The sequence below is a fragment of the Lachnoclostridium sp. An138 genome (assembly GCF_002160765.1).
Lineage (GTDB): Bacteria > Bacillota > Clostridia > Lachnospirales > Lachnospiraceae > Laedolimicola > Laedolimicola faecalis.
Genome location: NZ_NFLF01000002.1, coordinates 57672 through 282995 on the forward strand (window position 1 = coordinate 57672; position 225324 = coordinate 282995).

General features: G+C 49.5%; 206 protein-coding genes, 13 tRNA genes, 1 pseudogene and 1 riboswitch (1 of these 221 cut by a window edge). Of the genes and pseudogenes, 41 read left to right on the plus strand and 179 right to left on the minus strand.

Annotated features, from left to right (window positions below; genetic code table 11):
* Together B5E82_RS02025 and B5E82_RS02030 are read left to right on the plus strand one after the other, a co-directional pair.
* Positions 1-620 carry the 3' portion of a hypothetical protein gene (locus tag B5E82_RS02025; protein WP_087305741.1) on the plus strand. It extends 493 nt beyond the left edge of the window, so the window shows 620 of its 1113 coding nt (coding positions 494-1113); the start codon falls outside the window, past its left edge; its stop codon occupies positions 618-620.
* A gap of 183 nt (positions 621-803) precedes the next feature.
* Positions 804-1178: a sporulation initiation factor Spo0A C-terminal domain-containing protein gene (locus B5E82_RS02030; RefSeq protein WP_087305742.1), complete on the plus strand. Its 375-nt coding sequence runs from the start codon at positions 804-806 to the stop codon at positions 1176-1178.
* A 134-nt stretch (positions 1179-1312) separates the two neighbouring features.
* Here the strand turns inward: B5E82_RS02030 and B5E82_RS02035 are convergent, their stop codons facing one another.
* From B5E82_RS02035 to B5E82_RS02175, 29 genes are all read right to left on the minus strand, one after another.
* Complete coding sequence (locus B5E82_RS02035) at positions 1313-2314, minus strand: PD-(D/E)XK nuclease family transposase (RefSeq protein ID WP_087305743.1); 1002 nt, start codon at positions 2312-2314, stop codon at positions 1313-1315.
* Positions 2315-2559: 245 nt separating this feature from the next.
* Positions 2560-3087 (minus strand): cob(I)yrinic acid a,c-diamide adenosyltransferase, encoded by a 528-nt coding sequence (locus tag B5E82_RS02040; protein WP_087305744.1) that lies wholly within the window; start codon positions 3085-3087, stop codon positions 2560-2562.
* Between the two features lie 63 nt (positions 3088-3150).
* Positions 3151-4119, minus strand: a complete 969-nt coding sequence (gene cbiB, locus B5E82_RS02045; RefSeq protein ID WP_087305745.1) for an adenosylcobinamide-phosphate synthase CbiB — start codon at positions 4117-4119, stop codon at positions 3151-3153.
* Entirely contained in the window at positions 4076-4720 is a 645-nt protein-coding gene (locus B5E82_RS02050; RefSeq protein ID WP_087305746.1) for a histidine phosphatase family protein, read from the minus strand. The genes cbiB and B5E82_RS02050 overlap by 44 nt, the downstream gene beginning before the upstream one ends.
* Complete coding sequence (locus B5E82_RS18255; RefSeq protein ID WP_087305747.1) at positions 4713-5099, minus strand: bifunctional adenosylcobinamide kinase/adenosylcobinamide-phosphate guanylyltransferase; 387 nt, start codon at positions 5097-5099, stop codon at positions 4713-4715. The genes B5E82_RS02050 and B5E82_RS18255 overlap by 8 nt, the downstream gene beginning before the upstream one ends.
* 9 nt (positions 5100-5108) lie before the next feature.
* Positions 5109-5870, minus strand: coding sequence for an adenosylcobinamide-GDP ribazoletransferase (gene cobS, locus B5E82_RS02060; RefSeq protein WP_087305748.1), 762 nt, complete (start codon positions 5868-5870; stop codon positions 5109-5111).
* Positions 5870-6406 (minus strand): bifunctional adenosylcobinamide kinase/adenosylcobinamide-phosphate guanylyltransferase, encoded by a 537-nt coding sequence (locus B5E82_RS02065; RefSeq protein ID WP_087305749.1) that lies wholly within the window; start codon positions 6404-6406, stop codon positions 5870-5872. Before B5E82_RS02065 ends, cobS begins: the two co-directional genes overlap by 1 nt.
* Positions 6400-7764: a cobyrinate a,c-diamide synthase gene (locus B5E82_RS02070; RefSeq protein WP_087305750.1), complete on the minus strand. Its 1365-nt coding sequence runs from the start codon at positions 7762-7764 to the stop codon at positions 6400-6402. The genes B5E82_RS02065 and B5E82_RS02070 overlap by 7 nt, the downstream gene beginning before the upstream one ends.
* Position 7765: 1 nt before the next feature.
* Positions 7766-9919, minus strand: a complete 2154-nt coding sequence (gene cbiE, locus B5E82_RS02075; RefSeq protein ID WP_087305751.1) for a precorrin-6y C5,15-methyltransferase (decarboxylating) subunit CbiE — start codon at positions 9917-9919, stop codon at positions 7766-7768.
* A gap of 16 nt (positions 9920-9935) precedes the next feature.
* Positions 9936-10982 (minus strand): cobalt-precorrin 5A hydrolase, encoded by a 1047-nt coding sequence (locus B5E82_RS02080; protein WP_087305752.1) that lies wholly within the window; start codon positions 10980-10982, stop codon positions 9936-9938.
* A 2-nt stretch (positions 10983-10984) separates the two neighbouring features.
* A complete protein-coding gene (cbiD, locus tag B5E82_RS02085) occupies positions 10985-12133 on the minus strand; it encodes a cobalt-precorrin-5B (C(1))-methyltransferase CbiD (RefSeq protein WP_087305753.1) in 1149 nt (382 codons plus the stop codon).
* A 505-nt stretch (positions 12134-12638) separates the two neighbouring features.
* The gene (cobT, locus tag B5E82_RS02090) at positions 12639-13697 is read right to left on the minus strand and encodes a nicotinate-nucleotide--dimethylbenzimidazole phosphoribosyltransferase (RefSeq protein ID WP_087305754.1); all 1059 of its coding nucleotides are present in this window, start codon (positions 13695-13697) and stop codon (positions 12639-12641) included.
* Between the two features lie 4 nt (positions 13698-13701).
* Entirely contained in the window at positions 13702-14334 is a 633-nt protein-coding gene (locus B5E82_RS02095) for a precorrin-8X methylmutase (protein ID WP_087305755.1), read from the minus strand.
* Entirely contained in the window at positions 14328-15845 is a 1518-nt protein-coding gene (locus B5E82_RS02100) for a cobyric acid synthase (protein ID WP_087305756.1), read from the minus strand. The genes B5E82_RS02095 and B5E82_RS02100 overlap by 7 nt, the downstream gene beginning before the upstream one ends.
* Positions 15842-16915: a threonine-phosphate decarboxylase CobD gene (gene cobD, locus B5E82_RS02105; protein WP_087305757.1), complete on the minus strand. Its 1074-nt coding sequence runs from the start codon at positions 16913-16915 to the stop codon at positions 15842-15844. The genes B5E82_RS02100 and cobD overlap by 4 nt, the downstream gene beginning before the upstream one ends.
* Positions 16902-19349: a hydroxymethylbilane synthase gene (gene hemC / locus B5E82_RS02110; RefSeq protein ID WP_087305758.1), complete on the minus strand. Its 2448-nt coding sequence runs from the start codon at positions 19347-19349 to the stop codon at positions 16902-16904. The genes cobD and hemC overlap by 14 nt, the downstream gene beginning before the upstream one ends.
* A gap of 13 nt (positions 19350-19362) precedes the next feature.
* Positions 19363-20100 carry a precorrin-3B C(17)-methyltransferase gene (gene cobJ, locus B5E82_RS02115; RefSeq protein ID WP_087305759.1) on the minus strand — a complete coding sequence of 246 codons (738 nt, stop codon included), beginning with the start codon at positions 20098-20100 and terminating at the stop codon, positions 19363-19365.
* A 67-nt stretch (positions 20101-20167) separates the two neighbouring features.
* Positions 20168-21355 (minus strand): glutamyl-tRNA reductase, encoded by a 1188-nt coding sequence (gene hemA, locus B5E82_RS02120; protein WP_087305760.1) that lies wholly within the window; start codon positions 21353-21355, stop codon positions 20168-20170.
* Entirely contained in the window at positions 21352-22110 is a 759-nt protein-coding gene (gene cobM / locus B5E82_RS02125) for a precorrin-4 C(11)-methyltransferase (protein ID WP_087305761.1), read from the minus strand. Before cobM ends, hemA begins: the two co-directional genes overlap by 4 nt.
* A gap of 21 nt (positions 22111-22131) precedes the next feature.
* Positions 22132-22821 carry a precorrin-2 C(20)-methyltransferase gene (gene cobI / locus B5E82_RS02130; RefSeq protein WP_087305762.1) on the minus strand — a complete coding sequence of 230 codons (690 nt, stop codon included), beginning with the start codon at positions 22819-22821 and terminating at the stop codon, positions 22132-22134.
* Positions 22822-22889: 68 nt separating this feature from the next.
* A complete protein-coding gene (locus B5E82_RS02135; RefSeq protein ID WP_087305763.1) occupies positions 22890-23603 on the minus strand; it encodes a tRNA threonylcarbamoyladenosine dehydratase in 714 nt (237 codons plus the stop codon).
* A 179-nt stretch (positions 23604-23782) separates the two neighbouring features.
* Positions 23783-24005: riboswitch (cobalamin riboswitch) on the minus strand.
* Positions 24006-24018: 13 nt separating this feature from the next.
* Positions 24019-24699 carry a sugar O-acetyltransferase gene (locus B5E82_RS02140; protein ID WP_087305764.1) on the minus strand — a complete coding sequence of 227 codons (681 nt, stop codon included), beginning with the start codon at positions 24697-24699 and terminating at the stop codon, positions 24019-24021.
* Between the two features lie 71 nt (positions 24700-24770).
* Positions 24771-25961 (minus strand): M24 family metallopeptidase, encoded by a 1191-nt coding sequence (locus B5E82_RS02145; protein ID WP_162610679.1) that lies wholly within the window; start codon positions 25959-25961, stop codon positions 24771-24773.
* A gap of 58 nt (positions 25962-26019) precedes the next feature.
* The gene (locus B5E82_RS02150; RefSeq protein WP_087305766.1) at positions 26020-27192 is read right to left on the minus strand and encodes a M24 family metallopeptidase; all 1173 of its coding nucleotides are present in this window, start codon (positions 27190-27192) and stop codon (positions 26020-26022) included.
* An 18-nt stretch (positions 27193-27210) separates the two neighbouring features.
* Entirely contained in the window at positions 27211-28197 is a 987-nt protein-coding gene (locus tag B5E82_RS02155) for an ABC transporter permease (protein ID WP_087305767.1), read from the minus strand.
* 12 nt (positions 28198-28209) lie between these two features.
* Entirely contained in the window at positions 28210-29703 is a 1494-nt protein-coding gene (locus B5E82_RS02160; RefSeq protein WP_087305768.1) for a sugar ABC transporter ATP-binding protein, read from the minus strand.
* Positions 29704-29707: 4 nt separating this feature from the next.
* Positions 29708-30712, minus strand: coding sequence for an ABC transporter permease (locus B5E82_RS02165; protein ID WP_162610680.1), 1005 nt, complete (start codon positions 30710-30712; stop codon positions 29708-29710).
* Positions 30713-30794: 82 nt separating this feature from the next.
* Positions 30795-31871, minus strand: coding sequence for a sugar ABC transporter substrate-binding protein (locus B5E82_RS02170; RefSeq protein ID WP_087305770.1), 1077 nt, complete (start codon positions 31869-31871; stop codon positions 30795-30797).
* A gap of 188 nt (positions 31872-32059) precedes the next feature.
* Entirely contained in the window at positions 32060-33079 is a 1020-nt protein-coding gene (locus tag B5E82_RS02175; protein ID WP_242966232.1) for a LacI family DNA-binding transcriptional regulator, read from the minus strand.
* 276 nt (positions 33080-33355) lie between these two features.
* On the opposite strand from B5E82_RS02175, the gene B5E82_RS02180 reads away from it, so the two are divergent.
* Entirely contained in the window at positions 33356-34270 is a 915-nt protein-coding gene (locus B5E82_RS02180) for a glucosamine-6-phosphate isomerase (protein ID WP_087305772.1), read from the plus strand.
* A 111-nt stretch (positions 34271-34381) separates the two neighbouring features.
* The gene (locus B5E82_RS02185; protein WP_162610682.1) at positions 34382-35314 is read left to right on the plus strand and encodes a PfkB family carbohydrate kinase; all 933 of its coding nucleotides are present in this window, start codon (positions 34382-34384) and stop codon (positions 35312-35314) included.
* 406 nt (positions 35315-35720) lie between these two features.
* Here B5E82_RS02185 and B5E82_RS18385 read toward each other — a convergent pair.
* From B5E82_RS18385 to scfA, 11 genes and pseudogenes are all read right to left on the minus strand, one after another.
* A pseudogene (locus B5E82_RS18385) lies at positions 35721-35954 on the minus strand (transposase); the annotation flags it as partial.
* A 697-nt stretch (positions 35955-36651) separates the two neighbouring features.
* A complete protein-coding gene (aspS, locus tag B5E82_RS02195) occupies positions 36652-38418 on the minus strand; it encodes an aspartate--tRNA ligase (protein WP_087305775.1) in 1767 nt (588 codons plus the stop codon).
* Between the two features lie 227 nt (positions 38419-38645).
* Positions 38646-39887, minus strand: coding sequence for a histidine--tRNA ligase (hisS, locus tag B5E82_RS02200; protein ID WP_087305776.1), 1242 nt, complete (start codon positions 39885-39887; stop codon positions 38646-38648).
* A complete protein-coding gene (locus tag B5E82_RS02205) occupies positions 39884-40492 on the minus strand; it encodes an HD-GYP domain-containing protein (protein ID WP_087305777.1) in 609 nt (202 codons plus the stop codon). Before B5E82_RS02205 ends, hisS begins: the two co-directional genes overlap by 4 nt.
* Before the next feature lie 31 nt (positions 40493-40523).
* On the minus strand, positions 40524-41981 hold the full coding sequence (gene hemZ, locus B5E82_RS02210) for a coproporphyrinogen dehydrogenase HemZ (protein ID WP_087305778.1): 1458 nt from the start codon (positions 41979-41981) through the stop codon (positions 40524-40526).
* Between the two features lie 4 nt (positions 41982-41985).
* Complete coding sequence (locus B5E82_RS02215) at positions 41986-42615, minus strand: MBL fold metallo-hydrolase (protein WP_087305779.1); 630 nt, start codon at positions 42613-42615, stop codon at positions 41986-41988.
* Positions 42616-42632: 17 nt separating this feature from the next.
* Complete coding sequence (locus B5E82_RS02220; RefSeq protein WP_242966233.1) at positions 42633-44930, minus strand: RelA/SpoT family protein; 2298 nt, start codon at positions 44928-44930, stop codon at positions 42633-42635.
* Between the two features lie 122 nt (positions 44931-45052).
* Positions 45053-45577 (minus strand): adenine phosphoribosyltransferase, encoded by a 525-nt coding sequence (locus B5E82_RS02225; protein WP_087305781.1) that lies wholly within the window; start codon positions 45575-45577, stop codon positions 45053-45055.
* A 212-nt stretch (positions 45578-45789) separates the two neighbouring features.
* Positions 45790-47508 carry a single-stranded-DNA-specific exonuclease RecJ gene (gene recJ, locus B5E82_RS02230; protein ID WP_087305782.1) on the minus strand — a complete coding sequence of 573 codons (1719 nt, stop codon included), beginning with the start codon at positions 47506-47508 and terminating at the stop codon, positions 45790-45792.
* 6 nt (positions 47509-47514) lie between these two features.
* Positions 47515-48969: a thioether cross-link-forming SCIFF peptide maturase gene (gene scfB / locus B5E82_RS02235; RefSeq protein WP_087305783.1), complete on the minus strand. Its 1455-nt coding sequence runs from the start codon at positions 48967-48969 to the stop codon at positions 47515-47517.
* 190 nt (positions 48970-49159) lie between these two features.
* Positions 49160-49306 (minus strand): six-cysteine ranthipeptide SCIFF, encoded by a 147-nt coding sequence (gene scfA / locus B5E82_RS02240; RefSeq protein WP_087305931.1) that lies wholly within the window; start codon positions 49304-49306, stop codon positions 49160-49162.
* Positions 49307-49565: 259 nt separating this feature from the next.
* Between scfA and B5E82_RS02245 the strand changes: the two genes are divergently transcribed.
* Positions 49566-49940 (plus strand): TIGR04086 family membrane protein, encoded by a 375-nt coding sequence (locus B5E82_RS02245; protein WP_087305784.1) that lies wholly within the window; start codon positions 49566-49568, stop codon positions 49938-49940.
* Positions 49941-49943: 3 nt separating this feature from the next.
* Here the strand turns inward: B5E82_RS02245 and B5E82_RS02250 are convergent, their stop codons facing one another.
* From B5E82_RS02250 to B5E82_RS02270, 5 genes are all read right to left on the minus strand, one after another.
* Complete coding sequence (locus tag B5E82_RS02250) at positions 49944-50264, minus strand: DUF1540 domain-containing protein (RefSeq protein WP_087305785.1); 321 nt, start codon at positions 50262-50264, stop codon at positions 49944-49946.
* Between the two features lie 56 nt (positions 50265-50320).
* On the minus strand, positions 50321-51862 hold the full coding sequence (locus tag B5E82_RS02255) for an ArnT family glycosyltransferase (protein ID WP_087305786.1): 1542 nt from the start codon (positions 51860-51862) through the stop codon (positions 50321-50323).
* Positions 51840-53405, minus strand: coding sequence for an ArnT family glycosyltransferase (locus tag B5E82_RS02260; RefSeq protein ID WP_087305787.1), 1566 nt, complete (start codon positions 53403-53405; stop codon positions 51840-51842). Before B5E82_RS02260 ends, B5E82_RS02255 begins: the two co-directional genes overlap by 23 nt.
* Positions 53402-54913 (minus strand): ArnT family glycosyltransferase, encoded by a 1512-nt coding sequence (locus tag B5E82_RS02265; RefSeq protein ID WP_087305788.1) that lies wholly within the window; start codon positions 54911-54913, stop codon positions 53402-53404. Before B5E82_RS02265 ends, B5E82_RS02260 begins: the two co-directional genes overlap by 4 nt.
* 126 nt (positions 54914-55039) lie before the next feature.
* Positions 55040-58789, minus strand: coding sequence for a phosphoribosylformylglycinamidine synthase (locus B5E82_RS02270; protein ID WP_087305789.1), 3750 nt, complete (start codon positions 58787-58789; stop codon positions 55040-55042).
* A 389-nt stretch (positions 58790-59178) separates the two neighbouring features.
* On the opposite strand from B5E82_RS02270, the gene B5E82_RS02275 reads away from it, so the two are divergent.
* Positions 59179-61434, plus strand: a complete 2256-nt coding sequence (locus B5E82_RS02275; protein ID WP_087305790.1) for a 6-pyruvoyl-tetrahydropterin synthase-related protein — start codon at positions 59179-59181, stop codon at positions 61432-61434.
* A gap of 3 nt (positions 61435-61437) precedes the next feature.
* Positions 61438-62316 (plus strand): LysR family transcriptional regulator, encoded by an 879-nt coding sequence (locus B5E82_RS02280; RefSeq protein ID WP_087305791.1) that lies wholly within the window; start codon positions 61438-61440, stop codon positions 62314-62316.
* Between the two features lie 33 nt (positions 62317-62349).
* Here B5E82_RS02280 and B5E82_RS02285 read toward each other — a convergent pair whose 3' ends face one another.
* From B5E82_RS02285 to B5E82_RS02370, 18 genes are all read right to left on the minus strand, one after another.
* Positions 62350-64707: an ATP-dependent DNA helicase gene (locus B5E82_RS02285; RefSeq protein ID WP_087305792.1), complete on the minus strand. Its 2358-nt coding sequence runs from the start codon at positions 64705-64707 to the stop codon at positions 62350-62352.
* A gap of 78 nt (positions 64708-64785) precedes the next feature.
* Positions 64786-65013, minus strand: coding sequence for an HPr family phosphocarrier protein (locus B5E82_RS02290; protein ID WP_087305932.1), 228 nt, complete (start codon positions 65011-65013; stop codon positions 64786-64788).
* Positions 65014-65322: 309 nt separating this feature from the next.
* Positions 65323-65976, minus strand: coding sequence for a thiamine diphosphokinase (locus B5E82_RS02295; protein ID WP_087305793.1), 654 nt, complete (start codon positions 65974-65976; stop codon positions 65323-65325).
* Positions 65973-66629, minus strand: coding sequence for a ribulose-phosphate 3-epimerase (gene rpe, locus B5E82_RS02300; protein ID WP_087305794.1), 657 nt, complete (start codon positions 66627-66629; stop codon positions 65973-65975). Before rpe ends, B5E82_RS02295 begins: the two co-directional genes overlap by 4 nt.
* Position 66630: 1 nt before the next feature.
* Positions 66631-67509, minus strand: a complete 879-nt coding sequence (gene rsgA, locus B5E82_RS02305; RefSeq protein WP_087305795.1) for a ribosome small subunit-dependent GTPase A — start codon at positions 67507-67509, stop codon at positions 66631-66633.
* 11 nt (positions 67510-67520) lie between these two features.
* A complete protein-coding gene (pknB, locus tag B5E82_RS02310) occupies positions 67521-69974 on the minus strand; it encodes a Stk1 family PASTA domain-containing Ser/Thr kinase (protein WP_087305796.1) in 2454 nt (817 codons plus the stop codon).
* Between the two features lie 75 nt (positions 69975-70049).
* Entirely contained in the window at positions 70050-70772 is a 723-nt protein-coding gene (locus tag B5E82_RS02315; protein ID WP_087305933.1) for a Stp1/IreP family PP2C-type Ser/Thr phosphatase, read from the minus strand.
* Positions 70769-71839: a 23S rRNA (adenine(2503)-C(2))-methyltransferase RlmN gene (rlmN, locus tag B5E82_RS02320; protein WP_087305934.1), complete on the minus strand. Its 1071-nt coding sequence runs from the start codon at positions 71837-71839 to the stop codon at positions 70769-70771. Before rlmN ends, B5E82_RS02315 begins: the two co-directional genes overlap by 4 nt.
* A 27-nt stretch (positions 71840-71866) precedes the next feature.
* Positions 71867-73264, minus strand: coding sequence for a 16S rRNA (cytosine(967)-C(5))-methyltransferase RsmB (gene rsmB, locus B5E82_RS02325; protein ID WP_087305797.1), 1398 nt, complete (start codon positions 73262-73264; stop codon positions 71867-71869).
* The gene (locus B5E82_RS02330) at positions 73257-73964 is read right to left on the minus strand and encodes a zinc metallopeptidase (RefSeq protein ID WP_087305798.1); all 708 of its coding nucleotides are present in this window, start codon (positions 73962-73964) and stop codon (positions 73257-73259) included. Before B5E82_RS02330 ends, rsmB begins: the two co-directional genes overlap by 8 nt.
* A gap of 166 nt (positions 73965-74130) precedes the next feature.
* Positions 74131-75063, minus strand: coding sequence for a methionyl-tRNA formyltransferase (gene fmt, locus B5E82_RS02335; protein ID WP_087305799.1), 933 nt, complete (start codon positions 75061-75063; stop codon positions 74131-74133).
* A gap of 4 nt (positions 75064-75067) precedes the next feature.
* The gene (def, locus tag B5E82_RS02340; RefSeq protein WP_087305800.1) at positions 75068-75550 is read right to left on the minus strand and encodes a peptide deformylase; all 483 of its coding nucleotides are present in this window, start codon (positions 75548-75550) and stop codon (positions 75068-75070) included.
* 19 nt (positions 75551-75569) lie between these two features.
* Positions 75570-77843: a replication restart helicase PriA gene (gene priA / locus B5E82_RS02345; protein WP_087305801.1), complete on the minus strand. Its 2274-nt coding sequence runs from the start codon at positions 77841-77843 to the stop codon at positions 75570-75572.
* On the minus strand, positions 77840-79309 hold the full coding sequence (locus tag B5E82_RS02350) for a UDP-N-acetylmuramoyl-L-alanyl-D-glutamate--2,6-diaminopimelate ligase (protein WP_087305802.1): 1470 nt from the start codon (positions 79307-79309) through the stop codon (positions 77840-77842). Before B5E82_RS02350 ends, priA begins: the two co-directional genes overlap by 4 nt.
* Positions 79310-79313: 4 nt before the next feature.
* On the minus strand, positions 79314-80192 hold the full coding sequence (locus B5E82_RS02355) for an aldose 1-epimerase family protein (protein WP_242966226.1): 879 nt from the start codon (positions 80190-80192) through the stop codon (positions 79314-79316).
* Positions 80193-80578: 386 nt separating this feature from the next.
* Positions 80579-82081, minus strand: coding sequence for a 4-alpha-glucanotransferase (malQ, locus tag B5E82_RS02360; RefSeq protein ID WP_087305803.1), 1503 nt, complete (start codon positions 82079-82081; stop codon positions 80579-80581).
* A gap of 27 nt (positions 82082-82108) precedes the next feature.
* The gene (locus tag B5E82_RS02365; RefSeq protein WP_087305804.1) at positions 82109-82999 is read right to left on the minus strand and encodes an endonuclease/exonuclease/phosphatase family protein; all 891 of its coding nucleotides are present in this window, start codon (positions 82997-82999) and stop codon (positions 82109-82111) included.
* Between the two features lie 14 nt (positions 83000-83013).
* A complete protein-coding gene (locus B5E82_RS02370; protein WP_087305805.1) occupies positions 83014-85242 on the minus strand; it encodes a PTS transporter subunit IIBC in 2229 nt (742 codons plus the stop codon).
* A gap of 332 nt (positions 85243-85574) precedes the next feature.
* Between B5E82_RS02370 and B5E82_RS02375 the strand changes: the two genes are divergently transcribed.
* Complete coding sequence (locus B5E82_RS02375) at positions 85575-86606, plus strand: LacI family DNA-binding transcriptional regulator (RefSeq protein WP_087305806.1); 1032 nt, start codon at positions 85575-85577, stop codon at positions 86604-86606.
* 235 nt (positions 86607-86841) lie between these two features.
* Positions 86842-86912: transfer RNA gene (locus tag B5E82_RS02385), tRNA-Gly, on the plus strand.
* Positions 86913-87001: 89 nt separating this feature from the next.
* On the opposite strand, the gene B5E82_RS02390 is transcribed toward B5E82_RS02385, so the two are convergent.
* The 6 genes from B5E82_RS02390 to B5E82_RS02410 all read right to left on the minus strand — a co-directional run bounded on the left by B5E82_RS02390 (position 87002) and on the right by B5E82_RS02410 (position 91044).
* Positions 87002-88213 (minus strand): tyrosine-type recombinase/integrase, encoded by a 1212-nt coding sequence (locus B5E82_RS02390; protein WP_242966227.1) that lies wholly within the window; start codon positions 88211-88213, stop codon positions 87002-87004.
* A 204-nt stretch (positions 88214-88417) separates the two neighbouring features.
* Positions 88418-88642, minus strand: a complete 225-nt coding sequence (locus B5E82_RS17825) for an antitoxin VbhA family protein (protein WP_140393065.1) — start codon at positions 88640-88642, stop codon at positions 88418-88420.
* Between the two features lie 42 nt (positions 88643-88684).
* Entirely contained in the window at positions 88685-88954 is a 270-nt protein-coding gene (locus B5E82_RS02395) for a hypothetical protein (protein ID WP_087305808.1), read from the minus strand.
* Entirely contained in the window at positions 88944-90500 is a 1557-nt protein-coding gene (locus B5E82_RS02400; RefSeq protein ID WP_087305809.1) for a hypothetical protein, read from the minus strand. The genes B5E82_RS02395 and B5E82_RS02400 overlap by 11 nt, the downstream gene beginning before the upstream one ends.
* Before the next feature lie 125 nt (positions 90501-90625).
* A complete protein-coding gene (locus B5E82_RS02405; RefSeq protein WP_162610683.1) occupies positions 90626-90844 on the minus strand; it encodes a helix-turn-helix domain-containing protein in 219 nt (72 codons plus the stop codon).
* Between the two features lie 17 nt (positions 90845-90861).
* Positions 90862-91044 carry a hypothetical protein gene (locus tag B5E82_RS02410; RefSeq protein ID WP_140393066.1) on the minus strand — a complete coding sequence of 61 codons (183 nt, stop codon included), beginning with the start codon at positions 91042-91044 and terminating at the stop codon, positions 90862-90864.
* Positions 91045-91266: 222 nt separating this feature from the next.
* Here B5E82_RS02410 and B5E82_RS02415 point away from each other — a divergent pair, with 222 nt between their 5' ends.
* Positions 91267-91830, plus strand: coding sequence for a helix-turn-helix domain-containing protein (locus B5E82_RS02415; RefSeq protein ID WP_087305812.1), 564 nt, complete (start codon positions 91267-91269; stop codon positions 91828-91830).
* A gap of 411 nt (positions 91831-92241) precedes the next feature.
* On the opposite strand, the gene B5E82_RS02425 is transcribed toward B5E82_RS02415, so the two are convergent.
* The 6 genes from B5E82_RS02425 to B5E82_RS02450 all read right to left on the minus strand — a co-directional run bounded on the left by B5E82_RS02425 (position 92242) and on the right by B5E82_RS02450 (position 97608).
* Entirely contained in the window at positions 92242-92952 is a 711-nt protein-coding gene (locus B5E82_RS02425; RefSeq protein WP_087305813.1) for a cupin domain-containing protein, read from the minus strand.
* 5 nt (positions 92953-92957) lie between these two features.
* Positions 92958-93800 carry a Rossmann-like domain-containing protein gene (locus B5E82_RS02430; RefSeq protein WP_087305814.1) on the minus strand — a complete coding sequence of 281 codons (843 nt, stop codon included), beginning with the start codon at positions 93798-93800 and terminating at the stop codon, positions 92958-92960.
* On the minus strand, positions 93797-94606 hold the full coding sequence (locus B5E82_RS02435) for an ABC transporter ATP-binding protein (RefSeq protein ID WP_087305815.1): 810 nt from the start codon (positions 94604-94606) through the stop codon (positions 93797-93799). Before B5E82_RS02435 ends, B5E82_RS02430 begins: the two co-directional genes overlap by 4 nt.
* Positions 94603-95631 (minus strand): FecCD family ABC transporter permease, encoded by a 1029-nt coding sequence (locus tag B5E82_RS02440; RefSeq protein ID WP_087305816.1) that lies wholly within the window; start codon positions 95629-95631, stop codon positions 94603-94605. Before B5E82_RS02440 ends, B5E82_RS02435 begins: the two co-directional genes overlap by 4 nt.
* Positions 95628-96812, minus strand: a complete 1185-nt coding sequence (locus B5E82_RS02445; protein WP_087305817.1) for an ABC transporter substrate-binding protein — start codon at positions 96810-96812, stop codon at positions 95628-95630. Before B5E82_RS02445 ends, B5E82_RS02440 begins: the two co-directional genes overlap by 4 nt.
* A gap of 133 nt (positions 96813-96945) precedes the next feature.
* Complete coding sequence (locus tag B5E82_RS02450) at positions 96946-97608, minus strand: Crp/Fnr family transcriptional regulator (RefSeq protein WP_162610684.1); 663 nt, start codon at positions 97606-97608, stop codon at positions 96946-96948.
* 212 nt (positions 97609-97820) lie between these two features.
* Here B5E82_RS02450 and B5E82_RS02455 point away from each other — a divergent pair, with 212 nt between their 5' ends.
* From B5E82_RS02455 to B5E82_RS02465, 3 genes are all read left to right on the plus strand, one after another.
* The gene (locus B5E82_RS02455; RefSeq protein WP_087305819.1) at positions 97821-98447 is read left to right on the plus strand and encodes a TetR/AcrR family transcriptional regulator; all 627 of its coding nucleotides are present in this window, start codon (positions 97821-97823) and stop codon (positions 98445-98447) included.
* Positions 98448-98552: 105 nt separating this feature from the next.
* On the plus strand, positions 98553-100295 hold the full coding sequence (locus tag B5E82_RS02460; RefSeq protein WP_087305820.1) for an ABC transporter ATP-binding protein: 1743 nt from the start codon (positions 98553-98555) through the stop codon (positions 100293-100295).
* A complete protein-coding gene (locus B5E82_RS02465; protein WP_087305821.1) occupies positions 100292-102025 on the plus strand; it encodes an ABC transporter ATP-binding protein in 1734 nt (577 codons plus the stop codon). Before B5E82_RS02460 ends, B5E82_RS02465 begins: the two co-directional genes overlap by 4 nt.
* Before the next feature lie 74 nt (positions 102026-102099).
* Here the strand turns inward: B5E82_RS02465 and B5E82_RS02470 are convergent, their stop codons facing one another.
* The 6 genes from B5E82_RS02470 to B5E82_RS18060 all read right to left on the minus strand — a co-directional run bounded on the left by B5E82_RS02470 (position 102100) and on the right by B5E82_RS18060 (position 108521).
* Entirely contained in the window at positions 102100-103836 is a 1737-nt protein-coding gene (locus B5E82_RS02470) for an ABC transporter ATP-binding protein (protein ID WP_087305822.1), read from the minus strand.
* A gap of 2 nt (positions 103837-103838) precedes the next feature.
* Positions 103839-105653, minus strand: coding sequence for an ABC transporter ATP-binding protein (locus B5E82_RS02475; protein WP_087305823.1), 1815 nt, complete (start codon positions 105651-105653; stop codon positions 103839-103841).
* A gap of 130 nt (positions 105654-105783) precedes the next feature.
* Entirely contained in the window at positions 105784-106734 is a 951-nt protein-coding gene (locus B5E82_RS02480) for a helix-turn-helix domain-containing protein (RefSeq protein ID WP_087305824.1), read from the minus strand.
* Positions 106735-106764: 30 nt separating this feature from the next.
* Positions 106765-107364, minus strand: coding sequence for a class I SAM-dependent methyltransferase (locus B5E82_RS02485; protein WP_162610685.1), 600 nt, complete (start codon positions 107362-107364; stop codon positions 106765-106767).
* 46 nt (positions 107365-107410) lie between these two features.
* Positions 107411-108091 carry an L-2-amino-thiazoline-4-carboxylic acid hydrolase gene (locus B5E82_RS02490; protein ID WP_087305826.1) on the minus strand — a complete coding sequence of 227 codons (681 nt, stop codon included), beginning with the start codon at positions 108089-108091 and terminating at the stop codon, positions 107411-107413.
* A gap of 217 nt (positions 108092-108308) precedes the next feature.
* The gene (locus B5E82_RS18060; protein ID WP_087305827.1) at positions 108309-108521 is read right to left on the minus strand and encodes a hypothetical protein; all 213 of its coding nucleotides are present in this window, start codon (positions 108519-108521) and stop codon (positions 108309-108311) included.
* A gap of 325 nt (positions 108522-108846) precedes the next feature.
* On the opposite strand from B5E82_RS18060, the gene B5E82_RS02500 reads away from it, so the two are divergent.
* Together B5E82_RS02500 and B5E82_RS02505 are read left to right on the plus strand one after the other, a co-directional pair.
* Complete coding sequence (locus B5E82_RS02500) at positions 108847-109104, plus strand: AbrB/MazE/SpoVT family DNA-binding domain-containing protein (RefSeq protein WP_087305828.1); 258 nt, start codon at positions 108847-108849, stop codon at positions 109102-109104.
* Position 109105: 1 nt separating this feature from the next.
* Entirely contained in the window at positions 109106-109504 is a 399-nt protein-coding gene (locus tag B5E82_RS02505; RefSeq protein WP_087305829.1) for a putative toxin-antitoxin system toxin component, PIN family, read from the plus strand.
* Positions 109505-109599: 95 nt separating this feature from the next.
* On the opposite strand, the gene B5E82_RS02510 is transcribed toward B5E82_RS02505, so the two are convergent.
* From B5E82_RS02510 to B5E82_RS02715, 41 genes are all read right to left on the minus strand, one after another.
* Positions 109600-109998, minus strand: coding sequence for an RrF2 family transcriptional regulator (locus B5E82_RS02510; protein WP_087305830.1), 399 nt, complete (start codon positions 109996-109998; stop codon positions 109600-109602).
* 24 nt (positions 109999-110022) lie between these two features.
* A complete protein-coding gene (locus B5E82_RS02515) occupies positions 110023-110406 on the minus strand; it encodes a metal-dependent transcriptional regulator (protein WP_087305831.1) in 384 nt (127 codons plus the stop codon).
* 22 nt (positions 110407-110428) lie between these two features.
* Complete coding sequence (locus B5E82_RS02520) at positions 110429-112177, minus strand: ABC transporter ATP-binding protein (protein ID WP_087305832.1); 1749 nt, start codon at positions 112175-112177, stop codon at positions 110429-110431.
* Positions 112131-113945: an ABC transporter ATP-binding protein gene (locus B5E82_RS02525; protein WP_087305833.1), complete on the minus strand. Its 1815-nt coding sequence runs from the start codon at positions 113943-113945 to the stop codon at positions 112131-112133. The genes B5E82_RS02520 and B5E82_RS02525 overlap by 47 nt, the downstream gene beginning before the upstream one ends.
* A 109-nt stretch (positions 113946-114054) precedes the next feature.
* Positions 114055-115008: an AraC family transcriptional regulator gene (locus B5E82_RS02530; protein WP_242966228.1), complete on the minus strand. Its 954-nt coding sequence runs from the start codon at positions 115006-115008 to the stop codon at positions 114055-114057.
* Between the two features lie 7 nt (positions 115009-115015).
* Positions 115016-116479, minus strand: coding sequence for an ABC transporter ATP-binding protein (locus B5E82_RS02535; RefSeq protein ID WP_087305834.1), 1464 nt, complete (start codon positions 116477-116479; stop codon positions 115016-115018).
* A 13-nt stretch (positions 116480-116492) separates the two neighbouring features.
* On the minus strand, positions 116493-117215 hold the full coding sequence (locus B5E82_RS02540; protein WP_087305835.1) for an energy-coupling factor transporter transmembrane component T: 723 nt from the start codon (positions 117213-117215) through the stop codon (positions 116493-116495).
* Complete coding sequence (locus tag B5E82_RS02545) at positions 117215-117805, minus strand: MptD family putative ECF transporter S component (protein ID WP_087305836.1); 591 nt, start codon at positions 117803-117805, stop codon at positions 117215-117217. The genes B5E82_RS02540 and B5E82_RS02545 overlap by 1 nt, the downstream gene beginning before the upstream one ends.
* A 230-nt stretch (positions 117806-118035) precedes the next feature.
* A complete protein-coding gene (locus B5E82_RS02550) occupies positions 118036-118443 on the minus strand; it encodes an RrF2 family transcriptional regulator (RefSeq protein ID WP_087305837.1) in 408 nt (135 codons plus the stop codon).
* Positions 118444-118467: 24 nt separating this feature from the next.
* Positions 118468-118851: a metal-dependent transcriptional regulator gene (locus B5E82_RS02555; protein ID WP_087305838.1), complete on the minus strand. Its 384-nt coding sequence runs from the start codon at positions 118849-118851 to the stop codon at positions 118468-118470.
* 11 nt (positions 118852-118862) lie between these two features.
* On the minus strand, positions 118863-120611 hold the full coding sequence (locus B5E82_RS02560; RefSeq protein WP_087305839.1) for an ABC transporter ATP-binding protein: 1749 nt from the start codon (positions 120609-120611) through the stop codon (positions 118863-118865).
* Positions 120604-122475, minus strand: coding sequence for an ABC transporter ATP-binding protein (locus B5E82_RS02565; RefSeq protein ID WP_087305840.1), 1872 nt, complete (start codon positions 122473-122475; stop codon positions 120604-120606). The genes B5E82_RS02560 and B5E82_RS02565 overlap by 8 nt, the downstream gene beginning before the upstream one ends.
* 125 nt (positions 122476-122600) lie before the next feature.
* Complete coding sequence (locus tag B5E82_RS02570) at positions 122601-123560, minus strand: helix-turn-helix domain-containing protein (protein ID WP_087305841.1); 960 nt, start codon at positions 123558-123560, stop codon at positions 122601-122603.
* Positions 123561-123595: 35 nt separating this feature from the next.
* Positions 123596-125020 (minus strand): ABC transporter ATP-binding protein, encoded by a 1425-nt coding sequence (locus B5E82_RS02575; RefSeq protein ID WP_330398216.1) that lies wholly within the window; start codon positions 125018-125020, stop codon positions 123596-123598.
* 13 nt (positions 125021-125033) lie between these two features.
* A complete protein-coding gene (locus B5E82_RS02580; protein ID WP_330398217.1) occupies positions 125034-125720 on the minus strand; it encodes an energy-coupling factor transporter transmembrane component T in 687 nt (228 codons plus the stop codon).
* The gene (locus tag B5E82_RS02585) at positions 125717-126322 is read right to left on the minus strand and encodes an MptD family putative ECF transporter S component (RefSeq protein ID WP_087305844.1); all 606 of its coding nucleotides are present in this window, start codon (positions 126320-126322) and stop codon (positions 125717-125719) included. Before B5E82_RS02585 ends, B5E82_RS02580 begins: the two co-directional genes overlap by 4 nt.
* A 15-nt stretch (positions 126323-126337) precedes the next feature.
* Positions 126338-126553 (minus strand): hypothetical protein, encoded by a 216-nt coding sequence (locus B5E82_RS18390; RefSeq protein ID WP_087305845.1) that lies wholly within the window; start codon positions 126551-126553, stop codon positions 126338-126340.
* Positions 126554-126562: 9 nt separating this feature from the next.
* A complete protein-coding gene (locus tag B5E82_RS02595) occupies positions 126563-127381 on the minus strand; it encodes a class I SAM-dependent methyltransferase (RefSeq protein WP_087305846.1) in 819 nt (272 codons plus the stop codon).
* 58 nt (positions 127382-127439) lie between these two features.
* Complete coding sequence (locus tag B5E82_RS02600; protein WP_087305939.1) at positions 127440-127955, minus strand: hypothetical protein; 516 nt, start codon at positions 127953-127955, stop codon at positions 127440-127442.
* A gap of 36 nt (positions 127956-127991) precedes the next feature.
* Positions 127992-128840 (minus strand): class I SAM-dependent methyltransferase, encoded by an 849-nt coding sequence (locus tag B5E82_RS02605; protein WP_087305847.1) that lies wholly within the window; start codon positions 128838-128840, stop codon positions 127992-127994.
* Positions 128841-129107: 267 nt separating this feature from the next.
* Positions 129108-130481 carry an ABC transporter ATP-binding protein gene (locus B5E82_RS02610; RefSeq protein WP_330398235.1) on the minus strand — a complete coding sequence of 458 codons (1374 nt, stop codon included), beginning with the start codon at positions 130479-130481 and terminating at the stop codon, positions 129108-129110.
* A gap of 5 nt (positions 130482-130486) precedes the next feature.
* Positions 130487-131182 carry an energy-coupling factor transporter transmembrane component T family protein gene (locus B5E82_RS02615; RefSeq protein ID WP_087305849.1) on the minus strand — a complete coding sequence of 232 codons (696 nt, stop codon included), beginning with the start codon at positions 131180-131182 and terminating at the stop codon, positions 130487-130489.
* Entirely contained in the window at positions 131182-131781 is a 600-nt protein-coding gene (locus tag B5E82_RS02620) for an MptD family putative ECF transporter S component (RefSeq protein ID WP_087305850.1), read from the minus strand. The genes B5E82_RS02615 and B5E82_RS02620 overlap by 1 nt, the downstream gene beginning before the upstream one ends.
* The gene (locus B5E82_RS02625) at positions 131771-132436 is read right to left on the minus strand and encodes an L-2-amino-thiazoline-4-carboxylic acid hydrolase (RefSeq protein ID WP_087305851.1); all 666 of its coding nucleotides are present in this window, start codon (positions 132434-132436) and stop codon (positions 131771-131773) included. Before B5E82_RS02625 ends, B5E82_RS02620 begins: the two co-directional genes overlap by 11 nt.
* A complete protein-coding gene (locus tag B5E82_RS02630; protein WP_087305852.1) occupies positions 132433-134184 on the minus strand; it encodes an ABC transporter ATP-binding protein in 1752 nt (583 codons plus the stop codon). Before B5E82_RS02630 ends, B5E82_RS02625 begins: the two co-directional genes overlap by 4 nt.
* Entirely contained in the window at positions 134181-135935 is a 1755-nt protein-coding gene (locus tag B5E82_RS02635; RefSeq protein ID WP_087305853.1) for an ABC transporter ATP-binding protein, read from the minus strand. The genes B5E82_RS02630 and B5E82_RS02635 overlap by 4 nt, the downstream gene beginning before the upstream one ends.
* A 156-nt stretch (positions 135936-136091) precedes the next feature.
* Positions 136092-136709 carry a TetR/AcrR family transcriptional regulator gene (locus tag B5E82_RS02640; RefSeq protein WP_087305854.1) on the minus strand — a complete coding sequence of 206 codons (618 nt, stop codon included), beginning with the start codon at positions 136707-136709 and terminating at the stop codon, positions 136092-136094.
* Positions 136710-136842: 133 nt separating this feature from the next.
* The gene (locus B5E82_RS02645) at positions 136843-138195 is read right to left on the minus strand and encodes an MATE family efflux transporter (protein WP_330398222.1); all 1353 of its coding nucleotides are present in this window, start codon (positions 138193-138195) and stop codon (positions 136843-136845) included.
* Between the two features lie 119 nt (positions 138196-138314).
* The gene (locus B5E82_RS02650; RefSeq protein ID WP_087305856.1) at positions 138315-138875 is read right to left on the minus strand and encodes a TetR/AcrR family transcriptional regulator; all 561 of its coding nucleotides are present in this window, start codon (positions 138873-138875) and stop codon (positions 138315-138317) included.
* A gap of 64 nt (positions 138876-138939) precedes the next feature.
* Positions 138940-139548, minus strand: a complete 609-nt coding sequence (locus B5E82_RS02655; protein WP_087305857.1) for a class I SAM-dependent methyltransferase — start codon at positions 139546-139548, stop codon at positions 138940-138942.
* Between the two features lie 398 nt (positions 139549-139946).
* Positions 139947-141695: an ABC transporter ATP-binding protein gene (locus tag B5E82_RS02665; protein ID WP_087305859.1), complete on the minus strand. Its 1749-nt coding sequence runs from the start codon at positions 141693-141695 to the stop codon at positions 139947-139949.
* Positions 141696-143480, minus strand: a complete 1785-nt coding sequence (locus tag B5E82_RS02670) for an ABC transporter ATP-binding protein (protein ID WP_087305860.1) — start codon at positions 143478-143480, stop codon at positions 141696-141698.
* A gap of 15 nt (positions 143481-143495) precedes the next feature.
* Positions 143496-144962, minus strand: a complete 1467-nt coding sequence (locus tag B5E82_RS02675) for an ABC transporter ATP-binding protein (RefSeq protein ID WP_330398223.1) — start codon at positions 144960-144962, stop codon at positions 143496-143498.
* A 2-nt stretch (positions 144963-144964) separates the two neighbouring features.
* Positions 144965-145738 carry an energy-coupling factor transporter transmembrane component T family protein gene (locus B5E82_RS02680; protein ID WP_087305862.1) on the minus strand — a complete coding sequence of 258 codons (774 nt, stop codon included), beginning with the start codon at positions 145736-145738 and terminating at the stop codon, positions 144965-144967.
* 114 nt (positions 145739-145852) lie between these two features.
* Positions 145853-146455, minus strand: coding sequence for an MptD family putative ECF transporter S component (locus B5E82_RS02685; RefSeq protein WP_087305863.1), 603 nt, complete (start codon positions 146453-146455; stop codon positions 145853-145855).
* 138 nt (positions 146456-146593) lie between these two features.
* On the minus strand, positions 146594-147574 hold the full coding sequence (locus B5E82_RS02690; RefSeq protein ID WP_087305940.1) for a helix-turn-helix domain-containing protein: 981 nt from the start codon (positions 147572-147574) through the stop codon (positions 146594-146596).
* A 249-nt stretch (positions 147575-147823) separates the two neighbouring features.
* Complete coding sequence (locus tag B5E82_RS02695) at positions 147824-149578, minus strand: ABC transporter ATP-binding protein (RefSeq protein ID WP_330398225.1); 1755 nt, start codon at positions 149576-149578, stop codon at positions 147824-147826.
* Positions 149571-151487, minus strand: a complete 1917-nt coding sequence (locus B5E82_RS02700) for an ABC transporter ATP-binding protein (protein ID WP_242966229.1) — start codon at positions 151485-151487, stop codon at positions 149571-149573. The genes B5E82_RS02695 and B5E82_RS02700 overlap by 8 nt, the downstream gene beginning before the upstream one ends.
* 3 nt (positions 151488-151490) lie before the next feature.
* Complete coding sequence (locus B5E82_RS02705; RefSeq protein WP_206415610.1) at positions 151491-153053, minus strand: ABC transporter ATP-binding protein; 1563 nt, start codon at positions 153051-153053, stop codon at positions 151491-151493.
* Positions 153050-153775: an energy-coupling factor transporter transmembrane component T gene (locus tag B5E82_RS02710; RefSeq protein ID WP_087305864.1), complete on the minus strand. Its 726-nt coding sequence runs from the start codon at positions 153773-153775 to the stop codon at positions 153050-153052. Before B5E82_RS02710 ends, B5E82_RS02705 begins: the two co-directional genes overlap by 4 nt.
* Complete coding sequence (locus B5E82_RS02715; protein WP_087305865.1) at positions 153772-154383, minus strand: MptD family putative ECF transporter S component; 612 nt, start codon at positions 154381-154383, stop codon at positions 153772-153774. Before B5E82_RS02715 ends, B5E82_RS02710 begins: the two co-directional genes overlap by 4 nt.
* Positions 154384-154571: 188 nt before the next feature.
* On the opposite strand from B5E82_RS02715, the gene B5E82_RS02720 reads away from it, so the two are divergent.
* Positions 154572-155552, plus strand: a complete 981-nt coding sequence (locus tag B5E82_RS02720) for an AraC family transcriptional regulator (protein WP_087305866.1) — start codon at positions 154572-154574, stop codon at positions 155550-155552.
* 185 nt (positions 155553-155737) lie between these two features.
* On the opposite strand, the gene B5E82_RS02725 is transcribed toward B5E82_RS02720, so the two are convergent.
* From B5E82_RS02725 to B5E82_RS02735, 3 genes are read right to left on the minus strand one after another with little or no spacing between them, the layout of a single operon-like run.
* Complete coding sequence (locus B5E82_RS02725; RefSeq protein WP_087305867.1) at positions 155738-157273, minus strand: ABC transporter ATP-binding protein; 1536 nt, start codon at positions 157271-157273, stop codon at positions 155738-155740.
* A gap of 4 nt (positions 157274-157277) precedes the next feature.
* Positions 157278-158015 carry an energy-coupling factor transporter transmembrane component T gene (locus B5E82_RS02730; RefSeq protein ID WP_087305868.1) on the minus strand — a complete coding sequence of 246 codons (738 nt, stop codon included), beginning with the start codon at positions 158013-158015 and terminating at the stop codon, positions 157278-157280.
* Positions 158015-158593 (minus strand): MptD family putative ECF transporter S component, encoded by a 579-nt coding sequence (locus tag B5E82_RS02735; RefSeq protein WP_087305869.1) that lies wholly within the window; start codon positions 158591-158593, stop codon positions 158015-158017. The genes B5E82_RS02730 and B5E82_RS02735 overlap by 1 nt, the downstream gene beginning before the upstream one ends.
* A gap of 196 nt (positions 158594-158789) precedes the next feature.
* Here B5E82_RS02735 and B5E82_RS02740 point away from each other — a divergent pair, with 196 nt between their 5' ends.
* The 4 genes from B5E82_RS02740 to B5E82_RS02750 all read left to right on the plus strand — a co-directional run bounded on the left by B5E82_RS02740 (position 158790) and on the right by B5E82_RS02750 (position 160877).
* On the plus strand, positions 158790-159785 hold the full coding sequence (locus B5E82_RS02740) for an AraC family transcriptional regulator (protein ID WP_242966230.1): 996 nt from the start codon (positions 158790-158792) through the stop codon (positions 159783-159785).
* A 326-nt stretch (positions 159786-160111) separates the two neighbouring features.
* A complete protein-coding gene (locus B5E82_RS18805; protein ID WP_087305870.1) occupies positions 160112-160336 on the plus strand; it encodes a DUF6718 family protein in 225 nt (74 codons plus the stop codon).
* 25 nt (positions 160337-160361) lie between these two features.
* A complete protein-coding gene (locus B5E82_RS18065; protein ID WP_162610686.1) occupies positions 160362-160532 on the plus strand; it encodes an AbrB/MazE/SpoVT family DNA-binding domain-containing protein in 171 nt (56 codons plus the stop codon).
* A 165-nt stretch (positions 160533-160697) separates the two neighbouring features.
* Positions 160698-160877 carry a hypothetical protein gene (locus tag B5E82_RS02750; RefSeq protein WP_087305871.1) on the plus strand — a complete coding sequence of 60 codons (180 nt, stop codon included), beginning with the start codon at positions 160698-160700 and terminating at the stop codon, positions 160875-160877.
* 1110 nt (positions 160878-161987) lie between these two features.
* Here the strand turns inward: B5E82_RS02750 and B5E82_RS02760 are convergent.
* The 3 genes from B5E82_RS02760 to B5E82_RS02770 form a co-directional block, all read right to left on the minus strand.
* The gene (locus B5E82_RS02760; protein WP_087305873.1) at positions 161988-163010 is read right to left on the minus strand and encodes a DnaB-like helicase C-terminal domain-containing protein; all 1023 of its coding nucleotides are present in this window, start codon (positions 163008-163010) and stop codon (positions 161988-161990) included.
* Between the two features lie 467 nt (positions 163011-163477).
* Positions 163478-164434, minus strand: a complete 957-nt coding sequence (locus B5E82_RS02765; RefSeq protein WP_087305874.1) for a hypothetical protein — start codon at positions 164432-164434, stop codon at positions 163478-163480.
* A gap of 149 nt (positions 164435-164583) precedes the next feature.
* The gene (locus B5E82_RS02770) at positions 164584-165996 is read right to left on the minus strand and encodes a hypothetical protein (RefSeq protein WP_140393068.1); all 1413 of its coding nucleotides are present in this window, start codon (positions 165994-165996) and stop codon (positions 164584-164586) included.
* A gap of 543 nt (positions 165997-166539) precedes the next feature.
* On the opposite strand from B5E82_RS02770, the gene B5E82_RS02775 reads away from it, so the two are divergent.
* Together B5E82_RS02775 and B5E82_RS02780 are read left to right on the plus strand one after the other, a co-directional pair.
* A complete protein-coding gene (locus tag B5E82_RS02775) occupies positions 166540-166734 on the plus strand; it encodes a hypothetical protein (protein WP_087305876.1) in 195 nt (64 codons plus the stop codon).
* A gap of 117 nt (positions 166735-166851) precedes the next feature.
* The gene (locus B5E82_RS02780; protein WP_087305877.1) at positions 166852-167139 is read left to right on the plus strand and encodes a DUF6809 family protein; all 288 of its coding nucleotides are present in this window, start codon (positions 166852-166854) and stop codon (positions 167137-167139) included.
* A gap of 153 nt (positions 167140-167292) precedes the next feature.
* On the opposite strand, the gene B5E82_RS02785 is transcribed toward B5E82_RS02780, so the two are convergent.
* Both B5E82_RS02785 and B5E82_RS18675 read right to left on the minus strand, forming a co-directional pair.
* Entirely contained in the window at positions 167293-167523 is a 231-nt protein-coding gene (locus B5E82_RS02785; RefSeq protein WP_140393069.1) for a type II toxin-antitoxin system HicB family antitoxin, read from the minus strand.
* Between the two features lie 413 nt (positions 167524-167936).
* The gene (locus B5E82_RS18675) at positions 167937-168119 is read right to left on the minus strand and encodes a hypothetical protein (RefSeq protein WP_330398228.1); all 183 of its coding nucleotides are present in this window, start codon (positions 168117-168119) and stop codon (positions 167937-167939) included.
* Positions 168120-168668: 549 nt separating this feature from the next.
* On the opposite strand from B5E82_RS18675, the gene B5E82_RS02795 reads away from it, so the two are divergent.
* Complete coding sequence (locus B5E82_RS02795; protein WP_087305879.1) at positions 168669-170129, plus strand: RNA-binding domain-containing protein; 1461 nt, start codon at positions 168669-168671, stop codon at positions 170127-170129.
* Positions 170130-170250: 121 nt separating this feature from the next.
* Here B5E82_RS02795 and B5E82_RS02800 read toward each other — a convergent pair whose 3' ends face one another.
* The 5 genes from B5E82_RS02800 to B5E82_RS02820 all read right to left on the minus strand — a co-directional run bounded on the left by B5E82_RS02800 (position 170251) and on the right by B5E82_RS02820 (position 176306).
* Positions 170251-172548: a transglycosylase domain-containing protein gene (locus B5E82_RS02800; RefSeq protein ID WP_087305880.1), complete on the minus strand. Its 2298-nt coding sequence runs from the start codon at positions 172546-172548 to the stop codon at positions 170251-170253.
* A 719-nt stretch (positions 172549-173267) separates the two neighbouring features.
* The gene (locus tag B5E82_RS02805; RefSeq protein WP_087305881.1) at positions 173268-173603 is read right to left on the minus strand and encodes a hypothetical protein; all 336 of its coding nucleotides are present in this window, start codon (positions 173601-173603) and stop codon (positions 173268-173270) included.
* Positions 173591-174205, minus strand: coding sequence for a hypothetical protein (locus B5E82_RS02810; protein ID WP_087305882.1), 615 nt, complete (start codon positions 174203-174205; stop codon positions 173591-173593). The genes B5E82_RS02805 and B5E82_RS02810 overlap by 13 nt, the downstream gene beginning before the upstream one ends.
* A gap of 133 nt (positions 174206-174338) precedes the next feature.
* A complete protein-coding gene (locus B5E82_RS02815; RefSeq protein ID WP_087305883.1) occupies positions 174339-175697 on the minus strand; it encodes a hypothetical protein in 1359 nt (452 codons plus the stop codon).
* Entirely contained in the window at positions 175698-176306 is a 609-nt protein-coding gene (locus tag B5E82_RS02820) for a hypothetical protein (RefSeq protein WP_087305884.1), read from the minus strand.
* A 1585-nt stretch (positions 176307-177891) separates the two neighbouring features.
* Between B5E82_RS02820 and B5E82_RS02825 the strand changes: the two genes are divergently transcribed.
* Complete coding sequence (locus B5E82_RS02825) at positions 177892-178113, plus strand: hypothetical protein (protein WP_140393070.1); 222 nt, start codon at positions 177892-177894, stop codon at positions 178111-178113.
* Positions 178114-179235: 1122 nt separating this feature from the next.
* On the opposite strand, the gene B5E82_RS02830 is transcribed toward B5E82_RS02825, so the two are convergent.
* From B5E82_RS02830 to B5E82_RS02840, 3 genes are read right to left on the minus strand one after another with little or no spacing between them, the layout of a single operon-like run.
* The gene (locus B5E82_RS02830; protein ID WP_087305886.1) at positions 179236-179970 is read right to left on the minus strand and encodes a hypothetical protein; all 735 of its coding nucleotides are present in this window, start codon (positions 179968-179970) and stop codon (positions 179236-179238) included.
* Positions 179971-179981: 11 nt separating this feature from the next.
* Positions 179982-180494 carry a hypothetical protein gene (locus B5E82_RS02835; RefSeq protein WP_087305887.1) on the minus strand — a complete coding sequence of 171 codons (513 nt, stop codon included), beginning with the start codon at positions 180492-180494 and terminating at the stop codon, positions 179982-179984.
* A complete protein-coding gene (locus B5E82_RS02840; RefSeq protein ID WP_087305888.1) occupies positions 180472-181407 on the minus strand; it encodes a hypothetical protein in 936 nt (311 codons plus the stop codon). The genes B5E82_RS02835 and B5E82_RS02840 overlap by 23 nt, the downstream gene beginning before the upstream one ends.
* A gap of 357 nt (positions 181408-181764) precedes the next feature.
* Between B5E82_RS02840 and B5E82_RS02845 the strand changes: the two genes are divergently transcribed.
* The gene (locus B5E82_RS02845) at positions 181765-182775 is read left to right on the plus strand and encodes a hypothetical protein (RefSeq protein ID WP_087305889.1); all 1011 of its coding nucleotides are present in this window, start codon (positions 181765-181767) and stop codon (positions 182773-182775) included.
* Between the two features lie 286 nt (positions 182776-183061).
* On the opposite strand, the gene B5E82_RS18615 is transcribed toward B5E82_RS02845, so the two are convergent.
* The 8 genes from B5E82_RS18615 to B5E82_RS02885 all read right to left on the minus strand — a co-directional run bounded on the left by B5E82_RS18615 (position 183062) and on the right by B5E82_RS02885 (position 190478).
* Positions 183062-183187 (minus strand): hypothetical protein, encoded by a 126-nt coding sequence (locus B5E82_RS18615; protein WP_275533154.1) that lies wholly within the window; start codon positions 183185-183187, stop codon positions 183062-183064.
* 341 nt (positions 183188-183528) lie between these two features.
* Positions 183529-184740 (minus strand): ATP-binding protein, encoded by a 1212-nt coding sequence (locus B5E82_RS02850; protein ID WP_087305890.1) that lies wholly within the window; start codon positions 184738-184740, stop codon positions 183529-183531.
* A gap of 296 nt (positions 184741-185036) precedes the next feature.
* Positions 185037-185576 carry a DUF3841 domain-containing protein gene (locus B5E82_RS02855; RefSeq protein WP_087305891.1) on the minus strand — a complete coding sequence of 180 codons (540 nt, stop codon included), beginning with the start codon at positions 185574-185576 and terminating at the stop codon, positions 185037-185039.
* 116 nt (positions 185577-185692) lie between these two features.
* Positions 185693-187198, minus strand: coding sequence for an RNA-binding domain-containing protein (locus B5E82_RS02860; RefSeq protein ID WP_087305892.1), 1506 nt, complete (start codon positions 187196-187198; stop codon positions 185693-185695).
* Between the two features lie 983 nt (positions 187199-188181).
* A complete protein-coding gene (locus B5E82_RS02870; RefSeq protein WP_087164550.1) occupies positions 188182-188937 on the minus strand; it encodes an ATP-binding protein in 756 nt (251 codons plus the stop codon).
* Positions 188934-189134: a hypothetical protein gene (locus B5E82_RS02875; protein ID WP_087164551.1), complete on the minus strand. Its 201-nt coding sequence runs from the start codon at positions 189132-189134 to the stop codon at positions 188934-188936. Before B5E82_RS02875 ends, B5E82_RS02870 begins: the two co-directional genes overlap by 4 nt.
* 37 nt (positions 189135-189171) lie before the next feature.
* Entirely contained in the window at positions 189172-189648 is a 477-nt protein-coding gene (locus B5E82_RS02880; RefSeq protein ID WP_140393071.1) for a DUF3786 domain-containing protein, read from the minus strand.
* Between the two features lie 59 nt (positions 189649-189707).
* Positions 189708-190478, minus strand: a complete 771-nt coding sequence (locus B5E82_RS02885; protein ID WP_087164552.1) for an ATP-binding protein — start codon at positions 190476-190478, stop codon at positions 189708-189710.
* A gap of 295 nt (positions 190479-190773) precedes the next feature.
* Between B5E82_RS02885 and B5E82_RS02890 the strand changes: the two genes are divergently transcribed.
* On the plus strand, positions 190774-191367 hold the full coding sequence (locus tag B5E82_RS02890; RefSeq protein ID WP_087305893.1) for a TetR/AcrR family transcriptional regulator: 594 nt from the start codon (positions 190774-190776) through the stop codon (positions 191365-191367).
* Here B5E82_RS02890 and B5E82_RS02895 read toward each other — a convergent pair.
* The 7 genes from B5E82_RS02895 to B5E82_RS02930 form a co-directional block, all read right to left on the minus strand.
* Complete coding sequence (locus B5E82_RS02895) at positions 191339-191989, minus strand: DUF3786 domain-containing protein (RefSeq protein WP_087164554.1); 651 nt, start codon at positions 191987-191989, stop codon at positions 191339-191341. The genes B5E82_RS02890 and B5E82_RS02895 overlap by 29 nt on opposite strands.
* A 331-nt stretch (positions 191990-192320) precedes the next feature.
* A complete protein-coding gene (locus B5E82_RS02905; RefSeq protein WP_087164555.1) occupies positions 192321-192986 on the minus strand; it encodes a DUF3786 domain-containing protein in 666 nt (221 codons plus the stop codon).
* A complete protein-coding gene (locus tag B5E82_RS02910) occupies positions 192952-193704 on the minus strand; it encodes a 2Fe-2S iron-sulfur cluster-binding protein (protein ID WP_087164556.1) in 753 nt (250 codons plus the stop codon). The genes B5E82_RS02905 and B5E82_RS02910 overlap by 35 nt, the downstream gene beginning before the upstream one ends.
* Positions 193701-194738, minus strand: coding sequence for an FAD-binding protein (locus tag B5E82_RS02915; RefSeq protein WP_087305894.1), 1038 nt, complete (start codon positions 194736-194738; stop codon positions 193701-193703). Before B5E82_RS02915 ends, B5E82_RS02910 begins: the two co-directional genes overlap by 4 nt.
* Entirely contained in the window at positions 194692-195168 is a 477-nt protein-coding gene (locus B5E82_RS02920) for an FAD-binding protein (RefSeq protein WP_087305895.1), read from the minus strand. The genes B5E82_RS02915 and B5E82_RS02920 overlap by 47 nt, the downstream gene beginning before the upstream one ends.
* A complete protein-coding gene (locus B5E82_RS02925) occupies positions 195165-196040 on the minus strand; it encodes an NAD-dependent protein deacetylase, SIR2 family (protein WP_242963642.1) in 876 nt (291 codons plus the stop codon). The genes B5E82_RS02920 and B5E82_RS02925 overlap by 4 nt, the downstream gene beginning before the upstream one ends.
* A 16-nt stretch (positions 196041-196056) precedes the next feature.
* A complete protein-coding gene (locus B5E82_RS02930; protein ID WP_087164559.1) occupies positions 196057-197046 on the minus strand; it encodes an NAD-dependent protein deacetylase in 990 nt (329 codons plus the stop codon).
* Between the two features lie 148 nt (positions 197047-197194).
* Here B5E82_RS02930 and B5E82_RS02935 point away from each other — a divergent pair, with 148 nt between their 5' ends.
* Together B5E82_RS02935 and B5E82_RS02940 are read left to right on the plus strand one after the other, a co-directional pair.
* Positions 197195-197638 (plus strand): Rrf2 family transcriptional regulator, encoded by a 444-nt coding sequence (locus B5E82_RS02935; RefSeq protein ID WP_087164560.1) that lies wholly within the window; start codon positions 197195-197197, stop codon positions 197636-197638.
* 45 nt (positions 197639-197683) lie between these two features.
* Positions 197684-198016 (plus strand): CGGC domain-containing protein, encoded by a 333-nt coding sequence (locus B5E82_RS02940; protein WP_087164561.1) that lies wholly within the window; start codon positions 197684-197686, stop codon positions 198014-198016.
* Between the two features lie 512 nt (positions 198017-198528).
* Here the strand turns inward: B5E82_RS02940 and B5E82_RS02945 are convergent.
* The gene (locus B5E82_RS02945; protein ID WP_087305896.1) at positions 198529-199914 is read right to left on the minus strand and encodes a radical SAM protein; all 1386 of its coding nucleotides are present in this window, start codon (positions 199912-199914) and stop codon (positions 198529-198531) included.
* 451 nt (positions 199915-200365) lie between these two features.
* Here B5E82_RS02945 and B5E82_RS02955 point away from each other — a divergent pair, with 451 nt between their 5' ends.
* The 5 genes from B5E82_RS02955 to B5E82_RS02980 all read left to right on the plus strand — a co-directional run bounded on the left by B5E82_RS02955 (position 200366) and on the right by B5E82_RS02980 (position 204901).
* Positions 200366-200986: a TetR/AcrR family transcriptional regulator gene (locus B5E82_RS02955; protein ID WP_087305898.1), complete on the plus strand. Its 621-nt coding sequence runs from the start codon at positions 200366-200368 to the stop codon at positions 200984-200986.
* A gap of 204 nt (positions 200987-201190) precedes the next feature.
* Positions 201191-201676 (plus strand): hypothetical protein, encoded by a 486-nt coding sequence (locus B5E82_RS02960; RefSeq protein ID WP_087305899.1) that lies wholly within the window; start codon positions 201191-201193, stop codon positions 201674-201676.
* Between the two features lie 256 nt (positions 201677-201932).
* A complete protein-coding gene (locus B5E82_RS02965) occupies positions 201933-203039 on the plus strand; it encodes a DUF1266 domain-containing protein (RefSeq protein WP_162610688.1) in 1107 nt (368 codons plus the stop codon).
* A gap of 312 nt (positions 203040-203351) precedes the next feature.
* Positions 203352-203849 carry an FtsX-like permease family protein gene (locus B5E82_RS02975; protein WP_140393072.1) on the plus strand — a complete coding sequence of 166 codons (498 nt, stop codon included), beginning with the start codon at positions 203352-203354 and terminating at the stop codon, positions 203847-203849.
* A gap of 305 nt (positions 203850-204154) precedes the next feature.
* Positions 204155-204901, plus strand: coding sequence for a DUF975 family protein (locus tag B5E82_RS02980; RefSeq protein ID WP_162610689.1), 747 nt, complete (start codon positions 204155-204157; stop codon positions 204899-204901).
* A 141-nt stretch (positions 204902-205042) separates the two neighbouring features.
* Here the strand turns inward: B5E82_RS02980 and B5E82_RS02985 are convergent.
* The 13 genes from B5E82_RS02985 to B5E82_RS03040 all read right to left on the minus strand — a co-directional run bounded on the left by B5E82_RS02985 (position 205043) and on the right by B5E82_RS03040 (position 210844).
* A tRNA-Lys gene (locus B5E82_RS02985) sits at positions 205043-205115 on the minus strand.
* A gap of 77 nt (positions 205116-205192) precedes the next feature.
* A tRNA-Gln gene (locus B5E82_RS02990) sits at positions 205193-205264 on the minus strand.
* A gap of 16 nt (positions 205265-205280) precedes the next feature.
* A tRNA-His gene (locus tag B5E82_RS02995) sits at positions 205281-205354 on the minus strand.
* 56 nt (positions 205355-205410) lie between these two features.
* A tRNA-Arg gene (locus tag B5E82_RS03000) sits at positions 205411-205484 on the minus strand.
* Between the two features lie 51 nt (positions 205485-205535).
* Positions 205536-205606 (minus strand) — tRNA-Gly (locus B5E82_RS03005).
* A gap of 38 nt (positions 205607-205644) precedes the next feature.
* Positions 205645-205719: transfer RNA gene (locus tag B5E82_RS03010), tRNA-Pro, on the minus strand.
* Positions 205720-205885: 166 nt separating this feature from the next.
* Positions 205886-206365, minus strand: coding sequence for a metallophosphoesterase family protein (locus B5E82_RS03015; protein ID WP_087305904.1), 480 nt, complete (start codon positions 206363-206365; stop codon positions 205886-205888).
* A 13-nt stretch (positions 206366-206378) separates the two neighbouring features.
* Entirely contained in the window at positions 206379-206981 is a 603-nt protein-coding gene (locus tag B5E82_RS03020; RefSeq protein ID WP_087305905.1) for an XTP/dITP diphosphatase, read from the minus strand.
* Positions 206978-208357, minus strand: a complete 1380-nt coding sequence (locus tag B5E82_RS03025) for a lectin like domain-containing protein (protein WP_087305906.1) — start codon at positions 208355-208357, stop codon at positions 206978-206980. Before B5E82_RS03025 ends, B5E82_RS03020 begins: the two co-directional genes overlap by 4 nt.
* The gene (locus B5E82_RS03030) at positions 208354-209514 is read right to left on the minus strand and encodes a THUMP domain-containing class I SAM-dependent RNA methyltransferase (RefSeq protein WP_087305907.1); all 1161 of its coding nucleotides are present in this window, start codon (positions 209512-209514) and stop codon (positions 208354-208356) included. The genes B5E82_RS03025 and B5E82_RS03030 overlap by 4 nt, the downstream gene beginning before the upstream one ends.
* Before the next feature lie 92 nt (positions 209515-209606).
* A complete protein-coding gene (locus tag B5E82_RS03035; RefSeq protein ID WP_087305908.1) occupies positions 209607-209924 on the minus strand; it encodes a rhodanese-like domain-containing protein in 318 nt (105 codons plus the stop codon).
* A gap of 190 nt (positions 209925-210114) precedes the next feature.
* Entirely contained in the window at positions 210115-210273 is a 159-nt protein-coding gene (locus B5E82_RS18180; protein ID WP_164488681.1) for a hypothetical protein, read from the minus strand.
* A gap of 91 nt (positions 210274-210364) precedes the next feature.
* The gene (locus B5E82_RS03040; RefSeq protein ID WP_087305909.1) at positions 210365-210844 is read right to left on the minus strand and encodes a DUF1700 domain-containing protein; all 480 of its coding nucleotides are present in this window, start codon (positions 210842-210844) and stop codon (positions 210365-210367) included.
* A 337-nt stretch (positions 210845-211181) separates the two neighbouring features.
* On the opposite strand from B5E82_RS03040, the gene B5E82_RS03045 reads away from it, so the two are divergent.
* Positions 211182-211634 carry an Rrf2 family transcriptional regulator gene (locus B5E82_RS03045; protein WP_087305910.1) on the plus strand — a complete coding sequence of 151 codons (453 nt, stop codon included), beginning with the start codon at positions 211182-211184 and terminating at the stop codon, positions 211632-211634.
* A 31-nt stretch (positions 211635-211665) separates the two neighbouring features.
* Positions 211666-212325, plus strand: a complete 660-nt coding sequence (locus tag B5E82_RS03050; RefSeq protein WP_087305911.1) for a Crp/Fnr family transcriptional regulator — start codon at positions 211666-211668, stop codon at positions 212323-212325.
* Between the two features lie 81 nt (positions 212326-212406).
* Here B5E82_RS03050 and trxA read toward each other — a convergent pair whose 3' ends face one another.
* The 9 genes from trxA to B5E82_RS03100 all read right to left on the minus strand — a co-directional run bounded on the left by trxA (position 212407) and on the right by B5E82_RS03100 (position 216960).
* Positions 212407-212712: a thioredoxin gene (gene trxA / locus B5E82_RS03055; protein ID WP_087305912.1), complete on the minus strand. Its 306-nt coding sequence runs from the start codon at positions 212710-212712 to the stop codon at positions 212407-212409.
* A 168-nt stretch (positions 212713-212880) separates the two neighbouring features.
* Positions 212881-212954, minus strand: a tRNA-Arg gene (locus B5E82_RS03060).
* 238 nt (positions 212955-213192) lie between these two features.
* The gene (locus B5E82_RS18620; protein ID WP_140393073.1) at positions 213193-213816 is read right to left on the minus strand and encodes a hypothetical protein; all 624 of its coding nucleotides are present in this window, start codon (positions 213814-213816) and stop codon (positions 213193-213195) included.
* A gap of 100 nt (positions 213817-213916) precedes the next feature.
* Entirely contained in the window at positions 213917-214993 is a 1077-nt protein-coding gene (locus B5E82_RS03075) for a glycosyltransferase (RefSeq protein ID WP_087305944.1), read from the minus strand.
* Positions 214994-215142: 149 nt separating this feature from the next.
* Positions 215143-215228: transfer RNA gene (locus B5E82_RS03080), tRNA-Leu, on the minus strand.
* Between the two features lie 20 nt (positions 215229-215248).
* Positions 215249-215322 (minus strand) — tRNA-Asp (locus B5E82_RS03085).
* Between the two features lie 41 nt (positions 215323-215363).
* Positions 215364-215437, minus strand: a tRNA-Ile gene (locus B5E82_RS03090).
* A gap of 4 nt (positions 215438-215441) precedes the next feature.
* Positions 215442-215513: transfer RNA gene (locus tag B5E82_RS03095), tRNA-Glu, on the minus strand.
* A gap of 202 nt (positions 215514-215715) precedes the next feature.
* Positions 215716-216960, minus strand: a complete 1245-nt coding sequence (locus B5E82_RS03100) for an MFS transporter (RefSeq protein WP_087305915.1) — start codon at positions 216958-216960, stop codon at positions 215716-215718.
* Positions 216961-217072: 112 nt separating this feature from the next.
* On the opposite strand from B5E82_RS03100, the gene B5E82_RS03105 reads away from it, so the two are divergent.
* The 6 genes from B5E82_RS03105 (at position 217073) to B5E82_RS03130 (ending at position 223649) form a co-directional block, all read left to right on the plus strand.
* Positions 217073-217966 (plus strand): helix-turn-helix domain-containing protein, encoded by an 894-nt coding sequence (locus B5E82_RS03105; RefSeq protein WP_087305916.1) that lies wholly within the window; start codon positions 217073-217075, stop codon positions 217964-217966.
* 261 nt (positions 217967-218227) lie between these two features.
* Complete coding sequence (locus B5E82_RS03110; RefSeq protein WP_087305917.1) at positions 218228-219712, plus strand: aspartate aminotransferase family protein; 1485 nt, start codon at positions 218228-218230, stop codon at positions 219710-219712.
* Between the two features lie 14 nt (positions 219713-219726).
* Positions 219727-220920 (plus strand): class II aldolase/adducin family protein, encoded by a 1194-nt coding sequence (locus B5E82_RS03115; RefSeq protein ID WP_087305918.1) that lies wholly within the window; start codon positions 219727-219729, stop codon positions 220918-220920.
* Positions 220914-221555, plus strand: coding sequence for a TetR/AcrR family transcriptional regulator (locus B5E82_RS03120; RefSeq protein WP_087305919.1), 642 nt, complete (start codon positions 220914-220916; stop codon positions 221553-221555). Before B5E82_RS03115 ends, B5E82_RS03120 begins: the two co-directional genes overlap by 7 nt.
* A gap of 67 nt (positions 221556-221622) precedes the next feature.
* Positions 221623-223227, plus strand: a complete 1605-nt coding sequence (locus B5E82_RS03125) for a xylulokinase (RefSeq protein WP_087305920.1) — start codon at positions 221623-221625, stop codon at positions 223225-223227.
* Entirely contained in the window at positions 223224-223649 is a 426-nt protein-coding gene (locus tag B5E82_RS03130) for a GtrA family protein (protein ID WP_087164612.1), read from the plus strand. Before B5E82_RS03125 ends, B5E82_RS03130 begins: the two co-directional genes overlap by 4 nt.
* Positions 223650-223781: 132 nt before the next feature.
* On the opposite strand, the gene B5E82_RS03135 is transcribed toward B5E82_RS03130, so the two are convergent.
* From B5E82_RS03135 to B5E82_RS03145, 3 genes are all read right to left on the minus strand, one after another.
* The gene (locus tag B5E82_RS03135; RefSeq protein ID WP_087305921.1) at positions 223782-224306 is read right to left on the minus strand and encodes a flavodoxin domain-containing protein; all 525 of its coding nucleotides are present in this window, start codon (positions 224304-224306) and stop codon (positions 223782-223784) included.
* Entirely contained in the window at positions 224307-224813 is a 507-nt protein-coding gene (locus tag B5E82_RS03140) for a MarR family winged helix-turn-helix transcriptional regulator (protein WP_087305922.1), read from the minus strand.
* Positions 224814-225066: 253 nt separating this feature from the next.
* Positions 225067-225138 (minus strand) — tRNA-Asn (locus B5E82_RS03145).
* Positions 225139-225324 lie beyond the last annotated feature (186 nt).

A 225324-nucleotide genomic window follows, 5' to 3' on the forward strand; every position in this document is an offset into this window, starting at 1 on the left:
TCGGAAGCTTTCTGCTCATCATCGGGCTGTCTCCTGTGTTTGCGGAAGAACACCAGACCGGGATGTCTGCCCTGCTTTTTACGAGCAAAAAGGGGAAAGGCGGAGATATTGCAGCCAAAACCGCCGCATCTTTTACATTAACCGCGCTGGTATATGCCGCCGTTGTACTGTTTGCCTTTTCAGCCACAGGGCTTGTCTATGGGCTGGACGGCCTGGAATGTATGAATGGATTTGTTTCATCGCCGTACGGCGTCGATGCCGCTTCCCGGCTCGCCATTAAACCGGTGTCCTATAGCGTGTTTCTTACTTTGCTGCTGGACTGGCTGGCGCTTACAACCCTCTGCTCCATCGTTCTGTGCATATCCGGGCATACCAGAACTTCTTTTCACGCCGCGCTCCTGTCGGGCATGGCATGGATGCTCCCCCTCCTGCTTCGGATTCTGTTCAGCGGAATCGGATATCTTCTGGCATCCGGAACGCCACTCTTCCTTATCATGACGGGAATTCTGTATGACTGGTATTCCTTTCTCTTTTTTCCGGCAGGAATTGCCGTCTGTATATTTACAGTCTGTATAACAAATAGCTGGCAGGCTTATAAAACCTCAGAAATTGACAGATAAAAAGCTTCAGCAGGCGGAAGCAGATTGTCAACCACATACAAAGCTCCATTTATTCCGCTTCTCTGCTGTTTATTTTTGTCGTTTTTTGTCTGATTCTAATTATTATATGTTAATTTTATCCTTTTGAGTATATAATTTTATATATAATTTTGTTATATTACTCAAGAAGGGGTCTTTTACACCATGAAACAGAAAATTCAGTTTCTGCTCCATACGGCAGGCGTTTTCAGTTACTACTATGGCTATCAGTATTTTATCCGGTCCGTAGAACTGGCCGTCCAGAATCCGGAGCGGCTCCAAAGTATCCAAAAGGAAATTTACATTATCGTCGCCTCAGAATTTCAGACCAGCATTGCAAGTGTGGAACGGGATATACGGACAATCCGGGATGTCATGATGAAAAACGGCGGTGAACAGCTGCTCATTGAAATGACCGGAAGCCCTGGGTGGGCACATAAGATTCCCTATCCCAGAGATCTAATCGCTATTTTTTCTCAATATCTGCTCCGGGAATATGGAATGAACAGTTCACAGAGCATCAGCTCCGCTCAGTCATAACCAGATCTTTACAGCGCTGAAAATGCCTTCTGCCAGCAGGACATCTGCCTCCGGCGAAAGGCATTTTTATCTTATGTACACAGTTCCGGCCCATGGAACGCAGTCCACGTGCCAGTCAAGGGTATCCTGTTCTCTTATTTGGTTTTAAGTTCATCCAGTTCCTTTTTCAGAGCTTCAATCTCGGCATCTTTTTCCTGCAGTTCAGCGTCTTTCTCTTCTTTTACCCTCTTTACCTCTTCCTTGAGTTCGTCCACATAATACTTGAGACTGTTCTCGTCAAGCATCCTCAGTGCCTCTGACCACATGCCCAACACCTCCTCCGGTTTCCGGCGCAGCATGGCAATCTCCTGATAAATCTCTTCCAGCCACGGATACTCCTGTATCCACTTCTCCGCATCTGCCAGATCCTCTGTGGTCAGGAGAGAAAGCCATGCTTTCTGTTCACTTTTTTCACCTTTAGCATACGGAATTTCCCGGAATACGTCAAGGGCAATCAGACAGAATTCCTGCAGAAGTTCCAGATCCAGGCCTGTTTCAAATTCCGTCTTTCCATAATGCCGGTACACTTCGGGATTCTGGTGAAATACAGCAGGACTTTCCTCAAAAAGCACAATGACGTAGACCTTTTTGATATCTCTGTAGGTGAATCTCTTTCCCGCGGTTCCCCTGAGTCTGGCATACTGACGCAGAAGCAGGTCTGCAGAATAACAGGAAATACGTTCGCCCGGAAAGGCATAGCCCTGTTTCTGAATCTCAATATTGACCAGAGAGCCTTCCTCTAATACAGCCAGCAGATCCATCACCAGATAGCCTTCTCCTCCTATCAGACTATCTTCATTCGGCAGTATACTGATCACGTTCACTTTCATTCCCAGAAGACTGGAAACAAACCGTGAAAGCCTGTCCCCATGAATATCCGGATGAAAAATGTACTTGAAAAAAGGATCGTAGGTTAATGGCAGAGATTTCTTCCCCCGGCAGAATTCCAGAAAGCTCTCCTTCCAGCTTTCTCCCAGTCTCCGGTAGCCTGCATAGAGCAGCGGAGACTGCTTTATGCGCTCCAGGGCTTCCTCTTTTGTCTGCGGCGGGTTTTCCCACGTCACAGCCCGTACAGAACCAGAAAAATCATGTTCCATAGGCAGTATTCCTTTCTCTGAAAATAAAATGAATGGGAAATACTTTCCAGCGAACTGCCAGAAAGCGTGTACCGAACGGTACAAAGCCATCGTATCACGGGAATCGAAAACCCGCAAGACATTTTTACAAATTTTTCAATTCTTTTTAGACTCATGGTTCAGAGCATCCGTCGAAAATCCAAAACATACACAAAAGGCCTGCCAAAACCAGCTGTTCCGGCTGTGGCAGACCACTTCTTCGCCCGTTACATTTCTATTCCTTTTCGGGCGCTCACCCCTTCGTCGAAGGGATGCTTCACTTTCCTTACCTCCGACACATAATCCGCCAGCTCCAGGAGCTCCGGCGCCGGGTCCCGTCCGGTCAGAGCCACCTCAAGTCCCTCAGGGCGCCCTTTTAAGAAAGCAAGAGCTTTTTCCCGGTCAATCATCCCGTGGTTATAGGCTGCCATGAATTCATCCATCACCAGAAGAAACGCATTTTCTTCTTTTGCCGTCTGCACAGCCTTGTCAAACAGTTCCTGGTATGCTGCCCGGGCTTCCGCCTTCTGGTCCTCTGTCATATTCCAGAAAAAACCGAACTGTTTTTCACAGGTGAGCACTGTCACCTGAGGCAGTTCTCTTAAAATGTTCAGTTCAGAAGATTTACCGTCTTTCAGAAACTGGGTAAGAACTACGTTCTTTCCGCATCCTGCCGCACGGACAGCCAGTCCCATGACCGCCGTGGACTTTCCCTTTCCGTCTCCACAGTAAATATGAACACATGATTTTTTCATTTTCCATTTCCTCCTGCCGCTTTTTCCATCACATTGCCTGCCAGGGTACGTGTCCCCTGACGCTTAAAAACAGAGCTCCAGAATTCCGGCTGCCGCTGCCGCAAGCGCCAGAGCCAGGCAGACCGCCGCATACATCAGCCGGTTGACTCTTCGAATATCTTCATACCCCACCGGACGAAGCGCGTCTCCGATGGTAGGCTTTTTATAAAGCTTTCCGAAATACCAGGCGTCCCCTGCAAGCTGTACGCCCAGGGATCCCGCTGCGGCAGCCTCTGTCTGGGCGGAATTGGGGCTTGCGTGATTCTTCCGGTCCCGTTTGAAAATCCGCCACGCTCCCTTTACGTCAAGGCCCGCAAGAGGGCTTGCCGCTACCAGAAGGAGTCCGCTGATACGGGCGGGAATAAAATTCAGCACATCATCCAGCTTTGCCGAAAAACGCCCGAAATATAAGTACCTGTCATTCTTATATCCCACCATGGAATCCAGGGTATTCACGGATTTATAGAAGAAACCCAGCACAGGACCTCCCACAGCCAGGAAGATAAGAGGAGCCACTACGCCGTCGGAGGAATTCTCCGCCACGGTTTCCACAGCGGCCTTGGCGACGCCCTCTTCCGTCAGCCTCTCCGTATCACGGCCCACAATCATGGATACCGCCTTTCTGGCTTTCTCCAGCTCGCCTTCTTTCAGGGCTTCATAAACTCTCATACTCTCTGTCTTCAGCGATTTCGCCGCCAGGATCTGAAAGCTCCAGAACACCTCCAGCGCGAAAGCCAGCCAGATGGAAATCTTTGCCACCAGAAAGAGAACCAGGGCCGGAACCGCTGTAGAAACAGCCACGACAAAAACCGCAAAAAAGACTCCGGCTGTCAGTTCTCCCTTTTCCGACTTCGGAAATACTGCCCGGAAGGGCTTCTCCGCCCAGGCAGTCAGATTTCCTATCAGGCGGATCGGATGATAAAGCCACCTGGGATCGCCAAAGGCCAGATCAAGCAGAAACCCCAGAATCAGGGCCAATATGTGAAATCTCATAAAGCCGAATTCCTCCTTTGTCTGTTTCCTGGATACGGACCCGAAAGCCTTCCCCGTTTTTCACCTGCCAGCGGTAAAAGTTTTCTCCGCCCCCGCTCTTCTCCGGTGAAAGATAGGCAGAAAGAATGCTCATGATTGTTCCTCCATGCACCACGAGGGCCGCACATGTCTGTCCGCCCCGTCCGCGGATATCCTCCAGCACTTCCATAAAGCCCTTCCGGCACCGCTCCTGAAAGGCTTCCCTGCTTTCCCCGCCGGGAAAAGGCAGAGTCCCTCCGCTGTCAATCCAGGCCTGATACGCCGTATTTCCGGAAAGCTCTTTATAATTCTTATTTTCAAACGCTCCGAAATCACATTCCCGCAAATCCGGGACAAGCTTCACCGGAATTTCCGGAAACAGAATCTCCGCTGTCTGCACGCAGCGCTTCAGCGGGCTTGCGTAGACCACATCCGGGCGCGCGGCCGCAAAATCTCTGCCGGCCTTCAGCCGTTTCAGAGCCTCGCGTCCTTCCTCGCAAAGTTCCTCATCCGTCGTACCGATATAACGGCCCAGCGTATTTCCGTAAGTCTTTCCGTGCCGGATCAGATACAGCTCAGCCATGCTTGATCACCATCCCGATCCCGCAGACCACCCGGTGCACTTCCTCTGCCTCCGCGGCCAGGCGGCAGCAGAGACGGCCTGTGGCCTCCCGCCATTCCCGGTCAAAGGCTTCCACAGGCACCACGCCGCTTCCCAGCTCATTGCACAGAAGGATGACCGACGGATTTTTCTGTAAGATCCGCTCTGCCATTCCCCCTATGTCCCGGCCTTCTTTCAGGTTTCTGCGCACAAATTCATGCAGGTGAAAGACGGCCTTCGCCTGACACAGTTCTTCCTCCCCGCAGCAGGCGCCGTCCACAAACTCTTCCTCTTTCAGGCCAAAGGTCTTTTTGGCATATTCCTTTTTCCCCTGAAACGCTCCTCCGATAATCAGTATCATGATTTTCTCCTATATTCTTCCCGCGATAAAGACGCAGGCCGCCATCACAAGCTCGCACATCTGCACAAAAAAGCCTGCCAGGTCTCCTGTAATGCCCCCAAACTGCTTCATGGACATGCGGAAATATCCGAAAAACACCAGCCAGCCGCCCACCACAGCCGCCGTCCCAAGCTTCGGGTCCAGAACGCACATCCAGCCCGCCGCCAGAAAGAGCAGCACATACAGGCAGAACATGACAATCCGCTCCTGAACCGCATCAGAAAACATGGCCAGCGTCCCTGTCTTCTTCGCGCAGGGAAAAGAGGCTACGCCCAGCCCGCTCATGGCCCGGGACAGCACAAAACCGCCCGCCAGCACAAGAACTTCTTTCCGATCCAGCTCGCTCCAGACCCCGAAAGCCGCCAGAAAATAGCAGCAGGCCGTGATCACCGCAAAGGCTCCCGCATGGGAATCTTTCAGGATCTCCAGCTTGCGCTCCCTGGGCTGATAGGAGGAAAGAGCGTCCGCCGTATCCAGAAGACCGTCCAGATGGATGCCTCCGGTGACCGCCACCGGAATCAGCACATAGACGGCGCTTTTCAGAATCTCTCCTGCCTGCAGGCGCTCCGAGAGCCACGCCCAGCCCACGGTCAGCGCTCCGATGACAATTCCGATCAGCGGAAAGAAGCACATCATATAGCGCATGTTTTCCTTTTCCCAGTCCGCCCCTGGCATGGGAATTTTCGAGTACATTGCAAATGCAATTTTAAAGCTGTTCCAAAGCCGTTTCATCATTTACTTCCTTTACTTTTCAGCTGCAGAGGAATCCCGCATACCACTTCCGCCACCTGGTCTGCCAGAAATGCCAGTTCCCGGTTGATATGTCCCAGCCGTTCCTGATACAGCGCTGTTACTTCATCATATGTAATTCCGTCAGAAAAGATATCGTTGGTGACGATGACCAGGTGGGCGCTTTTCTCCAGGAGCGCTTTCACACCGGAAAGAACTCTTTCTTCGGTCCCCTCCCCGGCCCCTTCTGTCTCAAACATCTCATTGGCCGTCAGATTGGACAGGCACTCCAGCAGGACCACGCCTCTTTCCGGAAGCTCCTGATTCTCCAGATTCACATAACATTCTATGGTCTCAAAGCCTTTGCCGGCTCTGAGCTTTCTGTGGCGCTCCACCCTTCGTTTTCCCTCTTCGCCAAAGGGACGCATGGTCGCAATATAATAAAGGGGAAGCCCCTCTTCTTTTGCAAGCCTGACGGCTGTGTTTTCCGCATATTCGGATTTGCCGCTTCCGCTTCCTCCCGTAACCACTGTCAGCATCGTCTTTCCCCGCATTTTTTCAGAAAATTCCAGGCCGCGTCCGGATTGGACCAGAAAAACAGGTGCGGGAAACCGGCGTACAGAGTTTCCGTGCCGTGTACACAGCTCCAGCTCCGTTTCCGCAGAGGTTTCTTCGCTTCCATGGCGTCCCCGCAGCTTTCACTCTCCCAGTAATGGAATTCATGGCCGCGAATCTGGCCGCCCCGGGGCAGCAGAAGCTGAGTCCTCTCAGCCGTCAGCGTAATATAACCAAACCGGGACAGCTTCCCGGTCCGGTAAGCCTCCGCGTCCAGCACGCCTGCCATCGGATACTTCTGTCCATCCTCTCCCTCCAGCGTTCTGTGAAGATAGAGAAAGCCGCCGCATTCCGCGATGCAGGGCAGGCCGCCCTCCACAGCCTCCCGGATCTCTTTCCTCATGGAACTGTTCGCGGCGAGAGCCGCCGCATGAAGCTCCGGATAGCCGCCGCTTAAGATCAGGCCCTGCAGACCCTCCGGCAGCCGGCTGTCTGAAAGAGGAGAAAAGGGAACCAGCTCTGCTCCCATCTCTTCCAGCATCCGCAGATTGTCCCGGTAAGTAAAGCAGAACGCCTCGTCCCGGGCCACGCCTACTTTAATCCTTTCTCCCTCCGGCAGCGCCGGAAGCTCCGGCTTTTCAAACGGAAGCTCCGGGGCCCCTTCTGCCATTTGAATGAGGGCATCCAGATCGATGGTCTTTTCCAGAAGAGCAGAAAGCTCATTCAGCTTTTCCTTCAGACGCTCGATTTCCCCAGGCAGCACCAGCCCCAGATGCCGGCTTTCCAGCACAAGATTGTCAGCTTTTGGCACATAACCCAGCACCCTGACCGGCAGTTTTTCTTCTATTTCCTTTTTCAAATCTCTGTAAAGGGCTTCCGGCATCTGATTCAGAATCACGCCCTGAATGTGCCTTTCCTTCTCATATTCCAGAAAGCCCTTCACCAGCGGAACTGCAGACATGCTCATTCCCCGGCAGTTTACAATCAGCACCACCGGCGCCTCCAGAGCCAGAGCCACATCAGAAGAACTGGCCTTTTCCGAGATTCCCCCCAGACCGTCATAATATCCCATGACACCCTCTATGACCGACAGGTCCGCTTCCGAAGCTGCCTCCCCGAACAGATAGCGGGTCGTGGCATAATCCGTAAAAAAAGTGTCCAGATTGCCGGAGCGGGTACCGATCACCCGGCTGTGAAACATGGGATCAATATAATCCGGACCGCATTTAAAGGAAGCCACCCTGTAACCCCGGTTCACAAGCGCCTGCAGAATTCCGCAGGTAATCAGCGTCTTACCGCTTCCGCTGGCAGGAGCCGCCAGCATGATTCTGGGAAGCTTCATGTCAGTCCTCCCCCTTTCCCTGGCAGGAGAAAATGTATACAGGATTCTGGCCCATCATCATCTGATACGGACCCACCTTCTTCGATTTCGAAACCTGAATCTGCGTAATTTCCACATTTTCAAAGGGAAGCTCTTTCAGGCAGGCGTTCGCTTCTCCCACCGTCTCCAGCGTAATTGCATTGAGCACCACCCGTACTTTCGGATTCTTCCCAAGCACAAACGCAAGTATTTCCTTCAGATTTCCTGACGAACCTCCGATAAATACATGGGTCGGAGCGGGCAGATCTTCCAGGGCTTCCGGCGCCGTTCCCTCCACCACATGGACATTCGGCGTGCCGAATGTCCGGCAGTTCTCCTCTATCAGCGCCGCTGCCTCCGGTTTTTTCTCGACAGCCCAGACCTGGCCCTCAAAGGCCCGCAGAGCCATCTCCACGGTCACAGAGCCTGTCCCGGCTCCCACATCCCAGGCAACCGAATCCTCCTGAAGCCGAAGCTTCTCCACCGAAAGCCCCCGGACCTCGCTCTTGGTCATAGGCGCGCTGCCCCTTAAAAATTCCTCGTCGGGAATACAGCCACGGATCTCTTTCTGAAAATCCGGATTCTCAATCAGGGCCACGCAGAGTCCGTCAAAGGTCTGGCCTTTCAGCTCCTCCGGCGTTCCTTCCGTAATGCGTTCATCCGGATAATGAAGCCGCTCGCCGATATACAGTTTTACGCCCGGCAGGCCGTATTTCAGAAGCTTATCACAAAGGGATTCCACCGTGTCCCGGCCGCCCAGCAGGGTAAACGTCCGAAAATGCATGCGGACCGCCGCGGTCAGGTTCTGCTCCCGTCCGTGGACGCTCATCAGCTTCACGTCCTCCCAGGCCATTTTCAGCCTGCTGCAGAAATAGGCCACGGAGGAAATGCCCGGCATCAGTTCTGTCTCAATCCCTTCCGCCTCAAAGACCGCGGTCAGCCTCTTCGCTCCGCTGTAAAAGCCCACATCTCCAGACAGGGCCACCGCAATACGGACATACTGGGGATGTTCCTTTATAAACCCAAGCATTTTCGCCGGATCATAGGCGTCAAACAGCGGTTTCCCCCAGTCCCGGAAGCTGTCCAGCATCCGTCCGGAACCGAGAATACAGTCCGCCTTCCGAAATGTCTCAAATGCTTCCCGGGTCATATTTTCCGGAACGCCCATCCCGATGCCAATTAAAAACGCTCTGCGGCCGCCTGCGGAATCCGTCCCTTCCTTTGGAAACTCCTCCTTTGAAGTTCCCGTCTCATACGCCGGGAACTCCGGCCCTCTCTCCAGGGCAAACTGCTCCTTCAGAAAGCGGACTCCTTCCTCCACAGAAAGACCTGCCTGCTCCGGGGGCCGTCCAATCAGGACCACCTTCACCCCGGCTCTCTCCGCCGCTTCCAGCTTTTCCGGGAAACCTCCTGCCCGGCCGGATTCCTTGGTCACCAGATACCTGGCCCCAGTCTGATGCAGCATAGCCAGATTCATTTCCATGGAAAAAGGGCCCTGCATACAGATCAGATGCTTTCCGGTAAGCCCCAGCTCCGTACACTGGCGCACCACCTCCGGCGTGGCCAGCACCCGCGCAAAGATTCGTTCCTGAAAATCCGGAAGAACCGTAAACTTCGAAAGCTCCTTACTGCCTGTGGTGACCAGAACCGGTCCTTCCGTACCGGAAAGCCATTCGACTGCTTCCTCCACACTGTCCACAAGAACTCTGTTTTTCTCCTGATTTATCCACCGGGTCTGCTCTTTTTCCACAGGCGCCCCGGAGATCTGCTCCGGCGTCCGCTCCAGATTCTCTTTCAAAGCCTGCCCTGCAGAGCTTTCATCTGAAACCGACGGACGAATCAGGCGCAGATATCTGCAGGAAGCCTCCTGGCATGCCCTGTGAATATTTGCCGAAACGGCCGAGGCATAAGGATGCGTCACATCCAGAACCAGAGGCCGCTCCTCTTTTTCAAACAGCTCTCTCATCTCTTCCGCTGTCAGCCGTCCCTGGCGCACCTCCAGTCCCGGCTCCGGCTTCATCAGCTCTTTTCCATATTCCGTGGCCACGCAGCAGAGCGTGTCCACGCCTTCTGCCGCCAGCCATTCTGCCAGTATCCTTCCCTCTGTCGTCCCTGCAAATACGATTACCTGCTTCATTGTCGTCCTTTCACTCTCACTCAAAATTCACCGAATACTTTTCCAGCGCCACTGCCAGCGTCACGCCATCCGACGCTGCCTTGCCCTGCAGAAGCCTCTTACGGCCGGAAGCTCTTAGCGCACTGCGCTCACATACGCTGCCCACTCCCGTTACCTGCTTCACAAACTCCGATTCCGAAAGTTCTTCCTCATGCTCTGTCTCTGAGAGCTCCTCCGCCGTGTAGGTCAAAAGAGGTATCTGATACTTCCTGCAGAACTCCAGAAGCCCCGGCTCTTCCTTTTTCAGATCAATGGAAGCTGCCTTCGCAATGCTGTGCATGGAAATCTGATCCTGCTCCAGGACGCGTTTTACAAGCGCTTCGATCTTCTCCGCCGGCGTTCCCTTTTTGCAGCCGATTCCAAGAACCGTGATCCGCGGAACCAGATGAAGCGTTTTGGGAAAGGGATCGTAGGTCTCGTCCAGAGAAATGCTGATCCCCAGCTCCCCCTTGCTCTGTACCGACAGCTCCGGTGGAACCGGACCGCAGAACTCAAAATCACTGTACAGACCAATGGTCCTCTGTTCCAGCACGTCCGCCGCTATTGCCTTTGCCAGCTTCAGATTGTCCAGATACAGGTTCTCCCGCCTTGCGAAATCATCGACAGAAAAACGTCCTCCCGCATCTGTAGCCGTCGTAATGACCGGCAGGGCTCCAAGCTCTGCCGCGATGGTACGGGCCAGTTCATTGGCTCCGCCCAGATGTCCCGACAGCAGAGAAATCACAAAATGCCCCTGCTCGTCCATACAGAGCACCGCCGGATCTGAGGCCTTGCTCTTTACAAAGGGAGCTACGGCCCGGACCGCAATTCCGGCAGCTCCTATAAAAATCAGCCCGTCACACTCCCCAAAGGCCCGTCCAGTCCAGTCACGCAGAGATTCCTCCACCGGGCAGACTCCCCACTGTGCCGCTTCTTTTCCTTTTCCATACGCCTCACAGCGGTCCCCGCGCTCTTCCATGACTTCTTTGATCCGGGCCGCATAGCGGCTTCCTGATCTGGTAAATGCAATGACTGCAAGCCTCATCCTTACGCACCGCTCCCTTCCAGTTCCTCTTTCAGACAGGCGATCAGCTTCCGCGCATCCTTCGATTCTCCCAGGGTCCCTTTTGTCTGGGAAAACACCAGGATTCCTTTTTCCAGGCTGTGCCCGCTTCTGTGATCCACATAGAACTCCATTTTTTCCAGAAGCCGTTCCATGACGCCCTCCAGCAGCCCGTTTTCTTCTAATATTTCCAGAGCTTCATCCGTAGTAATACAGTTCATCAGAGCCGCGGCCGTCTCCTGATCCGCACCCAGCACGGCTGCGTGCGCTGTCAGAATCTCCATACGGCTGTCCGCATTCCGGGAATGGGTGTTCATGATTCCTCCGGCCAGCTTCACCAGCTTGCCGATATGGCCTGCCAGCAGAATCCCCTTCGCACCGTATTCCACAGCAGCGTCAATGGCTTCTCCGAGAAAATTGCTGTATTTCACAGAATTCTTCAGAAGCTCCGGATGAAACTCATTCAGATAATCCAGACCGTAATTTCCCGGCACCAGCACCAGATACTTCCGCTCCTGCGCCAACTGCATCCTTACATCGATCCGAATCGTCTCAATCAGAGCTTCCTCACTCATGGGCTCCACAATGCCGCTGGTGCCCAGCACAGAGATGCCGCCCACAATCCCCAGGCGGGGATTGAAGGTCTTCATGGCCAGCGCTTCTCCTCCCGGAATCGAGATCGTCACAGACAGACCGCCCTCGTAACCAAGCTTCCGGCAGATCTCCTCCACGTTTTCCCGGATCATCTGCCTGGGAACCTTGTTGATTGCTGCCGCGCCCACGGGCTGTTCCAGCCCGGGCCTTGTCACGCGGCCCACGCCCTCGCCTCCATCGATCTGCACCCCCGGCTCTTCACTCTTCCGCACCACTGCATAGATCTCCAGTCCATCTGTCACATCCGGATCATCTCCCGCGTCCTTCCGAATTGCGCAGGAAGCCTCTTCCGCCGTCCACTTCGCCTCCAGCACTTCCAGATCAAGCCTGATTCCTTTCGGGGTCATCAGCTTCACCTCCGGCACCGCCTTTCCGGTCAGGAGCATGCAGGCCGCGGCCTTGGCGGCCGCGGCCGCGCAGGAACCGGTGGTGTAGCCCATACGCAGTTTTTTATTATTCTTAAAAACATATTTTTCCATACAACGCAATCCTTTCTCTCAGGACCTCGCTTGAGAGCCCCTCGGACGCAGCGGATGTATGCCGGTCCCTTCCCCTCAGGGACTCGCTCCCGCTCCCCTCGGACGCAGCGGATACATAAGACGCCCGGGGAAAACCGCCCCGGCCGTCTAAGTACCGGCGTCCTCAGAGGGTCCCTGAGGGGAAGGGACCGGCTCCGTGTCGTCTCCCCGGAAGGTATGACCACACCGTCTCCTGATACCATTCTCTCTGTTACCCCGATTGATAAAAGCACACTCGTTTCCGCCTGCTCTTGCCGGGGAGTTTCCTTTCCGCCCCTGTACTGTTTATGGTCTGAAACGGCAGGACGCTCTCCTCCGGCTTGCGGCAGGCCCAAGGTAACTGCGGTCTCTGGTAAAACCCTGTGAGAACGCCGGTGCTTAGGCGGCCGGGGCGGGTTTTCCCCGGGCGCCTTACGCATCCGCTGCGTTCGAGCGGAGCGCGAGCGTGTTTTGACAGAGACCGCAGTTACTGCAGGTGCTCATACTGTTCCACATTCCCTTCCGCAAAACTCGGAAGCCCATTATAGAGGGCCAGGGCGTATTTGTACAGGCTGTAAGCAGTGACCGCACCCGTGCCCTCTCCCAGGTGCATCCCTGCATGAAGAGGCGCCTCCATGCCGAGGGCATCCAGCATCATCTTCCCGGCAGGCTCTGCAGAGCAGTGAGTGGCAGCCATATATGCCCTGCACTCCGGCGCCAGCTTCGCGGCGCAGTAGGCAGAGATGGATGAGATAAAGCCGTCGATAAGTACGGGAACGCCGACGATCGCTCCTCCGATATAGCAGCCGATCATGCCTGCGATATCCAGGCTTCCGATTTTGGACAGAACGTCAAGGACGTCGTCCGGATCAGGTTTGTTTACGGCAATGGCCTGGCGGATCACCTCTATCTTATGCTCCAGCCCCGCGCTGGACAGGCCTGCGCCCCGGCCTGTCACCTCAGCCGGATCTTTGGAAAGAAGTACGGAAGCCATGGCGGAGCTGGGAGTGGTATTGCCGATTCCCATTTCCCCGGTGATAATCATGCGGTAGCCCTGTTCGTAAAGTTCCCGGACCACTTCGATTCCTGTGATAACCGCCTGGATGGCCTCCTCCCTGGTCATGGCCGGCTCCTTCGCAATATTTCCGGTTCCATGGCGCACCGCCCGGTTCCAGATCCGGGGATGCTTCCCGTCTGTCAGCACTCCGATATTCACAGGAATGACTTCGATTCCCTCCTGGCGGGAGAGAATGCAGACGGAGGAGATCCGTTCTCCCATGTTCTCCAGCACCTGAGCCGTCACCTCACTGCCGGTCTGGCTGACTCCCTCGGCTACCACGCCATTATCCGCTCCCATAATCACGACTACGGGATTGGGGTTTTCCACTTTTTCCGTTCCATAGATTCCCGCAAGCTGGACAACCATGTCCTCCAGCTTTCCCATGCCTCTTAAAGGCTTGCAGAGAGAATCCCAGTGCGCCCAGGCCGCGTCCGCAGCCTTCTGGTCAAAGGGTCTGATCTGCGCAAGATATTCTTCCAGTTTCATTGTTTTATCGTCCTCCCTGATACAGCATGGCATTGCAGATGGCAGCCGCGATGTTGCTGCCGCCCTTCCGGCCTCTGGGCACAATATAGGGCACGCCAGCCGTCATGATCAGTTCTTTTGCCTCTACCACATTGACAAAGCCCACAGGCGCTCCGATGATCAGCGCCGGAGCGATCTTACCTTCCTGTATCAGCTCATACAGGCGGATCAGGGCTGTGGGGGCGTTGCCCACCGCGATGATAAGCTCCCCGGAAAGGGACGCTGCCTTTTCCATGCAGACTGCCGCCCGGGTACAGCCCTTTTCCTTTGCGGTCTCCGCCACATCCGGATCGGACATAAAGCAGTAAACTTCCCCGCCGCATTCTGCCATCCGCTTTTTGCTGATGCCGGAAGCCGCCATTTTCGTATCTGTGACAATGGAGGCTCCTGCGTTCAGCGCGTCGATTCCTTTCTGCACCGCATGCTCGGAAAAGCAGAGGTTGTCTGCGTAATCGAAGTCCGCCGATGTATGAATGCAGCGCTTTACTACGGAAAATTCCGGCTCGGGCCAGGTGCGTCCCCCCAGCTCCTTCGTAATGATTTCCATGCTCCTCTTTTCAATTTCCATGGGTTTTACAATTTCTATCTTTTCTAACATGTTATCCCTGCCTCTAATATCTCATAGATTCGTTTCATATCCAGTGAGTTCCGTACCAGGTCCGCCAGCTTGTCGTATTCCCTGCGCTTGTGCTCTTCGGGATCGAAATGCCAGCTCCCTGGATCGATTCCCTTCCTGCGCATCAGGCGGCTGACAGTCATGGCCGCCAGGTCTCCGTAATCAAAGATACCGTGGAGATAGGTTCCGAATACGGTCCCCTCCGGATTGGCAAGTCCGTCCAGGCGGCCGTCCTCCAGATAAATGGTTTCCTGGCAGTCTCCGGTTTTCTCCGTGCGGCCCATATGGATTTCGTAGCCCTGGACCTCCCGTCCGGCAAATTCTCCGCAGACGGAAGCCGCACTCACGCGGCCCTGAATCCGGGTCCTCGTTTTTGCCCTGGAAAATACGGTCTTCGTATGCAGAAGCCCCATACCCCGCATGGTTCCTCCGTGTTCCACGCCGTCCGGGTCCTCCAGAAGCCCGCCCAGCATCTGGTAGCCTCCGCAGATTCCCACCACAGGCACCTTCTGTTCGGACAGGCGTAAAATGACTGCTTCCAGACCGGATTCCCGAAGCCAGGCCAGGTCGTCCATGGTGTTTTTCGTGCCCGGCAGAAAGATCAGATCCGGCGTTCCCAGCTCTCCTGTGCTTCCCACATACCGAAGTGACACGCCGTCCATGCGCTCAAACACATTGAAATCCGTGAAATTGGAAATGTGGGGCAGGCGGATAACCGCCAGATCGATGCCGCCTTTCTTTCCCGTATGGGTCAGCCGGTCCGAAAGACTGTCCTCATCGTCGATGTCCAGAGGCGTCAGCGGAACCACGCCCACCACCGGAATTCCGGTCTTTTCTTCGATCATCTGAAGGCCCGGTTTCAGGATTTCCACGTCCCCGCGGAATTTGTTGATGATGAGTCCTTTGATCATGGACTGCTCTTCTTCCTCCAGAAGCTTTACGGTTCCGTACAGGGAAGCGAACACACCGCCCCGGTCAATGTCGCCGCAGAGCAGTACGGGAGCCTTCGCAATCCGGGCCATTCCCATATTGACGATATCATTTTCCTTCAGATTGATTTCGGCCGGGCTTCCGGCTCCTTCGATTACGATAATGTCGTATTCCTCAGACAGCTTTTCAAACGCCTTTTCGATCTCGGGAATCAGCTGTTTTTTGTTTGCATAATAATCCATGGCCTTCATGTTGCCAAGGACTTCGCCGTTTACGATCACCTGGCTTCCCACATTGCTGGTGGGTTTTAAGAGAATCGGGTTCATCTCCACGGCAGGCTCGATTCCGGCCGCCTCTGCCTGCATGGCCTGGGCACGTCCGATCTCCAGTCCGTCCTTCGTGATATAGGAGTTCAGCGCCATGTTCTGGGATTTAAAAGGCGCTGTCCGGTAGCCGTCCTGCATAAATACCCTGCAGAGTCCCGCCACCAGAAAGCTTTTTCCCGCATTGGACATGGTTCCCTGCACCATAATGACCTTTGCCTTTTGTCTCTTTTCACTCATGTCTGCCCCACAACCTTTCCAAGCGCAGCCAGCAGCCGCTCATTCTCTTTCCGGCTGCGGACTGCCGTCCGGTAATAATCCTTTCCGAGTCCCCGGTAATTTGCACAGGAGCGCAGCAGAATTCCTTCTCTCAGAAGGCGCTCCGTCAGATTTTCATCTCCCTGCGCCCGAAAGCACAGGTAGTTGGCCTGACCGTCCAGCACATGAAAGCCCAGATCCTCCAGGGCCTTTTTCAGAAAGGCCCGTTCCTCTGTGACAAGACGGATGGTCTGCTCCTGAAAGCCCTCTGACCGCAGCGCCGCGATTCCCGCTGCCTGAGCCGGCTCCGATACTGCCCAGGGCTGGCCTGCTTTCTGCATCTGCGAAAGCAGTTCCGTATCGGAGCACAGCACATAGCCAAGCCGCAGTCCCGGAATCGCAAAAAGCTTTGTAAAGGACTTCAGAATCACCAGATTCGGATATTTCTCCAGAAGATCCGCGGCGGTGTACGCTGCTTCCTCCGGCACGAAATCGAGAAAGCATTCATCCAGCAGCAGCCGAGCGCCCAGTTCCCGGGTCCGGTCAAGCAGCTTCCGGATTAATGGTTTTTCTGTTAGAAGTCCCGTCGGGTTGTTGGGATTGCACAGAAATACCAGATCCAGATCCGGGGAGAGTCTTTCAAGAAAGGCTTCCGTCACCGGATTTTCTCCAAGCTCATGAAACAGGATCTCTGTCTCTGTCTGAACCAGAGCTTCCTCGTACTCTGCAAACGCCGGAGCCGTCACAAGGGCTTTCTTCGGACGAAGGGCGTATACCAGCCGGTATATTAAATCCGCCCCTCCGTTTCCACACAGGATATGCTCCGGCTTCTGCCCGGTATGTTCTGCCAGCTCTCTTCTCAAACGTCTGCAGAACGGGTCCGGATAACAGAGGGACTGCTCCAAGCTTTCCACTACTGCCTCCCGGACGCCGGGCGGCATGCCTAAAGGGTTGATATTGGCGGAAAAATCCAGAAGCTCTGAGGGCTCTTTCCCGCTTTTTTCCGCAGCTCCCTGCAGATCGCCTCCATGAAGAAATTTACACTCTGCCATATTTCCGGTCCTTCCTGAGTACGTCCCGCATTCCCTCTGCCGTATATGCCACCGCGCTGGCGTAGACGGGAATTCCCGCCTTCACCGCCGCCTTCTCTGTCACAGGCCCGATGCAGACCGCCTTTGCGGTGATTTTGTCCGGCTCCGGCACCATGGCCGCAAAGGCCTTGACCGCCGAAGCGCTGGCAAAAGTGATATAATCCATCTCCGGCAGCAGACGGTTCAGCTCCTCTGCCTTCCGGTAATCTCTTTCAGTCCGGTAGAGCGCCGCGTCTGTATAGGGTATTCCCGCCTCCGCCAGGGCCTTCGGAAGCTCGTCGGAAGCCTCCTCTGCCCGCAAAAGAAGCACCTTATCTTCCGCCTTCAGCTCCGGAATCCACTCGGCCGCCAGATGGGTGCTGGAATACCGGGATGGCACAAAATCCGCATAGATTCCTGCTTCCTCGAGAGCCGCCTTTGTTCCCTCTCCAATCACAGCAAAATGGAGAGAAGCAAGCTTCCGGATATCAATCTGCTGCTTTTTCAGCGCTTTCAGGAATATTTCCACTCCATTTCTGCTGGTAAATACCACCCAGGTATAAGACGCGTCTCCGGATGCCAGCTCCTCTGCCGCCTGAAGAAATTCCGGTCTCTCCAGCTCCTTCGTATCAATCAGGCTGAAGGGAATCACCTCTGCCCCGTCCTCAGCCAGAACTTTTTTCTGTTTTTCACACATGGAGGGCGTTCCTGTAAGCAGCACCCGGACGCCGGAAAGCGGCCCTCTGCCGTACCAGGACAGTTCTTCTGCCAGGCCTGCCACACCGCCCACCACAGTAATGGCCGGAGTCTGAATGCCCGCTTCTTTTGCCCTGTCCGCAATATTTTCCAGAAGCCCGGTTACAGTTCTCTGACGGCCAGTAGTCCCTTCCTGGATCACGGCCGCCGGAGTCTTCGGAGCTTTTCCATTTGCCATCAGCTCTGAAGCGATATGGGGAAGATTCTTAAGGCCCATCAGAAAGACAAGGGTTCCTTCTTCCTTTGCCAGTGTCGCGTAATCCAGCACTGTGCCTTCTTTGGAAGCGCTCTCGTGCCCCGTAATCACATGGAACGAAGACGCATAATCCCTGTGTGTCACCGGAATTCCCGCATAGGCCGGAGCCGCATAAGAGGAGGATACGCCCGGAACGATTTCATATTCCACGCCTGCCTTCAGAAGCTCCTGGGCTTCCTCGCCGCCGCGTCCGAAGATAAAGGGATCGCCCCCCTTGACGCGGGCCACGTTTTTTCCTTCCAGCGCCTTCTCCACAAGAAGAGCGTTCGTCTCCTCCTGGCGGAGGTGGTGCCTGTCGGCCCGCTTTCCCGCGTAAATCAGTTCCGCATCCTTTTTCGCCTCATTTAAGATGGCAGCCGAAGCCAGATTGTCATAGACCAGGACATCGGCGTTCCGGATACAGCTGAGAGCTTTTTCTGTCAGAAGTCCCATATCTCCGGGGCCTGCGCCAAGCAGCCAGACCTTTCCCTGCTTTACTTTCCGGGCCAGACCTCTGCCAAGTGAGCGGGCCGCATCCAGCGCAGCAGTATGTTCCTCCTGAGCGGCGGCCGCTCTTCCCTCCGCGGAAGATTCCAGCGCAAGACTTCCCTCTGCCCGGTGAATCTTTCCGCCTTCCGGTACGTACAGCACCTTCATGCAAAGCTTTCCATCTGTCAGCCGGCTTAAGGCCGCCGCGGGAGCATTGCAGCTTCCGCCGATGGCTTTCAGAAAGCTCCGTTCCGCCTCAAGCTCCAGGGCCGCTTCCGGACAGTGGATTGCCTGAAGAACCTCCGTCAGCCGGCCTTCTTTTGACTCTACGGCAAGGATGCCCTGGCCTGCCGCCGGCAGGAGCTCCTCCGGGCTCAGATATTCCAGATGGATTCCTTCTTCCTCTGTAATTCCCAGGCGCTCCATGCCTGCCGCCGCCAGAAGGATAGCGTCATACTGCCCTTCCTTCAGCTTCCGGATACGGGTCTGCACATTTCCGCGGAGAAGCTTGATCCTCACCAGAGGATTGATCTCTTTGATCTGCAGTTCCCGGCGCAGGGAACTGGTCCCCACAATGCTTCCGGGAGCCAGGTCCGCTGCACGGATGCCGCTTGTGGTCACAAGCACATCCCGCACGTCTGCCCGGGAAAGCACCGCGCCGATGCCAAGTCCTTCCGGAAATTCCATGGGCATATCCTTGGCGCTGTGCACCGCCAGATCGATCTCTTCCCGCAGAAGAGCATCCTCAAGCTCCTTTGTAAATACGCCCTTTCCCCCGAAGGAAGTCAGCGACCGGTCCAGAAGCTCGTCGCCCTTTGTAGACATTTCCACGATCTCAATCTCTGTCCCGGGAAATGCTTCTTCTATTTTCTGCCGCACCAGATCCGTCTGGACCAGGGCCAGCCTGCTTTTTCTCGTTCCTATCCGAATTTTCATACTTCTCCCTGCCTTACTTTTCCAGGTTATAGCCCCGGGGCGTAATCATCCGTCCCCTGCTCACATAAGTCTGGGAATTTCCGATCAGCACCACGCTGAACATATCGATCTCCGCGTTTTTCAGCTCTCCAAGAGTGGTAATCTGGCTCTGCTCTCCCTTTCGGCCTGCGTTCCGCACGATTCCCACAGGAGTCCCGGAACTTCTGTACTTCATCAGAATGTCCGCGGCCTGCTCCACATATCCCGTCCGCTTTTTGCTCTTGGGATTATAGAGGCATACAATGAGATCACTCTGGCCTGCGCAGTCTACCCGCTTCATAATCAAATCCAGGGGCGTCATCAGATCGCTTAAGCTGATCACCGCAAAATCGTGCATCAGCGGAGCGCCCAGAACGGAAGCTGCCGCGCTGGCTGCCGTCACGCCCGGCACTGTCTCAATCTCGATATCGGCTCCCATTTCCTCCGCCACCTGGTAAATGATGCCTGCCATGCCGTAGATCCCGCTGTCCCCGGAGCTTACCATGGCTACGGTCTGATCCTTCATGGCCTCCTCCACCGCCGTGCGGCAGCGCTTCACTTCCTGCATCATCGGCGTCGCCAGATACGTCTTATCCGGGAAAAATTCCTTCAGCATCTCCACATAGGTCGTATAGCCTGTGACGATGTCCGCCTTCTCAATTACATCAATACATTTGGCTGTCATGTGCTCATAGCCGCCCGGCCCAAAGCCCACCACATACAGTTTTCCCATATTCTTTCCTCCTGACAGGATTATGATCTCACACCTGCTGTTCCCTCTGTTCCCGGAACAGCAGCTTTTACGGTTCCATACAACGGAAAAATGCCCGCAGCTCCTCCGGAGCCGCATTCTCCCGAATCCGGTAAAAGAGCTTGTCAATAGCCCGGTCAAGCCCCTTTTTCTCTGCTTCCTCTTCCATCCAGGCTTTGACCTCCTGAATCTGCGGCACCGCCTGCTGGAAGATCATCCAGCGCATAAAGTCTTCCTGATATTCTTTTAAGATTTCCCCCGCCTGGCGGACCGCCTGCTTCTTTGCCTGGTTGTTGGCCTTTGCAAGCTCCTCAAAGTCATCCATATTGTAGAAAAAGGTCCGCGGCAGCCCCGCGATGCTCTCCTCAATATCCACGGGGACCGCAAGATCCACAAACACTCTCGGCTTCTCCGTCTTCAGCTTTTCCTTTACTCTGGCACAGGTCAGCGTGTAGTGGGGGCTGGCCGTGGCGCTGATCACCACATCCATCTGATCCAGATATTCATAACGATCCTTATAATCAATCAGCGTATTGGATTCGCTTTTCATATGCGCGTCATGAGTCAGGGTCACATTCCGAATCGTACTGTAGATATGAAGCCCCTTCATGCTGTAGAGATTCTTCAATACGATACCGCCGATCTGTCCCGTGCCGCCGATTACCATCACATGTTTCCCCGCAAGGCCCCCCAGCGCCTCATCCGCTGCCTTGACTGCCAGCGTAGCCGTGGAAACCGCTGTCTTGGAGAGATCTGTCTCCGTCTTGATTTTTTTGGAGCAGGTAATGGCATAGCGGAACAGAGTATTCAGATATTTTCCCGTAGTTCCGGCTTCCAGAGCCTGTTCCTGGGCCTTCTTCACCTGGCCAAGAATCTGGTCTTCTCCCACCACCATGGAATCCAGACCGGCCGCCACGGAAAACAGATGACAGACCGCCTTTTCATCCTGATAAAACCGCAGGTAATCCGCCACATTCGGGCTGTTCTCTGCGCCGGCGGCCCGTAAGATCAGCTGCTGCTGCAACGTAAACAGATTCTTTCTCTGTCCTTCCTGATCCTCATAATAGGTGTAGATCTCTGTCCGGTTGCAGGTGGAAATCACCACGCATTCCGCCGCCTGTCCTTTCGAAATCAGCGCCCGCATCAGCTCCTCCTGCTGCTCCTTTGTGAAGGCAAACAGCTCCCGGACCTCCAGCGGCGCCGTCTTATGGCTGATACTCACAAGCCGGATACTCATGACGCGTCTACTCCCTTTCTGAACTCATGTGTAAAGGTCTTATCGTAAAGCTTTGACAGCTCGTATTCATCTCCCAGGAAATCGCCCACTACTGTAAGCGCTGTCTTGCGGATGCCCGCCTCGCGCACCTTGTCCGCGATATCCTCCAGGGTGCCACGCACGATCTTCTGGTCCTCCCAGGTCGCCTTGTAAACCACTGCCACCGGCGTATCCGGACGGTATTCCTCCCGCAGTGTGGCCGCAAGCTCGTCCATCATTCCCACGCTCAGGAAAATAATCATGGTCGCATGATGCTTCGCCAGATCACGCAGCTTTTCCCCCTCCGGCATGGGCGTGCGTCCCTCCATTCTGGTGAGAATCACCGTCTGGCTCACACCCGGCAGCGTATATTCCTTTTTCAGCACGGCTGCCGTCGCAAGGAAGGAGCTGACGCCGGGAATGACTTCATACTCGATTCCCATGCGCTCCAGCGCGTCCATCTGCTCCCGGTGCGCTCCGAAAATCGCCGGGTCGCCTGTATGTACCCGGACTACCTTCAGCCCTTTCTCCTCGCCGTCCTTCATCACAGCCAGCACCTCTTCCAGCGTCATACCCGCGCTGTTGTAAATGGCTGCGTCCGGCTTTGCGTCCCGCAGCACCTCCGGATTCACCAGAGATCCTGCATAAATGATCACATCCGCACTGTCAATCAGTTTCTTTCCCTTAATAGTCAGAAGCTCCGGATCGCCCGGGCCTGCTCCGATAAATGATACCATCTGTCTTACCTCTCATTATTTCTATTTTATCATGACCGTCGTAAAATAACTGTATTCCCGGTCCGGATCAAGGGGCCCGATATACTCGTCCTCCATTCCCACACAGCTTAATACCGTCGCGCAGTCTCTGCTGCGTCCATATTTGTCAAGCAGTTCTCCGATCCGTTCTATGCTGTTTCCGGCCTTCATCACCACCACATTGTCAAAGCCCGCAATGGCCTCCTCCAGGGCCTTTCCCGCCCGCACGGAAGGTACGATCACCAGTGATTCATTTCCTTCCATCAGAGGCAGCCCCGCCGCAGCCGCTCCGCTGCAGAAGGACGGAATTCCCGGCACGATTTCGGTCTTATAGCCGCGCTCCGCCGCATACTGATTTACATACATGTAAGTGCTGTAAACCGCCACATCGCCCAGTGTAATCATGGCCACGGTCTTCCCCTGATCCAGAATATCTGTAAGCTGCTTTCCGGCTTCTGCCCGGCAGCGCTTCCGCTCTTCTTCGTCTTTTGCCATCCGGAATACCACTTCCAGAAGCTCCTTATCGTCCAGCGATACTACAGGACGGATAATCTCCAGCGCTGTGCTCTGTTCTCCCTTTTCTTTCACCGGCACCGCAACCACATCCGCCGCCTCCAGAATTCGTTTGGCTTTCAGCGTCAGAAGCTCCGGATCTCCGGGGCCCACACCGATTCCATACAGTTTCCCTCTCATTTTACGTTCTCCTTTTGTCCCTGCTATTTTCATATATAAACTTTTTCTCATTTTCGCTTTTACTCCTGTCATTCCCGGGCCCGTCTTACGGCGTTCTCTGTCAGATCCCGGATGACCTCCGAAGCAATCAGAAGTCCCGCCACCGAAGGCACAAAGGCCGTGGAACCCGGTCCGTCCGCTTCTTTCAGCGGGGGAAGCGGCGGTTCCTTCGAATACACCACCTTCAAATGATCGATGCCCCGCTTCCGAAGCTCCCGGCGCATCACCCGGGCCAGCGGGCACACGGAAGTCTCATAGATATCCGCCGTCTCAAACAGAAACGGATTCAGCTTGTTTCCTGCTCCCATACTGCTGATAATCGGAACTCCTGCTTTCTGCGCTTCTTCCGCCAGGGAGAGCTTCGCGGCCACAGTATCTACCGCATCCACCACATACGAATACGAAGAAAAATCAAACGCTTCCTTTGTCTCCGGCAGATAAAAGCAGTTATGCGCCTCTACCCGGATCTTTGGATTGATATCCAGAATCCGCTCCCGCATAACCTCTGTCTTATATCTCCCGATGCTGCTGTGCAGCGCGATGATCTGGCGGTTCAGATTAGACAGGCAGACCTTATCCCTGTCAATCAAATCCAGCGCGCCCACGCCGCTGCGCGCCAGAGCCTCCGCCACATAGCCTCCCACGCCTCCGATTCCGAAAACCGCGACTCTCGCATTTTTCAGGATCTCCATGGCTTCTTCTCCGAGAAGAAGCTCCGTTCTTGAAAACTGTTCTGCTGTCATTTCACTGTACCCTGTACCAAAAAAGATGAATTTCTGCTGTTCCGGTTCTTCACAAAGCGCAGGCCGGAACCGTCATTTTCCTGCAAAAGCAATTTTCTTACAGTTCAAAAAGGGGATCTGTGCGTGACAGATCCCCTTACTGATCGATTCTCTTCGGAACTGCTTTTCTCGGAAGCCTGTCCAGCTGCTGCAAAAGAGCAGGTTTCCTGGCTCGCAGCTTCCGGCACGGCAGTCTTTTGTAACTTACTTTAAGCCTGTGCCTTCGTCCGTCCGCCTTCTCGCGTATCTCACGCAATGGCCTTCTGGACAGACCTTTCTGCTTACAGTGACCGGATCGCTCAGGCATCTCACCTGATTCCCTTTTCCGCGCCCGGGGCGCGCACTCTCTCGCTTACCTTATCGTCCTGATTTCGCCCTATAGTTTAGCACACAGACTGGCATTCGTCAAATACTCCTTGCACTGATTTCCGGTTTCTCTGCCTTCCTGACTCTGGCCGGGTTTGATTTGCAATCCTTCCTCATCAATATAGCGCAGAATTCTGCAGGGATTCCCTGCAGCGACACAATTATCGGGTATGTCGTGGGTGACTACGCTGCCCGCTCCGATCACCACATTACTTCCTATCGTAATCCCTGGTAGCACTCTGCATCCGCCTCCAAACCAGACGTTATCTCCGACCGTTATAGGAAAAGCCCACTCGTAAAGCTGGTTTCTGAGCCTGCTGCCAATCGGATGATGCGCCGTATAGAAGCCGCAGTCCGGGCCGATGAATACATTGTCTCCAAAAGTAATCTTTGCCGGATCCATGAAATTGCAGTTATTGTTCGCATAGAAATTATCTCCGACCTCCACATTGAAACCAAAGCCACAGAATACATTCGGCTCCACATCCGGGTTCTTTCCCACCTTTCCGAACAGTTCCCGGATCAGTTCCTCCCGCCTCTCTTTGTCATCAGCCGGAGTCCTGTTATATTCCTGACACAAAAGCATCGCCTCCGCGATCAGAGCGTCGCGGCCCCGGAAGGCCGCATGGTATCTCTCGCCTCTCATGCATTTTTCAAATTCTTCTCTATCATAATCAATGTTTTTTCTCATAGTTTTCTCCATACATTCACAGGCCCCTCCAACACTGGTAAACCAAGGAATTGGCGGGGCCTGTAATTTATTTAAGCTTTGGAATTCAGCCATTTTTCGCAGTAAGCATCTACCAAGGGCGTCAGCGCCTCATAACCGTCTTCGGTCACTGCATAGACCGCTTCGATACGGTTGCTGTCACCAGGAGCCCCAAACAGAGAAATGTCCGTATTGAAACACATCCCCGGCTCAAAGACACGCTCGGTATTCTCATCGGGATAAGGATTCTCGGCTTCTGCCAGGCCGGAACCATGCATCGGCGGATACAGATCATAAGATTCCAGTCCTTCCGCGCGGAACTGATCCCGGACTGCTCTTACCAGATTTTTCATCGGATTGCCGGGGCGAAGCTGCGGCAGTGCCGTCTTCCATGCCCGGATCAGCGCGTCTATGATTTCCCAGGATTCCTTAGAGTAAGTTCCTACCGCAAAAGGTATCTGACAAGTCGCCGTATAACCCTGGTACATGGCCGCGATTCCGATTGCCACCATATCTCCGTCCTCGATTACTTTGTCTGTGGAGGCTCTTGGCACCACATAATTCGTGCGTTTGCCGGAGGAGCAAAGGGTAAATACAATTGCCTCCGCTCCGGCTTTACGCGCCGCAGCCTCAGCGATTCCCGAGGCTTCCGTCTCCGTCATCCCGATCAAATCTGTCTGCAGAAGGGCCTCCACTCCCGCCTGGGCGATTCTTCCCGCCTCCCGCATGCATGCGCACTCTGCCTTGCTCTTTACCTCGCGGAGTCTGTACAATACCTTATCCATTCCAACCAACTCACAACCAAAGCTTTTCTCCACATTTGCATACAGATCCTGGGGCATAGCGTCCATACCTACGATACCTACCCGTTCGATCTTCGTTTTCTGGCGAAGCTCCTCCATAATTCCTTTGAGGCTCTTGTAATCTGCAAAGGGATAATCAATCGTATCATCGATATAACCGGCGCACATGTCAGGTACATTTCGCAGATCCGGCCAGCAGGAAGTCTCCTCTGCCACCGCCCGGCTCTCCGGGGCTGTCAGAACGATCGGTTCCCCTTCCAGAGCAGCCAGAAAGGCCCCTCTGTCGAAAATCGGCCAATAGTTGCAGACATAACGAAGATTCTCCCTCCTGAACTCATCCCCATATACGAAAATCGCCTGTACGTCAAGCTTTTTCATCTCTTCCCGGATCCGTTCCAGTCTTTCCTTAAACTCCTGTTTTCCAATTCTTGGTTTCTCCATTTCTATTCTCCTTCTGCACTGATGTCCTGTTCCAAACCGATTGCGCGGCATCCTGCTGCTACATTCTTATGATTTCTCTTGGAAACGGCGTATAGATCTCCGCCTTGTCCTTTCCTACCCTGGCGCTCTCCTCTACGCGCAGTCCGTATCCGTTTTCATTTCCCAGAAATATATCGATACAGTAGCACATGTTCTCCTGAAGCACATAGTCGGAATCAATCTCGATCCAGGGCGGCTCTCCCTCCATCAGACCGCTGGCATGACAAGGGCCATATAAGGTATTTCTGTCGTGTCCTGTCTTTGCCAACTGTTCAAAATACTTTTGGGCCACCGTACCCGCCTGATTACCTTCGTAAAGCTCGGCGGCCACCACCTCCGCGGCCTCATATGCAGCCTTAATCGCATCGTAAGCCCAAGGATCCGGTTCCCCGAAAAACACCCCTCTTGCCAGAGAAGCAGCATAGCCTTCATAGCGGGCGCCTACATTCAGATGCACATAGTCCTGCTTCTGTATCACCTTGTTTCTTGGACGGCTGATCGCCTGATTGCTGCCTTTTCCGGCCAGAGTCCAGAACGGATAAGCCTCCATCTCGCCTCCGTTTGCATAGATAGCTTCCATCGCGTAGCCGCAGACCTGCTGCTCTGTCATCCCCGGCTTGATATGGGCCAGTTCATTTTCCAATGCTTTTACTGTGATCTCCCCGGCTTTTCGCAGACAGGCCAGCTCTGCCGGGGACTTTACTTTACGTAAGGTCATCAGCAGATCGTCACCTCTGACGATTTGCACATCCCCAAATCTCTCCAGAGCCTTTTTCAAATCTTCGTACACAATATAGGGCAGCAGATTGTATCCGGCTACCGCCAGCGTCTTGATCGTATCCGTACGGACAGCCTCCAGCGCTTCCTCCAGAGTATCCAGCTTCACTCCCGGATATTCCGGGTTTGAAGACTCCCGAAAACATTTGATCCGTCGAATATCCCTGATTTTGGAACGGTCCTCCGCATAGGTCAAACTCTCTGGTCCAATCAAAAGCAGCGGATCCCCCTTCCGCCCAAACAAAACCGCCGCAGTCTCAAAAGACGGCCAGTAATCACTCAAATACCGCACAAACTGAGGCTCCGCCTCGTTTGCAAACGCAAACATCACATCGATGCCCTGCTCTGCCATCAGCTTCTGGGCCTTTCTCACTCTCTCCCCGAACTCCTCCCTGGGGATACAGATTCTCTCCATAACTTTAAGCTCCTCCTTTTATCTAAGTTCTCCCTCAAATCCAATACAGTCAATCGCTACCGCCAGGAAGATAATCACGCCGCGTACCACATTATAAATGTAGACAGAGGCATTAAGCATTCCCAGACCGTTCAGCACGACCTGGATCAAAAGCACTCCCACAACCGCGCCTGGCAGAATCGATCCCTTTCCGCCGAACATGCTGGCTCCGCCGATTACTGCCGAAGAAATAATCTGAAACTCATTATTTTCTCCAAACGTAGTAAACACCTCACTGATCTGTCCGGCGGAGAGAAGCCCTCCTATGGCGGAAAACACGCCGCACATCATGTAAATGATAATCATATGCCGATCCACACGGATGCCGATTTGCGCCGCGGCCGCTTTATTATTCCCGATTGCCATGGTATGCTTTCCAAACGTCGTACAGCGCAGAACATAGTTCATCAGCACTGCAAGCACAACAAAAATGAGGAAGGCAACCGGAACACCAAAGATCCGGCTGTTCGATATGGTCCCGAGTATGCTGACGTCATACTTTGTATTTCCAGCTATCGTCAGCCCCAGGCCCCGGGCGATATACCCCATGAGCAGCGTGGCCATAAAGGGATAAATCTTCAGCTTCGTAATCAGAAGGCCGTTCATCATGCCAAAGGCCCCGCCCACCAGAATCGCCGCTCCAAAACAGATGACAAAAACAAATGGGGACTCCAGCACAGAAGCCGGGAGCTTCAAAAGGATCTCTCCTACCACCACACCCGAGATAAACATGACGCGTCCGGCTGAAATATCAATTCCCGCCGTAATCAGTACGAAGATCATGCCAATGGTTGCTACGCCAAAGGGAGCCATCTGCTGCAGGATCAGCATAAAATTGCTGTATGTCGCAAAGTTTTTATTCACAAAGCACAGAGCAACCACCATGATGGCAATTACAAGATAAAGTCCGTATCTCGAAAGAAAGCCTGCCGCCTTCCCTGTCTGTCCTTTTGCCATACTATTCATTCTGATTCCTCCTTACAACGCCATTCTTCCAAGAGTCTCCTGCGAAAACTCCGCCTTCTCAATGCTCCCGGCAAGACTTCCATCCTTCATCACAAGAATCCTGTCGCACATTCCCATCAATTCTTCCATTTCTGATGAGATGAACAAAATAGCGGCTCCCTCCGCAGCCAGCTTAAGCAGCAGCTTATAGATCTCGTATTTTGCCCCCACATCGATTCCTCTGGTCGGCTCATCCACGATAAAAATCTTCGGATTTGTAGCCACCCACTTCCCGATTACTACCTTCTGCTGGTTTCCGCCTGACAGACTGTTCACAGGCTGGCTTTTAGGATCTGCTGTCTTTATGCCCATGGCTGCTATCACATTTCCTGTCAGCTCCTGCTCCTTCCGGCTGTCGATCACGCCGAATTTCCCCGTCAGATTCCGCTCCATAACCATTGCGATATTATCGTTTACGGATTTGGGCATCATCAGTCCCTCCTCACGCCTGTTCTCCGTGATAAAGGCCATACCCTCCTGAATACAGTCTGACGGCGTCGGCCTTGCATATTCCTTTCCGCCTATCGTCACACTGCCGCTCTCCATAGGATCGACGCCGAAAGCGGCCCTTACAAGCTCCGAACGTCCCGCGCCCATCAGCCCGAATACTCCCAGGATCTCTCCCTCATGCAGTTCGATGCTCACATCTTTTACCAGGCCTGCACAGGATACATGATTGATGCTGTAAAGGACTTTGCTGCCTGTCGTTTTCTCAATCGTAGGATAGACCTGCTTCAGGCTCCTTCCTACCATATCCCGGATCAGACTTTCCCTGGACCATTCTTGCGCTTTTTTTGTCTCTATGATGTGCCCGTCACGCAGAACGCTGATCCGATCGCTGAGCTTCAGCACATCCTCCAGAATATGAGAAATATAAATAATCGAAATCCCGTTTTTCTTCAATTCCCCGATCGTCTCAAACAAGATCTCCTTCTCTCTGTTTGACAGAGAAGTGGTCGGCTCATCGAAGATCAGGATTTTCGTCTCCTTTACGAGGGCTTTGATAATCTCTATCATCTGCCGGGAGCCCATGGGAAGCTCGCCTACCTGGACACCCGGATTTTTTACATCTACATGATATTTTTCCAGATATTTTCCGGCCTCCTGGTACATTTTCTTTTTGTCCACTCTGCCGAAAAGTCCTGTGGGATAGCCGTCGATATAAATATTCTCCGCTACGCTCATATTCGTAAAAAGGCTCAGCTCCTGGTGGATAAAAGAGATGCCCGCCTGTGTGGCCGTCTGAGGACTTTGAGGCTTATATTCCCTTCCGCCAAGCTTCATAGTCCCCGCATCGCTGGGGAGCACGCCCCCGACGATATTCATCAGTGTAGACTTCCCGGCTCCGTTTTCCCCTACCAGTCCCAGCACCTCTCCTTCAAAAAGATCCAGAGAAATGTCATAGAGAACCTGTACGCCGAAAAATCCTTTGCAGATCCCATTTAACTGCAAAACTGCATCCTTCACCTTGTCATTCCTCCTTCACAGCCTTCTTCACACGGTAACGTGAATTTTTTACCATGTAGTCCAGAATCGTCGCCAGCAGAATCAAAAGTCCCTGAACCAGCATAATCGTGTACCACTCCACGCCTATCAGATTCATGGCGTTGTTAATCAGCACGATAAACAGCGAGCCGAGAAAGGTCTGACGCACTCCGCCGAAACCGCCGCTGACCGAAGTCCCTCCAATCACGACGGCCGAAACAATATTTAAAAACATCGTGCTTCCCAGATTGGACATGCCCGCCTGATTGCGCGCAGTCAGAAGAATTGATTCCACTGCTGCGAACAGAGCGCACAGCATAAACATCCAGAAAACCGTCTTTTTCACCTTAATCCCTGAAATGTGGGCTGCTTTGGGATTCGTTCCCACGGAATAAACATCCCTTCCGAATTTTGTCCTCTTGAGTAGAAAATCTGCAAGTCCCCACATGCACAAGGCTATTATAATCGGCACGAAAAAGTAATTTCCTGAGCCACCCAGAACAATAAAGGACTGCGGCAGACCGCCAATGCTTGTTTTTCCCAGCGCAAAAGACGCAAACCAGGTCGCAAATGCCGCGCCTATCAGCATTGTAGCCATGCTGGCAATAAAGCTTGGCATCTTCAGCCGTACAACTGCAAGTCCGTTGATCGCCCCAAAGATCGCTCCTACAAACAAAATTGTGACAATGCCCGCGACAGTCCCAAGCAGGGGTGCCTCCGGGAACAGAAATACCATCACGTAGGCTCCCACCACACTTCCCACTGCCAAAATTGAAGTACAGGACAGATCCGTCCCCGCATTTAATTCCACAAAGGTATAGCCGCAGGCGATTACAAGCAAATCACAGAGCTGCAGACATATATTTTTCATATTGTAGACGGAAACAAAATGCGGAACAAACAGAACGCCAAATAAAACAGCCAGCAATACAAACAGGGCAATCGGATAATCCAGAATTACTTTTTTTACTGCTACTCCCGTCTTTTTCATTTCTCTCATTCCTCTCAGAGCGTTGTTTTGATGGAGCTGCGGCAGCTCCTGTCAATTACCTCTTGGATTTTCCTTGACTGCTTCAGGTCAAATCGCCATAACTGTAAGCTTTCGGCGCCATCTCCTCAAAATTCTGGTAAGTTACGATAAAGCCAGGCAGATCAATCGTCGCTCCGTCCTCCTGCTCCTCTCCGTTCAGAATCTTGTAAGCGTATTCCACGCCCCACTGTCCGCATACCTGTGCGTCAATGACAGCGTCCGCCTCTACATATCCGTCCTTAATCGCCTGCAGTCCGTTGGAATCTCCATCCATGGAGAGCACCATCACATGCCCTTCTTCACCGATTTGTTTCCAGGCTCCTATCTGATCCAGGGCACTTTGAATACAAGGCAGATACATATCCGAAGGCGTCAGTATCAGATCGATGTCATCGTTGGCAGAAAGAGCGTTCTGCAGCCCCTTCAGAGCCGTGTCCTGATTCCAGTCGCCAGGGATCTCAGCTACCAGCTCAAAAGTATCCGGGTACGCCGCGATCGCGTCGCGCATGGCATTCAGACAGTTCACTGCGTAGGAATCTGACATGCTTCCCACCATTACAAGTGTCTTCAGGGGCGCTTCCAGATTCGCACAATCCTCAGACTGAGAAAACTCCTCCACAAGCTGGTAGGCCAGATCATAGGAATTGTTGATGATCTGCTTAGAGGGTGTCGCTCCATCCACAATTCTGTCTACCATGACCACTGGGATTCCCGCATCCATGGCCTTCTGTACAGACGCTGCTATCGCGACGGAATCCTCCGGGTTGCAAATAATCGCATCTACCTGCTGGGCGATCAGGTTTTCCATCTGCTGCGCCTGTTTCGTAGAATCATTTTCCGCATTCAGCAGCACAATCTCTATTCCCATCTCCTCGGCCGTCTCATTGATTCCGTCAATCATCGCACTATAATATCCTGTAATGAAACTGACGGTCACGCCAAAGGTCAGATCCTCCGCAGCCACCGCCGTGCTGTCCGCAGGATCCGCCGTCTCCGAATCGGAGCCGCTTTCTTCTGTATCCGCCGTCTCTCCAGACGTTCCGCTTTCCTGTCCGCCGCAGGCTGCCATGTTCAGCATAAGAACCGCCGCAAGAATCACTGATAACATTTTCTTTTTCATGTCATTTCCTCCTTTTTGTTTTGAGCTGCCGCATGTCCGGTTGTTTTGAACGGGTTACTAAATCGCTTTAGTTAATTATAGATGATGCCCCTGCTTCATGTCAACAGAATTTTCTGAAAACGTAAAAAAACGGCAGATTTATCGAAAAAATCCGCCGTTTTTTATGCAATGTGTATAAACTTATTGGATCATGGATTTAGGCTGTGAACTGATTTTCTTACAATCAATTCTCCCGCGTCCATGCAGAAAACCTCCCCCTCCGACTTACCTTCTATGATATTGTGCAGTATTTCCACTGCCTTTTCCCCCATGTAAGCGGTATCCACACGCAGCGTCGTCAGCGGCGGAATATAGTATTTTGCCACAGAAATGTCATCGATTGAGATAATGGAAACATCCTCCGGTACGGAGGCCCCCATCTGCACTAATCCGCTGATGGCTCCGATCGCAGTCAGATCATTCACACAGAAGATCGCTGTGGGCAGATGCTCTCTGCTCAGCTTTTCCTTCAAGGTATTTTGGACGGCCTCCGGCACGTTGATACCGTCATCGGCCGCACTTAAGATCCACTCCGCACGGATCGGCAGGTTCTTTTCCGAAAGGGCTCTCTGGTAGCCCTTCAGGCAGCGCAGATAAAACTCTGGCAACGATTCAATGCCCAGAAACGCGATGTCCCTGTGTCCCTGCCCAATCAGATACATACATACCTGGTATGCAAGCTCCTCATACCGCATCATAATGCACGGATAAGGCGGATTCTGCATGTGGGAGTCAATTGCGACCATCGGAATCTTATTTTCCTTGAGCGTCGCATATATCACTGGATCAATATCATGCATCACCAATGCGCCGTCGATGTCTCCCTGGCCTATCACCGTCGTCAAGTAATCCCGGTTTTTCAGATTCATCTCCGGCAGCAGCATGATATTATAGCCCATGCTGTTCGCCTTACAGACAGCGGCCTTAACCGTCCCGTTGGCGAACGCATCCGTAAACATCGCATATGTCTCACTGTTGATAAACGCTATATTGAAGCTGCGCTTCATGCTGAGGCGCCTGGAATTGATATTCGGTATATACCCCTCCTGCTTGATGATCTCCTGCACCTTCCGGCGTGTCTCCTCGCTGACGCCCTCCCGGTTATTCAACACGAAGGAAACTGCCGTCGGAGACACACCCGCAAGCTGGGATATTTTCTTTATATTCACTGATTTCAAGCATCTGACTCCTTTCTCATCACCTTTGTCATCGTCTGTTAACCTCCCATCGTTCTTTGTCGCTCTCATGGAAATACATACGGTCCGGTTGGGAACAGCCAGGCCGGCGCGATACAAGATCTGATTTTTATTATATCATAAATTTACAAAAAAGAAAGGGAAAAATCGATAAAACGGTTTAGTAAAAACCATTGACACCTGATTTTTTGTCCGTTATACTAAAACGGTAAAGTCAAAATTTCAGCTTCTAAAAAGGAGGTATTTGTTATGGAATATGCCATTACGAAGGAACAGCTTCGCCGCTGGTGTTCCGTTCCCCGCAGCGCTCTTTTTTCTCATCCTGATCGCAAAATAGATCGGATTGACATGCTGCCCACAAAGGCAGAAACTATGGAGCATATCGGCAATCTGATGGCCGACGAGATAATCGCCAACAATCAGGCCGGTAAAATTACCCGCTGGATCCTGCCCGCGGGACCGCTCGACCAGTACAAAACCTTCTGCCGCCGTGTCAACGAGGAGCGCATCAGTCTGAAAAACCTCTATGTTTTTCACATGGACGAATGGCTTGACTGGCAAAGCCGCCCCTATCCGGTCCAATATGCCTACAACAGTCTGCGCGGCATCATGCTTCATGACTTCTACGGACAGATTGATGAAGCTTTGAATGTACCGGAGGACCAGCGGATATGGCCTGATATGCACAATCTGGATTATTTCGATGAAAAGGTAGAGGAGCTGGGCGGTATCGATACAGTCTGGGCAGGCATCGGCTGCAAAGGATTGATCGCCTTCTGTGAATCCCCCCGTGATCCCTATCACCGGATTACTATGGAAGAATTCGCCGCATCCAGGACACGAATCGTACATATCAATCCCGACACGATTGTTGCCCTCTCTGAGCGCGAGGCCGGCGGCTGCTATGACGCGATCCCTCCTATGGCCATCACTCTGGGCTTTTGCTCTATCCTGAAAGCCAGACGTATTGTATTCATGATTACGACAGGTTCCTGGAAACAGACCGTCATCCGGGTCCTTTTATTTGGACAGCCTACCTTGGAATATCCGGCTACCCTCCTTGTAGACCGCATTCCTGAAAAAATATTGTGCTGTGATGAGGCCACAGCCTCCCACCCCATGGAAACTGACAACGGCTTTTATTCCTCTGAATTACGGTACTAAAAAATGAACGAAATATCCAACGCCAACTTATCTGACGGCCACGGCTCTAAAACTCCTATTTCCAATGAGCCTGCACAGGTTCTTGTATTCCACTCCCACGGAGTCGGACAATTGATTAAGCTCTCTCATTTCCCGGAAAACGGAGAAACTCTGTGGAGTTCCTCCTGGGAAATCGGCGATGACGGAGCCAAAGGTTCCAATACAGCTGCCGCTTTGGAGCGCCTCGGCGTACGGACGGCCTTTGTCAGCAAAATCGGCACTGACATCTGGGGACATATCGGTGAGGAGCTTCTGAAAGAAAACGGGATTTCCTGCGAAGCTCTGATTCGCGAACCCTCCATGTCCACGCAAATCGGAGCGATCCTGGTGGACCGCTCCGGCAGCAATTCTATACTTCTCGGAGGAGAGGCAGCCTGCTTCTCTACATCAGAAATCCACCACGGCATCCGCCAGTATCCGGAAGCCAAATACCTGATTACAGGCTTTGAAATCCGAATTTCCGATGCCCTGGAAGCAGCCTCCTATGCCAAAAACATGGGGAAATATGTAATTCTGAATCCTTCCCCTGCTCCCGAAGGGGATATTGGAAGACTTGACTTTGTTGATCTGCTAGTGGTAAACCAGACGGAAAGAGATGCTCTGCTGGCGTTGAAGAGCTGTCACCCCGCCGCCTGCACAGGAAAAGGCCATTCCTCCCTGAACTCCTATGACGTCCAGAGCATTCGGCAGCTTCAAAAACTATATGGCTGTGCACGCATCATATTGACTTTGGGCGGAAACGGCTGCCTTCTGCTTGACAAGAATCAGGTTTTCTCCTTTCCCGCCCACCCTGTCCCTGTCACGGACACCTCCGGGGCCGGAGATTCCTTCCTGGCCGCTGTGACGGCTGCTCTTGTGCGCAGAATACCGCTTAACAAAGGGTGCGAGCTGGCAAGTCTGTATGCTGCCCAGACCGTACAGAAATGGGGAACCTTTCCAGCCTTTTCCACCTTAGAGGAGATGATTTCTTTATACCCTGAACTTTTTTCGCTACTGAAGGCATAGCACCAAAAACGCAGGCCAGCACACTGGCAGCTTCTGCACTCTCTGAAACCAGACAGCGAGGGGCCTGTCTAAAGTCAGATGCCTGCCAGTGTACGGAACTGTTCTATCGTTTTGGCCTTTGCCACAATCTTAAGCCATGCCCGCAGCTTCTCCATATCTGTCTCTTTCATAATGCTCTCCTGATGCTCCTTTGATCTGATCTGTAAACTGTTCCACCTCTCTATGAGGCATGTTCAAACGGACTTTTTTCACACAATCTGAATTCCTTCCCTCCTGCTTTCCATAAACTCCTCCTTTTCCTGAATTATAAAAAGCAGACTGCTGCTATTGACTTATAGTCATTATTGCGTCAGTGTACAAGAGACAACGTGCCTCAGTGAAGTGAACCCTAAAAGTTAGACAAGAGTTATGCGGCAAAGCCGTTTTTAATTCTGTATTGGACAGGGCTTAACCCATTCAGTTTTTCTTTGATTCGGTTGTGGTTATAGTATTCAAGATAGGCGTTTAGTTCCTGGCAAAACTCGTCTAATGATTGGAACGTCCATAGGTATAGCAATTCCTATTTGAACATTCTGAAGAAGTCTTCCATAACCGCATTGTCCAGACAGTTTCCCTTTCTGGACATACTTTGTCGAATGCCTTTTTGCGTGTATGCCCTTCCAGTACATACTGAACAACCGCTAATCTTAATTCCTCACTGAACAATTCTTTTCCCGTGGATTACTGCGCCCCTATCGTTGGCTTTCTTATCCTACTTTTGGGGTGCAGTTCATTCAGACAGGAGGTGTCGGGAAGAAATAGATAGTCTCTGGAATTCATTCTTGAGAAGTTTAGGACAAGCCATCATCTTATTTCAGAAACTTCCGGCGAAAAGTAAGTGAGTATTCAAGAACTATGGAATAGAATCATAAAAATAGCATATTTCATCCGTAGAACCCAACTATTCTCTACGGATGTAAATCAGGGAATCGACATTTATCACCCGCTTCCAGTATTAGTCGACAACCCAGTAAAAATATAATTCAATTGTGAATTGGTCTCATTCACAAAGCAAATTTACACGGATTTGTGAATTGGAGCGAACAGTAACAGAATTACACATCGAATCAGCATTAAACAAAGGATAATATGAAACCAAAGAAATACAGAAAAACACTAAATGACTCTGCTATAACTGTGACGAAAGATTGGATGAGAATGATGCAAATCCTCCGATTAAATGATAGAGCGATACTCTCTTTTTGTTTCTCAGCGCAAAAAAGAGCCCTTGCTCCATAGATGATTGTTCACCTACTTTGCAAAAGCTCTTTTGTTGTCATCTGTTTCCTGAACCGCCGTCAGGCATTCTTCTCCGGCATTACCACCTGGATATGCACATCCTTCAGCTGCTGCGGGTCTACCTCGGCCGGAGCTCCCATCATAACGTCCTGGGCCGTCTTGTTCATGGGGAACGGAATGATCTCGCGGATGCTTTCCTCTCCCGCAATCAGCATTACCATACGGTCCACGCCCGGAGCGATGCCTGCGTGGGGCGGAGCTCCGTAGCAGAATGCGTTGTACATGGCCGGGAACTTGGCCTTCACATCGTCTTCGCCGAGGCCGACCAGCTCGAAAGCCTTTACCATGATTTCCGGATCATGGTTCCGGACAGCGCCGGAGGACAGCTCCACGCCGTTGCAAACCAAATCATACTGGTAAGCATAGATGTCAAGCGGGTCTTTCTCTGTCAGATCCTTCATGCCGCCCTGGGGCATGGAGAACGGATTGTGGCAGAATTCCAGCTTTCCGGACTCCTCGCCAATCTCGTACATGGGGAAGTCTACGATCCAGCAGAATTCGTAGCATTCCTTGTTCATATGGCCTTCCACCGTGTTGCCCAGCACCTTGCGGAGCACGCCTGCAGTCTTCTGGGCCGCGAGCTTCTTTCCTGCCGCCAGGCCCACGAAATCGCCGGGCTTTAAGGACAGCGCCTCGATCACAGCCTCTTTTCTGTCTGCCAGGAACTTGGAGATACCGCCGACCAGCTCGCCGTTCTCATCCAGGCGGAACCAGTAAGCCTTATTTCCGGTCTGCACCTCCACATCGGCACAGATCTTGTCAATCACCTTACGGGTGCCCTTGAAATCGCTGAATACCACAGCCTTTACGTTCTGTCCCTCAAAGGGTCCGAAGCCGCAGTCTGCCATACATGCAGTTGCGTCCTGCAGGGTCAGATCGATGCGCAGATCCGGCTTGTCAGAGCCGTAGATTTCCATGGCGTCATGATAAGAAATCCGCTTAAAGGGCGCGCTGGAGGCTGTCTTGTATACGCCGTATTTTGCGAAGATGGGCGGAAGCACATCTTCAAGCACGGAAAATACGTCATCCTGGCTTGCGAAAGCCATCTCCATATCCAGCTGATAGAATTCTCCCGGAGACCGGTCTGCTCTTGCGTCCTCGTCACGGAAGCAGGGCGCAATCTGGAAATAACGGTCGAAACCGGAGGTCATCAGAAGCTGTTTGAACTGCTGGGGCGCCTGGGGCAGAGCGTAAAACTTGCCCGGATGATTTCTGGACGGCACCAGGTAATCTCTTGCGCCCTCCGGAGAGGAACAGGTCAAAATCGGCGTTGTAATCTCCAGGAATCCGTGCTCTGTCATGCTCTTGCGGAGCTCTGCCACCACATTGCAGCGCAGAACGATCCGATCTTTCACAGCCGGATTTCTCAGATCCAGATAGCGGTATTTCAACCTTGCATTCTCATCTGCTTCCTTGGAATGGTTAATCTCAAAGGGAAGCTCGTTGTAACGGCAGCGGCCCAGCACCTGAATATCGGTGGGCACTACTTCGATCTCTCCGGTGGGAAGATTCGGGTTCTTGCTGGAACGCTCACGTACCACGCCGGTAATGGACAGGGTGGATTCCGTATTGACACCGGACAGACGGGCCATCATCTCCTCCGTCTCAATGACCGCCTGGGTCGTGCCGTAAAAGTCCCGCAGAATCAAAAATCCCAGATTCTTGCTGACCTTCCGCATATTTTCATACCATCCCACAATGGTGACGGTCTTTCCTGCGTCAGAAAGCCGGAGCTCATTGCAGGTATGTGTTCTTGACTGAAACATCTCTTTTCTCCTCCTAAAATCTATTTAAAAGTTACTATTCACAGCCAATTCAGAAATGATAACAAATGTGTCGTGCTTGCACGTAAGCATTTGTTATCATTTCTGAATCAGGACTGTGAAGCAGTCACCCCACCCACATAAGCAGTCTTAGCTCCGTAAGGAGCGGGACTGAAGCCTCGAAGAGGCGACGAGTGCGCATGTGGGTGGAGTGGCTGTGAATAGTAACACTAAAACAACGCCGGAAGCTCGTTCAAGCTCACCTCAGTCTGCTCGCCGGTGGCCATATCCTTCACATTCGCCGTGCCCTTCTCAAGCTCGTCCGCTCCGATGATGACTACTTTCTTCGCGCCAATCTTATTGGCGTATTTCATCTGCGCCTTGACGCTGCGGTCCATGTAATCGGTCTCCACAATCAGGCCGTGGCTCCGGATTTCATTTACCAGCTTATAGGCCCTCGCCCTTGCGTCCGCTCCCAGAATTCCCACATAGAGATCCGGCGTCTCCATGGCCGGCAGCTCCACGCCTTCCTTCTCCAGGAAATAGAGAATCCGCTCGATTCCCATGCCGAAGCCCACAGAAGGAATGTCATGCTTCTCATCAATCTCATGAATCAGGCCGTCATAGCGTCCGCCTCCGCAGAGGGTGAAGCCTTCGGAATTCACAAACTCAAACACGGTCTTCGTATAATAGTCCAGACCGCGGACAATGCCCGTATCCACCTCAAACGGTATCTCCAGCTCGGTCAGGAGCTTCTGAAGCTCCGCGAAATGCGTCTGGCACTCCTCGTCCAGATAGTCGATGGTCCGGGGCGCATCCTTGATAATTTCCCTGCACTCGGGCACCTTGCAGTCGATGACGCGCATGGGATTTTTCTGCATTCTTTCCCGGCAGGTAGGACACAGAGCGTCCTCATGCTTTCTCAGATAGGAGAGCAGCGCTTTGTTGTAATCCTTCTTGCAGTTCGGGCAGCCGATGCTGTTGATATGAAGCTTTACATCCTTCAGCCCCAGCTTCCGGATGAGGGCAGCCGCCAGGGAAATCACTTCCACCTCAGCCAGAGGACTCTTGGAGCCCACAAACTCCACGCCGAACTGGTGATGCTGGCGGAGGCGCCCGCTCTGAGGTTTCTCATAACGGAAAGCCTGCGTCACATAGTACAGCTTTGTGGGGGCCGGGTTGGCATACATATTATGCTCCAGGTAAGCGCGCATGGTTCCCGCCGTGCCTTCCGGCTTCAGCGTAATGCTTCTGTCGCCCTTATCCTTAAAGGTATACATCTCTTTCTGCACCACGTCCGTGGTCTCGCCCACGCCGCGCTGAAACAGCACGGTGTGCTCAAACATCGGGGTAATAATCTCAGTCATATTGTAGGTGCGTGCCAGTTCTCTTGCCTGGCGCTCCACCCACGCGCGCCGGTGCATCCGCTCGCCGTACCAGTCTTCCACTCCTCTTGGAGCCTGTGTAATCATATGTTCTCCTCCTCTGTAATCCGGACCTCTATGCGGGGAAGCTCCCATTTCTCCTGAAGCTCCTCCTCGTGAATCACTCTCTGAAAGGCCAGAAATACTCTCATATCAAAATTTTTTACTTCCTCAATCATCAGTTCCACTGCCGTCTCCGAATCGAAGGCCTTCCGGTAGGGCCGGTCCGAAGTCAGCGCCGCGTATACGTCGCATACTCTTAGAATTCTGGCGCCCAGAGGAATCTGCGTGCCAGCCAGATTCTCCGGATATCCGGAACCGTCATAATTTTCATGATGATATAAAATACTTTCCACCACGAAATCCGAGTAATCATGACGCATCAGAAGCTCATAGCCAAGCCTCGGGTGCATCCGGACATATTTCATCTCCTCGATCTTCAGCGTATCCTCATGGCGTCCGTACAGATAGCCGGATACTCTCAGCTTTCCGATGTCATGTACCATGCCGGCCACTGCCAGCTCATGGCACTGAGTCTCGTACAGTCCCAGGCTTTTCGCCGTATAATAAGCCAGGTTGCTGACTCTGATCCCGTGATTGATTTCCTCTGTGATATCCTCTTCAAAAAAGGAAAGGGGCGTCACCTTGTTCATTCCTGTTTCTATTCCTGTTCCAAATCCTGTCTCAGAAAAGGCCGTGAGCCTCCATAAAGCTTCTCTTCCGTTCGATCATCTCATCAATGCGCCCGATATACTGGGCCACATCCTTGACATTTTCCACTCTCTCAATGTGATCGGCGGCAAACACGAACTTGGAAGACGCTCCTGCTCCTGCGGCCAGAATCGTCTGCTTCTCTTCCATAATCAGTATATTGTAAATTCCCGCTTTGTCAACCTTCGCGTAACCTACATTTTCAAAATTGCCTGCCATATTTTTCTGCCGGTAGAGATAATAGGGGTAAGCTCCCTGCTCCACGCAGTACCGATACGTCAGGTCCATAATCTCCTGGCTGTTCTGGAAACCCATCTCCTCATAGGTGTCCCGGAACAGCTTCAGCCGCGCGGCCCTCTTGACCGCCAGAGAATGGACCGTAATGCTGTCCGGATCAAGAGCGCGCAGTTCTTCCATGGTGTGGCGTACATCCTCAATGCCCTCTCCCGGAAGCCCTACAATCAGATCCATATTGATATTGTCAAAGCCGGCCTCCCTCGCCATATGGAAAGCCTGTACGGTCTCTTCCACTGTATGTTTTCTTCCAATCAAATCCAGCGTCTTCTGGTTCATGGTCTGGGGATTGACGGAGATTCTTGTCACCTTATGATCTTTCAAAGCGCGGAGCTTCTCCGGAGACACACTGTCCGGACGTCCCGCTTCTACAGTCAGCTCCTTCAGATACTGCAGATCAAAGTTTTCCTCTATACAGGACAAAAGTCTGTCCAGCTGCGAGGCATTCAGTGTGGTAGGAGTCCCGCCTCCCACATATACTGTATTCAGCTTTCTGCCCGCATAAGCCTTTCCCAGAAAAGAAAGCTCCTTAAACAGCGCCTCCAGATAATCCTCTACCCGCTTTTCCCACAGCTTCATGGGGGATGAGGAAAATGAACAGTACAGGCAGATGCTTGGGCAGAAGGGAATTCCCACATAAAGGCTGTAGCCGTTTTCGTAATCCAGCCCCTCCAGAACCTCCCGCTCCCGGTTGGCAATGGAGATGGCAAGGGCTGCCTTTTCTTTGCTGCAGTCATAAGTCTCCCACATATACCGGGCTATTTCCAGATTGGAATGACCTTCTTCCAGCATGGCCATGGGAATCTTCACCGGCCGGATTCCGGTCAGCGTCCCCCAGGGCAGTGTCTTCCCTGTAAAAGCACAAAGCTTCTGATACAGAAGCTTTTTCAACTGGTTCTTGACCGCCTTTCGATCCGGGTCTTCCACGGAAACCGTACCGCTCTCCCGGCAGATACCATTTTCATAAATTAAAAACCGTACTTCTGCTTCACCAATCTCCGCCTCCATCTTCAGGGGAGAATCTTCTGTAAATGTTTCCTTTTCCCGGACCTGGACCTCCTTACCCGGATAAAAGGCCTGAATCAGTGAGTGGATATCATAGGCAAAGCTCTCATCGTTAATCTTTACTTCTATCATTTTATCAGTTCCTTATAAAAGGATTCCACCGTCTCTCATCGCCGATGGCCGTCTCTTCCTGATGACCCGGATACACTTTCGTCTCGTCGGGAAGGGGCATCAGCTTCTCTGAAATGGAGCGGACCAGGGTTCCCATGCTTCCGCCCGGAAAATCGGTCCGGCCCACGGAGCCGCAGAACAGAGTGTCTCCCGAAAACAGTACGCCTTCCTCTTCGCTGTAATAACAGCAGCCGCCCGGCGTGTGACCGGGAGTGGACAGCACCCGGAATTTCATGCCTGCCGCTGTAAGCTCCTGGCCGTCCTCTGTCAGGACATCTGCTTTCAGAGACAGCGGCTTCCCGAAAAGCCCTGTGGACAGATTCTGTCCGGGATCTGCAAGCAGTTCTTCCTCTGCCCTGCAGGCATAGACCGGAATTCCCGTCTTCTCCCGAAGCTCCGGCACCGCCATGATGTGATCCCCATGCCCGTGGGTCAGAAATACCGCTTTCAGTGTCAGGCCTTCCTCTGCGGCCTTTTTCAGAATCACATCCGCCCGGTCAGCCGGATCGATCACAATCGTCTCTTTCGTCTCTTCATTTATGACAAAATAGCAGTTGGTCGCCACAGCGCCCAGCACCATACATTCTATCTTCATAGACCCTCCTGCCCTTATCAGCCGGTGGCTCGCTCCACATCCAGCACGCTTTCCACCTGATACAGCTTCTCTGCAATCCGCTGCAGTTCCTCTTTTCCTCCGATATCAAAGGTGACCGAGATTGTAGCGGTTCCCTGCTTGCTGGTCCGCACATTCATACTGGTCATATCGATGCCTCTTTCCGTAAAGATACGGGAGATATCTACCAGAAGCCCTGTCCGGTTGTTGGCATAGATCTTAATCTCCGTAGCGTATTTCTCACCGGACGAAGAGGCACCCACATCCTGCCACTCCGCGTCAATCAGCCGCTGGCGTTCCGACTCCTGCAGATTAATAATATTGACACAGTCGGTCCGGTGAATGGAGACGCCGCGTCCTCTTGTCACAAAGCCTACAATCTCGTCGCCAGGCACCGGGCTGCAGCATTTGGAGAAACGGACCGATACATCCGACAGCCCCTTCACTACAATTCCACTCTTGGACTTGGTCAGCTTCAGCTTGTTGTTCTTGTTTTCTGTGACCGCCTCCATTACCTTTTCATCGGTAATCTCTTTCCGGTGGAGCTTTTCATACTCCTCCACCATCTTATTGATAACCTGGCCTTCCTTCAGTCCTCCGTGTCCGATGGCTGCCAGGACAGAATCCCAGTCGCGGAAGCCATATTTGCGCATGACAGCGTTCTGGAACTCCGGCTTCATGATATTGGCGGTATTGATGGATTTCAGTTTACAGTACTGGGCAAGCATCTCCTTGCCCTTCAGAATATTTTCTTCCTTAAACTGATTCTTAAACCACTGATTGATCTTGTTCTTCGCCTGGGTGCTCTTGACCACATTCAGCCAGTCGCGGCTCGGTCCTCTGGAATTCTGAGAGGTGATAATCTCAATCCGGTCGCCGTTCTGAATCTTATAGTCGATGGTCACCAGCTTTCCGTTGACCCTGGCGCCAATCATCTTATTTCCCACAGCGCTGTGCACGCTGTAGGCAAAATCTATGGGCGTAGAACCGCTGGGCAGCGCCTTGACCTCTCCTGTGGGCGTAAAACAGTATACGCTCTCGGAAAACAGGTCCAGATCGCTTTTCAGCAGATTCATGAATTCTCTGTTGTCAGACATATCCCGCTGCCACTCCAGAATCTGGCGCAGCCAGGTCATCTTCTCTGCCTCCTGCTGATCCACCGGCTTCTTGCCGTCGCTGCTCTCCTTATATTTCCAGTGGGCCGCGATACCGTATTCCGCCGTCTTGTGCATCTCATAGGTACGGATCTGAATCTCAAAAGGCTGGCCGTTTGGTCCAATCAGGGTCGTATGCAGGGACTGATACATATTCGCCTTCGGCATGGCGATATAGTCTTTAAATCGGCCGGGAATCGGCTTATACATCTCATGGATCACGCCCAGGGCCGCATAGCAGTCCTTCACTGTCTCCACAATGATGCGGACCGCAAACAGATCGTAGATCTGATCGAGGGTCTTGTGCTGGTTCACCATTTTCTTGTAAATGCTGAAGAAATGCTTCACACGTCCGTCCACATGAGCCTCAATGCCTGCATTCTTCATGTGCTGCTGTACCTCTGACACAATTTTCTGCACAAAGGCTTCCCGGTCGCTCTTTTTCTCGGCAATCTGTTCCTTCAGATCATAATAAACTTCCGGCTCCAGATATTTCAGCGACAGGTCATCCAGCTCATTTTTCACCTTGGAGATACCAAGCCTCTGGGCGATGGGCGCATAGATGTCCATGGTCTCCCTGGCTTTTTCTTTCTGCTTCTCCGGCTTCATATACTGCAGAGTCCGCATATTGTGCAGACGGTCTGCCAGCTTGATCAGAATGACCCGGATATCCTTCGCCATGGCCAGGAACATCTTACGCAGATTCTCAGCCTGAACCTCAATCTTATCCGCGGAGTAAGACAGCTGGCCCAGTTTCGTGACGCCGTCCACCAGAAGGGCCACTTCATCCCCGAACTCCTGCGCAATCTCCTCCGTGGTCATCACGGTGTCTTCCACCGCGTCATGCAAAAGGCCGGCAACGATAGTCTCTTTATCCAGCTCCAGATCCGCCAGAATAATCGCCACGCAGAGCGGATGAATGATATAGGGCTCTCCGGATTTGCGCAGCTGGCCCTGATGAGCCTCCGACGCAATCTTATAAGCCTTTTCAATCATACTGATGTCGGTAGAAGGATGATATTTGAGCACACTGCTGATCAGCTCTCTGTAAAGCACGTCGGGACTCGTAAAATCCTGCATGGCCTTCACATTCTCATCATCGTGATTTACTTCCATATCCCGGTTTTTCACGCCAATCTTCATCTCTGCCATTCTCAACACCTGCCTTTTGCCGCATTTATAACTTTATCTTTTTCTGCAGTTTCCTTTCCCGGCTCCAGGAAACAGTTCTCCCAGACCGGGGATGCCTGCTGACTTCCTGGTGGCTACTTTCCCTCGTACCGAATCACGGAAGCTACTTCATACTTCTGCAGGCGCTCCCGTCCTTTCAGGCCCGCAAGCTCCATCAGGAAAATAATTTTTACCACTTCGCCTCCCAGAGACTCCACCAGCTCTGCGGCCGCCTGAATCGTTCCGCCTGTGGCAATCAGATCGTCCACCAGCACAACCTTCTGTCCCGGTTTGATGGAATCCCTGTGCATCTCAATCTCCGCGCTGCCGTATTCCAGGTCGTACTCCCTGGACACGGTCTCACAGGGCAGCTTTCCCTTCTTGCGAATCAGCACAAAGGGTTTATGCATGTTATAGGCAATCGGGGCTCCAAACACAAAGCCTCTGGATTCCGCACCCACAATCACATCAAAATCCACGTCCTTTACCAGCTCCTGCATGGAATCAATGGCCAGATGCAGGCCGTCCGCATCCTGCAGCACAGAGGTAATATCCCGGAAAATGATTCCCGGCTCCGGAAAATCCGGAATGCTTCTTACATAGTCTTCCAGTTTTTTCATATCTATAATCCTCTTTTCTTAAGGTTTGCTTTGCTCCCCATTTCCATACAGGCATGCAGCTCCTGCCGGCAGCCGTCATGCAGCTTTCCTGCCGCGCATACCTGTGCACACGTACTATAGTATAGCATGAACGGCCGTATTTGACAAGATTTTCGCTTATCTGCGGGCTTTCCGGCATATCCTGAGGGAAACCGCGCCTGGCAGAGAGCTGTTCACCGCCAGCTCTCTACCACCAGCTGCACGCTGCGCCGTCCCTGGTACTCATTGATTTCCGGATAATACAGAATACAGACATCCTGCTTCCCTTCAATATATGCCAGATTTTCCTGAACGTCTCCAAAGCTTATGGTATCGGCCCTGGTGCCGTCCGGACCTTCCAGCGCCGCTTTCAGCACATTCTGATTTTTCCCGATGATGCGCGCGCTTCTTACCTTCAGATTCGCTGCGGCAAACAGGGGCTTTTCATTGGCTTTCCCAAAGGGCTCCAGAAGCTCCAGCTCCCGGATAATCTGCTCCCCTGCGTAACAGATGGGAAGGACCGCGTCATAGGCAATCTGCGGCGTCAGCTCTTCCTCTGTCAGGGCGCAGTTCTCATTCAGGGCCCTTCGAAGAGGCTCCACGTTTTCCGGCTTCAGCGACAGCCCTGCCGCCATGGGATGGCCGCCGTATTTGGTGAAAAGCTCCCTCACTCTGGTCATCTCATCAAACATGTGGTAGCCCGGAATGGAACGGCCCGAGCCCTTGACTCCGTCTTCCGCGTCCGTCAATACAAAACAGGGCCTGAAATATTTTTCCCGGATGCGCCCCGCAATGATTCCCGCCAGACTCTCATGGCAGTCCGGAAGGTAGACCACCAGCACCCGGTCCTGTTTCAGAGCGGTCTCTTCAATCATCTGGACCGCCTGCTGCGTGCCCTTTACAGTCAGATCCTTGCGGCTGTCGTTGAGCGCCTTCAGATCTCCCGCAAGTTCTTCTGCCTCTGCTTTTGTCTCCGCCCCCAGAAGCTGCAGCGCTCTCCGGGCAGTGTCCAGTCTCCCGCTGGCATTGATGCAGGGCCCGATGACGAATCCGATGTGATAGGCCGTCAGCTTTTTTCCTTCCAGACCGTTCACAGCCAGAAGCGCCCGGTATCCGGGATTTTTTGTCTGCTCCAGCCGCTTCAGGCCATATTTCACCAGAATCCGGTTCTCCCCTGTCAGGTCCATGATATCTCCCACTGTGGCCACTGCCGCAAATTCCGCCAGATCCAGAAACTCCTCCCGGGGAACTCCTTCCTCCCGGTAGAGCGCTTCCGCCAGCCGCCAGGCCACAGCCGCGCCGCACAGCTTTTTAAAGGGATACCGGCAGTCCGGCTGCTTGGGATTTACGATCACATCCGCCGGCGGAAGAATCACCGTCCGGCTTCCATCCGCTTCCTCCTGATAGGGAATGTCATGGTGGTCGGTAACGATCACCGTCATGCCCAGCTCTTTTGCAAAGGCAATCTCCTTTGCCGCCGCGATTCCATTGTCGCAGGTGATGATCGTATCGACTCCCGCCTTCTTCGCATCCCCTATCAGGTGCTCGTTGATACCGTATCCGTCCTTCATGCGGTCGGGAATTACCGTGTCGGCCTGAGCACCGCAGCGCCGGAGAGCTGTAATTAAAATATGCGTGGCATTGACGCCGTCGATATCATAATCTCCAATGATGCGGATAGAGGCGCCTTCCCGGATCTTTTCCCGCAGAAGGGATACCGCCTCCCGCATTCCCTTCATCAGATACGGGTCCGCCAGCTCCTCGATGGTACCGCAGAGATATTCCCGGACCTCTGCCTCACTTTCTCCCGCCCGGCTGCGGATCAGACGCATGGCCATGGGGCTTACTGAAAATTTCCGCGCCAGTTCTTCGTTACCGGTGATTTTTGGCGCTTCCACCCATTTTTCTCTCATGGCGCTTTAACCCTGCGCGCATTCTGCGGCTCCGCACTCTGCGCAGGCTTCCCCTGCTCCTTCCTGCAGGCCTTCCGTCTCCGTCCGCATATCTTCCGCTTCTGTCTGCAGTCCTGCGGTGGCTGCCTTGATCATGATGGCGCACTCTACACGCTTTTTCTGCAGCTCGCAGCCGATATCGTAGGCATCGTTGATGGAGCCGTGGAAATTGTAGGAGTTGGCCGCGCAGCCGCCGCTGCAGTAGAACTTGGCAAAGCACTTCTGACATTTTTCCTTCGCGTACACATTGCAGCACTTAAATTCATCCCGCAGCTCTGTATTGGTCACGCCGTCAAAGACATTTCCCATCAGGAACTTCTCATTTCCCACAAACTGGTGGCAGGGATAGAGATCTCCCCAGGGCGTCACAGCCAGATACTCCGTGCCTGAACCACAGCCTGAAAGCCTCTTGTAGACGCAGGGGCCTCCGGTCAGGTCAATCATGAAATGGAAGAAATTAAAATCATTTTCCTTTCCATGTCGGCGCACCATCTCCGCCGCCAGCTTGTCGTACTGCTCGCAGAGCGCCGGAATGTCCTCTTCCCGGATGGCATAGGGCTCTTCCGGAGCCGCCACCACCGGCTCCACGGAGATCTGCTTGAAGCCCAGATCCGCCAGATGCAGCACGTCCTCGGAAAAATCCAGGTTGTTGCGGGTAAAGGTTCCGCGCACGTAGTAATTGTTCTGATTCCGGCTTTCAGCCAGCTTCTGGAACTTCGGCACGATCAGATCGTAGCTGCCGTGTCCGTTCCGGAAAGGACGCATCTTGTCGTTGACCTCTTTGCGTCCGTCAATGCTTAAGACCACGTTGCTCATTTCCCGGTTTACAAATTCCTGAACCTCATCATTCAGAAGAATGCCGTTGGTGGTCAGGGTAAAGCGGAATTTCTTGTCGTGAAGCTTCTCCTGCTCCCGGCCGTAGGCTACCAGATCTTTTACTACCTGCCAGTTCATCAGCGGCTCGCCGCCGAAGAAATCCACCTCCAGATTTCTTCGATTTCCGGAGTTTGCAATCAGAAAATCCAGAGCCTGTTTTCCCACCTCATAGCTCATCAGAGCCCTGCGGCCATGGTACTCTCCTTCCTCAGCAAAACAATAGCGGCAGGCCAGGTTGCAATCGTGGGCGATGTGCAGGCAGAGCGCCTTTACCACTGTAGAACGCTTTTTAAAATCAATCACCTGATCCTTATAGGTATCCTCTGTAAACAGGGTCCCCTGAGCCTTCAGCTCCTCCACGTCATCCAGCACTTCCCGGATCTCTTCCTCTGTCCAGCGGCCTTTCAGCTGTTCCACAATCTCTTCCCGGGCGCGGCTCTCATAAAGGCCGATCACCTCATAAGCCAGCTCATCCACCACATGGACCGCTCCGCTGTTCACATCCAGTACAATGTAATAACCGTTGTTATAATAACGATGTATCATTTTTTTACTCCTTATGTAAAATATTTCCAAAATATCTTTTTCTCTTCCGTTGTCTGAAACTTTTCTGCTTTCACTCTCCGGACACGCTCTGGGGCGCGGAAGCGCCACACCAGAACAAGGATGCCTCAAAAGCCCTGTAATCATGAGCTTTTGAGACATCCTTGTTCTTCACGCTTCTATCTTCGGATTCTTATTTGTTGTGCTGCTCACACGTCTGATTGCCTACGGTGCAGGATGTCTTGCAGGCAGACTGGCAGGACGTCTGGCACTCTCCGCAGCCGCCCTTCTTTACGGTATTCTGCAGAATCTGTGTATTCAGTGTCTGAATATGCTTCATAATAACTTCCCTCCTGTCTCTTATCTTACGGAACGTCTCATAAGGGACGTCCCTGACTTCAGCCTGGAAAAGGCGGAAACGCATACTTCTCCTGCGGCCGAACGTATCTTTTATCAAGTATATCATATCCCCGGAAGATTTAAAAGTATTTTTTTACATGCCTGTTCATATATTATACCAGTTTCAGCAAACGTTCAGCCCTGCCGGATATTTCCCCGCGGCTGAACTGTGAATCATTCAAATCCGGGGAGGAATCGTTATGGAAAAAGGGAAAGCCTGCCAGGACGCTGCAGTCCGGCTGATCAAATCTCTTCTTGCCGCTTATATCGTTACAGGGCTTCTGCTTCTTCTGCTTGCTCTTCTGCTGTATAAGCTGCAGCTGTCAGAATCCGTCGTAAACATTGGCATCATTGCCATCTACGTCGCCGCCTGCTTTCTCGGTGGTTTTCTGGAAGGGAAAATGATGAAAACCCGGAAATTTCTCTGGGGAGGCGCCTTTGGCCTTCTCTATTTCGCAGTTCTGGCCATCATCTCTCTGGCTGTAGGCCAGGGCTTTTCCGGCAGCTCCTCTCACTTTGTGACGACGCTGATCCTCTGTATGGCAGGGGGAACTCTGGGCGGGATGGTATCGTAGCTTCTATTCGCACTTGCAGCGGAATGTGGCGCACTCTGTCTCCCGGCAGTCACAGGCCGCTCCTCCTGCCACACTGATGTGCTTTGCCTGGCAGTGGCAGTTCTCATTAAAGGTGCATTCCACAGCCTGGCAGATCACATCTGTATTTTTTGTAGGAATATCTACAGAGCTTCTCACCCCATCTGCGGTGCGCTCCCGAAAGCTGATGCAGCAGGTATCTCTGGAGTGTCTGGCGTGGTCGCCTGTCACCTCGATATTATCCTTACAGCAGCAGCGCTCCTTATTGTACAGGCAGCTTGTTACGGTGCAGTCCAATCTTGTCATTTCAAATTTACCTCCAACTTATCATGTTGGATCTATTATGTGTAATTTGAAGTGACTTATGCACGCGCCACGCCTTTCTGAACAAGCCACGCACGTACCCGCGCGGAAAGCTCCGACAGTCCCACAGCCGCCATAGGCAGCATCATGACAAAATAAGGCAGAATATAGCGTCCTTTCGCCTCCCAGAGCATATGAAACAGGAAGCCGCCGATGATGGTGATCAGAAGCGCATGGTCTTCCAGTCCTTTCTTTTTCCAGAAGCCAAACAGGAGCCAGCAGAATACGCCGATAAAAATCAGACTCTGATACTGGTTCATAAACCAGGTCATGAGCGTATGGAGTTTTCCGTCAAACATGCTGTTCGCCACCGGCCCTCTGGCCGAACCGTTGATATGGGTCATGGCAAAGCACTCATAGGTGGGATCGTTCCACTGGCTGGTGAACTTTTCCACATAAAACCAGAACGCATATCCGGGATTTTCCACAAAACCATCTACGGAATCCCCAATGTCCCGGATAGCCATGGCCGTGGACGCCTCTGAATCAAAATCCGATTCTCCCCAGTAATTGTGCAGAATATAGCCGTTGGACCAGCCCGGTGCGCCTTCTCCCTTCTGCATTCCCATCGCCACATAGAGAATCATGGGGGCTCCGTCATTGATCTCCACGCCGGAACGCTGCTCGTACACCGTCCGCAGGCAGAAACGGCCTCCCAGGAACACTGCCACAAGAAGAACCGAAGCCAGCACCGGTCGAAGCTTCTTCTCTCCCAGAGCAGTCACAAGCAGGACCAGCACAAAGGCAATCAGAAGAATCAGGCTGTTATTGCGGACAAGGCAGGCCAGCGCACAGGCAATGCAGCAGCCGATCAGCCACCAGACGCCGCCCTTTTTCCGGTATTCCAGGAACATCCAGACTGCCGCCAGGCAAAAGGTAAGAGCCGGAATCTCTCCGTACACAAAGGTCACATAAAAGAACAGCGGAAAGCAGGCCGCCGCCAGAAACAGATAGTAGATCCAGGCACGCCTGTCCGCAGTCAGGAGCCTGGTAATCCGGTAGCCGCTGTACACACAGACTGCCGCACCCACGCAGTTCAACAGTTGAAATGCCATATGGTTTCCATTGCCGAAAATGGCAAAAACCAGTTCAATCAAAGCGGTAAGCCCCAGCTGATGGGGATGGATGTACAGATACCGCTCATAGGAATCCATCGTCAGCATGGAATAATCGCCCGTGCGAAAGCCCTCTGCCGCCGTACACACAGACGCCTGATCTCCCACCGGAATACATTTTGCCGCAAAGACCCACCAGACTGTAAATGCCAGAACATACACCAGCACTGCGCCAAGCAGAATCTGAATCCGCCTTTCCTGGCCTTCCTCCTTTTTCAGGATCCATCCGGATATCCCATACATGGCCCAGACGGCCAGCGCGCAGATCACAAGCACCAGAGGCAGAATGTCTCCCATCTGATAAGGAATCTCCTCATACGTGGTTTTAAAGTATACCGTAGTGAACAGGCTGAAGCCCGTCAGAGCTCCAAACAGTAACAGGCCAAGGACAGACACCGTCCTGTCAGCCGCTTTCAGAAGCTTCATCTTTCGTCCTCCGTTTCCCGAGACAGCCGGAAAGCAGGCCAAGCCCTTCCGCCGCCAAGGGGATCATCATGATAAAGTAGGGAAATACATATCTGGATTTTGCTTCCCAGAGCTCGTGAAACAGCACTCCGCCGATCACCGCGATCAGAAGCACGTACCATTCCAGATCCACTTTCTTCTTTTTCCTCTTTGTGTAAATCAGCAGGAACAGTACCAGTGAATAAATCAAAAGCTGGTAGGAATCCATCATTTTTTGCAGAATCCGGTTCGGCAGTCCTGTATACAGGCTCTCTCCAAAGGCGCTTCTCTCATTGTCCGTGGCATAGGTCATGATAAAGCAGCCGTATGTGGGTTCCGTCCACTGGCTTGTGAATTTCCGGAAATAGAAATCCAGCGCGTATGCCGGGTCTCCCAGAAATTCTTTCGCTCTGTTCTTTACCTCCGCAAGCCCCAGGTCACCTGCAGTCCTGGAATTGTAGCTGCACATATCCTGGTACACATAGATGGAGTAGCCGTTATACCATCCGGCTTCCTTATCTCCCTCCTGCATACCCATGGCAATCCAGAGAATCGACGGCATACCATCGTTGACAGGAATCCCGGATTTCCGCTCATAATACTGCTTCAATACCGTCCCGCTTCCCAGACAGCAGACCAGAAGAACTGCCGCGCAGCAGAAATACTGCCAGCGCCGGCAGGCAGTTCCTTTCACGGCAAGTACACAGAGAACAGCTATCATCACAATCAGACTGTTATTGCGCAGCACCACAGCCACAGACAAAGACAGTACCATCAGGACCGCCCCGCTTACCTTCTTCCTACGCATATAGCGCAGGAACTGCCAGAGCGCTGTCATGCACAGAGCAAGGGAAGGTATGTCATTGTAGACATAGACATTGTAAATAATAAGCGGAAAACAGCACGCCATGAAAAGCAGATAGGCAGCAGCTGCCTGCCGTTTTTCAGACAGAAGGCGGGTAATCCGGTATCCCGCATACACGCAGAGCACAGAGCACAACACATTGACAACCTGAAGAGCCTGATAATTTTCTGCTCCGAAGATGCCGAGCACGACAGATTCCCAGGCCGTAAGCCCCAGCTGAAACGGATAATAGTACAGATACTTTCCATATTCCAGACGCCCGTAGTTGCCTTCCAGAAATCTCTGGGCGCTGGTGTAGGTCATATACTGATCAGAAACCGGAGTGCTTTTGGACCACCAGATCCACAGAATCCCCGCCGCCAGAATCCAGAGCAGCACCACAGACAAAAGCAGTCTGAGGTTTCTTTCCGCCTTCTCTTCCTTTCGCGTCAGAAAACATCCGAGCCACAGCGCCAAAACCGCCAGAATCACCGCGCCCAGCAGCGTAACCAGGAAAAAATCTATCTGATTGTAAGGAATCTCCGGATCACAGCCTGCCGGAAAAAATCTTGTAAAAATCAGGCTTGTCACGCACAGCAGCGCAAAAATGATGATGCCAAGCACATGTACCATGCCGGCTGCCATGCCTTCCAGCCTCTGCATTTGAAATTCTTTTCTCATTGCGCCTTCTTACTCCTGTTCCACAGCCGTACCAGCCATGTAATTATTTCCTCAAGCCCGGCTGCTGCCGCAGGAAGCAGGAGCGCGAAATAGAACAGTCCGTACCTTCCCTTGACCTCCCAGGCCATGTGAAATAGAAATCCTCCCAGAAGAATCAGCAGAGGCAGACACTCCTCTACTCTTTTCTGCTTTTTGAAGCGGAGCAGGGCAAAGCCTGCCGCTCCCAGAAACACCAGGGAATGATAGCCGTTCATCCAGAATTCCAGCAGCGGAGTGTCCTGGCTTCCGGAAGAAACCTGGCAGCCATAGCCTGCGTCATTCCACTGGCTCACAAATTTACGGGCGAAGAAGACTGCCGCAGCCTTCGGACTTTCCGCAAAGCCCTGAATCGATACAGCAATGGCCGCATCTCCCAGTTCTTTCGCTGTCTCCGGATTATAGCCTGCCTGCTCCTTGTAAACCCGAACCGGAAATTCATTCCACCAGCCGGAGGTCATGCCTTCTCCCTGAAGTCCCATTGCCACCCAGAGGTTTTTCGGCATTCCCTGATCCAGGGGCCAGCCGCTCCGATATTCATAAAGCCGCGTCATCAATGGCTGTGCCGCCAGCAAAACCAGTACCAGCGGAATCACACAGGCTGCAAGCTTCTTTCTCCGCTCTGCCACTGCCTTGCAGAGCATCACTCCTCCGGCAGCCACCGCAGCAATGAGAGAATTATTCTTCATATACACGGCGAAAACCATCGCCAGCAGAAACAAAATAAACTGCCAGAGCTTCTTCTCCCGGAACCAGAGCAGGAGCATCCAGACGGCAAAGGATACCGCTGCCACCGCCAGCACTTCCCCATAGATCACATTTGTATAGATCAGTAAGGGAACACAGCCTGCGCTCAGCAGAAGAAAATTCACCTTTACCGTATCCTTCTCATAAAGCAGACCGGTAATCTGATACCCGCTGTACACAAACACCAGCACTCCCAGCGTATTCAGCAGCCGGAATGCCAGCAGATTCTCATAGCCGAATATCCGGTATACCAGTTCCAGAAGCAGGGCCTGACCCGCCTGGTGCGGGTAGGTATAGAGATAATCCATGCCGCTCTCAGAAATGTCCCCTGTGGCAAAGCCTCCTGCAATCACATGAACATACAGCGGATCTGCCCGGAGCGCGCTCTGGGCCAGAAGATTCCATGCAGTGCAGAACACAGCGCAATGCAGCAGCACGGCTCCCAGCAGCAGATTCAGGTTCCGCTTCCGGTTCTGCTCATATTTCAGAAGCAGTCTTCCCGCAAAGAAAAGAAACGCAAGTCCAACAGTCACAAACAACAGAATCAGCGGCACCGGGTCCGTTACCTGAGAGGGTGCCTCCAGATCGTTGCTTTCATAAACCGTCGTAAAAATCAGGCTGTACAGGAACAGAAACGCCGACGGCACACCCGCGCCAATCAAAATCAGCTTTCCGGCCAGCGGCTCCAGTTTCCTTGTCAGCTTATCCCATCCCGTAACTGCCATTGAAATCCTCTTCATCCTATCCAGACTTTTTCAGCCAAAACTGGCTTTCCCCGTTACGCACTCAGGGCGGAAGGCCTGTTGTCCAGACCCCGCCCTGCGGAATGTTCCGTCGCCGGAACTCATTTTTTATTTAAAGTACGCCACGCCGGACTCAAAAATCTTCATGTCCTGCTCGCCGTAGATATTGATGGCCACAGCCTCATCCCGGCGCTCGCTGTGCGCCATCTTTCCAAGCACTCTTCCATCCGGGCTTGTGATTCCCTCAATAGCTGCATAAGAACCGTTTACGTTCCAGTATTCGTCCATGCTGGCCTCGCCTTCCGGCGTCACGTACTGGGTCGCCACCTGTCCGTTCGCAAAGAGCTTATCAATCCACTCTTTGTCCGCTACGAAGCGGCCTTCTCCGTGGGAAGCCGGATTCACGTAAGTCTTGCCCACTTCCGCCAGGGCAAGCCACGGAGACTTGTCTGTCATCACCTTCGTGTAAACCATCTTAGATACATGGCGGTTGATGGTGTTAAAGGTCAGGGTCGGAGAATTCTCCGTCTGTCCCACAATCTCGCCGTAGGGCACCAGACCCAGCTTGATCAGCGCCTGGAAGCCGTTGCAGATTCCAAGAGCCAGACCGTCGCGCTCATTTAAGAGCTTCGTAACAGCTTCTTTAATGTGGGCGTTCTGGAAGGCTGTCGCAAAAAATTTCGCGGAGCCGTCCGGCTCGTCGCCTGCGGAGAAGCCCCCCGGGAACATAATGATCTGCGCCTGGCTGATGGCTTTTTCAAACACTTCCACAGATTCCCGGATATCCGAAGCCGTCAGGTTCCGGAACACCTTGGTCACCACGTCGGCGCCTGCCCTCTCGAAGGCCTTCGCACTGTCATACTCACAGTTTGTTCCCGGGAATACCGGGATAAATACGGTCGGTCTCGCTACCTTGTGCCGGCATACATAGACCTGATCCGCATGGTACAGCGGGCTTTCCACCTTTTCCGCTCCCGGAACCGCCACCGTGGGGAATACCTTCTCCAGCGGCTCTTCCCATGCAGTCAGAGCTTCCTCTGTATCAATGTACATATTGCTGTAGGAGATGCCGCACTCCGTCACCTCGCCTATCAGCGTATAGGTAATGGCCAGTTCGCCCACCTTTCCGTCGGGAACCTCAGCCACAATATTTCCGAAGCCTGCGGTAAAGAGATCCCGCGGATCTACATTGTGCTCAATCTTTACGCCAAGCCGATTTCCAAAGGACATCTTGCTGACAGCTGCCGCAAGTCCGGAGCCGTCCAGCGCGTAAGCGGAGATGATGCGTCCCGCCTTCACGTCCTCGAAGAACTTGCCGTACAGGTCCTTAATCTGCTCATAATCCGGCAGATCATAAGCGTCGCGGTCAATCCGGAGAAGCACCAGCTTATTGCCTGCCTTCTTAAGCTCCGGAGTAATGATATTCTGCCAGCTTCCGATATCCACGGCAAAGGACACCAGTGTGGGCGGCACGTCAATATCGTTGAAGGTTCCGGACATACTGTCCTTTCCTCCGATGGACGGCAGACCAAATCCCAGCTGCGCGCTGTAAGCGCCAAGGAGCGCCGCAAAGGGCTGGCTCCAGCGGTGCGGGTCTTCCGTCATGCGGCGGAAATACTCCTGGAAGGTAAAGCGGATCTTCCGGTAGTCTCCGCCGGAAGCCACGATTCTTGCCACCGACTCAATCACCGCATATACGGCTCCGTGGTACGGGCTCCAGCTGGACAGGTACGGATCAAAGCCGTAGCTCATCATGGTCACAGTATCCGTCTTTCCCTTCAGCATCGGCAGCTTCGCCACCATAGCCTGCGTCTCCGTCAGCTGATACTTTCCGCCGTAGGGCATCAGCACGCTGCCCGCGCCGATGGAGCTGTCGAACATCTCCACAAGCCCCTTCTGGGAGCATACATTCAAGTCTTTCAGGGTCTCCATCCACTTCGCGCGGACGTCGCCCACTTCGTTTCTCACAAAATATTTCCGGTTTTCATCAGGCAGGTCCACAGCCACGGCCGTCTCCTGATGAGCGCCGTTCGTATCCAGAAAAGCTCTGGAAATATTGACAATCTCTTTTCCTCTCCAGAGAAGCACAAGCCTCGGGCTCTCCGTCACCTCAGCTACCGTCGTTGCCTCCAGATTTTCCTCCGCCGCATAGGCAAGGAAGGCCGCTTCGTCCTTCTTGTCCACGACAACTGCCATACGCTCCTGAGACTCAGAAATCGCAATCTCTGTTCCGTCCAGGCCCGCGTATTTCTTCGGAACCAGATCCAGATTTACCCGCAGTCCTGCCGCCAGCTCGCCGATCGCTACCGATACACCGCCCGCGCCGAAGTCGTTGCACTTCTTGATAAGACGGGTTACCTCCGGACGGCGGAACAGTCTCTGAATCTTCCGCTCCGTGGGCGCGTTTCCTTTCTGCACCTCGGCGCCGCAGGTCTCGATAGACGCCTCCGTGTGCACCTTGGAAGAACCGGTGGCTCCGCCGCAGCCGTCACGGCCTGTCCGTCCGCCCAGCAGAATAATCAGATCGCCCGGATCGGAGGTCTCGCGGATCACATCACGGCGGGGAGCCGCTCCCATAACCGCGCCGATCTCCATACGCTTCGCCACATAATCCGGATGATAGATTTCCTTCACATACCCGGTAGCCAGACCGATCTGGTTTCCATAGGAGCTGTAGCCCTGGGCTGCTCCCCGCACCAGCTTCTTCTGGGGCAGCTTGCCCTTCAGGGTCTCCTTCACGGATACCGTCGGATCAGCAGCTCCTGTCACACGCATGGCCTGATATACATAAGTTCTTCCTGACAGCGGATCGCGGATGGCTCCGCCAAGGCAGGTGGCCGCGCCTCCGAAAGGCTCAATCTCTGTGGGATGATTGTGGGTTTCGTTTTTAAAGTTTACCAGCCACTCCTCGGTCTGGCCGTCCACTTCTACCGGCACTACGATGGAGCAGGCATTGATTTCCTCGGACTCTTCCTGATCGTTCAGTTTGCCTTCCGCCTTCAGCTTTCGCATGGCCATCAGCGCAAGATCCATCAGGCAGACGAACTTATCCTTCCGTTCCCCAAAAATCTCTTTCCGGTCAGACAGATACTGCCGGTAGGTCTCCTCGATGGGCTCCCGGTAATAGCCGTCCGCAAAGCTTACATCCGTAAGCTCTGTGGAAAAGGTCGTATGGCGGCAGTGATCGGACCAGTAGGTATCCAGCACCCGGATTTCCGTCATGGACGGATCTCTCTTTTCCTCATTCCGAAAATAATTCTGGATGTGCAGAAAATCCCGGAAGGTCATTGCCAGGTTCAGGGACGTGTAAAGTTCTTTCAGGGCCGCTTCCTCCATATCGCAGAAGCCATCAAAGATTTTTACATCCGCCGGCTCTTCAAACACGGTCACCAGAGTCTCCGGCTTTTCTTCCTCAGACTGGCGGGAATCCACCGGATTGATGCAGAAGCTCTTAATAGACGCAAGCTCTTCCTCAGATACCGTTCCCTCAATCACATACGTGGTGGCAGTGCGGATCACCGGCTCTTCGTCCTCCCGCAGAAATCTTACGCACTGTACCGCTGAGTCCGCTCTCTGATCAAACTGTCCCGGCAGATACTCCACACTGAATACCCGGTCTCCCGGCGCGCACGCAAAGCTTTCCCTGTAAAGCATGTCCACCGGCGGTTCGGAAAATACAGTCCGGCAGGCCTGCTCGAATACTTCGTCCGAAATATTCTCCACATCGTAGCGCATCAGCACACGCACGCCTGTTACGCCCTCGATGCCGAGATAACTTCTGATTTCCTCCTGCAGTTCCTTCGCCTTTACCGCAAAATCCTTCTTCTTTTCCACATAAACTCTTCTTACATCGCCCATAACCGACCTCCTGCATCTTTCCTGCATCTGCATTTTCTGATTTGCCGCAGCTTTATGCCGAACTTCCGCGGCATATATCCGGCTTTGCACGGTATGGCGGTATACAGCCATACAGCCTGATTTGCTCCGCTCATTGTTACCGAACATTATACCACATAATTCCTGCTGCAACAATTCCTGGCTTTATCATAGCATAAAAGTTTTGATAAGTATAATTAATAGATTTAAAGTTATTTATAAATGTATCTTATTACCTTTTTTCTTTCTCTCCGACTGTCTCTTTTTCATTTCCTCCGCTTACGGATGGTTTTTATTATTTCCATGTGATATAATATGATTAAATTTCGGTTTTTAAATGCAATCACTAAAAATAGAAGGAGTAACCATTTATGAATCTGATTCGATCCTGCAGGGGCCAGCTTCTCCTGACCCTGTTTCTATTTCTTGCTATCCTGGTCATGCCCTTTCAGAACTATATGGAACGGGATTTCACATCGGCAGACATGAATTATCCCGAAGAATCCATCGGCGTTGTAGGCACGGACGGAGGTCTTCTGTCAGTTCCCGACGGCGCCGGCAATCTGATGCTGAACAGCAATGATTTCTATTTTAAGGCAGGCACCTATCAGGTGGTTTTCTTTGTCAGCTCTCCGTCCGCCGGAAATACGGTAGAAGTTTACGATCCCCTCTATCTGAACGAGGACAATACCTCCGGACGCGTTCTGGCTGAAGCAGAGGTTATTCCCGGCGAAGAGTCCGTCTCCGTAACCTTTACTACAGAAGAATACCTCTCCTGCATCCAGTTCCGTGTCCAGACTGACAGCGCGCTGACCTTTACAGGAATCCATCTGCAGTCTGATCCGGGCCTTTACAATGATCCGTATATTTGTGCCGGTCTGGTTCTTCTGGGCTCCGCCCTGCTGTTCCTTTACCGCAGCAGACGGAAAATAAGACCTGAAATTCTTCTGCTGCTTTCCTTTGCGGCTGTCTGGTCTTCCCTGCCCTTATGTTTTCCCTGGCTTCTGAAAGGCCATGATATGTATTTCCACTATGGACGGCTGTTTAATCTTTCCCGGGATCTGTTTTCGGAATCCTTTCCTGTACGGATTCACCCTGGTATTTTTAAAGGTTTTGGCTATATGGGCCCCGTATTTTACGCGGAGACCTTTCTCTATCCCTTCGCTCTGCTGATCCGGATGGGAATGTCTCCTCTGGGCTGCTATAAGCTGCTGTTCCTCTGCGTCAACTTTGCCACCGCAGGGGTATCTTACTATGCGTTTTCACGGTTATGCCGTTCCAGAAGGCTGGGCGTCATCACTTCCTTCTTCTATATGCTGGCTTCCTACCGGCTGCTCAATCTATACACCAGAGCCGCCCTGGGAGAAGTGCTGGCCGCCATCTTCCTTCCGCTTCTGATTCTGGGCATGTATCAGCTCTTCTACGGAGATTCCAGACGCTGGATCACAGCTGTCATCGCCTTTACCGGCCTGTTCCAGTCTCATATGATTTCCACCGAGCTGTCCCTGGGCTTCTGCGCTCTTTTTGGCCTGATCAGCATACGGCGTCTGAAAGACAGAAAAAGACTGGTTCATCTTCTGATCGCGGCCGGCGCTACCATTCTTCTGAACCTGTGGGCCATCATTCCGATTCTGGATCTGATCCGCTATCCTCTTCAGGTGAACGGGGATACGCGGGCGCTTACCGGCTATGCTCTGTATGCCCTCCAGCTTTTTGACCCATCTTACAACTATACTGCCGCAGACGCTCTGGGGCCGAGCACTACCACCGGAGAGATGCCCTATTCCCTTGGCGTCCTTCTGCTGGCCGGAAGCCTGCTCTTCATCTCCCTCTGTTTCCGGAAAAACCAGAAGCTTCCCCGCTGGCACAGACAGCTTGGCGGCTGGTGTCTGGCCCTGGGCGGCCTGTCCGTCTACGCGTCCAGTGTCTATTTCCCCTGGGACATTATCCAGAGAGTTGAGATTCTGAACCGGCTTGCAGGCGCGATTCAGTTTGCGTTCCGTTTCCTGCCCTTTGCGACTGTGTTTCTCTGCGTCACTTCTGCCATCGCAGTCTATAACCTGTTCAAAGACCGCTCTCTCAGAAAACTTCTGTTCCTGGGCTGCGCTTTCTTCCTGGTCTGGTCCTCAGGCACCTATTTCGGAAACTTTTCCAACGAGGCGGAACACCTGATGGACTGGGACACCCAGATGGACCATGTAAACGATACAGACAATCTGTACCTTGTCACAGATGATGGAGCATACTACAGCTATCGGCGTCTTCTGGCGCAGGATGTAACCTTTAACGTCTCTGAAGGAGTCACTCTGAGCCAGGTATCCAAAAACGGCACAGAAGCTTCCTTTACCTACGAAAAGGCAGACGGAACCGGAGAGACCTATGTGGAAGCGCCGCTGAACTATTATCCTTACTACCATGTCACAGACGAAAACGGAAATGAGCTTGCCACCGATATCACGGAACTGCTCCGGCTGCGCATCACTCTGCCTGAAACTTCTTCCGGTACCGTCACCATTCATTTTGAGATTCCGGCCATCTGGCGTGTGGGAGATATCATCTCTCTTCTTACGCTTGCCGGCCTGGCTGCCCTTGCCGTACTGTCCTGCCGGAAAAGAAAGGAGGCTTAACGCATGGACATAAATTACGAGCTTTACAAAGTCTTCTATCATGTGGCCGTTTCCTTAAGCTTTTCAGAGGCGTCCAAGCAGCTTTTTATTTCACAGTCCGCAGTGAGCCAGTCCATAAAGGTACTGGAAAAAAAACTGAATCAGAATCTCTTTATCCGCAGTACAAAAAAAGTGCAGCTGACTCCCGAGGGGGAGATTCTGCTGCGCCATATCGAGCCTGCCATTCATCTGATTCAAAGAGGGGAAAACCAGCTCATGGAAGCCGGTTCTCTGGGCGGCGGACAGCTCCGCATCGGAGCCAGCGACACCATCTGCCGCTATTTTCTCGTTCCTTATTTAAGCCGGTTTCACAAGGAATTTCCAGGCATTCACATCAAAGTCACCAATCAGACCTCCATTGGCTGCGTGGACCTGCTGGAGAACGGCCAGGTGGATCTGATTTTCACCAACTACCCCAATTCCCGGCTGGGAAATTCCGGGCACCTGAAAAAAGTCCGCAGTTTCCAGGATGTCTTTATCGCCAACCGCCATTATTTTGATCTGGAAAACCAGAGGCTTACCTTCCGGGAGCTTCTGAACTATCCCATTCTCATGCTGACCCGCCAGAGTACCACCAGCGAGTACCTGCACAATCTTTTTCAGCAGCATCAGCTGGATCTAGTGCCTGAAATCGAGCTGAGCAGCAACGATCTCCTGCTGGATCTGGCCTCCATCGGTCTCGGAATCGCTTTTGTGCCGGATTACTGTCTGCCGGGGACTTCTCCGGACCTGTTTCAGATTATGCTGGCAGAAGAGCTTCCTCCCCGCCAGCTTATGATCGTACACAGCGAACAGCTCCCCTTGAGCCCGGCCGCAAAAAAGTTCATGGAATATTTTGAATAACCGCATGGCTGTATTCCTGCTCTGATAACAGCATCACGATTCCTCCCAGAACTCTTCAATCCTCTTCCCGGCGTCCTTCAGCCTGCAGACCTGACAGCTCTCCCACTCCAGCGGAAACAGCCGCCGGTACTCGCTTCCCAGAAAACGGTCGTCGAGAAGCAGAATCACGCCCCTGTCTTCATCTGTGCGGATCACGCGGCCTGCGGCCTGAAGCACCTTATTCATGCCGGGGTACCGGTAGGCGTAGGCAAAGCCGTCCATCTCTCTTTCTTCATAATACCCCCGCAGAATCTCCCTTTCATGGCAGACCAGGGGCAGGCCTGTACCGACCACGGCCGCGCCTATCAGCGCCTCCCGCTTCAGATCGATTCCTTCCGAAAAGATACCTCCCAGTACGCAGAATCCCAGAAGGCTTCTTTCCTGCTCTTTCTCCTCAAACCGTCCCAGAAAGGCTTCCCGTTCTTCTTCCTTCATTCCTGACTTCTGCAGCACGCAGTCCACACAGTCTCCATACTTTTCCTCAAAAATATCATACACATCCAGCATCATCCGGTAGGAAGGGAAGAACGCCAGGTAATTCCCCTTCTTTCCCCCCGCCATCACGGCAAGCCAGTCTGCCATCCGCTCATACTCTGTATGGTTTCTTCTGGTATAGCGGCTGCTCACATCCTGTCCCAGAAGCAGGAGCCGTTTATCCGGTGAAAAGGGAGAACGGGCATAGACCGCATAATCATCTTCTTCTCCAAGCAGATGCTTATAGTAAGGCATGGGCAGCAGCGTGGCGGAGAAGAAAATGGCAGCGTTTCCTTTATCCAAGCATTCTCTTAAGGCTTTTGCCGTCTCCACACAGTACAGCTTCAGCCGGAAACGCCCGTCACCTCCAAGCTCGCTGTAGATCACATAGTTTTCATCCAGCCTGTCCGCTGTATTCAGAAAATCCCGGATCTGAAACCAGAAATCCAGTATCTCCTGCTGAAGTTCCGGCTCCGTCCCTTCTTCCCGTATCCGGTCAAGCTCCGTAGAAAGGGACAGAAGCTGAAGCACAAAGGCTCCCACATCTTCATGAAGCTGCCAGGTGTCACATTCCTTTTTCAGACTCAGCAGATATTTGTTGCAGCGTTCCAGGCAGCGTTCCGCTTTTCTGTACCGCCCTTTCAGCTTACGCTTCAGTTCCAGAAAATCTTCTTTACAGAGAGAGGCGCTGAACATCTCTCTTCCTCTCTCCACCAGATTATGGGCCTCGTCAATCAAAAAGAGATACTCCCCCTTTATCCCCTCGGCAAAGAACCGTTTCAGGCGTACATTCGGATCAAAGACATAATTGTAATCGCAGATCACTCCATCGGTCCAGGAAGCTGTGTCCAGGCTCAGCTCAAAGGGACAGACCCTGTGTTTGTGCGCCTGCGCCAGCAGAACCTCTCTGCTCAGCTCATCCGGTCCTTTTGTAAGAAGTTCAAACACCGCGTCATTGATCCGGTCAAAATGTCCCCCGGCATAAGGACAGTTTTCCGGATTGCACAAAGTCTCCCCGCAGACGCACAGTTTTTCCTTTGCAGTCAGAGTCACTGTCTTCATCCGCAGTCCACTGCCGCGTAAAATGCGAAACGCCTCTTCTGCCACAGTACGCGTCACGGTCTTGGCCGTCAGATAGAAAATGCGGTCTCCCAGTTCTTCCCCCACCGCCTTTACAGCAGGAAACACGGTGGAGATCGTCTTTCCCACTCCGGTAGGCGCCTGGATAAACAGGCGCTTTTTTCTGGCAATCGTCCGGTATACGCCCGCCGCCAGCTCTTTCTGTCCTTCCCGGTAGGGGAAAGGAAATTCCAGAAGCCGGATGCTTTCTTTCCGGATCTTCTTCCATTCAAACTGAAACGCTGCCCATTTCTCATATTCCCGCATCAGTCTGTGAAACCATTCCTCCAGTTCCTCCCGGCTTCTGGTTTCACGAAACATTTTCAGTTCCTCTGTTTCCAGATTTCCATAGGTCAGCTGCACTCCCATCTGAGGGAGATCGTGCTGCGCCGCATAGATATACGCGTAGCAGAGAGCCTGGGCCAGATGCACTCCCACAGGCTGTTCGATAAGATTCAAATCCCGGTATACTCCTTTGATCTCATCAATCCACTCCGTTCCGTCCTCCGCGAAAATACCGTCAGCCCTTCCCTCGACCACACAGTCAAAGCCCTTCATGGGAACTGTGATCTTCAGCGGAACCTCTGCGGCGTAACCTGCTCCCATCCTTCTCTGTATTTTTCTGTGAAGACGTCCTCCGGCCTGCATGGCCTGAAGATCCGCCTTTCCTGTTCTTCGATTGTCCAGATCTCCTTCCCGCAGAATAAATTCCACCAACGCGCGGACAGAGATCCGGATTTCTGTTTTCACCTCGTCCATAGGCTCATTCTAGCACAAAAAGAGAGCCCGGTAAACCAGACTCTCTTTTCCCATTACTTCCATTCTTTATATGCCAGCTCAGGCAACCGCGAACTTGGCAAGTACACGGTCGAAATCTCCGCTTTCTCCATGGCATTTCACGGTCAGCTCCCGATTCAGATCCATGCTGAGAACGCCAAGCAAAGACTTTGCATCAATCATAATCCGGTTATAACAGATATCCACGTCAAAGTCACACTGGCTCGCACCACGTACAAACTCCTTCACGTCTTCAGCAGCATTCAGTTTAATCTTTCTTTCCTGCACTTTCATACACTCCTTAAAGGTTAAAAATTATACTGTTACAGTTACAGTGGATGATTCCGTAATGGCAGTCTCTTAACACTGTCAATGGAGGTATTATGCCAGCCCCATCCTTATTTGTCAACCCTTACGGACGCCTCCCTGCCGCTGCTGATATTCTTATCTTTTTTATGAAATCTATACAATTTTAATATGCAGACTGCCGAAATCCTTTCTGTGTTTTTCAAAAAATGGAAATTCCTGCATTTTTATTTTGCAAAAACCGTTGTAAAGATTTTGTAAAGGATTTGTCGTTTTCTATCAAATTTTATGCTAATCTCTGGCTTCTACCATGACAAAAACCCCCGATTTCATCCGGATTCTTCCCACATCCTCCAGGATCTCATTGCTGACGCCAAGGCTCCCGCTCCCGGTACTGGTAAAGGTATGGTTGCTGAGCGGATATTTAAACCCGATCAGATCTACCCCTGTCACCTCAGTCGTAAGCGGAATCAGCGAAACATAGTTTCCATACTGCTCCTCTTTTGTCAGAACAGTCTCCCCGTCAATCAGACGAATCCTGTTGTTTTCATCCAGAATCATGCAGGAGACTCCCGCCGTCTTAGCCAGCATCAGGCTCTGAATGTTCCCCAGCACATGATCGATGCGGCTTCCCGTTCCGCCCAGAATGACAATCTCCGTACTCTGAAGTTCCAGAGCCAATTCTATGGCAATCTGCGTATCCGTGGAATCCTTCACCGGATTGAAGGTCCGTATCTCAATCTCATCTCTGCTCCGGTAATAATCCACCAGCTCCGGGGCAGCCGTATCGAAATCTCCCACCACATGCGTGGGCATAATTCCATTCTCATAAAGAAAACGCAGTCCGTTATCCACTCCGATGATCCGGTCAAACCTCTCCGTTTCCAAAAAGGACAGGGCAAAACCGCGTCCGATTCTGCCCCCGCTTACAATCAGTGTTCTCATTTTCCCTCCAGAATCTGAAGGAAATCCGCCACGTTTTTCTCCGCGTCTCCGGAGAACACGGCGGAGCCTGCCACAATCACATTGGCTCCCGCATCGAGCACCGTCTTCACATTGTTCAGCTTGATGCCGCCGTCTACCTCGATATCCGTCTCCAGCTTCCGTTCCTCGATCATCTTTCGGAGCTCACGGATCTTGCGGGTGGAACTCTCAATATACTTCTGTCCTCCAAATCCGGGATTGACCGTCATCAGAAGGACCATATCCACATCCTCCAGAATGTAATCCAGGGCCGTCAGCGGCGTAGCCGGATTCAGGGCAACTCCCGCCTTCACCCCTGCTTCTTTGATAGCAGCCACCGTCCGGTTCAGATGCGTACATGCCTCCGCGTGGACCGTGATTATATCAGCTCCCGCATCTGCAAACGCGCGGATATAGCGGTCCGGATCGCAGATCATCAGATGTACGTCAAACACCATCACGGAATTTCTGCGGATCGACTCAATAACTGGAAATCCCAGTGAAAGGCTGGGCACAAAACTTCCATCCATCACGTCAATGTGAAGATACTGCGCTCCTGCGTTCTCCACTCTCTTTACATCCTCGCCAAGGGCCGCGAAATCTGCCGAAAGAATCGACGGTGCCAGTTTGTTCATGTCAATACCTCCTCTTGTCTTTCAGTTCGTCATATAAAAGTTTATAGTTCTCGTATCGTATGGGACTGATTCTGCCTTCCGAAAGCGCTTCCTTTACTGCGCAGTCCGGCTCATGAATATGCGCGCAGCCCTGAAAACGGCAGTGTCCCTCATACTCCCCAAACTCCGAAAAAAAGCTTCCCAGCTCTTCTTTTTCCATATCTGGCAGATAGATAGAACTGAATCCCGGCGTGTCACAGATATAGCTGTCCCCATCCAGGGCGAACAGCTCCGAATGCCGGGTCGTGTGGCGCCCTCTCTCAATCTTTCTGCTGATATCGCCTGTCTCCATTCCTGCTTCCGGCGCCAGAAGATTGATAAGGGAAGATTTCCCCACACCGGACGGACCGGCTACTGACGTAGTCTTTCCTTTCAGCAGTCTCCGGATCTCTTCTACTCCTGCCTGGGTCACCGCGCTGGTAAACCGCACTTCATATCCCGCGTTTATGTAGGTATCCCGAAGCAGCTTCAGTTCCTGCTCCTCCGCGATATCCTGCTTGTTGAAGCAGATCACAGCCGGAACATCCTGGTACTGCATCAGAATCAGGAACCTGTCAAGAAGATTAAAATTCGGCTTTGGCTTTGCCGCCGCAAAAATCACAAGCGCCTGGTCGATATTTGCCACCGCCGGACGGATCAGCTCGTTGGTCCGGGGAAGAATTTCTTCAATATTTCCCTCCCTGTCCCGATCGTCCAGTATGGTCATCCGCACATTATCGCCCACAAGGGGCTTTATTTTCTGATTGCGGAAGATTCCTTTTGCCTTACATTCATAGACGCCGGATTCTCCTGCGTGAACGTAGTAGAATCCGGCAATCCCTTTTATAATCTTTCCCTGCATCAATTTCACTCTCAGGTCCCGGTCTGGCCGCCGGTACCCGAACTGCTCTCTGAACCGTCAGAGGGCGTAGTCGGTTCCGATGGCGTGGTCGGGTTCGTGGGCGTCAGTCCTGTCTTTCCGCATTCTGTACACTTGCCGCTTGCATCCACATTGGGATGCAGGCAGACGCCCCGGCTGATGACCACATTGATAGTGGTTCCCACATTCTGCGTGCCGCTGGGACTGCAGGATATTATTTTGTCTTTCGCGATGCTGTCGCTGTATTCATAGGTTCTGTTTCCAACTACAAAGCCCCGGTTCGTGATCTCATTCACGTCTGCTCCGGCTCCGGGAACCTGTGCTGTCTTCACCGGCTCCGGTCCAAGGCTGACTACAATATTCACAGTGCTGCCCGGAGCTACCGTGCTGCCGTTTCCGGGGTTATAGGAAATCACATTTCCTTTCGGCACGGTATCACTGTAAGCTTCAGAACGGGAGACCTTCAGTCCCTTTCCGGTCAGGTAATTGGTGACCGCGCTCTCACTGCTTCCATCCTTCTCAGCGTTTCCGATATAGACATTCTCCTGTCCTCTGCTGACCACATAGCTGACATTTGTTCCCTTATCCACCATGCTTCCGGCCGAAGGATTCTGAGAAATGATATAACCTTCCGCTACTGTATCGCTGTACTCCTGACTTACAGAACCGGAGCCCAGTCCTGCTGCGCTCAGAAGAGACTTGGCTTCAGACTCTGTGCGGTTTGTCAGGGTCGGAACAGCCACCTGCGCGTCAGCCTCGCTGCCCTTGCTGATCACCACCTTCACCACGCTGCCTTTGGCTACCTTCTCTCCGGCTGAGGGAGATGTGGAGATCACTCTTCCGGAAGCCACATCGTCGCTGTAGGATTCCGATATATCCGCGCTGAGTCCCAGCGCTGTCAGCGAACTTTCCGCCTGTGTCTGTGATTTTCCTTCCAGATCCGGCACTTCAATTTCAGAGCCGTCTCCGCAGATATCCACAACAATCGTCGTATGGGCTTCTACCTCGGTCCCCGCGTCCACGCTCTGGCTGATAATCTGGCCTGCTTCATATTCGTCGGAAGAGCGCGTCTCACCCACGTCAATACCCAGTCCCAACTCATTCAGCGCTTCTTTTGCCTCCGCGTAGCTCTTGCCCAGAAGATTCGGAACCTCGACATTTTCCTCAAGGACATCCTCTATCTCTGTATTTTCACTGTTATTATCGCTGCTGCCGGAACCGCCTCTGCCTCCAAATACCTGCACGAGAATTACAATAATAATAATCACAATAATGACTCCGGCCGCAATGCCGCCGATCATCATGATCTTCTCCAGCTTCGGATCGAGAATTCCGCCTTCTTCATCGTCGTCCTCGTCATCGTCCTTATCGTCATCCTCGTCATCCGGATCATATTCGTCGTCATCGTAATCGTCGTCATCATATTCATCATCGTCATACTCATCATCATAATCGTCGTCGTCATCCTCGCCGTCATTCATATGATCCAGATAAGCATAACGGGATTCGGCATCATCCTCATCCTGAGGAATCCTGCCGGTCTCTCTTTTAATCCTGGAAATCTCATCCCTGGTGATGGCCACTGTCTTGGCTCCGTCAGGCACAACCTCTTTCACAAAGTTGACGTCCGGGGTCAGCAGAGACTGCTTCAGATCCGCAATCAGCTCCGTCACGTTGGCATACCGGCGGTCCGGACTCTTTTCCGTACATTTCAGAATGATATGCTCCAGGCTTACGGGAATATCAGACGCATAGACCCGGGGCGACACAATATCCTCCTGCAGATGCTTCACCGCCACGACCACTGTCGTCTCTCCGTCAAAAGGCACACGTCCGGTCACCATCTCATACATGACGATACCCAGAGAATAGATATCGCTCTTGGCATCACTGTAGCCGCCTCTGGCCTGCTCCGGAGACGTGTAGTGCACGGAACCCATGGCGTCCGCCGTGTTGGTATTGGAAGATACAGACTTTGCGATTCCAAAATCTGTCACTTTTACTTTCCCCTCACGGGAAATAATGATGTTCTGAGGCTTGATATCCCGGTGTACAATCTGATTGTTGTGCGCAACCTCCAGACCGGACGCCACCTGAATGGCAATGCTGGTAGCTTCTTTTACCGTCAGCCTGCCTTTTTTCTCAATATAAGTCTTCAGGGTGATGCCTTCCACCAGCTCCATCACAATATAATTGATGTTCTGCTCATCACCCACATCATACACATTTACAATATTCGGATGAGCCAGGGCGGCAGCCGCCTGGGCCTCCTCCTTAAACTTGCGGACAAAATTTCTGTCCTCTACAAACTCATCCTTCAAAACCTTCACCGCCACAAAACGGTTCAGCTTATGATCCTTTCCCTTAAAGACCTCTGCCATGCCGCCGGAGCCTATTTTCTCCAGAATTTCATAGCGATCTCCTAAAAACATTCCTATTCTAACCATTTCTTCACCTCATCATCCCTGATCCTGTTCTATATCCACGGGCTTCAAGCTTAAGACCATCTGTGCCTGCCTGGCTTATGCCGATTCAATCAGCACAACGGCGATATTGTCTTTTCCGCCGTTCCGGTTTGCCTCTCTCACCAGTTCCTCGGCGCCTGAACGGAGATCTGTTCTCCGATCCAGAATTTCCTTAATCTGTGCGTCTTCCAGCATATTGCTCAGCCCATCCGAGCACAGCAGCAGGCATTCGCCTTTTTCCAGCTTTGTATCGAAGTAATCCGGCTCTACAGTCTCGGATACCCCGATGGCCCTTGTAATAATGTTTTTCTCGGGATGATTCCGGGCTTCCTCTTTTGAAATCTCTCCCATGCGGACCATCTCTTCCACCAGAGAATGATCCTCTGTAATCTGCTCAATCGTTCCGCCGATTTTATAGAGACGGCTGTCTCCCACGTTGGCAACATACGCGGTGTCATCCTGCACCGTAACGGCCACCAGCGTCGTTCCCATGCCTGCGTAAGCCGGCGATTCCCCCGCCTTCTCTATCAGCTTCTGATTCGCATACTGAAATGCGCCTTTTAAAATCTGAAACGGAATCTTCTGCATACTTTTTGTGACCGCTTCGCAGACCCGCGAAACCGTATACTCGGAGGCCAGATCGCCTGCCCTGTGACCGCCCATACCATCTGCCACCAGAAACAGATTCGGCAGATTTCCCATGGGTTCTTCTGATAAAAAAATATAATCCTGATTGATGTCCCGGCATCGGCCGACATCTTTCATGCCCCAGGCTCTCAGCATTCGTCTCCTCCTTTCTTTGGTTTGGCGTGTTCTTCATCCAGATATCTCCGGCGCAGCTGCCCGCAGGCACCATCGATATCCCGGCCCATTTCTCTTCTAATAGTAACATTAATTCCGTATTTTTCAAGTTCCTTTTTGAAATTGCCGATAACTTTTTTGTCCGGCTGCACGTACTTTCGCTCCGTCACAGGGTTCACCGGAATCAGATTTATGTGGCTGTGAAGGGGCCTGGCAAGAGCCGCGAGACGCTCCGCGTCCTCTGGATGATCGTTGACTCTGCCCACCAGGCTGTACTCAAAAGTCAGCCGCCTTCCTGTCTTTTCAAAATAATACGCGCAGGCGTCCAGTACCTCGGGCAGGCTGTATTTCCGGGCAATGGGCATCAGCTCCTCCCGTTTTTCCTGCTCAGCCGCATGCAGAGACAGGGCCAGAGTAATGGAAAGATCCTCGTCTGCCAGCTCCCGAATCCGCGGAACGATTCCGCAGGTGGACACGGTAATGTTTCTCTGGCTGATGTGCAGGCCGTGCTCATCAGACAAAATTCGGATAAACCGCAGCAGATTCTCATAGTTATCCAGCGGTTCCCCGGTCCCCATAACCACCACATTGGATACCCGCTCGCCCGTGTCCTTCTGAATCTGATAAATCTGGTCCAGCATTTCCGATGCCTTCAGATTTCTTACCAGGCCGCCTATGGTAGAGGCGCAGAACCGGCAGCCCATCCGGCAGCCGGCCTGTGAGGAAATACAGACCGAGTTTCCATGATGATACCGCATCAGCACACTCTCGATTACATTTCCGTCCGCCAGGCGAAACAGATATTTGCAGGTTCCATCCAGCTTCGATCTCTGTACTTCTACGATCTCCAGATTTGTATAATCATATTCTGATCCCAGCGCTTCCCTCAGGCTCTTTGAAATATTTGTCATTTCCTCAAAGCCCCCGGCCAGCCGCTGATGCATCCAGCCGTAAATCTGATCGGCCCGGAATGCTTTTTCTCCTCTGTCAAGGAGTTCTTTTCGAAGCTCCTCTCTGGTGAGAGATTTGATATCTCTGTCTTCCATAACCATTGCTACCCATGTTTTCTTAATCTAGCAGTCTTCCCGCCGCGCCGGATGCTCCGCAAAAGGTTTCCTTCTGAATTTTGCGATAAAAAAACCGTCGCACCGGTGAATTCCCGGCAGAAGCTGCAGATATCCTTTATGTATGCTTCCGCCGGCCGCCTTTTCTGCCAGCTCCTCCGGCAGACAATCTTCCAGAGAAATCGCCTCATAGGGAAACCGCTCCAGAAACCAGCGGACATTTTCCTCATTCTCCGCCTGACTGATTGTACAGGTGCTGTAAAGAAGGATTCCGCCCGGCTTCACATAAGACTGAACTGTTCCGAGAATGTTTCTCTGCAAAGCTGCCAGCTCTTCCTGCTGCTCCCGGCTCACTCTGTATTTCAAATCCGTCTTTTTACCCAGAACTCCCAGCCCTGAGCATGGCAGATCCGCAATCAGCACATCCGCCTTATTTTCCGAATCTTCATCAGGCGCGCAGGCGTCCCGGACAGAAATCTGCACATTCTCCGCCCGCATACGTTCCACATTTTCCCGAATCAGCTCCGCCTTATAGTCCGTCAAATCCCGGGCGTCCACAAAACCGTCTTTTCCGGTCTTTTCCGAAAGAAACAGGCTCTTCCCCCCGGGAGCGGCGCATACATCCATGCAGTAATCTCCCGGTCTTACGCCTGCTGCTTCCACAGCCAGCATGGAACTGACATCCTGTACCTGAAACAGGCCTTCCCGGAATTCCGGCAGGGCTCCCAGATAATCATAACCTTCTATCTGAAGGGCACAGGAAAGATAAGGCGCGCTGCTCACGGAGACGCCCCTCTCCTCAAGCCGCCGCGTCAGTTCCTCCGGTGTAATCCGGTTTCTGTTTACGCGGATGACCGTAGGACGTTCCTCATAAAAAGCAGCCAGCATCTTTTCTGCCGTCTCTCTGCCATAAATCTTCAGCCAGTCTTCCACAATCCATTCCGGCATGGAATACCGGACCGAAAGATACCGGACAGGCTGCTCTTTGGAGGGATATTCTATCTCCTGCAGGTGCCTTGCGATATTCCGGAGAACCCCGTTTACAAAGCCTTTCAGCTGCCGGAACCCTTTCTTCTGGGCCAGCTTTACCGCCTCGTTGCAGACCGCCGCGTCCGGCACGCTGTCCATAAACCGCAGCTGATAAACAGACATCCGCAGAATCTCCCGAATCACCGGCTTCTGCTTTCGGACCTTGACGCTGGAAAACTGATCAATCACATAATCCAGCCAGATACGCCGCTCCAGCGTTCCTTCCACCAGTCTTGTCAGAAATGAGCGCTCCTGCTTTTCCAGATACTGATATTTTTCCAGTACATTCCGAAGGGCGACATGGCTGTACTCCACGCCGCCCGATACCTCCAGCAGTATGCCAAGGGCCAGTTCCCGGACGTCTGTTCCTTTAGTCACGATCCCTTCCTCCAAAAAGCAGAATCAGACGGAGCAGAGACAGAATGGACGCCGCCGCTGCCGCCACATAAGTCATGGCCGCCGCGTTCAGGACCTTTCTGGTCTGCCTGATTTCATCCCCGTAAAGAATTCCTGTATTACCAAGGATCTGGATCGCGCGGCTGGAGGCGTCAAACTCCACCGGCAGCGTCACCAGCTGAAACAGCACACCCAGAGAAAACAGCAGAATTCCCAGGTTTACCAGGAAATGACTGCTTCCGAAAATCAGTCCGATGATAATAATCGGCCAGGCCGCCATCGTTCCGAAATTTGCCACCGGAACCAGGGAATTACGGATGCGCAGAGGCGCGTAATCCTTCTGGTCCTGAACCGCATGGCCGCACTCGTGGGCCGCCACGCCCACGGCCGCCACCGACGCGGAACCGTAGACCGTATCCGATAGGCGCAGCACACGGTTTTTGGGATCGTAATGATCCGTCAAATCCCCGGAAATATGCTCAATTCTCACATCGTACAGTCCTGCGGAATGCAGAATTCTCTCTGCTGCCTGTGCTCCTGTAAGACCTGACATGCTGCGCACCCGGCTGTATTTTGAATAGGTCGTCTTTACCTTTGCCGAAGCCCACAGAGAAATAATTACACCGATAATCACCAGAATATAAGTCGGGTCCCAATACCGATAATAATAACCATATGGCATATACGTTCATCTCCTTGCTTTTTTCGCAGAACTGCCGTCCGGCGGTTCTGTCTCCCGTATGGCAGATGCTCTTTTTCCGCATCTGTGTTATTGTGTCCCAAAATCTATCATATCCGGATAGAAGAATGTACCGTTTTATATTCTTCCCTCCGGCAGCTTTCTTCTGTCAGCCCAGCCGCTGTCCCGGCTCAAGATGATACCCCCGCAGGAACGCGGCCGCATCCATCCTTTTTTTACCCTGAAGCTGAAGCTCTGTGATTTTCAGAGTTCCTTCCCCGCAGGCCACATAAAAGGCGTCTTTCGCCACCTCTGTAATCTCTCCGCAGACAGCTCCTTCGTCTTTCTTTCCGCATACATCTGCGGCCCAGATTTTCAAAGTTTTGTCTCCAAGCCGTGTGTAGGCGCTGGGCCAGGGATTCAGACCCCGAATCAGCCTCTCCAGCTCCGCAGCGCTTCTGCGGAAGTCCAGCTCTCCCATTTCCTTGGTCAGCATCTTTGCGTATTCCGTCGTGGACTCGCCCTGCTTTTCCGGCTTTAATTCACCCTTTTCCAGCTTCTCCAGCGCTTCCACGCACAGAGACGCTCCCAGGGCGCTGATTTTCTCAAACAGGCTGCCGCTGGTCTCTTTTTCTTCCAGCGCCACCGTTCCTTTCAGCAGCATATCGCCCGTATCCAGGCCCTCGTCCATCTGCATGATGGTCACGCCGCTCTCCTTTTCTCCATCGATAACAGCCCACTGGATGGGGGCCGCTCCCCGGTATTTCGGCAGAAGAGAGCCGTGCACATTGATGCAGCCGTATTTTTTCATATGAAGAACCGCCGGCGGCACAATCTGCCCATAGGCGATTACTACAATCACATCTGCCGGCGTATCCTCCAGCACCTTTACTGTCTCCGGGTCCCGGAGCTTTTTCGGCTGAAAAACCTTCAGACCATGCCGCAGAGCCGCCGTCTTCACTGCCGTGGGAGCCAGCTCATGCCCCCGCCCTTTGGGTTTATCCGGCTGAGAAACCACCAGTGTAATCTCGTGGCCGGCCCGGACCAGCGCGTCCAGCGTTCCCACAGAAAAATCCGGCGTTCCCATAAAAATAATCTTCATGCAATCACTCCTCGTCTTCGTCGTCAGCAGCCCCCACCTCATAGAGGTCGCCTTCCACCAGGTCCACATACATCACGCCGTCCAGATGATCCAGCTCATGGCAGATGGCCCGGGCCAGAAGCCCTTCTCCTTCCACCTCATACCGTTCCATCTTTTCATTCCACGCCTCAGCCTTCACATAATTCGGCCGTTTCACGATTCCGGCCTTGCCAGGCACGCTTAAGCAGCCTTCGCTTCCGCTCTGCTCATCCCGGGTCTCCAGAATCTTCGGATTTATCATGGTATATGGAGTTCCATCCACATCGATGACCACAATCCGCTTCAGGATGCCCACCTGCGGAGCCGCAAGTCCTACGCCCTGGGCTTCATACATGGTGTCATACATGTCGTGAATCAGCTCCTCAAGCCTCGGAGTCATCTCCTTTACCTCCCGGCATTTTTTACGGAGAATGTCGTCTCCCAGTTCTCTGATATTTCTGATAGCCATACTTTTCTTCCTCCCACAGTTAAAATGGATTCACAGGGTCCATATCAAATTGTATATTCAAAGCCCGGAGCCTCTCCTCCCGGCCAAGCTCCGTCTCCAGCTTTTCTTTCCAGGCAAGCAGCAGGGCCAGATTCCCGCATTTTACATACAGCACTCTGCGGTACACATCCTTCAGCTTTGCCAGTCCGGCCTCTGCCGGGCCAATCATATGAATCACGTTTCTCTCTGTCTGGCGCATCTCCCGCCGCGTCTCTTCCGCCGTCCGCGCAGCCAGTTCTCTCAGGATTCCGGCACCCGTATCCAGCTCCTCTTCCTTCTCTGACATCAGGTACAGCGCCAGCAGATGGGATGCCGGCGGATAGTGCATCAGCTGCCGGTAAGCCATCTCCTGCCGGAAGAAGCTCTCATAATCCTGGGCCGCGGCAGCCGTTACGCTGTAATGGTCCGGGCTGTACGTCTGTATCACGGCGACGCCCTTCTCCGTTCCCCGGCCGGCTCTTCCCGCCGCCTGGGTCAGCAGCTGGAAGGTTCTCTCCGAAGCCCGGTAGTCTCCCGCGTAGAGCGAAAGATCCGCCGCCAGAATCCCCACCAGCGTCACGCCCGGAAAATCATGTCCCTTCACAATCATCTGGGTGCCCACCAGAATATCCGCCTCGTGGCGGGAAAAGGCCTCAAGAATCTTCTCGTGGCCTCCCTTTTGCTTTGTGGTATCAAAATCCATGCGCAGAACCCGCGCGCCGGGAAATTCTTTCCCGGCCTGCTCTGCCACCTGCTGGGTCCCTGCCCGAAAAGCTCCGATGTAGGCAGACCCGCAGGAAGGACATTTTTTCACAGCCGCGCTCTGATATCCGCAGTAATGGCAGATCATGCGCCCGCCTGTGTGAAGGGACAAAGAGATATCGCAATGTGGACATTTTATCACATGTCCGCAGGCTCTGCAAGAAACAAAGCCCGCATAACCCCGGCGGTTCAGAAACAGCATTATCTGCTGTCCCTTTGAAAGCCTGTCTTCCATCAGTTCTCTCAGCCTTGCGCTGAAGATGGAACGGTTCCCTGCCTTAAGTTCTTCTCTTAAATCTATAATCTCCGTGTCGGGAAGCATTCTTCCCGGCACGCGCATGGAAAGCTGATAGAGCTGATACTCCCCGGTCCGCGCTCTTTCATACGAATCCACCGAAGGCGTCGCGGACCCCAGCACCACAAAGGCCCCGCTCATGCGGGCCCGCTCTATGGCTGTCTCTCTGGCATGATACCGCGGCACAGTCTCGCTCTTATAGCTTCCCTCATGCTCTTCGTCTATCACAACAATCCCCAGCCGGTCAAAGGGTGTGAACAGGGCCGAACGGGGTCCGATCATCACCCGGGCTTCTCCCTTTCTGGCCCGCTCAAACTGGTCATAGCGTTCTCCGGCTGAAAGCCGGGAATGCATAATCGAAACCAAATCGCCGAATCTTTTATAAAACCGAAGCACGGTCTGGAAGGTCAGCGCAATCTCCGGAATCAGGACAATGGCCTGTTTTCCTTCCTTCAGCACGGCGGCAATCAGTTCCATGTAGATCTCCGTCTTGCCGCTTCCCGTGACCCCGTGAATCAGCGACGGTCTTCTGTCTCCGGCCGCCGCCCGCGAAAGAATCCCATCCACAATTTCCTGCTGTCCGGGATACAGGGACACAGGATGGGGCTCCACCTCCGAAGGCTTTACCGGATTCCGGAAAACCGTATCCGTCTCCACCCTAACAAGCCCCATTTCCGTCAGAGGCTTTATGGTCTGCGCCGTGACTCCCAGATCCTTCAAAGCGTTTCCATAATCAAGGGATTCTCCCCTGTCTTCCGCCTGAAGCAGCGCTTCCATGATCCGAAGCCTTGCCTTCTGGTTCTTTTTCTCAAACAGCCGACAGGCTTCCTCTGCTTTTTCTTTCGGCACAGCCAGAACAAGATTTCTTTTCACCTTTTCCTGAACCGCCCTGCGCACCGGAAGCACCGTCTTCAGCGCCTGGTTCATGGTGGAACCGTACATACGGCGCATCCAGGCCGCCAGGGCAATCATCTGTCCCTCCAGCCGGATTCCCTTTTCTGCGATTCCGATGATATCCTTCACCCGCTCCGGGTCCCATTCACACTGGTCTGTCAGCTCCACCACATAGGCTGTAAGCCTGCGGCTGCCGTTTCCAAAGGGAACTACCACCTGCATTCCGACACTCAAGCCGTCTTCCAGCTCTGCCGGCACCCGGTACTGAAAGGTCCGGTCCAGCTTTTCCAGGGAAATATCCACGATCACATTGGCATATTTCACTTTCTTCCAAGCTCCTCCAGCACTTCCTGAATCAGCACACGCTCATCCATCGGGTACTTGACGCCCCGGATCTCCTGGTAATCCTCATGGCCCTTCCCGGCCAGCACAATCACATCTCCCGGCTGGCCATGCTCTATCACATAACGGATCGCTTCCTTGCGATCGATAATCTCAATATACTTTCCGTCTGTCTTCTCGATTCCGGTCCGGATATCGTCGATGATCGCCTGGGGCTCCTCAAAGCGGGGATTATCCGAGGTAATCACGGTCAGATCCGCCAGACGGCCCGATACCTCTCCCATCTCAAACCGGCGCATCCGGGAACGGTTTCCTCCGCAGCCGAACAGACATACCAGGCGCTTCGGGTGGTATTCCTTCAGGGTCGTCAGAAGGCTTTCCAGACTCATGGCATTGTGCGCATAGTCAATCATCAGCGTAAAATCATCCGATACCTTTATCTTCTCGATGCGCCCCTTGGTCTGCGCCGTCTCCAGGGCCTCCAGCACATCCTCTCTGGAAATATCGAAATGGCGGCAGACTGCGATGGCCACCAGGGAATTGTAGACGCTGAACCGTCCGGGCATATCGATCTCCACATCGAAATCCGCCAGCCCGGACACATGATAAGCCACACCCAGAAATCCCGGGCGGCTTACCAGCTTCACATCCGAAGCCCGCAGATCGGCTTTTTCTGAGAAGCCATAGGTCTCCACCTGGCAGGTGTGCCCCTCCAGAATCTGCCCACAGTGCTCATCGTCCGCATTCACGATACCCACCCGGCACTGGCGGAACAGACGGCTCTTGCACTCCAGATACTCCTCAAAGCTCTCATGCTCGTTGGGACCGATATGATCCGGCGCCAGGTTCGTAAAGATTCCGATGTCAAACAGAATTCCCGCCGTCCGGTGAAGCTTCAGTCCCTGGGAAGACACCTCCATAACCGCCACCTGGCAGCCCGCTTCCACCATGGCCGCGAAATACGCCTGAATCGTGTAGGATTCCGGCGTCGTATTGCTGGCCGGAATATGACGGTCCCCGATAATCGTCTCAATCGTTCCAATCAGGCCCGTGCGGATTCCCGCGTGCTCCAGAATGGAACGGATCATGAATGTCGTCGTGGTCTTTCCCTTCGTTCCGGTGATTCCGATCACCTTCAGCTTTCTTGCCGGATAATCAAAATACGCCGCTGAAATCAGCGCCAGCGCATAGCGGGTATCTTTTACCAAAACTACGCAGATTCCCTCCGGTACCTCCACCGGGCGCTCCGCCACGATCACGATGGCACCGCTTTTCGCGGCGTCCGCCGCCGCGTCATGGCTGTCAAAGGCTGCGCCTTTGATACAGACAAACATGCTCTCTTTCGTGACTTTCTTCGTATTATATACCAGTTCGTTTACATTTACGTCTATGCTGCCGCTTAAGACCTGATATTCCAGATCTTTCAGCAGTTCCCTTGCTGCTCTCATCTGTCTATTCTCCAATCAGAATTTTATAAGCTGTCCGGAAGCTCTCTCCCGGCTCCAGGCTCTGCTCGTCAAACTTATCCGGAAGCTCTCCCTCAAAGCCCATATTGTCGCACCTGCCGATCCAGGGCTCCAGGCAGATGAAAGGCGCATTTCCGCCTGCCGGCGCCCAGATTCCCACACTCAGGGCGTCCGGACAGAAAAGCGTCACCAGCTTTGTTCCGTCCGAGTCCACAAGGCCCACCTTCTTCACCTGGCCGTGATCAAAAATCAGGGCATCTTTATCAAAGGTATGAGCGTCCACGGGATACGTTCCATTTTCAAGCTTCAGAGTTTCCGGATGCTCCGCGTCCACAGCCGCCGCGTCCAGATTGATGGATACCCGTTCCAGACTCTCCTGCCCGTCAAAGACAAGGGTGCAGCCCTCCTGCTGCGTCACGCAGAAGCCCGGATGGCCTCCGATAGAAAAATACATCCGCTTTTCTCCAGGATTTTCTACCTTCCATTCTACTGTTACACAGTTTCCTTCTATTTTATGCGTAATCTCCAGCACAAAGTCAAACGGATAGACTTCCCGGCTTTCTTTATCGGAAACCAGGCGGTGCGTCACATGGGACTCTCCTGTCTCCACACACTCAAACCTTCTGTCCCTGGCAAAGCCATGCTGGCCCATCGGATATTTCTTTCCTTCATATGTATAGAAGCCGCCGTTTACCTTTCCCACAAACGGGAACAGTACCGGCGCGTGGCGCGCCCAGACTTTCGGATCTGCCGTCCACAGAGCTTCTCTGTCTTTTGCCTTGTCATAAATGCTGCAAAGCTCCGCTCCATCATCACTCACCTGAATTTTCAGTTCTTCATTTTCCAACACCCGCATCTGCGCCATACCTGTTCCTCCTCCTGCCGGTTTCCGCCCGGCTTCTTATAATACTATAATACCTGTCGGTATTATACCATGCCTGTCCTTTTTTTCCAATTCCCTGCGGGTGATTTTCGATTCTCTTAAGGTTTTTTTAAGTTTTGAGCTATTTTTTTATGGTTAATTTAGAAAATGGACATACTTTGAACACATTTGGACATTATAATAAAGCACAGATAGTTGATAAGACATCACTATCTCCCCCCTCATAAGAAAAGGAAAACCGTCCGGGCAGCCGGACGGTTTTTCTTTTCTCTTTTCCTTCTTCAGCGTCGGTATACAGGAGCAATACGCCCTTGGTACACCGACGCTGCTATAACTATATGCTGCCATCATTTACTGTGTCTCTTTCTCTATCTCCAGTTCCATCGTCCATAACGTTTCGTGACGGCTCCAATCAGTTCCACCACTTCATCAGACATCTGCCCCGGAAGAAGTCTCCACTTCCAGTTTTTCCCCACCGTAGAAGGAGTATTCATTCTGCACCGGTTGTCCAGCCCGAGATAATCCTGCATGGGAATAATGCAGATCCGCGCGGAACTGCGCATAATCAGGCTGATGAGGGGAAGATACAGATTCTTTCTGGCTGTACGCATGTCACAGAGATATTCTCTGACAAGCGTTCTCTCCTCCTCTGTGATGCTGTCATACCATCCGGTAATCGTCTCGTTGTCATGGGTTCCCGTATAGGCCACGCTGTTTTCCGGATAATTGTGGGGCAGATAGTCGCTGGCACATCCGGAATCGCGGGAATCAAACGCGAATTCCAGCACCTTCATGCCGGGATACCCGCTCTCCCATACAAGCCGGCGGACGGAATCTGTAATGTATCCCAGATCCTCCGCAATAATTTCTTTTTCGCCCAGCGCGGCTTTCACAGTGCGGAACAGTTCCATCCCAGGACCTTTCTCCCAGTGCCCTCTGGTGGCGTCCTCATCCCCAAAAGGGATCGAATAATACTCGTCAAATCCCCGGAAATGATCGATCCGTACCACGTCATAGAGCTGATAGCAGTAGGACAGCCTCTGAAGCCACCACTGATAGCCTGTCTGCCGGTGGTAATCCCAACGGTACAGCGGATTTCCCCACAGCTGTCCGGAAGCAGAAAATCCATCGGGCGGACAGCCTGCCACGGCCGTCGGCCTGTTGTTCTCATCCAGCTGAAACAGCTCCGGATGCGCCCAGGCGTCTGCGCTGTCCATGGCTACATAGATGGGGATATCCCCGATAATCCGGATTCCCTTTCCATTGGCATAAGCCTTCAGTTCTCTCCACTGCCGGATAAACTGGTACTGCAGATACTCCTGAAACTCTATGTCAAAATAATATTCCCGCTGGTAATAGTCCATGGCATTGTTCCAGCGCAGCCGGATATCCTCCGCCCATTTCGTCCATTCCTGTCCGCCGAACACTCCCTTGACTGCCATGAAAACCGCATAGTCCCGCAGCCACCAGCTGTTTTCATATTTGAATCTCTGAAATTCCGGGTCCTCCGCAATATGGCTGCGTTCATAAGCTTTCCGAAGCAGCCGGAAGCGGGCCCTGTATATCTTTTCATAGTCTACGGCCCCGGGCCTTTTTCCCCAATCCTCCGCGCCGCATTCTTCTTCTGTCAGCACGCCTTCTTCCACCAGTCTTTCCAGACTGATCAGGTACGGATTTCCCGCAAACGTAGAAAAAGACTGGTAAGGAGAATCTCCATAGCTGGTAGGGCCAAGAGGCAGAATCTGCCAGTAGCTCTGTCCGCAGGCCTCCAGCCGGTCTACAAAGTCATATGCTTCTTTTGAAAAACAGCCAATGCCATACCGCGACGGCAGACTGGTAACAGACAGCAGAATCCCGCTTTCCCGTCTCATCTTCCATTTCCTTTCTTCGCTGTTATTTTAAATTTCCGTCACAAGCCCGTAGTGATCCGATACCAGGGGGCCGTTTATCCCATTGCAGATCACCCGGGACACTGCTGCCGGGACTCTCTCGCTGCACCACACGTAATCAATGCGCATTCCCGGGGCCGAGCCTTCTTCCTTCCAGCCGTCGATGGGACCGCTGGCCGTATCGCCCTGATCCTTAATCCGGGCCATTTCATACATATCATACCAACCCGACGAGCAAATCAAGTCATACCCTTCCCCCCGGATATCCGCTCTGGAATTACAGTCTCCCATCAGCCATATGGGGCTCTTTACAGCCTCCTGTTCCTGCCCCGGCTCCGCCTTCATCCAGTTCTTCTCCAGCTCGGCGCACAGGCGGGCCCATTGTTCCCGGAAAGGCTCTTCCTCATCCTGCCACCAGCCCATATGGACACAGCCGAACCACCGGGGGCCGGAAGGCGTGAGGATATTCATCCCCAGTACCCTCCGTGTCTTCCAGTTCTGATAATCATGGCTTTCTGAGATAAAGAACTGATCCGTCTTCTCCACCGGCCAGACTGTAAAAAGAGCCAGGCCTTCGTCATACCGGCCGTATCCTACTTTGGCGGGAATCCATGTCCAGGCCATGGAATATCCGCCTTCCTTCAGGAGCCAGGCCAGACGAAAGGCATGATTATCCATACGCACTATCGCCGGCTCCATCCCTTCTCTTCTCCCGCAGGGGAGGTAGCCCGTCTCTTCCAGCCAGATCTCCGGCGCCGGTTCCGCGCTGACAGTCTGGTTTACCTCCTGGAGAGCCAGGATCTCAGGCCGCTCCTCCAGGACAACCCGGCTGAAGCTGTACAGTTTTTCTTTATAATCCGGTTCTACGATACTGTGAGTGTTCAACGTAATCAGTTTCATTCAGACCGCCTGCCTTATAAAATGTCGTTGATATCAGATTTCAGCACATCCGCCTTCGGTCCGTAGACTGCCTGGATGCCGCCGTCCTTCTTGATAAGTCCCATAGCTCCTTCTGCCTTCCATGCCGGAAGTTCGGCTACTTTTTCCAAATCCTTTACCGTCACCCGCAGCCGGGTCATGCATGCATCCACCAGCACGATATTCTCTCTTCCGCCCAGAAGGCCGATAATCCGCTCCGCCTGTCCGTTTCCACCTGCCGCGGTTTTCGCCGCGCTTCCTTCCTCTGTGTTCTCTGCGTTCTCGTCTGTGTAATTGCCCAGACGTCCAGGTGTGGCGAATTTGAATTTTCCGATCATGTAATAAGCCACAAAATATCCGATTATAAAGAATGCAACTACTGCAATCACAAAATTAATAATATCTCCGGTCAGTCCCGCGTTCACAGACATGGGAATTCTCGTCAGAAATTCCAGATTTCCGAAAGAATGCAGTCTGAGATGGAAGATTCCCGCCAGGGCAAAGGCGCAGCCCTGCAGCACTGCATAGATCAGATACAGCGGCAGCGCGCAGAACATAAACATGAACTCCAGCGGCTCTGTCACTCCGGTCAGGAATACCGCCAGCGCCGTAGAGACAAACATGGAACGGTAATTCTTTCTCTTATCCGCATCCACACAACGGTACATGGCCAGCGCGATTCCCAGAAGAAGGCCCGTAGCTCCAATCATCTGTCCCACTTTAAATCTTGCGGGGGTAACCGTTGTCAGAAGCTCCTGATATCCGGCCATATCTCCTGCGTTTTTCAGATTAATCAGGTCTGTTACCCATGCCAGCCACAGGGGGTCCTGTCCAAATACCTGTGTTCCGGCATTGGCTCCGGTAAGAATTGTATAGGTTCCTCCAAAGGAAGTGTAGTTCATGGGAATCGTCAGCATATGATGCAGTCCAAAGGGCAGCAGCAGACGTTCCAGTGTACCATAGATAAAAGGCGCCAGCACAGGCGAGGTGTCCGAGGAATTGGCAATCCACATACCGAAAGAGTTGATTCCCGTCTGTACCACCGGCCAGATTACCGCCAGAATCAGAGAAACTATCACGGACCACAGAATCACCACCAGCGGCACAAAACGTTTTCCGTTGAAGAACGCCAGCGCGTCAGGAAGCTTTCTGTAATTATAATATTTATTGTAAATCACGCCGCCTACGAAACCGGAAATGATGCCGACGAACACGCCCATATTCAGAGCAGGCGCCCCAAGCACCGATGTAAAGTAGCCATCTACCGGAATTTCCTGTCCAAACAGCGTATGGGTTACAGCCCCTTCTGTCGTCAGCATCTCTGCGGACACGCCAAAGATCGCTCCGGTAATCGTATTGATCAGAATAAACGCAATGACGGCCGCAAAGGCTCCGCCTGCCCGTTCCTTTGCCCAGGAGCCTCCGATCGCGGCAGCAAAAAGGATATGAAGATTGTTGATGATCGCCCAGCCGATATTCTCCATCGTGCTTCCGATCGTAACAATCATGTTCACATCCACGCCCGCCATCTGTACCAGCTTTCCGATACTGATCATCAGTCCGGCTGCCGGCATGACGGCAATGACAGTCATCAGCACCTTGCCCAGCTTCTGAAGGAAATCAAAATTAATCGGGAATTTCTTCTTTTCCTTTTTGGAAATGGAACCGGATGCTCCCGCCGCTTTTTCTGAAGCAGCCTCCGGGACAGCAGCTCCCGCATCCTCAGACGCGCCTGCCGCACAGCACTCATCCAGTACCAGAAGAAGCTCTGTCTCTCCGGCTTTCATCTCGCCCTCCGCCATATTCAGCGTCCGGTTCTGCAGTCCGTCGCAGACCAGCACCGGAGTCACGGGATTCAGCCCTTTTTCTTTCAGCGCATCCAAATCCACTTCCGCCAGCAGATCTCCCGCGCTGACCCTGTCTCCCTCTTTCACATGGACATGGAAGCACTCGCCTTTCAGCTGTACAGTATCCAGCCCCACATGGATCAGAAGCTCCAGTCCATCTTCTGTCCTAAGGCCATACGCATGGAGGGTTTCTGCCACAGAAACCACTTCACCGTTCACAGGGCTTAAGATCTTTCCCCCTGATGGAATCACCGCTGCTCCATCTCCCAGAATCTTCCCGGAAAACACCGGGTCCGGCACGTCATCCAGCTTTACAGCCTGCCCGGTCACCGGAGACAGAATCCGGATTCCCATGCATCCGTCCTCTTTCACGTTCATAACATATTACCTCCCAATGCTTGATTATCTTTTGCGCTCTTAATGCAACCGCTTGCATTAAATATATACAATCCTCCGAATTTTCTCAACACTTTTTTGCTGTTTTATTTGCATTTCTCCGTTTTGCATAAAATTTGCCGGGTATTTTTGTGCAATATTGCATGCTCATTACGCAATCGCTTGCGTTATTTTGCATTATTTTATTGACATCCGCCCTTTCAGTATATAAAATGAAGATGACGGCGGCGCGCGGATAAACATTTCTCCGCCATCTGCCGCTTCCAAAACTTTTTATATTGTTATATGAATATTCTTATACAAGGAGCGATTTTATGCCTGTAACGATTAAAGACGTGGCTGCACTGGCGGGCGTATCCCCTTCTACTGTATCGCGCACATGCAAAGATCATCCATCCATCAGCAGACAGACAAAAGAAAAAGTGCGCCGGGCTATGGCGCAGCTTGGCTATGAACCCAATTTTCAGGCAAGCAACCTGGCCTCACAAAATTCACGCACCATCGGTATCATCCTTCCGGTTTCCGAGCAGGAAGCTTACCAGAACTCATTTTATCTGGAAACAATCCGCGGCATCAGCCAGCTCTGCAATCAGAAGCAATATATCAATACGGTTATTACAGGAGAAAATGAAGAAGAAATTCTTGATGGAATCCGGGCCATGGCGCGAAGCGGCCAGGCAGAAGGTTTTATTGTCCTTTACTCCCGAAAACACGATCCGATCGTCGAATACCTCTGCGAAGAAGGACTTCTCTATGTCCTGATCGGGAAAGCATACCACAATGCTAATCAGACCATCTATGTGGATAACGATAATGTTCTGGCCGGACGGGAAGCCGCTTCCTATCTGATCGAAATGGGCCACCGGAGAATCGCCTATATTTCAGCAGATAATACCCTGCTCTTTGCCGAAGACCGGAAAACAGGCTACGCCGCTGCTCTTCTGGAGCATCAGCTTCCCATACGGCCGGAATACTGCATCGAAATGAACTGCCGGCCCGAGCAGAGAAGCGCTGTTCTGGAAAGCCTTCTTTCCTCACCTGACCGTCCCACCGCAATTCTGGTCAGCGATGACATCCTGGCCATGTTTGTGGCCGGCGCCTGCGGAAACTTAAGGCTTTCCATTCCGAAGGATCTCTCCATCCTTTCCTTCAACAATTCTCTGTTCGCCCAGCTCAGTTTTCCACAGCTGACCTCCGTGGATGTGAACGCCCGGCAGCTTGGAATCGAAGCAGCCGCCCAGATGATCAGCCACATCGAGAATCCCGGACTTCCGGCCACCAAGATCATCGTACCTCATGTACTGGTGGAGCGGAAAAGCTGCGCACCTCCATCTTCGGAGTGTTAAATACCAGAGAATCCGGGGCTCTTACCTGCCCCGTGATATACCATGATTCCATGAAACTTCAGCCGGAAATTTCCGTTCGGAATTTCCGGGGAGTTCCCGGCCTTTCACATTTCCGGGTTTTCGCATTTCCGGGTTTTCGCATTTCCGGGTTTTCGCATTTCCGGGTTTTCGCTCTTGATTTCTCCGGGGGGTATGCTATAATATTGTCATTGGCGCAGGAAACAAGGCCCTTTTCGCAGATATAGTTCATCGGTAGAACGCCAGCTTCCCAAGCTGGAGAGGCGGGTTCGATTCCCGTTATCTGCTCTCAGAAACCCAGTATTTATGCGGGTTCCAGGCCCTCACTAAATCTTAGGGAATCAAGCGCGGAATCAGAACGTACGTTCTGATTCCTTTTATTTTGCCATAAAATCAGGGATATTGCTCAATATCTCTGTCTTTTTTTCTATACTTTTACGATTTCTATGATAATGCTTTTCAGAGCAAGTGATATCTGTATGCCCCATCTGTTCAGTAATCAAGCGATTGTCAATGTGATTATCCATGAGGATAGTCCCGTATGTTTTCCGGTCTTTATGGGGTGATTTGGGGTAAATATTAAGTTTTTTGCAGATTCTCTTTTGCCTCATACGGATTGACTGTGTACTGATTCTATTCCCATCCTTAACAAATATGTAATCCTGAAACGGATTAAGCTTTTGAATTTCCTTTACAAGCCAGGAATAAGCATCCGGTATAATCGCCGTCCGAATCCCCGCAGCTGTCTTAGGATAATCCTTTACCTCCCGAACATACTTTCCATCCTCATTTTTATACCTGGTTTCCGTTCTCCGGATATTAAATGTATTATAGGTAAAATCTGTATGTTTTAAAGCAACCACTTCTCCTATCCTCGCACCCGTAAGAAACATCAAAAAAATTCCTATATTCATCATATCAAGATTATCTTTCAGATAATTTAACATGACTTCCGTTTCTTCTTCGTCAAAAACTTCTTCATAATCCTCTTTAATCGTTATATCAAAGTCTTTTTCTGACACATCCAGCTCTTCAAACACGGATTCAATACGAAAGTCAATCATTTTTTTTCTTTTTGCACTTTTTAAGATGCCACGGGTAACTGTCTTTAAATTAGCAAACGCTTTAACCTTTAAATTATGTTCCGGTATCTGCTCTTCTAAAAATTCTATAATCTCTTCCGGCTTAATGTCTTTGATCCTCTTTTTCCCAAACTCGCTGAAATGTCTTTTAAATGTCTGCGAATCTCTCAAATGGGTTGACGGAGCTTTTTTCTTCATTTTAAGCTTTCGATCGTTCCATTCCTCAAAAACCTCCTGAATTGTTGGATTTTCTGACTGTTCTTTCCAATAATCAATAACCGCCTGTTCTACATTATCTTTTTCTAAACTTCTTTTTGGAATCCTTCCCTTCTCTTTATCAGGCAAATATGTACGCCAGTACCCATCTGCTCCCTGCCATATTTTATATGGATGTTTTTCCAACAGTTCCTTCCTTTTACTCATCTCAATCTGTTCCTGAACATATAACATATCGATCATACCATTCTCAATGGCGTATTTCAATAATTCGGATTCTTCCATAGGCATACGTGTTTCCTCCTTGGTTTTTTTCCGAATTAACCTCAGACGAAAAAAGCCTATAAAAAAGGGGGATTTTTACAGTCCTCAATTCAAAAAATTTCTCCTATTGAACAACTGCCCAGCTATGTCTGTGGAGTTACTCCAATAAAACATATTTTAAAGGACCGCCTTACTCACGGCTGAAGCCGTACATATGCGGCGGCCCATTTGTCAATTAAGCTCATCCAGTATCTTTTCCCTTATCTGGTCTCCTGTCAGACGCCCGCTCTTATAAACCTTGAGCAATTCAATATCATCATCTGACAATGGCATACCTTCCATACGCATTGTCGCGTCTACCTCGTCTATTGCCTCCTGCATAGTATAATTTCCTGCATCTGATTTCACCGGGGAAGAAAGTACTTTCCTTGTTCTCATGTCTTCTAATCTGCTCATAATTCAACGTTTTCTTTATATTCTCTGGTCCAAGGCCGAAAATTACTGGTCTAAAAATCTTGTAAGTCCGCTCTTCTCACAAAATTCTTCTAACGAACTGCACTCCATTGCTATTTCAGCCCAGCTGTATAGCTCGTCCGGATCCTTTTCATACTGTATTCTTTTCCTTAAGACATATGGAATCTCTCCGCATTTTGACCTCAGGGATTCACACGTCAGCCTGGCAAACATGCTTAACTGAACCTCCAGTCTCCCCTCAAGGTAACCCTGCGCATAATTTCGCAACGCCTTAGCCGGCCATTTATCTGTCATTCAGTCCTCCTTTTGCGTCTGCCGGATACAATAACAGCCACTTTTCATTGTACTCACTAATGATATCATGCTGCTGCATTAAGATTTCCATCGCACGGGTCAGAGCCAGGCTGAATGCGTTAGACGCGTCACCGCCAAAGATGTGGCACATCTCATGTATATAAGTTGCCAACGCTTTATAAAAAGTATCTTTTTGAAAAAGATTCCGCTTCAAATAAAGCTTCGAGATATCATAACGCACAGGAACTCCTGCGTCCGTCACAAGCTGTCTCCTGGTCTTTTTCAGTTCTGCCATACCGCTGCAAGACGCCCTGTAATTTCTGATAATCTTACGTTCCGGAAACCCATTATCCAGCACAAAATAATCTGCGTATATCTGTTTTACTATATCTTCCAGCAGTTCAAACCCTTTATCCTCCAGCTCTGTCGGGCTGTCATTGACAGCAAAGCCTCCCGCCCGCTCGCAGACCTCTTCCAGGCTGGGATACCCCAGCCTGACAAATGCTTCCTGTACGAGAAGATAGGAATGGTCTTGTGAAGACAGCCATGCCCTCGCCTGGTTTCTCATATTTTTGGCAGCATTTGTAAAAACAGGGTCCAGATACAGCAAATCAGGATATCTTTCACGGAATAACCGGGTCACCTCCGAAGACCTTGATATCTGGGATATCAGCCGTTTGATGGTTACACTCCAGCTGTGTATGTCTACCCGCTTTGATGGAACAGAATTCCAGTAACGCCTCATTTTTACCAGCATTTCCATAGCGGCCTCCGGAGAAACGCAATGCGCAATCTTCTCGAATACCCGGATAATATGAAAGTCATACAGGGCCTTGCGTTCCCTGTCCTCCTGCTCATAATCATGAACACATACAACGAGCCCAAATGGATTTGAGCCCAAAAGCTGATACCCGCAAAAAACTGCCCCCTTTCTGCCATACCCGTATGTGTAAAGTAAAGACTCCTCATAACCTTCTTTGCTGTATAAATAGACGGCTCCTTCCTTTCCTTCCCAAAGCCGTCTGCCCAGGAGTGGATTCCCATAATAGTAGTAGCTGGTTATGGTATCCTTAAAAAGCTGAAACTCCTCATCACTTATTGGCGACAGTGTAAGCCGGCTTCTGTCCGTCTTAGGAGTCTGATGCATTTTATATGCCAGCATTTCCACCGTCTTTCCGTCAAGGCTCTGCTCCTGCGTAATTACAGATAATTCCCAGTCATCCGAGGACATGGTAACATTCCACCCAAAATCCCTGACTGCGCACAGAGATGCAATCTTAAAGCCCTCTCCGTAATTTCCCGCATATCTTACGTCTGCCGTTTTCGTTGATGAGCCGATGTAGAGCAGCCAGTCATACGAAAAGCTAATGCCATCCACCCACATAGACAGCGTATCATCGCTGTATTCATATTGGAAGCGCTCTCCAAACTCCTGATATCCGGCAGAATCATAAAAATTCTGTATGAAATCTCGAAGGATTTCATATTTTCCCCATTTAACAGGATAAGTCAATACTATATTCAAAGGTATAATTTTATATTCCATTCTGCATTACTCCAGTATTATTTTTCGTTTTCTGAGGCAGTGTCCGTGTCAGTTTTCCTGTTAATTTCCCTGGCAGAGCGGCAGGCTGCCAAATATATCAGCAGGCTGCCGCATACCCGGGACATTTACTGCAATAAGTCCGAAGGCTTTACCCCAAAATAGTCCGCCAGCTTAAACAGATTCGCGGGAGACGGCAATTTGGAACCAGACACCCAGCCATAATAGGTAATATGGTTCACGCCTAACCTAAATGCAATTTCCTGTCTGCTCGCCTCGGTCTTCTCTTCCAACTCTTCTATATGCCTTCGCAATGCACATTTCAACTGCTTTTCCGTCAAAATCATAATATATACCTCCATTCCTAGTATGGTAAATCTTCTAATTCGTCGGACTCTTCGTCTGCCTCCTGGCAGCAGTCTTCCGAATTTTCCAAAATCTCCATCATCAATAACGCTCCGAGCCGAAACCCGGCTGAAAACTGATTTTCATAATGACCTGTGTTAAACCGCTGTCCTTCTGCTATCGCATCAATCATTCTTCTCATATTCATATCCATCCTTTCATTATTTTGTTGTTTCTCAAATTAATCATTTTAAGATTATTTATTTGTTATTTATTGTTTATATTTATTTAAAAATAATCATTTTACGATTAATTCTTTATCCATATAATAATCCCTGCAGGATTACTTGTCAAGATCTTTTTCTTGATTTTTTTCAAAAAATAAGTACTATAGAATTATAGTGCAGAAAGGAGAACACAAACAATGCAGGAGCGCTATTCGGGGGATAAATTAGGAAATAATGTCCAGAAGATTCGAAAGCAGAAGAGAATGACGCAAAAAGAGCTGGCGGAGGCTATCGGCATCAATCTTCAAAATATGTCAAAGATCGAACGGGGTGTAAGCTCTCCTGCCTTTGACAATTTCAAAAAGATCATGGAAGTATTGAACGTAGCCCCAAATGAACTGCTGCGAGATACCTGGGAGCCGTCTGCCCACATCGAACAGTACATCATGGAGGTATTAAAAAAGGAAGAAACCTTTAACATGGAATTGGAGAAGCTTGCAGACGCTTTCCATACCCCGGAAGAGTATCAAGCTTATGTTAAGGCAAAGCTGGGCGAATACATTACCTGTCATATGGATGAGCCGCAGACAACTGTTGAAGAACTGCAGGAAATCAAAAAATTGATCCAGCGCCAGAAAGCAGACAGACTGATTCGCTGTTACACCGCCGCCCTGGCAGGAAATGTGAAACAGTCCTATGACGATACTGCCCTGATCCGTCTGGCAGAGAGCAGAATTCCGGATGTATCTCCGGAACAATAGAACCAGACAGAGATGCTGCCATGACAATCTCATTTGAAGGGAGTGGTTTTATGAGTTTAAATCAAGCCATTGTATCTGGCCAGGAACATCGCAGGCCTTATCACGGAGCAAAAGCTGTTGACTCAGCCTGCCGTAATCATGGTTCTTGCAGTTACTGCCGAAATAACCGTCTGCATCATATCTATAAAAAACAAAGTGCTATGGATTATAGGTTAAAAGAGAGGGTGCCGCAAAATCATCATCAAATTAGATGATGGTGCGACACCCTCCTTGCAAATTGCTGCTTTCACATTTTCGACAGTAAAAAGTATAGCCGCAATCAAAGAATCTATGTTCTTTTGCGGCTATACTTTTTAATGAATACTTTATGATACAAGAGTATATTTCTATTGTCCTGTGCAGGGCATCTGTCTACCCTTCCAGCATCAGAAGCAAAGCCATCTTAAAGCGGCCGTCCGCCTTTACGCTGTGAAGGCCGTTCTTTTCAAACCGGAAATTTTCCCCTTCCCGGATAGCATAGTCCCTGCCCTCATAACCGATCACTGCTTTGCCCTCCAATGCAAACAGCAAGGCGTCGCCGGGAGCTCTGTGCTCGGCGAGGGCGCAGCCCTCATCAAAGGACAGGATCATCAGCTTCGCGCTGCTTCCGGTCGCCAGATCCATGTTTGCAATGCTTCCCTTTTCGTAATCAATCAGATCCTTCAGGCAGAATACCTCTGCCGGTTTTAAAATTTCGTTCATTTTCGTCTCCTTTTCCATTAAAATTTCTGTATATACAAAGCCCGTTTCCCGGGCTTTCATTCCGCAGAGCATTCCGCCCGGAACGAACAATATCCCCCCCTTTTCCAGACAGGCCGGGCAAAAAGGCTCATTTCCCCGGGCGCAGCCTGTGGCTTTCTTCCGGACATCCTGCTCCCGGCCGCCTCCCAGCACAAAATCCGCCTGCCCTCCCGCGCCGATATAAAGAGCCGGACAATCGTACCGTTCCGGGCTTATGTCTGTATAAGACCCCAGTGAAAAGAAATGGACCTTTCCTGGCCCGCCCAGGCAGGCGTCTGTAGAGATAGTAAGCGCTGCTTTCGGCCTGTGCTCTTCTTCTATTTTAAATACTCTGGATTCCATTTACGTCACCCCCTTACCAGTTCATATGTATCCATATAATACAAATCATTGCCCTCGGGCAGAGGGGCAAAGACCTCTTTTAAATAATCCTCTTTATTATTTACGGAAGCGCTGAAAATATAATTATATCCGAGATCAAACAGGTACTCGGGGCAGAGTTCGCAGCTTGGCCCATAGATTCCCCGGATCCGGGCCTTTTTGCAGGCTTTCAGGATGTCGCGGTAAGTATCGTTCACGATTGTGCAGCCTGTCATGATCACAATATCAAGCTCGCCAAGCGTTTCTGAGGATTCCAGCGCGTTCGCCCCCAGATGCCAGCAGATTCCTTCCGGATATATCTTCGTCTCCCGCTCTCCGATCCGGGCGCTCAGGATTCCTTTCGGCCCCCGGAAATCAAAGGCGTGAAACTCCGCGCACTTTCCGTAGAAGAAATCGTTGTAAAGCCCATATCCGATAATTCCGGCTTTCTCCCCCTTCACGTTATAGGCAAAGCGCAGCCCCTCGCTCCTCTGTATTCCCCGGTCCGCCAGCCTCTCCGGCGTATTGAATGGCTTGCCAAGCAGATTGAGGAGGCTTACTGCAATTGTACGAAACTCCGGATCTCCCCAGGCAAACAGCTGCTCCAGGCAGCGTCCTGCCGTCTTCCCAATCAAGGAGCGCAGCGCACTCTCATACTGCTCCGGCGGCTTTTCCCGGCCAACCCGGAGCGCCTGTGAAAGCTGTCCCTTTGTGTCGGCCGCTGTAAGCCAGCGGTATCCCATGATAAATTCCTGCAATACCGGCATTTCCTCCTGATACCGCTGATAGTTTTCCATTGTCCTTCCGAAAACTTCTTCCAAATCCTTCATCTTAATTCTTCCTCATCCTCTGCCAGAGAAACGGGAACAATGCTTTTCACCGTTTTTCCCCTGTACTGAAATTCATTGACTGCCACACGAACCTCAAAGGAACGGGAAATATTTGTCTCATTCAAAACCTCCTCTGTAGGCCCATACATAAAGCTACCCTTATTGTCCAGCATAAACGCATAGTCCGACACGGAGAGCGCATTGGTCGGATAATGGGTGTTCATTACCGCGCAGATGCCCTCATCATGGGACAGCCTCTCTATCATGTTCAGAACCAGAATCTGATTGTGGAAGTCAAGCCCCGTCTCCGGCTCATCCAGAATCATAAGCTCCGGCTCATTAATGAGAGCCCGGGCAATCAGCACCATCTGCAGCTCCCCTCCGCTCATCTGATTGCAGTCCTTATATGCCAGCCGTGTAATCCCTGTCCGCTCCATTACAGCCTCCGCCATGCGAAGCTCCTTCGCTCCGGGCTGCTCAAAGACGCCCAGATGGGCGCTCCGCCCCAGCATCACCATTTCCAGCCCGGTAAATGAAAAGGCAAAGCCATGGGACTGGGGAATATAAGAAATCCGGGACCAGATCTGCCGGGAAGAAAGCTCTCCAATGTCCCTGCCATCCAGAAAGGAACGTCCGCTTTTCCATTTCAGAAGCCCCACCATACATTTTAAAAGCGTCGTCTTTCCAATTCCATTGGGTCCCAGAATCGCCAGAATCCTGCCCGGATTTAAAGTCAGGCTGATGTCTTTGAGAATCTCCGGCTGCTTTGGATAGCCGAAGCAGCCATTCTGTACTTCCAGTATCATCTCAGATTCCTCCCGTTCTTTTTCAGCAGCGATATAAATACGGGCGCTCCCAGAATGGCCGTGAGCACCGACAGCGGCAGCTCTATGACACTGATACTCCTGGAAAGCGTATCGATAACAATCATAAAGGCGGCTCCCAGGCTGATACTGGCCGGAATGACAAAGCGGTTGTTGCTGCCTGTCAGCATTCTCGCACAGTGTGGAATCAGAAGCCCTACCCAGCCAACCTGACCGCACATGGAAACGCAGGACGCCGTAATCATCGTCGCGGCCAGAATAAATACCAGCCTTGTCTTTTTCAGGTCGATGCCGCTTGCCCTCGCCTCATCCTCACTCAGAGACAGGATATTCAGCCGGTAGCGAAGCAGATAAATAATCAGAATGCCGATTAGAATCAACGGGGAACCGATCAGAATTTCCTTATAGGACGCACTTGTAAAGCTCCCCATCAGCCAATAGGTAATCTCCGGCAGCTCATTCATCGGATCCGCCGTATATTTCAGCAGAGAGCCCACCGCGTCAAAAAGAGAGGAAATAATGACGCCGGCCAGCACAAGAAACACGACAGACTGACTATCCTTATTCCGCGCAAGTCTGAGCGTAATCCACACGGAAGCCAGGCCGAAAATCAGGGCAATAAGCTGTGTTTCCAGAATGCTTCTGGAGATCAGGATCGCCAGAATCGCACCTACGCAGGTTCCGCTGGATACGCCCAGGATGTCCGGCGTCGCAAGGGGATTGGAAAACAGCGCCTGAAAGGTATCCCCGGCGCAGGTCAGGCCCGCGCCGATGATAACCGCCATCAGGATCCTGGGCAGACGCAGATTCACAATAATAGAATAGTTTTGGGTGCCTGTCTCTCCGCGAAAGAGAGCGCCCGCAAGCGTCCGTACCACTTCCGGCGCAGAAAGGCCCATTCTTCCGATGCACATACAGATCAGCGCCGCTGTTGCCGGCAGCAGGATCATGCAGATCACCGCCGCCGGGGTGAAATGATTGTTCCGAATCCAAAAACCATCTTTCATCGCAGCTGAAGCATCCCTTCTAATTCTTCGTCCGTTATTTCATATCCGTAGAACTCCTCATAATAGCTGCGGATCGTATCCTCAAGAGGATAATCCGCGAAGGCCTCTGGGTAAGCATTGCAGGCCAGCCAGGCCAATACCAGCGGTCCGTCTGGATTTGGTGTGAACCAGTTCCACATTCCAAGCGTCGTGTCATAGACGCGGCCGTTCTCCACAGCCTGAATGGTCGAGAAATCCGCTCCCTCTACCGTATTGTCCATAATATCCTGCACAGTCAGCTTCATAAGACCCGGGCCATTCAGAAATATGACTTCCGGATCCCAGGTATAGATCTGCTCAAAGCTTACCTGGGCAAAGCCCTGGGTTTCCTCCGCTACGTTTTGTACTCCCAGATGTTCCAGCCAGTAATATCCGAACACGCCCTGCCCGGCCACCTGAGGCACGCCATCTGAAACCTGATACAGGATCATGGAAGACGGCCTTTCCTCCTCCGGGATCTCTGCAATGCGGGCTTCCACATCCGCTACAATCTCATCTCCCCTCTCCAAAAAGCCATCCATCTTTCCGTCTTCTCCAAAAACGTCCTCCAGAAGCCGCAGCCACTCCTCATACCGCTCCAGCGGATCCGCCGGCGTTTCCGCGCCTATCGTGGCAAACCCCACCGCCGGAATGCCGCTTGCCTTCAGGACCTCTGCGTGCTCCGCATTATTGGCATTGTAAAGGATGATGTCCGGTTCCAGCTTCATGATCTCCTCGATATTCAGACCCGACTGCGCATACACAGTTTCCTCGGACTCCAAAAGCTCCGGCGCGATATTTTTCAATACGGTTTCATTAATCGTATCCTTGAATGAGCCGCAGTATCCGACGATATAAGGCGCCGAACCCTCAAAATACGCCATGTAAGTGGAAAGAATGGGGATCTGGTCAATCACGACACGGTCGATCTGATCCGGTACTTCCACCTGGTTTCCCGCATGATCCACCACGATATGTGTTCCGCTTTGCCCCTCCAGAGACGCCGTCTCCGCCATATCTGCAGTTTCTGCCGTATCTGTACTGTCCGCCGTATCCGCTGTATCCGTACTTCCTGCTGTATCCGTGCTTTCCGCCGTACTGCATGCGCCCAGAAGCAGGGCGGCAGACAGCAGAACTGCTGCACCTCTCCATCTCTTTTTCATAATATCTCCTTCCTTATAAATGATGATCTTCAGAAAAAATTCTGCAAAAAAAGTTCCATAAATTAGTTTTGTCTAACTCATGGAACAGTATAAAGCACATGCTGCAAAATTTCAGTTGCAGCCGCAACCAAAATCAGTTTTCACTGAGAATTTTTATCTCATTGCGGCAGTAATCAATCAGCCCCTCCTTCTTCATCCGCGCCATTTCCCGGGAAAGAGCGCTGCGCTCCGTCCCCAGATAATCCGCCAGTTCCTGCCGGTTCATAGCGGACAAAGTATCCGCTTCTTCCTGCCGGCTCTGTTCCAGAAAGAGCAGAAGCTTGTCCCGGATAGATTTCTGGCTCATCACATGGATTCTCCTGCCCTGAGCCAGATTTGCGGCCGCGGTCTGTTTCAGCAGGTTCGCCGTCACCAGAGACGCGTACCGGCAGCCCATCGCCTCCCGCCGCAGCAGCTTTGAGAGCTTCAGGAACAGGATCTTCGTCCTTTTTCGCGCCACCACTGTGACCTGAGATGGCTGATTCTGCAGACAGGAATGGGAGCAGCCAAAAGATTCCGGAGGAACCGCCAGACGGATGCTGGACTCCTCTCCATCGCTTCCGGGCGCGATCAGCGCCACCTTTCCCTCCAGGACAATGCCTGCCCAAACGATCCTGTCCCCGTAATGATTGATAATCTCTCCCTTTCCGCCCATGCTCACATAAGCCTCCAGGCAGTGCAGAATATGCCTCATACCCTCCGCATCCACAGATTCAAACAGAGGGGAGCGCTGCAGCAGCTCAAAGTATTCCTCCATGCCGTCTCCTCCTTCGCCGCAATAATTAGTTATAGCTAATCTATAGCATGTTTTCTGTGCTATGTCAACCAGAGGATTCATCGATTCTATGATCTGCAGGGAATCCCATATTTTCCGGAAAAGGGATTGACAGAATCTCAAAACAGGAATATAATCAAAACATCGTTATGAAACACTGTTATGAATAATATAATTATAAAGGAGTTATCAGATTGGCAAAGCAAATTGAGGGCGTCTATGAGGCGGTTCTGGAATGTGCAAAAAAGGAATTTCTGCAGAAGGGCTACAAGGATGCATCTCTGCGTACCATCGCCCAGGAGGCAGGCACCAGCACCGGATCTATCTATACAAGATTTCAGGATAAGGAAGGCCTCTTTTCCGCCGTTGTCTCTCCGGCCGCAGACGGACTTATGGAACTGTTTTTAAAGATACAGGAGAATTTTCATCAGTTTGATGAGGAAACGCAGCAAGCGGAAATGGGCCAGTATACCTCTCTCCACCAGATGGAAATGCTGGACTATATTTATGACCATTTTGAAGAATTTCAGATTCTTCTGGACGGCGCCGGCGGCACCCGCTTTTCTTCCTTTCTGGATCAACTGGTGAATATCGAGGTGGATTATACTTATAAATACATGGAAGTCATTGGCTGTGAAAGCGTCAAATCCGGCCTGGTGACGGAAGAATTTATTCATATCGTCGTGACCGCCTACTTTAACGGAATGTTCGAGGTAGTCCGCCATCATATGCCCAAAGCGGACGCCGTAAAATATCTCCAGCTTCTGAACCGGTATCATATGCAGGGCTTTACTACTATTTTTGACGCAGCCGAAGTCTGACAGAATCATAGCAGGATAATCTGGCTGTTCCTGTCCGGATCCGCGGGTACAGCCATTTTATATAAACGCAAGTTAGTTTTTTCTAACCAAGAAGGAGGAATCCATATGCAGAAACAAAGTCCCCTGCTCCGTCTTTGGGAGCTGGGAGAAAAGGAACATGGCGGCCTGATCCGGGCGATTCTCTCTGCTTCGGCAGGCGTGCTCTGCGGTATTCTGCCCTATGTGGCAGCCGCGCAGATTATCATCGGACTGCTTAGGGGGAACCCGGATACGTCATACTATCTGGGCTGGTGCCTGGCCGCGCTGATCGGTTTTACTTTAAGGGCCGTTCTCTACGCTCTCGCTCTTTCCATGTCTCATGAGGCCACTTTTTCTATCCTGAAAGAGATACGGGAGCAGATTCTGAACAAGCTGCCTAAACTGCCCCTGGGAACTGTCATGGATATGTCCAGCGGCCAGATGAAACAGATCATCGTAGACCAGGTGGAAAGCATGGAACGGCCCCTCGCCCATCTTCTGCCGGAGATGACAGCCAACCTGCTGGCTCCGGCAAGCATCCTGATCTACCTTTTTATCCTGGACTGGCGGATGGCCCTGCTTTCCCTGGTATCAATCCCCGTGGGCATGGCTTTTATGATGGCAGTGATGAAGAACTACGGAAAACAGTATGAGGGCTCTGTGAAAGTCACCCAGGCCATGAATTCTACCATTGTGGAATATATCGGAGGAATCGAAGTCATCAAGGCCTTCAACCAGGGAAAAAACTCGTATGCCAGATTTTCAGAACGTGTAAAGGCGAACGCCTCTTATTTTTACCACTGGATGAAAAGCTGCCAGCTTCCGGTTTCCATTTCCCGCGCTCTTGCTCCCACAACGCTGATTACGGTTCTCCCGGCCGGGTGGCTGATGTACCGGGCCGGAAGCCTGCCGGCAGAGACTTTCATTACGGCCACAATCCTTTCCCTGGGTATTGCAGGGCCGCTGCTGGCCGCCATGGATTTTGTGGACAGTCTGGCAAAGGTAGGCACCATTGTGGGGGAAGTCGATTCCATCTTAAGCAGCGAGGAGCAGCAGCACTCCACCAAGGCAGTCCGCCTGGATTCCATGGACATTCGTGTATCCAATGTTTCTTTTGGCTACCATGCGGAGCAGGAGATCCTGCATAACGTAAGCCTTGAGATTCCAGAGGGAAGCATGGCCGCATTTGTAGGCCCCTCCGGCAGCGGCAAATCGACAATCGCCAAGCTGATCGCAGGCTTCTGGGACGTCAGCCAGGGAACCATTACCCTCGGCGGACATAACCTGAAGGAAATTCCGCTTACTCAGCTCTACGATCAGGCAGCGTTCGTCTCCCAGGATAATTTTCTGTTTGATGAAACCGTGCGGGAAAATATCCGGATGGGCAGACCTTCCGCCACAGACGCCGAAGTGGAAGCAGCCGCAAAAGCAGCCGGCTGCGACGATTTTATCCGCGCTCTGGAGCAGGGATACGATACCCTGGCCGGCGGCGGAGGCGCGCATCTGTCCGGCGGAGAACGCCAGCGGATCGCCATTGCCCGCGCCATGCTGAAGGACGCTCCTATCGTCATCCTGGACGAGGCCACCGCATACATCGATCCTGAAAATGAAGCGGTCATCCAGCGGGCGGTCGCCAAGCTGGTAAAAGGGAAAACCGTCCTTGTGATTGCCCACCGCCTTTCCACGATCACGGATGCGGACCGGATTTTCGTCATTGAAAACGGCCGGGTAGCCGGAGAAGGCACACACAGGGAGCTTTTGGAAACCAATTCACTTTATCAGGAGATGTGGAAGGCCCACATCGGCGCAAAGGATGGTGATGCCACATGATCGAAGTATTGCGTAAAATCTGGCAGTTTGCTGGAGAAGAACGGAAAAATATCAATAAATCTATCTTCTGGGGCTTTTTCTATGCAGTTTTTCATATGCTTCAGGTTGGCGCCATCTATTACATACTGCTGGCGCTTACCGACGGGACGGATACAAGCCGGCCCGCCTGGACCGCGCTTGGACTGCTCCTCGCAAGCATTGCCGGCCGGGCTGTAATCAACCGGTTTACCCAGCTCCAGCAGACGCACGCCGGATATTTTATGGTAGCCAACCGCCGTATTGCCATCGGCGATAAATTAAAACGGATTCCCATGGGATATTTTAACGATACCAGTCTGGGCGAAATCACAGGCGTCGCCACCACCGTGCTGGATGTGGTCGAAACCATGGGGCCTGTGGTGCTGGTGAATATCTTAGGCGGCCTAATCAACTCCGCCGTGTTCGTACTGTGCGTCCTCTCCTTTGACTGGCGGATTGGGCTGCTGACGCTTGCCGGAATGTTCCTTTATCTCTGGATCACTTCCATTATGGAGAAAAGATCCGCCGGAGTAATCCCGCACCGCCAGGAATCCGAAGCCAGGCTGGTGGACGCAGTTCTGGAGCAGATTCAGGGGATGAGCGTCATCAAATCCTTTAATCTCACCGGAAAGGGGGATCGGAGGATACAGGAAGCGCTGGAATACAACCGGAAAAGCAATCTGGATATTGAAAGGACCTTTACGCCATATATGATTGCCCAGGAGCTGAGCCTGCATCTCTTTTCCGTCCTTATCATGGGAGCCGCCGTACTGTTTTCTCTGAGCGGAACGATGAGCCTGCCGGACGCCCTGATGACCGTCGTCATCTCCTTTATGGTATTCTCCCAGATTCAGTCCACCGGAAGCGCCATGTCAACGCTGCGGGTGGTAGGCAGCTCCATCGACCATGCGGAGCAGATCAATGAGCTTCCGGAAATGGACGAAAAGGGAAGGGAAATCCACCCGCAAAGCCATGATATTTCCTTCCGGCACGTGGATTTTTCCTATGAAAAGAAAGCTATTTTACAGGATGTTTCCCTTACCATTCCGGATAAGACCACCACAGCCATCGTCGGCCCCAGCGGTTCCGGCAAAACAACCCTGTGCAATCTGATCGCCCGGTTCTGGGATGTGGACGGCGGAGCCATTCAAATCGGCGGAGCCAACGTCCGGGATTATACTCTGGAATCCCTTATGGACCAGATCAGCATGGTATTTCAGCGGGTATACCTCTTTGCAGATACCATTGAGAATAATATTAAATTCGGCTGCCCGGGCGCATCACACGAAGAGGTGGTCGCCGCCGCCAAAAAGGCCTGCTGCCACGAATTTATATCCGCCCTTCCGGATGGCTATGATACTGTCGTCGGCGAAGGCGGCGCCAGCCTGTCCGGCGGAGAAAAGCAGCGGATTTCCATTGCCAGAGCGATCCTGAAGGACGCGCCCATCATCATTTTCGACGAGGCCACCGCCAATGTGGATCCCGAAAACGAAGATAAGCTGCAGAAGGCTATGGAAGCGCTGATGAAAGACAAGACGATTCTGATGATCGCCCACCGTCTCAAAACCGTGGAGAAGGCAGACCAGATCCTTGTACTGGACAAAGGAAAGATCGTGCAGAAGGGAACCCATCAGGAGCTGGCAGGAAAGCCGGGACTGTATGCGGATTTCCTGAACGCCCGCCGGGAAGCCGCCGGCTGGAAGCTGACGTAAACAAAAATGGCGAAAGCAAAGCTGCAATCGTTAAAGAATTGCAGCTTTGCTTTCTTTCTGGCTTTTTTGAGAATTTACACAGCCCAGCCAAGGCTCTCCTGCTGAATATGGAACAGCTTATGATACAGACCGTTCTTCTTCATCAGCTCATCGTGGGTTCCATGCTCTACCAGCCGGCCATTGTCAAGAACAAGGATCTGGTCCGCATCCACAACTGTACGGAGGCGGTGAGCGATCATAATAACCGTCTTACCTTCCACCAGTCTGGCAATCGCCTTTTGCACCAGGACTTCATTCTCCGGGTCGAGGGATGCTGTGGCCTCGTCAAGCAGAATGATGGGAGCGTTTTTCAGCAAGGCGCGGGCAATGGAAATACGCTGGCGCTCACCGCCGGAAAGAGTGCTGCCGTTTTCACCGAGGATCGTCTGATACCCGTCCGGCATTTCCCGGACAAATTCATCACAATAGGCTGCTTTGGCAGCAGCAATCACCTGATCGTCCGTTGCGTTTGGATTGCCAAGACGGATATTGTTCATAACCGTATCATTGAACAGCGTCACATCCTGGAACACGAAGGACATATAAGACATGAGGCTTTCCGGCTCCATACTCTTGATGTCTTTTCCGCCCACGGTGATCCTGCCCTTCTGGACATCCCAAAACCGGGCAATCAGTTTGGAAATCGTGCTTTTACCGGAACCGGACGGGCCAACGAGGGCAGTCACGCTCCCCTGGGGGATTTTGCAGGAAACATCTTTGATGACATCTTCCTGATTGTAGGCAAAGGTCACATGGGAAAGCTCAATATCACAGTTCGGGACCGTTTTCCCTTCACCGTCCATTGCAGGAGTTGTGAGCAGGGTACGCATACGGCTTGTGACCACATTCAAATTCAGCAACGAGGACAGATTTGCCAGGATTGACAGGATCGGGCCGTAAATCCGTGTTACCATCAACAGGAACATAAGCAGCGGAAGAAGCTCGATCTGCCCATTCGTCAAGAGGATAGCACCGACAAAGATTGTGATACCAACGCCTGCCTGCAAAATCATACTGGCACTGGACATGAACACACCGACAGCCATTTCTACCTTGATGGCGATTTTTTTCATGGCAAGCAGAGCCTTATCCAACGCACTGAAATGAGAGCCGGACAGCCCGCAGGACTTGATGATCTTCATGCCTTCCAGGTATTCCTGTACCTGGTCAGAGGCAGCCAGCTTTGCGTCAACCTGCTTTTCAAACAGTTTCTTTTGATGGTTTCGGCTAAGCCCAATAATGAGGAAGGCAATCGGAACCGTGATGAATACGCACAGAGCAAGCCGCCAGTCAAAGAATGCCAGCAGGATGCAGGTCAGGGTCACCGTGATGCCGTTTGCAATCAGCGGAGGAATCGTGCTGCTGAGCAGGGAATCCATGCTGCTGCAATCTGCCATCATATTCGTGGTCAGTTCGGAAAGGTCCTTGGTGTTAAAGAAATTCATAGGGAGTTTCCGAAGATGCTCCGCAATCCGCAGCCGGGTTGTGTTCGACTCCTTATACGAGGCAATGTAGGTTTTGCGGTAATCATTTTTGGCGGCCAGAAATACCAGGATGGCCGAAACAATACCTGCGCCCCACAGCATCCAGATATGGTTCCACTGGATGGAGCCGCCACTGACAAAGGGCGTCAGAATTTCACTGAAGATCATAACAGTTACACAGAACGGCAGAAGCATAGCGAGGTTCGTCAATGTGCAGGCGAAGATTGCTTTTTTCAGATCTGCGTAACCCTTGTCTGATAAAAAGAGAGCTTTTTGTAATCTGCTCATAGTTACACCGCCTTTCCGCTGATTTTCCAGCCAATCGCTTCTGTATAGTGGTTCCACATCTGTGCATAGCGTCCGCCTGCGGCCACCAGCTCGTCATGTTTTCCTTCTTCGACCAGGTGTCCTTTCTCCATGACGATGATCTTATCCGCATTGCGGATTGTAGAGAGGCGGTGTGCAATAATAATAACTGTCTTACCCCGCATCAGCTTTTCAAAGGCTTTCTGGATCAGATATTCATTCTCCGGGTCGCTGAACGCCGTTGCCTCATCCAGCACAATGATAGGCGAGTCTTTGATAATGGCCCGCGCAATGGCAATTCGCTGGCGCTCGCCGCCAGAGAGATGGATGCCTTTGGAGCCGACCACCGTATGATACCCGTCCGGCAGTTTGGAAATGAACTCGTGGCACTGCGCCGCTTTCGCCGCCGCAATCACCTGTTCCTCACTGGCCGAAGGGCTGCCCATACGGATATTATCCAAAATGTTCTGCTTGAACAGGAAAATATCCTGGAACACAAAGCTGACATGGTGCATCAGGTCATCCTCCGCCATATCGCGCACATCTACGCCGCCGATGGTAATGCTGCCGGAAGATACATCCCAAAACCGGGAAATCAGATTGGCAATCGTACTCTTGCCACCGCCGGACGGACCAACAATGGCCGTGATTTGACCCTTCTTTGCAACAAAAGAAACATCCTCCAGTGCCTTTTCGTGTGTATCTCCCGTGTAGGAAAAGCTGACATTCTTGAAAGCAACATCATCATTGGTGGGTTTCTTTGGATGGCTCGTTTCTGGCATTTCAGGAATATTTAGAATTTCATCCATACGCGCCACATTCCCATCAATCTGCATGAACGACTCGGAGATATACATGATCTTGTTCAGTACGCCGGAAATTGCGGGTACAAAGAGCAGATAGAAAATGAAGGTCATGGCAAACCCGGCAAAATCATCTGACCTGGAGCCGATGAAAATTCCGACAGGTACAAGGATCAGATAAACATTATTGATGATTGTGGTGAAGGCGGGCATACAGTTCTGCCAGCCCAGGGAAAATTTCAGGACCCACTCTGTATATCCGGTAATCGCTTCTTTGAGCTTTTTGAAAGAGGATGCCGTCTGGTTGAATGCCTTCACAACCGACATTCCACGAACATACTCCACAGAAGCGTTGTTCATTTCCTCCAGGGCTTTTTGATACCTGCCCATGTTCTCTTTCATCTCGCCGCTGCCAAAGCCAATAAACTCCGCAACAAACGCCAGAACGATACCGACCAGAGAGGCAAGCCCGAACCGCCAATCAACAACCAGTAAAATAATGACCATGACGATGGGGGCCGTGACAGACGCCACGAAATCCGGGAACTGATGGGCAATGAACCCTTCCACGCTCTCGATATTCTCATCCATGATTTTACGCAGGCGGCCGCTGCCAATCGTCAGATGATACCCCAGCGGGATTTTTGTAATATGATCTGCAAAAAGAACTTTTAACTCGTACAGTGTTCCGAAAGCTGCCATGTGAGAGCTGAAAATAGCCAGAAAATACAGCAGGATATTCGCCACAATTCCGGCCAGTGCCAGCCAGCCATAATTCATGACCATTCCCATATCTAGTTGGTCAAGGTTCGGAAAAACACCGATAATCGAGCGGATCATAAAATAGACCGCTATGTACGGGATGAACGAAGCAATGGCCGCCAGTGACGAAAGAGCCGCAGCTAAAAAGACAAGGCCCTTTCTGTCAGAAGCCAATTCCATGCATCGTGCCAAACCCGTTTTTGGTTTTGCCTGTTTCGACTTTGCGTTTGACATAGCATGAACCCTCCTTAAAAGATAAAATGGCGAGGTTAGTATTTTCTAACCTCGCCATGCATTTTATCAGTCTTTGAAGCAGTCTGCTACTCCATGCCTTTGTGACAGGAGCAAAAATAGCCCATTCTTCCTACCTGTTTTTCCTATAGTCCTTCGGGAGTATCCCATATACAGATTGAAAGGCTTTGGCAAACTTACTTGCATTGCTGTAGCCCAGTTCCAAAGCGATGTCTCCGATTTTCATCTGACCTTCTGACAGCCACTGAGCGGCCAGATTCATTTTATACTTTTTCAGGTGGGCATAGGGGGTGTCTCCATAGATATGAGAAAACACCATATGGAACGCAGAAAGATTCAAGTGCGCCTCTTTCGCTAATTGTTCCACAGATACTTTTTCATCCAAATGCGAAATCAGATACTCCCGGATCGCTTTTGCGGCTTGTATCTGCTTCTTGTCAAAATATTGGAAGCCGCACCCGCCAGGCTGCGCCAGCTGCTCAATATGGTACAGCAATTCCATTGCCTTTATCTTAAAATATCCCACAGGCTCTGTCTCGGAAGCTGTATACATCTCTGAAAAAAGCTGCTGCAGCTGGGGTGTGGCAGCACTGACATACCATTTTGTTTCAATGCCCAAAGCGGAGCCTATTTTATCCAGATCAATCGGAATTTCCCGCATTATTTGCCGCGTTATATCGGACAGCACCTGCCGGTCTATCACCAGGCTGACGCCATAATATTTTTTCAGCGGGAAGGAAAAAGAAACTGGTAAATGCTCTGTTCCTGCCACACCAAAGCAGCCCTCTGGCAGATAAGATACGGTATGATTTGAGAACTCACACTCATACCGCCCAGACCTGCAGTGTGTAATCTGGATTATATCGGAATTAAACTTCTTAGATTTCATCTCCTCATCCGTTTCAAAATCCAGAAAGCAGAGCTGTATCCCCTCAAACAGCTTGAAGTTTTTGACAATACCACGGCCTGTGCAGCCATAATCAATCACAACACACTCCGAATCTTGTGATAAAACCTTCGCCTGCGCACCATACCAATCCCGATTAAAAATCACATCCTGCATTACTTCCGCCTCCGAAAAGTTAGCTATAACTTACTTTATTTTCTTTCCAGATACACAGAACATAAATTTATTCTTTGCAACTCTGACATCCTGGAAGCCGACAGCCTCCATGACCTGTTTTATTTCATCCGGTGTATATGGTTTCATTCCCGGTATTATCTTTTCCCAATGCTTTTCGGGATCTCCAGGGTCATTGACCACCACGAATTTTCCGTCCGCTTTAAGTATCCTTTTTACTTCCGCAAAGCATTTCTCCAGGTCTTCCCAGAAATACACGGTTTCAAAAGCCGTAGCAAGCTGGATGGAATTGCCCTTTAATGGAAGGTTGTCTGCGCTCCCAAGAAGCACTTCACATCTTTTCCCGATATCCCTTTTATTCGTCTTTTTTGACTTCTCAACGCTGGTGCTGGAAATATCTATCCCGTAAACAAAACCATCCCTGGAGCGCTCTAATAATCTTCGAATATTAAATCCTCCGCCGCAGCCGATATCAACCAGCTTTCCGTCATCCGGAACCTCAAATTGTGTAAATGCCCATTTGGACAATGGACTGTGCCCCATATTCATACCGGAAAGCATGAGGCTTCCTATAAAACCCTGCGGATTGCCGAAATTGTCTTTGAATGCCATTTTATTTCTCCCTTCTTCACCAGATTTGCAGCCAATGCGCTTTTCACTACTGTTTTCGCAGCTTGGATTGCTGTTCGCATTTTCTTTCTTTCTCCCATTTAGAGCCCTTTTTGCATACATAAAAATCACACATTTCTGCGCCCTCTGCAAGTGTGCCTGTCCGGTACAATACGCCGCCCATGAGATCTACAGAAATAAAATCCATGGCACACATGCATGGTATCAGTTCTTCCAAATGCTCCTGTTTCCCAAGCGCACACAATCCGCACCTGTGATAGTTGGTAATGTATTCGTCTGCATCCCTTCCGGGAATCGTCTCCGTCATCCAGTTGAATTCGCTGTCGGATATAGCATTTGCAATCCTGTCCTTCTCCACTTTCTTTTTTTGATATTCCATATCAAATGGATTTTTATTCCCGAAAGCTTTTTTAATGAGCGGCGCCTGCATTGTGGCCGTCACCATTTCCCCGAACTGCTTATGGCTCATCGCTCCATCCATTGCCTTATAAACTGCCAGCCAGACAATCCCCCCGGAAAGACAGATTCGCAGAGGGTTTTTCGTAAAACCGCCTATATCGGGCGTCCTTGCCAGCATATCTTTAAAGTTTTTACGTGATTTCTTCTTCACCCTGGAAATTTCCGTATTTTTGCAATGAGCTGCGATATATTTGAAAACAGCAGGCGTCATCGCTGACCACATCAGCTTTTCACAGATGGTGCTTTTCATATCCATGCTCCTTTAAAAATTAGTAATAACTAACTAATATTATATCAAGAGACAGCCAGGACTGCAATTCATTTTTTATCTGCCAACACTTTTTCATCCTCTGATTATTGCAAGCTAAACACTTAACTTCCAATTTGCAGAAGCCGTCCCTCTGGAGAATAAGAATGGTTTCCAGATAGTTTTCTCCGGACACATAAAGTTTCACAGTACTTCCCCTTTATTCTGCAGACTCCAGAGACAGAATATCGAAGAAGCAAGGTGTACCTGTAAAGGTATAGCCTGTAATCTTATCTGTGTTGTAAACCAGCATATCCTTTTGGTATGTAAGCGGAATATCAAGCACATTACCTACATCATAGTCGTGCCCCAGGCGGCTCATGCCTTTGATAGCAATGACCTCCACTCGTCCGGCCTCGACTTCCTCCACCATCGCGGCTCAAACGCTCATACAGAGGGGTGATTTTCTCGTTTCTCATGGCTGTACCTGAAATGAAAATGCTCTAAGTGACTGCTTCACTAACCATGACAAAAACCATGATTAAGAAGTCACTTAGAGCATATATCTCCTTAATCACGGTGTCACATTCTATAAGCTCAATCAACCTTTTCCACTCAAGTCCTTAAGGATGTATTCTCATAACCATCAAGCAGAAACTTTTTTTGCCTGGACGAGTTTACTTTCCCCGGCGCATGAGATATAATATAAACAGAGATAAAGAAAACTTGAGTTCTAAAGAATAGAAAGGGTGACTTGTATGAATTTGGCGAAAATCTCTGCAAACGGTCAAATCACTGTGCCGGTGGAAATCAGGCGGCAGCTTGGTCTGAAATCCGGCGATAAAATCCTGTTCATTCAAAATCAGAATGGGGAGATCGTTGTCAGCAATGCCTCCGCTGCGGCCATCCGAAAAGCGCAGACGGCCTTTGCCGGAGCCGCCGAAGCAATGGGTGTATCCAGTGAAGATGATATTCAGGCACTCGTAGACGAAGTGCGTCACGGAAAGGGACGGTAAAATGCGGATATTGGTAGATACAAACATTCTGTTTTCCGCATTGGTTTTTCCCCGTTCCAAACCTGCGCAGGCTTTGCTCTACATCGCAGATAATCACGAAATCGTCTTGTGTGACCGCAATATTGCGGAGCTGCGGGATATTCTCGGACGGAAAGCGCCAAAGTATCTCCCAGATGCGGAAGTACTGCTGGCAGAGATGTCCTATGAGTTAATTCCTGCGGTAGACCATGCAGAAAAGCTGATACGCGATGCAAAAGATCAGCCGATTTTAAATGCAGCTATTGTGTCGGATGTGGATGTTATTCTCACAGGGGACAAAGATTTTTTAAGTCTGGATATGGAGCATCCAAAGTGCATGACTGTAGCAAAATTTCTTGAAAGTGAAGGCGTAGAGAATTAACCTCTGCGCCTTTTCTCTTGGCATGGATCGGATAGGTGGCTCTATATCCCCTTTATCAAGGTGCAAGTTCTATAATCTCAATCAACCTTTTCCATTTAGCATTTCTCAAGGATTTGTATCAATGTAATTCCTTTCAATGTCTTCTCCAGCATTTTCTCTATCTTCCGATATTCCTCTCCCAGAGCAAGCATCTCCTGCGCTATTTCAGCTGCTGGCCTTCCACAGATTTCTCCAGTCCGCACTGCTCCCTCCATACTCAAAATAATATCATACAGGCTGATCTCATCTGGAGCTTTATCCAATTTTAATCCTCCAGACGGACCATGGGCGGCCCGGATAAACCCGGCCGCCCTTAGCTTCGCGCTGATCTGGAGCAGATAACGATGCGACACCCCTATGGCTGCTGCCAGCTTCGAGGAGGATACGGTCTTTCCATCCTTAGCCAGATACAGCAACATCTGTATGGCATAGTCTGTAGAACGGTTCAACTGCATTGACACTCTCCTCCTCTGCTTTTCTTATAGTCCATTGCTTTCACTTTCACTTTGGTATTTTTCTTTCAGCCGGCGGAAGGTTTCATCACTGATCACATGCTCGATACGGCAGGCATCTGCCTCTGCAGTTTTGGGATCAACGCCGGCCTCTATCAAACGATCTGTGAAAAAGCGGTGTCGTTCATAAATCTTTCCGGCAATCTCTTTTCCTACTTCCGTCAGATGCAGAAAATGATTTTCATCCATAATAAGTAAGCCGCCCTCCTGCAGGACTGCTACAGCATGACACACGCTGGGCTTGGATACTCCAAGTTGCCGGGCCACGTCCACGGAGCGCACCATACCCATTTTCTTATGAAGAACCAGAATAGCCTCCAAATAGTCTTCTCCGGACGCATGAATCTTCATATCACAGCGCTCCTTCCACACATCAGGCAATGCTCCAGCCCTCTGCCTGCTCACGGATCATAATGAAACGGCGATAAAGTCCTTCCTGCTGAACAAGCTGCTGATGTGTTCCTTTCTGAATAACTTGGCCTTTATCCACCACTAAAATCTGGTCAGCGTGTTCAATCGTTGCCAGACGATGGGCGATAACGATCACCGTTTTTCCAATAGTCAATTCACTGATTGCCTGCTGGATCAGATGCTCATTTTCAGGATCAATACTTGCTGTTGCCTCATCAAGAATGACAATGTTGGCATTTTTCAAAATGGCACGGGCAATAGAAATGCGCTGTTTTTCTCCGCCAGACAGCGTAGATCCGCCCTCTCCGATCACCGTTTCATATCCATCGGGAAGATTTATAATGAAATCGTGGCACCGCGCCTTTTTCGCGGCCTCTATAATTTCTTCCCGCGTTGCACTTGGATTGCCGAAACGAATGTTGTTTTCAATGGTATCGTGGAACAGATAGACCTTTTGAAAGACCATGGAGATATTGCGGAGTAAACTGTCACAGGTCATGTTCCGCACATCCTCACCGCCTACTGTGACCTCGCCGCTGTCCACATCATAGAAGCGGGCAATCAGGTTGCAGATCGTGGTCTTGCCGCTGCCAGACGGCCCTACAATGGCCGTAGTGCTGCCCTGGGGGATGGAAAAGCTGATATTTTGCAAAACAGGAACTTTATCGTAGGAGAATGTCACATCACGGAAAACAATGTCTGTGTTCTGCAAAGAAATATCTTTCCCATTTTTGTCTATAATGTCAGCGTGTTCAATGCCGTCCAGTTTATCCAGCGTAGCATCAATGACCTCCAATACATGGGCGGCGTTGTTCATGGCTTCCACACTTCCAAAGATCATAAAGGAGAACATATCCAGCATGAGCATGGTAGGAAGTTCCATACTGCCGTTATAGGTCAGCAAAGCAGCCACAGCTACAATGGCAATGGAAGCGGCTTTCAGAGAAAACAGGTGCAGGCAGTTGAAGGGCATATATTCCACTTCAATTTTGATGTTGATTTTCTTGCTGTCGTTATATGCTTTGCGGATACCTGCAATAGACACGCCTTCCTGCTTAAAGGCTTTCACCACCTGCATCCCCCGCAGATACTCTATGGAGCTTTCCACCATATCGTCCTGTGCCTTTTGATGGATAGGCGCGTTTTGGTGGCTGCGCGCCTCCAGCAGATGAAGGAACAGAACAGACAGAAGGACACCAGCCAGAGCAATTCCTCCCGCCAGAGGACTATAAAACGCAAGGAACAATATCAGGACGATAACGGTGATATAGCCATTAACAACGGTGTTGACCATATTCATGGCGAACATTTCCATAAACGAGAGGTCGGTTGTGGCCGCTGCGGACAGTTCGCCCATATTGTTCTTACTGAAAAATCCCAGCGACACCCGTTTCAAAATATCTCCCAACCGTATCCTCTCGTCAGCCGTTGCTTCATAACCGACACTTTCCTGCGTGATAGCTCGGAGATATGAGAACAGGTATCGGCCCAATACAGCTAAAATCATGGCCCCCAGCATGATCCAGATGTCCCGGCCCTCCAATGGTCTGACGCCACCCCAGTCATCCAGAACAGCACCCAGACCCTTTGCTGCGAGCATGATAGGGATCGCAGTAAAAATACTGTGAATGAAAGCGTAGACAAATCCGATGTAAATGCGCCGTTTATATTTCCCTGTCCATTGGATCAGTCGATTTACGATCCGAAACATATCCGTTTCCTCCTTTCCCGGAACCGGCAGACCAGTTCTGCGCTCCTATATGCGCCTCCCACATATCCCGATAGAGAGCGTCGCCATCTAAAAGCTGCTGATGAGTGCCTGTGTTCTCAACCTGCCCGTTTTGCAGGACGATAATCTGATCGGCATTTTTGATGGTAGACAGACGATGGGCGATGACAAGCAAAGTTTTCCCTTTCGTCAAAGCAGCAATAGACTGCTGGATTTTTTCCTCGTTCTCCTGATCAGTGAACGCAGTTGCCTCGTCCAAAATCACGACGGGGGCATTTTTCAAAATCATGCGGGCAATAGAAATGCGCTGTTTCTCTCCCCCGGAGAGCCGGTTCCCCGCATCTCCGGCCATCGTGTCATAGCCATTGTCCAATTTCTGTATAAATTCATCACAGCAGGCGGCTTTTGCTGCCGCATATACTTCTTCGTCTGTAGCATCCGGATTTCCCAACCGTATATTTTCCTTGATGGAACAGTTGAACAAAAAGTTATCCTGTGTAACAAAGCTGATAATATCGGCAAGCTGGGCCAGCGGCATACTGCGAATGTCCACACCGCCAATGGTGATCTTCCCATCGCTTACATCCCAAAAACGTGCAATCAGGCGGGCGATGGTGGACTTGCCTCCACCGGACGGGCCGACAAGCGCCGTAAACTTCCCCTCCGGGATTTTTAGATTGATATGGGAAAGCACCTGTTTGCCGCTGTCTTTATTATAGGAGAACGAAACATTCTGAAGCTGAATGTCTTTGGACTTCACCTCTACTGGCTTTCCGGTATCTGGCAGTTCTTCTACATGGAGCAGTTTGTCTACATCGTGTACGGCATACTCAACCGTTTTCGTTTCATTGACATAGGTGGTAAAGTTCATCAGCGGACCTACAATCCCCAGCGAGAGGATCAGGCACATAACAAGATCCTGCGGGGCCAGGCTGCCGGTCCAGTAGAGATACATACCAATGGGGAGCGCCCCCAGGAAGGTGGAAGGCAATACCGCGGAAATAAAATTCATCAACTTCCAGGTGCTTTGATACCATTTGAGGGTGTAGTCCTTGAAAGATTTAACCGCCTTTGTAAATTTTTCATAGGAACTGGAGGACTGATTAAACGCCTTGATCACCTCAATGCCCTCCACATACTCTACAATCACGCCGTTCACATAGTTGTTGGACTCCATGTAATCGGCATAGAGCTTATTAAAATTCTTCATCATCATGGCAAAGGCGATAAAAGCGAGAGGCACAGTCACCAGCATCGCCAGAGCCATACGCCAGTCAATGCAGACCAGATAAGCAAAGACTGCCACGGGGAGCAGCAGGTTGGAGATACACTCCGGAATCATGTGGGCCAGCGGCAGCTCAATGGTTTCTACCCGATCTACCAATACACTTTTCAGCTTGCCCACAGACTCTCCAATGACTGTCCCCAGCGGCGCTTTCATCAGCCGCTGGGCAAGGGATAAACGAATATTCTCCAAAATGGTGTATGCGGATATGTGGGACAGGCTCGTTGAAATACCATAGAGCAAGAAGCGTATCGCATAAGCGCCAAGTCCGATCCAGCACCATTTCCAAACCTCTGCCATCACAGGTAAACCGCCGATAAAGAGCGTGATAATCTGGTAAACACTCCAATAGGGTATCAGTCCGGCAACCACACTGATGATTGCACATAAGACGGACAGGGCAATTTTGCCCCGGCATTGTGAAGCAAAGGAAAACACAATAGAAATCCAGCTTTTCTGCGTCATTTCCTTTCCTCCTAGAAAAATAATAGAGAGTATCACTCGACTTGATACTCTCTAACTATTACAGGTATTCACTTTGTCTGCCACTCTGTACAGACTCATTTTACTCCATTTAGATTTTTATTTTTCGGTATTCCAGAGGTGTTTTCCCCTTGACCTTTTTAAACGCTTCGGAAAATTTACTGGTGTTCGTATAGCCAACTTTCCCAGCAATCACCGTAATCGGCTCATCGGTCTGGGTCAGCAAAGATGCGGCCATATCCATACGATAATTCCGCATATAGGTGTAAATGGCGGTGCCATACACACCCTTAAAGCACTGCTTCAGGGCAGAAGTGGAAATATCGAATCTTTTGGATAGTTCCTCCATCGTGAAATGGCGCTCTGGCTCATTTGTCATAAACGACATGATCGCCTTGACCTTCTCCACCTGCGTCTTATAAAAGTAGGGGCGCTCCACGCCTAAGACTGTAGGGTCAACTGTCTTTAGCGTAACCAACAATTCCAGGATCTTTACCCTGAGATATTCCATGCGAATATTTTCCGGCACCTGATACAGTTCGGAGATCACATGATCGGGGACAGAGTTTCCGTGCATGATAAAAGGCCGTGTTTTCAGGGCAAATTGCTGCTCAATCTGTTCCAGGTCAATGGAAAACAGGGACAAAAGATCACCTAACCCCGCTACTGCTTCGGGGACAGAGATCGTAATTGTGATCCCATGGTAATGGCTTACGGGAAAACTGCAGTGATTGTTTTCAGTAACCGAGCTGTCCAGCATAATATCTCCGGACGCAAGATAAAGATAGGCACCATTACTGACTGCCCACTCAATACGGCCCTCCCTGCAATGATGGATGGAAATATTGTGAATGTTGTCAAAGCGCCTTGGCGGACAGCTGGCCATATGGAAATCATTATACATGACACCGATTCCGGGATATACTTCATAATAGGTTGCAGTCCCGTCCCCTGTTTCATTTTTCATCTGGTAGACCGAGCAGGATTCATCCCGGCAGAGTAAATTCATGTTTTGCTGTGAGAAGAACAGATCGCTTTTATTCAACCTGGAATCACCTCGATTCTATAAAAAATTCCCGGAGGCGCTGAAGTCCTGCGGCATCCAGTGAATATTGTTCCTGCACCGTGCCATGCTCCAAATGCAGAACATGGGTACAGCAGCTGACGATCAACTCATAGTCATGGGTGATGACAAGAGAAGTCTTACCCATTTCCTGTATCGTAACAAGTTCTTCAGCCACTTCTTTCATATGCTGTAAATCCAAACCGCTGGTAGGTTCATCCAGCACTAAAATCTCACGTCCGGAAACAAGAGCAGTGGCAATCGCCACTCGCTGCTTCTGGCCACCGGAAAGCGCCATGGGGTGCCGGTCCTTAAATTGCAGCAAATCCAACCGTTCAAGAACCGCATCCACTTTGTCGGAAGCTGTCTCCGCCATGCTGATGAGCATTTCTTCCTCTGTGCTTTCCGTAAACAGCTGATGGTTCACATCCTGCATGACCATATAGCACAGGGACAGTCTTTGTTTTCTATTATACGGCTTCCCGTCCACTTTCACAATGCCTCTGCAGTGTTTCTCCAAACCACAAAGGCAGCGGGCCAGCGTGGATTTTCCTGCTCCGTTATGACCGATGACTGCGATCACGCCTGCCTTCGGCAGCGAAAGGCTGTCAATATCCAGCGCATCCCTTTGTTTTGTGTAAGCAAAATGGAAGTTCTCACATTGAATAGACCCCTTGCTTGCGGCAGTATGTGCTGTCACAGGGAACACCCCCAGATCAAAAGGCCGAAGCCCCATTTCTGCCTGCTGCGTCACGGACAGATTAAGAGCATCCAGAGCCGGATAATCTTTTTCAATCTTCCCATCTTTCAAATAGACAACCCGGTCGATCAACTCTTTCAGGTAATAGAGCCGATGTTCCGCAATAATAACCGTTTTTCCTTGCTGTTTCCAAATCTGGATCATCCGGCGCAGATCTTTTGTGGCTGATATATCCAGATTTGAGGATGGTTCATCCATGACAATAATGGGCGGATTGCTGGCCGACACAGAGGCACAGGCAATTTTCTGCTTTTCTCCGCCGGAAAGAGAAAAGATATTTTTCCCCAGCAGATTGTTCATACCAAACTGCTTTGCCGTGGATTTCACCCGCTGAATGATTTCTGCTTCAGGCAACCCCTGATTTTCACATCCAAAGGCCAGTTCGCTGGTGGAGTCCACCGTAAAAAACTGAGTACGGGGATTTTGAAAAACACTCCCCACATATTTTGCTGTTTCATAGAGCGGAAGGGAGCTGATGTTTTTTTCATCCAACAGGACTTCGCCGCTTAACTCGCCCTCGTAATAATTCGGGATCAGCCCATTCACCAGGCGGGTCAGGGTTGTTTTTCCGCAGCCGGATTGTCCACACAAAAGGATAACTTGCCCGTCCGGGATGATTAAGTCAATGTTTACAAGCCCACCGGCATCCGTTCCCCCGGCATAGCGAAAATTGATATTGCGAAGTTCAATCATAGACTCCTTCCTCCTAACAGATAAAGAAACCGACCCAACAGGGTATCGCCAGCAGGAAGAAAAAAACATCCAAAGGTCCAAACCCAATTTTACAAATGTTTGTCCGTTTCTGCGGCGCCCCAAGCCCTCGTGTGAGAGCCGCCGCAGACAGTTCTTCTCCGATTTTGGCAATGGACATCATCAGAGGGACCACCCTGTATTCCAGCATCTTCATGGGACTGCGGAGAGTAGTGATGCCGCGCATCTTCATGGCATCCCGTATAGCCGCATATTCCTCTTTGACTGTGGGAAAAAATCGGAATACCACCGACATAGGGAGCACGATTTTTTGTGGAATGTGCATCTTCTCCATCGCAGCAACAAATTCACTGACTGTTGTGGTGCTTACCAGATAATATCCCATGATAAACCCGGGAAGCATGTGGGTATAAATCCCCACAGCAGCTCCCAAAATAAAATTCCATGTGCCAGTGAGCAAAGGCAGCACCGTTAATTCCAAAGCAAACAAAATAGCATATGTAACCGCAAATCTGACTGCAGCACTCCATTTCCACGAAAGAAGCAGAAAAACAATGGGACACGCCATAAGACACGGCCGGACCAGATTCATAAATCCGCCGGTACTACCGGTAATCATAATGGTACTGACAGTTACGGTTAAAAACAATTTTGTCCTCGGATCGGTGGGAATAACAGATTTGTTTTCAAATTTTAGCGTTGTAACCGCCGCATCCATCAGGCAATCCCCGCCTTTTCAAAATGTTTCTTCAACACGGCCTTGCCAAGAAGCGCCCCCAAAATGCCGCCGATAAAGGTTACAACGAATAAAACAGGGAACATCCAATTTGGGGTGTAGGACATAAGCGTATCTACATATTCCTGTCCATAACTACTTACAAGCGAAGCAAAGAACTCTGTGCGGGTGAGGAACATCCGGCTCACATAACCCATGATCCAAAGGGAAAACACACCATTGGCAAGGAGTGTGGATTTCCAGCTTTGATATTTTCCGGCCCGTAAAATCAAATCGCCTATGATTCCAAAAATGATGCCAAAAATCAGAACCAAGACACCGCTACCCATAATTAAATTCAATAAGCCAAGGATAATGCCGGTCAGGGATACCATGCCAAACTTCTTGACCTTTGTTAAGTACAGCATAAAGGGAATACCGCACAGGATGGGGCACACCAATCCAAGCAGCGGGATAAAGATCGGGATATACCCCAGCATCATGCCTGCAAAGAAAATGACAAAATAGATGGCTGTAAAAACACCCACATTGATTAAATCTTTCGCCTGCAGTTTCTTACTTTCTACTTTCACGCTCTATATACCTCCACTTCGGTTAGATTGCGCTAACCCATTTCGTAAAAAAATCGCGAAACGGGATTTCGCATGATTAAATCCTATCATAATACCAATAGTTCTCACCACTCCGAATAGTTTCAAAATGCTCCATTTGGTTTTTTAATACAAAATGGAGCTATTGCTGCTCATGGCAAAATAGCTCCATCACTTACATGTATAAGCTGTATCAAAAAGGCACACATTACTTACAGATACAAATCAGCTTCCAGGATTCTGGCAAGTGTAATCTCTTTCAGCACCCGTTCCAACATACAATCCACCTTTCTATACTCATTCTTTAACATGAGCATCTCCTTCGATACTTCATCCGATGGTACTCCGCAAATTTCCCCGGTCTTTATAATTCCTTCCATTCCCAAAATTACATCATATAAGCTGATTTCTTCCGGTGCTTTATCCAATGCCAGCCCTCCAGACGGACCATGAGCGGCCCGGATAAACTCGGCCGCCCTTAGCTTCGCACTGATCTGGAGCAGATAGCGATGAGATACGTCGATAGCTGCTGCCAGCTTCGAGGAGGATACGGTCTTTCCCGCCTTGGCCAGATACACCAGCATCTGTATAGCATAGTCTGTAGAACGGTTCAACTGCATTGGCACTCTCCTCCTCTGTTTTTCTTATAGTCCTTTGTTTTCACTTTCGCTTTGGTATTTTTCTTTCAGCCGGTGGAAGGTTTCATCGCTGATCACATGCTCTATGCGGCAGGCATCTGCCTCTGCAGTTTTCGGATCAACGCCGGCTTCTATCAAACGATCTGTAAAAAAGCGATGCCTCTCATAAATCTTCTCCGCAATTATCCGCCCCTGCTCTGTCAGATGGAGAAAGTGGTCCCCATCCACGGCAAGAAAACCGCCTTCCTGCAGAACTGCCACCGCATGGCAGACACTGGGCTTGGATACCGCCATGTGCCGGGACACATCTACAGAGCGCACCATCCCCATTTCCCTATGGAGAATAAGAATGGTTTCCAAATAATCCTCCCCGGACGCATAAAGTTTCATAGACCTCTTCCCTACTGTATCCGCCAGCCCTCGGCTTGCTCTCGGATTTGAATAAACTTTTTATAAGTACCTTCCTGTTTCAGCAGTTCCTTATGTGTACCTCTCTGAGCCACAGTTCCGCCATCAATCACAAGGATTTGGTCGGCGTTCTCAATCGTAGCCAGACGATGAGCAATCGTAATAATGGTCTTGCCATGTGTCAGGGCAGAAATAGCTTCCTGGATCAAATGCTCATTCTCCGGGTCAATGCTTGCTGTTGCCTCATCCAAGATAACAATGGGAGCATCCTTGAGCATCGCCCTGGCGATAGAAATTCTTTGCTTTTCACCGCCGGAAAGCGAAGAACCCCCTTCACCAATCACCGTGTCATATCCGTCCGGCAAAGCCATTATGAAGTCATGGCAACGGGCGGCTTTTGCGGCGGCGATGACCTGCTCATCGGTAGCGTCCGGGCTGCCGAATTTGATGTTATTCTTAATGGTATCCCGGAACAGATAGACATTCTGAAATACCATACTGATATTTTTGAGCAGACTATCGCAGGTAAATCTGCGAATATCCGTTCCGCCAAGGGTAATCGTTCCGCTGCCCACATCGTAAAAACGGGCAATCAGGTTACACAGCGTAGATTTTCCGCTGCCAGATGGCCCCACGATGGCCGTTGTGCTATTCTGCGGAATTTTGAAGTTCAGGTCATGCAGAACAATCCGGCTGTCATATCCGAAAGAAACATCCCTAAACTCAATATCATAGGTTGCCGGTTTTATGTCGGTGCCGTCCCGGTCGATATAGTTTACATTCTCCAATGCTTCCAGCTTATTCATGGCAGAGTCCACAACTCCAAGCGTATGGGCTGCGTCATTGATATTCTCCACACTGCCGAACATCACAAAAGAGAACAGGACAAACATCAGGAAGAACGCCATACTCATTTGTCCCTGCAGTGCCTGCCATGCACAAATAAAGACAATTCCCATCGAAGCCAGTTTTAAGGCGAACAGATGCAGACAGTTAAAGGGAGTAAAGCCTTTTTCCACCTTGATATGAATATCTTTCAGATCTTTACTGGCATTACGAAAGTTCCGGGTAGAGGCCCCTTCCTGTCCAAAAGACTTCACAATGGAAAGCCCTCGGATGTATTCAATCGCTGCGCCGGACATATCTTCCATTGCTTTATGGGTTGTTGCAGCGTTTTTTTCACTGTGTCTGCTGATCCCTTGCAAAGCCAGCGCTGAAAGAGCAACGCCAACAATGGAAATAACCGCAGCAACGGGGCTGAAGAAGATCAGGCATAAAACGATGGCAATAAACTTTGCGTATCCATTGATGATGACATCCACCATTTTCATACCCTGTAATTCCAAAGTAGACAATTCCGTGGTAACGCCTGCCAGAATGTCACCGACACTGTTCTGTGAAAAGTACCCAAGGGGAACCCGTTTCAGTACATCGCCCAGATGAATACGCTGCCCGGCGGCCACTTCATATCCAATGCTCTCCTGCAATACTGCCCGGAGATAAGAAAGCAGGAAGTTCAATGCAATCGAGCCAATAATGATCCCCAGCATTTGCCAGATTAAAACAGTATCAATCGCAGTATTCGTCCAGTATGCCTGGATCGCTTTATCCAGTGCGAATGCGGCTGCCATTGTAGGAATAGCAGTAGACAAACTGCTGAAAAAGGAACACACAGAACCAAGATAGAGGCGGCCTTTATATTTACCAGCCCATCGGATAATGCGTTTCATTGACTTAAACATTGACAGCCACCTCCTTTTTCTCGCCCACAGACCAGTTCTTTGCACCAATATGCGCCTGCCACATATCCGCATAAAGCGGGCAGCGTTCCAAGAGTTCCTCCTGCTTTCCGCAATCAACAATCTGTCCTTTCTTCAGAACGACAATCTGATCTGCGTTTTGAATGGTAGACAGACGATGTGCAATCACCAGCAGGGTTTTCCTCTGCTCTGCCGAATGGCATCCAGGTATACCCGGAGGGTGCTTTCCTTTGGAAAGGGCCATGATGGATTTCTGGATTTTATCTTCATTCTGCGGGTCAGTGAAGGCAGTTGCCTCGTCCAAAATCACGATAGGCGCATTTTTCAGGATTGCTCTCGCAATAGCAATTCGTTGCTTTTCTCCGCCGGAGAGCCGCTTGCCAGCATCACCGGCTGGGGTATCATATCCTTTTTCCAGTCGAACAATGAAATCATCACAGCAGGCCGCTTTTGCGGCGGCATATACTTCCTCATCCGTAGCATTCGGATTACCCAGGCGGATGTTCTCTTTGAGAGAGCAGTTGAACAGGAAATTGTCCTGTGTCACGAAACTGACCAATTCGGAAAGCTGCCGGATGGAAAGCTCCTTGATATTCGTACCGCCGATGGAGATACTGCCGCCGGTCACATCCCAAAATCGAGCAATCAGTCGGGCAACGGTGGACTTGCCCCCGCCGGATGGCCCAACCAGGGCTGTAAAACTTCCCTGCGGCATTTTCAAGCTGATGTCATGCAGCACTTCGTTTTGTTCAGTGCCATCACGGCCCAGGCCGCCCTCTCTTCCGGCTTTGCCGGAATTCACCTTGTAGGAGAAAGACACATCCTGTAAAACAATATCTGTGTGCCTGATCGGAACAATCTTGCCAGAGTCCGGCAATACAGGCAGGTTCAGAAGTTCATTTGCAGCTTCTACTGCATATTCCATTGACTTTGCCTCGTTGATAAAAGTAGTAGCCTTCATCAGCGGGCCGACAATACTCAGCGAAAGAATAATTCCCATCGCCAATTCAGCAGGCGTGATACTCCCGCTCTGTGTCAACAGCAAACCGATGGGAAGTACCCCCAACAGGGTGGTGGGCATAATCGCCATCATCAGGTTCATTGTTTTCCAGGTACTCTTGAACCAGACAAGAGTAAAATCCTTAAAGGACTTTACCGCTCCTACAAACTTTTCATAGGAACTGGTGCTTTGATTGAACGCCTTAACAACCTCAATGCCTTCCACATACTCAATAATGACATTGTTTACATGATTGTTTGCCTCCATATAAGCTGCGTACTGGCTGTTATAGTTCCGCATGAGAAAGAACATGGGGATCATAGCCAGAACCGGGGCAATCAGGACTGCAAGGCCCAAACGCCAGTCAATCACCAGCAGCCAGATAAAAATAGCAACCGGAAGGAGCAGGTTCGATGTCAGCTCCGGGATCATATGGGCCAGAGGCGGCTCCAAATCCTCCACCTTGTCCATGATAATATTCTTCAAGTAACCGATCCTTCGTCCCATTACTTCGCCAAGGGGCGCCCTCATCAGGCGGTTTGCGATTTTCAGGCGGATGCCTTCCAGTATCGTGTAAGCGGAGATATGTGCCAAAATTGTGGAAATGCCAAAGCAGATGACACGGATCAGGTATCCGCCCACGCCCACCAGACACCAGAGCATGATGTTGTTCAAAGTAGCGGTCCGGTTAATGAACAGGAGCAGGATTTCATACACCGCCCAAAACGGAACAAAGCCTCCGGCAACACTTAAAATGGCACACAAAACCGAGAGGGTCATTTTCCCTTTGCAGGGACCTGCAAAAGAGAAAAGCGTTTTGACCCAATGCTCTTTTTGCTGCTTCATATCAATTCACCTCTCTCGATCAATTTAGCCAGCAAAGAAAAAAGGATGGTTAATCTTTGCTAACCATCCTTAATGCTATCACGATTCAATTTTTTTTCCGCTCCACACGGCCTTTTTTATTCCAATCAGATAATTGATTTTCGATATTCCAGCGGCGTTTTCCCCATTGTCTGATGAAATGCGGACGCAAATTTGCTGGGACTGTCATATCCCACAAGTCCCGCAATCTCCGCCACCTTCAGCGACTTATCTGACTTCAGTAAAGAGGCAGCATAGTTCATACGATAGTTTCTCATGTATGTAAAAACCGGGCTGCCATATACCGATTTGAAACAGTTTTTCATAGGGGTCAGAGCAATATCAAACCGCGCGGAGAGTTCTTCCAGAGTATAGTTTTTGGTCAAATCCTGCGTCAGAAGTGCCTGGATCGCTTTGATTTTTTCAACCTGGCCTTTATAAAAATAGGGGCGTTCTTCTGTATGGCCTGAAAGTTCCAGTGCGTCCAGATACAGCAGCAGCTCCAACACTTTGATCCTGAAATAGTCCTTTTTGATTTTGACCGGCACATTGTAGAGTTCGGAAAAAATATGCTCAATGGCCGGTTCTCCTGGAATGACATAAGGTGTACGGTCGCTGCAATACTTTTTCTGCAATTCATAAAGATCCACAGAAAAACCTTTCATAGAGGCCGGGATTTCCTTTGCCGCAGTCTCCATCTGAAAGCCAATGGAAATACCGTGGTAGTGAGAAAGTGGAAATTCCACCTTGCCGGAATGATGGATGCGGCGATCCACCCGAAGATCGCCAGCCTCTAAATAGCTAAAGGCATTTTGGCCGACTTCCTGCTCAATGCGCCCTTCCCGGCAGTGGTCGATACAAAGCAGGTCCATATCTGTCTGGAAACCCGAAACGCACTCCTTCATGTGGAAATCATTATACATGAGAAATACACCCGGAAAAACATGATAGAGTGTCATCATGCCTTCACCTGAGTTATCACTTAAACGCATGACCTTACAATCATCGGACTCGACCAGGTTTTGAACATTCGGGCCGTAGTACATTTCCTGGAATAATTCCGGCATAGACGCTACCTCCTTTCCTCTGTTTGGCGTGCTTTTCACGCCCTCCAGTTACACCCGCAGGGTGTTTCTTTGGAGCATCCCTCCATATCAAATATTTTATCACAAGTCCGGCCCAAAAACTCAAAATCATGGGAAACAATGATGATAACTTTATTTTCACCATTCAACTTGTGGATCATGCTGCTCACTTCCAGCATACGATGATAGTCCAGCCCACTGGTAGGCTCGTCAAAGACAAGCACATCCTTGTCGGAGAGAATAGCGGTTGCCACCGCAAGGCGCTGTTTTTGACCTCCTGACAAAGCCATCGGATGACGGTCCTTGAAATCCAGCAAATCAAAAGACCTGAGAATTTCTTTAATCCGCTCCGGTGGACAATCCGGCTGCGCCAGTTCACATTCGTTCCATACGCTGTCTGAAAAAAGCTGATGGTTCACATCCTGCATCACGCAGAAGCTGGCCTTATTACGCTGTTTTGCTTTCAGTGCTTGGCCATCCAGCCGGACCGTTCCATCCACTTCTTTCAAAAGCCCGCACAGGCAGCGTGTCAGCGTCGTTTTCCCTGCGCCATTATGACCGACAATTCCCAACACTTCGCCCCGTTTTGCAGAAAAGCCAAGGCCGCCAAATACCGGCTGCTTATCAAAGGCACAGGAAAGATTTTCTACGGATAAGCCTTTCTGTGCTCCTGGCGGATCGGCGGGAGGCAGCTCCAGCACAGGATGAACAAGACTTCTAAGCCCCATCCTGATACGCTGCTCATCCGAAAGATTGCGAAACTCATCCCTGGAAAATATCTGAACGATTTTTCCCTTTTGAATGAAGATTGCCCGGTCGATCAGGTCCATCAAGAAATATAGGCGGTGTTCGGCAATAACAACCGTCCGTCCTTCTTTTTTGATCTGAATAATCTGCTGGCGTAAGGTGTCAATCGCGTCAGCATCCAGATTTGCCGTCGGCTCGTCCAGTACAAAAATGGACGGGTTCATGGCATATACAGAGGCAAACGCAAGACTTTGTTTTTCTCCACCAGACATGGAAAAAATGTTCCTTCCCAAAAGCGATTGAATTTTCAAGGCGGAAACAGTGGCCTCATATCGCTCTTTGATTTTCTTTGGTTCGACACCCGCATTTTCCAGACCGAAAGTAATCTCACTGTCTGAGTCAATATTGAAAAACTGAGATTTCGGATTTTGGAACACGGAGCCAACCTGCTCTGCCAGACGGTACATTTCTGTTTTCGGCACTTCCATACCGTTTACAATCGCCCGGCCGGATAAAGTACCGCCCTCGACAAAATGAGGGATTAAGCCGTTAATCAGTTTTGTCACTGTTGTTTTGCCACAGCCCGACTCCCCTGTAAGGACAACACATTCTCCCTGCTGAATATTCAGAGCAATATGTGAAAGCGTTCCCTGCTCTTTCTCATATTCAAAAGATACATCCTGAATTTGGATCACATGGAACACCTCCTTAACCCACTGTGATTGAAATCACGCAGAAAACCGCTCCCGCCGCCAGACATAAGAAGTCCTGCATACCAAACTTCATTTCAATCATGCTTGTCTTTGGCGCAGGATTTTCAATTCCCCGCGTAACAGCGGCGGCGGACAATTCTTCCGCTGTCGTTGTTGCAGAGATCATGGTCGGTACCAATATGCACTCAATTTTTTGTACCCCATGAATATTACGGAGCTTCATGGCATCCCGGATATAGCCGGTTTCTTCTTTTAAGGCCGGAAAATACCGGACGGTTACGGACAAAGGAATAATCAGTCCCTGCGGGATATGCCATTTCCGAAGTGCAACCATCAATTCCCGGACGGGCGTTTTCTGTAAAACCATCGTACCGACAATCAAACAAGGGAAAACCTTTCTTGCATAAGATACAAGGATCGTGAAGCTGCTGGCTAAAATTTTCGAACCGTTTGGGAATACATAATATTGCAGCGCCAGGCAAATCCCAAATGCGATTGCCAGCTTGCCTGCGGATTTCCCACACCCGCAGGCAGCGATCAGCAGGAGCAGAAAAACAACCCATGTAATTTCAACCCATAGGTCGTGCTGGGTAAAGGCCACAATATTTGCCAGCACCAACAAAAGCAATTCCGTCCGTGGATCGAACCTTAATGTATGTTTTTTGCCCGCTCCATTCATCATACAATTCCTGCCTTTACAAAGTGCTTTTTGAACAGACCTCTGGCAATCAATGCTCCGATGATACCACCGATGATTGGAGCAGCAAACAGAACGATTAGCATTGCATTGGATGACAGAGCTTCAACTGCCGCAACATAATCAGCGGGCATTCCCTGTTCTGTAATCTGCGCCAGAAAATCGGCTTTAAACAGCCAGATGGGAAGGGGAGAACCAACCATCCCCAGTGAAAAAAACACATAGGCAATCGAATTTCCCTTGAAGCTATTATATTTAGTCACCGCTCGGACAACTTCGGCCAAAATACAGGTAGAAGCCATCGAGATCAGGATTACCAGGGTAAATTGTCCAGTGACAAAATAGATAAGAGCAGTGATAAGCCCCATCAGGAAAACTGCACCCGGTTTTTGAACCTTTGCCACCATCAGCATAAAGGGAATACCTGCAAACACTGCAATGAAACCCGGCATCAGCATCCAAAGAACAGGGTGAATGCCTCCCAGAAGCATGAAGGCAAAGTTGATGACAAAGTAGATTGCGGAAAAGATACCGATGGTAATGAGGTCCTTTCCTTTTAGTTTTCTGTCCGTACTCACTTCAGACATTGAAAATTCCTCCTTTTAGTTAGGTTGTGCTAACCCATAGGCTTTTTGAAAGCGCCCTTTGGCGCTTACAGTCATTATCATAACAGACCTGAAAAATCTTTTCCGCTCCATTCGGCCTTTTTTATTCCAATCAGACCTTTTTATTAAAATATCCGGGTGCATTTCACTGGCATAAATTCTTCCTAACATTGGGATAAACATCGTATCTTCTACGATGCCAAATTCAGACATGATTTTACCTCACTTTCTTCCCACCAACATTCTTGACTCTCCAAGCATCATCATGGCCGCCCGGCGGCGTGAGCCAAATGCCTCTTTGGCAGTGTCAATAAGGCGCACTTCCTCATATCCCATATCCCGGAGTTTTTGAGCAAACGCCTCCATATCCCCGTACATTCCCGGCTTCATCTCATCGTTGAGGGCAAAGACGCCGCCCTTTTTCAGCACCCGCAGAGTCTCCAGCAGCAATTTCTGTTTATCTGCTCCGGTAATATTGTGATACACATAATTGCTCACCACAACATCAAAAGAGCCATCCGGGAAATCCAGCTTATTGGCATCGCCATGGCAAAAAGTACACCGGTCCCCTGCCCCTTCACTGGCAGCGTTTTTCTCGCAAAGAGCCTGACTGTAGTTGTAAACTGCCGCCCAATAGTCGATTCCAATAACCTTTGTCTCCTGCCATGTGAGTGCTGCCCGGATGGATAATGCCCCGGAGCCGCAGCCTACATCCAGCAGTGTTCCTTTGCCGTCATAATCCATGTGGGACAGGATAGTCTGATGCACCCGTTCCATGATCCTGCCGCCATCAAAGGCATACTGCCGACGAATCCATGTAATCCAGCCAAGGAGCCCCAGAAGCCCGGCCACGATGATCACAAACAGAATACCCAGCGCAAAAATATGGAACACAGCAAATGACAGTACCGCCAGCAGCGCTGCCAGAGCCACCAGCCCGCCCACCATATAAAACACCGGGTTTGACATCCAGCTTCCGTAGTCTTCCCCATGAGTGCCAAGACGGATCGCTTTTTGAGATTTTTCCTGCCGTTCAGACATAACTTCCCTTCTTTCCTCTTTAACAAATTTAATCCCTGTTACTATAGTCTCACCCTTACTACAATAGTCTCATCAATACTACTCCTAGTCCAGCCTGAAGCAAAGCCATCACCGGGCAAAGGAGCAACGGCCACTGGAGCAGATGTTCCGGCAGGGCATAGCTTTTCATCCATGCCTTGAGCTCATAGCCGGAATGCCCCTCGGTTCCGGGAATAATAAACCGCTTCTTGCATTTTTTCTGGATCAGCCAGACATCTAAGAAAAACAGGTCCGCAAAGCCGATCATCATCCACTGGATATAACCGTGCAGCGCCATCCAGCCAAATCCCCGGGTTCCGCCTTCCATCATGCTGACCGAGCCATAAATAATCAGGGGCAGAATTTCTCCGAAACAGATCCAAAGCATATAAAACCGGTTCTCCCCTTTCGTGGGAGGTTCCGGCGCATCCTTAATAATGGATGGAGGATAACAAGGAAACATCAGCCGGGGGTTGTATATCGCCACAGCCGCAGCGAACAGATTAAAATAAGCTGCCATCATAAAACCATCCAAAACCATGCGTATCCAGTTCACTGTCACTCCTCCCCTCCACAATATTCTTATCCAGCTTTACTTTGTATCAAAATCTATCCGCACGATCTGCAAATGCAGCGGGCCATCGGCGATTTTAGCCAGCAGGCGATGGACAGGTTTGACACCGGGTCCTGTCAGTTTCTGATAGCCCTGCATATATCCACGGCTGGAAACCTTTAAATTCTCTGCCCAGCGGTCCAACTCTTCTTTGGCATGTGCCACTGAAAAACAGGCTCCCACCTCCTGAATGTCTGCCTGCTTCACCCATGTTTTCAGCATCAGCTTTACCGCAGTTTTGCCGGCGGCATCAAAAACAAGCCTTCCGCCGGGAAAGCGCCGGGACATAGAAGCAACCATCGTCCGCACTGCCTCTGCCTGAAAATAATAAAACACCCCTGCTGCAAACAGCACCGTTCCATCTTCCGGATCACTGTCAATGGCAGCCATCCATGCAGGATCATTCAAATCCAGCGCCAGATTTTTCTCCCGATCTCCCGCCGAAAGCAGCCGATTCCTCACCTTGATGACATCCGGCAGATCAATGTTATATATTTTACAGCTTCCATTGTCACAGGTCCGTCCAGTGCAGTCCAATCCACAGCCCAGGTTGACCACTGCGGCATTTGGATGGGACAGCAGATAATCCCTTACCTCCCATACCATATCCTTCTGCCGCATCGCAGTCTCCATTGCGCCAAACTCCTGCATCAGTCCGGCTGACCGCCTCTCCAATTCTGAAAAATCATAATCTATGCGTTCCATCAGCCCGGCCGCATTTTCATCCTGAAACAAATGGGGATACCGCTGCGAGCATAACCAACGTCCATACAGCGGGATGACCAGTGTTTCCTGCACCGTATTTTTCTCTATCTTATACTTCTTCATTGCTGCTCCCATGGGATATATCATAATATAAACAGGTTCTATAAATTTATTATAGTTAGCAATAACTAACTTGTCAAGAGATCCCTTTTACGATTTATAAGACGCTGACCATACCGCATTAAAATATTTGTTGATCAATATACATATGACGAGCTTACAGCTCCTAACGCATTTTACAGGCATCGGACTGAGGTGAATCATGCGGTCGGGTTTTATATATCCGGCCGCATTCCTATAGGGCGTAAGTTAGAACCATGCTTTAGCCGATTATTCTATCTTGACCATACAATCGCAGCAACGGCGGATCAGCTCTCTGTCGTGTGTGATCACCAGGATGGTTTTCCCTTTGTCCGCCTCGCCCCGCAGCATATCGGCAATGATACGCATATTTCCCCCGTCCAGACCACTGGTGGGTTCATCAAAGATCAGCACATCACGCCCAGACAGGATTCCGCAGGCCAGGGAGAGGCGCTGCTTCTGCCCTCCGGAAAGGGTGGCCGGATGGACATCTTTATACCCATACAGCCCCAGCTGCTTCAAAAGCTCCCTGGCCCGTTCCAGCCGGGGCTGCGAGCGGTGGTCGCCCAGCAGCAGTTCCTCCGTGACGCTGTTGGTAAAAAACTGTGTGCCGGTATCGTTGGCGCTGTACCAGACCCGCCTGCGCCGCTCTGCGGCGCGCAATTTTTCCCCGCCGATTAGCACGCTGCCGCCGCTCTCTTTCCACAGGCCGGACAGCACCATGGCAAGGCTGGTCTTCCCTGCTCCATTACGTCCAGTCACAGCGGTAATTTCTCCGGCGCAGAATGAAAGGGAGAGACAGTGAAAAATCAGATTGCTTTTTCTTTTGCAGGACAGGCTCTCTGTCCGGATAAAAGCAGCTCCACTGTCCGGCGAAGGCAACATTGGAAAAGAAGACTTCGTAACCTCCCGCAGGCCGCAGTTTTCCCGTTCTCCGACGCTCATGCGCGCCATCTCCGCCGGGCTTTTCTCCCACAGGATACGTCCGCCGTCAAGATACAGGAAACGGTCAGCGATGCCGGAGAGCCATGCCAGCCTATGCTCGGCGATCACCAGGGTACAGCCTTCATCCTTGAGTTTTTTCAGGCCCCCGGCCAGCTGCCCGGCACCCTCGCCGTCCAGGTTGGCGGTTGGCTCGTCGCAGACATAGACGCCGGGGCGCAGGGCATAGACCGAGGCAATCGCCACCCGCTGTTTTTCTCCACTGGAGAGTACGTCCAAACTGCGGCCCCGCAGATGCTCCAGAAAAAAAGTCCGAATGGCAGCATCGGTTCGGCTGCGGATCTCCTCCCGGGCCATCCCGTAGTTTTCACAGGCAAAGGCCACCTCGCCGGCCAGCTCTGAAGAAAAGAACTGGCTTTTCGGGTCCTGGAATACGCTGCCCACCCGGCGGCCGACGGCATATTGCGGCAGCATCTCCAGATGTGTATCGTCGAGGAAAATATGTCCCTCCATGCTGCCGGGATAATAAGCCGGCGCAAGTCCGTTTAAGAGCCGCGTCAGCGTGGTTTTTCCTCCCCCTGACGGACCGGTGAGTACCACGCATTCCCCGTCATGGATGGTCAGGTTGATATCCTTGACACCCTGATCACAATCCACATAGCAAAAGGAGACGTTTTCCATCCGTATCACAACCGCATCCCTCCTATCCACAGAAACAGTACCGTAACAACCGGCCACAGCGCAAGCTGGCACCAGTCCATAGCATCCATCTTTCTCTCATAATAACTGCCCCGCTTCCCCGGGGTTTCCGCTCCCCGGGCCACGGCGGACACGGAAAGCTGGTCGGCAAGCTGCAGACACCGCAGCAGCATGGGCACCAATACATATTCGCAGGAGGCCGCCGGGTGAGTGAGCAGCCGCATCGGCGCTGTCAGTCCCCGGTTGCGCATGGAACGTCCCACGCTCCCCAGTTCCGCCTTCATGGTGGGAAAGAAACGGAACAGCACCAGCAGCCCCAATATCACAGCGGTAGGCATATGAATACGGGAAAGAAAAGCGGCCAGCTCCCCAGGCGGCGTGGTGATGAGATCCCAGCTCACAAGGAACACGGGGGACAGGTTCCAGAACATCAGCACATAAAACTCGGAGAACACCACCATGTGCAGGCCATAATACCGGATCAGATACAGCAGCAGCGCCAGGACACCGTAGAAAAGAGCAAAGCCGCCCAGCAGCCGCCAGTTTTTCTGTACGGCCAAGTAGAGAAATCCCGCCGCTGTGAGTACGCAGGTCAGCACCACATTGCCGGTCAGGGAGATCCCCAGGATGGCCCAGAGCAGCGCCCACAGTTTCACAGGCACAGCCAGATTCCGCCGCTGCATCAGAGGACGCCCGCCTTTTTGAAGTGCTTGCCAATAAGCCTGCCACCAATCAAGCTACCCACAAAGCCGCATACGGTGGTGAACAGGATGATGAACGCCAGCCAGCCCGGAGAGGAGTAATACCGCACGAAGGAGTCGATATAGCTCTGTTCCATGCCGCTTTGCAGGGCAAAGGTCTCATAGGTATCCCAGAAAAACCAGAGAGGCAGCAGATTGACGCCGTTATAGAGCAGGCTGGCCACCGTCCAGGACAGGGTCATCTTCTTTTTGGATTCCCAGCCGTTTTTCCACAGAATGGCCTCGCAGATCACACCGACAAGCATATAATAGGGCAGCAGATACCAGTTGCCCATGATAAGAAACACCAGTCCCAGAATCGTCATGTAGATCAGAGAGACAAACCGCTTATGCACTCGGCTTACCATTAGAAAATACACCGGCGCGCACAGCAGCATCGTGATTCCCACCGACAGCACCATGCTGGCAAAATCATTCACCATGCACACCATATTGATCACCAGCTGGATCAGGATCAGCCCTACGGTAAGCAATACGGTGGTAATTACATCCCTGACCGTCCATTTATTGTTATTTTTCATCTTGATTCTCCTTTCCTTGATCTGCCGGCTTCTCACGGCATTCAGTTACACCCGGAGGGGTGCTTCGTGTGTTGATAAAACGGAAGTTGCAGAGCTCGTCGCCCCTTCCGATGGTCTTGGTCCGGCCCCAGCGGGCGCCGGGAATATCTCCGTACATCACATCATCGCTCTCGCAGAAGATGGGCGTCAGCTCTGGTACCCCGTAGCGGCGGAATACATTGGCGTACAGGCAGGCATGGCAGTCCCACTCGATGGCATGGGCGTCGTTGCGCTTCCATTCAAACTGCCAGCCTTCCAGCCCATACCCCGCTTTCGTAGACGCCGGGCACATGACACGAAACAGCGGGAAGAAAAACGGCAATTTCCCCAAACCCTGAAAGAATTTTGCCATGGGCTTGGAAGCGTTCAGGACGGAGGTACGGATGAGCCGCCTGGCCTCAACGGGCTTCCAGCCCTGTTCCTGCAGCCCCCGGTACATTGCTACAGAGGGCAGAATGCTGCCGGCCATGTGCCGCGCCAGCATCTTATTGGACAGATCGTTTTCTTTGAGAAGGGTATCATATACTCGGAGCACCGCCTGCCTGTCCGCATCGCTATGGATTCCTGCATAGGCTTCTCCCAGACGGCTCTTTTGAAGTTTCTTTTCCAGATTCATGCTTTCTCTAACCTCCATCCCAGGGCCTGTTCCCGCACTTTCACAAAGCGGCGGTACAGGCCATCCTGTTTGATCAGTTCGGTGTGGGCGCCATGCTGAACGATACGGCCTTTGTCCAAAACGATGATCTGGTCGGCGTCTCGGACCGTGGAGAGCCGGTGGGCGATCATCAAAATGGTCTTATCCCTGGTCAGTTCCCTGACAGCTTTTAACAGCTCCCGCTCATTCTTCGGATCCACACTTGCAGTGGCCTCATCCAGGACGATGATGGGAGCGTCTTTCAGGATGGCCCGGGCGATGGAGATCCGCTGGCGCTCCCCGCCGGAAAGGGTGGCGCCGCCCTCTCCCACACGGGTCTGATACCCCTCCGGCAGAGCCTCAATAAAATCGTGGCAGCAGGCTTTCTTTGCCGCTTCTATCACCTCATCCTGCGTAGCGTCTGGACGGCCGAACTTGATGTTGTTTTCAATGGTGTCCTCAAAAAGATAGACATTCTGGAATACAATGGAGAAGTTGCGCAGCAGGCTGTCGCAGGTGTACTCCCGCACATCATGCCCGCCTATGCGGATGCTCCCTTTCCGCACATCCCAGAATCGGGCTGCGAGGCTCACCAGAGTGGTCTTGCCGGAACCGGAGGAGCCTACAATGGCGCAGGTGGTCTTCTCCGGGATGGTCACGCTCACATCATGCAGAACATCCTCCTTGCCATAGGCGAAGGAGACATGACTGATCTCGATGTCAAAACGCTCCGGCTTCAGATCCGTCCCCTGCTCATCCATGACTGGGGTATCCATCACGGCGTCCAGCCGGTCCAGAGACGCCTCGATCCCCCTGGCCACCGAGGCCATGCTGCCCACCATTTCCACGGCAGAGTAAATCATAAAGCTGGATACCAGCAGGAGCAGGCACTTTACCGGCGTAATCCCGCCACCCAGCAGCAAATAGGGGGCAATCACCAGAATGGCGGCCTGCGCCAGCTTGAATACCGTCTGATAGACCCCGGTCAGGGCGGAGAAAGTGCTCTCCAGGGCAATGTTGGCGTCGGCGCTCTCATAAATGGCCTGGTTTACTGCCTTGCCCGAGCGTTCCCCCAGACCAAAGGCTTTTACTACACCCATGCCCTGGATGTACTCCAGGAACGCCGTCACCAGATTGGCCTGAGCAGCCTGCCGCCTCGGTGCAAGGCGTTTGGCCGCCTTCTGCATGACGGCGTAGACCAGCATGGCGAGGATTAGTCCTATGAACATGGCAATTCCGATACGCCACTCATAAAAGAGCAGCCACACACCGATGACCAGGGCATGGATGAAACCACCCGCCACCTGCTCCAGGATTGTGACCGCATTGTTCTCCACATCCGAGAGCGTGGTGGTCACGGCGGCGGTAATGTCTCCCAGACGGTTTTCGTTGAAATAGCCCATAGGAACCCGCTTCATGCGCTCTCCGATTTCAAGACGCTTTTCGGCGCACATGGAAAAGCTGCCCAGGGTGCGCCTGCCGGCGGACAAATTGTTAAACACGATACGTCCCAGGATGCCGATTACCATGACAGCAAGAGACATCCAGATCGCCTGTGCCGGCATGGCGCCGCCGTCGGCGAAGGCCAGTAGTCCGGTGAGTACCGTAAGGATAGCCAGAATGGGCAGCATTTGGAATACAGAGTCCACTAAAGTGAACACAAAGGAAAGCAGCAGAGAATTGCGCTCTTTGCCGGAAAAATCCAACAACCGTTTCATCAGTTTGATCATTGCAAATCCCCCTCTCCTGTATCTTTGGCACTGATATGCGCGTTCCAGAGCTCCCAGTATAGCGGGCAGTCCTCCAGAAACTCCTCATGGGTCCCTAAAGCCTCCACCTGTCCATAGTTCAGCACCACGATCCGGTCCGCGTGGACAATGGTAGAGAGCCGGTGGGCAATGACGATCAGAGTTTTACCCTGTATCAGCTGGTTGATAGATGCCTGGATTACCGCCTCGTTCTCGGGGTCATTGAAGGCCGTCGCCTCGTCCAGGACGACCACGGGACTGTCCTTCAAAATAGCCCGGGCGATGGCGATGCGCTGCCGCTCGCCCCCGGAGAGACTGCCGCCGCCGTCCCCTACCAGGGTGTCATAGCCCTGCGGCAGGGCCGCAATGAAGTCGTGGCAGCTGGCCAGTCTCGCGGCGGCAAAGACCTCCTCATCTGTGGCGTCCGGCCTCCCCAGCCGGATGTTTTCTTTTACCGTCAGATGAAACAGGAAATTGTCTTGGGAGACGTAAGCCACCGTGTCCATGACCTGGGAGAGGGGGATGTTCCGAACATCCACGCCGCCCAGCTCCACCGCCCCGCTGTCAGCCTCCCAGAAGGATGCGATGAGCCGGGCAACTGTAGATTTCCCCGAGCCGGAGGGCCCCACGATGGCGGTCATCCCGCCCGGCACCACATTGAAGCTCACACGGTGCAGCACCTCCTGATCCCCGTAGCCAAAGGAGACATCCCGCAGGGAGATATTACTGCTATCCAGCCGCACCGGCTGGGCAGGGCGGTGCAGTTCTTCCGCCTCCAAAAGCCCGGCGATCTCCCTGACGGTGGAGTCCACCATGGCCAGGCTGTCCGTATACCGCAGGGCCTGGATCAGCGGTGACACCAAACCCAGGGCCAGAATCACACAGGTGATCAGGACAGGGGCGGTTATGCTCCCCCGCTGAAAGAGCCATGCCCCCAGAGGCAGAACCCCCAGCAGGCAGGAAGGCATGATGGCGATGCCGGCAATATAAAAACCATTGGTCTGCCGAAACCAGGTGGCCTTGGCCGCCTGGTTCTCCTTTACGGCGTCCGTATATTTGGCATAGGAGGCAGTTCCCTGATTGAACGCCTTGATGACTTCAATGCCGCCGATGTACTCCACGATGGCGGCGTCCATGTTCTTGCCGGCGTCCAGAACCCGGTTGTATCGGATCTCGTAATCCTTCATCATTCCCATATAGCAGACAAGGCCGATGGGAATCGTGATCAGGGAGATCAGAGCCATGCGCCAGTCCAGTACAAGAAGATAGGCCAGCATAAAAATGGGGACCAAGATATTTGCGGTGAGTTCCGGGATCATGTGAGCCAGGGGCAGTTCCAGTTTTTCCACCGTATCCACCAGCATGGTCTTAAACTTGCCCGATGGCGTGTCGAGGATATACCCCATGGGAACCCGGGCAAGTTTTCCCGTCAGTTCCGTTCGGATATTTTTCAGAATGGTAAAGGCGCTGCGGTGGCTGAGCATGGTGGAGGCCGTTCCAAACCAGGTACTCCCCAGATAACCCAGAAGGGCGATAAGAACCCAAAGGGCGATGGGAGCCAGCTTATACTGCCGGCCGCAAACCAAAATGACGATCCGTGACACTGCAAAATACGGGACTATACCACAAAATGCACCCGCCACCGCCAGCAGAACGGACAGAACCATCTTCCCTCTGCATTGAGCGGCAAAGCGCAGGATCCAGTGAAATGCGCTGTTCTTTTTCTGTTTCATTTGCCTCTCCTTTCATTTGTTTTTCGTGTGTTTTATGGCATCCAGTAAAAACCGGGGATGTTTCATTGTTTCTGAGACATAAATTTGAGAATCACCAGGTAATAGATCCATCATCGTAAGTTAGCATATGCTAACCGTTTGGCAAAAAGTTAAGGCTCACTTGAGCCTTAAAAGCCCATCCCAGCCACAGTTGAAAAAGGTGGCCAATTCTTCAATATAGCTCATAGCCCGTTCGCGGGTCATGTCGTGGACCACCGTCTCAAATACAGCGGTGAAATAGGCGCTGGTGATGAGATGATGCAGTTCATGGCTGATATGCCCTTCTATCTTGCCTCTCTGCTCCAGCTCATTATAGTAGCGTTCCGTCTGGCTGACCTCAAGCTCCACCAGTTCGTGAACATAATTTTCATATCTCGTTCCGGCAGAACAACAAAGGATCAGCTTGAAAGCGTCGAAATGATCGTATATATACCCGAGAAAATACCGCAGATACTCTGTGGACAGCTTTCTGCTGTCGATGATCCGTTCTGCCGGAATCAGGTCAAAGTGGGCCTCCTGAGCCGCCTTGAACTGTTCCACAAGTCCGTCCGCCGTTTCCGATACCAATGCGTCAAAGAGCGCGGCTTTATCCGGGTAATATCCGTAAAATGCCCCCTGGGTAAACCCAGCCTCTTTGACAATGCCCCGTAGAGAAGCGTCCTTGAATCCTTTGGCGAGAAATTCCCTTTTCCCAATTTCAAGTATCTTTCGCTGTGTTTCTGTATACTCTTCCATGTACTCACCTGCCTTGCGATCTTGTCTCAGCACGTTATTATATCAGTGATATATATCACTGATATAATAACGTATCTGACCTTCTTTGTCAATAGCCCGGAAAACTTTCATACCAGGCAAACCTCAAACATAACTACATTTCCGAAGAGAGCAGATTTCCTTCTTTCGTTCCCTTCCATCCCTTTTTCAAATATACGGTTCCTGTCAAAGCGGCTGCGATACTGGCAACGACATGACTGACTAAAACAGCGAACCAGATTCTATTAAGGCCCAAATTCAAATAGGACAGCAAATAGGCAAGGGGCATCCTTACGATAATGTAGTAAAAAATCATCAAAAACATACTTTTAGAGGGTTTTCCCAAACCATTAAGTGACCCCAGATAACAGTTTGTGACCGTATTCAAAATATACCCAATGCCGACAATCAGAAAATAAGTGCCTACAATCTCTGCCACTTCATCGCTTCTCACAAACAGTCCGGAAAGCTGTCTGGAAAAACTGACAACCAACACCGAAAGAATCACCAGCAGGCCGCAGCCATATTTCAGACCGCATTTCAGATAATCTCTTGCCCTGTCATACCGGTTTCCACCGATACACTGGCCAATAATCGTTGTCAGGACCATATTCAGAGCCATGGCCGGATAAAAAACAATGATCTCCAATTTCCCTGTTACCCCATAAGCCGCAATGGCTGTGATGCTGTATGTACTGACAAGGGCCGTAAGAAACGTGGTGCTGATTGCCGGTATGCTTTGCTGGACCACAGAAGGAACGGCTTTCTGAATCAGCAGCCATATATCCGCTTTATCAAAGCTGGAAAGTTTAAATGCAAACAGTTTCTTCTTTTTAATGTAAACCAGCATAAATACAAGGCAGATGCCCTCTGACAATACCGTGGCTATAGCCGCGCCGTTGAATCCGATAAAATGAATGAAAACAGGGTCAAGAATCGCGTTTAATAGGGTTGTCGCCAGCATCGCAATGGCCTGAAACATAGAGTTTCCAAAACTGCGCAGCACCGCAGCGAAATAACAGTATAAATAAATTGCCAGATAACCTAATACATAAATGGATAAATAGCTGTATGCCATATCATAAGTTTCCGCCGGAGTATTTAAAACATTTAAGATCGTCGGAAGCAGAATCTCCAATATGACAGTCACTCCAACAGAAAAGACGACAGCCACACAAAAAGAAGTGGCGATTAAACTTTCCGTTCGTTTTTCATTTTTTGAACCAATGGCCTGGGAAAGCAAAATGGATACACCGTTTGTTGCTCCCATGGCAACGGAGGTCAAAATTAAAATAATCGGTGTGGAATTTGTCAAGGCAGCATACGCGGTTTCTCCCAGTAAGTTGCCGATCCAAAGGCTGTCCACCAGATTATACATCATATTCAAAAACATGGCTGCAACCATTGGCAGCGCCATTGCCAGCAGACAATGCCTTGTATTGCCGCCGATAAAATCAATTTTCTTCATCATCATTCTTCCTTTCTACTCTAACAGACTTCACAGGTTCAAAATGTAATTATTATTATTGAATGAACATTATTCATTTATAGGCTATTAAAATTCCCCTACTGGGGAGCAGGGGGTTTTTAAAGATGGAGCGCGTAAATCAGGAATTTACGAATCCGGTTTGCTTTTTCCTTCTGTTCCATACCATCGTCCAACAAAATACCAAGCTGCCCATAAATGCAGAACATTGCCGCTGTTTTCAAGTCCTCAAGCTGGAGCTCTCCATTTTCCCGGGCTTTCTGCAGCATTTTTTCGATCACTGGTACAAGTTTTTCACAGGTTTTTAGAGAAAGCTGGTTATGGAACTTTTTGTTTTGCGGGCCATGAAAGACGGCGTAATATTTTGTATTTTGATCTTCTACATTCAACGGCATCTCCTCAATAAACTGTTTTAATGGCATATGTGTGTTTTCAGCCATCTCAGCAAACTGGGATACCAATATGTCCGCATACTGCTCTATCGCGCTGTCAAACAATACTTCTTTGGACGGAAAATAACGGTAGCAAAGTCCCTGAGATACTCCGATGGATTTGGCAATATCCGTAATCGTGATTTTTTCATAGCCCTTCTCACCAAACAGTTTAAGGGCAGCATCAAAGATCTCCTGTCTGCGCTCTTCCGGCTCTTTCGTAATCCGCATGCCTCGTTCCTCCTTTCTTCCATGATACCATACCGCTTCCATAAATTCAATGAGTGAATATCAGTCATTTTATTCCCATTGAAACACAAGCCGTATGACCTACCTGCTCCCATGATATATCATGGAAACATTCGGACAGCAGGGAAACCATTTCCTCTTTTGAATAAATTTTTACGTCGCCTTCTTTGCTATGACGCATATAAAAATTCATAATCGTGCGTCCAACCAAGGGCTGCCAGCAATCTCCAATCAAAAATGTACCGCCCGGTTTTAAAACTCTTTGGACTTCTCGAATGACATTCTCCGGAGCAGGATAATGATGGAAGGAATCGTTGCAGTACACAACATCAAAGAAATTGTCCGCAAACGGAAGATGCTCACTGTCTCCAAGGACTAGCTGAACCTTTCCCGACAGTTTGTTCTCAGCAACCGAAAGCATTTTTTCCGATAAGTCAATGCCATACAGCTCTCTCTGATCATCGGACTGCAGCAGCATTTTCATCATCTCTCCTGTCCCACATCCCAAGTCTAAGGCTCTCTGAAACGGAATATGAGCCAACTTATGCAATAGAACAGGATAAAGCGTTCTGGCATGCTGCCCATGGATATCCTCATCATAAGTATCCGCCTGCCGATTGAATGTGGATTTCGATCTTTCTTTTATATCAGCCATCAGCCATGACCTCCTTTCACTTCACAAGTATAGCAGGTTTTTCCGAAATATCAATGAATAATGTTCATTCATTTTCGAAATAATCATCTCATGAAGACAACGTCCGGAAAAATAAACCATTTTACCTTTTCAGACGTTGTTTTCATCTCCCTATCTATTCTTCAGGCAACAGCTCACAAATCGTTACTGCCTGCAGCTGCCTTGCTGTCCCAATTTCTAATTCTTCATAAACATGTTTTAAAAGTCAGAACTTTCACTATTAGTACTTTCTTCCTTATACTTTTCCTTCAGACGGGAAAAAGTTTCACCGCTGACCACATGTTCAATACGGCAGGCATTTTTTCCGCGAGATAGTCCTCCCCGGACACATGAAGTTTCATTGGGATCTCCCTTCGCTATTAGGCCAAGCTCCAACCGGCAGCGTTTTTTCGGATGTTGACAAAGTCCTGATAAATACCGGGCTGCTCCAGAAGTTCCTCATGGGTGCCATGCTGTGCGATTTGGCCGTTGTTAATTACCAGGATTTGATCGGCGTTCTGTATGGTATTCAAGCGATGGGCAATCACCAGCAGGGTCTTACCCTTTACCAGCTCAGAGATGGCCTCCTGAATATAGCTTTCATTGTCGGTGTCTACACTTGCAGTGGCCTCATCCAAAATAACGATGGGTGCATCCTTCAAGATACAGCGAGCAATCGAAATCCGCTGTTTCTCGCCGCCGGAAAGCGTAGCTCCGCCTTCACCCACCACAGTCTGGAACCCGTCAGGCAGAGCCATAACGAAATCATAGCAACGGGCTTTCTTTGCCGCCTCATAGACTTCTTCCTCTGTGGCATCTGGTTTTCCCATACTGATGTTGTTGTAGATGGTATCCTGGAACAAATACACCCGCTGGAATACCATGCTAATCTGATCCATCAGTTCTGCCAGCGGCACATTCCGAATATCCACGCCCCTTATTGCAATACTGCCGGATTTTACATCCCACAACCGGGCCAACAGATTTGCAATGGTGGATTTGCCGCCACCGGAAGGACCGACCAATGCCGTCATGGAATTTTTCTTCATAGCAAAGCTGATATGGTGCAGCACTTCTTTGTCCTGATAACCAAAGGCAACACCATTAAACTGCACTTCCGGCTGACCGGACTGTGCCTGAGCCGGCAGGTGTTGTTTGCCAGTGTCGGGAAGTTCCGGCTCATCCAATACCGCTTCAATGCGCTCCAATGCTGCGTTCATCACGGTCAATCGGGATGCCTCACCGTAGAGTGCTTTCAGCGGTCCAAACAAATCAAATACGAACAGCAGAACACCAAGCACATAGGCCAGGGAAAGGGCGCCGCTCTGCTCCAGAAGAATAGCCAGGCCAAAAATAGCGGCAATACCAATTCCGTAAATGACATTCAGCCCTGTTGTCCAAGGGGTCATGCGCCGCTCAAAAGTGAGAGAAGTATCTCTGGACCGCTTGAAATTTTCTGTCAGTTCCTCAGACTTTTCCCCCAACAGGTTATAACTCTTGATAACACCGATCCCTTCCACAAAGGACAGCACTGCAGCGGTCAGTCGTTCGCTTTGCTCCTGGCGGCCTACGGCCTCCCGCAGAGATACCTTGTTCATTCCTTTTGATACCAGCCATGCTAAAATCGTCACAATGGCGGCGATTAAGCCGAGTTGCCAGTTCAGATAAAACATAAACACCAGGAGAACCAGGGCAGACAGAAGATAGCTCATCATGTTCCCCAAGGTACTCATGGCAACTTCTTCGATAAACATCATGTCGGTGCTAAGAACCGAGCTGATTTTGCCAATATTGCCGGAAGTAAAATATCCCATTGGCAGTTTCCGAAGGTGCCCGCCCAGCTCCATTCGCTTGTCAGCAAACATCAGGTAGCCCGCTGCGCTCTGCAAACTATCGCTGAGATAGTGTACCAACATCTGAACCAACACAGACGCCCCAAGACCAAGCCCCACATAAAGGCAGGTCTGCCCGATCAAAGTTCCGGCCGCAAAACCGCTCAAAACTACAAAGGCCAGAAAGATCGGCATTTTGGACAGAATGGACTCCAGAAAAGTGCATACAACAGCTCCCTGAATCCGCCCTTTATAGCGACCGGACAGTTTCAAAATTCTTGAAAACAGTGCAAACATTTATTTTCCCTCCTTTGCGGTATGGACTTTCCATTCGGCGCTGTCCTGTGCAGCTTTCCATAGTTTTTGATACTCCGGGCAGGACTGGATCAGTTCTTGATGTTTTCCGGCAGCCACCAGATTACCATGATCCATAACGCAAATCTGGTCAGCGTTCATAATTGCAGGCAGCTTGTGAGCGATGACAACCAGGGTCTTACCCTTCACCAATTCTGCAATAGCGGCCTCCATTTTTTCCTCATTCTCTGGATCAGCGTAGGCGGTCGCTTCATCGAGGACAACGATAGGAGCATCTTTTAAGATCGCCCGCGCCAAAGAAATGCGCTGGCGCTGGCCGCCGGAAAGCATTTTCCCGGCATCGCCTGCCATAGAATGAATGCCCTGAGGGAGTTTTTCGAGGAACTCCATGCACTGAGCTTTCTTCGCTGCCTCCATTACTTCCTCGTCTGTTGCGTTCAGCCGACCAAGCCGTATGTTTTCCAACAGAGAAGTATTAAACAGGTATTGATCCTGGGCTACATAGGAAATGCGGCTGTTCAATGCCTCCAGACTCATATCGCAAAGTTTCTGTCCGCCAATGGAAATACTACCTTTTTGCGGGTCATAATAATGGATCAGCAATTTTGCCAAGGTACTCTTGCCGGAACCAGACTCACCTACAAGGGCTGTTTTTTGTCCATCCTTTGCCGTAAAGGAAATATCGTGGAGAACTTCATCCTCCACTACCGCAGGCTTTCCGTCCGGGCCTGGCTGCATGGTTTGGTAGGCAAAAGAAACATGGTCATAAGTAATCGTGTCGTCTTTTCCGTGGAACACATCGCCAGTCTGCTGAAGCTCCGGCGCGTCCAGCACTTGCTCCAGTGCAGAAATCTTATAGTTAAGCTGGGGCATAGTAGGCAGAAATCCCAGCGATTTGAGTAACGGCATACCGATACTCAAGGATAGGCACAGCACCAAAATCAGATCTGGCAGGGCCGACCAACCAGAGAGAACAAACCAAGCTCCTAATGGCAGAGTCAGAATAACAGTACAAGGCAACAAGCTGCTGTAAATCGCCATCCAGGGCCACGCCGCTTTATACCAGGCCAGTGTATAGTCACGATAATCAGATACATCCCTGCGGAATCGCTCATAGGAATCCGCGTCCTTATTGAACACCTTGACAACTTCCATGCCATTGATGTACTCGATAATGGTGTTGTTCATCTTCTGGCCAGCCATATAGTACGGCCCCATTTTCTTCATACCAACGGAGTACATGGTTTTCATAGCAATCAGGCTGATAGGGATAGAGGCCAGCGACAAAAGCGCCAGTTTCCAGTCCACAAAAAACATGGCCACATAGACTGCAATGGGAACCATCAGATTTGCGATACCCTCCGGCATGGAGTGAGCCAACAGGACCTCCAAACTATCTACATCATCCACAAACAGTTTTTTGACAGTGCCAGTGCCTTTATCCTGAATCACACCCAGCGGCAGCTTTTCAAATCGTTTCTGCAAGGCGGTCCGCAGACGGAGCAGGGTATCATAAGCTGCCTTGTGTGAAATGTTCAACCCCCAGCCATAGAGAATCGCTTGCAGCACCAGGCATACCAGCACTAACACAACCCGCAGAATGATAAATGAAGCGTTGATTGTCTCCCCCATGACTAATGGCGCAATTACCTGGTAAGCCAGCACAAATGGAAGAACCCCCATTAGAACGCTGATCAGTACAACCGCCGTGGCCGCATAAAGCCCCTTTTTGTGAGGCCCCGAATATTCAAATACTTTTTGGAACATAAGTCTAACCTCCCATCAGTTAAAATACTTCTCAGAAAGAGTTTTCAAAATCCCTGGCGAAAGCCTGTGATTTTGAATGGCTCCGTGGTCATCCAACTGGACTACTTCCGTACAGGTACGGACAATGAACTCAAAATCGTGGGATACCACAAAAACAATGACTCCGGAATTTGAAAGCTGTTCAATCAGATTGCTGACGCGCACCATCGAGTCATAGTCCAAACCACTGGTAGGCTCGTCAAAGTAAATCACCGGACTGTCCTTTACGATTGCTGCGCCGATGGTGACCCGTTGTTTTTGACCGCCTGAAAGAGAGGCCGGGTGACGCTCCCGGTATTCTGAAAGCTCCAAAGCATCCAATGTGGTGTCTACTTTTTCTTTACAATCATCCCGTATTCCCAGGGACAGTTCCTCGTCCACGCTGCTTGCAAAGAGCTGATAGTCTGTATCCTGCATCACCAGATAAGACAGAGCGCGCCGCTGACGGGGTGTGAGTTTCTTCCCGTCAAAGCTGATTTCCCCTTGCCGCTGCTTTAAGAGGCCGGTCAAAATTGACAAAAGGGTTGTCTTACCCGCGCCATTGTGACCGAGAATACCAATGACATCTCCCGAATGGGCTTCAAAACTGACATTCTGGAATACATCAGGGCCTTTCTTATAAGAGAACGCCAGGTTTTGTACGGCCAACAGGTGTGTTCCATCGGGAACGCGTTCTTTTTCGTGATAGTTTTCCGCATCCCGTTCCGGGTACGCTGTCCGCAGGCCGTAGGAGATCCGCGTTTTCTCAGGCAGCGTGCAAAACTGTTCTCTGGTAAATTCCCGCTCGATCTTCCCATCCTGAATGAGAAACACCCGGTCAATCAAATCGCGTAGGTAATAAAAGCGATGTTCCACCACAAAGATGGTATATCCATCTTGCTTTAATTTTCCCATGATTTCAGCCAACCGTTTAGTCGCCGCATAATCCAAATTTGCGGATGGCTCATCGAAAATGTAGACCTTGGGTGAGAGAGCGTAAACTGAGCCAATGGCAATCTGCTGTTTTTCTCCACTGGACAGGGCGAAAATGCTCCTGTTCAGATAGTCCACCAGTTCCAAATCTTTGGCTGCCTTTGTAATCCGCTCAATCGTTTCTTCACGGGAAATCCCCATGTTTTCACATCCAAAGGCCAGTTCCCGCGTAGTGTCTGTCATAAAAAACTGAGAGCGCGGGTCCTGGAATACAGTTCCTACCTGTCCGGCCAGTTGTGATGGCTTCATTTCCAGAAGTGAGTACCCATCCATCACAAGGTCCCCCTGAATTTCTCCGGGGTAAAAGTGCGGGATCAGGCCATTGAGCGAACGGATCAGTGTTGTCTTGCCGCAGCCGCTTCGCCCGGTCAATAGGATAAACTCGCCGGTCTGTACGGTCATATCAATGCCACGGAGGGTAAAATCCTGGCTTTCTTCATAGCGAAAGCTGAAATTCTGAAATGAGATCATCGTCATACCCTCCACAAAATGATTTCCCCGATTTTGGTCTGGTCAATAAGAAGCAGGCCAGCCAAAAAGAGGATACCAAGCAGAGATACCACAATTTCCGGCCATGCAAAACGGATTGTCCGCAGCGCATATCGTTTGCACTCCAACTCCAGACCGCGTGTTGTGCCGGATGCCGCCAGTTCATCGGTAACCTTCAGGCACCGCATCAGCAGTGGTATCAAAATATACTCTATCGTTGCCAACGGATGGGATACCCGTTTCCAGAGGGTATCACTGATACCGCGAATATCCATCGTACTTCGGATTTGCCGGTATTCAATCCGCAGTGTAGGGATATAGCGGAACATGACCACAAGGGGGATCGTGACTGCCTGCGGCAGCCGCATCCGCTGGAGAGCCACCATCAAATCGTCCATATAGGTGGTCCGCAATATCCAAAGTCCCATCATCATAATGGGGATCAGTTTCAGAACCGTCACGCCAAATACGCTCATAATCACACTCAAAACCGGCACCTGCACATAGCGGAGCAAAGCGTTGAGATAGGCGACAATGATATAGGTCACTATCATTTTTACAGCCCATTTTCCACCATTGCCCAGGGCGATGAATAGCCCGTAAACCAACATGAGTGCAAGGCTGACAACTTCTCCGGCCAGAAAATAGCTGACAAAGCCAATACAAACCAGGAGAAGTATTTTGCAGCGTGGGTCCAGAAGCGCAGACCCATGAAGGGGTTGCCGCTCAATTATTTGTTTGATTTGTACTTCTTCCATTCCAATGCCTCCCTATAACATTCAGAGCGCGGGACTGGTTTCAGCCCCGCGCTCTGAAATCAGGCAGCCCGCTTGCCTGCGTTTGTCTGATGAACTTTCAGGGGGCTGATCCTGTTATTTTACCGAAACGAGTCCAGCCTTAATAAAGTGTTTCTTCAACGCTTTCTGGCCGATGACGCCGCCAATCAAGCCGCCAACCAGACCGGCTGCGACAATGACTACCAGCATAGGAACAGAAGTGATATTCAACATTCCCTCGATGTACTCCGGCGCGATGTTGTTTTTCTCCATCGCGCCCACAAAGGCACTCTGAAGGAATTTGATAGGGCAGATGGCACTAAAGGCAAAAATGGCGCTGAATAGCGCATAAGCCACCATCATGGATTTCATCGTGATTTCTTTTCGGCCCATAACCAGGAAGTCGCAGATTACACCGCCAATCACCAGACCGATGGGAATGAACCAGAAAGCGCCCACCAGCAAGAACAGAATAGCTTGAATGGCGGCGCAGATGGTAAATACACCCTTCTTTGGCACCTTGGCCAGCAGAAGCATCATCACGATACCGTTAGGAATAGCAACAACAGACGGGTAAAACACATTGGTCACCGGGCCAGCCACGCTCATAATGGTGCTGATAATCATGCAGATGATCCACATAAGGGCGGTCAGAACGCCGATGAGAATAAAATCTTTCGCATTCAACTTTTGTTTCATGCTCATGCCTCCTCACTTTGTTGGATAATAAAAATGTGATGTGGTTAGCAATATCTAACCACATCACATAGAATATCAGTTATCGCAGACTAATCCAACCCAAAACCTACCCATTTTGACCCAAAAACGGTTGAACGCCTATTTTTTTGTATTGTCAAGGTAACTTCCTCGGTAATTCTTTGGCGCTACCCCATATTTTTTCTTAAAGGCCGCCGCAAAATTGCTGGGCTTTCCATATCCAACAATCGCGGCAATTTCGCTTACATTCCAGTCTCCTTCCAAAAGCAACTGTGCCGCCTGTGTTAATCGCTGCTCAATAATATATTGATGGATTGGCATACCGTAAAATGATGAGAACCCGCGTGTCAGTTTCGTCATGCTCAAGTGTACCATACGAGATAGTTCTTCGCATGAAGGGGCGAATGCAAGCTGACTGTCTATAATGCGCTTGGCCTCCATAATGGCAGTCCTTTCGGTCTTAGACATGGAAATGTTTTTGCCCATCAAAATATCTAATTCAAGCACTTCCCCCAAATAAATAGACAATAATTCCAGCAATTTACCATCCAAATACAAATAACCCAATCCGCCACGATATTGCGTAAAGCGGCTGGTCTCTGCTAAAATCTGCTCCATGATTGGAGTTACCGGAACTTTAGAAATCCCATAAAGAAGTTTCTTTTCATAAACAGTTGCCTCTTGCCCGTCAAAGTAATCTGCGAGAAGGTGAGAGAAATAGGAAATGGGGATTTTAATGCTTTTGAATGAAAAGTCGCTGTCTTTTTTGTAACAAATATATTCGGTTCCACCGTGTCCTGCATAAATGCAAGACTCATTCTTTTGGATAGTAACAGAGCGCTGCTCATTCATGATCCCCCAGGAAATCCCATCATTCAGGCAAAAAATGATTTGCATATACTCCTTACTGACAGGGCCTTGCACATTCATATCTGCCTGATAGCACATTTGCCAGTCCGAAAGAATAACTCCATGTTTGATCTTGGTTTGAGCAATTCTTCCTCTCCCTATGTCAGATGGAATATCCATCGAGATTGTCTGGGGAGAATTTGTTATGAGATCATTATATAATTTACCAAGATAGTGGCTTCCATGTGTCATCATTGTTTTCATCCTCTAAAACGATTAGTTACAACTAATTCAATGATATACCAGAAATGCCCACATAGTCAAGGGAAAGAAATTCTCTATGCGACTGCTTCACTAACCATGACACAAAACAGACTCAAGAAGTTACTTAGAGCAACTCCTTTATCAATGCGTGAAGATTTTATAATCAATCTTCTATTTATGTTTATCATTTCTCAAATAGTCCCCCCCGGACGCATGAAGTTTCATTGTTACCTCCAATCAGGCAGAAATTTTTTGTTCGGCGTTCCACATAGCCGCATACTTTCCGCCTTTAGCCAGCAATTCATCGTGAGTACCGGCTTCAGCAATCTTTCCGTCAGATACCACAAGGATTTGATCTGCATTTTTGACGATGGAAAGGGTATGAGCAATCATTACCACAGTCTTTTTCTCTTTCAGCAGATTAGCGATGGCCTGCTTTACTGCCAGCTCGTTCTCGATGTCAAGGGACGCTGTCGCTTCATCCAAAAGCAGGATCGGGCTGTTTTTCAGGATGGCGCGAGCGATTGAAATCCGCTGACGCTCACCGCCAGAGAGAAGGTTTCCGTTCTCACCGGTCGGTGTATCGTATCCCTTTTCCATCTTGCGGATGAAGCCGTCACAATTCGCCTCCCGGCAGGCGGCCTCGATTTCCTCGTCTGAGGCATTGGGGCGGGCGTGCCGGATATTGTCCCGGATGGTATCGTCAAAGAGAAATACATCCTGGTCTACCATAGAAATTTGTTCCAGTACACGCTCTGCGGCCACATGGTTAATAGGCTTGCCGCCGATTGAAATGGTTCCTCCATCCGCCTCGTAGTATTTTGCAATCAGGTTCAGAATGGTGGATTTGCCGGAACCAGAGTCCCCAACGATGGCAGTGAGCTTCTGGTCTGGCACCGTAAAGGTGACGTGTTTCAGCACCGGCTCTCCAGGTACATACGAGAAGTCCACACTGTCGAAGGTGATTTCATGGGTGGCCGTTTGAAGCGGCTCCATGCTGCCGGTTTCCTCTGGTTCGTTCATCACACCCAGAATTTTGTTTTTGGAAATCATCAGGTTCTTGTAACTTGTCAGGTCTACAAAAATAGAGTTCGCCAGCTTTGCACAAAACAAAGGCAGCATACAGATCAGAAGATAAGATACTGTATCCAATGTTCCGGCAGCCCAGGGCGTATAAGCTGTCCAGATAACAAGCGGACAGGACAGCCAGCTTAAAATGCCAAATCCAGCGCCGATAGGAAGGACTTTCGCTTCATACACAAAGCTGATCCGGCAAAACTCCCGCATGGCGCCTATAACGGTTTTATTCTTCAATCCACATACGCCATAGGCCCGGAAAGTCTGAATACCAGACACATACTCCACAATGCTGCTGACATTCTTCGCACAAATATCATTCTTTTCTTTACCATATTTCACAACCTGCCGGAAGGAAAGCCACAGTCCGGGGATCAAAAGCAGGTCGGCAATCAGCAGGATCATTCCGGCGGGCACATAAATAGTCATCACAAAAATAATCAGCATGAGCGAAAGCGCAAAACTTTTTGCCAGATCACCGATCTTATGGGTCAGGATTTTTTCATAGTTGTTTACATCGCTTGTGATGGTATTGATATAATCGCCGGTCTGTCCCTGGGTAAACCGGGACAGCGGGATACGCTTCAAATGGTCGCCCATAAAAAGCCTGATGTTTTTGCTAACCTCTGCGCCGCCAATCTGCGCTTTGGTATAACCATAGCTGTAAATCAGAATACGGAGCAGGAAAACGACCGCAATTACACCAGTCAATATCAATGCCCGGTTCATGTCAAACTGCCCTGACCACAGAAACTGCATGACAGAGTAAAGAAGCATGAACAAGCTGCCGGAGAGAAGCCCTTCCAGAACAGTCCCGCCAACGCCAATATAAAAATTACGGTTCTTTTTCAATACATCACGGCCCAGGCCACCCTCTCTGGCTTCTCCGGAACCATTCATCTTGTGCTCACTCATGCTGCTCGCCTCCTTTTATCAAAATAGCAGACTCACGAAAATCCTCTGGATTTTCGCTCGTTAACGTATCACTGCTGCCACAGTGATACGTTATATTCCGGGCTGTTTCGTAATCCTCCCACGCCTTCCGATAGTAAGCATTGTTCCTTCGGACTTCCTCATGGGTTCCGACACAGGTGATTGTATGATTTTCAACCACTGCTACACGCTCGCACATCTTCAATGCGCTCAAACGATGGGCTACCACAATGACCGTCTTTCCCTTGCAGAGATTTTGAATGGCTTTGTCAATCTCCATCTGATTTTCCGGATCAGAGGCGCTTGTAGCCTCGTCTAAGATCAAAATGGGAGCGTTCTTCAGAATCGCACGGGCAATGGCAATCCGCTGTTTTTCACCGCCGGAAAATCGGGAACCGAAGCTGCCTACCTTCGTGTCATATCCATCCGGCAAAGACATGATGAAGTCATCAATCTGCGCCTCTTTTGCGGCGGCCCGCACTTCTTCCAAAGTGGCACCTGAGCCCATGCGGATATTTTCTAAAACGCTGTCACGGGTCAGGAAGGTCTTTTGGAACACAATGGCGATATTTTTCAGAATGGTATCATAATTGAGTTCCTTTACATTTTTCCCTCCAATCAGTACTTCGCCCTCCTGCACATCATAGAACCGGGAGATCAGTTCAATTATGGTGCTCTTACCGGCGCCAGACTGTCCCACAAGGGCCATGCGTTCGCCGTCTTTAATTTTAAGGTTGACGCCCTGCAGTACATTGGTCTTGCCATCACGGTCCAGACCGCCTTCTCTGCCTCCTTCGGAGCCATTCACCTTGTAGGAAAACCAGACATTGCGAAGTTCAATATCGTGATTTTGTGGAAAGTCTGTTCCACCCTCACAGCCCAGGCCGTCTTCTCTGCCTCCTTCGGAGCCATTCACCTCGTAAATCGGAATATCCAGGATTTCTTTGGTCTTAGTAACAGCGTTCAGCACATTGGCAAAATTAGTCCCCAGTTCCTGCAGGGGGCGGATTTCCGTCAAATACATGGAACCTACATAGACGAACAGCAAAAAGGCGCTGGCCGCCAGCGAGCCTTTCAGGAAAAGCATTCCGCCGATTGGAACCATCAGCAGCATCCCACATTCGATGATAACAACAAAGGCCGCATAAGGTGGCCCCATACGCCGGGAAGTTTCATTCCACATGGCGTTTTCTTCCTGGATAGCGTCTGAAAACTTTTGAAACGATTTGCTCCCCATGTTATAGGCTTTAATCAGTTTCATGCCGCTGATGTACTCAATCATAACCGAGTTCAGTGTGGTAATGGAGCGATTGGCCCGTTCCATCAGGTCATCCGTATTGCGGAACATCATCCCCATTACAACAACAGCAAGGATCAGCGGAACCAGGGAAATCAATGCCAGAGGAATATTGACGGTCATCAGATAAAGAAAGATGACTACCGGCCCAACCAGATAGCACACAAGGTCCGGAAGGTTATGGGCCAGGAATAGCTCCAGCTTTTCAATATCTTCATTCAGAACCGTTTTAATATCCCCGGTGCGCCGTTCATTCAAGGCCCCCAAAGGCGCTCTGGCCATGTGTTCTGCCACCATGCAGCGCACTTTGAAAAGAGCGCCATAGGCCCCTTTGTGGGCTGCTACGCCGGAACAGCCAAACAGGGCAAACCGCAAGGTTACCGCCACTGCAATCATCGCCACAGTCTGCACAACCAATTCCTGCGTGCAGGTATGATTGAATGTGGCGTCCATCAGCCGGTAAATCCCAATGTAAGGGACGATAATGCAAAAGCCGCTGACCGCCGATAGAAAAATCGCCAGGAACAGCCAGATTTTTTGCTCACCGGCCCAGTGGAGCAGCAAAGCTACTCTGTTTTCTTTTTTCTGTTTCATAGCTCACCTCTCCTTTCCATCTGAATGGCCCAGGCCACCCTCTCTGTCTCCTTCGGAGCCATTCACCTTGACAGAGAACAGCTCTCTCAATTTCGGGAGGGCATCCATCACAACAGGTACATCATCGGGCATTTCGCCCTCGTCAAAATGCAGGACGCGGGAGCAGGTTCGGCAGACAAACTCAAAATCATGGGTAACGATGAAAATAACCTTTCCCATGTCAGACAATCGCCGGATCAGCCCTGCCACCTGTGCCATACTGTCAAAATCCAGGCCGCTGGTCGGTTCATCAAATACCAGAAGATTTTTTCCGCAGATCATACTGACCGCTACAGCTACCCGCTGTTTTTGACCGCCTGACAGGGTGTTCGGGTGTTGTTCCCGGTAAGAGGCAAGCCCCAATTTCTCTAGTGTTTCCGTCACTAATTTCTGATCGGGACCCTGAATACCAAAGGAGCATTCTGCCTCAACACTGTCAGCAAACAATTCGTAGTTCACATCCTGCATGACCATATAAGACTTCTTCAGCCTTGCCTTTCGATCCATCGGCCTGCCATCCCACAGGAATTGTCCATCACAGTCCTTATGCAGTCCGCACAAGGCGCGGGAAAAGGTGGTTTTGCCTGCTCCGTTATGACCAACTACTCCGATAACTTCTCCCTTCGCGGCAGAGAGGGCAATATGATGTAAAATCGTCCTCTTTTTGTAGCGGAGTGTTACATCTTGAAGTTCAAGTATGGGAGCTGAAACAGGCAGGCACTTCTGTGGAGGAAGTACCTCTGTCAAATCTACCGCCCGCAGCCCCATGTGTTCACGCTCGGCTTCTGGCAGCTTGCGAAATTCCTCCGGCGTATAAATTTTTCTGATTTGCCCTTTTTCAAGATAAACAATGCGGTCTGCAAGTTCCATCAGGTAGTACAGCCGGTGTTCCGCAATTAAAATCGTTTTGCCCTGGCTTTTTATCAGCCGCAGGTGTTCCTTTAATTCCTGAATGGAAGTCATGTCCAGGTTAGAAGATGGCTCGTCCAGCAGATAAATTTTCGGGTTCATAGCGTAGACAGAAGCAAAAGCGATTTTCTGCTTTTCACCGCCGGACAATTCAAAAATGTTCCTGCTCCGCAGCTTCTGGATATGCAGATCCTCTGTTGTCTGTTCTACCCTCTCGGCCAATTCCTGGGGAGGGCGTGCCTCATTCTCAATACCGAAAGCAATCTCGCTGTCGGTGTCCACATTGAAAAATTGTGTCCGTGGATTTTGAAAAACCGAACCAACCTTTGCGGCAATCTGGTACATGGGAAGATTACTGATTTCCTGACCGTCTACCAGCACACGGCCATGAAGTTCCCCCTGATAAAACTGCGGGATCAATCCATTGACCAGGCGTGTAATCGTTGTTTTGCCACACCCGCTGCGCCCACAGAACAGGACACATTCTCCATCCGCAATTTTCAGATTGATGTCATGCAGGCCATCATGCTCCTGCCCATCACGGCCCAGGCCGTCTTCTCTGTCTCCTTCGGAGACATTCACCTCATAAGAAAAGGATACATGTTCAAGCTCAATCAACCGATGACACCTCCCCGCATACACAATTCAAAGAGCAGAAAGGCAATGGCAGCCGCCATAATCATCCAATCAGCAATTCCGCACTTTATCTGAACAAGACAGGTGCGTGGATTAGGATTTTCTATTCCGCGGGTAACAGAAGCGATGGAAAGCTCATCTGCCGCTTTCGAGGCCGTCATCATCAACGGCACATAGATACACTCTACCGTCATTCCCGGATGGGACAGAAAGCCCCCAAAAGAAGGGGAAACATCTCTCATCCGCATAGCGTCCTTGATATATCGCCAATCCTCCTGTATGGTCGGAATATAACGCAGCATGACCGCCAACGGGATCACTAATTTCTTCGGCGCATGGACGCGGTTCATTGCGGACAGAAACTCATTCACCTTTGTTGTTGACAGTACAATTCCGGCCAACATCCCACAGGCATAGACTTTATGAAACAGACCTAAAAAGGCGATGAACATAGTCCGCAGCGTTCCTGTCATTTCAGCCATGATCCAGACCGTCAGAACGCAGATTACAGCATAGAAGCACACTGCCTTGATGACATATTTCCATTTTCCGAAGAATGTTCCCAATATTGCAATCAGCACAACAAGCGCAAACTGGTATGCCAGAGAAGGGGCAAACATGGACGCTAAAACACAGATCAAGATAAGAAAGAGCTTGGCCCGTGGGTCAAGCCAAAGCCCTTTCTTCTGGCGCTCACCGCTCATGCCGTGATACCCGCCTTTTCAAACTGCTTTTTCAGCATTTTGCAGCCTACAAAGGCACTGATTGCCGATGTAATGATAGCGGCGGCAAACATGGCAATCAGGATGCCGGTGTTGGCGGTTGCCTGCATGGTGTCAATGTAGCTCTGTTCGGTTCCGTTACCCAGCATAGTCTGCGCCCATCCATTGGGGTCAGCAAAGAAAACGATGTACGATCCAGTACCGCCCAGGGAGAACAGGATATATGCAATACTGTTGAACTTCTTGCTCTTATACTGTCCCGCACCGGCAACAAAGTCAGCTACGATGGCCATAATCAGATATCCCAACGCAAATGCCCAGTGCATACCTGTTACAAACCAGATAATGCCGATGATAATTCCCATAATAGAGAGACTCCACCTCTTTTGAACCTTTGCTATCAGCAACAGATAAACAGGACCGGCAAGCAACCCGCTCCCGGCAGGCATAAAGAAAGTCAGTACAGGATTGGTCGCAAAAAAGATTCCGCCCACTAGTATAAAGACGAATAGCAGGGCAGTAAAAATACCTGTCGTTACCAGATCCTTCACAGTAAGGCCTTTGTTCATAGAATTTGCTTGATTTTTCATTGTGATCCTCCTACTTTTTCACTGTCTTGACTCGACAAGCGGTTTGTGATATTCTTGGGTTAGATTCGGCTAACCGTCAATTATTACAGTACGCTTGCGGCGAACAACATGCAATAGGTTCCGGCGATGTTCGTCTGTTCCTTTCAAAAGTTCGTCCAATCGTTGCAAAAAGGAGGCGGGCTATTTTCATGTCCGAAATTATTGATAAATTTTACACACCTCTGCTGACTGGCCATGGTTTTATCCGCGATCCAGACAATCAGCAGTATGGTGATTTGGGGATATGCTGGAAACTTTCTCCCGAAGTTGGAGAAGGCACTTACTGGACTTATGCACAGAAAGAGCTTTATGACATTAAGATACACAACTTTTCATTCCATGAGGATTTTATGCTGGAATTTTCTTTGCCCGAATGTCTGAGCATTACACGCTATGACTCAATTTCAGGTGAAGAACTGTCTCCATACCGAAGACTGTCTGCTGGTTGTATCAAAACTTTTATTGGAGGCTACACGCCCTATAAAGCATTGATCCACAAGAATATTCCAATCCGTTCAATCGGAATTGAAATTACTCCGGCCTATTATGAGGATTATCTGAAAAAACTATATCCAGAGGCACAAATCAATCCGGTGGACGCCTTTCGGAAGATTGACCAGACTTCGGATTTCCCGGAAATGTCAAGACTTCTTACAGAGATCAAAAACTATCGCGGAGAGGGAATTGCAGCAAAACTTTTTTATGAGGGAAAGGTTGCGGAGGCCATTTCGATGGTCGTCGAATACCAGAAAAAACATCCCGAAAAGATTGAGCAAAAACTATCTCAGCAGGATATAGAGAGCATTCAGACAGTTGCCTCTTATTTAAGTGATCATTATGCTTCTGATATTTCACTCGAGCGGCTGACTCAGATTGCTTGTATGGGAACAACAAAGCTAAAAAGCTGTTTTAAGAAATATTATGACTGTACAATCACAGAATACATCCAGCAAAGGCGAATGAGTCAAGCAGAGTATTTGCTCGCATATACGGATCTATCTGTGGGACAGATCGCTCAGACGATAGGATACTCCACATCAAGCCGATTTGCTGAATTGTTCCGCAAAAGTACAGGGTTATTACCTATGGAATATCGCAAAATGTCTCAGAAAGGTCAAAATACGCTTTGATTTATACATCTTTCCATACAAGATAGGATGGAAAGGGATTTATGCTTTCCTCTATTAAATACTGTTCTATTACATAGTAATCCCATCTCTGCATCCATTAGAAAACCGGGACACATGGTTAATTGATATCTGCCACGTCCCGGTTTAACACTAATTTCTAAAATAAAATGCTTAAAAGCTCGCAATCATAAGCCATGGATTCCGCTTTTACTATCGCTTTGATGCTTCTCCATATCATTCAGGAAAAACTTTAGCAGACGGTTTCGGCCATCACTGTTCTCTATGGAATAACTTTCCTGAATTTTCCCGTTCTCTAAGTGAAGGACATAATGACAGCACCGTAAAATAAATTCCGGGTCATGGGTCACTACAAGCGCAGTTCTCCCGGTATCTGCCACTTTACCCACAACACTGGCAACCTGCCTCATGTGAAAAAGGTCAAGGCCGCTTGTTGGCTCATCGAATAAAATCAGAGGGCGCTCCGAAGCAATGGCAGAGGCGACTGCCACACGCTGCTTTTGGCCGCCTGACAGCCCCATCGGGTGGCAGTCCTCATATGGCAGCAAGTCCATCTCCTTTAAGATTTCTCTTGCCCTTTGCTTATCCCCAGTTCCCATACTGAGCAGAATTTCATCCAGAACACTTTCGGTAAAAAGCTGATGGTTTACATCCTGCATAACCATATAGCAGAGTTTCAATCGTTCTTTCCTGGAATAAGTCTTCCTCCAATCCTGCACTGTCCCCTTGAAGTGCTTTTCCAATCCGCAGAGGCACCGGGCAAAGGTGGATTTTCCCGCACCGTTATGTCCGATAATAGCCGTAGCGCTGCCGGATGGGAAAGCAGCTTCCGTTATATGCAGGGTTTCCGGCTCATGCTTATAGGCAAAGGACACATTCTTTATCGTCCAAACCGCCTCACTCATTCGCTGCGGCGGCCCTTCAACTCCTGAAAGCCCTGCAAGTTCAAGAGGCCGCAGCCCCATTTCTTCCCGCTGTTTTGCCGACAGGCGGCAAAACTCTTCCGCTGTATAATCTCCTTCAATTTCTCCGTCTTTCAGATACAGAACACGGTCAAAGAGGCCAGACAGATAGTACAGCCGGTGTTCAGATATGATGATGGTCTTTCCCTGCGATTTCAAAGCAAAGAGGAGCTGCCGAAAATCATCGATAGCGTAGGAGTCAAGGTTGGATGATGGTTCATCCAGCACATAAACATCCGGAGAGGTAGCTGCCGCCGATCCGCAGGCAATTTTTTGTTTTTCTCCCCCGGACAAAGAAAAAATACTTCTATCAAGCAGCGGCTCCAGCTTTAGCTGTGCAGCTACACGCTTTACCCGTTCGCGCACAATATCTTCAGCCATGCCGTGATTCTCCGGGCCGAAAGCCAGTTCGCTGGTCGTGTCCACATTAAAAAACTGAGAACGCGGATTTTGAAATACAGAGCCGACTTTTAGAGAAATATCAAACAGTGACAAGTCGCGAGTATCCTTTCCATCCAGATAGACGCAGCCGGTATAAGTCCCCTCATGGTAATGAGGAATAAGGCCGTTGAACAGACGGGTCATCGTTGTTTTCCCGCAGCCGGAAGTTCCGCAAAGCAGGACAAAAGAACCGTCTTCAATGGTGCAGGAAATATGTTTCAAAGCGCCTCCGTCCTGCTTTTCGCTGTCAGGCAAATTACTCGCTGGATAGGAAAATGACACATCCCTACATTCAATCACTTCATCACCCCCTTGCAGCCAGCACAGTAATCCCTGCTGCAAAAGCACCGAGGCAGATCAGCAGAAAAAGAATATCCTGCACATGAAAGCCCAGCTTACAGATATTTGTCCGCTTCACAGGGCCGCCCAATCCCCGTGTGAGAGCTGCCTGAGAGAGTTCCTCACCAATTTTGACGGAGCAGATCATCATGGGGACAATCCGATACTCTAAAATCGCACCGGCTTTTCCGCCGCCAAAGCGGATACCACGCATCCGCATGGCGTCCCCAATGGCGCTCCATTCTTCTGCAACCGTAGGGAAGAAACGAAACATCACGGACATGGGAATAGTGATTTGCTGCGGCAGGTGGAGCCGTTCCATTGCCGCGACAAATTCACTGACCGTTGTTGTTGTCACAACGAAATATCCCATAACCACACTGGGCGTAAACCTCAGCAGGATACCAACGATGGCTACTGCAATATAGTTTGCTACACCGGTCAGGCGGGACAGGCCAAACATTTCCAGGCACAGGCTGCCCCCTAAAATCAGGATATAGAGAACAGCGCCTTTCCATTTCCTGGCCGCTGATAAAAGCAGCAGAGGGATGGCCGCCAGCACAATGATGTAATACTGCATGATACCTTCATACGAACCGCCTAAAATAAAAACGGCTATGGTAATCAGTACCGCCAGTTTTGTCCGGGGATCTAATAAAATTCCACTGTTGTTTTTCCCACTTGCAAGAAGTTCGCGGCTCATTACACAATTCCCGCCCGCTCAAAGTGCTTTTTGAAAATCTTTTGTCCAATCAGGCCACCCACAAGACCGCTGACAAAAGCAGCTGCCAGAAGTACCGGCAAAATCCAGTCAGGCATATAGGCCATGAGCGTGTTGGCATACTCCTGACCATAACCGGGAAGCAGGCTCTGGTAGTAAGCGTCACGCGTCACAACAATGGGAATAAAGGCACCGATTACCCACATGGAAAAAACGCCGTGGATCAGCACTTCACGCTTGGCGTTCTTGTAGTCACAGGCTTTCATCATAAAATCGGAAATCAGGCCGAAGATCAGCCCGGTGGGAATGCACCAATAGCCCATGCCGGTCAGCAGCATGATGATACCGAGCAGTACCCCGCAGATGGTAAGCATACCGAATTTCTTGATTTTGGAGAAGAACAACATCATCGGAATACCGCCCACAAGCGGCACGATCACGCTGATAAACGGAATGAAAATCGGGATAAAACCGATAGATGCCGCCGCAAAAATGACGATAAAATAGATCGCCGTGAAAATACCGATGTTAATTAAATCCTTTCCCTGCAATTTGTTCATTGCGAAACCTCCTAGTATGATTGCTTTCTTTTCAATTAGAATTCGCTAACCAGTTCTAATGGTAGCACACATCCGGCAATGCTTCTATGCACATATCGGTATTTTAGGCCCGTATAGCAATGAGTTTTGACCTTTATTCCTGAACAGCCATTGACCGGAAATTTCTGTGCCGGTATAATAATATCAGAGATTCTGCATGATGAAAGGGGTGAAACAGTTGCGTGATATACTATACAGCATTTTAGAAAACAGCAATTCCGTTTCAGGTGTGACTTTGAAAAACAATCCAAATAGCAGTGAGCTGCTCTTAGAGCAGGCAAACGGTAAAGGACGCATGACATTTCATCCTCTCTTTCCAGGCCTGACATTAGCTTTTATTTTTATAAATACTCCTGTGTGGCCGGAATCGGATGCAAATTCTGAGTTAAAACCATTGCTGATAAACTATTGTATTTCCGGCAGGAGTGAACTGCTGCTCGATGATGACTCTTACATTTACCTGAAGAAAAACGACTTTTGTGTCAGTGGACAGACGGCGCAGAAAGAGTACATCTTTCCCACACGGCAATATCAGGGCATAAAAATATACTTTGACCTTTCGCTCCTATTGCAGTCCTGCGGCGAATTGATGAAATCTTTTTCGATTGATCTCATGCGTTTGGAAGAAAACTATTGCGCGAACCATAAAACATATATCAACGAAGCGGACAACGAACTGGAAAATATATTTCAGAAACTCTGGCGGCTTTCTGAAAGGCCGTCTGCCTTCCATTTGCAAATCTATACACTTGAACTTCTCCACCGGCTTCTCAACATGGAAATCCGGCCTCCGAAAACCTGCGGCTTCTACACAGAAACGCAAGTGGAGCTTGCAAAAAGGACAGCAAAAATTCTGTCAGATGATCTTCGCCAGCACATCCCTGTAAGGCAGATTGCAGAACGCTTTTCGGTCAGTGAAACCAGCCTGAAAAACTATTTTAGAGGCGTATATGGTCAAAATGTATCTACTTGGCTGCGGGAAATCCGCATGAATGAAGCCGCCAGCCTTCTCTCTGCCACAAAGCGTCCGATTGCCGAAGTATCAGAGCAGGTTGGCTACTCTAATCAAGGGAAATTTGCAGCCGTGTTCAAAAAGCAGTTTGGTCTTTCGCCGCTGGAATATCGACGGTCAAAGAATTTAGAAAGCAGATAAGCTTAAAGCCGGGATTTGCCGCTTGACAGCAGAGTCACGACCTTACTTATGCTTATAATCTCATGCGTAAATTATTTCTTGAAAGATAATTTTAGGATATGCGGCATATAAAAAGATTATAAAGAATTGATTTCAGGCAATTGACAAAATGTATTTAAATATTTGAAAGAACAAAATTTCCTGCTTCATACGGGAAGTGAACAGTTATGGATGTCGTAAGAGATTATACAATCTGCATCGACAGTAAAAAATGTATGGCACCAAGAAAACTGTCGATTCCAGAAGGCATTTTCGAGATAAAGCTGGATTCATGGAGGTGTTAAAGAATGTGTTACCTGATTGCTAAAGATATTCATTCTATAGGATGTATTGCACTTCGAACAAATCACGGTGCGCACTTAGCTGAATACAAAAGGAAACTATTGCATCTGATAGATGATGACAGAATACAACTTGTTACAATCAGCCGTCCCTCGGCCTATGGAGAGTACGCTCCCTATCGGTTCGTGGAAACTGAAGAGAAATTCACAAAGGCTGTATTGGCAATGTGAAAATAAAGATGGAGGAGGCATCTATATGGCAGCAACGATTCAAGAAAATCTTGTTATGACAGCTAAAAATGATAAGAGCGCCACAGAACGAGTAAAAAAACGAAAGACCATTAAAGAACTTTTTAATGGTTTTCATGGCAATTATATTCCAATAGAAATAGATTGGGGAAATCCTGTTGGAAAAGAGATATGCTGACTGGCTCAGAAATAATATACTTGTAACTGACAATGTATGATATTAGAGCAGCTCTGCCACTTAAGATTTTAAGGGGTGTCTATACCATATCTTTTTCTGCGGTGAAGCCCTGCCATCTTATCATAAGTAGAGCAACCCCGCTGAATATTATGGAGGTGCATAATTGTGAATGGACAGATAAAGAAATATAGAGAAAGCCTTGCAAATACACCTGGTCCTGTTCTCCTGACCGAAGAGCATAATAAGCTGGATTTAAAGGGACTCATGTCTTATGCAGCCAGAAAAGGGGAAAAGGTTATCAATCTCTCTGAAGAAGAAAAGAATATGTTTATGCGCAGGAGCTAATAGCCACCATTTTTCCGTATAAAGGCTTGGTCCGATGCCACAGTGGCATCTCTCCCACTCATTCACTGTAATTCATGTAGAAAGCCTTCAGTAAACTATTTGAGTGCAAAAATAGTCTGTATACAAGGCGGATTAATGAAATATTGACTTATAAGTGTAACAAGTGTATCATAATTATAAAAAGAGTTACCGATAGACGGTTAGCCCAGGTGATAGTTAAGAATAATCGCAAACCTTGGCTGCGGGGCGGTTTCTTTTTGTTATCTTAATTACAAGAGTGACGCTCGCTACGAGTATAATCACGAACTGAAAAAGTCCTTTATATGTAACCATAGCGATCACCCCTTCCTTTTGGAAGGAGGGCTAACTGTCTATCATTTTTTTCAAGCAGTTCCTTCTGAATACACCATGCCAGAAAACAAATACTTGTACAAAGCAGCTTCTTGTTTTCTCAAAATATTGTGATATATTAAAGATGCCAGAAGAGAAAATCTTCTCTATACTTTGTATAGACACGCGATACAAGGAGCGTACCGCCGTCAGTCTGGAGACGTTAAAACTATGCATAAACTTTACGAAATAGTTGATTTCGCAGGAAAGTGAAAGGCTTTCAACTGGGTGGCACGCCCCCCCCCAATAAACCAGACAGAAAGAGCCCTGACAAAAGTGGGGCTCTTTTTTGCTGGAAAATATAACTGTTTGTTTAATTTCCATACTTTCTGTATACAATTCTTGACCATCTCAGTATGAGCAAACTGCCACCTTTGGCTCCAAATGGGCACTGTCTCCCATTCCTGACTATGAAAGCCTGAATAATAATACTCCCCTTGCCTCCAACTATATTTTTCCCATCACCGGATGGATTCGGGATTTTTACCCGTTAGAAACGTGCGCTGCCAAGCGACTCAGATAGAGCTTCCAGCAGGCTTTCAGGCTGCAAATCATACAGCCGCCCAGCCATGCATTCATCGGAATAATACACGACATAATTGCAGCCTTCCTTTATATCTTTATTATGTTACAATTATGTCGTATTATCAAAATTTGAATTTTTACAGAATTTCACAATTTTGAAAACAACAGGGGCTATGTCTATATTCTTCTCAGAAATCACGGAAAGTACAATACATTCTCATCTTCCTCCTCTGGAAAAGCCATGGGATCTTCGAAGAAATTATATCTCGCATCATACAGGAATGGCAGCTCGTCCCCTGCTTTCCCATACCTCTGTTTCAGAACCCGAACCAATATCCCGCGAGGCACCTCTGCTTTTTCAGCCGCCTCATCAAAATCCTTCTCTCCTACCCCGCACAAATCCATGGCAATCACAACATCGCAGCTATATTCTATACTGCCAGAATCTTTAAAAGAAGCTAAGGATGCTTTGGAGTTGTACGCCGCTCGGTTGAAACTGCTGATCAGCAGTACAGGCACATCTGACGATTCTGCAAGCGAAAATAGCCGCTGCAGGTTGTAGTCTACTATCTGCTTATCCGTCCATCCAGAAGCGCCATCTGGCATCTGCAAAAGCTGCAGGTAATCAATTATGATAAACGGATGCTGACCCGTCTTACCTACCCATTCTACAATATAGTCCGCTATATTGTCTGCCGTCCAGGGCTTCCCATTTTTGTACCTTTGTTCCAGAACCTGCAGGTTGGCATTCTTTTCTGCCACCATTTCAGCCGCAGCGCTTACAGCTTTCCAGTCGTTTTCTGTATATTCTGCCAAGCATTCTTTATTGAGCAGTTCCTCGACTGTTTTTTCCGTGTACTCAAGCTTTTCATCATTCTGGCTGTTTATGTACGTCTGCCGACTCACTGCTTTGGCCGCAATATGCAACATCCGCATCTCCAGGCTGAACAGCAGTACTGGGATTCCACTTGCGGACATATTCTCTGCTATCTGCTGTACAAAAGTCGATTTTCCGAGACTCGATATTGCACCCAGGCAATGCAGTCCTGCAGTAAACCCTCCCCCCAGAGATTCATCTAATGCCGGAAATCCTGTTGGATAATGGTTTTTGCATCTCAAGATATGAGATTCTTTGTCTCCAAACATATGCTTTGCAAACAATCCAAGATTATTTTTCTTTTCGTCTACTGTTCCATGATTGCAGTTTAATTCTGTCATAGCATATCTCCTTCCTGCTTATAGCAGCTAAAGCTACAGCTAATGCACTTTGCTGTGAACCTACTGGTTTTTGCTGCCGTATAATATAAAAATTCTATACGCAATAAAGCTTCTTTCTTATTGCAGTAAAATACAATTTTACAGTATTTTTTGGAGTGAGGTATTGACTTTAGACAATACCTCTCCACTCCTACTTACAATATTATACTTATAAGATACTTACAAGTACTTACACGACTTATTCCAAGCACTGAAAATTCCCGTAATTACGGCGTTTTTAGGGCTTTTTTACACGCTGACGTGTAAACGTTTTTTTCCTTCCGTGTAAGCGTTTTTTACTTATCGTGTAAAGGATTATTACTTGGCGTGTAAACTGTTTTTACCTATCGTGTGATATCTTTTTACTTATCATGTAAACACTTTTTACCTATCGTGTAATGCATTTTTACTTATCGTGTAAACACTTTTTACCTTTTTTCAAAAAATATTTGATATCCCATGGTTGGAGATGTTGGGTTTTTGCTACCCCCCTGACGATATATTTCATACTCAGAAATAATTTCTTTCTCTTTGAAAAGATCAAGCGTAGAAGCGACAACTTTGTTAATCGACTTCTTTTTCTGCCTCCAATTTACGGTATCATCCGGCACATATCCGAGTTCCGGGAACAACCCTCTTTCCTCTCCTGTCTCCTTGTCCTTCCAGTAAAAAGAAATCTTGTTGCTGAAAAGCCTGTTTTTCTCATTTCTCATCTGCATTACTCGCTTGATCACGTACCTTTTGATCAGAATCGCATCATCCGTATCCGTAAACAGAGCATGGGTGTCCATTAGCTCTGCCGGAACATCTATCAGCTGATGCAGGCTCTCTGCATAGCAGTACAGTGCCGGCTTTTCCAACACCGTGTAAGCATGTACCTCTCTTCCATTTGCGGCCAGTCTTGCTTCAACAGATGACAGTGGCAGCAGATATGATTGATAAATCAACTTTTCATACTTCTTTTCTTTTCCCTTTGCATTTGCCTTCTCCCCGCAATCGATCCTGATATGGGTAGAGCGAAGTTTCTCCAGGCTTTTCACAATCATATTGATTTTTCTCGGCGTTGCCCTTTGGGACATGTTCCCGGAAAGTACCTTGCAAATCCATTCCGGCGTTACCACCATCACACCTGCGCTAATGATCGTATAGACCGCATCCATTACGGCCATATCGAACTGCGTGATGTTTGGATCCGTAAGTGTAATATTAGGATCCGTTTTAAGATTCACCAGATTCACGATATTGTCCGTGATTGTAATCTTCATGGAGACACCTTTATCCGTGATATCCGGATACTCTTTTGTCGCAATGAGCCGCCCTATTTTTGTGTTGTTTAGATACTGCTTATTAATACTCAAAATTGGCAAATTCTCCTTCTCTTCCATGTAATATTCTCCTTTCTTCCAGCCCTGTTTAGGCCTGCAGCAGCCCATAGGTGTTAACGCTTGAGACTGCTGCAAAAAACACAAGGCTCGTTCAGGAAAATAACCTAAAAACGGAGATTATCTCGAAATCGGGAATATTGAGAAATAAATTATTTTAAATTCCCAAGATACGCATACAAATCATCGTTTACCAAAAGAGCAATCGCTGCATAATACGCTGCATCGTTGTTGAGATTCAGCCTCATCAAAGGGTAATATCTCACAAAGGAATTCTCGTTTTTTTCAACATCCTCGAAAATTTTTCCCCAGTCACTGTCGCGGATCAGAACAGCATCATTTTCTTCCGCCAGCCATTTACAGCGTACTATTGGCTCTTTCTCCATTAAACTCTTATATTCTTCTTCCTCCAAAAGACCTGCACAGAAAGCAGCAAGCTGCTTCAGAAACCCTTCAATTTTGGGCGTTATCGTATTTCCTGGTTCAAACTGCAGGAGATCCTGATACTTATAAATATCATACTCGTATGCTTCCTTATTCATTTCTTCCCTTTTTTGCTCTATCAGCTGGCGGAACGTCTCTGCAGTGTCTTTTCGAGCAGCCGCCTTCTTATCCTCCGGGGAATCTTCCAGCGATACATGGACTTCTCCTTCTTCTGCCTCTTTCGCAAGATATGCATCTATCAATTTATCCACTTCGCACTTTCCCTGCAGCCCTCTCCTTAAAGAGTTCCTGATTTTCTCAACAGGAATATATCGATCTACCTTTTTGTTAGAGGCGCCTCCGAATATTACCTGTGCGAACAGAGTCGCAACACTATACGGTCTCGCTTCATCCTGATTAATCTTCAAAACACCTTCACAGTTTTTCTCCTTCAAGTGCAGTTTGGCATCCATAATCCGTATTACAAACTTTTCATAATCCAATTTCCCTTTGTGCACCAGCTCGTCCGCGAATCCACACAGCCTTTCCAGGTCAAATCCCCAAAGAAGATATTCCTGCATATATCTCAGGAAATTGCGGTCAAACCGTATCCTCCAATAGCTGTTACAGGCATCTTCTGAAAAGCTTCTGCGAAGAAATTTTCCAAACTCTGCATTCTTTGTTCCCAGATAAAGCTGTTCAAATACAAACATCTTTTCCTGTTCCGTGAGCGGCAGCCTGTCTACCCTTTTATAAAAGCCTTCCATGTCGCACTGGAGCGGAATTCCAATCGGCTCTTTCAGACATTGATTTGCCAGCTTAACAGCCTCCACACACTGCGCCCTGGTGATATCTCCATACAAAAATGCTTTTTCTCCCAAACGTTCTTCTATCAGACACCCAATAGCAACCATATAGATATGATATGGCTCTCCCTGCGTTTTTTCTCCCCATTTCCTATACACATTGTTGCAAATGGGATTATCCATTCCATATCTGTCCGGCTCTGGCAAATAAAATGGAAGCAGTCCCAGAATAGCGTCTCCGGCATCCGGGATTTCTTCTTTTATAAGATTTCTCTCCAAAGTATAGTTCTCTGCCACGCGGAGCGTTACAGAATCTCCCGCTGCTGTCCATTCCATACTATGTATCTCATTATTCCTTCCATAAATCCTTTCCTTTTCGACGGTTTTAACAAGACACATCACGTTTATTCCCCGGAATTCCACGCTCTTCTGTATACATACCAGAGGAAATGCATTTACAAGCTGCAGTGTTTCCTCGTAGACACTCTCCCATTCTTTCTGTGTAATTGATTTTGATAATGTCAACTGAATACAAACTCCCATAATTATCCTCCTGTTTATCTGATTTTTTCGTTTTCATTACTGTTTACGAATAACCACAGTAAACAAAAACAGAACCATCCAAAATAAATGCTCCCGTTATGCTTAAATTTTATATTCAACTATTTTAGTGTGAAAATAAAACCTGATACAGGTTAATACATAATCGGAACATATAATCATAATCAATCTAATCAAAACATCTACAACACCCCAATTTTACAGGCTGATTTCCACTTTATCCAATTAAGGATCCAAATATAGAAAGGCAAATTTGTTCCTGCGAATTAAGGGGGGAAAAATTCTTAGCTGCAAAGAAGCAGCAGAAAGGACGCGACTATGAAAAAGAATACTATGAAGAAACTGATGGTTAATGAAATCCAAAAAGGAATTCACAATTACGCACCTGTAGAGGAAATAAAACGCATCGACAAACAGATAGCAGACCTCCAACAGCAGATCGATTTTTTGATGCGCAGCAAAAATCTCCGCGCACTCCCGAATGCCGCACATAAAAGAAGATGTGGATTTTAAAAAACAGCAAGGCTTACACATAGAAGTCAAATTCTGAAAAAATCAATAAAAGTACAGGATATCAAGCATGAAACATAAACAAAAGAAAACGCAACAGAACAAGAGGAAGGTGACCACATGATACTGGAAGAAATATTTAATGGAAATTTTTATCCCGCTGAAACACTAATCACTGATACACCAATATACAACCAGGCAGTCAAAGTCTGCACCGACCTGATGGATACCTTATCAAAGCGGCTAAGCAAGGAAGACTATGAACTGGTCGAGGAACTGCAGTCACAGATGGTGATAGCCCAATGTGAACAAAGTGAATGCTATTTCAAGTATGGATTTGCAGTAGGACAGACGATTCATCAAGAAGCCTGCGATCTGATTCAACTGCAGAGCAGGAAAAAGAAATAATGATATAAGCCCGATTTTTAAGGACACAAGACTACTAACCGATTTGCACACAAAGGTCATTCGCAATTTAGTTGGCGGATGGCCTTTTTCGCCTGAAAATTTTTCTATTTTTAATAACTCAAGCTGCAATATTCTATGAAGTCACGGAGAAAATCAGACATCCAAAAATTCGTTATAAGGCTGCTCTGGGGTTACGCCTCTTTCTTTGCAGTCTTCCAGGTAATCATCGACGACACATTGAAAATCCTTTTTTAAATCTTCCATGAATTTCCCTTCATAGGACAAAAGAGACTTGATTCCAATAACCTTTCCAAAAAAGCAGTTATCTTCACCGGAAAACTCTACAGTCCCAATATATTTTCTGTAACGCATTAAATTACCCATCCTTTACCATCCTTTCTCAGCTTTTCAATCACCTGCAAGTGTCCTTCCGGCAGACTGCAAATTGAGACTTTCCTCAAAACGAACGGCATAAAAATTCTTCCTTCAACCAGCACTCTACCAAGAGCTTTGCCGTTTCCTTTGCTCTTTTTTCATTACACGCTTTGTAAGACTTTCTTTTACCATCGCTTAAATCCATATTTATCCATTCCAGTTTGCTCAGGCATTCCAAAACAGAAAATCCATCTGTTTTTCTTCCGGTAAAGAATCAATACTGCAAAATATTTTATCGCCTCATCACCTTGGGCCCGATTTCAAGTCACCAATATAGAGGGTTTTCCAAGTGGAACAAGGACTTTCAAAACCGTACTCAAATTCGGTATTGTACTCCCCTTCTCCATTCTAGCAATTATCGGCTATTTCACGCCACTCATCTTCCCAGGTTCTCTCTGAGAAATTCCCCTTTCTCTCCTGGCTTTAATTAACTCTCCAATAAGAGCCACCCGAAGATCACTTTCTGCAATTTCCTCTTCGGTAAACATCTCCTTGCGTACATTATCCCATGTCGTCCATTTAATACCATTCAATTCAACACTCATTACAAGCTTTTCCTCTTTATAATAGTTTAAGACAGAACATCGGGCACCACTATCTTCATAAAAAATTATCTCGTGCAGCTTAGTATTTCTCCACTTCTCTTATATGATACAAGGAAGTTGTCAAATTATCAATCCTAAAAAATTATCCGGCTGATGCAAATTCTTTCTTACTAGATAAGGCAATTCAAGTCAATGAAAAGTTAGTCAATTTTCAACTTGCCCTGAATACTATTTTAATTTCCCCTAAGATGAAAATAGTGCTTGCCAAGTGCAGCGGCATGATGCGCGTCGTACCCATAAATGGAAACCTCCTTCCTTCACGGTATTCTAAAAGACTTCACACATCGTGTACAGTCTCACAGCACATGAGATAATGAGATAGTACATGATACAACACATAATCTCCACAATTTGGTTAGGGCCAAGATAATAAGTAAGGTTATGACCATGTTAGTTCAAACCTCGTTATTGAAAATAAGTTTGATAACACTTGCAAAATCCCGTATAATAAGAGCATATATCCAACATTGAAAGGGGGCTGTTGCTCCTATGACAGAAGCTGAACTTCTGAAACTGATTCAAGGCGGCGAAAACATCCATGTGGAATTTAAAAAATCCACCCATGAGATCACGAAGGATGTGTACGACACTGTTTGCGCCTTTTCCAACCGGGACGGCGGCACTATTCTCCTGGGCGTCAAAGACAACAGGGAGGTTTTGGGCGTGGCCCCGGATGCGGTGGACCGCATGAAAAAGGATTTTGTAACTTCCATCAATAACGGGCAGAAAATCAATCCGCCCCTCTATTTGCAGCCAGAAACCTGTACAGTGAATGGCCGCACGCTGCTTGTCATTCAGGTGCCGTCCGGCAGCCAGGTCTGCCGCCATCACGGGCGGATTTTTGACCGCAGCCACGAAGCCGATATAGACATCACCGACAATTCCGATCTGGTGTACCAGTTGTACGCACGGAAAAGTGGCAGCTACTTTGTCAACAAAGTGACCCGTTTCCAGATGGACGATCTGCGCTCCGACCTGATCGAGCGCGCCAGAGCCATGACAGCCAGCCGCACGGCCAACCATCCCTGGAAGTCACTGTCGGACGAGGAACTGCTGCGCAGTGCCGGGCTGATCTTGAAGGACCCCGAAAGGCTGCTCGAAGGCATCACCCTGGCTGCGATTCTTCTATTTGGCAAGGACTCCACAATTCTGTCCGTGTTGCCACAGCACAAAACAGACGCTATCTTTCGGGTGGAAAACCTGGACCGCTATGACGACCGGGATGTGATCATCACAAACTTGCTGGAAACCTATGACCGGCTGATCGCCTTCGGGCAAAAGCATCTCAGCGACCCCTTTGTACAGGAAGGCGTTCAGAGTGTCAGCGCCAGAGACCGCATCCTGCGCGAGATCTGCTCCAACAGCCTGGCACATCGGGATTATTCTAGTGGTTATGTAGCAAAATTCGTGATCGAGCGTGACCGTCTCTACACCGAAAACGCCAACCGTTCCCACGGACACGGCGCTCTGCACCTGTCCTCCTTTGAGCCGTATGCCAAGAATCCGCCCATCTCCAAAGTGTTCCGCGAGATTGGGCTGGCAGACGAGCTGGGGTCTGGGATGCGGAATACTTATAAATACACAAAGCTCTACTCCGGCGGAACCCCGGAATTTATCGAGGGCGATGTGTTTCGCACGGTCGTTCCGCTGGCCCCGATTGCGTTGGCAAAGGTTGGGCCACAGGACACCACCCAAGTTACCACCCAAGTTACCACCCAAGTTACTACCCAAGTTGCGATTTTAGTCTTTTGCACAGAACCACGATCCAAGGTGGAAATCATGGAACATTGTGGGTATAAAAACGCAAAAAATTTTACCCAAAACCACCTTCGCCCTTTGATAGAAAGCGGACAGCTTCAAATGACTATCCCGGAGAAGCCAAGAAGCCGCAACCAGAAATATGTGGTAGTGCAAGGAGAGCCGCAGGATGATGGCTCCCATCACAGGTGAAAATTTATGTTTCACCTGCATGACCGGCAAAACGGATGACAGCGAGAATTATGCGATTGAATGAAATCAGAGTGCTGGAGTCGCTTAATCTTCTGGATAATCTCCGTCACCCTTTCTCCTGTTACCCGCTCCATACGGTAATCCGCAACCGTATACCCGGGAGAAAGGCCCTCACTGTCATCTCTGCCAGCAGGTAATCGTAATAGCTCGTTCCCCTTAAAGCCTCAGTATATGACGCATCCTCGGTATTTCTTTCAAATACAGCCGCCTCCAGCTCTTCTGTAGCAGCCAGCATGGATTCCTTCCAGATGCTTTCCGGATAGGTAGAAGCATACAGGTCTGACAGTGTTTTCAGGGTATCATATCCAACCCAAACCGCAATGGAATAATATGGCGTTGCGCCGCAGAACCAGCTGTCCTTGCTGTCATTTGTCGTCCCCGTCTTAGCAAAGGCTTCAATGTCTGACGACCGTGACCAGCGGAGGCTGGATGCCGTCCCGTTTGTGAGAACCCCTTTCAGGATATCCACCATGTCATCTGCCGCTTTATCCGTATAGATTTCCCTCGATGACGGCTCTTCGTAAATCTCATCTCCGTGTGAATCCTTCATGGACACGATACAGGTAGCATTCACATGGTCGCCGTGGTTGGCAAGGGTGCTGTAGGCCTCCGCCATTTCCACAGTTGTTACCCCGTAGGTCAGGCTGCCCAGAGAAGATGCGTCGTAATAATCATCTGGAACAATCTTGGCAAAATGCATATTTGTCACAAAGCTTAAAGCATATGCGGGTGTCAGCTCGTCAAAGATTTTCCAGGCAACGCCGTTTTGGCTTCTTTCCACCGCCCTGCGCAGCGTCATTTTTGTTCCGGTCAGGGACTGAACATCCACTCCCGGCTCTCTGGCCTTTGACACATTGATATTCTCAACCGTGCTGGAAGCCGTATACCCTTCCATCAGCGCCTGTGTATAGACCGCAATCGGTTTAAATGCGCTTCCCGGCTGCCGGTAGCTCTGGTAGGCCCGGTTCAGGCCATACATGCCGTCTGTCTCCTCCTGCGTCCTCTCCCCGACAATCCCGACCACTTTCCGTGTCTCATTGTCCACGACGGTGACGGCGCCCTGGAGTGCATAAATTCCGGTGTCCTCATCCAGCTCGGTGTTGAAGGACAGCTGCTCATCCAGAATCTCCTGAAGTGACGCGCTTAAATCCGTATCAAGGCTGGTGTAAATCTGGCAGCCGCCCGTATACAGCTTGTGTTTGTAGGCCGTATAGGTGTCATTATAGACTTCCTGATAGCTTTCATATTCCTCCATTGTATCCCACTCATACTCGAACCGAAATCCGTCCAGCTCCATAAGATACCGTATGGCACAATCTGCCGTATAGGTGGTTTCATAGTCGTTATACTCATAGGTCGGCTTCTGGATATGGGTCTCCTCTGAAACGGCAGCCGAATACTCTTCCTCCGTGATAAAGCCTACTTCCAGCATGTCGCCCAGGATTTTGTCCCTCCGTTCCAAAACCCTCTCCGGATATACATACGGGTCATAGTAGGTAGGACTGTTGAGAATAGCGCAGAGGTAAACACACTCAGAAAGAGTCAGCTCATCCACGTCCTTGTCAAAATAAGCCTTTGCCGCTCCGGCGATCCCGTAAATCCCATTGGCGTAGCAGATGTTATTCACATAGAATTCCATAATTTCTTTGGAGTATTTTTCGGATAACGCCAGGGCCAGGAAGATCTCTTTCCCTTTTCTCTCTATGCTCAGCTCATGCGTCAGGTATACATTCCGGGCAAGCTGCTGGGTGATGGTGGAAGTGCCGTGTACCTCCTCACCTTTGCTCGTGATATACCCGATTACAACACGGACAATGCCTTTCAGGTCAATCCCGGAATTCTCCCAGAAGGTCCGGTCCTCCACTGCAATGAATGCGTTCACAACATCTTCCGGGATCTCCTCGTAAGGAATGTATTTCTGGTCTGCGGATTCCCGGAGTGTGGCAAGAACTGTACCATCACTGTCGTAAATGGTGGAGGATTCGTTGATCTGAAAACTGGCTGCAGTGCTCTCCTCCACTATCCGGTCCGCGTCCACTTTCCACTCAATGACCCGTGGCAGAACAATAATACTGGCCGCCAGTAGTGCTGCAGCAGCGAAAACAGCACAGGCTGCCAGCATGTCTTTCAGAAATTTCCCCAGGCAATGCAGAAGCAGGGCGAAAAACATGCTTGCCCGGTATGCGGCAGGGGACATGGTTTTCCGTTTTTTCTTCACCCGTTTGTACAGGGGCTGCTTTTTTCTTTTCTGTTTCCTCCCTTCAGGTGCTGCATGCTCCTGTCTGGGATGGGCGTTCCTTCGGGAAGATTTTTTGTATTCTTCGAAATAGAGCTCGTCATCTTCAAAAAGCTTTGCCATGACAGTCCCTCCTGTGTTCTGTTCCTTCTACTTTCGGAATCAGCTATCTGCAATCTTTTCGTTCTCATAACCAAACTTTTGTTCCTTTTTCCAAAAATCCAAAAATTTAATTTAAAAATAGCTGTGATGGAAATGGAATATGCCCTCTCAAGCAAGGGGGGCTGAGGAGATGAACCACTATGGATAGGAGCTTGGTTAGGCCGCTGCGGGAGAGGAGCGTTTCTGGAGGGGGTGGGTGTAAGCCGAAGGAAAGATTTTTTTGCGGCTGACACCTACAAGGATCATACAAATATATATACATACATATAACATACAAGTATATATATTATATTATTATATATATTATATAGGGGTCGGACCGTACCCATTTTAGGCCGGCTGTGTACCCTGTTTAGGCCGGCCTGCGTACCCTGTTTAGGCCGGCACCGTACCCATTTTTGTCCGGCTGGACATTTTTTGTGTCCATTTTATGTATTATATATACATTATTTTCCTCATTAAAAAGCATGCCGAAAGCATCCTCCGTACCCATTTTAGTCTTGCCTGTGTACCCATTTTAGGCCGGCTGTTCACTCCTGTTTTGATCCGATTTCAGTCAATTTTTACGAAAACAGCTTCTTTATTCATGTTTATTTCATCCCTCTGGTCATTTGTACAATTTTGCGAAGCGTTTAGCGGCATAGCGTACCCATTTATGGGCGGCTTGCCCTCAAAACCGTCTAAAGAATGATTTCTACTCCTTCTGTTTTCCCCTTTTCTCCTTTGATTATCCGGTAATTTAAAATATATGCGTTCTCGATAAATGAATCCACGATTGCGCATACCGTATTGTGAATCGTTCCTCTTTTCTTCCGCCAGTTTGAATAATTTTCTTCTGAATATCCAAGATAAGCAAACATTCTTGACCTTTCCCCTATTTTTTTATCTATCCTGTCGTAAATTATCTTTTTGGCCGACACATTGTTCCTGGCATTTTTCATGGTTTCAATCCGGACCAGCAGATATCTCTTGATTAAGATTGTCTCTTTTGTGTTGAACTTTTCTACCTCAAGCAATTTGACCGGGTAGCACAAAACCTGCTGTATCTCCTTGGCGTAGGTATAGAGAATGGGCTCATCCAGAAGCTCATACCCGAAAAAACTCCTTTATGATACGGGATCATCACCTGAATACAGTTCATTTGGAGAAGGTGGCCCTGCTTTTTAACTGTGCTGTCCGGTGGGAGCAGATTCCGCTCTACATACTCTCTGGACATGTCAACCATTGCTACAATACGCATTAATTTATTCAGGCTGTCTGTAATATCCCTGACGGATTTTTCATTCACTGTCTGCCCGCTGTCTTTTCCTGTCATCATCCGCAGCAGCATGCCTGAGGTGAAAATCGTACAGCCGTGCTCATACAGGGTGCAAACCGCATCCATAACCGCCATATCATAGCCTGTGATATTGTTTGAGCTCAAAACCAGGTTGTCATCGTCCAAAGACAGTCTCAGAGAAGTATAAACTTCCGGAATCACTTCAAAGTTAGTCTCTTTCCCGTTGACCAGTATCGGATACCTTGTATCTGACAACCGATTCGCAATCTTCGTGTTATTGATAAACCCGATGTTCACCATTGGCATTGCTGCCGCCTTCTTTGTCTTTTCCTTACCCATTTCTTTTCTCCTTCCCGGGGTTTCTAGTGTTTACGGCTGAAATATGTCAAAAAAACATTTGTAAACAAATAACGGCGCCCGCAAATGGCATTGCAGGCACCACGAAATCTTAATTTTATACGTATAAAACGTGTCAGCGGCACGGAAGCAGCAGCGAAGGGAGCTTCTCCTCTTTTACCGGGAACACCACCGCCGCAGGGCAGAGGTTTTTTACATATTCCTCCATCTGCTGCCGGCAAAGGACTGCCGCTGCCTTTGATTCCATGGAAAGCCGCAGCACACTGGATAAATGGATCTGCAGCATATTTATGACAGGCAGCCCGCTTTTCTCTTTCACATGCTCAACCAGCCGTTTAATCTTTTCCCGGTCGCCAAATGTCAGAAGCCGGATTCCCACGGCTGTATCTACAAAGCCGTTTTCCGGTATAAACCACATATTCATGTCCGGGGTGATTGCAGAAATACTCTGAGCGCCTATCGCCTTTTCTTTCCGTGACTGATTATTTAAAATCTCATCCAGCATCTCCGGCTTCCCGATGACCACCGGCATAATCTCTCTTTCCCGGTATGTGTTTCTGAGTAATGTACATACCCTTCTTTCCACAGCCTCCTGGTATCGGATGTTCCGGTCACCCATGTAGTAAAAAATAAAGATTCTGCTTTGACTCATGGCAAGTGCAGACATGCGGGAGCCCTGCATCTCCCCAGGATGCAGCTTTTTGAATTCCAAAGGCCCATACACCAGGAGCTCCCCGTCACGAACAGCCGGCTCAAGAATCCGTTCCTCCGACACAAGCGGGGCTTTTCGTACCGGGATAATCTGTCCTCCTGCAATCTGGAGCAGATAAAGTGTCATGGACACATCATATTTTCTCTGCGCCGTACTTTTCGACATTCGGTTCGCCTTCTGGGCTTCTACTGTCCCAGGCGCCAGTATTTCAATCTTCTCGCAGCCTTTGGATAGAATGTGGAGCATACGAGGAGATTCACCATATACGGTTTCTACTTCTTTTTGCTTACCCAGTACTGACAGTACATTGGTGTAACGTGTTTGACTTCCACAGATAGATAATGCAGCTTCTCTGCTGACCATCCCGGAACTCATTGCGGCCAGCAGAAGAATATTCGTTTCCGCGTTGCCAATCCGGCGAAGAACCTCTTTCTCTCCGGGAGGATTATACGTGAAATCCATCTCTCCATACCGGCTCCACTTAAGTCCTTTTACCCATTCCGCAATCTCCTCTTTTTCACCTTCAGGCACCTCTTTTGCACTGGTGTCATTATGTTCAGGAGTATAATATATCAGCAGGTCTGACAAGATTCTGTTTGCACTGGGCCGGTCAGCTACAGTCAGGTAATCTACCACCCACTCTGTCGCAAGCATCCAGGCTGTATTTCTTGCTTTCCTCCACAGTCCTGTCTCCAGATTTTCTGTAATCCAGATATATTTCACACGGTTATCTTTTTGATCCGTTAACCGATAGACATACATTTAATCCCCTCCCTTATCTTCTGATGAACGGATTTTTCTTAAAATTTCAGCCAGCTTTTCCACAGGGATAAAGCATAATCTGTCAAAGAGTTTTTCTGCCTGTACATCTATCTCCTGTGCGAGTGTTCCTCCCGCCGTAATGTACCTGAGGTATCTCTTTTTGGCGGGGTGGTAGTCAGAAAGACACAGGAGTGTATCTGATATCTCAGTCTCTCCCCTGGAAAGAAGGTCCAGGATAACGCTCAGTTCTCCCTCCTCGTACTCCGTTACCGCATAGATGGCAAGAATTGCAAGCAGCTCTTTCTCCTTCTCTCCAACCTGCTCTGCAAATCTTTCAAGTGCCTGCATGGATATTCCACTTACCTCATAATGTGGTGCAGAAACTGAACATTTCCTGTGTTTCTGCGTTATCTTTTGTGAAACCATACACTCTTTCTGGATACTCTCTTCCTGTTCCAGGAGTTCTTTCAAAAAACTAATTTCTTCATCTTCTCCCATTTCGTTATCTGGGAAATTTCTCTCCTCACAGGGAGCAGTATTCCTCCCTTTTATCGGCTCTTCATCTCTGTAGGCGTATTCTTTCCCCGTAATACTGATAACTTTCTCCATTTTCTTTGCACCTCCCGATATTCCCTTATTACTTCTGTTTAACCCATTTTCTCTCTTTCCTGTCTTTTTCTATCAATTCCGTTTGTGCGGGAGCTGATACAAATATTGCTTACAATCGATTTATGTGGGGTATGCTTTCAAGCTTCGCTCCTTTTCAAAATCCAACGGAATATCTGTTTGTTTCAAAAGGCTCTCACAGGGCTCCGTGTTCTTCTTCCTGGAGTTTCCAAAGCGGCACGAATATATTTAATCAGTTTTTATGGGGGATGCTTCAGGCTTCGCATTTACATGCCTGTTTCTATCCATCTCTTTTTTGTGATTATCTGATATTCCCGAAATACAATATGGGGGTATATCTTTCCCTGGATGCAGGGGTTCCCTTTTGTGTATGGGAGCAGTTTTCCACGCATCAGATTCCTGAAGATTGCGGATTACGGAGCGTGAGATAAGAGCATTCCTGAGTAATCACCTGGATTCAGGAGGTTCCTGGAAGGCAATGGAAAGTGTATATATCTGCAGGAGGATTGCGATTCTTTTTATTCCTCAAGGACGCGCAGGAGTTTTCCTGTGAGCAGGGGTGACCAGATGCGCTGTAAGAAGAATACTGTATATTTTGTGGGGGCTATTACTGTGATACAGGAATGGGAGCAATTCCGCACATTAGCTTACTGTTGAAATGGGATAACTGTCGTGCGGGATAATCCTGTCTACTGCATTTTTTATCAGTCTGTATCCTTGAGATTACGGAGTATAGTATTTTCTTAAAGTACACTGTAGAATCGCGGCAATTCTCAGTACACCTCGGTACTCCTAAAACACATCTGGTTATTTCCCGGTATTTCTCTGTTCTCTCAACGTTCCCTATCTTTGATTTTCTGGTCCGTCCCGTGTCTTCACTGTATCCCTCGGAGAATATTACCGTGGATATCTGTCCCTGTTTCTCGGGGAAGGAATTTACTATTATCCAGGGAATAAGAGGATGTCTGTATGGGAGGGGGCATAGGCTGTGAAGAGGAGTTTTTTGATGTACTCGGGGGAAGAAGATTTTCGCAGATAGGTGAATATGGAATCCCCTCGTCTGTGAGTATCATCTTACAGAACGTGCTCAGGGGTATGAGATATATGGTGGATAGATGATTTCTATATCCCTTCGCCTGTGGGAAGACGGTTTCTGAAGGTGCTCAAGGGAAGGAACTTACTGTATGGAAGAGTGTCCTGTTTCCTTTCGCTTGTGGAAATGAGGTTTATGAAGAGCTCAAGGGTATGTGAGATACTGTGAGGGCAAGACCACTATATCCTCTCGCATCGGAACAGAAGTCTCTGAAGATATCTGAATAGCACATGGGTATACGCAGTTTATTCCTGTTTATCCTTGTTTCCTTTCACTTACGTGGAATGAGTTTTCTGATAGAGTTCAAGGGAAGGAGCTTACTGTATAGAAGAGTATTCTATTTCCTTTCGCGCGTAGAAATGAGGTTGCTGAGAAAGCTCAAGGGTATGTGGAATACTGCGAAGACAATCCCACTGTATCCTTTTGCATGCTGAAATGAAATTTATGAGAAGCTCAAAGGAAAGAAATTACTGCGTGGAGAAGAATCTGTTTCCTTTCGCTGGCAGAAAGGAGATTATCTGGATATGCTCAGGGGAAGGAGTTGTACAGAGAATAGATAATTCCTGTTTCCCTTCGCTTTTGGAGAGAAGTTTTTCTGATATGCTCAAGGGAAAGAGATTATTGTGTGGAGAAGTATCCAGTTTACTCTCGCTTGTCAATGCGGTTTTCCTGAAGGTGCTCAGGGGAATGAGATAACTGTTAAAAGATTTTTTCTGTTTCCCTTCGCTTTTTTATTATTGACAAATATCTCATTTGAGTCTCCCTCTAATATTTCAAAAAAAGGTTGTTGGAAGCAATGAAAGTTGAATCGTTGACCAATTACTTCGTTCAAAATCCACTTTCTTAAATTTTAGAAAAATCCACTAAATATGCCTGTTTCTTAATATTTTATAATTCAAAAAGTTCCTGACAAAATGCACTCTTTGTTTTACTGGAAATGTCACTTTCTTTTTAGTCAAAATGAAGGTGACATTTTTAGATATAAAATGGTTTTTCTGGCGAAAAATAAGCTTCCAGTTTACGGATGGAGATTAAGACAAAAACTCCATCGGTGAGAATCGTTCTGTTCATGAGAAAAACAAATCTTTCACCATGACTCTTCTGCTTTATTCTTGTTAGACACATTATTTAATACGTATTAAATATGTTATAATTTTGCTAAATCCAGCATTCTATAAAAATGAAATTATCACATAATACGTGTTAAATGAAAATATCACGTATTAAGTTGCTACATTACGTGTTAAATGACTAATTTTTCTGTGGCAATTCAGCTCCATGTTCATAGACATCATTCTCTTCCTTCCCGCCGCTCTTTCTCAAGGCAGATTGAAAAGTAGCAACTCCATATTGAATAAGTAAGTCTAATTTCAGAAGTTTTCCACGCACTTCCGTTGGGGCTGGGGGTGTATTTTAAATCTGTGTATTTACTTCTTTCATTACAAATTGCAAACCTGTGGTCAATCTGTCAATATCAGCAGTAGTTTCCTTCAGCCCCTTGCAACCATATGCAGTCACATGCTAAAATCTAAAATATATTACTTAAAGTCATTTCATTCCTATAAGGAATCAGAACAAGCAGTAATTGACTACATGGATTATCATGCTAGTCCACGAAATTAAAAACGTTTTAATTGTATGACACCTCTACAGTATAGACACTATCTGCAAACAAAAACCACATAAAAATATCTCCAACTGTACAATTACGGTTGGAGATACAAAAACTTTTTGTTTTTCATCTGTCTACTTGACAGAGAGCAGTTCACATCTTAGTGCGACAGCCCCTTTTTCAGTCACTTTAATTCGTATAAATTACTATTGCATTGCATCAGTACCGCAAACCGTTTCAACCAATGTAATTGCATAATCAAAGGCATTTCTTTCCACAATTTTTTTTGTCACAAATATACAATATATCATAGTCCAAATAATCAGTCCCCAAAATATGCTATATTTCGGTAACGGATTCAAAAATACTTCTTCTAGCTGAAATTCTTCAATACTAAAAAATTCCTTAATAATTAATACCACATACATCACAACCGCAATCTTTTTACAACCATATAGGTTTCTCCAGTAATTATATTTTTTCAATTCTTGATATACTCTTGGGTAGTCATTACGATTGGAATTAGCGTATACACGTAAATCCTTCACCGCATTGATGTATTTACTATCACTCAAGGTATCCTGTTCTTCTTCATCTAATGACATTGGTAATTGGTATTGCTCGCCTTTATCATTAAACCATTTATGATATTTCGTTTTAGACATTTCGTCAATTCTATCATCAGAAAATCGCATTACAATAGTTGTCGGCATACCTTTCAGTCTTTTATACATTTTTTCTTGATAAGATTTTCCCCATTCTCTAACAACTCTTGCTAAAAAATAAAGAAGCGCTGCTGCAATTACAAATTCTATGCTAGCCTCCGTCCATTCTCCAGACAACGCCCCATGACATAATGCTAATACCAATATTGGTAACACCATTATAATTGCCGGCGCCACTTCTGCCATCATGGTAAAATCATCAAAAACTCTCTTCATTTGTCTCCCCTTTAAACTATTACACGATCAAACGCAATCCGTATAGCCTCCATAAAATCCTTTTCTCGGTTTCGATATAATATTCTTTCAGATTTTGATGTCTTAAATCCAAAAACCCCAATATCACGAATCACATTTGAATCATACTCTCGTCCAGCTATTACTTCCCGTTCCTGTTTCGCATAATACAACTGTGCAGAGCCATTAAAGCTCTGCATCTGTTGCAAAAGTTTCTTATCTAAATCCACCACTAGTTTGCATGTGTTGGCCACCACGAAAACGCCTTGCGCTACGCACGGAAGTTCACATAACGCTACAACAATGTAATTATGCGCCGTGATATAAGTTCCATTTATCCCATCTCTAGTAATACATTGATAATATTCAAAAAGCCCCTTGGATGACAGACCTAGCTTCTTCTCCCACGAAATATACTTATCCCCAGATACTTCTTTGATATATTGCAGGCGTGCTCTTCTTTCTGCCACATTCTTATCAATGTCAGCACCTACAATCCAAACCACCCAGTCTTACCCCCGCAGTGTTCTTGTGACCAACACCACGACTCACTTTTTCCTTAGGAAGCTCAACAATGCCCTCTTTTGTATTGTGCGCCGGTGTAAACTTTTCTTGCTTCATCTTTTTTACCAGTTTGTCTGAACCACCACTATTGTATCCAGAACCGGTATTATCTGAGATCAAAAACTCCTTACAATAAGGATCCTCCAAACTGTCGAAAATCATTTGTGCATCATCAAGCTGACCATGATGGGGAAGTTGGATGATATCATAACTTTCGATATCATGTATGTACTTAGGTGTTGCATCACCACAAAGTAACACTTCCATTCCATCATCCAAAGTGCATTTCACTTGAATGCTGGCAGCATTCATAACCGTTTCCCCGTCAATAGTTCCTTGACCATCCTCTTCGATAGCCTTAGCAACCACCGGAATAAACTCCTCTTTTGTCGGCCCAACAACCTGTCCTAATCCTACATCTGTATCCGGAAGCGCACTTTTAACGGTATACCCATACTCTTCTGCTGTAGTAACAATCTTCGCAATATTCTCAAATACCTCAAGAATATGTTCGCACGTTTTATTTTTTTTTCTTCTTCCATCATCCAACATCTTGTGGATTTCATCTACATCTTTTAAATACAAATGAGTATAGAGAGTTACTGTCCAGTTTCCCTCATTCAAATGTTCCATTAATTTTACCACTCCATCGGAATGGTCCGAATCATCGTGGGATACTACAATCGAAACATCTGATATTCCTGTATTCTTTTTCAGGAATTCTTTCACCTCATCAGCATGTCTTTCATGCCCACAATCATAAATCATCAGTTTGCTCCCACTAAATCCCAGAATGCAATCTCCGAATCTAGTATCCTTGTCGCCATCATAATGGCTCAATGCTCTTACTTTCATATAAAAAGCCTCCTTTGAATTATTTTTGCAGCTCAAAGAAGACCGATGTTTTCAAACAAACGTTCCGAATTGTCAACCTGTCCAACCCATGTTATAATATGTTTGCCTAAAGATTATATATAACATGTAATCAAGATTGAACCGGTAGCGAATGTATGAATAGCTATCGGTTTTTCTTTTTCCAGCTCTAGCACTCATTTCGTCAAAGCGCTAATAATAGTATATTCCTGTCTTTTTTATTTGTCAAGACGCTTCGAAAATATTTTCTGTTATTTTTTTAATTTGTATTTTATTTCGGTAATATTTGACTTTTACTATTTTTGTGATATAATATAAGCATCTATAGGAGGGACACATATGAGTGACTTTTTTTCTTTAAAAACAGTTCAAATAACACCCGAACTGGGTATGGCTTTAAAAAGCTTTAGAATAGAAAACGAAGTAACCGCTACATCTATCGTTGAAGAATTTTCCAAATCCTCTAGTTACATCACCAAATTAGAAAAAGGAGAAATAAAAAAGATTGATGGAGAGTTTTTCTTAAAACTATGCAACTATATTACTAAAACAGAAAATGGACTTTCTATGTTTCTTTCCAAACTTAGTCGTGATTTTCGAGAATATTCATCCGAAACCCAAATAACTATAATTAATATTGATGATCTGCTAATTGACCACACTGTTTCTCCCCAATTAATCTCCGATATTAATAATTATTTGGAAAGCCATGATATAAGCATCGAACAATTAGTAAACAAAATTAATGCAAATGAAGATATCCAAAATAATATAGATTTCGAAACTGCTCCCAAAAATGAATGGATTGTTTCCGGCAATAGCAACAACGAAAAAAACTATATCATAAAATTAGATATCCCGCGTTCTTATATTGAAAATCTTCTTGCCGGGAAAATAACCACCATTCATTTTGTAATAGGCAAAGCGATATTATACTCACTCTATCGATTAGGTAATGAAGATGATGCCGCCACCTTGGCCAACAGCAAATTGCAAATCAATAATATAATTCATTATGTTCGTCCTAATTACATCGCCTTTAATGATGAAAACATGGATAATTTATTTGGCGGATTACCTGTTGAAGCATCTGAAGCACTTCAATTTATTACCTCAACCTTGAAGCTTGTTACAAATCTAACAAAAGAAAATGATTATGGCCCAAAACGCATCCAACAAATCAAGGCCAACCTAGAGTCTGATCTTGGTTTTGCATTTGCTTTTATGTCTCTCAACATAGAAGAACTGGCGCCTAAAAGCAAAGCAGTAAAAGAAAAATTTTTAAAAGAACTCAAAACACTAATTGAAAAATATTCTCTAGCAGATGCTGGACTAGATACTTATGACTAAATAATTATTTTATTTCTATTTCTACATAAAAAGAGGGTAGTAAAAATGGAATTACCCCCATTCTTATCACCCTCTTATACTTTACACATTCGTTTCAATTTCTCAATCTCTTCCTGCAATCTCTCCACCTGCCGTCCCAAAAGAAATATCTTCCATTCCATGGCCCGAGCAAAAATCAATCTTCTTGGATTGCGATACGTTACTACCCGCTACTTCTCTAATACACGCTCCAGATCTCCCTCACTCTTTCATTGCTGTAGAAAAACCTTCTGAAAAAGCCGGTTTTTCAGACCAAGTCACAGATGGTTATTGATTCCCCCTCCTCAAGATTTCGGATAAGCGTGATTGTCAGCTTTTCTTTTTCCATACTCTTTTCCCGGTTCTTTTCTACCATTACATCATATCTGGCCATAATTCATCTCATCCTTTCACGATGTCTCGTGTCTTTTCTTCGTATTGTTCCTGTATCTCCTTGTCTCTCGCTTCATGACCAGAGCAGAGCGGATATGCGCCGGCAGCATCTCTTATCGTTCCGTTTCCCGAATGTCCCAAAATATCCTGCTCTTCTGCTAAAGCTGCCTGGAACATCAATTAAATCTATAGTTTTCCAGCCCTGTATCCCAGACATTGCCTGTCCGGTGAATAACAGATTTTCTGTTTCATCGGAACAACAGGAATAAGAAATATGGAAAATGCCCGCCTCATAAACAGGCGGACATTTCATTTAGATTTCTTTATATTTCTGGATAATATTTAATATTCAGAACTGAGCAGGAAGTCTGCTATGTGCATGGTCTTGATTCCTTCGTAATTCCCCCCGGCAAATTCGTCGGTTGTGAGAACATATTTAGGATAGTTGTCGTGTATTTCAAGCAGACGGTCATATTCACGCTTTTCTGTTTTCATAGACTTCAGCTCCTGCGTGACCTGGACATAGATTTTCTCGTTCTGCCTTACGGCAACAAAACCAATCTCACCATCACCAGCTTTCCCCACATAGACCGTGTATCCCCGTCGGCAAAGTTCCAGGTACACAATATTTTCAAGACTGGAAGCTACGCTGTCTGTGTTATAGCCGAGAACGCTGTATCGCAAAGCAACATCGGCAAGGTAAAATTTCTCCTGCGTTTTTAGAATTTCCTTTCCCTTCAGATCATACCTTGAGCAGCGGTGAAGCAAATATGCTTTTTCCAGCTTTTCCAAATAGCTGTAAACCGTTTCATTATCGAGAGAGCGTCGTTCCGATTTCAGGTAATCCGCAATCGACTTTGCCGAAAAGGTGTTTCCAACATTGTTGAAGGTATATTTTACAACGCGCTCTAACTGGTCGATTTTCCTGACCTGATTTCGCTTTACAATATCCGAAAAAATCGTGGAATTGTATATATCCCGGACAATCGTATAAATTTCATCCTGAGAAAGCTCCTGCAAATGGGTCGCTGGAAATCCGCCCAGACGAACATAATTGACAAGCTCGGCCCTGGGCTCTTTGACGGAAGTGAACCTGCTCCTAAACATCAGATATTCATCAAAAGACAGCGTGAAAATGCGGAACGAAATATATCTTCCGGTAAGATAGGTTGCTATTTCAGAAGACATCATTCTGGAGTTGGAACCTGTTACATATATGTCAACATCAAAATCCGATGCCAATGAATTTACAACCTTTTCCCAGCCCTGGATTTCCTGAACCTCATCCAGAAATAAATAGGTTTTTCCTTTTGATGAGAGCTTTCCTTTTAATTGAGCGTACATCTGCATTGCCGTCATATCTTCGTACTCCATAGAATCATACCGGCAGCTTACAATGCGCTCAGATGAGATGTTCCGCTCCGTTTCAAGCCGCTCTATTATCATTTTCAGCATTGTGGATTTTCCGCAGCGGCGCACACCCGTGAGTATTTTTACAAAGGGGGTATCTACATAGGGCATGATTCTGTCTACATACAAAGGTCTGTAAATCATCGTAACCACCTCCATTTGCAAATAGTATATCGCAAAATCCTCAAATAATCAATTAATTTGCGGTTATAAACCGCAAAACTTTTCAATATTTATTTTAAACTTTATTCAGATATTCTAAGACTCTGCTTCCTATCTTTGTAACACAGATACCATTCTTTTTGCGTTCTTAAAAAGATCGACCCGTGGCCTTCTGGCAACCGCCCCACTCCATGCCCATGTTGACAGTATCCTGTTCCTGCACTATCCTGTTAATCTCCACCAGTACTCAAAATAATGAATGTGAGATTATACAGACTCTATCGAGTTATGAAATTTTCCGCCTTTATCAGCCATTCCTTCTTTATTTCCCATAATACTGCCTGCGTGCTCACTGGCGCATCCTCTTCACCCTCAATTCGATAGGTAATATCAAATATCTTTTCCCAGCTTTTCAGTTTCTCCGTCTCAGAACAATTTTCTATTTTTCCATCTTTTGAAAATCTGAGCGGTATATCGTTAAGGACAAAATGCCAATAATCAAAATCTGAAAGCAAAATATGTTTTTCCGGCACATCTATGGTAAGCAAAGTAATCGGTGTCCCTTTCTCCCCACAGCCTCTCCCATGCGTTCTCATATCGGGGCGTTTCCGTTTCCCTTCCCACTGATACCATGCCCATACCGGATATACAATACCTCTCGGCGGATCCCCTATCCTTTTTATCATTTGCTCTGCCATCCACCGATACGATTCCCTGAAATCATCAAGGCATGGCGAATGCTGCCCATCTGCCTGAAGAGTCCCTGTATCCATCATTTTCTTATACGCGTCCCGATGCTGTATCGTCCATAAGAGCATCTTGCTTCTCCATTATTAGGCTTCACGATTTCAACAAGTACAACCATAAGGCTATTATATCTGGTCAGTCTCGTTTTCCGTGAATCGATTTTATACGCTGCCACCATGCCGCCTTTTTACTTCAAGACTATCCATGTTCCCTTTCGGTCAGACCCACTACGCCGGATAAATCCTCTATCCTTTAATTTTTTTATTGTCCGACTAACAGTGGATTTAGAGACTTCCGCCAAACCAGCAATCTGATCTGCAGATAAACCCGGATTGCGCCAAATCACTTCAAAAACTGCCCTCTCATTCTTATTCAATGCCTTGGTTACACTGTCATTTTCAATGTCATTTACATTGTCATTTTGACTATCATCCAACTCTTTCTTCACAAAATCCGGATGGAAGAAAAGAGTAGTCGCAAAATAGGTGCGCTCCTCATCCGTTTCAAATAACGGCTCCGGAGAACCATTATTACGCAGAGCATTGCGAATCTTACGGAATCCGGTATTGCGTCCTTCTGTCAAGTGCATTTCCTTCAAAAATTCACCAATCCGGCGGTTACGGTACCGGCGGCTGAACACGCGGTACTCACGCAGTCCTTCCTGACTAATAGACCGGTCCGCACCAGGATGGCTAACAATAATCATTCGATCCGGCTCTACACGTACCTCAATCGGTTCCCGTACATCATATCCCTTATGATAGACGGCGTTCGAGAGAGCTTCCTCCACAGCCGCAAACGGAATATTGAAAAATCTCCTGGCTTCTGCTATGCCGTCTACTTTGATGACCTGCTCCTGTATGATACTGTTCCTGATATATAACAATGCCTCCCGAAGCTGCTGATGAAGCGGTCCTTTGAATGTCTTTTCCCGAATCCGATCTCCAGTATCATCTGGAAACTCTACCACATCAATCTGAGCATAGGGGAAGAAGCGTTCCGGTTCCAGACTGAAGAACATTAAACCTACGTTTTTGGGTTTTGTATATTCCGGCAGAGTACTGATGATATTCATGCTTTTGCACAGATCCACAAAATCCATACTCTCCGACTCCTGATATAAAGAGCTTCCTATTTCCTTCAGATAACTTTGAATCAGTGTGATATTCAGATCCGCCAGCTCTGCCTCGTGGTTGACACGATCATCAAAGGGAATGTTGTTAGCCAAATTATACAAATCCCTCTTTTCTGCTTCAGACGGAACGATAGTGCTGGCCATTTTGCGAATATAATAAATTCTTTCTCTATTATCTTTACTCATATTTTTTGGCGCGGAATACGGCCTGGAATTTCCGCCCGGCGCCCAGACCACAATAAACTTTTTTCCCTCATAATCTGCCACTTCCACAATAGGAAGATACTCCGGCTGGATCAGTTTACATTTATTGAGCATGTCCTTAAGATAACCATCTATTTTCTCTGCCGGCACACCCTGCAGCGGATACTCAGGCCGTCCGTTCTTCTCCCGGACACCGATTACAAGATAACCGCCGCCCCAGTTATCTATATCATTTGCAAAGGCGCAGATGGTTTTCAACGAAGCCTCTGCATCCCATGTTTCTTTAAATTCTATTCTCGCCCACTCTACTACATTTCCGGAAAGCAGGGTCTTTATATTGGTTGGCACCGCCATTCCATTACCTCCTCATTATTCGGCATTGCCTTTATGTTAAGCTTCAGTATATTTGTTCTCTTTCATATCTGTAGCATCTTTCTCTTTCTGCTCATATTATATTCAGAATTCGAAACATCAGCAAGAAGATCTTGCTTTTCGCATCCTCTCCTTTAATACTTCTGCACAGAAATGTCTGCAAAGATATATATACGCGGCATTAACATACCACAGCATTTCTTGATATTTTTAAACAAGGTAAATCCCGTGTTCAGGACTTCCTTTCTCTATCATGTAAAACAGTAATAGCATTCAAAATTTTTTTGAGGGGATACGCATCGAATAATTTTCAATATAAATGCTGGCAGCAAGGCACGAACCCGTGGCATTCACGGCGGCACCCTTCTGCCAGCATACCATATGTTCAGGATTTCCTCCTATAATTTTTAATTTTGATTCCTTTTTTAACGAAGGGAATCAAAGGGAATCAAATAGAAATCGCCAAAACCCTTGATTTTACTGGCTTTTTACCGTTTCAGAGGCGGGTTCGATTCCCGTTATCTGCTTTGAACTACTTTTAAAGAATCCCGTATTTACGGGGTTCTTTCTTATTTTTACCCTTAATTGGCAAGGGCATATTCGGTCAGAACAAGGCTGAATTTTTTCATGCTGATCCCCACTTTATCCCAGGAAAGCTTCAAATGTATTAAGACACTGTTGTTCCAACAAAGACGCCGGACAATTTTAGCTACACAGATGCAGCAGAAAGGAACCAACTATGAATAAAATACCATGAAGAAACTAATCACTGAAGAATTCCAGAAAAGAATCTGCAATTATGCACCTGCGGACAGCATCAGGAGCATTAACCGCCAGATAGCAAGTCTCCAGCGGCAGATAAAAATCAGCCAGAACAAAGACCTGACCGCCTCTGTTCCGGCTTTAAAAGAGAAGAACTATCTTTATAACAGATAATAAAATGAATGCTTTTGTCTATATCAAATCTATGCCTGCATCCCGCAGATTTTCTCTGCCGCCCGGTCCATCACACTGCTCTCCCAAACCAGCTTCCGGCCAAGCAGCGCTGCCGCCGTAAGTTCCGGCTCTGCAGGCAGAACCGCAAGAATCCTTTGAGAATTCTGGATTGCCTGCGTCAGCACCTCCCTGCTTGTTTCATCAGTCTTGTTCAGCACATAATATACCGGCTTCTGAAGCTTCTCCCCCAGCTCCCGGATCTTTGCCGCAAGCTGGACTGATTCATAGGAAGGATCGCAGACCATCAGAATCAAATCCACCTCATCGTCCAGACCGCGCCCGAAATGTTCAATTCCGGCCTCCATGTCCAGAATGGCGATCTGGTTTTCCTCAAGCCGCAGATTACTGACAAACTGCTTCATCACCGTCCCCATGGCACAGGCGCAGCCTTCGTTCGCCTGATGAATCTTCCCGCTTACCATCAGCTTTATCCCATGCTTCTCCGTGTAATAATCCTCCGGAATATCACCGATCCTCCACTGCCCCTCAAAAAACTGATGTGTAAAATTAGAAATCATCATATTATTCAGGACTTCCTCTTTTCCTCCAAAAAACCCGGTAAATTCCTCCGGATTTTCCATGCCAAGATGACGGTGCAGCCCGTAATTGGATTCATCAGAATCGATGATCAGAACCTCTTTTCCGGCCGCTGCAAGCCTTTCCGCCAGCAGCGCTACAATAGTGCTCTTCCCGCTTCCGCCTTTTCCACAAACAGATATTTTCACTTTGACACCTCCTCAAGATACAGGGACAGATGTACATCGCCCGGAATCACACAGCCGCACTGCTCACAGACGCTGTCTCCCACAGTCAGTCCGTCCCTCTCAAATACTTCTATCACGCCCCCGCACTTTGGGCAGTCAATCTCTTCAATCGTCGTCATGCCGCGCGCTTCCTGGCATCCGGATAAAATATCACTCATTTTTGCACCTGCTTTCCAACCTTTTTCATATAATCCATTACAATGTCTCCCACATAAGCCACATCCTCTGCGGAAAATGCCGCAGGGAAATTATCCGAAAAGAGAATCTGGGCGGAAGGCGGGTCCCGAAGCTTCTCGCCAGCCGGGAAATACATCTGCCCTGAAACTGACGGTAATATACCTCGCCCCAGGGGAGGTCATGGTAGGAAATCAGCTTCCCGGAACTCATCACCGCGTTCCCGTCCAGAAGATACCGGAGCAGCAGAATCTGAGCGTCTATGTTTTTCTCCAGCATATAGATGCCGTTTCCCTGCTCCTGGTGGCTGATTTGAAATCCCGGATGTGTCACCTGATAGAGCACTCCCATAAACCGAATCAGGAATGCCTGCTCCTTCTCATGAAAGGTAAGACCGGAGCTTTCGCTTATTACCTTGGGAGAGGTTTCCTGATACCGCTTCAGGTAATGACGGTATGGCTGCTGTGTCAGGTTATCCTTCGCATATTCCAGTTTCATGTTTGATACCACCTTTCCTTTTTTCTTTCCAGTTTAGTTCTTTTGGCTGTCCCTCCAAATTACAGCCCCAGCTTTTCCACAATCTCCTGAAGGGCTTTCCGCACCGGAGAATCTGCAGGAAGCTGTACAATGGGCTTTCCATCGCAGTCAAATCGGTAAATCATATCGTCGTGGGGAACTACTCCAAGAAGCTCCAGGTTCTGATTTTGTATCTCTTCCAGCGTTCCGGCGTCTAGCTTTCCATCCGGAGCCCGGTTGATGATCAGTCCCACCTTCTTCGGCTTAAAATTCAGTTCCTTCATCAGAGCGGCGATCCGGCCGGCCGCCTGCACGCCCCTCCGGGAACAGTCGCTGACCAGAATCGCGATCTCCATCATCGGCAAAATCCCGCGGCTCACATGCTCCATTCCAGCCTCATTGTCTACGACCACATAGGGATAATGGCTCTGCAGCTTCTGAATCTGCGTCTGAACCAGGCCGTTTACGAAGCAGTAGCAGCCCTGCCCCTGGCTGCGCCCCATAGCCATCAAATCAAAGTCATCCTCTTCTGTAAGAGCGTCCGTCAGGCGCGCTTCCAGATAATCCTTTTTCGTCACGCCGGCGGGAATCTTGTAGCGACTGTCAGCCCCTGCGCGCTCGATCTCCTCCCGGAGCTCCCCCAGGGTGATGCCCGCTTCCACGCCAAGAACCTCATTGAGATTTGAGTTGGCGTCCGCGTCCACGGCCAGAACCGGCTTCTTCCCGCTCTGACAGAGATACTGAATCAAAAGGCCTGTCAGTGTAGTCTTTCCCACACCGCCCTTTCCGGCTACCGCAATCACATGTCCCATACATCCTTCATCCTTTCCTGTGCCAAATCTGCATTTCCGTGCTTCCGGCAATAATCAGGCCGCCGTCCGTACCGGCTTCCAAGACTCCACAGCGTCATAGCTCCACAGCCGCAGTGCAGACAGCCATCCTTATACACGGTGTTCTTTTTATGAACAATATGTTGATTTTCTTTTCAAATTGATTATAATAAAAGTATCAGAAAATACAATCATCAATCCAAAGCTGTCTGTATGTTTCTGAACAGTTTTTCGTGTTCTGTTCAGAAAATCCAATAGAAAGATGAGGAAAATTCATATGTCAGAAAAGACGCAAAAGGAAGACCGGAGGACGCGTTACACCCGCCAGGTCATAAAAGAAGCATTTTTAAAGCTCCTGGAAGAAAAGGAATATCCCAAAATTACGGTCACAGAGATCTGCAGGCTTGCGGAAATCAACCGGGGAACCTTTTATCTGCACTATTACGATACTGCTGATGTGCTGGACGATATCCTGAATGAGATTCTGAAAGAAACCACCAGCGTCATCGATCACGTATTCTGCCCTGCAAGAACCTCCGGGAGCTGCTCCTATCCCTTCTGCGATCACCTGCACAGCAGCGACCGCTATCAGGCGCTCTTTCTCGACGACACAATATCCGCGCAGGTCATAGAAAAAATGGCGGAGACGACGAAAGAAGACTACGTGACCTGGCTGATGTCACACAGTCTCCTTACCTTTGAAGAGGCCGAAGCCATCTTTTATTTTCAGATGAACGGCTGCCTGGCCATCAATAAAGTCATGCTGCGCAATCACTGCTCCGATTGGGAAAAGATACAGCGGGCCATCGATCAGTTTATCCGCGCGGGGCTGGAATCCTTCCTCATTCGGGATCAGAGAGATGAGCTGTAGCATAAAGTCCTCTCCATGTCTCCTCCAGCCTCCCAAGCATCACCTCTCCCACAGTCACTGCGTCTTCTATCGTCAGATAATGATCCGCGCTGCCTGATACGAGCATCTTTCCAGAGGCTGGAAATTCCTCGTCCGCAAACCACATCTTCACTATGACTGGATAACGCGGTAAAAAGGGAAATACTGCACACAGATCTGCATTACTGTCTCGAAACACGGCGCCAAGGGATCTGCAGACTTCTTTCAGTTGTTCCGGCTCTCTGCCCTTCAGAAATCCAGCAAGAGCCGTGTCTGCCGTGCGGTCGAACTTTGTCCCCCGGATGAGGCCATCCTTCAGATTTCCGAATGTTGTCATTTCATCAGACAGCGGCGTTCCATCAGCGATAGAAAGATAATGCAGCAGGATCAGATAATGCCAGTTCTCCAGCTGCGGACTCACAGACCAGTCCCCTGCGTTCAGCTCCAGCCGCTGATTCAGGCTTTGCAGGCTCAAATGCTTTGTTTCCGGCTCCCACTCCGCTCCGGCCAGTTCCGCAAGTTCTTCCGAGCTGCGCCCTGCAAGCCAGCCCTTCGCTACCGCCAGCATTTCCTGAAAGGCGTCGCTTTTTCTTTCCTTTTGCATCTCAGAGCCCTCCGCTTTTATTTTTCTCTTTTCTGGTTGTTGTAAATATTATTTTAATATCATCAGTTCATCATTCCTACGGACGACTGGTTGCCTTACTGCGGCCTGTGTGATAGAATATGACTTTTTCTATCGCAACGGCAAAGGGCACCAACTGCCTCGACAATATCAATCATGCGCTTGGAGAGCATCGTTCCATCATTACGTCCGTGAATTTGTTCATGCACACGAAAATCAACGTGGACGGCAGCGTTTCCGAAAGCAGATGCAACAGCGGAAAATGCTCCCCTGTGAAAATAATGATTGATTAAGGAAGCGTTCTTATCCTCATTCAAAAAACAGGAAACGCGCTGCGGTCCATGGCAATTCCCGCCAGATTCGCAAGGCGCATAAGTCCTATTACCGCAATGGTTACTACGCTTTCTCCATGTATAAAGTCTGTCGCGCTGGCATCGAAAAGGATATTTCCCTGAGCCGGAAACTCCTCATCTCCTTCCCAAAACAGAAAACGCACCGGGATGCATTCAAAGGCTTTCAGCTCGTAGCCTGTGTCTGACCAGGGAAGCCTGGTTCCGCCCAGCTTCTCGCATGCTTCTGCCAGCTCTTTCGTATGGCAGACAAACATTCTGGAAAACGGTTCGATGATTCCCTTCCGAAAAGCCCCTGCAAATGGCGCGGTATCCTTCAGCTTGTCGAACTTTACCCATTCATTTTTATAGTGTGCCAGCGGAGACACGTACCCGAAAAGAGTGTAGACATTTAACCTTTCGTAGCAGGTCAGCGGCTCCTGATCCTCCAAGGCCTCAATTGTCCCGTCTTCCTTATGAACACCCAGCTTTCTCCCAAAATGACGGATAAGCAGCCAGTCTCCTTCCTCTTCTAATTCCGGAAGCTTCTTTTTCAGTTCCTCCTGGTTAAGCTTCAGGAATTTTTTTCTCCACTCTTCGCACCATTTTTCATAATTATTGTTTTCTTCCAGATTGATTTCCCCAAACATCCTTCTTTCCTCCTGTCTCTCCCGCTTTTTTCATTTCCATGTTCATATATGACATTAAATCTGTCAGGGGCAGCTTCGCCGGACATACATGCTCGCAGGCATGGAACTCATCACAGCATTCATAAAAGTGCTTCCTGTATTCCTCCAAAATCTGTTCCTTTTTCGCAGAGCTTTTCCCCACTGTCACAATTCTTGCAGCCGGTACCAAAGCCGCCATTCCAAAAAAATCTCTCCCATCTGTGTAGCTTGTACATATTTCCAGACAGCATCCGCACTGCAGACACCTGGAAGCAGTAAATGCCTTTTCCTGGTCTTCCGGCGCAGCAGTCTGCTTCTGTTCTGTCCACACCTTCATTTCCTTCAAATGCTCAAAGAGCACCCTTCTGTCTGCCACCAGATCTTCTATCACCGGAAATTTCTGCAGTGGCATCAGTTCGATCGTATCCTTATGATCTTTCAGCTTCTCTTCGCAGGCTAAGGCGGGGAACCCGTCAATCAGCATCGCGCAGGCTCCGCACTTTCCCTGAAGGCAATTGCACTCCCATTGTACAGGCGCAGCCGCTTTTCCTTCCCTGTCCAGAAGAGGATTTCTCTGGTTCAGTTCTGATAACGCCTGAGCTGCCGTAACATTCTCCTGTTCGGACTCATAGAGGAAGGTCTGCCAGAAAGATTCCTTCTCACCTTTTCGCTGTCGAAGTATTTTTATAGTTTTCCTCATACATTTCCTGCCTCTTTGTCAGCCGGAATATCCCTGAATCGAATCCTTACCTGCTTTCCATCAAAGTATGCGGCTGTACTCTTTTGAAATTCCGGCCTTGCATCCGGATAATCCGAACGGATATGAGCGCCCCGGCTCTCCCTCCGCTCCAGTGCAGACATCACCATTGCGGAGACCAGCAGGATTCGGTTTCTTTCTTCCGGAGCCAGATGTTCCCTCTTCCACATTTTTTCAAGCTCTCTGACTGCTTTCTGAAGCTCCGTTTCTTCTCTGACAGTCCCCATGCAGCCGGACAGAATCTCCTCTGTCCTTCTCCTGAGAGCCCCGTCCTCTCTCTGCGTTTCAAAGTTTTTCTCCGGAATATTCCCCTTTTCCTGAAAACCGCATGCCGCGGCACGGTATTTTTCCAATTCTTCGACAGCAGTCCGGGCTGCCACTTTCCCGCCATACAGGGCTCCCAGCATGGAGTTGCCTCCCAGCCGGTTTGCTCCATGATATTGGCAGGCACATTCTCCGACGGCATACAGAAAGTTTTTATTGGCGCGGTGCCGTTCATCAACCAGAATCCCGCCCATGAAATAGTGGACAGCCGGCTCTATCGGAACTGGAGTCTTTTCCGGGTTTATGTTCAAAAATTTCCCGCATTCTTCCTTTATTCCCTCCAGCCGTTTCTGCCATGCAACTTCAGGAATTTCTCTCATATCCAGATACACCGGCGGCCTGCAGTCCGGCCTGGAACACACCTCGTACATCTTTCTTACAGCCAGGTCGCGGGACACCAGATTTCCTTCCGGTCCGCAGAGTTCCTCAAGGAAATACCAGGGGACCCCGTTCCTCTCTATGTATAGCCGCCCTCCTTCACTCCTGGCTGCTTCACTAATCAGCAGATTTTTCCCCGAAACCGGAACCGTGGTGGGATGGTACTGAATAAACTCCAGATTCCCAAACTCCACTCCCTGGCTGAAGACCGCTGCCGCGGCGCTTCCATCATTTTTCAGAGTGCCTGTTGCGTGGCCGGGAAAAAGTCCGCTCATCCCGCCGCTGGCCAGAAGAACAGGACCATACAGACATAGCTGCTTTTCCTGTACTGCTTCCCGCAAATAAAGTACGCGCTTTCCTGTGTCCGCCCAATCTGCGTAATGCCAAACCCTCCGGCGTTCTCTGAAAGGCAGTCCCCAGTTCAGCCAGCCATCTGACGATCCCCGGCGCCGCTTCCACCATTCCCCGGACTGCGTTAGGATCTGACAGTCCTGCCCCGGCCTGGACCGTATCTGCCCAGTGGGGCAATACATCCTCTGTTTTCCCGGACAGCTCTCCGTTAATGCCGCCTTCTGCCAGTACCGACTGTGAACGCTCTGGCGGCAGTTCAGATACCAGAACAGAAGACTGTCCCTGCTCTGCTGCGGCAAGAGCCGCAGCCAGTCCGGCCAGCCCGGAGCCGATAATGATCAGTTTTTCCTTCATCCCGTCTCTCCCATCCGCTCTTTCGCCAGCCTGTGAAGAATTTCTGCCAGGTCTCCGTCCAGACCGCAGGATTTTTCCCGGATTTCTCCGGGAATATAGATTTCTCCCAGATTCACGGTCACGTATCTGGCTTCAGGCTCTGCCGCCGCCAGCCGCATCAGGGGAGCCTTGATCAGCTGGTTTCTCCAGCCGATGCCAAGCTCCAGAATCACCAGCCTTTTCCCATGATACTGTTTCAGAAAAGCCTCCAGCCGTTCCTGGCTTTCAGTCTCCGGAATAAAGTTTTCAAATTCCATGTGAACCTGCATGGGACCGCCGCAGGCCGGACAGCGGGGGACCAGCCCGGACGGAACTCTTCCCCCCTGCTCTGCCGCCGCCATATTCTCCGCCAGCTCTCCCCAGGGGTAAACCCGGTCATGGCACCGGGCAGCGCACTGCATGGTCAGCCAGTTTCCTTCCACCTCATAAATCTTTTCCGGCGCAAAGCCGCACAGCTCAAAATGGCACTCTCCGTTGGAAGTAACTACAAAATAGTCTTTGTCCCCTATCACCGTTTTCAGATCTGACATTACCTGCGTCTCCTGGTATTTTCCGCAGTAATGGTGTACCAGGCGGCTCCAGAAGCCCCATTTTTCTTCTTCCGTGGGCCACCGGGCTCCCATGCCCTGAAGAATACAGCGAAGCCCGTATTTTCGTTTCAGATCCCCAAACAGTTCCTCGAACACCTGATTATCAGCGAAAAGATGCAGGCCTTCTGTGATAGACAGTCCGTTGCTGGCTCCAATCAGAACCGCATCCGCGCCATCTATCCATTTCCATACCTTTTTAATGTCCTCATACATGTCCGACCTTTTTTCTGCTGCTTTCAACATGTTCTTCCTCCATTCCTTATGCCCGCTTTTTTCCCGCATTTTTCACCGGTACAGACTCTGCCGCGTCTTTCAGCACCCTGGCAATATCTCCCATGATCACCATACCTCTGTCCTCTATCTCCTTTGGCAGAAAATCATACCGGTCGTTCACAGCAATATACCGGGCCTTTGGCAGATTCAGAGTCAGATTCCAGAAGGGTTCCTGAATGAACATCGGAGTCATGCGCCCCACGCCAAGCTCCAGAAACAGTATCTTTTTGTCCCGGTTCTTCTGGATATATTCTGAAATCTTCTGATATTCCCCGTCATACTTTTTGCCCTGGAGAAAGTTCCCGTACCCACGCACCCAGGGAAATGCCTCCGCTCCGCAATGGGGACATCTGGGAATCAGCTCTGTGGGAACGAAGGTCCCTTCCCCCATAGCCTGGATCATCTCTTCTACCGGCTTTACCGCGTCCCAGGTGTCGTCCTCACAACACCGGGAGCACTGAAAAAACCTGTGATCTCCCTGGATCTCACTGACCTTCTCCTCCGGATACAGCTTTACGAACTGGGTGTCCTGGTTGGTCGTCAGGATGTGAAAGTCCTTTCCCTGGAGGAGCCTGTCCAAATCCAGATAGGGTTCCCTTACCGGGGCCTTCTGAGTGGTATTCAAAAAAGTGGCGATATAACCCCAGCGTTCCTCGCGCGCCGCAAAGGAGAACTGCATACCGGCAAAGGCTCCTTCAAATCCATACTTTTTTGCAAATTTTCCAAAATATTTCTGAAAAGACGGCGTATTTCCATAGTAAAAATCTCCGCCGCCCGCTGCGGAGAGACCGGAAGCTCCCCCTACTACCACGCAGTCCGCCTCTTCCAGCTCCTGCAGCAGAGCCTCTATCTGCTTTTCGTAAGTCAGCGCTTTTTTATCCGCAAGCTCATAGGGTGTCTTTCCTGCGGCATATACTCCATAATATCTGGAATAGTTCAGCTGTGTCTGCATTACAAGATTTTCATAAAAGCTCATAGTTTTCTCGCGTCCTCTCTTTCCGGTATTGCTGTAAATATTATTTTAACATCATCAGTCTATCATCCCCTTGCACATCTGTCAATATGCTGTTATAATTAAATTAACATTAAATTTTATCAGCAGTCACCAAAGGAGGCCAGCTTTCATGAAATATTCCACAAAGGTCAGCGACGCCGTTCATATCCTGGCCTTTATCGTCTTGAATCCCAGGGGCTCTCTGTCCAGCGACAGCATTGCAGAAAGCCTGCATACCAATCCAGGATGCGTCCGCCAGCTCATGTCCGCCCTGCGCAGGGCCGGGCTTCTGCTCAGTGTCAAAGGGCATCCAAAGCCGTCTTTGAGCAAAGTTCCCTCTGCCATCACCCTGCTGGACGTCTATAAAGCCGTAGAGGGCGAGAAGCCCCTGCTCCATCTGGATACCCACACCAACCCGGAATGCGGCGTAGGCATCCATATTCAGCTGTCGCTTCGGGACTATTTCGATCAGGTGCAGAGGACCGCGGAAGAAGAGATGGAAAAGATAACGCTTCAGGAAATTCTGGAGCGGTATCAGGAAAAGCTATTGCATTCAGACGGACATACCGGCTGAATAGGCGATACTGCCATTTACTTTAATCAGAAAGGAGAGTGCGGGATGAAAGTAGGAATTATCCGCTGTATGCAGACTGAAGATTATTGTCCGGGGACCACGGATTTCATGGCAATCCGCAATAAAACCGGCGCTTTTGAACAAGTAAAAGAAGAGATTGAACTGATTGGATTTATCAACTGCGGTGGATGTCCCGGAAAAAAGGTTCCCTTGCGTGTACGAGAGCTGATCAAAAGGGGAGCAGATACTATCGCTTTCGCCTCTTGTATTCAAAAGGGCACACCCATAGGCTATCCCTGTCCCTTTGCGAAACGTATAAAAGAGCTTGCGGAAAAAAATGCTGGAGCTTCTGTTCAGATTTTGGAGTATACTCATTAACAGTGTTTTGCAGGAATATTGCTCAAAAGGAGAAAGGGGCCGCTTAGATTCTGCAATAATATTCAGACACCATTTGACCGACGGACACGCGCAAGTCAAATGGTGTTTTATCTGCATGAAATTCCATGTTGTGTCCTGCGTGTAATTCGCGCATTGACCCAAGATGAGCTGGCCGAGCAGTCTGACGTATCGGCAGATGGAAGGAGATCATAAAAAAGCCGTTCTGAACACCTGTCTGCTCCCTGTGTCCAAAACGGCCTCTTCTTCGAAAGGAATATGTATTCCTTAATTCCTTTTTCTTATAACTGCAGCAACAACTGCTGCGACTGCCACCACAATGGCAGCTGCGACTACTTTAAGCACTTTTGTCTCCTCCTTTCCCTTCGTCTTTGTGCGGGCCCTCTGGCCAGTGGTATCAGGCACAGCAGAACAACCAGGCCGGCATGGCTTTTTCTATCTACCTGCGCTTTTCCATCCGGCCTCAGGTACGGAAGAACTCCCTCCTTTTCCTGTTATGATTCTCCCGAGGCCCTTCTGCACCCGCCGCAGGCAGCACAGCCGCCGTGAGACTCCTCCCAGAGCCTGTCTGCCACCGGCGCCCATTTCGCAGCCACATCCACGCATTTGTCGGAAAACTCCTTTGCAGTCTCCAGATTCTGATAGTCCGTGCTCCTGGCATGGCTCTTTTCCACGATCTCCGTCAGCCTTCCCGGATTGTCCAGTACCGGACAGGGGCGAAGCATGTTCTCATTCCAGGGCTGGTTGTCGTGATAGCCCATGAACAGCGGAGAGCGGTAAGCATCCAGAAGAGTCTTCTCCCTGATATTGGAATCGGAATAGTGAATGAAAGCGCAGGGCTCGATATCTCCATTTGCGTTAATGTGGCAGTAGCTCCGTCCTCCTGCGATGCAGCCGCCCACATACTCTCCATCGTTCCAGAAGTCTACAGTAAACAGCGGCTTCGTCTGGCAGTACTCCCGGATCTTGTGGTACATCATCTCACGCTGCTCAGCTGTCGCCATCAGCTCCGGCACCGCGGCCTTGCCTACCGGCATGTAAGTGAAGAACCAGGCGAATTTCGCGCCCATATCGATCATCTGATCAAAATACGCTTCGCTTCCGATTACCTCTGCATTGGCCGAGGTGTAACAGCAGGAAATTCCAAAGGGCAGCTTCTTCTCCCTCAGGATATTCATGGCGCGGATAATCTTCTGATAGGTTCCGTTTCCTCTTCTGGAATCTGTAGCCTCCTCAAACCCCTCGATGCTGATGGCAGGCACGAAGTTCTGCACTCGGAGCATCTCCTCCGCAAAGGCCTCGTCAATCAGCGTTCCGTTCGTAAACGTGGAAAATACACAGTCCGGATGCTCCTCGCAGAGACGGATGATGTCTTTCTTTCTCACCATCGGCTCACCGCCGGTAAAGAGATACACATATGTACCCATTTCGACGCCCTGGTTTACGATGTCGTCCATCTCCTCATAAGCCAGATTCATATGATTTCCATATTCCACCGCCCAGCAGCCGGTGCATTTCAGATTGCAGGCGCTGGTGGGATCGAGAAGAATCGCCCAGGGGATATTGCAGTTATATTTCTCTTTGTATTCATTCTGTCTCTGATATCCGAGCAGGCAGCCATTGAGAATGAAGTTTTCAAACAGACGGTTCCGCACGCCCGGATCGATATCCGTCCACAGGCTTATGACGAGCTGGCGCCAGTTGTTGTCCTTGTCCATCACTGCCTTGCGAATGGCTTCCCGCTGAGCCTTCAAGGTGTCCTTCCGGTCGAACCTGTCAAACCAGTCCAGAAGTTTTGGAAGATTCTTCTCCGGGTCCTTGTCCATATAAGAGAGTATTTGTTTTACTGCAAATGCGCTTACGTTTTCTTTTAATGTCATTATTTTTTCCTTTCCCTTTTGTAGTTTATATTTTTATCCCTGCTGTTTTTAGTCTCTGATTTTCCTCCTTTATGTTTGATGATGATACAGGGATTTTACCGCCGTATTTTTTTATTTATGTTCCAGTTTTGTTTGAAAATTATTAAGATATGAATTTGTGCCCTTTCTCACAGATCTCATAAATTTCATCAAACTGTATCTCTATCAGCGGTACTGCTTTCTCTGTTCGCTTCCTCACCAGCTTTTTATATAAAAAGTACCGGCGGCAGTCCATGACGGAGCTTGATTCAGGCTTGCTTTTCTTGATGCTGACACTTCCCAATAATCCTCCAAATGACTGAGCTGCTGGACGGGCGCCCCCCAAGTTCACTCTTGTATTGAACTATTGGATATGTTAGAATAAGGTCAGATTTTAAAATTTGTTTTTATTTTATGGGAAGGAGGTGACAGGATGCCAAGGGTAGCTTATTCTGAGGAAGATAGAGAACGCATTAGAATGGAACTTGTTGCAGTTGGTCTTGAACTGATGGCAAAACAGGGCATACAGCATACTACTGTGGAGCAAATATATAAAAAAGTTGGTATCTCACGAACTTTCTTTTACTCTTTCTTTGCAACGAAAGAAGATTTGATCGTTGAAACGCTGTACCTGCAGCAGCCTAAAATTATTGAACAGGCGCAAAGACTGATGGCCGATCCTGCTTTAAACTGGCGTGATGCCGTGAAACAATTTCTCTATGCCTGCTGTTACGGAGAGAAAAATGGTATCGCTGTTTTAACGATTGAAGAACAGCAGCTTATTTTCAAACGTTTGTCAAAGGAAAGCTATCAACTGTTCCGTCAAAAGCAGCGCCGCCTTTTTGGAGAAATTTTAGAAAGCTTTGGCATAAAGGCAGACACGGCAAGAATCAATTTATTTACGAATTTGAGTCTGACAGCGATGGTTGTACGCAGAGCAATCCCTGATACGTTACCTCTGTTTGTTCCCGAAGCTGCCGATGAAACAGTTGACTTTCAAATAAACGCCATTGTAGATGCCCTGGAGAAATTAAAAGCAGCGCCTGCCGTTTGAGTGATTGGAATGAGATAATCCGTCCGAATATCATGTTTCGTCCATATATTCAGACGGATTGCATTTTAACCAGAATAAAAACAAATTTTAATTTTTGCTCTTATTTTAAGAAATAAAACCTGGAAGAAACCGCAAAGAAGAGCATGCGCTGAAAGTATTTGATTTTTCTAATGAACATTCAAACATTTAGGAGGAAAAAAGATTATGGGATTTTTCAGCAAGTTATTTAAGGGGCCTGAAATTGACATGGAGAAGAGCAATGCAAACTCAAAGAAAATGCGCGCTCTATTTAACCAGGTGGTAGAAAACGGAGACAATTACAGACTGATTTTCGGATATACCGAAGATGTGAGCCGTTTTAACTATGGCTTTGTTCATGGAAGCAAAACCAAAATTGGCAATCTGATTGTCGGCTGGAACGAAAGCAGCCAGACGATTGTGGTTGTTCCCACAGTACCCGATCTTTCCGGCTGCGGTGATCCGACTTACTATCGCCGCTCTGAAATTCTGAAAGCCTATCGGAATAAATACCCTACCGATGCTTTCATTATTTACCCGGATAAAAAAGGATACATTGGCATCAATGCCTACGACTGGCTGGAAGATGAAAAGCTGTATGTTTATGTATCACAGGAAGATGAATTGGCCGCTTTTACTGACTTCTTTATAAACCGTTTTGCAACAAAGTGAGGTAAAAGATGCCTATTGGAGAAATCGGAGCGTTCCTGCTGTTTCTTGTGATCGTGTTTATAATCGGCAATTTATGGTTTCATTTTGTAGAAGCAATCCTGCGGCAGATTAAAAAGCTGTTTACACGTCACAAAAAACCTCCGGCATGGCATCCGCTCCCCCCGGACAAGGAGGATTGAAAATGTTAGATATAGACGAGATTTTGAAACAGGCACGGCAGGCAAAAGAGCAGGCGCTCGCTTCTGTGAAAGAAACTATGGAAAAGAACGAGGAACGGATCAGTAAAATCCAGGTTTCCAGCTCTGAAAAGGACACAGCTGCATCTGCCGATGAAGTGGAAGAACAGATTGCCGCTAATACTCAGCGTCAAGTAGAAATTCTCGGACAGATATTTGGACCGAACAGTATGGCTCAAATGGCTGCGAATGAGGAATTGCTGCAAAAGATGGTAAATGATAAAGCCGACGAAGCAGCTTCAGCTGCTGCCGGAGGCCTAATGGAGCAGCTTTTCGGAGAAGATATGGGGATTCTTGCGGCGGCTCTGGAAACGCTGGAAATGGAAGATGCGGATGCTGAAGAAGAACGCTCATTTGATCTGGAACTGGAAGAAAACCTTTATATTACATTGGAAGAGGCTATGGCCCGGATTGAGGCCATGCCCGAACCAGAACCGCTCCCCTATCAAAAAGAGGATGGAAAATGGAAACGCTTTGGCATCCTGCTGTCTGGTATCTTATCGACCCTCAACAGCCACGATTTGGATGACATGGATGTGGAGGAGCATATTCCTGTTATGGAACAGAAAATCGTGTCTCTTGTGCGCCGCTCATGGGGAATCGATGGCCGGAGCGATCTGCTGGATATGATCCGCTATCTGGCTCAAGAGGGATATATCCTGCGGTACCAGCTTTATAGTGAGGTGTCTTCACCGGAGGAACTGATGGACGAAACTATGGACGAAGATGACCGTGAGTCCGTTTGCCGGGCATGGAGGTTTGCGCAGCGGTATAAGGCTCAATATGCCCCCGGTTTTATGGCTGGATGGGATATTGGCCGGGCAGCGATGCTGACACGCTGGGGATGCTATTTAGGCTGGATCACGGAAAGCGAGGCTGTTGGTATTCTGTGGGATCTCTCCCAAAAAGTTGTCGAGGAGCTGCACAGCTGGCGCGAATTTGCTCAATCTTATCTTTTTGGCGGCCTGATGTGGAAATTGCTGTGCGGTGACAGCTCCGCAGGAAGTTACCTGGGTTATCTTGCAGACGCCGCCACAGACCTGTTGACCGGAAAAGCGGAGCAGGATAGCGGACAATGGCGCGACTGCCCCTGGCCTGCACAGAGAAAAATTGGCTTCACATTATAAATCTTTTTGAATATTTGCTGCTATTCACCAGCCGCTAATTGTTTTTTCATATCTCTATGTTGACATCGGTGTACAAGGGGCAATGCGCCCTTGGTACACCGACACCAGCAAAAAATTCCCGTCTCATTTCACTTGACGACACTTCACCGCTCTTTCCCGTCTGAACAATCCTTTGCAATCTCAAACAGATGGCCGCTGCCCTTGCCTCTCTGGCCTGTTTCAGTGCCAGACCGAGTCCATGAAAGTCAAGCCTTCTTTCATCCTGATACATTCTCATATCACCCTATATCATTGTAAATTTCGGGTTGGATTATGAAAATGAAATGGTCATTATATCCTCTTTCAAAATTAAGCAGTACGACTACACAGTTTGAAGCCTTTGCCACCTACCTAATGCTTATGTTATTTATCGCCATTGTTGCCTTTGTGTCCGCAGTCATGGTTATTGGACTAAAACTTATTAGCACGATATGGGACGACGCAGAAGTCTATAATGATCTACGGCGATTGGGAATGAAGCGCAGAAAGATGAAAGGACTTATTACAAAACAAATGCTATTCGTCTATTTTATTCCTACCGTACTTGGCTGTATCGTTGGAGCCTTTACGACATACCGCATTATGTTAGTGTCCGGCGTTATTTACATTGGTGAAACAATGCAGTTAGTTGGTTGTGTGTGCGGTTTGGTGTTGATAATTCAATTGCTATTTTCTTTATTCTACGCGCAAGAATTATGCGTAGTTACACATGACATCCAAATAAAACACGAGTTTCTTTGTCTTTGGAAGGGAATGACAACTAAAGTATAACCAACTGCGGCGGCCCGTGTGGAGGTGCCGCCGAGGTTTCTATTTCTAAGCGACATTTTTTGACAGGATATGACCTGTCAAAAAATCCCTGCACAGACGCAGGGATGTTGCGGCATTTTCAATATCTGCGGTATCTCTTGAAGCCGTGGCGTTGAGAACGCTTCATACTTAGTTCCCTTGGAGCCAGTTACAGTAAATAATCTGCAATATTTATCATATTATATTTACTTGCACAAATATTTACTTTATAATACATATAAGAAAATAATTATCAGAATATTTTTATGCTGACTGGGGGGTATAAAATGAAATATGCTGCTGATTTTCGTGCCAATGCTCGAAGCGCCCTTCGAAACAAATGGGGCCTTGCGGTGCTTACAGGACTTGTGGCCACTCTGTTGGGCGGTACAGGAATCGAAGGTCCAAAATTCAATCTGGATATCGGAAACAATTCTGTGACAGCCAGCTTCAAATTTGCAGGAACCACCATTTATTCCTTCGGAGGATCATCAAATTCCGATACTGCAGCTTTTATTATAGAAAAAGCTCCTTATTTTATCTGGAGCACACTGATTCTCTGCCTCCTGTTCCTGCTGCTGGGAAGCATCATAGCAATCGGCTACGCCCGCTTCAACCTGGCGCTGACGGATCGGGAGATGCCTTCTTTTGGCGTTCTGTTCTCCTGCTTCCCCATCTGGAAGACTGCCATCATTTCCCAGATTCTGCAGTCCATCTATATCTTTCTCTGGTCGCTGCTTCTGGTTATACCAGGCATCATCGCCACCTACAGCTATGCCATGACCCGTTATATCCTGGCGGAGCATCCGGAGCTTACCGCCAGCGAGGCAATCCGGCGGTCCAAAGAGATGATGTACGGACACCGATGGCGCCTGTTCTGCCTGCATTTCAGTTTTATTGGATGGACGCTTCTCTGCATTCCGACACTGGGCATCGGATACCTGTGGCTCGTTCCCTATACGCAGGCTGCTGAAGCGGCATTTTATCGGGAGATCTCCGGCTCCGGAAAAGCCTGGCAGTCTGCCGCATTTTGAGGACAGAATAAGGACATCTTGATTTAAAAGTATCCCGAAAAGGACGACAAAAACATTTTCTTCTGATGATATAAGATATTTTTCAACACAGCAAAAAAGCTGAAAACCTTTAAAATCAAGGATTTCAGCTTTTTTCTTTCATGAAGCATCGGGGATTCGAACCCCGGACAACTTGATTAAAAGTCAAGTGCTCTACCGACTGAGCTAATGCTCCATAGTGATACGCGGAATGAGAACTTCAGAGCTTCCTTTTTATTAATTTATTAAGAAGCTTTTCTGCATCCGCCCAAACTGGGCTAGCTGGATTCGAACCAGCGAATGCAGGAGTCAAAGTCCTGTGCCTTACCGCTTGGCGATAGCCCAAAATTGCTCTCGCAAGGGTGGATAAAGGGATTCGAACCCTTGGCCTCCAGAGCCACAATCTGGCGCGCTAACCAGCTGCGCTATACCCACCATAATATTGCCAAGTAAACCGGCTTCTGCGGTGCCTGTCCAACGGCTTCCGCAAATGTGCTCGAAGGGATTCGAACCCCCGACCCACGGCTTAGAAGGCCGTTGCTCTATCCAACTGAGCTACGAACACATGGATATCTTTCTGCGTCCTTTTCAGATTCAGATGACATTTTTTCAAGGCAGCGGGTGATGGGAATCGAACCCACGTGTCCAGCTTGGAAGGCTGGTGTTCTACCATTGAACTACACCCGCATATGATGTAAATGTCCCGTCAGGCTTCTTATGCTTCATCGGGGTGACAGGATTCGAACCTGCGGCCTCCTGGTCCCAAACCAGGCGCTCTAGCCAAGCTGAGCCACACCCCGAAGCTGTTCACCTCTGTTTCCTTTCGTGACGCACATCATATTCTACTATAAGCACGTTTAAATGTCAATTACTTTTTTAATTTTTTCTGCAACAATTTTTCAACAATCTTTCACGCGATTTTTTTACAATTTTTCACTGCCCTTTTCCCACATGGCTGAGCTGTGATTACAGATAATTTAATGTAAAATGTGCTTCTCCGTTCTTATCGATTTCCATCAGGATATAACTGGGTCTTCGCCCCTCCTGCCGGGGATAGGAAAGGCTGCCGGGATTCAGAATGGTAATATCCGGGTCTTCCTCCAGACAGGGGCGGTGTGTGTGTCCAAACATAACCAGATTAAAACCGCGCGCCCGGGCGTCTTCCTTCAGCATCTCTGTTCCCATGGAAATGTAATAATAATGGCCGTGAGTCAGAAGCACATGATATTTCCCGATGCAGAACTCATCCTCTTTCGGAAGCTCCGAAAAGAAATCGTTATTTCCTGCCACAATGTGAACCGGACAGGCAGCAATCTCACGGATATAATCCTCGCTTCCCTCAGAATCCCCACAGTGAATCAGCATGTCAACAGGCTGTAATTTCCCCAGCAGTTCCTTCAGTCCCTTGTCCTTTCCGTGTGTGTCACTGACAATCAGTATTCTCATCTATGTACCTCCCTCAGAGAGACAGCTCTCTCCGCAGCTTTTCCTTCATCTCCCGAAGGGCTTTCCCCCGGTGGCTGATCTCATTTTTCTGCTCCATGGAAAGTTCTGCTGTAGAGCATCCATATTCCGGCAGGAAGAAAATCGGATCATACCCGAAGCCTCCCCCGCCGCGTTCTTCTCTTCCGATGATGCCTTCTATGGTGCCGCGTGATGTCAGGGTCCTTCCATCCGGCAGCACGGCCGCAATGACACAGACGAACCTGGCTGTCCGTTTCTCATCCGGCACCCCTTCCAGCCTGTCTATCAGATTCTGGTTCTTAATCCGATAGGAAGTGTCTTCCCCAAGATAACGGGCAGAATAGACTCCCGGCTCTCCGCCCAGATAATCAATCTCAAGGCCGGAATCATCCGCCATCACAATGGCATCTGTGTGCGCTGCTGCGGCCCTTGCCTTAATCAAAGCGTTTTCCTCGAAAGTCGTTCCGTTTTCCTCCGCGTCCATCTGGATTCCTGCTTCTTTCAGTGAACAGATCTCCAAATCCAGTTCCTTCAGGATCTCACGAATCTCTTTCATTTTTCCTTCATTTCCGGTAGCAAATACCAGTTTTCGTCTCATTGTGCTTCCTCCCGATCCGCATATACTTTCAGACAGAGATTGCTGTTCTGGGCAGTCTCTACCCTCTCCCACATCATTCCCTTATCGGAGCTGATATATCCCTCTCCATCATCCAGCGCCACCTTATCCTCCAGTTCGCCGGAGGCAAATTCCACAGCAATCGGATACTGGCTTTCCGGCGTCATAATCTGCACAAGCACCGCAAAACGTTCTCCTGCCTTCACAGAAACCGGATCGTCAAATTCCACCGTATAATATCCGGCATACTGAAAATATCCCGACTGCGTAAACTGCGCCTCACTCAGCTCCTGTACATCTTCAAAATCAGGGATCACCGCCAGCCGATACTCGGTATCCTCTCCTGTAGCGTAAAAGCCTGCTGCCCGAAGCTGCAGATCCTCCTCAGCTTCATAGACATTCGCGAAATACGCCAGTTCGGAATTATATCCCAGCTGGCCGCACCAGCCCAGAAGATCCGACTGGTACAGCACATCATAGTTGCTGCTGTCCTCCGTCTTTGTGTAAGCCGCGTTATAGCTTCCTATATTGGCATCATAATAGGAAACGTAAAACACGCCATGATCACCGAAGCCCGTTCCCCAGCTGTTCTGACAGATAAAGGCCCCGTCTCCCTCCGGCCTTTCCTTGAAATTTTCCGCCGGATAATTATCATCCCAGCCAATAATCACTACATCATGGTTAGATTCTGCCCCGCCTGTATAGCAGTAGCTGGCGTTTCTCCGGTCATAATAGGCCGAATCCTGCCCCGGATTGGAAAAATCCATATAGAGAGAGCTTTCCACGCCGCCATGAAGATAGACAGTCTGCTTGATCGCCTCAAAATCCCGGTTTCCAGGCATGCGCACCTCCTGCACATGCAGCACCGGCTCCAGGCCGTCCGGTGAAGCATTATCGCCATATGGATCATCCTCTTCCAGAACCGGCCCCTCCCACGCAGTCAGATAGGAAACAGAGAGTATATAGGAACCGCCTTCCTCCGTCTCCATCTGGTAGTGGTTATGAAAATTCAGATGATCCCTTGAAAAATCATACAGAGCATCAGGCATCAGAGAAGTCTCCAGCGCTGTCAGGGACGCAAAAGCCCAGCAGGTGCCGTACTGTCCCTGGTCTCTGACCGGGACACTGCGTCCGTTTTCCCTGTAATCGTAGGCCGGCGGCAGATCTGCCTCCTCTTTTACAGGCTCTATGATATAGTCTTCCGTAATTTCTTCAATTCTGCCGCACAGCGCAGATCCGGACAACGCCATCAACGCATCCTGGCTTTCCTTTTCCGTCCTCCATCCAAAATCCAGCGCAGCCATTATGCTGAGCGCAGCCAGAGCCGCAATGATCAGTCCTTTTAATAACTTTTTCATGCTTCCTGTTTCTGTCTCCTGGGCGGTTTGGGACCCAGATACTGATAAAAATACGTCTTCAGCATTCCATTGTAAATCTTCCTGTTTCTGTCCGCTTTCCGGCCGATATAGCGTTCCGCATCCTCATATCCGGTAATCAGATACATGGACCAGCTGTCAAGCCGGGCAAATGCCTCGCCAATCTCTCTGTACAGCCCCGGAAGCGCCGCTTTCTCCTCCAGCCGTTCTCCATAAGGGGGATTGGTCACAAGGAAACCGTACTTTTTGGGATGGCGCAGCTCACTGACCGGACGCGCCTGAAAATGAATCAGATGGTCCACGCCGGCCTCTCTGGCGTTCTCCCTGGCAGCCTTCACCATATCCGGATCGATATCATAGCCCTGGATATCCGTGCTGATATCTTCCCTCAGAAGATCTCCTGCTTCCGTTACAGCCTCATACCAGAGCTTCCGGTCCACAAGGTTCTTCCACTCCTCAGCTGTAAAGCTCCGATTCACGCCAGGCGCCATATTGGCTGCCATCATGGCCGCTTCTATGGGAAAGGTTCCGCAGCCGCAGAACGGGTCCACCAGAATCCGGTCGCCCTTCCAGGGTGTCAGCATCAGGAGGGCCGCTGCCAGAGTCTCGGTAATCGGCGCCTTGCTGGCAAGCTTCCGGTATCCTCTTTTATGAAGAGACACCCCCGAGGTATCGATCCCCACCACAGCCTCATCCTTCAGAAAGGTGATACGCACCGGATAAGCCGCCCCGTCTTCCGGAAACCAGCTTACGCCATGGTGCTGCTTCAGACGCTCCACCATGGCTTTTTTCACAATCGACTGAATATCCGAAGGACTGAACAGCCTGCTCTTTACCGAAGTGGCTTTTGTCACCCAGAATTTCCCGTTCGCCGGAATATAGTCCTCCCAGGGCAGGGCTTTTATTTTCTCAAAAAGCTCGTCAAAGCTTTCCGCCTGAAACCTTCCCACCTGCAGAAGCACCCGCTCGGCAGTTCTCAAAAAAATATTGGCCCTGCAGAGGGCCTGCATATCTCCCTGAAAAGTCACTCTGCCGTCTTCCACAAGACTGATTTCAAGTCCCAGATCCTGAAGCTCCCGCTTCAGAACCGATTCCAGGCCGAAATGGCAGGGCGCAAGGAATGTATATGTGTTCTTCATCCGTTTCTCTCCGCAAACAGGGCCGGGCTTTATGATCCACCCGGCCCTTTTCTTATTTTATCTTAATATGCCAGGCCTGCCCCTGTCAATCCTTATCTTTGATCCAGATAGCTTTCCAGATTCCTTCCCTTATATGCCTGAATGCCTCCAATCATGGTTTTTACCCGATATCCCTTTCCACCAAGCTCTCTGGCAGCCTTAAGGCTTGTGCCTCCTCTTTCGCAGTAAAGCACCAGCGTCTGGTTTTTAAGGAATCGCGCTCTCTCCTCAAGCTGCTCATAAGGAATACAGACTGCTCCCTTCAGATGGAGCCTTCTGAACTCCCTCGGTTCCCGGATATCGATCACACAGACGCCTTCCTGAAACAGAAAAGCGTCGATCTCCCGCGGGGAAATAGTCTCAAACTCCATAGTTTCACCTGATTTCTGTTTTTCCTGCCGCTACTGTCCCAAAAATCTGCCGGCAGCAGCGGTATAAGATATGATATGTAAAGCGGCATCAGATGTGACGGGCGGGTTCCTGCTTTCCTTTGTCACTTCTCGCAGACTTTTATACCAAAAAGGAACGGCGCCGCGGCGCCGTTCCTTCTGCCTCTTCTGCTTAGTAATTGCAGTTCTCAGACTCGTTTTTTGCGTTCCTGGAAGAATTCTTCGCGTTGGAAGAATTCTTCGCATTAGAGGAATTCTTCATATTGGAATTCTTGCTGGAATTGCTGTAATTCTTGCTCTCACTGTTGGTATTGTTTGCATTGTTAGCCATAATAACTGCCTCCTGTAATTGAAGATGTGTAACTTATTACAGTCATAGTATGGCACCATTTTCCCAAAATATTTTTCCATTTTATGAAAATTCAGCGGTCTCCGAAAATCATGCGGAGCAGCCACAGAATCAAAAGCACCGGAATCAGAATCGGAAGCACCCAGGATAAGATACCTCCCACAATAACCAGAATCAGCGCTGCCACCAGGATTACCACTGCTGCTGCCAGCAGTTTTCCATACCAGGTATTAAAATTAAAACGCCGGTATTTAATATCCACGCCGCCTTCCTCATTCATTTCCGCATGAAAGCCCCGTTCCCTGTCCGGTTCCTCCCTCGTATAAAAAGGCTGATCCTGATATCCGTCCTGCTGCCGCTGCGTATCTATAATTGTTCTGGCAATCAGTCTCGGATCTCCAAGGCTCTCCATCACCTCCCGTTCACTCTTTCCGGACGCGATTTCCTGCGAAATATAAGCTTCATAATAACGCACATAATCCTCCACTACAGAGGCTGGCACCTCACCTGTCAGTACAGCGCGCAAAGTGCTTGTAAATTCATTCCTGTCCATTCTTCCTTCCTTTCGGATAAAACCTGTCCGCTTTGGGACAGCCTGCTTCTCTGATAATGCCTATATCTTATCTCAAAGCCTTTCCCCTTGTCAACGGAAAACAGCCGGCGTCCCACAGGTTTTCTGCAGGTTTTCTGCAGGTTCAAAATCCTCTTTCCGCTCTCTGCTGTTTCGTGTGAACCAGGGTGTCCCCTGCCAGAGGCCTCCGAATGGTATTTTCCAAAATATTTTTATGATTCTATGATTCATATTATTTTAGCACCATCCAGTTCATCATCCTGTTGCGCTTGCGCCAACATGTTGTTATAATTAAAATAACATTAAAGGAGGGCGTTTTATGAAATATTCCACGAAAGTCAGCGATGCTGTCCACATTCTGGCCTTTATTGTATTAAATCCCAAAGGCTCTCTGTCCAGTGACGGCATTGCGGAAAGCCTTCATACCAATCCCGGATGCGTCCGCCAGCTCATGTCCGCCCTGCGCAGGGCCGGGCTTTTACTCAGCGTAAAAGGCCATCCCAAGCCGTCCCTAAGCAGAAATCCCTCTGACATCACCCTGCTGGACGTCTATAAAGCTGTGGAGGGGGAGAAACCCCTGCTCCATCTGGACACCCATACCAATCCAGATTGCGGCGTAGGCATTCACATTCAGTTGTCTCTTCAGGATTATTTTGATCAGGTGCAGGAAACTGCCGAAAAAGAAATGCGGAAGATTACGCTTCAGGATATTCTGGAGCGGTATCAGGAGAAGCTTTTGCTTCCGAACGGAAATTCTATCGTCTTTCTTTGAAAAAAAGAGAACATGTAAAGGGGAATATCATATGAATTTTCAAGATGCTTTTCCAATCTGGCACAGACTCAAAGCGAATGAGCAGAAACAAATTCTTAATACTCTAATCAGCCGAACTGTTAAAAAAGGAACTGTGCTGCACAACGGCGATGCAGACTGTACGGGTCTTCTTTTGGTAAAATCGGGACAGCTCCGGGCTTATATTCTTTCCGACGAAGGGCGTGAAATTACTCTTTACCGTCTGTTCGATCGAGACTTATGTCTTTTCTCTGCCTCATGCATGATACAGTCCATCCAGTTTGAAATAACTATCCAGGCAGAAAAAGATACAGAACTCTGGGTAATTCCTGCAGAAGTCTATCAGAGTATTATGAAAACATCTATCCCTGTTTCTAACTATACGAATGAACTGATGGCCAGCCGGTTTTCCGAAGTTATGTGGCTGATGGAACAAATTATGTGGAAACGCATGGATCAGAGAGTAGCGGCATTTCTGCTGGAAGAATCCAGCATTGAAGATACAAGCTCTCTTAAACTTACCCATGAAACCATTGCCAATCATTTGGGCACCCACCGGGAGGTTATCACACGGCTGCTCCGCTACTTTCAAAACGAAGGGGCTGTCCGCCTGCACCGGGGCACTATTGAACTTGCTGATGTGAAAATCCTGAAAGAAATCGCTGAAAAATAGAAATAAGACACTCACTCGAGTGTCCTATCTCACAGCCGGAAAACAAAAGGGTGGAAAGAATTCCCGCATAGCTATAGAGCGTCACAGCAGCGAAAGAATCTGTTCCTTCGGCATAGCTCCCAGTGCGCGATTCGTGATTTTACCATCTTTGAATACCATAAGAGTGGGAATACTCATGATTTGGAAGCGGGCAGCCAGGGCCGGTTCCTCATCTACATTAATCTTCCCCACTTTAATGTCGGTTTGAGAGGAGGCTATCTCTTCAAGGACAGGACCTACCATGCGGCATGGACCGCACCATGGGGCCCAGAAGTCCAACAAAACCGGTTTATCAGAATGAAGTATTTCCTTTTCAAAATTGGCGTTCGTTACATGGATAGCAGACATATGATATTCCTCCTTAAAATGGATTTTACTGTTTTCTTGTCTCTATCATATACCGTTTTCCCACAGAATTCCGTGATATTATCACTAAAAGCTTTTCTTTCTTATTCTGCCACGATTCCGCAAAAAGCAAAAGAAACCTTGAAAAATCAAGGTTTCTTCCGAAAACAACGTGGGCAAGAGGATTCGAACCCCCGACCTTTTGGTCCGTAGCCAAACGCTCTATCCAGCTGAGCTATGCCCACACACTATCTCTCTGTCAGTCGCAACATGCTGTTTTTGACTGCCTGATTATAATAGCACATTCATTCACAGAAATCAAGAACTTTTTTCAAAAATATAAAACAGGCTGCGTCTTACTCTGTTTACGACTTTTCTCCAGGAAATCCCCGGGCTGAAACTTCCCGCTGCAGACCGGGGACTTCCTTTACCATCTCAGGCTTTCTTTGTGTTCATCCTGAGCCCGTCTGCTTCCAGGCATTTTCAGGATGCGCTGCCAAGTCTTTGAATTGTCAGTCCCACATCTGCATAAAGAAATCTTCCACCGCTTCCTGTCACCTGCAGCGCTGCCGGGACTGCCGTAATCTCAATCATTTGAGAAAATGACAGGTTTTCCATTCCTGATGCGGATTGGAATGTATACTGGGCTCCCGCCCCCGGCACAGCTGCTCCATTCTGCTGAAGATAAACGGACAACCCCATGGGAAAGGCAGAATTGCTGACCGGAGCAAAGGTGCCATGAAAAGCGGCATAATAAATTCCCGGCTGATTCACCGTAAAAACAGCAGTATTCACCGTGTGCGAAATCGCAGTTCCGGCTATTACTCCGTTTCTGTCAAATATCAGCCCCTGCCCATCGCTTCCTGCCTGCGCGGGCGTAGAATATGCAGACAGCGCTTCCCGTACCTCTGTTCCCGCCGGGCCCGTTGCTCCCGCCGGACCCGTTGCTCCCGCCGGACCTGTCGCTCCCGCCGGACCTGTAGGCCCCGTAACTCCTTCCGGACAGGGCGGCGGGCAGGGACGGCCGCAGGCGCAGCCGCATCCCTTCTCCTGCCCGCAGGCACCCTGTTCACTGTTTCCCTGACGATGATTTTGAAACCAGAACATAAAATACTTCCTTCTTTTTCATTTTCCTTTTATTATATGTTCCCGCATTCCTTCTGCTGTAAAAAATATGAGCATGCGCTTCCAGAAAGATTCCATCGGGCTACGGCCGCCAGAGTTTCTTAAAATACTCCAGATTTTGAAGATAACAGGGGGAATCCGGCCGGAAACTGCCCGCCAGGCTGTTATATGTTTCCGCCTTATCCCATTCTCCCAGCCTGTCATAGCAGACACACAGAGAAATAGCCGGCAGGAAATCATAGCATTCCTCCTGTATAAATGCCCCGCTGTCTCTTTCCGGTTTCAATCCCAGCGCCTGCTCATACCAGAATACCGCTTCCCGATATCTCCCTCTGTCCAGAAAATGTCTTCCCAAATCACAGCAGATTTCCCCTCTTGGCATATCATAGACAAAGCTCTGAAGCAGAGCCAAAAGCGCTTCCTCTTCCTGCCCCAGCCCATAGCAGCAGACGGCAAGCTGTCTTGCGGCATCTATCTTATTTTCTTTCCAGCCCTCCCTGTCCCGCAGAAAAGCCTGCAAAACCTGCCTGCCTTTCTCATACAGTCTGTGTGAGACCAGCTCTCTTCCATAATAATAAAGATCACGGGGAAGAAACTCTTCATTCCGCTTCTCCATATCCTGGTAAATCCGTAGATTGCGAAAGCTGTCTCCCTTTCTTTCCTTTCGGTGCTCAATCACTGCCGTTCCCTTCACCACGCTCCCGCTCAAAGCAACCGCTTCATGCACCCTGCCCTGAAACCGGAAACCGGCAGCGTTTCTCATAATCCGTTCCCGGTAATACGTAATGGAGGGTCTTCCCATCTCGTCAAAACCGGTATGATAAGGCAGCAGGACCATATCTGCGCTGTCCGTCAGTTCCCTTTTCATATTCTGAAACTCTTCCCGCCCGGCCAGGCTCATTACATCGTCTGCGTCCAGCCACATGCAGTAAGCTTTTCCCGCTTTGTCAAAGGCAAAGTTTCTGGCTGCTGAAAAATCATCCCTCCAGACATAGTGATAAAGTTTCTCCGTATATCTGCCTGCGACTTCCCTGGTTCTGTCCGAGGAACCGGTATCCACAATTACGATTTCATCCACAAGCCCTTCCATACTCTCCAGACATCTGCCCAGAGTTTCCTCCTCATTTTTCACAATCATGCAGAGACTGATTTCTATCATTGACTGACTCTTTTCCTGTTTCATCCCTATATGATATGCAGCACAGAAATGTTTTACATAGAGGCAGCCTGGAACGCGTCCGCCTGCCTCACTGCCCGCGGGAATAAAAAAAAGAGAATCTCTCACAAATGTAAGAAATTCTCAATATCTGCCGGCAACCGGAATCGAACCGGTACGGGAGATTAGTCCCGCAGGATTTTAAGTCCTGTGCGTCTGCCAGTTCCGCCATGCCGGCAAATGCGCCTGGCGCATAAGCGACCCGAATGGGACTCGAACCCACGACCTCCGCCGTGACAGGGCGGCGCTCTAACCAACTGAGCCATCGGGCCAAAAATAAAATGATAAGATAATAAAATAATAAATGAAAAAGTGGACCCACGGGGACTCGAACCCAGGACCGACCGGTTATGAGCCGGTTGCTCTAACCAACTGAGCTATGGGTCCAAAATGACTCCTACGGGAATCGAACCCGTGTTACCGCCGTGAAAGGGCGATGTCTTAACCGCTTGACCAAGGAGCCCTGTTCTCTTTTTGCCCCTTGGGGCCGTTATCTGCGCAGAGATAACCTGAACATTAGATATGCTATCACATTTTTTCCAATTTGGCAAGAGGGGATTTTCTATTTTTATCTGCAGATTTTCTGCCCCGAATCCCGAATCCTCTCAAGAAAAAATCCCCTCTGTTCACCCCCGCTCCGCGCCTGCTTCCCGGAGCATTCTCTGCTATGCCGCTTCCTGTCTGTCTTGCCGGCCGGCAGCATCTCCCTTTGTCTTCCGGACCACTCTTTCATGCATGACCGCCATCAACGCCAGGAGTCCCAGAAGATAAAACGGGAACAGACGAATAGCCACATGCTCCGCAATCAGCCCAAACAGCGGCGGCATCAGACAGGTTCCCACATAAGCGCTCGCCATCTGGACTCCAAAGACGGCCTGAGAGCGCTCCTTTCCAAAGTGTTCCGGCGTAGAGTGGAGAAGACAGGGGTAGATCGGCGCACAGCCAAGTCCTATGAGAATCAGGCCGAAAGGCGCCGCCGCACTGGTTCCCGCAATCGTCAGCGTGATAAATCCGAGAAAAATAATCCCCTGGCCAAGCCTCACCATACGGGTATCGTTAAGCGCCATAGTCAGAAAACCGCTGGCGAAACGGCCGGCTGTTACACCAAGGAAAAACCAGCTGGCAAACCGGGCAGCCGCTTCCGCAGAAATGCCGCAGTGCAGAACAAGATAGCTGCTCCCCCACAGACTTGTGGTCTGTTCCAGCGCGCAATAGCAGAAAAATGTCAGCATGGCTTCCTTTGCAGCCGGAAGCCTCAGGATTTCCGGCAGGCTTAAGGCCTTATCCCGGCCCGGCTTTTCCTGTACGGCCAGGCTTTTCTCCGGCCCGGAGGGAGTTTTCTTCCGCGCTGCCGCCTCTGCTTTTCCGTTTTTCCAGAGCGGCAGGCTCAGAAAAAGAATCACTGTCAGCGCTGCCTGCAGAAAGCCAATATACCGGTACCCCATATTCCAGCCCTGTCCTCCTGTCATGGCAAAGGACAGAATATAGGGCCCTATGGAAGCGCCAATCCCCCACATACAATGAAGCCAGCTCATGTGGCGGCTGGCATAATGAAGCGCCACATAATTATTCAGGGACGCGTCCACGCTTCCCGCGCCCAGTCCATAGGGAACTGCCCACAGACAGAGCATCCAGAAAGAGCTGCTGAATGAAAAACCAAACAGAGCCGCCGCAGTCACCGCCACGCTCAGGGCCGTCACCCTGCCCGTTCCCAGCTTTCTTGTAAGCCGGTCGCTCTGCAGGCTGGACACAATTGTGCCTGCCGAGATAATCATAAAAATAATGCTTGCGTAAGAAACCGGGACTCCAAACCCGCCATACATGGAAGGCCAGGCTGAGCCGAGCAGAGAATCGGGCAGTCCCAGGCTGATAAATGACAGATAGATAACAGCTAAAAGCAAATGAAACATTCTGGTATTCCTCCTCGTAAACTGGTATAATTATATCATCAGAAATCACTATCAGATAGAAGAAAACCATCTTTTTTCTATAATATTTCCACCAACAGGAGGAAACAGGCTTATGGCAATATCATTTTGCGCCGTACAGACAGATCCGCAGGGAAAAGAACTTACCGAGCATGGAACCTCCCTCTTCCCCGTCTCCTGTCATGATGAAGATCTGCGTTTAAGTCCGGTAGCATGGCACTGGCATGAAGACCTGGAGGTTCTCATTATCACAAAAGGAAACGCCCTTCTCAGTGCCGGATCGGACCGCTTTTCCCTCTCCCAAGGGCAGGGCTTTTTTATCAACGCCGGCATTCTCCATGCCGTCCGCGCCGCAGGAGACAGCTGCTGCCGTCTCCGCTCTCTGGTTTTTCACCCGAGGCTCATCGGAGGAAGCCTGGACAGTATTTTCTGGCAAAATTATGTCCATCCGCTTATTCAGAACGAGGCCCTGAAATATACTCCTCTGGACGGCTCTCTCTCCTGGCACCGGGAAGCCCTTCAAAATGTCAAAGATGCCTGGGAAGCCTGCTTTCTGGAGCCCCCCGGCTATGAGTTTCAGGTGCGTTCCTCCCTGTCACGCCTGCTCTTTCTCCTCTTTTCCCACAGGCCGGCAGACGCCTTCCCGCCTTCGGAAAAAGCGTTAAGAGACACCCGGAGAGCCAAGCAGATGCTGCAGTACATCCAGGAACATTTCCCCGAGGCGCTGACTGTCTCCCACATCGCCGCCAGCGCAGGTGTCAGTGAAAGTGAAGCGCTCCGCTGCTTCCGCGCCACCATCGGCGTCCCTCCTGTCCACTATCTGAGACAGTACCGCATCCGCCAGGCAGCTTCTCTCCTGATTTCAGACTCCCGAAGCGTCGCAGAAATCGGCGCTTTGTGCGGCTTTGAGGACGCCAGCTATTTTACGAAAATCTTTCGGGAGCAGAAAGGGTGCACTCCCTCCGAATACAGGCGGAGATACCGCTGACAGCCTGCGCGGTTCTGTTCTCAAGTCCTGTCCCTGCGTCTTAAAAGGGCAGATGTCTGAAACCGGCCTGAGCGGCAGCTGCCGCTCCATATACGGGAAAAATTCTCTCCGCCTTCGTTGACAGCTTTCCTGTCGAAATGGTAAAATGGAGGCAAGACGTGAACATAGATTCACAAGACGAACCCTACATCTGCGCCGGCACCGGATTTCCCAAAACCGGAAGCGGCGCTTCCATGAGCCAGCAGAACAGGAGGAAAAGGTATGGCATACAATGGATTTGCAATCGACAAGTATCTGAACGCGGCAGAAGTCACCAGACAGCTGGATGAGCTGATCAAAAAACCGGTTTATTCCGTGCGTCCGGATAAGCTGAAAATGTACGAGGAAGAGTATTTCGAAAAGAAGTGCAGTAAGTCCAAGGCAATGATCACCGAGGCAAAGAAGGTCATTCCCGGAGGCGTACAGCACAATCTGGCTTTCAATTACCCGTTCCCCATCGTTATTGAAAAGGCGGAAGGCGCCAGGCTCTACGACATCGACGGGAACTGGTACTATGACCTGCTGCAGGCAGGCGGACCCACCATTCTCGGAAGCAACATGCCGGAAGTGCGGGAAAAGGTCATCGAGCTTCTGAATACCTGCGGCCCCTCCACCGGCCTGTTTCACGAGTATGAATACAAGCTGGCAAAGAAGATCACGGAGATGGTTCCCTCTGTCCAGAAGTTCCGTATGCTGGGCTCCGGAACCGAGGCCTGCATGGTCGCGGCCAGAATCGCCCGGCTGAAAACGAAAAAGAAAAACATTCTGAAGATGGGCGGCGCCTACCATGGCTGGTCCGACCAGCTGGCCTACGGCATCCGTGTACCCGGAACGAAGGGCTTGATGTCCAAAGGCGTTCCGAACTTTGTATTTAAGCATACCAATGAATTTTTCCCGGGTGATCTGGATGATCTGGAACGGAAGCTGAAAATGAACGAGCTCACAGGCGGCACAGCGGCCATCTATATCGAGCCGGTAGGACCGGAAAGCGGCACCCGTCCCGTATCCAAAAAATTCATCAAAGGTGCTGAATGGCTGGCCCACAAATATGGAGCTCTTCTCGTCTTCGATGAAGTGGTAACCGGATTCCGTATCGGACCGGGCGGAGCCCAGAGCTATTTCGGCGTAGATCCGGATCTGACTATCTTCGGAAAGATCATCGCCGGCGGCTATCCGGGAGCAGGCGGAGTCGGCGGCCATGAGGACTGCATGGCTTATCTGGGAGCAGGTCTTGATTCCTCCGGAAAGAAGGTTTCCAAAGCCATGTGCGGCGGCACCCTGGCTGCGACTCCCATTTCCTGTGTAGCAGGTTACTACACACTCTGTGAGATTGAGCGGACGAATGCCTGCGAAAAAGCAGGACGCATGGGCGACCGTCTGACAAAGGGCCTTCAGAAGCTGATCAAAAAATACGACCTGCCCTTCGTGGCCTTCAACCAGGGTTCCATCTGCCACCTGGACAGCGTAGGAACCATGCATTTCATTGTAGACTGGTCAAAACCCTGGACGATTCCCCACGTGCTGAAAGAAACCGGAATCCGTCAGAAAGAGATGGAGCATATCGGCGCCGCTTATATGGCAGAGGGCATCGTCACTCTGGCCGGCTCCAGACTCTACACCAGCGCCGCTTACACGGAGGAAATGATCGACGACGTGCTCTCCCGCTTTGACCGGGTATTTGCAAACTGCGGAAGAATCGACGTATAAGGAGGTTCAGACCTATGGCCTATAAAGAGACAGAAGCCAGAGAACTCATAATCTCCGCCGTGCACAGACTGACGGAGGCCGGCCTTGTGGCCCGTACCTGGGGCAACGTAAGCGCCCGGGTATCTGAGGAACAATTTGTCATTACACCCAGCGGCCTGGGCTATGAGCATATGCAGCCGGAGGATCTGGTTCTTGTAAATATTTCCGATTTAAGTTATGAGGGAGAGCGTAAGCCCTCCAGCGAAAAGGGCATCCATGCGGATGCCTACCGGCTGAGGCCGGAGGTAAACTTCGTGATTCACACCCACCAGGACAAAGCCTCCGTCTACGGTATCCGCGGCTGGGCCTTAAGCGGCTTTTCCGACCCCGTCCTTGGAAAACGGGTTCCCTGCGCCGCCTACGGGCTTCCTTCCACGGATAAGCTCCGCCAGGCAGTGGCGGACCAGCTTTCCTCCAATCCATCCACCCAGGCCATTCTCATGCGCGGCCACGGCGCGCTCTGTCTCGGAACAGACTGTGACACCGCTTTCCAGGCTGCCGAAGCCCTGGAAAGAATCTGCGCAGAGCGGATCGGCGCGGTACTGGACGAGGAACTTAAGATGTACACAGAGCAGCGCGCCCTCTGGCCCATGCCAGACTACGGCAGAAGCCAGCGCAGCGGCCATTATTTTAAACTGAAGACCGGCTCTGTCACCCGCATCTACGATCTGCGGCTTGTTCCAGAGGATTCTGACCGTCCGGCTGCCGTCCACGCAGCCATTTACCGGCGCAGCGGCGCCCGGTTTATTCTGCATGTACGCTCCGCCTCCACTATGGCTATGAGTATCCTGGGCAAAACCGTCTATCCCTATCTGGATGATCTGGCCCAGATCGCCGGACCGGACATCCGCTGCGCAAGGCACTGGGAGAATCGGCGGCAGCCCGCGGCCATCGCGAAAGCGCTCACAGGCCGGAACGCCGCGCTTCTGGAAGACTGCGGCGGCTTCTGTACCGGGAAAACAGCTGATGACGTGGCCGCGGCCGCCCTTCTTCTGGAAAAAGGCTGTGAAGCCGCTCTGTACGCAAAGCTTCTGAGCGACTGCGAGCCGCTGAATCCTGTGGACGCCCGGCTGCAGAGATTGATTTATCAGACCAAATACTCCCGAAAAAAGGAAGGGCAGGCACAGTCCCGGGAAGCTTCCGGTCAAGAGGAGGATGAGATTTGCTGAAACGCCTGACTGAAGAAAAACTGGAGGAGATTCTGGAGGCCGGCATTACAGAATTCGGCGAGCAGGGCTTTGAGAAAACCAGTATGAGCAGGGTTGCGGGACGGGCCGGAATCAGCGTCGGCGTACTCTATAAATATTACGGAGACAAAGATGGATTTTTTCTGGCCTGCGTGAAAAAAAGCATGCAGGAGCTGGAACGCACCCTGTCTGAAACCACCAGCCGGGAGGAAAAGCTTCTGCAGTACGCGGAGCGCCTGATTCAGGCGCTCCAGCAGCACTGCCGGGAACATCCCAGCCATATCCGTATGTACCACGAACTGACCTGCGGAAGCGCCGCGCGCTTTGTTCCCGCCCTGACTCAGGAGATCGAATCCTTGAGCGCCCGTCTATACACCAGTATGACAGAACGTGCCCAGCGGGAAGGAAAAATACGCCGGGACGCCGATCCAGGGCTCTTCGCTTTTTTCTTTGACAATCTGCTGATGATGCTGCAGTTTACCTACTGCTGCGATTACTACAGAGAACGTTTCCGCATCTACTGCGGAGCAGAACCCGAAGACATGAATCCATCGATAAGAAAGGAAATGCTGAAATTTCTGGAGTCTGCATTTACTTTTGAAGAACAGGACAAGTGATTTGATTCAGCCTGTACTGAATCGCCGGAGGGATATGATATACATTTACATACAGGGGGAATGAAATATGACATATGTGCTTGCTTACGACATTGGAACCACAGGCGTAAAAACCTGTCTTTTTGAGATCGGCAGCAGCATCACTCTGCTGGCCGGAGAGAGTGAAGGATACAATCTCTACATTTTAGAAGATGGAGGAGCCGAACAGGACGCCGATGAATGGTGGACTGCCATGTGCTGCACCACAGAAAGACTTCTTAAAAGAACAGGCACCGCCCCGGAGCAGATAGCCGGAATCTCCTTCTGCTCCCAGATGCAGGGACTTGTGCTGACAGACGAAAACGGCGTTCCCGTCCACCGTCCCATGAGCTATATGGACCAGCGGGCCGTGGAAGAAATCCGGAAAGGTATCGCCTACGGCATCCAAATTGCCGGGGCTAACATCTTCAAGCTTCTGAAAAGCCTGCGGATCACCGGAGCTGTCTCCACAAGCGTCAAGGACCCCATGTGGAAATACAAATGGATAGAAGCCCATGAGCCGGAAAATTTTGCCCGCGCCCACAAATGGCTGGATGTAAAAGAGTATCTGATACACCGCTGTACGGGCCGTTTTGTGATGACTGAAGATTCCGCCTTCGCCACGCTGCTCTACGATACCAGAAAACATATGTGGAGTGAGCCCTTATGCAGAACCTTCGGCATCCGCATGGAACATCTTCCGGAAATCATCTCTTCTTCCGAACAGGCAGGCGTCCTGACCGAACATGCCGCGTCTGAACTGGGGCTTGTCCCGGGCACGCCCGTCTTCGGCGGAGGCGGAGACGCTTCCCTCATCGGCGTGGGCTCCGGCTGCACACGCGTGGGAGACACTCATATCTACTGTGGCACCTCCGGCTGGGTCAGCACCGTGACCGACCGGCAGCTGGTGGACGTATCCGCCATGATCGCGGCCATCGTCGGCGCCCAGCGCGGCCGCTACAACTACTTTGCGGAAATGGAGACAGCCGGAAAATGTCTGGAATGGGTCCGGGATCATCTCGCTCTGGATGAAATCGGCATTTATCTGGAAAAGAAGGACATCTCGGAAGGTCCCGAAGCCGTCGCCCGCAGCCTGTACGATTATATGACAGAGACTGTGAAATATGCTCCCGCAGGTTCCGGAGGCGTCATCTTCACTCCATGGCTTCATGGCAACCGCTGTCCCTTTGAAGACCCCGCAGCCGCCGGCATGTTCTTCGGCATCCGCCTGGAGACCGGAAAGACAGAGCTTATCCGCGCGGTTCTGGAGGGTATCTGCTATCACCTGCGCTGGATGCTGGAATGTCAGGCCCGAAAGATAAGCGTCTCCGACACCATCCGCTTCGTGGGGGGAGGCGCCCTTTCCCCTGTCACCTCACAGATTCTGGCCGATATCACGGGACATCCGATTGAGGTGGTAGAAAGTCCGCAGAATGTGGGCTCCGTAGGCGCCGCAGCTGTGGCAGCCGTCGGTCTGGGCCTGATTCCCGACCTGGACAGGATACGGGACTTCATCCCCATCCACAGCCGCTATGCGCCGAATCCGGCAGAACATGCCCTCTACAATCATTCCTATGAAATTTTCAAGAAGCTGTACGCAGCCAATAAAGACAACTTCCGGCTCCTGCGCCGAAGAGGGGAGGCTCACGCATGAAGCATAAAGAACTGCTCCGCACCTTGAAATTCGTACTGTTTTCCATTTCAGCAGGGCTCATCGAAATCATTGCTTTCTCCCTGCTGAACGAGCTGACCGGCTGGAGCTACTGGCCCTGTTACCTGATAGCCCTGATCCTGTCGGTTCTCTGGAACTTCACACTAAACCGCCGGTACACCTTCCAGTCCGCCAGCAATGTGCCCGTGGCCATGCTGAAGGTCTTCGCCTTCTACTGCGTGTTCACCCCGGTCTCCACCATTGCGGGCAGCTATCTGGCCGATACACTCCACTGGAACGAATATCTGGTAACTGCGCTGAACATGGTCTGCAACCTGACTCTGGAATTCCTGTACGACCGTTTCTATGTCTTCCGGGATTCCATCGATACGAGAGAAACGCAGAAAAAAGAGAACGAATGTTGATTTCTCGTTCCCTTACACCGCTATGACGGTTCTTTAACAGTCAATCCATTTTGGTCATTCCTATATTAAGACTGAATGGCAGGGGCAAAACTGAAAGCTCCCATCCATTCAGTCTTTTCTTTATAGCCATTCTTATAATTCCTTCAGATATTCCAGCACAGGCTCAATATACTTTCTGTCAGAAATGTCATAAGAAGAAGAAATCCATCTTATCATCTCTTTCTCTGCTTCTGTCTTCTCCTTTTTCGCCTTCAGCGCTTTCATAAACACCTTCATCATAAGCTTCGACTTCATCCCCATCTTCTCATAGCAAAAGCCGCCTGGGCAGTAAAATACCCTGACTCCTGCGAATTCCGGTCCTCCAAAATTCTGCTTCAGGAAATCCTGGACCTCCGGATTATCCGCCGGACTTGCTCCGACGCAAAAAACCGCAAGCTTTTTATCCTTCCATTTGTCCATATTGCTTTTAAACCAGCCGAACTTGCTGAGACTTCCGGCGCACACCCAGCTCCCAAACACAACTGCTTCATACCCGGACAAATCTTTTTCCCTGGCTTCTGACAATTCAAAACAATCCGCTTTTACCGTCTCCGCTGTCCACTGAGCATAGCGTTTCGTAAAACCTGTCTGTGAATGATAAATGACTGCCGTTTTCATCTATTTTCCCCTCTCCTCTTCTCTTATGCTCCTCTGCAGATTTTCTATTCCTGCGTACAGCCTCATCAAAAGCCGGAAAAACTGCTCCAATTCTTTTTCCGTATACACCTCAAAAAGATATTTCAATTCTTTCTGATACACAGAAAACTCCTCTTGAAAATATTCCTCTGCTTTCTTCGCAGGACAGATGCACATAGCTCTCGCGTCAGAGGAGCTCTGCTGAATCGTAATAAATCCCTTTTTCTCCAGTGCGTCCGCCAGCTTCTTTATATTCTGGCGGGAACAGCCCAGAATATCACCCAGCTGCGTAAACGTCAGCTGCTCTGGCAACTGTCTGACTATCGACAGCAGCATAAACTGCTTCAAGGATATCTCCGGGATATGATTGTCAAAAACAGTCTGCAGCCTGTTTCCAGCAATGAACAGAGTGCTGAATACTGCTTTTTGCTGATTTTCCCTGGTATCAGAAAACCGCGTAATCAGTTCCTGTATTCTTAAATCTTTCATATCTGTTTTCTGAAATTCTGCTTTCTCCTGCCTGTTTCTGTCCGGATACTGTTTCTGCTCTTAAACAGACAGCAGCCGGCCGTTTGGCAGTTAATTAGGTAACTAGTTTCCTATTTTAGAATAGCAGGATTGCTTTAATCTGTCAATAAAAAGAGAAACAACACTTTACCATATTGTACATAAAAACTATGAGCCGCGACCCACAATAAAAAGACCTGCAAGCATTCTGCTCACAGGTCTCTCTCCTCTGAAGCTCCCCGAGTAGGGCTCGAACCTACAACCCCACGGTTAACAGCCGTGTGCTCTACCATTGAGCTATCGAGGATTATCTGGCATAAGTTCTTCCCTTATACCTTCAAAACTATATACTGTCAATCCATTTTTAAGACTTTTTTCTATCCTATGACGCTTTGCGAAGTGCTTTCGCTTTCTTCGCTTTTTGGTCAAGCCCTCGACCTATTAGTAACAGTCAGCTCCACACGTTACCGTGCTTCCACCTCTGCCCTATCTA

Excerpts from the sequence above, each read along its gene's own strand:
- B5E82_RS02030 (WP_087305742.1), top strand. The coding sequence starts at position 804 with ATGAAACAGAAAATTCAGTTTCTGCTCCATACGGCAGGCGTTTTCAGT.
- B5E82_RS02035 (WP_087305743.1), bottom strand. The coding sequence starts at position 2,314 with ATGGAACATGATTTTTCTGGTTCTGTACGGGCTGTGACGTGGGAAAAC.
- B5E82_RS02040 (WP_087305744.1), bottom strand. The coding sequence starts at position 3,087 with ATGAAAAAATCATGTGTTCATATTTACTGTGGAGACGGAAAGGGAAAG.
- cbiB (WP_087305745.1), bottom strand. The coding sequence starts at position 4,119 with ATGAGATTTCACATATTGGCCCTGATTCTGGGGTTTCTGCTTGATCTG.
- B5E82_RS02050 (WP_087305746.1), bottom strand. The coding sequence starts at position 4,720 with ATGGCTGAGCTGTATCTGATCCGGCACGGAAAGACTTACGGAAATACG.
- B5E82_RS18255 (WP_087305747.1), bottom strand. The coding sequence starts at position 5,099 with ATGATACTGATTATCGGAGGAGCGTTTCAGGGGAAAAAGGAATATGCC.
- cobS (WP_087305748.1), bottom strand. The coding sequence starts at position 5,870 with ATGAAACGGCTTTGGAACAGCTTTAAAATTGCATTTGCAATGTACTCG.
- B5E82_RS02065 (WP_087305749.1), bottom strand. The coding sequence starts at position 6,406 with ATGCTGACAGTGGTTACGGGAGGAAGCGGAAGCGGCAAATCCGAATAT.
- B5E82_RS02070 (WP_087305750.1), bottom strand. The coding sequence starts at position 7,764 with ATGAAGCTTCCCAGAATCATGCTGGCGGCTCCTGCCAGCGGAAGCGGT.
- cbiE (WP_087305751.1), bottom strand. The coding sequence starts at position 9,919 with ATGAAGCAGGTAATCGTATTTGCAGGGACGACAGAGGGAAGGATACTG.
- B5E82_RS02080 (WP_087305752.1), bottom strand. The coding sequence starts at position 10,982 with ATGAGGCTTGCAGTCATTGCATTTACCAGATCAGGAAGCCGCTATGCG.
- cbiD (WP_087305753.1), bottom strand. The coding sequence starts at position 12,133 with ATGGAAAAATATGTTTTTAAGAATAATAAAAAACTGCGTATGGGCTAC.
- cobT (WP_087305754.1), bottom strand. The coding sequence starts at position 13,697 with ATGAAACTGGAAGAATATCTTGCGCAGATCAGACCCTTTGACCAGAAG.
- B5E82_RS02095 (WP_087305755.1), bottom strand. The coding sequence starts at position 14,334 with ATGTTAGAAAAGATAGAAATTGTAAAACCCATGGAAATTGAAAAGAGG.
- B5E82_RS02100 (WP_087305756.1), bottom strand. The coding sequence starts at position 15,845 with ATGAGTGAAAAGAGACAAAAGGCAAAGGTCATTATGGTGCAGGGAACC.
- cobD (WP_087305757.1), bottom strand. The coding sequence starts at position 16,915 with ATGGCAGAGTGTAAATTTCTTCATGGAGGCGATCTGCAGGGAGCTGCG.
- hemC (WP_087305758.1), bottom strand. The coding sequence starts at position 19,349 with ATGAAAATTCGGATAGGAACGAGAAAAAGCAGGCTGGCCCTGGTCCAG.
- cobJ (WP_087305759.1), bottom strand. The coding sequence starts at position 20,100 with ATGGGAAAACTGTATGTGGTGGGCTTTGGGCCGGGCGGCTATGAGCAC.
- hemA (WP_087305760.1), bottom strand. The coding sequence starts at position 21,355 with ATGAGTATCCGGCTTGTGAGTATCAGCCATAAGACGGCGCCGCTGGAG.
- cobM (WP_087305761.1), bottom strand. The coding sequence starts at position 22,110 with ATGGTATCATTTATCGGAGCAGGCCCGGGCGATCCGGAGCTTCTGACT.
- cobI (WP_087305762.1), bottom strand. The coding sequence starts at position 22,821 with ATGAGAGGGAAACTGTATGGAATCGGTGTGGGCCCCGGAGATCCGGAG.
- B5E82_RS02135 (WP_087305763.1), bottom strand. The coding sequence starts at position 23,603 with ATGACAGCAGAACAGTTTTCAAGAACGGAGCTTCTTCTCGGAGAAGAA.
- B5E82_RS02140 (WP_087305764.1), bottom strand. The coding sequence starts at position 24,699 with ATGAGAAAAAACATTGATTATGATAGAGAAGAATTTGAAAAATGCATG.
- B5E82_RS02145 (WP_162610679.1), bottom strand. The coding sequence starts at position 25,961 with ATGGAGAAACCAAGAATTGGAAAACAGGAGTTTAAGGAAAGACTGGAA.
- B5E82_RS02150 (WP_087305766.1), bottom strand. The coding sequence starts at position 27,192 with ATGGAGAGAATCTGTATCCCCAGGGAGGAGTTCGGGGAGAGAGTGAGA.
- B5E82_RS02155 (WP_087305767.1), bottom strand. The coding sequence starts at position 28,197 with ATGAATAGTATGGCAAAAGGACAGACAGGGAAGGCGGCAGGCTTTCTT.
- B5E82_RS02165 (WP_162610680.1), bottom strand. The coding sequence starts at position 30,712 with ATGAAAAAGACGGGAGTAGCAGTAAAAAAAGTAATTCTGGATTATCCG.
- B5E82_RS02170 (WP_087305770.1), bottom strand. The coding sequence starts at position 31,871 with ATGAAAAAGAAAATGTTATCAGTGATTCTTGCGGCGGTTCTTATGCTG.
- B5E82_RS02180 (WP_087305772.1), top strand. The coding sequence starts at position 33,356 with ATGGAATATGCCATTACGAAGGAACAGCTTCGCCGCTGGTGTTCCGTT.
- aspS (WP_087305775.1), bottom strand. The coding sequence starts at position 38,418 with ATGTTTCAGTCAAGAACACATACCTGCAATGAGCTCCGGCTTTCTGAC.
- hisS (WP_087305776.1), bottom strand. The coding sequence starts at position 39,887 with ATGATTACACAGGCTCCAAGAGGAGTGGAAGACTGGTACGGCGAGCGG.
- B5E82_RS02205 (WP_087305777.1), bottom strand. The coding sequence starts at position 40,492 with ATGAACAAGGTGACGCCCCTTTCCTTTTTTGAAGAGGATATCACAGAG.
- hemZ (WP_087305778.1), bottom strand. The coding sequence starts at position 41,981 with ATGATAGAAGTAAAGATTAACGATGAGAGCTTTGCCTATGATATCCAC.
- B5E82_RS02215 (WP_087305779.1), bottom strand. The coding sequence starts at position 42,615 with ATGAAGATAGAATGTATGGTGCTGGGCGCTGTGGCGACCAACTGCTAT.
- B5E82_RS02220 (WP_242966233.1), bottom strand. The coding sequence starts at position 44,930 with ATGAAGATTGGCGTGAAAAACCGGGATATGGAAGTAAATCACGATGAT.
- B5E82_RS02225 (WP_087305781.1), bottom strand. The coding sequence starts at position 45,577 with ATGAAAAAACTGGAAGACTATGTAAGAAGCATTCCGGATTTTCCGGAG.
- recJ (WP_087305782.1), bottom strand. The coding sequence starts at position 47,508 with ATGAGAGAAAAATGGGTGGAAGCGCCAAAAATCACCGGTAACGAAGAA.
- scfB (WP_087305783.1), bottom strand. The coding sequence starts at position 48,969 with ATGATACATCGTTATTATAACAACGGTTATTACATTGTACTGGATGTG.
- scfA (WP_087305931.1), bottom strand. The coding sequence starts at position 49,306 with ATGAAGCATATTCAGACACTGAATACACAGATTCTGCAGAATACCGTA.
- B5E82_RS02245 (WP_087305784.1), top strand. The coding sequence starts at position 49,566 with ATGGAAAAAGGGAAAGCCTGCCAGGACGCTGCAGTCCGGCTGATCAAA.
- B5E82_RS02250 (WP_087305785.1), bottom strand. The coding sequence starts at position 50,264 with ATGACAAGATTGGACTGCACCGTAACAAGCTGCCTGTACAATAAGGAG.
- B5E82_RS02255 (WP_087305786.1), bottom strand. The coding sequence starts at position 51,862 with ATGAAGCTTCTGAAAGCGGCTGACAGGACGGTGTCTGTCCTTGGCCTG.
- B5E82_RS02260 (WP_087305787.1), bottom strand. The coding sequence starts at position 53,405 with ATGAGAAAAGAATTTCAAATGCAGAGGCTGGAAGGCATGGCAGCCGGC.
- B5E82_RS02265 (WP_087305788.1), bottom strand. The coding sequence starts at position 54,913 with ATGGCAGTTACGGGATGGGATAAGCTGACAAGGAAACTGGAGCCGCTG.
- B5E82_RS02270 (WP_087305789.1), bottom strand. The coding sequence starts at position 58,789 with ATGGGCGATGTAAGAAGAGTTTATGTGGAAAAGAAGAAGGATTTTGCG.
- B5E82_RS02275 (WP_087305790.1), top strand. The coding sequence starts at position 59,179 with ATGAATCTGATTCGATCCTGCAGGGGCCAGCTTCTCCTGACCCTGTTT.
- B5E82_RS02280 (WP_087305791.1), top strand. The coding sequence starts at position 61,438 with ATGGACATAAATTACGAGCTTTACAAAGTCTTCTATCATGTGGCCGTT.
- B5E82_RS02285 (WP_087305792.1), bottom strand. The coding sequence starts at position 64,707 with ATGGACGAGGTGAAAACAGAAATCCGGATCTCTGTCCGCGCGTTGGTG.
- B5E82_RS02295 (WP_087305793.1), bottom strand. The coding sequence starts at position 65,976 with ATGAGAACACTGATTGTAAGCGGGGGCAGAATCGGACGCGGTTTTGCC.
- rpe (WP_087305794.1), bottom strand. The coding sequence starts at position 66,629 with ATGAACAAACTGGCACCGTCGATTCTTTCGGCAGATTTCGCGGCCCTT.
- rsgA (WP_087305795.1), bottom strand. The coding sequence starts at position 67,509 with ATGCAGGGAAAGATTATAAAAGGGATTGCCGGATTCTACTACGTTCAC.
- pknB (WP_087305796.1), bottom strand. The coding sequence starts at position 69,974 with ATGGTTAGAATAGGAATGTTTTTAGGAGATCGCTATGAAATTCTGGAG.
- rlmN (WP_087305934.1), bottom strand. The coding sequence starts at position 71,839 with ATGGAAGACAGAGATATCAAATCTCTCACCAGAGAGGAGCTTCGAAAA.
- B5E82_RS02330 (WP_087305798.1), bottom strand. The coding sequence starts at position 73,964 with ATGCCATATGGTTATTATTATCGGTATTGGGACCCGACTTATATTCTG.
- fmt (WP_087305799.1), bottom strand. The coding sequence starts at position 75,063 with ATGAAGATTATTTTTATGGGAACGCCGGATTTTTCTGTGGGAACGCTG.
- def (WP_087305800.1), bottom strand. The coding sequence starts at position 75,550 with ATGGCTATCAGAAATATCAGAGAACTGGGAGACGACATTCTCCGTAAA.
- B5E82_RS02350 (WP_087305802.1), bottom strand. The coding sequence starts at position 79,309 with ATGAGAGCAGCAAGGGAACTGCTGAAAGATCTGGAATATCAGGTCTTA.
- B5E82_RS02355 (WP_242966226.1), bottom strand. The coding sequence starts at position 80,192 with ATGGCGCAGATGCGGGTGTTGGAAAATGAAGAACTGAAAATTCAGGTG.
- malQ (WP_087305803.1), bottom strand. The coding sequence starts at position 82,081 with ATGAGACGGGAAAGCGGGATTCTGCTGTCTGTTACCAGTCTGCCGTCG.
- B5E82_RS02365 (WP_087305804.1), bottom strand. The coding sequence starts at position 82,999 with ATGAAACTGATTACGTTGAACACTCACAGTATCGTAGAACCGGATTAT.
- B5E82_RS02370 (WP_087305805.1), bottom strand. The coding sequence starts at position 85,242 with ATGAACGTGAAAGAGGACGGATGCATGGGAATCCGGATTCTGTCTCCG.
- B5E82_RS02375 (WP_087305806.1), top strand. The coding sequence starts at position 85,575 with ATGCCTGTAACGATTAAAGACGTGGCTGCACTGGCGGGCGTATCCCCT.
- B5E82_RS02390 (WP_242966227.1), bottom strand. The coding sequence starts at position 88,213 with ATGCCTATGGAAGAATCCGAATTATTGAAATACGCCATTGAGAATGGT.
- B5E82_RS17825 (WP_140393065.1), bottom strand. The coding sequence starts at position 88,642 with ATGAGCAGATTAGAAGACATGAGAACAAGGAAAGTACTTTCTTCCCCG.
- B5E82_RS02395 (WP_087305808.1), bottom strand. The coding sequence starts at position 88,954 with ATGACAGATAAATGGCCGGCTAAGGCGTTGCGAAATTATGCGCAGGGT.
- B5E82_RS02400 (WP_087305809.1), bottom strand. The coding sequence starts at position 90,500 with ATGGAATATAAAATTATACCTTTGAATATAGTATTGACTTATCCTGTT.
- B5E82_RS02405 (WP_162610683.1), bottom strand. The coding sequence starts at position 90,844 with ATGATTTTGACGGAAAAGCAGTTGAAATGTGCATTGCGAAGGCATATA.
- B5E82_RS02410 (WP_140393066.1), bottom strand. The coding sequence starts at position 91,044 with ATGAGAAGAATGATTGATGCGATAGCAGAAGGACAGCGGTTTAACACA.
- B5E82_RS02415 (WP_087305812.1), top strand. The coding sequence starts at position 91,267 with ATGCAGGAGCGCTATTCGGGGGATAAATTAGGAAATAATGTCCAGAAG.
- B5E82_RS02425 (WP_087305813.1), bottom strand. The coding sequence starts at position 92,952 with ATGGAATCCAGAGTATTTAAAATAGAAGAAGAGCACAGGCCGAAAGCA.
- B5E82_RS02430 (WP_087305814.1), bottom strand. The coding sequence starts at position 93,800 with ATGAAGGATTTGGAAGAAGTTTTCGGAAGGACAATGGAAAACTATCAG.
- B5E82_RS02435 (WP_087305815.1), bottom strand. The coding sequence starts at position 94,606 with ATGATACTGGAAGTACAGAATGGCTGCTTCGGCTATCCAAAGCAGCCG.
- B5E82_RS02440 (WP_087305816.1), bottom strand. The coding sequence starts at position 95,631 with ATGAAAGATGGTTTTTGGATTCGGAACAATCATTTCACCCCGGCGGCG.
- B5E82_RS02445 (WP_087305817.1), bottom strand. The coding sequence starts at position 96,812 with ATGAAAAAGAGATGGAGAGGTGCAGCAGTTCTGCTGTCTGCCGCCCTG.
- B5E82_RS02450 (WP_162610684.1), bottom strand. The coding sequence starts at position 97,608 with ATGGAGGAATACTTTGAGCTGCTGCAGCGCTCCCCTCTGTTTGAATCT.
- B5E82_RS02460 (WP_087305820.1), top strand. The coding sequence starts at position 98,553 with ATGCAGAAACAAAGTCCCCTGCTCCGTCTTTGGGAGCTGGGAGAAAAG.
- B5E82_RS02465 (WP_087305821.1), top strand. The coding sequence starts at position 100,292 with ATGATCGAAGTATTGCGTAAAATCTGGCAGTTTGCTGGAGAAGAACGG.
- B5E82_RS02470 (WP_087305822.1), bottom strand. The coding sequence starts at position 103,836 with ATGAGCAGATTACAAAAAGCTCTCTTTTTATCAGACAAGGGTTACGCA.
- B5E82_RS02475 (WP_087305823.1), bottom strand. The coding sequence starts at position 105,653 with ATGTCAAACGCAAAGTCGAAACAGGCAAAACCAAAAACGGGTTTGGCA.
- B5E82_RS02480 (WP_087305824.1), bottom strand. The coding sequence starts at position 106,734 with ATGCAGGATGTGATTTTTAATCGGGATTGGTATGGTGCGCAGGCGAAG.
- B5E82_RS02485 (WP_162610685.1), bottom strand. The coding sequence starts at position 107,364 with ATGGCATTCAAAGACAATTTCGGCAATCCGCAGGGTTTTATAGGAAGC.
- B5E82_RS02490 (WP_087305826.1), bottom strand. The coding sequence starts at position 108,091 with ATGAAAAGCACCATCTGTGAAAAGCTGATGTGGTCAGCGATGACGCCT.
- B5E82_RS18060 (WP_087305827.1), bottom strand. The coding sequence starts at position 108,521 with ATGGTGGAGGAAGTCGAGGCCGGACGAGTGGAGGTCATTGCTATCAAA.
- B5E82_RS02500 (WP_087305828.1), top strand. The coding sequence starts at position 108,847 with ATGAATTTGGCGAAAATCTCTGCAAACGGTCAAATCACTGTGCCGGTG.
- B5E82_RS02505 (WP_087305829.1), top strand. The coding sequence starts at position 109,106 with ATGCGGATATTGGTAGATACAAACATTCTGTTTTCCGCATTGGTTTTT.
- B5E82_RS02510 (WP_087305830.1), bottom strand. The coding sequence starts at position 109,998 with ATGCAGTTGAACCGTTCTACAGACTATGCCATACAGATGTTGCTGTAT.
- B5E82_RS02515 (WP_087305831.1), bottom strand. The coding sequence starts at position 110,406 with ATGAAGATTCATGCGTCCGGAGAAGACTATTTGGAGGCTATTCTGGTT.
- B5E82_RS02520 (WP_087305832.1), bottom strand. The coding sequence starts at position 112,177 with ATGTTTCGGATCGTAAATCGACTGATCCAATGGACAGGGAAATATAAA.
- B5E82_RS02525 (WP_087305833.1), bottom strand. The coding sequence starts at position 113,945 with ATGACGCAGAAAAGCTGGATTTCTATTGTGTTTTCCTTTGCTTCACAA.
- B5E82_RS02535 (WP_087305834.1), bottom strand. The coding sequence starts at position 116,479 with ATGATTGAACTTCGCAATATCAATTTTCGCTATGCCGGGGGAACGGAT.
- B5E82_RS02540 (WP_087305835.1), bottom strand. The coding sequence starts at position 117,215 with ATGGATGCGGCGGTTACAACGCTAAAATTTGAAAACAAATCTGTTATT.
- B5E82_RS02550 (WP_087305837.1), bottom strand. The coding sequence starts at position 118,443 with ATGCAGTTGAACCGTTCTACAGACTATGCTATACAGATGCTGGTGTAT.
- B5E82_RS02555 (WP_087305838.1), bottom strand. The coding sequence starts at position 118,851 with ATGAAACTTTATGCGTCCGGGGAGGATTATTTGGAAACCATTCTTATT.
- B5E82_RS02560 (WP_087305839.1), bottom strand. The coding sequence starts at position 120,611 with ATGTTTAAGTCAATGAAACGCATTATCCGATGGGCTGGTAAATATAAA.
- B5E82_RS02565 (WP_087305840.1), bottom strand. The coding sequence starts at position 122,475 with ATGAAGCAGCAAAAAGAGCATTGGGTCAAAACGCTTTTCTCTTTTGCA.
- B5E82_RS02570 (WP_087305841.1), bottom strand. The coding sequence starts at position 123,560 with ATGCCGGAATTATTCCAGGAAATGTACTACGGCCCGAATGTTCAAAAC.
- B5E82_RS02580 (WP_330398217.1), bottom strand. The coding sequence starts at position 125,720 with ATGATGAATGGAGCGGGCAAAAAACATACATTAAGGTTCGATCCACGG.
- B5E82_RS02585 (WP_087305844.1), bottom strand. The coding sequence starts at position 126,322 with ATGTCTGAAGTGAGTACGGACAGAAAACTAAAAGGAAAGGACCTCATT.
- B5E82_RS18390 (WP_087305845.1), bottom strand. The coding sequence starts at position 126,553 with ATGTCTGAATTTGGCATCGTAGAAGATACGATGTTTATCCCAATGTTA.
- B5E82_RS02595 (WP_087305846.1), bottom strand. The coding sequence starts at position 127,381 with ATGTCTGAACGGCAGGAAAAATCTCAAAAAGCGATCCGTCTTGGCACT.
- B5E82_RS02605 (WP_087305847.1), bottom strand. The coding sequence starts at position 128,840 with ATGAAGAAGTATAAGATAGAGAAAAATACGGTGCAGGAAACACTGGTC.
- B5E82_RS02610 (WP_330398235.1), bottom strand. The coding sequence starts at position 130,481 with ATGGAAAACGTCTCCTTTTGCTATGTGGATTGTGATCAGGGTGTCAAG.
- B5E82_RS02615 (WP_087305849.1), bottom strand. The coding sequence starts at position 131,182 with ATGCAGCGGCGGAATCTGGCTGTGCCTGTGAAACTGTGGGCGCTGCTC.
- B5E82_RS02620 (WP_087305850.1), bottom strand. The coding sequence starts at position 131,781 with ATGAAAAATAACAATAAATGGACGGTCAGGGATGTAATTACCACCGTA.
- B5E82_RS02625 (WP_087305851.1), bottom strand. The coding sequence starts at position 132,436 with ATGAATCTGGAAAAGAAACTTCAAAAGAGCCGTCTGGGAGAAGCCTAT.
- B5E82_RS02630 (WP_087305852.1), bottom strand. The coding sequence starts at position 134,184 with ATGATCAAACTGATGAAACGGTTGTTGGATTTTTCCGGCAAAGAGCGC.
- B5E82_RS02635 (WP_087305853.1), bottom strand. The coding sequence starts at position 135,935 with ATGAAACAGAAAAAGAACAGCGCATTTCACTGGATCCTGCGCTTTGCC.
- B5E82_RS02640 (WP_087305854.1), bottom strand. The coding sequence starts at position 136,709 with ATGGAAGAGTATACAGAAACACAGCGAAAGATACTTGAAATTGGGAAA.
- B5E82_RS02645 (WP_330398222.1), bottom strand. The coding sequence starts at position 138,195 with ATGAAGAAAATTGATTTTATCGGCGGCAATACAAGGCATTGTCTGCTG.
- B5E82_RS02650 (WP_087305856.1), bottom strand. The coding sequence starts at position 138,875 with ATGCGGATTACGAAAGAGCCGGAAGAGCGCAGACAGGAGATCTTTGAT.
- B5E82_RS02655 (WP_087305857.1), bottom strand. The coding sequence starts at position 139,548 with ATGGCTGATATAAAAGAAAGATCGAAATCCACATTCAATCGGCAGGCG.
- B5E82_RS02665 (WP_087305859.1), bottom strand. The coding sequence starts at position 141,695 with ATGTTTGCACTGTTTTCAAGAATTTTGAAACTGTCCGGTCGCTATAAA.
- B5E82_RS02670 (WP_087305860.1), bottom strand. The coding sequence starts at position 143,480 with ATGTTCCAAAAAGTATTTGAATATTCGGGGCCTCACAAAAAGGGGCTT.
- B5E82_RS02675 (WP_330398223.1), bottom strand. The coding sequence starts at position 144,962 with ATGATCTCATTTCAGAATTTCAGCTTTCGCTATGAAGAAAGCCAGGAT.
- B5E82_RS02680 (WP_087305862.1), bottom strand. The coding sequence starts at position 145,738 with ATGGAAGAAGTACAAATCAAACAAATAATTGAGCGGCAACCCCTTCAT.
- B5E82_RS02685 (WP_087305863.1), bottom strand. The coding sequence starts at position 146,455 with ATGAAACAAAAGTTGAATGCGAAAGATTTTATTCTCATCGGCGTTCTG.
- B5E82_RS02690 (WP_087305940.1), bottom strand. The coding sequence starts at position 147,574 with ATGACACATGGAAGCCACTATCTTGGTAAATTATATAATGATCTCATA.
- B5E82_RS02695 (WP_330398225.1), bottom strand. The coding sequence starts at position 149,578 with ATGAGTGAGCACAAGATGAATGGTTCCGGAGAAGCCAGAGAGGGTGGC.
- B5E82_RS02700 (WP_242966229.1), bottom strand. The coding sequence starts at position 151,487 with ATGAAACAGAAAAAAGAAAACAGAGTAGCTTTGCTGCTCCACTGGGCC.
- B5E82_RS02710 (WP_087305864.1), bottom strand. The coding sequence starts at position 153,775 with ATGAGCGGTGAGCGCCAGAAGAAAGGGCTTTGGCTTGACCCACGGGCC.
- B5E82_RS02715 (WP_087305865.1), bottom strand. The coding sequence starts at position 154,383 with ATGAAAAATCAAGCAAATTCTATGAACAAAGGCCTTACTGTGAAGGAT.
- B5E82_RS02720 (WP_087305866.1), top strand. The coding sequence starts at position 154,572 with ATGTCCGAAATTATTGATAAATTTTACACACCTCTGCTGACTGGCCAT.
- B5E82_RS02730 (WP_087305868.1), bottom strand. The coding sequence starts at position 158,015 with ATGAGCCGCGAACTTCTTGCAAGTGGGAAAAACAACAGTGGAATTTTA.
- B5E82_RS02735 (WP_087305869.1), bottom strand. The coding sequence starts at position 158,593 with ATGAACAAATTGCAGGGAAAGGATTTAATTAACATCGGTATTTTCACG.
- B5E82_RS02740 (WP_242966230.1), top strand. The coding sequence starts at position 158,790 with ATGATGAAAGGGGTGAAACAGTTGCGTGATATACTATACAGCATTTTA.
- B5E82_RS18805 (WP_087305870.1), top strand. The coding sequence starts at position 160,112 with ATGTGTTACCTGATTGCTAAAGATATTCATTCTATAGGATGTATTGCA.
- B5E82_RS18065 (WP_162610686.1), top strand. The coding sequence starts at position 160,362 with ATGGCAGCAACGATTCAAGAAAATCTTGTTATGACAGCTAAAAATGAT.
- B5E82_RS02760 (WP_087305873.1), bottom strand. The coding sequence starts at position 163,010 with ATGACAGAATTAAACTGCAATCATGGAACAGTAGACGAAAAGAAAAAT.
- B5E82_RS02765 (WP_087305874.1), bottom strand. The coding sequence starts at position 164,434 with ATGGAAGAGAAGGAGAATTTGCCAATTTTGAGTATTAATAAGCAGTAT.
- B5E82_RS02770 (WP_140393068.1), bottom strand. The coding sequence starts at position 165,996 with ATGGAATGGACAGCAGCGGGAGATTCTGTAACGCTCCGCGTGGCAGAG.
- B5E82_RS02775 (WP_087305876.1), top strand. The coding sequence starts at position 166,540 with ATGAAAAAGAATACTATGAAGAAACTGATGGTTAATGAAATCCAAAAA.
- B5E82_RS02780 (WP_087305877.1), top strand. The coding sequence starts at position 166,852 with ATGATACTGGAAGAAATATTTAATGGAAATTTTTATCCCGCTGAAACA.
- B5E82_RS02785 (WP_140393069.1), bottom strand. The coding sequence starts at position 167,523 with ATGGGTAATTTAATGCGTTACAGAAAATATATTGGGACTGTAGAGTTT.
- B5E82_RS18675 (WP_330398228.1), bottom strand. The coding sequence starts at position 168,119 with ATGAGTGTTGAATTGAATGGTATTAAATGGACGACATGGGATAATGTA.
- B5E82_RS02795 (WP_087305879.1), top strand. The coding sequence starts at position 168,669 with ATGACAGAAGCTGAACTTCTGAAACTGATTCAAGGCGGCGAAAACATC.
- B5E82_RS02800 (WP_087305880.1), bottom strand. The coding sequence starts at position 172,548 with ATGGCAAAGCTTTTTGAAGATGACGAGCTCTATTTCGAAGAATACAAA.
- B5E82_RS02810 (WP_087305882.1), bottom strand. The coding sequence starts at position 174,205 with ATGGGTAAGGAAAAGACAAAGAAGGCGGCAGCAATGCCAATGGTGAAC.
- B5E82_RS02815 (WP_087305883.1), bottom strand. The coding sequence starts at position 175,697 with ATGTATGTCTATCGGTTAACGGATCAAAAAGATAACCGTGTGAAATAT.
- B5E82_RS02820 (WP_087305884.1), bottom strand. The coding sequence starts at position 176,306 with ATGGAGAAAGTTATCAGTATTACGGGGAAAGAATACGCCTACAGAGAT.
- B5E82_RS02830 (WP_087305886.1), bottom strand. The coding sequence starts at position 179,970 with ATGAAGAGAGTTTTTGATGATTTTACCATGATGGCAGAAGTGGCGCCG.
- B5E82_RS02840 (WP_087305888.1), bottom strand. The coding sequence starts at position 181,407 with ATGAAAGTAAGAGCATTGAGCCATTATGATGGCGACAAGGATACTAGA.
- B5E82_RS02845 (WP_087305889.1), top strand. The coding sequence starts at position 181,765 with ATGAGTGACTTTTTTTCTTTAAAAACAGTTCAAATAACACCCGAACTG.
- B5E82_RS18615 (WP_275533154.1), bottom strand. The coding sequence starts at position 183,187 with ATGGCCAGATATGATGTAATGGTAGAAAAGAACCGGGAAAAGAGTATG.
- B5E82_RS02850 (WP_087305890.1), bottom strand. The coding sequence starts at position 184,740 with ATGATTTACAGACCTTTGTATGTAGACAGAATCATGCCCTATGTAGAT.
- B5E82_RS02855 (WP_087305891.1), bottom strand. The coding sequence starts at position 185,576 with ATGCTCTTATGGACGATACAGCATCGGGACGCGTATAAGAAAATGATG.
- B5E82_RS02860 (WP_087305892.1), bottom strand. The coding sequence starts at position 187,198 with ATGGCGGTGCCAACCAATATAAAGACCCTGCTTTCCGGAAATGTAGTA.
- B5E82_RS02875 (WP_087164551.1), bottom strand. The coding sequence starts at position 189,134 with ATGAGTGATATTTTATCCGGATGCCAGGAAGCGCGCGGCATGACGACG.
- B5E82_RS02880 (WP_140393071.1), bottom strand. The coding sequence starts at position 189,648 with ATGAAACTGGAATATGCGAAGGATAACCTGACACAGCAGCCATACCGT.
- B5E82_RS02885 (WP_087164552.1), bottom strand. The coding sequence starts at position 190,478 with ATGGGACATGTGATTGCGGTAGCCGGAAAGGGCGGTGTGGGAAAGACT.
- B5E82_RS02890 (WP_087305893.1), top strand. The coding sequence starts at position 190,774 with ATGTCAGAAAAGACGCAAAAGGAAGACCGGAGGACGCGTTACACCCGC.
- B5E82_RS02895 (WP_087164554.1), bottom strand. The coding sequence starts at position 191,989 with ATGCAAAAGGAAAGAAAAAGCGACGCCTTTCAGGAAATGCTGGCGGTA.
- B5E82_RS02905 (WP_087164555.1), bottom strand. The coding sequence starts at position 192,986 with ATGTTTGGGGAAATCAATCTGGAAGAAAACAATAATTATGAAAAATGG.
- B5E82_RS02910 (WP_087164556.1), bottom strand. The coding sequence starts at position 193,704 with ATGAGGAAAACTATAAAAATACTTCGACAGCGAAAAGGTGAGAAGGAA.
- B5E82_RS02915 (WP_087305894.1), bottom strand. The coding sequence starts at position 194,738 with ATGAGCGGACTTTTTCCCGGCCACGCAACAGGCACTCTGAAAAATGAT.
- B5E82_RS02920 (WP_087305895.1), bottom strand. The coding sequence starts at position 195,168 with ATGAAGGAAAAACTGATCATTATCGGCTCCGGGCTGGCCGGACTGGCT.
- B5E82_RS02925 (WP_242963642.1), bottom strand. The coding sequence starts at position 196,040 with ATGTTGAAAGCAGCAGAAAAAAGGTCGGACATGTATGAGGACATTAAA.
- B5E82_RS02930 (WP_087164559.1), bottom strand. The coding sequence starts at position 197,046 with ATGAGCTTTTATGAAAATCTTGTAATGCAGACACAGCTGAACTATTCC.
- B5E82_RS02935 (WP_087164560.1), top strand. The coding sequence starts at position 197,195 with ATGAAATATTCCACAAAGGTCAGCGACGCCGTTCATATCCTGGCCTTT.
- B5E82_RS02940 (WP_087164561.1), top strand. The coding sequence starts at position 197,684 with ATGAAAGTAGGAATTATCCGCTGTATGCAGACTGAAGATTATTGTCCG.
- B5E82_RS02945 (WP_087305896.1), bottom strand. The coding sequence starts at position 199,914 with ATGACATTAAAAGAAAACGTAAGCGCATTTGCAGTAAAACAAATACTC.
- B5E82_RS02955 (WP_087305898.1), top strand. The coding sequence starts at position 200,366 with ATGCCAAGGGTAGCTTATTCTGAGGAAGATAGAGAACGCATTAGAATG.
- B5E82_RS02960 (WP_087305899.1), top strand. The coding sequence starts at position 201,191 with ATGGGATTTTTCAGCAAGTTATTTAAGGGGCCTGAAATTGACATGGAG.
- B5E82_RS02965 (WP_162610688.1), top strand. The coding sequence starts at position 201,933 with ATGGAAAAGAACGAGGAACGGATCAGTAAAATCCAGGTTTCCAGCTCT.
- B5E82_RS02975 (WP_140393072.1), top strand. The coding sequence starts at position 203,352 with ATGAAAATGAAATGGTCATTATATCCTCTTTCAAAATTAAGCAGTACG.
- B5E82_RS02980 (WP_162610689.1), top strand. The coding sequence starts at position 204,155 with ATGAAATATGCTGCTGATTTTCGTGCCAATGCTCGAAGCGCCCTTCGA.
- B5E82_RS03015 (WP_087305904.1), bottom strand. The coding sequence starts at position 206,365 with ATGAGAATACTGATTGTCAGTGACACACACGGAAAGGACAAGGGACTG.
- B5E82_RS03020 (WP_087305905.1), bottom strand. The coding sequence starts at position 206,981 with ATGAGACGAAAACTGGTATTTGCTACCGGAAATGAAGGAAAAATGAAA.
- B5E82_RS03025 (WP_087305906.1), bottom strand. The coding sequence starts at position 208,357 with ATGAAAAAGTTATTAAAAGGACTGATCATTGCGGCTCTGGCTGCGCTC.
- B5E82_RS03030 (WP_087305907.1), bottom strand. The coding sequence starts at position 209,514 with ATGAAGAACACATATACATTCCTTGCGCCCTGCCATTTCGGCCTGGAA.
- B5E82_RS03035 (WP_087305908.1), bottom strand. The coding sequence starts at position 209,924 with ATGGAGTTTGAGACTATTTCCCCGCGGGAGATCGACGCTTTTCTGTTT.
- B5E82_RS18180 (WP_164488681.1), bottom strand. The coding sequence starts at position 210,273 with ATGGCTAACAATGCAAACAATACCAACAGTGAGAGCAAGAATTACAGC.
- B5E82_RS03040 (WP_087305909.1), bottom strand. The coding sequence starts at position 210,844 with ATGGACAGGAATGAATTTACAAGCACTTTGCGCGCTGTACTGACAGGT.
- B5E82_RS03045 (WP_087305910.1), top strand. The coding sequence starts at position 211,182 with ATGAAATATTCCACGAAAGTCAGCGATGCTGTCCACATTCTGGCCTTT.
- B5E82_RS03050 (WP_087305911.1), top strand. The coding sequence starts at position 211,666 with ATGAATTTTCAAGATGCTTTTCCAATCTGGCACAGACTCAAAGCGAAT.
- trxA (WP_087305912.1), bottom strand. The coding sequence starts at position 212,712 with ATGTCTGCTATCCATGTAACGAACGCCAATTTTGAAAAGGAAATACTT.
- B5E82_RS18620 (WP_140393073.1), bottom strand. The coding sequence starts at position 213,816 with ATGTTCTGGTTTCAAAATCATCGTCAGGGAAACAGTGAACAGGGTGCC.
- B5E82_RS03075 (WP_087305944.1), bottom strand. The coding sequence starts at position 214,993 with ATGATAGAAATCAGTCTCTGCATGATTGTGAAAAATGAGGAGGAAACT.
- B5E82_RS03100 (WP_087305915.1), bottom strand. The coding sequence starts at position 216,960 with ATGTTTCATTTGCTTTTAGCTGTTATCTATCTGTCATTTATCAGCCTG.
- B5E82_RS03105 (WP_087305916.1), top strand. The coding sequence starts at position 217,073 with ATGGCAATATCATTTTGCGCCGTACAGACAGATCCGCAGGGAAAAGAA.
- B5E82_RS03110 (WP_087305917.1), top strand. The coding sequence starts at position 218,228 with ATGGCATACAATGGATTTGCAATCGACAAGTATCTGAACGCGGCAGAA.
- B5E82_RS03115 (WP_087305918.1), top strand. The coding sequence starts at position 219,727 with ATGGCCTATAAAGAGACAGAAGCCAGAGAACTCATAATCTCCGCCGTG.
- B5E82_RS03125 (WP_087305920.1), top strand. The coding sequence starts at position 221,623 with ATGACATATGTGCTTGCTTACGACATTGGAACCACAGGCGTAAAAACC.
- B5E82_RS03130 (WP_087164612.1), top strand. The coding sequence starts at position 223,224 with ATGAAGCATAAAGAACTGCTCCGCACCTTGAAATTCGTACTGTTTTCC.
- B5E82_RS03135 (WP_087305921.1), bottom strand. The coding sequence starts at position 224,306 with ATGAAAACGGCAGTCATTTATCATTCACAGACAGGTTTTACGAAACGC.
- B5E82_RS03140 (WP_087305922.1), bottom strand. The coding sequence starts at position 224,813 with ATGAAAGATTTAAGAATACAGGAACTGATTACGCGGTTTTCTGATACC.